201 protein-coding genes and 11 pseudogenes (1 of these 212 cut by a window edge) are annotated in these 230686 nt (G+C 60.6%); 100 read left to right on the top strand and 112 right to left on the bottom strand.

All coding sequences use genetic code 11. From position 1 onward, the window contains the following. Window positions 1-33, bottom strand: the 5' portion of a protein-coding gene (locus ACZ5MJ_RS34215) for a DNA-binding protein (RefSeq protein WP_234825185.1). The gene continues 954 nt to the left of window position 1, outside the view; the window shows 33 of its 987 coding nt (coding positions 1-33); the start codon lies at window positions 31-33; its stop codon lies off the left edge, out of view. Between the two features lie 292 nt (window positions 34-325). Here ACZ5MJ_RS34215 and ACZ5MJ_RS34210 point away from each other — a divergent pair, with 292 nt between their 5' ends. The 4 genes from ACZ5MJ_RS34210 to ACZ5MJ_RS34195 all read left to right on the top strand — a co-directional run bounded on the left by ACZ5MJ_RS34210 (window position 326) and on the right by ACZ5MJ_RS34195 (window position 2985). Beyond that, on the top strand, window positions 326-1093 hold the full coding sequence (locus tag ACZ5MJ_RS34210; protein ID WP_464226903.1) for a DUF6884 domain-containing protein: 768 nt from the start codon (window positions 326-328) through the stop codon (window positions 1091-1093). Then, complete coding sequence (locus tag ACZ5MJ_RS34205; protein ID WP_234825187.1) at window positions 1090-1422, top strand: hypothetical protein; 333 nt, start codon at window positions 1090-1092, stop codon at window positions 1420-1422. The genes ACZ5MJ_RS34210 and ACZ5MJ_RS34205 overlap by 4 nt, the downstream gene beginning before the upstream one ends. A gap of 104 nt (window positions 1423-1526) precedes the next feature. Next, entirely contained in the window at window positions 1527-2462 is a 936-nt protein-coding gene (locus tag ACZ5MJ_RS34200; protein ID WP_078201801.1) for a tyrosine-type recombinase/integrase, read from the top strand. A 109-nt stretch (window positions 2463-2571) separates the two neighbouring features. Further along, window positions 2572-2985, top strand: coding sequence for an HU family DNA-binding protein (locus ACZ5MJ_RS34195; RefSeq protein WP_078201802.1), 414 nt, complete (start codon window positions 2572-2574; stop codon window positions 2983-2985). 387 nt (window positions 2986-3372) lie between these two features. On the opposite strand, the gene ACZ5MJ_RS34190 is transcribed toward ACZ5MJ_RS34195, so the two are convergent. The 5 genes from ACZ5MJ_RS34190 to ACZ5MJ_RS34170 all read right to left on the bottom strand — a co-directional run bounded on the left by ACZ5MJ_RS34190 (window position 3373) and on the right by ACZ5MJ_RS34170 (window position 9367). Next, a complete protein-coding gene (locus ACZ5MJ_RS34190; RefSeq protein ID WP_464226902.1) occupies window positions 3373-5700 on the bottom strand; it encodes a sbcc family protein in 2328 nt (775 codons plus the stop codon). Next, entirely contained in the window at window positions 5688-6200 is a 513-nt protein-coding gene (locus ACZ5MJ_RS34185) for a hypothetical protein (protein ID WP_464226901.1), read from the bottom strand. Before ACZ5MJ_RS34185 ends, ACZ5MJ_RS34190 begins: the two co-directional genes overlap by 13 nt. Before the next feature lie 167 nt (window positions 6201-6367). After that, window positions 6368-7780 (bottom strand): metallophosphoesterase family protein, encoded by a 1413-nt coding sequence (locus tag ACZ5MJ_RS34180; RefSeq protein WP_078201805.1) that lies wholly within the window; start codon window positions 7778-7780, stop codon window positions 6368-6370. A gap of 106 nt (window positions 7781-7886) precedes the next feature. Beyond that, window positions 7887-9179, bottom strand: coding sequence for a recombination directionality factor (locus tag ACZ5MJ_RS34175; protein WP_464226900.1), 1293 nt, complete (start codon window positions 9177-9179; stop codon window positions 7887-7889). After that, the gene (locus ACZ5MJ_RS34170; RefSeq protein ID WP_464227059.1) at window positions 9128-9367 is read right to left on the bottom strand and encodes a DUF7696 family protein; all 240 of its coding nucleotides are present in this window, start codon (window positions 9365-9367) and stop codon (window positions 9128-9130) included. Before ACZ5MJ_RS34170 ends, ACZ5MJ_RS34175 begins: the two co-directional genes overlap by 52 nt. Window positions 9368-9957: 590 nt before the next feature. Here ACZ5MJ_RS34170 and ACZ5MJ_RS34165 point away from each other — a divergent pair. Genes ACZ5MJ_RS34165 through ACZ5MJ_RS34155 form a run of 3 tightly spaced genes read left to right on the top strand, consistent with a single transcriptional unit; the run spans window position 9958 to window position 11717 of the window. Continuing rightward, on the top strand, window positions 9958-10686 hold the full coding sequence (locus ACZ5MJ_RS34165) for a hypothetical protein (protein ID WP_123957986.1): 729 nt from the start codon (window positions 9958-9960) through the stop codon (window positions 10684-10686). Window positions 10687-10701: 15 nt separating this feature from the next. Continuing rightward, complete coding sequence (locus ACZ5MJ_RS34160; RefSeq protein ID WP_078201809.1) at window positions 10702-11301, top strand: hypothetical protein; 600 nt, start codon at window positions 10702-10704, stop codon at window positions 11299-11301. 8 nt (window positions 11302-11309) lie between these two features. Further along, on the top strand, window positions 11310-11717 hold the full coding sequence (locus ACZ5MJ_RS34155; protein WP_464226899.1) for a bactofilin family protein: 408 nt from the start codon (window positions 11310-11312) through the stop codon (window positions 11715-11717). A 110-nt stretch (window positions 11718-11827) separates the two neighbouring features. On the opposite strand, the gene ACZ5MJ_RS34150 is transcribed toward ACZ5MJ_RS34155, so the two are convergent. From ACZ5MJ_RS34150 to ACZ5MJ_RS34040, 23 genes are all read right to left on the bottom strand, one after another. Beyond that, window positions 11828-12211, bottom strand: coding sequence for a hypothetical protein (locus ACZ5MJ_RS34150; protein WP_123957987.1), 384 nt, complete (start codon window positions 12209-12211; stop codon window positions 11828-11830). Between the two features lie 314 nt (window positions 12212-12525). Further along, window positions 12526-13692, bottom strand: coding sequence for a vWA domain-containing protein (locus ACZ5MJ_RS34145; protein WP_464226898.1), 1167 nt, complete (start codon window positions 13690-13692; stop codon window positions 12526-12528). 7 nt (window positions 13693-13699) lie between these two features. Beyond that, complete coding sequence (locus ACZ5MJ_RS34140; protein WP_464226896.1) at window positions 13700-14617, bottom strand: hypothetical protein; 918 nt, start codon at window positions 14615-14617, stop codon at window positions 13700-13702. Window positions 14618-14726: 109 nt separating this feature from the next. Further along, window positions 14727-15752: an ATP-binding protein gene (locus ACZ5MJ_RS34135; protein ID WP_464226895.1), complete on the bottom strand. Its 1026-nt coding sequence runs from the start codon at window positions 15750-15752 to the stop codon at window positions 14727-14729. Between the two features lie 267 nt (window positions 15753-16019). Continuing rightward, window positions 16020-16499 (bottom strand): hypothetical protein, encoded by a 480-nt coding sequence (locus ACZ5MJ_RS34130; protein ID WP_464226894.1) that lies wholly within the window; start codon window positions 16497-16499, stop codon window positions 16020-16022. Continuing rightward, complete coding sequence (locus tag ACZ5MJ_RS34125) at window positions 16415-17578, bottom strand: hypothetical protein (protein WP_464226893.1); 1164 nt, start codon at window positions 17576-17578, stop codon at window positions 16415-16417. Before ACZ5MJ_RS34125 ends, ACZ5MJ_RS34130 begins: the two co-directional genes overlap by 85 nt. 68 nt (window positions 17579-17646) lie before the next feature. Beyond that, window positions 17647-18039, bottom strand: coding sequence for a hypothetical protein (locus tag ACZ5MJ_RS34120; protein WP_464226892.1), 393 nt, complete (start codon window positions 18037-18039; stop codon window positions 17647-17649). A 264-nt stretch (window positions 18040-18303) separates the two neighbouring features. Further along, a complete protein-coding gene (locus tag ACZ5MJ_RS34115; RefSeq protein ID WP_464226891.1) occupies window positions 18304-18774 on the bottom strand; it encodes a hypothetical protein in 471 nt (156 codons plus the stop codon). 9 nt (window positions 18775-18783) lie between these two features. Further along, window positions 18784-19164: a hypothetical protein gene (locus tag ACZ5MJ_RS34110; RefSeq protein WP_464226890.1), complete on the bottom strand. Its 381-nt coding sequence runs from the start codon at window positions 19162-19164 to the stop codon at window positions 18784-18786. Window positions 19165-19344: 180 nt separating this feature from the next. After that, the gene (locus tag ACZ5MJ_RS34105; RefSeq protein ID WP_464226889.1) at window positions 19345-19749 is read right to left on the bottom strand and encodes a hypothetical protein; all 405 of its coding nucleotides are present in this window, start codon (window positions 19747-19749) and stop codon (window positions 19345-19347) included. 85 nt (window positions 19750-19834) lie between these two features. After that, window positions 19835-20308, bottom strand: coding sequence for an outer membrane lipoprotein (locus tag ACZ5MJ_RS34100; RefSeq protein WP_464226888.1), 474 nt, complete (start codon window positions 20306-20308; stop codon window positions 19835-19837). A gap of 160 nt (window positions 20309-20468) precedes the next feature. Then, complete coding sequence (locus ACZ5MJ_RS34095) at window positions 20469-21308, bottom strand: hypothetical protein (RefSeq protein ID WP_464226886.1); 840 nt, start codon at window positions 21306-21308, stop codon at window positions 20469-20471. Further along, on the bottom strand, window positions 21277-22077 hold the full coding sequence (locus ACZ5MJ_RS34090; protein WP_464226885.1) for a PRTRC system ThiF family protein: 801 nt from the start codon (window positions 22075-22077) through the stop codon (window positions 21277-21279). The genes ACZ5MJ_RS34095 and ACZ5MJ_RS34090 overlap by 32 nt, the downstream gene beginning before the upstream one ends. Next, the gene (locus tag ACZ5MJ_RS34085) at window positions 22074-22715 is read right to left on the bottom strand and encodes a PRTRC system protein A (RefSeq protein ID WP_464226884.1); all 642 of its coding nucleotides are present in this window, start codon (window positions 22713-22715) and stop codon (window positions 22074-22076) included. Before ACZ5MJ_RS34085 ends, ACZ5MJ_RS34090 begins: the two co-directional genes overlap by 4 nt. A 2-nt stretch (window positions 22716-22717) precedes the next feature. Continuing rightward, window positions 22718-23440 carry a PRTRC system protein B gene (locus ACZ5MJ_RS34080; RefSeq protein WP_464226882.1) on the bottom strand — a complete coding sequence of 241 codons (723 nt, stop codon included), beginning with the start codon at window positions 23438-23440 and terminating at the stop codon, window positions 22718-22720. A gap of 9 nt (window positions 23441-23449) precedes the next feature. Continuing rightward, the gene (locus tag ACZ5MJ_RS34075) at window positions 23450-24592 is read right to left on the bottom strand and encodes a PRTRC system protein F (RefSeq protein ID WP_464226881.1); all 1143 of its coding nucleotides are present in this window, start codon (window positions 24590-24592) and stop codon (window positions 23450-23452) included. A gap of 93 nt (window positions 24593-24685) precedes the next feature. Next, complete coding sequence (locus tag ACZ5MJ_RS34070) at window positions 24686-24910, bottom strand: PRTRC system protein C (RefSeq protein WP_058698157.1); 225 nt, start codon at window positions 24908-24910, stop codon at window positions 24686-24688. Between the two features lie 11 nt (window positions 24911-24921). After that, on the bottom strand, window positions 24922-25368 hold the full coding sequence (locus ACZ5MJ_RS34065) for a PRTRC system protein E (RefSeq protein ID WP_464226880.1): 447 nt from the start codon (window positions 25366-25368) through the stop codon (window positions 24922-24924). A 62-nt stretch (window positions 25369-25430) separates the two neighbouring features. Beyond that, complete coding sequence (locus ACZ5MJ_RS34060; RefSeq protein WP_464226878.1) at window positions 25431-27098, bottom strand: PRTRC system ParB family protein; 1668 nt, start codon at window positions 27096-27098, stop codon at window positions 25431-25433. A 377-nt stretch (window positions 27099-27475) separates the two neighbouring features. Then, window positions 27476-27793, bottom strand: a complete 318-nt coding sequence (locus ACZ5MJ_RS34055) for a DUF5983 family protein (protein WP_464226877.1) — start codon at window positions 27791-27793, stop codon at window positions 27476-27478. Window positions 27794-28366: 573 nt separating this feature from the next. Continuing rightward, window positions 28367-28690, bottom strand: a complete 324-nt coding sequence (locus ACZ5MJ_RS34050) for a hypothetical protein (protein WP_123957989.1) — start codon at window positions 28688-28690, stop codon at window positions 28367-28369. Between the two features lie 182 nt (window positions 28691-28872). Continuing rightward, the gene (locus ACZ5MJ_RS34045) at window positions 28873-30090 is read right to left on the bottom strand and encodes a Fic family protein (RefSeq protein WP_078201828.1); all 1218 of its coding nucleotides are present in this window, start codon (window positions 30088-30090) and stop codon (window positions 28873-28875) included. A gap of 908 nt (window positions 30091-30998) precedes the next feature. After that, window positions 30999-31556, bottom strand: a complete 558-nt coding sequence (locus ACZ5MJ_RS34040; RefSeq protein ID WP_078201829.1) for a hypothetical protein — start codon at window positions 31554-31556, stop codon at window positions 30999-31001. Window positions 31557-31714: 158 nt separating this feature from the next. Between ACZ5MJ_RS34040 and ACZ5MJ_RS34035 the strand changes: the two genes are divergently transcribed. From ACZ5MJ_RS34035 to ACZ5MJ_RS34010, 6 genes are all read left to right on the top strand, one after another. Beyond that, complete coding sequence (locus ACZ5MJ_RS34035; RefSeq protein WP_078201899.1) at window positions 31715-32182, top strand: DNA translocase FtsK; 468 nt, start codon at window positions 31715-31717, stop codon at window positions 32180-32182. Between the two features lie 295 nt (window positions 32183-32477). After that, a complete protein-coding gene (locus ACZ5MJ_RS34030; RefSeq protein WP_464227060.1) occupies window positions 32478-32780 on the top strand; it encodes a hypothetical protein in 303 nt (100 codons plus the stop codon). Continuing rightward, window positions 32758-32994 (top strand): DNA methyltransferase, encoded by a 237-nt coding sequence (locus ACZ5MJ_RS34025; RefSeq protein ID WP_464227058.1) that lies wholly within the window; start codon window positions 32758-32760, stop codon window positions 32992-32994. The genes ACZ5MJ_RS34030 and ACZ5MJ_RS34025 overlap by 23 nt, the downstream gene beginning before the upstream one ends. Before the next feature lie 2 nt (window positions 32995-32996). Continuing rightward, a complete protein-coding gene (locus tag ACZ5MJ_RS34020; protein ID WP_464226875.1) occupies window positions 32997-33269 on the top strand; it encodes a hypothetical protein in 273 nt (90 codons plus the stop codon). 54 nt (window positions 33270-33323) lie between these two features. Next, window positions 33324-33914 (top strand): hypothetical protein, encoded by a 591-nt coding sequence (locus ACZ5MJ_RS34015; protein ID WP_464226874.1) that lies wholly within the window; start codon window positions 33324-33326, stop codon window positions 33912-33914. Between the two features lie 265 nt (window positions 33915-34179). Then, window positions 34180-34533, top strand: coding sequence for a DNA/RNA non-specific endonuclease (locus tag ACZ5MJ_RS34010; RefSeq protein ID WP_464226873.1), 354 nt, complete (start codon window positions 34180-34182; stop codon window positions 34531-34533). A 646-nt stretch (window positions 34534-35179) separates the two neighbouring features. Here the strand turns inward: ACZ5MJ_RS34010 and ACZ5MJ_RS34005 are convergent. After that, window positions 35180-36361: an integrase domain-containing protein gene (locus tag ACZ5MJ_RS34005; protein WP_464226872.1), complete on the bottom strand. Its 1182-nt coding sequence runs from the start codon at window positions 36359-36361 to the stop codon at window positions 35180-35182. Between the two features lie 1106 nt (window positions 36362-37467). Between ACZ5MJ_RS34005 and ACZ5MJ_RS34000 the strand changes: the two genes are divergently transcribed. After that, the gene (locus ACZ5MJ_RS34000; RefSeq protein ID WP_464226871.1) at window positions 37468-38469 is read left to right on the top strand and encodes a PRTRC system protein D; all 1002 of its coding nucleotides are present in this window, start codon (window positions 37468-37470) and stop codon (window positions 38467-38469) included. Window positions 38470-39241: 772 nt separating this feature from the next. On the opposite strand, the gene ACZ5MJ_RS33995 is transcribed toward ACZ5MJ_RS34000, so the two are convergent. The 6 genes from ACZ5MJ_RS33995 to ACZ5MJ_RS33970 all read right to left on the bottom strand — a co-directional run bounded on the left by ACZ5MJ_RS33995 (window position 39242) and on the right by ACZ5MJ_RS33970 (window position 43058). After that, entirely contained in the window at window positions 39242-39451 is a 210-nt protein-coding gene (locus tag ACZ5MJ_RS33995) for a hypothetical protein (protein ID WP_464226870.1), read from the bottom strand. A 102-nt stretch (window positions 39452-39553) separates the two neighbouring features. Continuing rightward, window positions 39554-40630, bottom strand: coding sequence for a primase-helicase zinc-binding domain-containing protein (locus ACZ5MJ_RS33990; RefSeq protein ID WP_464226869.1), 1077 nt, complete (start codon window positions 40628-40630; stop codon window positions 39554-39556). Between the two features lie 214 nt (window positions 40631-40844). Further along, window positions 40845-41414, bottom strand: coding sequence for a single-stranded DNA-binding protein (locus tag ACZ5MJ_RS33985; protein ID WP_464226868.1), 570 nt, complete (start codon window positions 41412-41414; stop codon window positions 40845-40847). 12 nt (window positions 41415-41426) lie between these two features. After that, window positions 41427-42224, bottom strand: coding sequence for a hypothetical protein (locus ACZ5MJ_RS33980; RefSeq protein WP_464226866.1), 798 nt, complete (start codon window positions 42222-42224; stop codon window positions 41427-41429). Between the two features lie 3 nt (window positions 42225-42227). Further along, entirely contained in the window at window positions 42228-42656 is a 429-nt protein-coding gene (locus ACZ5MJ_RS33975) for a hypothetical protein (protein WP_464226865.1), read from the bottom strand. 96 nt (window positions 42657-42752) lie between these two features. Beyond that, a complete protein-coding gene (locus ACZ5MJ_RS33970) occupies window positions 42753-43058 on the bottom strand; it encodes a hypothetical protein (protein WP_464226863.1) in 306 nt (101 codons plus the stop codon). Window positions 43059-43653: 595 nt separating this feature from the next. On the opposite strand from ACZ5MJ_RS33970, the gene ACZ5MJ_RS33965 reads away from it, so the two are divergent. The 3 genes from ACZ5MJ_RS33965 (at window position 43654) to ACZ5MJ_RS33955 (ending at window position 47595) form a co-directional block, all read left to right on the top strand. After that, window positions 43654-44862, top strand: a complete 1209-nt coding sequence (locus ACZ5MJ_RS33965) for a hypothetical protein (protein ID WP_464226862.1) — start codon at window positions 43654-43656, stop codon at window positions 44860-44862. A gap of 12 nt (window positions 44863-44874) precedes the next feature. Continuing rightward, entirely contained in the window at window positions 44875-46050 is a 1176-nt protein-coding gene (locus ACZ5MJ_RS33960; RefSeq protein WP_464226861.1) for a FlhC family transcriptional regulator, read from the top strand. A 528-nt stretch (window positions 46051-46578) separates the two neighbouring features. Further along, window positions 46579-47595 carry a CAP domain-containing protein gene (locus ACZ5MJ_RS33955; RefSeq protein WP_464226860.1) on the top strand — a complete coding sequence of 339 codons (1017 nt, stop codon included), beginning with the start codon at window positions 46579-46581 and terminating at the stop codon, window positions 47593-47595. 713 nt (window positions 47596-48308) lie between these two features. Here ACZ5MJ_RS33955 and pilV read toward each other — a convergent pair. The 15 genes from pilV to ACZ5MJ_RS33880 form a co-directional block, all read right to left on the bottom strand. Then, the gene (pilV, locus tag ACZ5MJ_RS33950) at window positions 48309-49556 is read right to left on the bottom strand and encodes a shufflon system plasmid conjugative transfer pilus tip adhesin PilV (RefSeq protein WP_464226859.1); all 1248 of its coding nucleotides are present in this window, start codon (window positions 49554-49556) and stop codon (window positions 48309-48311) included. Window positions 49557-49563: 7 nt separating this feature from the next. Beyond that, window positions 49564-50043 (bottom strand): hypothetical protein, encoded by a 480-nt coding sequence (locus ACZ5MJ_RS33945; protein ID WP_464226857.1) that lies wholly within the window; start codon window positions 50041-50043, stop codon window positions 49564-49566. Between the two features lie 542 nt (window positions 50044-50585). Beyond that, window positions 50586-51086 carry a type 4 pilus major pilin gene (locus tag ACZ5MJ_RS33940; protein ID WP_464226856.1) on the bottom strand — a complete coding sequence of 167 codons (501 nt, stop codon included), beginning with the start codon at window positions 51084-51086 and terminating at the stop codon, window positions 50586-50588. A 35-nt stretch (window positions 51087-51121) separates the two neighbouring features. Beyond that, window positions 51122-52162, bottom strand: coding sequence for a type II secretion system F family protein (locus ACZ5MJ_RS33935; RefSeq protein ID WP_464226855.1), 1041 nt, complete (start codon window positions 52160-52162; stop codon window positions 51122-51124). Next, window positions 52159-53961 (bottom strand): GspE/PulE family protein, encoded by a 1803-nt coding sequence (locus ACZ5MJ_RS33930; protein WP_464226854.1) that lies wholly within the window; start codon window positions 53959-53961, stop codon window positions 52159-52161. Before ACZ5MJ_RS33930 ends, ACZ5MJ_RS33935 begins: the two co-directional genes overlap by 4 nt. After that, entirely contained in the window at window positions 53958-55220 is a 1263-nt protein-coding gene (gene pilO2, locus ACZ5MJ_RS33925; protein WP_464226853.1) for a type 4b pilus protein PilO2, read from the bottom strand. Before pilO2 ends, ACZ5MJ_RS33930 begins: the two co-directional genes overlap by 4 nt. Before the next feature lie 3 nt (window positions 55221-55223). Then, window positions 55224-55901 carry a type IV pilus biogenesis protein PilP gene (gene pilP / locus ACZ5MJ_RS33920; RefSeq protein ID WP_464226851.1) on the bottom strand — a complete coding sequence of 226 codons (678 nt, stop codon included), beginning with the start codon at window positions 55899-55901 and terminating at the stop codon, window positions 55224-55226. 15 nt (window positions 55902-55916) lie between these two features. Continuing rightward, window positions 55917-57572, bottom strand: coding sequence for a type II secretion system protein GspD (locus ACZ5MJ_RS33915; RefSeq protein WP_464226850.1), 1656 nt, complete (start codon window positions 57570-57572; stop codon window positions 55917-55919). Further along, the gene (locus ACZ5MJ_RS33910) at window positions 57569-58111 is read right to left on the bottom strand and encodes a toxin co-regulated pilus biosynthesis Q family protein (protein WP_464226849.1); all 543 of its coding nucleotides are present in this window, start codon (window positions 58109-58111) and stop codon (window positions 57569-57571) included. The genes ACZ5MJ_RS33915 and ACZ5MJ_RS33910 overlap by 4 nt, the downstream gene beginning before the upstream one ends. Window positions 58112-58139: 28 nt before the next feature. Beyond that, window positions 58140-58574: a lytic transglycosylase domain-containing protein gene (locus ACZ5MJ_RS33905; protein WP_464226847.1), complete on the bottom strand. Its 435-nt coding sequence runs from the start codon at window positions 58572-58574 to the stop codon at window positions 58140-58142. Further along, window positions 58574-59839 (bottom strand): TrbG/VirB9 family P-type conjugative transfer protein, encoded by a 1266-nt coding sequence (locus tag ACZ5MJ_RS33900; protein ID WP_464226846.1) that lies wholly within the window; start codon window positions 59837-59839, stop codon window positions 58574-58576. Before ACZ5MJ_RS33900 ends, ACZ5MJ_RS33905 begins: the two co-directional genes overlap by 1 nt. Then, window positions 59836-60618, bottom strand: coding sequence for a lysozyme family protein (locus tag ACZ5MJ_RS33895; protein WP_464227057.1), 783 nt, complete (start codon window positions 60616-60618; stop codon window positions 59836-59838). The genes ACZ5MJ_RS33900 and ACZ5MJ_RS33895 overlap by 4 nt, the downstream gene beginning before the upstream one ends. Before the next feature lie 4 nt (window positions 60619-60622). After that, a complete protein-coding gene (locus ACZ5MJ_RS33890; RefSeq protein WP_464226845.1) occupies window positions 60623-61852 on the bottom strand; it encodes a TraB/TrbI/VirB10 family type IV secretion system protein in 1230 nt (409 codons plus the stop codon). Beyond that, window positions 61852-62751: a TrbG/VirB9 family P-type conjugative transfer protein gene (locus ACZ5MJ_RS33885; RefSeq protein WP_464226843.1), complete on the bottom strand. Its 900-nt coding sequence runs from the start codon at window positions 62749-62751 to the stop codon at window positions 61852-61854. The genes ACZ5MJ_RS33890 and ACZ5MJ_RS33885 overlap by 1 nt, the downstream gene beginning before the upstream one ends. Window positions 62752-62767: 16 nt before the next feature. After that, window positions 62768-63475: a VirB8/TrbF family protein gene (locus ACZ5MJ_RS33880; RefSeq protein ID WP_078201857.1), complete on the bottom strand. Its 708-nt coding sequence runs from the start codon at window positions 63473-63475 to the stop codon at window positions 62768-62770. A gap of 446 nt (window positions 63476-63921) precedes the next feature. Here ACZ5MJ_RS33880 and ACZ5MJ_RS33875 point away from each other — a divergent pair, with 446 nt between their 5' ends. The 14 genes from ACZ5MJ_RS33875 to ACZ5MJ_RS33810 all read left to right on the top strand — a co-directional run bounded on the left by ACZ5MJ_RS33875 (window position 63922) and on the right by ACZ5MJ_RS33810 (window position 82390). After that, complete coding sequence (locus tag ACZ5MJ_RS33875) at window positions 63922-64974, top strand: CpaF family protein (protein ID WP_464226842.1); 1053 nt, start codon at window positions 63922-63924, stop codon at window positions 64972-64974. A 17-nt stretch (window positions 64975-64991) separates the two neighbouring features. Then, window positions 64992-65339: a prepilin gene (locus ACZ5MJ_RS33870; protein WP_464226841.1), complete on the top strand. Its 348-nt coding sequence runs from the start codon at window positions 64992-64994 to the stop codon at window positions 65337-65339. Window position 65340: 1 nt separating this feature from the next. After that, window positions 65341-65670 (top strand): conjugal transfer protein, encoded by a 330-nt coding sequence (locus ACZ5MJ_RS33865; protein ID WP_464226840.1) that lies wholly within the window; start codon window positions 65341-65343, stop codon window positions 65668-65670. Then, window positions 65664-68117, top strand: coding sequence for a VirB4 family type IV secretion system protein (locus tag ACZ5MJ_RS33860; protein ID WP_464226839.1), 2454 nt, complete (start codon window positions 65664-65666; stop codon window positions 68115-68117). Before ACZ5MJ_RS33865 ends, ACZ5MJ_RS33860 begins: the two co-directional genes overlap by 7 nt. An 11-nt stretch (window positions 68118-68128) precedes the next feature. Then, a complete protein-coding gene (locus ACZ5MJ_RS33855) occupies window positions 68129-68866 on the top strand; it encodes a TrbJ/VirB5 family protein (protein ID WP_078201862.1) in 738 nt (245 codons plus the stop codon). Then, window positions 68863-69912: a type IV secretion system protein gene (locus ACZ5MJ_RS33850; protein WP_464226838.1), complete on the top strand. Its 1050-nt coding sequence runs from the start codon at window positions 68863-68865 to the stop codon at window positions 69910-69912. The genes ACZ5MJ_RS33855 and ACZ5MJ_RS33850 overlap by 4 nt, the downstream gene beginning before the upstream one ends. Continuing rightward, a complete protein-coding gene (locus tag ACZ5MJ_RS33845; protein ID WP_464227056.1) occupies window positions 69912-71171 on the top strand; it encodes a TraI domain-containing protein in 1260 nt (419 codons plus the stop codon). Before ACZ5MJ_RS33850 ends, ACZ5MJ_RS33845 begins: the two co-directional genes overlap by 1 nt. After that, window positions 71171-73027, top strand: coding sequence for a conjugative transfer system coupling protein TraD (gene traD, locus ACZ5MJ_RS33840; protein ID WP_464226837.1), 1857 nt, complete (start codon window positions 71171-71173; stop codon window positions 73025-73027). The genes ACZ5MJ_RS33845 and traD overlap by 1 nt, the downstream gene beginning before the upstream one ends. 7 nt (window positions 73028-73034) lie before the next feature. After that, on the top strand, window positions 73035-73541 hold the full coding sequence (locus tag ACZ5MJ_RS33835) for a hypothetical protein (RefSeq protein ID WP_078201865.1): 507 nt from the start codon (window positions 73035-73037) through the stop codon (window positions 73539-73541). Beyond that, window positions 73516-73809, top strand: a complete 294-nt coding sequence (locus ACZ5MJ_RS33830; RefSeq protein ID WP_078201866.1) for a hypothetical protein — start codon at window positions 73516-73518, stop codon at window positions 73807-73809. Before ACZ5MJ_RS33835 ends, ACZ5MJ_RS33830 begins: the two co-directional genes overlap by 26 nt. A gap of 3 nt (window positions 73810-73812) precedes the next feature. Beyond that, window positions 73813-74430 (top strand): IncC plasmid conjugative DNA transfer DtrJ family protein, encoded by a 618-nt coding sequence (locus ACZ5MJ_RS33825; RefSeq protein WP_078201867.1) that lies wholly within the window; start codon window positions 73813-73815, stop codon window positions 74428-74430. Between the two features lie 57 nt (window positions 74431-74487). After that, window positions 74488-75333 (top strand): ATPase, encoded by an 846-nt coding sequence (locus tag ACZ5MJ_RS33820; RefSeq protein WP_464226835.1) that lies wholly within the window; start codon window positions 74488-74490, stop codon window positions 75331-75333. A 247-nt stretch (window positions 75334-75580) separates the two neighbouring features. Then, entirely contained in the window at window positions 75581-77308 is a 1728-nt protein-coding gene (locus tag ACZ5MJ_RS33815) for an ATP-dependent helicase (protein ID WP_464226834.1), read from the top strand. A gap of 3222 nt (window positions 77309-80530) precedes the next feature. Further along, entirely contained in the window at window positions 80531-82390 is a 1860-nt protein-coding gene (locus ACZ5MJ_RS33810) for a phage integrase family protein (RefSeq protein ID WP_464226833.1), read from the top strand. A gap of 945 nt (window positions 82391-83335) precedes the next feature. Here the strand turns inward: ACZ5MJ_RS33810 and ACZ5MJ_RS33805 are convergent. Then, window positions 83336-84307 carry a ParB/RepB/Spo0J family partition protein gene (locus ACZ5MJ_RS33805; protein ID WP_464226832.1) on the bottom strand — a complete coding sequence of 324 codons (972 nt, stop codon included), beginning with the start codon at window positions 84305-84307 and terminating at the stop codon, window positions 83336-83338. Beyond that, window positions 84304-85515, bottom strand: coding sequence for a ParA family protein (locus tag ACZ5MJ_RS33800; protein WP_078201874.1), 1212 nt, complete (start codon window positions 85513-85515; stop codon window positions 84304-84306). Before ACZ5MJ_RS33800 ends, ACZ5MJ_RS33805 begins: the two co-directional genes overlap by 4 nt. A gap of 1240 nt (window positions 85516-86755) precedes the next feature. Here ACZ5MJ_RS33800 and ACZ5MJ_RS33795 point away from each other — a divergent pair. Both ACZ5MJ_RS33795 and ACZ5MJ_RS33790 read left to right on the top strand, forming a co-directional pair. After that, the gene (locus ACZ5MJ_RS33795) at window positions 86756-88267 is read left to right on the top strand and encodes a replication initiation protein (protein ID WP_464226830.1); all 1512 of its coding nucleotides are present in this window, start codon (window positions 86756-86758) and stop codon (window positions 88265-88267) included. 96 nt (window positions 88268-88363) lie between these two features. Next, window positions 88364-88741 (top strand): hypothetical protein, encoded by a 378-nt coding sequence (locus ACZ5MJ_RS33790; RefSeq protein WP_464226829.1) that lies wholly within the window; start codon window positions 88364-88366, stop codon window positions 88739-88741. An 844-nt stretch (window positions 88742-89585) separates the two neighbouring features. Here the strand turns inward: ACZ5MJ_RS33790 and ACZ5MJ_RS33785 are convergent. From ACZ5MJ_RS33785 to ACZ5MJ_RS33770, 4 genes are all read right to left on the bottom strand, one after another. Then, window positions 89586-91268, bottom strand: a complete 1683-nt coding sequence (locus ACZ5MJ_RS33785; RefSeq protein WP_464226828.1) for a hypothetical protein — start codon at window positions 91266-91268, stop codon at window positions 89586-89588. Further along, window positions 91265-92233 (bottom strand): ATP-binding protein, encoded by a 969-nt coding sequence (locus ACZ5MJ_RS33780; RefSeq protein WP_464226827.1) that lies wholly within the window; start codon window positions 92231-92233, stop codon window positions 91265-91267. Before ACZ5MJ_RS33780 ends, ACZ5MJ_RS33785 begins: the two co-directional genes overlap by 4 nt. Window positions 92234-92295: 62 nt before the next feature. Next, window positions 92296-94227, bottom strand: coding sequence for a helix-turn-helix domain-containing protein (locus ACZ5MJ_RS33775; protein ID WP_464226826.1), 1932 nt, complete (start codon window positions 94225-94227; stop codon window positions 92296-92298). A gap of 307 nt (window positions 94228-94534) precedes the next feature. After that, window positions 94535-95458, bottom strand: coding sequence for a LysR family transcriptional regulator (locus ACZ5MJ_RS33770; RefSeq protein WP_464227055.1), 924 nt, complete (start codon window positions 95456-95458; stop codon window positions 94535-94537). 106 nt (window positions 95459-95564) lie between these two features. Here ACZ5MJ_RS33770 and ACZ5MJ_RS33765 point away from each other — a divergent pair, with 106 nt between their 5' ends. Continuing rightward, the gene (locus tag ACZ5MJ_RS33765) at window positions 95565-96611 is read left to right on the top strand and encodes an aromatic ring-hydroxylating dioxygenase subunit alpha (RefSeq protein WP_464226825.1); all 1047 of its coding nucleotides are present in this window, start codon (window positions 95565-95567) and stop codon (window positions 96609-96611) included. A gap of 347 nt (window positions 96612-96958) precedes the next feature. Here ACZ5MJ_RS33765 and ACZ5MJ_RS33760 read toward each other — a convergent pair whose 3' ends face one another. After that, complete coding sequence (locus tag ACZ5MJ_RS33760; protein WP_464223144.1) at window positions 96959-98185, bottom strand: ISL3 family transposase; 1227 nt, start codon at window positions 98183-98185, stop codon at window positions 96959-96961. 106 nt (window positions 98186-98291) lie between these two features. On the opposite strand from ACZ5MJ_RS33760, the gene ACZ5MJ_RS33755 reads away from it, so the two are divergent. Next, window positions 98292-98876 carry a flavin reductase family protein gene (locus ACZ5MJ_RS33755; protein WP_464226824.1) on the top strand — a complete coding sequence of 195 codons (585 nt, stop codon included), beginning with the start codon at window positions 98292-98294 and terminating at the stop codon, window positions 98874-98876. Window positions 98877-98911: 35 nt separating this feature from the next. On the opposite strand, the gene ACZ5MJ_RS33750 is transcribed toward ACZ5MJ_RS33755, so the two are convergent. After that, entirely contained in the window at window positions 98912-99997 is a 1086-nt protein-coding gene (locus ACZ5MJ_RS33750; RefSeq protein WP_464226823.1) for an IS630 family transposase, read from the bottom strand. 503 nt (window positions 99998-100500) lie between these two features. Here ACZ5MJ_RS33750 and ACZ5MJ_RS33745 point away from each other — a divergent pair. Next, window positions 100501-101859, top strand: coding sequence for an MFS transporter (locus ACZ5MJ_RS33745; protein WP_464226822.1), 1359 nt, complete (start codon window positions 100501-100503; stop codon window positions 101857-101859). Between the two features lie 269 nt (window positions 101860-102128). After that, on the top strand, window positions 102129-103271 hold the full coding sequence (locus tag ACZ5MJ_RS33740; RefSeq protein WP_464226821.1) for an MFS transporter: 1143 nt from the start codon (window positions 102129-102131) through the stop codon (window positions 103269-103271). Window positions 103272-103744: 473 nt separating this feature from the next. On the opposite strand, the gene ACZ5MJ_RS33735 is transcribed toward ACZ5MJ_RS33740, so the two are convergent. Beyond that, a complete protein-coding gene (locus ACZ5MJ_RS33735) occupies window positions 103745-105361 on the bottom strand; it encodes a bifunctional 3-(3-hydroxy-phenyl)propionate/3-hydroxycinnamic acid hydroxylase (RefSeq protein ID WP_464226820.1) in 1617 nt (538 codons plus the stop codon). Window positions 105362-105511: 150 nt separating this feature from the next. Here ACZ5MJ_RS33735 and ACZ5MJ_RS33730 point away from each other — a divergent pair, with 150 nt between their 5' ends. Continuing rightward, window positions 105512-106375, top strand: a complete 864-nt coding sequence (locus tag ACZ5MJ_RS33730) for an IclR family transcriptional regulator (protein ID WP_464226819.1) — start codon at window positions 105512-105514, stop codon at window positions 106373-106375. 113 nt (window positions 106376-106488) lie between these two features. On the opposite strand, the gene ACZ5MJ_RS33725 is transcribed toward ACZ5MJ_RS33730, so the two are convergent. The 7 genes from ACZ5MJ_RS33725 to ACZ5MJ_RS33695 all read right to left on the bottom strand — a co-directional run bounded on the left by ACZ5MJ_RS33725 (window position 106489) and on the right by ACZ5MJ_RS33695 (window position 114311). Then, window positions 106489-107055 (bottom strand): VOC family protein, encoded by a 567-nt coding sequence (locus ACZ5MJ_RS33725; RefSeq protein ID WP_464226818.1) that lies wholly within the window; start codon window positions 107053-107055, stop codon window positions 106489-106491. A gap of 51 nt (window positions 107056-107106) precedes the next feature. Continuing rightward, window positions 107107-108099 (bottom strand): fumarylacetoacetate hydrolase family protein, encoded by a 993-nt coding sequence (locus ACZ5MJ_RS33720; protein WP_464226817.1) that lies wholly within the window; start codon window positions 108097-108099, stop codon window positions 107107-107109. Between the two features lie 130 nt (window positions 108100-108229). Continuing rightward, on the bottom strand, window positions 108230-108553 hold the full coding sequence (locus tag ACZ5MJ_RS33715) for an NIPSNAP family protein (RefSeq protein ID WP_464226816.1): 324 nt from the start codon (window positions 108551-108553) through the stop codon (window positions 108230-108232). 546 nt (window positions 108554-109099) lie between these two features. Continuing rightward, window positions 109100-110083 (bottom strand): fumarylacetoacetate hydrolase family protein, encoded by a 984-nt coding sequence (locus tag ACZ5MJ_RS33710; RefSeq protein ID WP_464226815.1) that lies wholly within the window; start codon window positions 110081-110083, stop codon window positions 109100-109102. Beyond that, window positions 110080-110859, bottom strand: a complete 780-nt coding sequence (locus tag ACZ5MJ_RS33705) for an ABC transporter substrate-binding protein (protein WP_464226813.1) — start codon at window positions 110857-110859, stop codon at window positions 110080-110082. Before ACZ5MJ_RS33705 ends, ACZ5MJ_RS33710 begins: the two co-directional genes overlap by 4 nt. Window positions 110860-110871: 12 nt before the next feature. After that, the gene (locus ACZ5MJ_RS33700) at window positions 110872-113226 is read right to left on the bottom strand and encodes an efflux RND transporter permease subunit (protein WP_464226812.1); all 2355 of its coding nucleotides are present in this window, start codon (window positions 113224-113226) and stop codon (window positions 110872-110874) included. A 20-nt stretch (window positions 113227-113246) separates the two neighbouring features. Next, a complete protein-coding gene (locus ACZ5MJ_RS33695; protein WP_464226811.1) occupies window positions 113247-114311 on the bottom strand; it encodes a WD40/YVTN/BNR-like repeat-containing protein in 1065 nt (354 codons plus the stop codon). 175 nt (window positions 114312-114486) lie between these two features. Between ACZ5MJ_RS33695 and ACZ5MJ_RS33690 the strand changes: the two genes are divergently transcribed. From ACZ5MJ_RS33690 to ACZ5MJ_RS33680, 3 genes are all read left to right on the top strand, one after another. Next, window positions 114487-115122, top strand: coding sequence for a TetR/AcrR family transcriptional regulator (locus ACZ5MJ_RS33690; protein ID WP_464226810.1), 636 nt, complete (start codon window positions 114487-114489; stop codon window positions 115120-115122). Window positions 115123-115372: 250 nt separating this feature from the next. Next, window positions 115373-116380, top strand: a complete 1008-nt coding sequence (locus tag ACZ5MJ_RS33685; protein ID WP_464226809.1) for a fumarylacetoacetate hydrolase family protein — start codon at window positions 115373-115375, stop codon at window positions 116378-116380. After that, window positions 116380-116844, top strand: coding sequence for a PaaI family thioesterase (locus ACZ5MJ_RS33680; protein ID WP_464226808.1), 465 nt, complete (start codon window positions 116380-116382; stop codon window positions 116842-116844). The genes ACZ5MJ_RS33685 and ACZ5MJ_RS33680 overlap by 1 nt, the downstream gene beginning before the upstream one ends. On the opposite strand, the gene ACZ5MJ_RS33675 is transcribed toward ACZ5MJ_RS33680, so the two are convergent. Next, window positions 116786-117442, bottom strand: coding sequence for a TetR/AcrR family transcriptional regulator (locus ACZ5MJ_RS33675; protein WP_464226807.1), 657 nt, complete (start codon window positions 117440-117442; stop codon window positions 116786-116788). The two genes, ACZ5MJ_RS33680 and ACZ5MJ_RS33675, sit on opposite strands and share 59 nt — an antisense overlap. Before the next feature lie 202 nt (window positions 117443-117644). Between ACZ5MJ_RS33675 and ACZ5MJ_RS33670 the strand changes: the two genes are divergently transcribed. Next, window positions 117645-118814, top strand: coding sequence for an MFS transporter (locus tag ACZ5MJ_RS33670; protein WP_464226806.1), 1170 nt, complete (start codon window positions 117645-117647; stop codon window positions 118812-118814). Between the two features lie 703 nt (window positions 118815-119517). Then, window positions 119518-119739: pseudogene (locus tag ACZ5MJ_RS33665) on the top strand (transposase); the annotation flags it as partial. A 153-nt stretch (window positions 119740-119892) separates the two neighbouring features. Here ACZ5MJ_RS33665 and ACZ5MJ_RS33660 read toward each other — a convergent pair. The 10 genes from ACZ5MJ_RS33660 to ACZ5MJ_RS33615 all read right to left on the bottom strand — a co-directional run bounded on the left by ACZ5MJ_RS33660 (window position 119893) and on the right by ACZ5MJ_RS33615 (window position 129871). Next, window positions 119893-120828 (bottom strand): porin, encoded by a 936-nt coding sequence (locus ACZ5MJ_RS33660; RefSeq protein WP_464226805.1) that lies wholly within the window; start codon window positions 120826-120828, stop codon window positions 119893-119895. A 118-nt stretch (window positions 120829-120946) separates the two neighbouring features. Next, a complete protein-coding gene (locus tag ACZ5MJ_RS33655; RefSeq protein WP_464226804.1) occupies window positions 120947-121945 on the bottom strand; it encodes a Bug family tripartite tricarboxylate transporter substrate binding protein in 999 nt (332 codons plus the stop codon). A gap of 65 nt (window positions 121946-122010) precedes the next feature. Then, complete coding sequence (locus ACZ5MJ_RS33650) at window positions 122011-122373, bottom strand: Rieske (2Fe-2S) protein (protein WP_464226803.1); 363 nt, start codon at window positions 122371-122373, stop codon at window positions 122011-122013. A gap of 7 nt (window positions 122374-122380) precedes the next feature. Then, on the bottom strand, window positions 122381-123316 hold the full coding sequence (locus tag ACZ5MJ_RS33645) for a VOC family protein (RefSeq protein ID WP_464226802.1): 936 nt from the start codon (window positions 123314-123316) through the stop codon (window positions 122381-122383). Window positions 123317-123338: 22 nt separating this feature from the next. Continuing rightward, window positions 123339-123899 (bottom strand): cupin domain-containing protein, encoded by a 561-nt coding sequence (locus ACZ5MJ_RS33640; protein WP_115215326.1) that lies wholly within the window; start codon window positions 123897-123899, stop codon window positions 123339-123341. A gap of 18 nt (window positions 123900-123917) precedes the next feature. Next, window positions 123918-125288, bottom strand: a complete 1371-nt coding sequence (locus ACZ5MJ_RS33635; RefSeq protein WP_464226799.1) for a DUF1329 domain-containing protein — start codon at window positions 125286-125288, stop codon at window positions 123918-123920. Between the two features lie 27 nt (window positions 125289-125315). Next, a complete protein-coding gene (locus tag ACZ5MJ_RS33630; RefSeq protein WP_464226798.1) occupies window positions 125316-126962 on the bottom strand; it encodes a DUF1302 domain-containing protein in 1647 nt (548 codons plus the stop codon). Window positions 126963-127009: 47 nt separating this feature from the next. Beyond that, the gene (locus ACZ5MJ_RS33625; protein ID WP_464226796.1) at window positions 127010-128122 is read right to left on the bottom strand and encodes an FAD-dependent oxidoreductase; all 1113 of its coding nucleotides are present in this window, start codon (window positions 128120-128122) and stop codon (window positions 127010-127012) included. Between the two features lie 41 nt (window positions 128123-128163). Further along, on the bottom strand, window positions 128164-129093 hold the full coding sequence (kce, locus tag ACZ5MJ_RS33620; protein ID WP_464226795.1) for a 3,5-dioxohexanoate:acetyl-CoA acetone transferase: 930 nt from the start codon (window positions 129091-129093) through the stop codon (window positions 128164-128166). 109 nt (window positions 129094-129202) lie between these two features. Next, window positions 129203-129871, bottom strand: coding sequence for a FadR/GntR family transcriptional regulator (locus ACZ5MJ_RS33615; protein ID WP_464226794.1), 669 nt, complete (start codon window positions 129869-129871; stop codon window positions 129203-129205). Between the two features lie 92 nt (window positions 129872-129963). Here ACZ5MJ_RS33615 and ACZ5MJ_RS33610 point away from each other — a divergent pair, with 92 nt between their 5' ends. The 11 genes from ACZ5MJ_RS33610 to ACZ5MJ_RS33560 all read left to right on the top strand — a co-directional run bounded on the left by ACZ5MJ_RS33610 (window position 129964) and on the right by ACZ5MJ_RS33560 (window position 140350). Continuing rightward, window positions 129964-130506, top strand: coding sequence for a YceI family protein (locus ACZ5MJ_RS33610; protein WP_464226793.1), 543 nt, complete (start codon window positions 129964-129966; stop codon window positions 130504-130506). A 53-nt stretch (window positions 130507-130559) separates the two neighbouring features. Then, a complete protein-coding gene (locus tag ACZ5MJ_RS33605; RefSeq protein ID WP_464226792.1) occupies window positions 130560-131564 on the top strand; it encodes an ornithine cyclodeaminase family protein in 1005 nt (334 codons plus the stop codon). Window positions 131565-131589: 25 nt separating this feature from the next. Next, a complete protein-coding gene (locus tag ACZ5MJ_RS33600) occupies window positions 131590-132600 on the top strand; it encodes a dihydrodipicolinate synthase family protein (protein ID WP_464226791.1) in 1011 nt (336 codons plus the stop codon). Between the two features lie 9 nt (window positions 132601-132609). Then, entirely contained in the window at window positions 132610-134079 is a 1470-nt protein-coding gene (locus ACZ5MJ_RS33595; RefSeq protein ID WP_464226790.1) for an NAD-dependent succinate-semialdehyde dehydrogenase, read from the top strand. Between the two features lie 66 nt (window positions 134080-134145). After that, window positions 134146-134952, top strand: a complete 807-nt coding sequence (locus tag ACZ5MJ_RS33590; RefSeq protein WP_464226789.1) for an SDR family NAD(P)-dependent oxidoreductase — start codon at window positions 134146-134148, stop codon at window positions 134950-134952. A 2-nt stretch (window positions 134953-134954) separates the two neighbouring features. Then, entirely contained in the window at window positions 134955-135398 is a 444-nt protein-coding gene (locus ACZ5MJ_RS33585; protein WP_464226788.1) for a hypothetical protein, read from the top strand. Window positions 135399-135402: 4 nt separating this feature from the next. Then, window positions 135403-137079, top strand: coding sequence for an FAD-binding oxidoreductase (locus ACZ5MJ_RS33580; protein WP_464226787.1), 1677 nt, complete (start codon window positions 135403-135405; stop codon window positions 137077-137079). Beyond that, window positions 137076-137426 (top strand): c-type cytochrome, encoded by a 351-nt coding sequence (locus ACZ5MJ_RS33575; RefSeq protein ID WP_464226786.1) that lies wholly within the window; start codon window positions 137076-137078, stop codon window positions 137424-137426. The genes ACZ5MJ_RS33580 and ACZ5MJ_RS33575 overlap by 4 nt, the downstream gene beginning before the upstream one ends. Continuing rightward, entirely contained in the window at window positions 137423-138229 is an 807-nt protein-coding gene (locus ACZ5MJ_RS33570; RefSeq protein WP_464226785.1) for an SDR family NAD(P)-dependent oxidoreductase, read from the top strand. Before ACZ5MJ_RS33575 ends, ACZ5MJ_RS33570 begins: the two co-directional genes overlap by 4 nt. Before the next feature lie 60 nt (window positions 138230-138289). Further along, a complete protein-coding gene (locus ACZ5MJ_RS33565; RefSeq protein ID WP_464226783.1) occupies window positions 138290-139567 on the top strand; it encodes an oxidoreductase in 1278 nt (425 codons plus the stop codon). Window positions 139568-139786: 219 nt separating this feature from the next. Continuing rightward, window positions 139787-140350, top strand: a complete 564-nt coding sequence (locus ACZ5MJ_RS33560; RefSeq protein ID WP_464226782.1) for a TetR family transcriptional regulator — start codon at window positions 139787-139789, stop codon at window positions 140348-140350. A 65-nt stretch (window positions 140351-140415) separates the two neighbouring features. Here ACZ5MJ_RS33560 and ACZ5MJ_RS33555 read toward each other — a convergent pair. From ACZ5MJ_RS33555 to ACZ5MJ_RS33545, 3 genes and pseudogenes are all read right to left on the bottom strand, one after another. Beyond that, window positions 140416-140683 (bottom strand): annotated as a pseudogene (locus tag ACZ5MJ_RS33555) (transposase). Window positions 140684-140764: 81 nt separating this feature from the next. Beyond that, window positions 140765-140899 carry a transposase family protein gene (locus ACZ5MJ_RS33550; RefSeq protein ID WP_464226781.1) on the bottom strand — a complete coding sequence of 45 codons (135 nt, stop codon included), beginning with the start codon at window positions 140897-140899 and terminating at the stop codon, window positions 140765-140767. Beyond that, a complete protein-coding gene (locus tag ACZ5MJ_RS33545) occupies window positions 140884-141057 on the bottom strand; it encodes a transposase family protein (RefSeq protein ID WP_464226780.1) in 174 nt (57 codons plus the stop codon). The genes ACZ5MJ_RS33550 and ACZ5MJ_RS33545 overlap by 16 nt, the downstream gene beginning before the upstream one ends. Window positions 141058-141586: 529 nt before the next feature. Here ACZ5MJ_RS33545 and ACZ5MJ_RS33540 point away from each other — a divergent pair. After that, a complete protein-coding gene (locus ACZ5MJ_RS33540) occupies window positions 141587-141799 on the top strand; it encodes a helix-turn-helix domain-containing protein (protein WP_464226779.1) in 213 nt (70 codons plus the stop codon). 134 nt (window positions 141800-141933) lie between these two features. Here ACZ5MJ_RS33540 and ACZ5MJ_RS33535 read toward each other — a convergent pair whose 3' ends face one another. Then, entirely contained in the window at window positions 141934-142437 is a 504-nt protein-coding gene (locus ACZ5MJ_RS33535) for a ProQ/FinO family protein (RefSeq protein ID WP_464226778.1), read from the bottom strand. A 113-nt stretch (window positions 142438-142550) separates the two neighbouring features. Further along, window positions 142551-142808 (bottom strand): annotated as a pseudogene (locus ACZ5MJ_RS33530) (tyrosine-type recombinase/integrase); the annotation flags it as partial. Between the two features lie 253 nt (window positions 142809-143061). On the opposite strand from ACZ5MJ_RS33530, the gene ACZ5MJ_RS33525 reads away from it, so the two are divergent. From ACZ5MJ_RS33525 to ACZ5MJ_RS33510, 4 genes are read left to right on the top strand one after another with little or no spacing between them, the layout of a single operon-like run. Further along, window positions 143062-144246, top strand: coding sequence for an acyl-CoA dehydrogenase family protein (locus ACZ5MJ_RS33525; protein WP_464226777.1), 1185 nt, complete (start codon window positions 143062-143064; stop codon window positions 144244-144246). A 40-nt stretch (window positions 144247-144286) separates the two neighbouring features. Continuing rightward, window positions 144287-144952: a CoA transferase subunit A gene (locus ACZ5MJ_RS33520; RefSeq protein WP_464227054.1), complete on the top strand. Its 666-nt coding sequence runs from the start codon at window positions 144287-144289 to the stop codon at window positions 144950-144952. Next, window positions 144949-145617, top strand: a complete 669-nt coding sequence (locus ACZ5MJ_RS33515; RefSeq protein WP_464226776.1) for a 3-oxoacid CoA-transferase subunit B — start codon at window positions 144949-144951, stop codon at window positions 145615-145617. Before ACZ5MJ_RS33520 ends, ACZ5MJ_RS33515 begins: the two co-directional genes overlap by 4 nt. Window positions 145618-145675: 58 nt before the next feature. After that, entirely contained in the window at window positions 145676-146455 is a 780-nt protein-coding gene (locus ACZ5MJ_RS33510) for an aldolase (protein WP_464226775.1), read from the top strand. Here ACZ5MJ_RS33510 and ACZ5MJ_RS33505 read toward each other — a convergent pair. Next, entirely contained in the window at window positions 146442-147254 is an 813-nt protein-coding gene (locus ACZ5MJ_RS33505) for a helix-turn-helix domain-containing protein (protein ID WP_464227053.1), read from the bottom strand. The two genes, ACZ5MJ_RS33510 and ACZ5MJ_RS33505, sit on opposite strands and share 14 nt — an antisense overlap. Between ACZ5MJ_RS33505 and acuI the strand changes: the two genes are divergently transcribed. Further along, the gene (gene acuI, locus ACZ5MJ_RS33500; protein WP_464226774.1) at window positions 147255-148241 is read left to right on the top strand and encodes an acrylyl-CoA reductase (NADPH); all 987 of its coding nucleotides are present in this window, start codon (window positions 147255-147257) and stop codon (window positions 148239-148241) included. It begins immediately after the preceding gene. Between the two features lie 96 nt (window positions 148242-148337). Here acuI and ACZ5MJ_RS33495 read toward each other — a convergent pair whose 3' ends face one another. Genes ACZ5MJ_RS33495 through ACZ5MJ_RS33475 form a run of 5 tightly spaced genes read right to left on the bottom strand, consistent with a single transcriptional unit; the run spans window position 148338 to window position 154447 of the window. After that, entirely contained in the window at window positions 148338-149312 is a 975-nt protein-coding gene (locus tag ACZ5MJ_RS33495; RefSeq protein WP_464226773.1) for a Bug family tripartite tricarboxylate transporter substrate binding protein, read from the bottom strand. 50 nt (window positions 149313-149362) lie between these two features. Continuing rightward, window positions 149363-150691, bottom strand: a complete 1329-nt coding sequence (locus ACZ5MJ_RS33490; protein WP_464226771.1) for an MFS transporter — start codon at window positions 150689-150691, stop codon at window positions 149363-149365. 47 nt (window positions 150692-150738) lie between these two features. After that, a complete protein-coding gene (locus ACZ5MJ_RS33485; RefSeq protein ID WP_464226769.1) occupies window positions 150739-151785 on the bottom strand; it encodes a LysR family transcriptional regulator in 1047 nt (348 codons plus the stop codon). 4 nt (window positions 151786-151789) lie between these two features. Next, window positions 151790-153436, bottom strand: a complete 1647-nt coding sequence (locus ACZ5MJ_RS33480) for a thiamine pyrophosphate-dependent enzyme (RefSeq protein ID WP_464226768.1) — start codon at window positions 153434-153436, stop codon at window positions 151790-151792. A gap of 42 nt (window positions 153437-153478) precedes the next feature. Then, complete coding sequence (locus tag ACZ5MJ_RS33475; protein ID WP_464226765.1) at window positions 153479-154447, bottom strand: Bug family tripartite tricarboxylate transporter substrate binding protein; 969 nt, start codon at window positions 154445-154447, stop codon at window positions 153479-153481. A gap of 423 nt (window positions 154448-154870) precedes the next feature. On the opposite strand from ACZ5MJ_RS33475, the gene ACZ5MJ_RS33470 reads away from it, so the two are divergent. Genes ACZ5MJ_RS33470 through ACZ5MJ_RS33460 form a run of 3 tightly spaced genes read left to right on the top strand, consistent with a single transcriptional unit; the run spans window position 154871 to window position 157816 of the window. Then, on the top strand, window positions 154871-155479 hold the full coding sequence (locus tag ACZ5MJ_RS33470) for a DsbA family protein (RefSeq protein ID WP_464226764.1): 609 nt from the start codon (window positions 154871-154873) through the stop codon (window positions 155477-155479). A gap of 2 nt (window positions 155480-155481) precedes the next feature. Next, a complete protein-coding gene (locus ACZ5MJ_RS33465) occupies window positions 155482-156654 on the top strand; it encodes an acyl-CoA dehydrogenase family protein (RefSeq protein ID WP_464226763.1) in 1173 nt (390 codons plus the stop codon). A gap of 40 nt (window positions 156655-156694) precedes the next feature. Then, window positions 156695-157816 (top strand): CaiB/BaiF CoA transferase family protein, encoded by a 1122-nt coding sequence (locus ACZ5MJ_RS33460; RefSeq protein WP_464226762.1) that lies wholly within the window; start codon window positions 156695-156697, stop codon window positions 157814-157816. A gap of 38 nt (window positions 157817-157854) precedes the next feature. Here ACZ5MJ_RS33460 and ACZ5MJ_RS33455 read toward each other — a convergent pair whose 3' ends face one another. Both ACZ5MJ_RS33455 and ACZ5MJ_RS33450 read right to left on the bottom strand, forming a co-directional pair. Further along, window positions 157855-158643 (bottom strand): aldolase, encoded by a 789-nt coding sequence (locus ACZ5MJ_RS33455; protein ID WP_464226761.1) that lies wholly within the window; start codon window positions 158641-158643, stop codon window positions 157855-157857. Between the two features lie 52 nt (window positions 158644-158695). Next, window positions 158696-159694 (bottom strand): Bug family tripartite tricarboxylate transporter substrate binding protein, encoded by a 999-nt coding sequence (locus ACZ5MJ_RS33450; RefSeq protein WP_464226760.1) that lies wholly within the window; start codon window positions 159692-159694, stop codon window positions 158696-158698. A 148-nt stretch (window positions 159695-159842) separates the two neighbouring features. Here ACZ5MJ_RS33450 and ACZ5MJ_RS33445 point away from each other — a divergent pair, with 148 nt between their 5' ends. Continuing rightward, window positions 159843-160439 carry a helix-turn-helix domain-containing protein gene (locus tag ACZ5MJ_RS33445; RefSeq protein WP_464226759.1) on the top strand — a complete coding sequence of 199 codons (597 nt, stop codon included), beginning with the start codon at window positions 159843-159845 and terminating at the stop codon, window positions 160437-160439. A 107-nt stretch (window positions 160440-160546) separates the two neighbouring features. Here the strand turns inward: ACZ5MJ_RS33445 and ACZ5MJ_RS33440 are convergent. The 3 genes and pseudogenes from ACZ5MJ_RS33440 to ACZ5MJ_RS33430 all read right to left on the bottom strand — a co-directional run bounded on the left by ACZ5MJ_RS33440 (window position 160547) and on the right by ACZ5MJ_RS33430 (window position 163299). Continuing rightward, a pseudogene (locus ACZ5MJ_RS33440) lies at window positions 160547-160799 on the bottom strand (DUF1289 domain-containing protein). Window positions 160800-160847: 48 nt separating this feature from the next. Then, window positions 160848-162605, bottom strand: coding sequence for a biosynthetic-type acetolactate synthase large subunit (gene ilvB / locus ACZ5MJ_RS33435; RefSeq protein ID WP_464226758.1), 1758 nt, complete (start codon window positions 162603-162605; stop codon window positions 160848-160850). 220 nt (window positions 162606-162825) lie between these two features. After that, window positions 162826-163299, bottom strand: a complete 474-nt coding sequence (locus tag ACZ5MJ_RS33430; protein WP_464226757.1) for an Lrp/AsnC family transcriptional regulator — start codon at window positions 163297-163299, stop codon at window positions 162826-162828. A gap of 106 nt (window positions 163300-163405) precedes the next feature. On the opposite strand from ACZ5MJ_RS33430, the gene mdeB reads away from it, so the two are divergent. Together mdeB and ACZ5MJ_RS33420 are read left to right on the top strand one after the other, a co-directional pair. After that, on the top strand, window positions 163406-166045 hold the full coding sequence (gene mdeB, locus ACZ5MJ_RS33425) for an alpha-ketoglutarate dehydrogenase (RefSeq protein ID WP_464226756.1): 2640 nt from the start codon (window positions 163406-163408) through the stop codon (window positions 166043-166045). Between the two features lie 58 nt (window positions 166046-166103). Continuing rightward, window positions 166104-167015 carry a LysR family transcriptional regulator gene (locus tag ACZ5MJ_RS33420; protein WP_464226755.1) on the top strand — a complete coding sequence of 304 codons (912 nt, stop codon included), beginning with the start codon at window positions 166104-166106 and terminating at the stop codon, window positions 167013-167015. 648 nt (window positions 167016-167663) lie between these two features. Here ACZ5MJ_RS33420 and ACZ5MJ_RS33415 read toward each other — a convergent pair. The 7 genes from ACZ5MJ_RS33415 to ACZ5MJ_RS33385 form a co-directional block, all read right to left on the bottom strand. Beyond that, window positions 167664-168869 (bottom strand): trans-sulfuration enzyme family protein, encoded by a 1206-nt coding sequence (locus ACZ5MJ_RS33415; protein WP_464226754.1) that lies wholly within the window; start codon window positions 168867-168869, stop codon window positions 167664-167666. Between the two features lie 42 nt (window positions 168870-168911). Beyond that, complete coding sequence (locus ACZ5MJ_RS33410) at window positions 168912-169652, bottom strand: amino acid ABC transporter ATP-binding protein (protein WP_464226753.1); 741 nt, start codon at window positions 169650-169652, stop codon at window positions 168912-168914. A gap of 34 nt (window positions 169653-169686) precedes the next feature. Beyond that, the gene (locus tag ACZ5MJ_RS33405; protein WP_464226752.1) at window positions 169687-170805 is read right to left on the bottom strand and encodes an amino acid ABC transporter permease; all 1119 of its coding nucleotides are present in this window, start codon (window positions 170803-170805) and stop codon (window positions 169687-169689) included. A 2-nt stretch (window positions 170806-170807) separates the two neighbouring features. Continuing rightward, window positions 170808-171998: an amino acid ABC transporter permease gene (locus ACZ5MJ_RS33400; RefSeq protein ID WP_464226750.1), complete on the bottom strand. Its 1191-nt coding sequence runs from the start codon at window positions 171996-171998 to the stop codon at window positions 170808-170810. A 72-nt stretch (window positions 171999-172070) separates the two neighbouring features. Beyond that, window positions 172071-173087, bottom strand: a complete 1017-nt coding sequence (locus tag ACZ5MJ_RS33395; RefSeq protein ID WP_464226749.1) for an amino acid ABC transporter substrate-binding protein — start codon at window positions 173085-173087, stop codon at window positions 172071-172073. Window positions 173088-173121: 34 nt separating this feature from the next. Continuing rightward, the gene (locus ACZ5MJ_RS33390) at window positions 173122-173682 is read right to left on the bottom strand and encodes a DsbA family protein (RefSeq protein WP_464226748.1); all 561 of its coding nucleotides are present in this window, start codon (window positions 173680-173682) and stop codon (window positions 173122-173124) included. Window positions 173683-174140: 458 nt separating this feature from the next. Next, window positions 174141-174782 (bottom strand): FMN-binding negative transcriptional regulator, encoded by a 642-nt coding sequence (locus ACZ5MJ_RS33385; RefSeq protein WP_464226746.1) that lies wholly within the window; start codon window positions 174780-174782, stop codon window positions 174141-174143. A gap of 109 nt (window positions 174783-174891) precedes the next feature. Here ACZ5MJ_RS33385 and pdxR (ACZ5MJ_RS33380) point away from each other — a divergent pair, with 109 nt between their 5' ends. After that, window positions 174892-176361, top strand: a complete 1470-nt coding sequence (pdxR, locus tag ACZ5MJ_RS33380; RefSeq protein WP_464226744.1) for a MocR-like pyridoxine biosynthesis transcription factor PdxR — start codon at window positions 174892-174894, stop codon at window positions 176359-176361. Window positions 176362-176411: 50 nt separating this feature from the next. On the opposite strand, the gene ACZ5MJ_RS33375 is transcribed toward pdxR (ACZ5MJ_RS33380), so the two are convergent. Further along, window positions 176412-177041 carry a glutathione S-transferase family protein gene (locus tag ACZ5MJ_RS33375; protein ID WP_464226742.1) on the bottom strand — a complete coding sequence of 210 codons (630 nt, stop codon included), beginning with the start codon at window positions 177039-177041 and terminating at the stop codon, window positions 176412-176414. Window positions 177042-177241: 200 nt separating this feature from the next. Then, entirely contained in the window at window positions 177242-178483 is a 1242-nt protein-coding gene (gene alr, locus ACZ5MJ_RS33370) for an alanine racemase (protein WP_464226740.1), read from the bottom strand. Window positions 178484-178844: 361 nt separating this feature from the next. On the opposite strand from alr, the gene ACZ5MJ_RS33365 reads away from it, so the two are divergent. The 4 genes from ACZ5MJ_RS33365 to lpdA all read left to right on the top strand — a co-directional run bounded on the left by ACZ5MJ_RS33365 (window position 178845) and on the right by lpdA (window position 184754). Beyond that, window positions 178845-179450 (top strand): LysE family transporter, encoded by a 606-nt coding sequence (locus ACZ5MJ_RS33365; protein WP_464226738.1) that lies wholly within the window; start codon window positions 178845-178847, stop codon window positions 179448-179450. A 123-nt stretch (window positions 179451-179573) separates the two neighbouring features. Beyond that, window positions 179574-181073, top strand: a complete 1500-nt coding sequence (locus ACZ5MJ_RS33360) for a lactate permease LctP family transporter (protein WP_464226736.1) — start codon at window positions 179574-179576, stop codon at window positions 181071-181073. Between the two features lie 474 nt (window positions 181074-181547). Continuing rightward, window positions 181548-182900, top strand: coding sequence for a dihydrolipoyllysine-residue acetyltransferase (aceF, locus tag ACZ5MJ_RS33355; RefSeq protein WP_464226734.1), 1353 nt, complete (start codon window positions 181548-181550; stop codon window positions 182898-182900). Window positions 182901-182966: 66 nt separating this feature from the next. Continuing rightward, entirely contained in the window at window positions 182967-184754 is a 1788-nt protein-coding gene (lpdA, locus tag ACZ5MJ_RS33350) for a dihydrolipoyl dehydrogenase (protein ID WP_464226732.1), read from the top strand. A 289-nt stretch (window positions 184755-185043) separates the two neighbouring features. Here the strand turns inward: lpdA and ACZ5MJ_RS33345 are convergent, their stop codons facing one another. Then, window positions 185044-185940: a LysR family transcriptional regulator ArgP gene (locus ACZ5MJ_RS33345; protein WP_464226730.1), complete on the bottom strand. Its 897-nt coding sequence runs from the start codon at window positions 185938-185940 to the stop codon at window positions 185044-185046. A gap of 105 nt (window positions 185941-186045) precedes the next feature. On the opposite strand from ACZ5MJ_RS33345, the gene ACZ5MJ_RS33340 reads away from it, so the two are divergent. Both ACZ5MJ_RS33340 and ACZ5MJ_RS33335 read left to right on the top strand, forming a co-directional pair. Next, window positions 186046-186663, top strand: coding sequence for a LysE/ArgO family amino acid transporter (locus ACZ5MJ_RS33340; protein ID WP_464226728.1), 618 nt, complete (start codon window positions 186046-186048; stop codon window positions 186661-186663). Window positions 186664-186677: 14 nt separating this feature from the next. After that, window positions 186678-187370, top strand: a complete 693-nt coding sequence (locus ACZ5MJ_RS33335) for a B3/B4 domain-containing protein (protein ID WP_464226726.1) — start codon at window positions 186678-186680, stop codon at window positions 187368-187370. A gap of 91 nt (window positions 187371-187461) precedes the next feature. Here the strand turns inward: ACZ5MJ_RS33335 and ACZ5MJ_RS33330 are convergent, their stop codons facing one another. Together ACZ5MJ_RS33330 and ACZ5MJ_RS33325 are read right to left on the bottom strand one after the other, a co-directional pair. After that, complete coding sequence (locus tag ACZ5MJ_RS33330) at window positions 187462-188019, bottom strand: RrF2 family transcriptional regulator (RefSeq protein WP_464226724.1); 558 nt, start codon at window positions 188017-188019, stop codon at window positions 187462-187464. Window positions 188020-188459: 440 nt separating this feature from the next. Continuing rightward, window positions 188460-189418 (bottom strand): annotated as a pseudogene (locus ACZ5MJ_RS33325) (DUF4158 domain-containing protein); the annotation flags it as partial. Between the two features lie 188 nt (window positions 189419-189606). Here ACZ5MJ_RS33325 and ACZ5MJ_RS33320 point away from each other — a divergent pair. From ACZ5MJ_RS33320 to ACZ5MJ_RS33275, 10 genes are all read left to right on the top strand, one after another. Further along, the gene (locus tag ACZ5MJ_RS33320; RefSeq protein ID WP_464226722.1) at window positions 189607-190632 is read left to right on the top strand and encodes an IS110 family RNA-guided transposase; all 1026 of its coding nucleotides are present in this window, start codon (window positions 189607-189609) and stop codon (window positions 190630-190632) included. A gap of 554 nt (window positions 190633-191186) precedes the next feature. Beyond that, window positions 191187-191942 carry an SDR family oxidoreductase gene (locus ACZ5MJ_RS33315; RefSeq protein WP_464226720.1) on the top strand — a complete coding sequence of 252 codons (756 nt, stop codon included), beginning with the start codon at window positions 191187-191189 and terminating at the stop codon, window positions 191940-191942. A gap of 33 nt (window positions 191943-191975) precedes the next feature. Further along, window positions 191976-192392, top strand: coding sequence for a cupin domain-containing protein (locus ACZ5MJ_RS33310; RefSeq protein WP_464226718.1), 417 nt, complete (start codon window positions 191976-191978; stop codon window positions 192390-192392). A gap of 124 nt (window positions 192393-192516) precedes the next feature. Further along, entirely contained in the window at window positions 192517-193977 is a 1461-nt protein-coding gene (locus tag ACZ5MJ_RS33305) for an efflux transporter outer membrane subunit (protein WP_464226715.1), read from the top strand. A gap of 16 nt (window positions 193978-193993) precedes the next feature. Continuing rightward, window positions 193994-195181 (top strand): EmrA/EmrK family multidrug efflux transporter periplasmic adaptor subunit, encoded by a 1188-nt coding sequence (locus ACZ5MJ_RS33300; protein ID WP_464226713.1) that lies wholly within the window; start codon window positions 193994-193996, stop codon window positions 195179-195181. Between the two features lie 29 nt (window positions 195182-195210). After that, the gene (locus ACZ5MJ_RS33295; RefSeq protein WP_464226711.1) at window positions 195211-196740 is read left to right on the top strand and encodes an MFS transporter; all 1530 of its coding nucleotides are present in this window, start codon (window positions 195211-195213) and stop codon (window positions 196738-196740) included. A 68-nt stretch (window positions 196741-196808) separates the two neighbouring features. Then, window positions 196809-197816 (top strand): bestrophin family protein, encoded by a 1008-nt coding sequence (locus tag ACZ5MJ_RS33290; RefSeq protein WP_464226709.1) that lies wholly within the window; start codon window positions 196809-196811, stop codon window positions 197814-197816. Between the two features lie 135 nt (window positions 197817-197951). Further along, window positions 197952-198143, top strand: coding sequence for a hypothetical protein (locus tag ACZ5MJ_RS33285; protein WP_464226707.1), 192 nt, complete (start codon window positions 197952-197954; stop codon window positions 198141-198143). A 918-nt stretch (window positions 198144-199061) separates the two neighbouring features. After that, window positions 199062-199529, top strand: a complete 468-nt coding sequence (locus ACZ5MJ_RS33280) for a GNAT family N-acetyltransferase (RefSeq protein WP_464227042.1) — start codon at window positions 199062-199064, stop codon at window positions 199527-199529. Then, window positions 199526-200212: an FMN-dependent NADH-azoreductase gene (locus tag ACZ5MJ_RS33275; protein WP_464227041.1), complete on the top strand. Its 687-nt coding sequence runs from the start codon at window positions 199526-199528 to the stop codon at window positions 200210-200212. Before ACZ5MJ_RS33280 ends, ACZ5MJ_RS33275 begins: the two co-directional genes overlap by 4 nt. A 91-nt stretch (window positions 200213-200303) precedes the next feature. Here the strand turns inward: ACZ5MJ_RS33275 and pdxR (ACZ5MJ_RS33270) are convergent, their stop codons facing one another. Further along, a complete protein-coding gene (pdxR, locus tag ACZ5MJ_RS33270) occupies window positions 200304-201833 on the bottom strand; it encodes a MocR-like pyridoxine biosynthesis transcription factor PdxR (RefSeq protein ID WP_464227040.1) in 1530 nt (509 codons plus the stop codon). A 195-nt stretch (window positions 201834-202028) separates the two neighbouring features. Here pdxR (ACZ5MJ_RS33270) and ACZ5MJ_RS33265 point away from each other — a divergent pair, with 195 nt between their 5' ends. Then, window positions 202029-202784, top strand: coding sequence for an SDR family oxidoreductase (locus ACZ5MJ_RS33265; protein ID WP_464227039.1), 756 nt, complete (start codon window positions 202029-202031; stop codon window positions 202782-202784). A 34-nt stretch (window positions 202785-202818) separates the two neighbouring features. Then, window positions 202819-203235 (top strand): cupin domain-containing protein, encoded by a 417-nt coding sequence (locus ACZ5MJ_RS33260; protein WP_464227037.1) that lies wholly within the window; start codon window positions 202819-202821, stop codon window positions 203233-203235. 556 nt (window positions 203236-203791) lie between these two features. On the opposite strand, the pseudogene bluB reads toward ACZ5MJ_RS33260, so the two are convergent. Beyond that, window positions 203792-204265 (bottom strand): annotated as a pseudogene (gene bluB / locus ACZ5MJ_RS33255) (5,6-dimethylbenzimidazole synthase); the annotation flags it as partial. Between the two features lie 78 nt (window positions 204266-204343). Between bluB and ACZ5MJ_RS33250 the strand changes: the two are divergent. Then, on the top strand, window positions 204344-205471 hold the full coding sequence (locus tag ACZ5MJ_RS33250) for an IS110 family RNA-guided transposase (protein ID WP_464227036.1): 1128 nt from the start codon (window positions 204344-204346) through the stop codon (window positions 205469-205471). 358 nt (window positions 205472-205829) lie between these two features. Then, window positions 205830-206036, top strand: a pseudogene (locus tag ACZ5MJ_RS33245) (IS110 family RNA-guided transposase); the annotation flags it as partial. Window positions 206037-206393: 357 nt separating this feature from the next. Here ACZ5MJ_RS33245 and ACZ5MJ_RS33240 read toward each other — a convergent pair. Together ACZ5MJ_RS33240 and ACZ5MJ_RS33235 are read right to left on the bottom strand one after the other, a co-directional pair. Beyond that, window positions 206394-206592: pseudogene (locus tag ACZ5MJ_RS33240) on the bottom strand (nitroreductase family protein); the annotation flags it as partial. 123 nt (window positions 206593-206715) lie between these two features. Beyond that, the gene (locus tag ACZ5MJ_RS33235) at window positions 206716-207945 is read right to left on the bottom strand and encodes a tyrosine-type recombinase/integrase (protein ID WP_464227035.1); all 1230 of its coding nucleotides are present in this window, start codon (window positions 207943-207945) and stop codon (window positions 206716-206718) included. 248 nt (window positions 207946-208193) lie between these two features. Here ACZ5MJ_RS33235 and ACZ5MJ_RS33230 point away from each other — a divergent pair, with 248 nt between their 5' ends. Genes ACZ5MJ_RS33230 through ACZ5MJ_RS33220 form a run of 3 tightly spaced genes read left to right on the top strand, consistent with a single transcriptional unit; the run spans window position 208194 to window position 212658 of the window. After that, on the top strand, window positions 208194-210233 hold the full coding sequence (locus ACZ5MJ_RS33230; RefSeq protein WP_464223526.1) for a hypothetical protein: 2040 nt from the start codon (window positions 208194-208196) through the stop codon (window positions 210231-210233). A 3-nt stretch (window positions 210234-210236) separates the two neighbouring features. Beyond that, entirely contained in the window at window positions 210237-211217 is a 981-nt protein-coding gene (locus ACZ5MJ_RS33225; RefSeq protein WP_464223525.1) for an ATP-binding protein, read from the top strand. A 1-nt stretch (window position 211218) separates the two neighbouring features. Next, entirely contained in the window at window positions 211219-212658 is a 1440-nt protein-coding gene (locus tag ACZ5MJ_RS33220; RefSeq protein WP_464223524.1) for a hypothetical protein, read from the top strand. Between the two features lie 119 nt (window positions 212659-212777). On the opposite strand, the gene ACZ5MJ_RS33215 is transcribed toward ACZ5MJ_RS33220, so the two are convergent. Further along, window positions 212778-212942, bottom strand: a complete 165-nt coding sequence (locus tag ACZ5MJ_RS33215; RefSeq protein ID WP_161564120.1) for a hypothetical protein — start codon at window positions 212940-212942, stop codon at window positions 212778-212780. A gap of 261 nt (window positions 212943-213203) precedes the next feature. On the opposite strand from ACZ5MJ_RS33215, the gene ACZ5MJ_RS33210 reads away from it, so the two are divergent. The 5 genes from ACZ5MJ_RS33210 to ACZ5MJ_RS33190 all read left to right on the top strand — a co-directional run bounded on the left by ACZ5MJ_RS33210 (window position 213204) and on the right by ACZ5MJ_RS33190 (window position 217229). Further along, on the top strand, window positions 213204-214379 hold the full coding sequence (locus ACZ5MJ_RS33210; RefSeq protein ID WP_464227034.1) for a DNA-binding protein: 1176 nt from the start codon (window positions 213204-213206) through the stop codon (window positions 214377-214379). A gap of 163 nt (window positions 214380-214542) precedes the next feature. Beyond that, window positions 214543-215658 (top strand): H-NS histone family protein, encoded by a 1116-nt coding sequence (locus tag ACZ5MJ_RS33205; protein ID WP_464227033.1) that lies wholly within the window; start codon window positions 214543-214545, stop codon window positions 215656-215658. A gap of 593 nt (window positions 215659-216251) precedes the next feature. Then, complete coding sequence (locus ACZ5MJ_RS33200) at window positions 216252-216533, top strand: hypothetical protein (RefSeq protein WP_464227032.1); 282 nt, start codon at window positions 216252-216254, stop codon at window positions 216531-216533. 33 nt (window positions 216534-216566) lie between these two features. Further along, the gene (locus ACZ5MJ_RS33195; RefSeq protein WP_464227031.1) at window positions 216567-216794 is read left to right on the top strand and encodes a hypothetical protein; all 228 of its coding nucleotides are present in this window, start codon (window positions 216567-216569) and stop codon (window positions 216792-216794) included. Between the two features lie 18 nt (window positions 216795-216812). Next, window positions 216813-217229, top strand: a complete 417-nt coding sequence (locus tag ACZ5MJ_RS33190) for a hypothetical protein (protein ID WP_464227030.1) — start codon at window positions 216813-216815, stop codon at window positions 217227-217229. 1054 nt (window positions 217230-218283) lie between these two features. Here the strand turns inward: ACZ5MJ_RS33190 and ACZ5MJ_RS33185 are convergent. Continuing rightward, window positions 218284-220361: pseudogene (locus ACZ5MJ_RS33185) on the bottom strand (Tn3 family transposase); the annotation flags it as partial. Between ACZ5MJ_RS33185 and ACZ5MJ_RS33180 the strand changes: the two are divergent. The 5 genes and pseudogenes from ACZ5MJ_RS33180 to ACZ5MJ_RS33160 all read left to right on the top strand — a co-directional run. Beyond that, window positions 220358-220554 (top strand): annotated as a pseudogene (locus ACZ5MJ_RS33180) (hypothetical protein); the annotation flags it as partial. The pseudogenes ACZ5MJ_RS33185 and ACZ5MJ_RS33180 sit on opposite strands and share 4 nt — an antisense overlap. 142 nt (window positions 220555-220696) lie before the next feature. Then, window positions 220697-220820, top strand: a pseudogene (locus ACZ5MJ_RS33175) (IS5/IS1182 family transposase); the annotation flags it as partial. 354 nt (window positions 220821-221174) lie between these two features. Beyond that, a complete protein-coding gene (locus ACZ5MJ_RS33170) occupies window positions 221175-221624 on the top strand; it encodes an OmpA family protein (protein WP_464227029.1) in 450 nt (149 codons plus the stop codon). Between the two features lie 58 nt (window positions 221625-221682). Further along, on the top strand, window positions 221683-229551 hold the full coding sequence (locus ACZ5MJ_RS33165; protein ID WP_464227028.1) for an FG-GAP-like repeat-containing protein: 7869 nt from the start codon (window positions 221683-221685) through the stop codon (window positions 229549-229551). Beyond that, the gene (locus ACZ5MJ_RS33160; RefSeq protein WP_464227027.1) at window positions 229548-230093 is read left to right on the top strand and encodes a hypothetical protein; all 546 of its coding nucleotides are present in this window, start codon (window positions 229548-229550) and stop codon (window positions 230091-230093) included. Before ACZ5MJ_RS33165 ends, ACZ5MJ_RS33160 begins: the two co-directional genes overlap by 4 nt. Window positions 230094-230686: the final 593 nt, after the last annotated feature.

Below are 230686 nucleotides of genomic sequence, written 5' to 3'. Positions count from 1 at the left end.
ATTGAAAATAATACGATACGATACGAAAAACAAGCACGAAACGACGTGAAAAAATGGGCGTATGGCCCCGGCACACGCCGCCGAGCAGCTCGGCCGCCGAACAGCTGGCTGGGAAGAAGGCCGCGAGCGGCCAATGGTCTACCTCGAGACGGGTAGGAGACCTCGTCGCATGGCCGCATCGACCCAAGGTGCTCGATTTCCGGCCGGAATGAATGGATCCGGAATCGAAAGCGCGAAATCTAGTTGCCGCCCGTTCACGAGTGTCGTTCCTTGACTTCGCATGCGCGCCGATAGAGTAGAAGCATCCCTTTCGACGACGATGCCAATGCTCTCCCGCCAAACGCAGCTCTTCCTGTTCCCGACCTCTTCGGGCCGCGTCCACCTCGCCAGCGCTCCGGCGCTGCTGCTGCTTGCCTGTTCCGGCACGAAGCTCGACAGGCAGGCGCGTGCCATTGACCTCTACCAAGGCGTGATGTACGAATCCTATCGGAAGCACCTGCGGCGGGAGGCCAGACCGAATGTCCTGATCCTCTCAGCACGTCACGGCTTCCTGGATCCGCACGCGGTGATTGATCCCTACGACCAGCGCATGACCGCGCAGCGTGCCGACGTGATGTTGGCCGATCTGCCGGCATTCGCGGGATCGGCGAACTGGCCAGCCCAGGTCGGCAAGGTGTTACTGGCCGGCGGCAAAGAGTACCGCCGTGTCATGCGCGCCGCGCTCGCTCGCCAGTACAACACCATGCTGCCGGCCGTTCAGGAAACGACCGGCGGCATCGGCATGCAACGCTCACAACTTGGCGCGTTTCTCGACGGTCTTGGGCCGAGTTTCAACGAGCCGATGGGCCATCACCCCAATGGCACGCCGCTCTACCGGCGCTACGGCTGGGTCAAAGCCGGTGCTGTGACTGGCCTGATCTACCGGGCGGCCCCTTACCGGCCTGCCGTCAAGGCCCGTGTGCTTGCCTTGTTCCAAGGCCCATCCGGACCGACCGCCGACGTGGAGGTCGAGGAAATCATCCGCGGTCGCACCAGCATTGGCCCTCGCTGGGTCGGCGTGGCGGATCTTCACCCGCTGCAGGAGGCCGCATGAGCGAATTCGATAAAGCGCTGCACCAGGAGGCGAAGGCAATCGGCGAGAACCTCGATGGCACAGCTGGCCAGCTATTGGCCCTCACGCACGCCGGCTACAAGGCGTGGGCCAAGGAAGGCAATCTGCATTTCCCGGAGCCGAAGCGCTACGCCCTGCTCCACGAGATCCTGCGCTACTGCGCCTACGGGAATTTGCTCGAGTGCCATCCGACGCAATGGGATAGCCTGCGGGAGATTGCCGAGATGCTGGATGCGCGGTACCCACGTTATGCGCGCACGCGAGCGCGTCTGCGTGCGCGCCGCAACCGCTACGGCCGGCCTTGCTTCTAACGTGCTCACCGTGAATGGCCTGCCCCTCAGCTGCCAGCGATATCCGCCTCGTACGAGGCGGCAGGGGGCGTGGGGCAAATCAAATTCAGTATATAACCGAGCCCATGGACACGTCTCTCTGGCACACCAATCCCACCGCCGCCTATGCCGACTGGCAAGCACGGGAGGCGGCCGGCGCGGATCGCCGCCCGTTCTCGGCGCGCTCGATCGTTCAGCACCGGGCCATGTTCGAGCACTTCCGCCGCCATCTGCTGGAGCGCGGCGCGACGCTGGCCAGCTTCGGCCCCGAGCACATCGCCGCGCTGTGGCACACGCGTGCCGGTGCGCGCCACGGCGTCGCCACGCGCATGCGCTACCTGAAGCTGCTGGATCGGCTGTGCCGGCACCTGGTCGCCATCGGCGTGCGCCAGACTAATCCGGCTGCGCCACTAGTGCGCGAAGCCCACTGGCCTGAGGGCGAGCCAGAACCGATCTTCCTGCCCGAAGCCGCCGACGCCTGCCTCCAGGCCTGGGTGCACCCCGCTCCCGCCGACGACCTTTCACAGTTGCGCAGCCGGGCCATCGTGGCCCTGTTTCTCGGAACCGGGATTACCGTGGCCGAGGGGTGCGCGGCCATGGTGGGCGACCTGCACCCAGAGGCCGCGCCGCCCTATCTTCGCGTACCGGCCCACGGAGCCCGGGACACCCGCACCGTCCACCTCGCGCCCTTCGCCGTTCCGATCCTCGCGGCATGGCAGCAACGCCGCGCCACGCTGCCCATCGCCGGTGACCTCATCTTCTCGATGCAGACCACCGGCCAAGCCATGACCGTCAAGACCCTGGGCGTGATCGTGCGCGCCGCCCTGGAAGCGATCGACTTCAGCGCCGCCGACATGAGCCCGCGCATCCTGCGCAATACGTTCTGCCGGCGTCAGCTGCTGGCGGGCCACGCACGCGACGACGTCAGCGCGATGCTCGGCCTCGCCAGTCCCCGCACCTGTGACCGGATCGCAGCCACCATCGCGGACGACGCGCCGTTGCAGGAAGGCATCAGGCTGTAACTGGAGGGGTTTTCCGCCCTTGCGTGCCCGGCAGCATTTGCTATGCTTCGCCGGTGCGCTGCTTGCTGAATCCAGCCTGCAGGCGCGCATTTCAACCAAATCTACGACTATGGCCACGAAAGCAAAACCTGTCGCGAAGACTGCTACCAAGACCGCCGCCAAGAAGGCCGCCCCTGCCAAGAAGGCCGCCGCGGCTGCGCCGGTCGCCAAGCCGCTGAAAGACACGTTCAACAAGTCGAGCCTGCTGGCGCACCTGGTCGCCCAGACCGAGCTGGACAAGAAGACCGTGCAGACGGTGCTTGCCCACCTTGAGAACACCATCGTGAGCGCGATCCACAAGAAGGGCGCAGGCGAATTCACCCTGCCGGGCCTGTTCAAGGTGGCGGCCATCCAGGTGCCGGCCACCAAGAAGCGCTTCGGCAAGAACCCGTTCACCGGCCAGGATCAATGGTTTGCCGCCAAACCGGCCAGCGTGAAGGTGAAGGTGCGCCCGCTGAAGAAGCTGAAGGACGCAGCGCTGTAATCGCACCAGCTCCGACCGGCAAGAGAAATGGCCCCGAATCTCGCGATTCGGGGCTTTTTTGCATGGATTGCCTAGAAGAGCGATTGCTGCGGCGTAGCGGTGTGTCGCCACGCCGACTGTCCGGCCGCCGGCAGGTCCTCGAAAGGCACCGCCCGCGAGCGCAACGCGTCAACTGGCCCGGCTCAAGTTTCGGAATCCGTGCCACAACCTCGTCGGCCAACACGTGCATGAGTGCAGCAGCTTTCGCCGGTTCGTCCGAGCCATCGAAGGTGGTACCCTCAACCCCGATTACGACCATCAGACCCATGGTTGCTCCAGTTTTTGGTCAAAAGAAAAGGAAAAGCCGGTCCGAATGGAACCGGCCATGGAATGAAATGGAGAAGGCGATTACGCCCCGGCAGCAAGCGCCGTGACGTCGATCATGCCATCGGCTTCATCAACGAGCTCCGGCGTCTGGGAGATGAAGAATTCCCGCTCATATGCGCCAACCCGCAACACTTCACGCTTCATCCTCATGAAGGCGCGCTTGCGCTCCGGATCCAGCGGACCGTCCGCTTCATCGGTGAACAGCGTCTGAAAGGACTGCCGCGCGTGTTGCGCCCGATACAGAGCGATACCGCGCGTCAGGCACTCGTTGATCCACACCTTCTGGCCGCCGCTGATCACGGAAAACTCCTTCGAGCTATCGTTATCGGCATCCAGCACCGCAATCGAGAATCCCTCCCGGGCTTCCCCGCTAGCCAGCCTCGTCTGCGTCTGGATCGCGATTGTGAATCGCGGCCCATAGCAGGCGAGCAGCAAGTCATTGACGATGCCGGTAATGGCCGGCCCCGCATCATCGATCGACAACGCGATCACGCCGTCGTTGCCGAGCCCCTTGCCGAGCAGCTTCCACTGCGCGATTTCGTCGGAGAGGCGTTGCACCTGCGACTCAAGCGCCGGCAGACCACTAAGCTCTCGCTCGATACGGTCACAGTCGGTGGCCAGCGCACTTTGACGGCGGATCAATGTCTCGATCTTTCCGTCGGCCACGCTGACCCCTTCCCGGATGCCCGCAATGTGGCGGTCGAGGTCCGCAATCAGCCCAGTCACGTCGGTCACGGCCAGCGTGTCAACCGCGCGCTGCACCGCAGCCAGCTGGGATTCAACATCCTGGAGATCCCGGACGAGCCGGTCCTTCCGTTCAGTCTCCTCCTGGGCCAGGGCTGCCAGGTCGCCCCGTGCCTTCCCAAGCGCAGCGGCGGCGGTGTCAAGCAACGGTCTCTGAGCCGCCAGGGCAGTCAGGCGTTGAAGCTCCTGATTGTCTCGCGCGATGTCTCGCTGCAGGGATGTCACCGCTTCACGAGCCGCCGGCAGGCGCTGCAATGCCGCCTCCATTGGCCTCAGGGCTTCCTGCTTATCCCTGTAGCTGGTACGAAGATTGGTCACCACGATAGCCTGAGCCTCGTACTGACCTTTGGCCTCGCGGGCTTGCGCAAGCAACGGACACTGGCTGTGCATTGGGTGGCCGCTGCAAGGCACGGTATCCATGACGTCTGTCTGGGCCTTGAGGGTCCGCCCCAGCTGTGCCGCCACCGAGCGGCGCTGCTCCATCCCGCGCAGCTCACTGACCAGCCCCGCATGCCGCGTCGCAAGCGCTTCGACTTCGGCCAGCTCCCGCTGCCGTTCGGCAAGTTCCGCTTGCCGACGGCCAAGCGCCATCTGCACGCCATCACGTTGCGCGCCCGCGGCGGTGATCGCCTCGGATTGAGCAAGGGTTGCCTGGCACGTCGTCAGGGTATGCTCAAGGTCCCGCTGCCGCGCAGTCGCCTTCGCAATCGCCGTGCGATGGTCAATGGCAAGCTGCTGGCCACGTGCCGTCAACTCCCGCTTGCGCTGCTGCAACTCGCGCAACCGGGCTTCGGTTCCGGCCGATGCCGCCTGCTTGGCAGCCAGCGTGGCACGTTCCTGCTCCAGCTTGCTGCCACGGTTGAGCCACTCCGTACGATGCGTCCGCCCAGCAGCAAGGGCCTGGTCGATCTCCTGAATCTCCCTGGTCATCGCTGCCACGGTGTCGCGCTTGCCGGACATCACAAGCACATCCCGCTGCAGCCCATCCAGAGCACGGCTCAGCGCCTTGGCCACGTCGCCCGCTTTCGCGGACAGCTCGCGCAAGTGATCGATTCCGAGTAGCTCGGCCAGCAGCTTCTTGATCTCGGCAGGCTGGTAGCTTGCCAGCGGCCGCCGGTTCTGCGCGGAAAACACGCTGGTGAAGAAGGCTTCGGCCGATCCGAGCACCGAGTCAAGACAGCGACCGTAGGTGTCGGCCTTACCATCGGATACGGTACCGTCCGCCAGTTGCACCGGGTGCCAGTCGCCCGTCGCGTTCTTCTCAAACAGGTAGTACTCCGCCTTGCGGCTCTTGCCCGGGTTGCGAAACGCGAACGCTGACCGGTAAGCCTTGCCACCGTGCTCCCATTCCAGGTCCTTCTCCCCGCGCGGGGCACAGAGGTGGTCCCAGTACGAGAAAGCGTCGGCCGACATCTTCGTCGCGTGGCTTGGCATGAGCGGATACGGATGCAGGTTGTCCATGATCGTGGTCTTGCCGGTGCCGTTGGGGCCGACAATTGCAATCAGGCCAGCCGGCAAATCGCTCAGATCCACCATAACGCTGTCCCGGTGCATGCCATCGCGGATACCGTGGAACCCGGCGAGGGTCAATTTCAATGGGCGCATTCGACAACCTCCGTACCAAACGAGTGGAGATAGTCGGACGGCAGTTCTATGGCGTCGCCATCGAACACCGGCATCTCGGCCGCAGCCGGCACATCCTGCTCCGGCTGGCCGGCGATTGCGCGTTCGACCGAACGCACCGCCGCTGCAAACTGAACTCCGGCCATTTGCAGCAGCGCCTTCCAGTCGTCCAGGCCAGTCATGGCCCTGAGTTCCAATGCGCTCCACTGTCCGGCAAAGCCATTCGAGAACGACCAGATAAGGTCCTGCAGCTCCTTGGACGGTGCCACGGAGTACCAGGTATTGCGACCGTCGGTGGCGATCGCCATGACCAGTATGTGCTCACGCTTGGCGATCACAGCACCGCGGCCATGACCGAACGGCTCATACATCATGCATTGCGTGAACTGGTGGTTCTCGCACAACCGCTTGGCCAGATCCGTACGGGTCATGGCACTTTCCTCAACATACAGCCACTTCGGACCGGCGTGATAGAGAATCATGTTGTACTCCAGGGGGAGGACGGAGCGCACCCCGGACGGGAAGCACCCCGTCAGGGTAGATAGAAAGGAAACGGATACTGCTGGATCGATGCGTCAATAACGCGGGGTGAAACCGGGTTTCGACAGCCCCTCACGGCTGTCGGAACATGGCTCGCATGTTCAGAGGGTTAGGCGGGTTGCCCCGCGAACAGGTCATCGGTGAGCCAGTCCATGCTTGAGTGGTCCGCCAACATTGCTGAGGCCACAAGCGCGACGGGATCGGGGCTCGGCTCAGCGTGATGGACGTCGGTTGGTGTCACATCCGCTCGGGGATGCCCTTCCGCACCAGCCTCGCGCAGTTCGGCCAGCACGCCGTCCGCGATCGACTGCGCATCGAGCGTTTCCAGCATAGTCAAACGGTCCACCAACGGGGCAGTGTCAACGCCGGTCAGCTCACCCCAGCGGGAGAGCTTTTCCGGCAAGCTGGCCGCCCGGCTGATGCCCTCAGCACGGCTACGCACGGCTGGCAAGACGCGCGCCTCGATCTTGACCTCGGCGCTCTTGCCGAACAGCGCAAGAACCGCGTCACGGTCGACAAGCTGACGATGTTCCTCGTTGACCGTCCAACGAATGCGCACGAACTTGTCAGCGGCTTCCATAGCAATGTCGGCAAGCCTTACCATGTCTGGCGGGCCGTCGAAGTCCACGCACACCGTCTGCCGTGCAGGCGTGGCCACCAACGAGGCAGCGGCGTGCCCGGGTGTCACTTGCCACTGAAGGTATCCCTTCTCCCCAATCTCGCCGTAGTGGAATCGCCCGATTGAGCCGGGATATGCCACTACCCTGCCCTCCCGCTCCCATTGCTGAGCGCGGTGGATATGGCCAAGCATGAAGGCGTCACACTCGGCCTCGAACAGCGCACCGATGGTGAACTCATGGTCAAAGCCGGCCATGGGTACGCCGTGCTCGGTCTGGCAGCCGTTCACCGTGCCGTGCGACACGCCGACCGTGCGCACGCCCCATGACCGCCATTGGCGATTGATGGTGCCCGCCGCGGCCAGATAGTGGGCAAGGTGGTCGCCCACCGCCGTCGCTGCATTGGCCACGCCGGCAGCAGCAGCCAGTACTGCCTTGTTGACGGTCGGCACGCAGGTGAAGACAACTTCGGGCATGCCGTGCTGGGCCAGCAATACGTCGATTTCAGCGGTCGAGAAAAGCGGGCCGTCCGACGGTACAAACTGCCCCGCGCACAGCGCTACCTGATGGATGCGATCGGCTACGTAGACGGGATAGTGCGCACCGATGAGTCGGAACAGGTCCAGCGTGCCCGGTGGTTCATGACTGTAAGTGCCCTGCAGGAGCAGGACGGGCATGTGGGCCGACAGCCGGTGAATCTGCCGTGCCAGCGCGGACAGCGCGGGCGTGTGCGCGTCAAGACGATGATCGGTGGAATCTCCTGACACGACCCCGACGTGACAGGCCGACGCAATCGCATCGTCGACCGCAAATCTAAAGCAGCGGTCCGCCTCGGCCAGATGGCTGGGCGAATAATGCAGGTCTGAGAAATGACCCAGACGCAGCCTTTCGCCTTCGTTGAGCATGGAACCTCCTATGGATAGGGAATGTGCCGGCGGAATGGCCGGCGAAGCGAAAGGAAGAATGGACGCCTTCGGGCGTCCATAAGTCGAGCCGGCACGCAGGCCAGGCTCAGGGAGAGATCTCGGCGGCGATAGCCTTGACCTGCTCGCGGTATGCGACCGGGTTGTTCGCCAACGCAATGCGCATGTCGTTCACCACCTGCCGAACCGCTTGAGGCCGCTTCGTCCATCCGGCGCCAAAGCTGTTCTGCAGAAACACGCGCAGATCCATGCGATCCTGCTCGTTGCCGAAGCCGAGGCGCCCAGCGAGCTCGTTGAACTCCGCGGCCAGGTCTTCGTCAGCCGCGTGCTGGGCTTGCACATCGGACAAGGTGCGCCCTTCTTCTTGCAGAAGCTCCCCTGAAGACTCACGCTGCTGTGACGCTTCCGGTGTGCCCTCGAGCGCTGCGATCGCGTGTTGTGCGGCTTCGACATGCGCGAGCTGCGGCCGATCGGAGCCGTCGAGCAGCCCGGCAAGGTCAAGATCCGCATCGAGGGTGATAAGCCACTGCATCTGCCGGACCGGCTTGCCGGATTCGGGCTCGATCCGGCTGATCTCGACCTCTTGCTTGCTCAAGAAGAACTGAACCCCGACCAGACGCCCACGTGCAAGCGCGACAGTCTGCATGGCCGCGTGCGCCTTCTGCAGGACATAAATTGACGTTGTCGGCAATTCGATCAAGCCCAGGCCCCGAGTGCTCGGGACCGCGAACAAGAATGAGGCCGACAGATTGCAGAGGCCTTGTTGGTACTGCGGGCAGCTGTGAGGATCGCAACGGCCGTCCGGGATGGCATCGTCCTGACGGAGGATGACGGGTCGTCCACCCCACACGCGCTTCGCACGATTCGCTCGCGCATCGCGTTGTACCATCCCGTAGGTCTTGCAGTAGCGCAAGCCGTCCAGTCCGTACTCCGAGAAGAACTGCCTGCCGCTGGCCGTGTACGTCACCAGCTCATTTGGCATGTTGCGCAGCCAGTCGTCGAAGGCGAACACCACGGGGAAGCGCCATAGCTTCTGGCCATTGCCATCGCCGCGGTCTTCGCCGTAGCGCTGCATGATGTCGTCGGCCACGTCAGGATTCGCGAAGTCCGAGGCCCGGCAGGTAAACCATGGCACATTCTTCGGCACGAGGGCGTTGCGCAATTGGGTCTTGCGCTCGATCTGAATGCCGATCGACTCAAATGAATGCCCTTGGGCAAGCATCGCGTCGTGGATTCGCACGGCTTCGTGATTCTCCCGGGCCTTGCGAGTCAGGACTTTGATTCCCGGCCGGATCTTGCCGATGATGGGAGGCCGCATGGGCCGCTCTTCTAGAAGGCTTCTCGGTCCGTCGAATCCGCTGTAGGTGATGGGTGCATGCATGCGTTCATTCTCCTTTCTGAGAGAAATCGAACGACGTTCGCCCGGATGGACGCACCATGCTCCCGTAGGCGCAAGGCTGTGTCTGCCCCGCGCTGGGTCGTTACGGTGGAAAGGAAGGCCGCACGAGCGGCTTCCGGAAGACTGGCGACGTGTGCCGCCTCACAAAGGTTGCGCCAGGCTGCCGGCATGTCCTTGTACATCGGACGCCGACGAACCAGCATTGCCGCGATGGCGGCGGAAATCTCGGAATCGTGGTGCATGACATCTCCCCGAAACAGGCTTCTCACAAACAAAAACAGCCCGCGTCCCGGGTGCGCCGGAAAGCGAGCTTTGTTCGAGAACCTGCATGCCACGCCCCTTCCGGGGGCGTGGCACTCAGGGAGCAGCGCACTAATCGCGCGCCGCTCATGCTGAGGACGTAAAGTCGTCCTCGTGCAGCATGGTCACGCTGCACAACAACCCATTTCGCGAACCCACAGGTTCGGCCGCAGGTTCACGGATCGGCTCGACGTCAGCCGTTCTGCCTAGGAGGGGCCTGGAGAGAGACGCCACATGGTCCCAGGCTCGAACGGTGTCCAGCGTGCGCTCATGAAGAGGCACAGCGAAAGACGCGTATTACGAGCTGATGAGGGAAGTGCTCGGCGAAAACACTTATCACAAGGAATATCCACACCGGTAGCCAACCGGTCGGCGCGTGCGCAGATGGCACGACTTGAGGCAAAAGATGGACTCGCCAGGAGTCAGGGTCGATGCGTCAGTGACGCGAGGTGTGAGTGAATTGTGGCACATCAATACCCGGAAAAAAGTCGGAAAGCTCGCCAATTATGTGTCGCTTTCTCCGGGCATGTGGGCATTGTTGTGGCTCAGAATTCCTGCTGAGAGAGATCCCACCACATGGAACATGGCTGAACCTTCCCATCATCTTCCCGATGGCGAGCCGCGTCCGATACCGCTGATATCGTCGCGGGACGCGCCTTCTGACTCCACCGCATCCGACACCGGGCCCAAGCCCATCCGGCGGATGCTCAGCGAGGGACGCGTCGCAAAGATCGTTCCTCAAACGGACAGCGGCACGGAAGTGTCCTACTGCACCGACTTCGTACGGAACCTCCTGCGCAGCGACTACAACTACATCACGTCAAAATTCTCAGTGGCCAGCAAAGGCAAGATCCTCGCCCTGGACGAGACCTTCCGAGCGGCGCAGGAATGGATGGACGCGAAGCTGCAATGGATTGAGCGGCAGCCAAGGCGTCATCTCAGCCTCAGGTTCGACCAACGGCAGCTCGTGGTGACACACTCGCTAGCCGGACGGCTAATCCGGCTGCTTAACCAGCACGACAGGCTCTTTCACCGTGCGCTCGGGGCATACATGGCCCAGTCCATTACCGACACTGAGAAGGACGAAGCGATCTTTGGCGCGGCGAGACAAATCCGCGCGATCCACCGGCTTTGCATCCCCGACAACGACTGCTTCTCCCCCGACGGAAAGCTGATCGATCAAGCCTGATACACGAAAGACAGTATGGACATCAAGGAAATCGAACGCCTGCACGCGTACTACGCGGAACCGCCGGTCACGATCGAACTGGCCCCGCCCGGCGCCGCCAGCCTTGGCGCCTCGTCGGCGCTGCCCCCACCTCACACGCCGTCCGGGAACGAGGCGGTGCCCGTCTGGGCGCGTATCAAGCCGATCCATTGGCAGGGCCTTGGCATTGTACTGATTGCCGTTCTCGCCTTCGGCGGCGGTCGATGGCTCGCGTCGGGCGACACGCACAAGCGCCCCGAGTCGTCGACGGCTGCCGCTTTGCCAGCGGCAAATGCACCAGCCGATGATGGCGGCCACGGATGGCCCGCATCGCAGCCAAGCGTCGCGCAGCCAACCGCTGCTGAGCCCACGCCTGTCCCCTCACCATCGGCTGCGCCGGCGGTCTCCGCGCCCGCGTCTGCGGCGAGCTCAGCAGTCACTGCCGAGGCCCGGGCGAAGCCCCAAGCGCCCAAGCCGCAAGCACCCAAGCAGAACGTGGCTGCGCCGGCGCCCACCAGGCAGCAACAGGCCTCCCCCGCACAGACCGCGCAGGTAACCCCAACATCCAGCCGCGGAAACGAGATCAAACTGTTCTGACTCCAGATATGACCCAGCAACGAACTTTCAGCTTGATTCAAGCAGGCCTCAGCATCCATGGGCACGTGGCCTGCGATCACGGCGTCAGCTGTTTTGGCCTGGTCGACGGCGATTTGCGTTCGTCCCGAGGCTTGGTCCATATCGGTGCGGAAGGGCTGATTCGTGGCACCGTTGAAGGCGATCACGTGCTAATTGATGGCACCGTCGAGGGAGATGTGGCGGCCCGGATTTCCTTGCATATCAATGGCCGTGTGAAAGGCCGGATTGCCTATGCCGGCACCATCCGGCTTGGGACCTCTGCAGCCTTGGAGGGGAACATTTCGCGCGTTCCCACCCTCACCTATGGCGACGGTCTGGAGTCGACAATCGAAGCCACCGCGCCGACGATGGAGGCCGAGCCGGCGGAAAAAGTATGAGCATGCTCAAGGCAATTTTCCGGAAAGCTCGCACATAAGCGTCGTCTTTCCGCCAAAAACGGGTAAAGAACAAGGCCCCGACACGCAGACGCGTTGGGCCCTTTCCTTTTTCATTCGCGCAGTTCGCGCATGCTCACCATCTCTTCGATAGTAAAGAGATTTCGAACTGTGATCCACGGTCCCCGGTAGCCTCGCTCGTCAATGAAGGCCACAAGCGGCACGCGGCTGTCAATGATGCATTGAAACGTCCTGGCGCCATGCGCCGAGTCTTCGATCGCGTATTGCTTGCCATGGCGCAGTTCAAACGCGACATTGCCTTGCGACAATCGCATGCCCGCCACTGCAGATTGCACGGGCATTGCAACAATCGCAAGCCAGTCGTCAAACGGCAAGAAATGTCGGTTGCGGACTACTGAAAACCACTCGTCGACACGGCGCGCGATGCCATGTCTCGGCAGGCGGTCGACGTCCATCACAAGAAGGTGGGGTTCCAAAGCTCGCTCCTCTGGCGTCCCATGCCGGCAACTCGCGCGCTGCCTTTGGCAACGGTCCAGCCGCTCACTGCGACTGACACCTGCCGTTGTTTCGGCTACGCGAACAGTCCGACCACATGCTTCGGATTGAGCGATGCTTGCTGACATAGGAATCCAAAAAGAAACGCCCCGGGTGCGCCGGGGCTGGAGCCTGCTACGACCACTTCGGTACCCACGATCGGCACGTCCGTGGCTCGCTTGAGGGTGACAGGAATTGACAGCTCAGTGGTGACTTGGTTCCGCAGAAGGTGCCCCGGCCGTAGCCGGGGCTTGGGTCAAACGATCACCTCTACGCATTCTCCGAAAGGTGGTGCGGCGATGCGATCCAGCGGCGTGACTGAAGCCCAGAGGGCTGGATAGGCAGGCGCCGCAGCAGGGAAGGCACCGTACAGGTCGGTGAGGTAGACGAGGAAGGCTGGCTCGATGCCCTCCTGCTCCAGCCACGCGAAGGGCGGCTTAAAGCTGGTCCCCCCGCCGCCCTTCAGGCGCTGCAGGTCAACCACCTCGTCACGCTCGAAGACCTGGACCTGCGTGACCCGCGTATCGCAATCGATGACGATGAGCCGGGCCGGCTGCAGGTGTTGGTGCACCGCAATAATCTCCGCCGCAAACTGCCGCTGCGTCTCGTCGAAGACCGAGCCGCTGGAGTCGCGCACGAACACCGCGTCTCCCACCGCTTCGGAATGCAACGACGGCAGATAGAGGCCCAAGTGGGCATAGCGGCGGTTGGGCACCTTCCAGCTATAGTCCGACCGGGCCGCCTGGGCGGCAAAGCGGTGCAGCACCGCTCGCCAGTCAACAGACGGCCGAAGCGCGGCTTCCACCAGGTGCTCAAGGTCTCCAGGCAACGCGCCGCGCATCTTGGCCGCTTTCGCAGCCTGATTCACGGCTACGCGCCATTCGCCCTCCACCGTCGGCCGGTCGGCGCCCGTGTATTGCCGCACCTCGCCACATCCTGTCGACGGTGGTGCTGGCTGCTGGCCACTGGCTTGCGGTGAAGGTTCAGTTCCCGAACCGCCGCCAGCCTCGGCATCCGGCTGCTGCGACGATTCTTCCTGTCGCAGCATCGCATAGATTTCCTCCGCCGACTTGCCCAGGTATCGCCCATCCAGCAAGACGCCCTGAGGCAGCTTGAACTGGGCGTTGAGCACCAACGGGTTCACCGCGTAGTCACACGCGCGGTTCCACCGCTCCTGGTCCCGGACCCCCATGCGCCAACAATGGCCATTGGCCACGTGGAGCACTTCGTGCGCGAGGACGCCCCGAAGCTCGAGGTCGTCGAGCGTCTCGACATACGCCGGGTTGTAGCCCAGGCGCACGCCATCGACCCACAGGCTCTCGCAGGCAGGATCCTCAACGAGGGCCAGGCGCAGGGCCAGCGCACCGAAGAACGGTTGCGATAGCACCAGCGCCGCGCGTTGCTTCACGATTCGCGCATGCATGGCAACCTCACGCGGCAAGCAATTGCAGCATGGGCATGTCGCTCTGCTCGCGCGTCATCGCCGGCGGCGGGCCGCCCATGAATGCGGCCATCTGCGCTTCGATTTCCATCGCGCGCTCAGCCACATTCAGCCGCAGCAGCGGGTCATCCTTGAGCTGCGCCCCCGTGTAGCAGGCAAGCTGCTCCTGGGTCGTGGCGAGAATGTCCGCGAGCGCGGGGTCATCGGAGAAGTTCAGCCTCGGCAGCAGCACACTGAGCTCACGCAACTTGTCGGCCACGTCAAGCCGCACGTTACCCTCCCCGTACAGGCGGTTGGCGAAGTGTTGCACGGCCTCATACAGACGGCCGACCAGGTCATTGTTGGCCGTTTTCACAGCGCCCATGACCCGCGCATCCATCTCATCGCGGATGCCTTGCAGCACGTCGGGCGGCAGATCGATGCCGTACTGGCTAGCATCGGGGAAAGGCAGCACGGAGAAGCGGATACCGAACTTCTTGCGCAGCTCTGCCTCGGTCGGATAATCCGCCTCGTCGAAGAGACCGTTGAGCGCGACCCGTGCTTCGTCCTTCAGGCGCGGATAGTCGGCCAGAAAACGTGCCGTGGCGCCGTCGAACTCGTCCCGCAGGGCACGCAGCTTCTCAGCCACCTCCATGTAGACGGTTGTCGGAAGCAGGCGTACTCCCAACTGGTCGTAGTCCAGTGAGTGGCTATCGAACAGCGAGCGCGCGCGATTGCCGATGGCGCAGACCTCCTTGTAGGACGTTGCGCCGTCGGTCAGCAGCCGCTTATTGAAGCGACCGATATCCTTGGCCTCGTGCTTGGCCTCCACTTCCTGCGTAGCACGGGTGTCGAAACGACGCGCGCGCCAGACGGAGATGTTGAGGGTCGACAGCATGACGCGGGACGTCAGGTTGGTAATGTTCATGATGAATCCTCACAGGGATGTGCCGCAAAGCGGCAGCGACAAAGAAAGAGGCCGGCTCGGGAAGACCCGAGCCGGCCGGCAGACGTGTTGCTGTTGCAGGAAGGCGGCTTTACTGGCCGCGGATGTGAGCCCCGATCGGGCCGCCCTGCGCCACGATGAATGCAGGGGTGCTGGCGATCGACGCATCGCGCTCCACGGCGTCCCGCACAAGGAGCACCGCAAACTCGCCGAGCCCCGCTTCGTGGAGCCGGTTCGCATAGACCATCACGCGATCGAAGTTGTTGACGTTGGCCAGGCGCGCGAGCGCCGTGGCAATGCCGTACTGCACCGCGACATCGGTCGGGATCGGTGCCGTGGCGGGCGCCGCAAGTACGCCATCCGGAGACGGCATTTGGCGGAATAGACGCTTAAACGAGACAAACTCCGTTGCAGCGCCCTCTCCGACCGCGCCGGCGAAGGCAACGTGCTCGAGTTCGGCAGGCACCACCTTCGACAGCTTGCCGACCATTCCCCAGCTTCGGGGGCTGGGAAGATTCTCGATTTCGCGAGTCCTGTCTTCGGACAGCAGCAAATCGGGCTTGAAGCGCAAGAACGCGATCAGCTCCGGCGGCTGGTTCGTTGCCACCGCCCAGCGCGTCCAGTCTTCGACCGACGTTGTCAGCTCCACAATCGTCGCGAAGCGTGACTTCAGCGGGTCGAGGATGTTGGAGACGCCGGCATTGTCGACGCGGCGGTTAGTTGCAGCAACGAAGGTCACATGCGGCGACAGCGCGTGCTCGCCGATCCGGCGGGCCAGCAGCAGCTGCATTTTGGCCGCCTGGACGGCTGGCGCCGCCTGGCCCAGGTCGTCGATGAACCAGACCGTTGGCCGCCGTGCGTTCAGGGCACGTTCCAGGTCCCCAAAGGGCAGAAAGCGCGCATGGGCGCCATCCGACGACGGGAAGGGCAAGCCCTTCGAATCGGTCGGATCTTCGACTACGGGGTGGGAGATAAGCAAGTCGTGTCCAGCATCCATCGCGGCCCGGGCGACGATGTCGCTCTTGCCGATGCCGGGCGCACCCGTCACGAGGACCGGCAGCGTGGCCGGAATGCAGGCGGCGAGCAGCTTTTGCAGTTGGGATGGGTTCAGTTCCATGGGATTCCTTACGGGGATCCCACAGGCCGTCCCCACAAGGAGCGGTCCCTGTGGGAAGGTTCAAGAGATGGCCGGCATGCCGGCGTTGGGGTCGATGCGTCCAGGACGCGGGTAAAACTGTGTTTGGACTGATCCGGATCAGTGCGAACACAGCTCGCGATAGAGACAGGCTAACTTACGACGTGACATTCGGTGCCGGGGAAAACTCACACCTTTGCTATGTGTTTCGAGGAAATCCCCCGGCCGGTTGGCCAGGGGTCAGTTCATTCAGGCTGAGAGCGCCATGGGCGTGCGGGCCTGCGCCAGCTTTGCCCTGGCATAGGCCAGCGTGCCATCCTTGGCGCGCAGGCGTCGGGACATGCTGCGGCGCGGATCGCGGATGCGATACTCGCGCGCCGTACCGCGCGGCACGTCGACGATTTCCGAGAAGCCCTCGGCAATGCAGGAGTCCACGTACTCGCGGCCGTTGAGTACCTTCCCGCTCTCAAGCCGCCAGTGGGACGCCTCAGCACGTTTGCAGGCATCCTCGAAGTCCTGCAACGCCAGCCGGTTGGCTTTTGCGGCCGCCGCCTGCTGCTCCCAGCGTTGTTGCTCCGCCGGTGAGAAGCCGCACATCTCGAAAATGCGCTGGCGCCGGACCGCTGCGGTACATTGCAGCAGGTCTACGTCGAGCTCTTCGCGCAAGGCACGCTTGGAGTCGACGTTCCAGTCCTTCGGATTGTCGAAGATGTGCAGAAGCGTGGCCACGTCCGTTTAAGGACCGCCAGTGCGACCTTGTTGGGCCAGTCGAAGCCGGTCGACACACGGGCATGCACCGCCCGCGTGGCAATATCATCGAAATGCCGCCGGCTGATCTCCAACGCTTCGCGCTGCGCTTTCGCCTTATCCACCGTCGCATGGAACTGCCGCTGCGTGATGAGGTGGTGAATCCGCGAGGCAAGCGCAGAGACGGGCGCTGCGGCCTGCCCCTCAGCCGGGCGCGACGCAGGGGTAGGCCGTGGTGCGAGTACGCCAGCCTCGTACAAGGCATCGTCCACGTGCACATCGGTGCCCTCGGCGGGTACGCGCCGAACGATCGCCAGGAGCTTCGGCGCGTTCTGCGGCGTAATTGCGATCTTCTCAAGCCGCAGGAGACGGCAGAGGGCCTGCAGTTGATGAGCGGGCAGCGCGCCACGCAGTGCTGGCACAGCGATCAGCGGCTGCAGCCAGTCCAGGTCGGATTGCCCGAAGCGCGGATTGTCGCGGTACGTGTTCAGCACACAATCACGAAGCTTTTCGCCTCGCAAGAGGGCGTAGGCGATGTGCACTTCATGACGGGCGTTCGGGATCTGAGCTGGGTCGTACAACGGCCCGTTGGTGCCATAGCCAAAGCGCAGGACAAATTCGAACTGCACGTATTGCGCAATCTCGAAGGGCCCCGACTCCTCGAAGAGATCCGCCGCCTGGAACAGCGGTCCGGCCGCGCCTTGTGACAAGTCGATGGCTTCCTCCGGGAAGTAGGCCAAGCGGCCCGCCGCCAGTACGGCACCCCAGGATGCACGACTCATTTCCTGCGGACGCAGGACCTTTCCGCCCACGCGCACGATGAAGCGATCCACCTCATCGATGACCCGCGCGAGAATCGAACGGGCGCTTCCGCCAGGACGAACGCCGAACCTGCCATGCGGCAGGCGTACAACAGGAATATCTCCGGCTTCGACGTGGCGCACCGCGATCTCTTCGAAGCGCAGCTGGGCCGTCTCGCTTCGGTCGTCGTTGAGCAGATGCAGCACGCCGGCGAGCGTCGTGCGAGTTTCGGCACGTTGGCCGAAGGTAATGACATACATGATGTGCTCCAGGACGGAGCACGCCCCTTCGGGGACGTGCCCCGAAAGGGTTGGAATGGAATGTAGAGCTAAGCGAAGGCGGCCATGCGCGGGGTCGGACGGGACCGGCTGGCGACGATGCGGGCAGCCCCCAGCTGCGACAGCAGCTCGGGACACGTGATGCGCCAAATAGCGCCGCCCTCGTCACAGCCTTCGGTACCGCGGCCGGTGTCAGCGAACTTGCCGGTGGCAAGCAACGCCGCTTTCAGGTCCGCGGGGAGATTCCAGTCGGCCGCCACACAGAATTCGCCGGCGAGCAATGGCGCCTCCGGCAAGTTCACGCTGAGCGATGCATATGGCATGCCATCGTCAGCGCAGACCAGCTGGAGTGCCGGGCGCAGGTTCGACTCATAGAGGCCGACGCGCAACAGTACGCCGGCACGATAGCTGGCCGCGCCAGCGCCATAGACGATATCGTCCATTGGGGATACTCCTTTGGGAGGGAGCCGCCCCATCGGGACGACGCCCGTGTGGGTCTGGAAATGAAAACGCACCCCTTGTGTGGAGTGCGTTCGTGCGGTGAGCCGATTGGATCGGCGCTTGCAGACTTGCGACACGCAGATGGTTGGGCGTGGACGAAACAGCGCTTAGTCCTTGTGTACACGACGACCGTTTCGGTCTGCCCAGAGCAGGAAGGCCGAGATGGCACCGCCGAGAATCAATACAAAAAGCCCGAGAGTCATAACTCAGTCTCCTGTAGAAAGAACCGCGCCTACGAAAAATAGTACAGCGCCGGTGCCGACGAGGCTAAGAACGTCGGTTAGGGCGATCAGCGTCCATACGTTGCTAGACCCCACGTAGACGCTGGCGCCGATGAGCGCAGCGGCTGACAGCGTTTGGGCAAAGCGGCCAGACTGCTGCCGCTGATCCCTGGTTGGCGCCGTAACAGCCTTCCAGGCTTGCTCCAGCAGCCTTTGCCGATGCCGACGCGAGCGGTCAAGCTGGTAGACACCAACTTCAACCGGCTGCAGCGGATAGCGATACCCGTCCTCATGTGCGACGAGGGCATGCCCATCACCTGCAGCCCTGGCTCGCTGTACAAGCTCAAGCAATCGTGAGGGCAGCGTCACGAGCTCAGACATCGGCTCGAACTGCGCCTGACCATTGATCTCCTCGCCTGCCATCGATGTGAATGTGACCCTAATAAGAGTCGTCATGATGATCCCTCAGCTGCGCCGACCGGCCACCACGCGAAGCGTGGTCAGCAGATTCGTATAGCCCTCATCGGTGGAGAGCGAAGGCAAGTCGATGGCGTTGTTGCGGCCACCGCTGAGGTCATTGCGACCGCGGCACGTCCGGTAGGACATGCGAATGCCGTCGGCGCCTGGCGGATGCTGGATTTCGAGCAGCAACGACTCCGTCTGAAGCGCGAACACGGCCACCTCGCGCCGGCGTTGACGATGCTCGCGGATCGTGTAATCGCGCGGGCGCAAGGCCATGTCACCGGCAAAGCGGCGCAGCATGCGGCATGCGTCGCGACGCAGCGACAGGCATGCTGCCGGATTGCCGGGAGCGTGGGGACGAAGAAACGACTTGGGAAGCTTCATGGATATCCTCGAATCAGATGGGGACATCCCCTCCCTTGTCGGGACGAGTGTCCCGCAATGGGTTGGTCCGGAGTTGCCGGACAGTGGGTCGATGCGTCGATGACGCGGGTGAAAGCGACTTGCCGAACCCCGAGGGGTTGGGCAAGCCCTCTCGGGCTTGCGAATGGATAGGCCTGGATATCAGGCAATATCGAACAGCTTGCTGATCGCGCGGACCGTGTCCCAAGCTTGGCGCTCGGACAGCGTCTTGCCGACCAACAGTTTCTGGGCAGTGGTGACCGGGTTGGACGCATCGCCGGTATAGCCGACGCGGTCAACGAAGACCGCCCACCCTTCCGACCAGCCGCGATGCACGGAGACGGCAAGCCGTTCACGCGCACCGAACTGGGGCCACTGACCGGACGACTTCGGACCGTACAAAGCTTCGTTGTCGTCATCCATGAAATTCGCAGCATTGAGCCATTCCGGCTCCAGCCCAGCACTGCGCAGCTGACGACGGATGTCATCCGCGACTTCAATGATGTATTTCCCTTTCGTTTCGATTGGGGTAATGGTGATGGGGGATGCTTCTGCAACGTCGAACATGGTGAACTCCAGGTCGCGACAGTGCCCCCCGCGCGGGAGGCCCGCGCGGGGAAGGTGAAAGAGACGAGGCTCCGACTGGAGCTCGCTAGCGAGTCAGGCGATATCCGCCGGCACCCGAGACGAGATACAGCTGCTCGCCGGTGACGAACTGCTGATCGGCATCCTGGGTGACAACGATCTGCCGGTCGTTGTCCGTGCGGACAATGACCTCAACGCCATCGCGGCGGCCCAGATGGTTGGCTGCCGTCTGCGCGATCACCGCGGAGACGGTGCCCGACAAGGCGCCAGCCAGGTAACGACCGTTGCCGTTGCCAATGACGCGAGCGCCAAGGACCGCGCCGACAACGGCACCAAGAACGCCAGGCACGCCGGTGTTTGCGGACATCAATCCGTCGCTGTCGACAATCGTGACGGGACGGACCCGGAGGACGGTGACAGCTTCGGCACTACCACGGCGCAGCGCTTCGGAACCCCGATAGGTGTTCGGCGAAGTCGGCTGTGCAGCGCAGCCGGCGAAATTGGCGCAGCAAAGGCAAAGCAGGAAGAATCGCTTGAACATGATGGCCTCAAGGGAAAAGGGCCAACATGCCCACGGGCAGGAAGGCCCGTAGGGGAGAGAAGAGATGTCCGGCTATACAACCGGAAGGGGTCGATGCGTCTGAGACGCGGTAGGTGCCGCAATGGTAGCAGGCTCGGCGCCGAATGTGGAGAGGGTCCGGCTACGCCACACCGCCGAGCTCGCGAGCGAGACCATCCAGCACGGTTTCTGCAAACATCTCGCGCGAAAGCCTCGATGGCTCGCCGCCGTCTTCCGCTGCGACAAGCGACAACACAGCATCCACGACGTTGAGCCATGGTCCACGGCGCACGCGCACAGCATCGCTATCCGAAATGGCTGTTGCGTGCTGCGCGCGCGACGCCGTCGCCTCGAAGCCGGATAGGTCGAACTTGGGACGCCCGTCCCTGCGCTCTTCGCAGAAACACGCCAGAAGAAACTCGGCGTGGTGCTCCACCGACTGGCCATTTGCCCATGCGAGTTCCTGGATCCACGCCCGCACACTTGGTCGCAGGTGAAGTTGCAGGTAGCTACCAGCAAGCCAATTCTGCACGTTCGGATCGTCCGCGTAGTCCGCGAACTGCCAACACCAGCTATCGCCGATTGCGTAGAGGTGCTGTTCCTTGCCGTCCACCACGGCGATCGAGGGATGAAACCATTCAACTTGCTGATTTTCGTCGAAGAGGAACGCCTGCCGGCGCTCCACGTAGAAGCGCCGACCGCGGTGTTGTCCGGCAGCCAGCTCCCAGACACGAAGAGGCGACGATAAGCGCGCCGAGTGTTTGAAGAATTGCTCATGAAGTGCGCCAAGGTAAGAGATGGAGCACGCCCGCAGGGCTAGTGCCCCAATGGGTTGATGAAGGTGGATCGCGCCAGCGGCGCGGGTGTTACGTTCAAACGGGCCCCAGGTTAATGCAACCCGAACTCGCCAATGAAAGAAGCCATCCCCAAGGAAGGCGGCGATGGCGGGCTCAAACGGCTTGGCGCGGGGCGGGTTTCGCACGCCGCTTCGGCTCGGGGAGGTGATACCCGAATCGTTCCCAAGCCTGGGGATCCACTGGCAGCGGGCTCGTGCGACCCACCGCCAGATTCACGAACGCGCCGCAGTACTGCAGGGTGCCCGTGCGAAACAGCATCCACAGCAGGTTGTACGCTTGCACCGCCATCGCCTGGTTGATGACCAGCGACTGCTTGCTAAGTGCTTCGGCCATGGAGCACGACGGAGCCGTGTCCTTCTTGTCCCCCTTCGGGTCCAACAGCTCCGGGAAGAGATCGCCCACGTGAGGCAGCCGCTCAGCGGCCTTGCCGCGAACCTGGCCGAGGATGACCTGGCCACTGTCCGACTCATTGCCGCAGTCAAGATAGTAGCCACCTGTCCCCCGGCTCATCGCGCCCAGGATGGCCTTGCGAGCCTTCCGTGTGTCGACGCAGCCGACCACCATGTCGCAGGTAAAGCGATCCCGGCTATCAACGCGACAGACGCGCGCTTCCCAGCGCGTGCCCATCAGATTGTTGAGCCGGTTGACCAGCAAAGTCGCCTTGGGCTGACCGACGTCCACGGGATAGAAGCCCTGACGGCCGATATTGGTCTCGCTGACCGTATCGTCATCGTAGACCGTGCACTCGATGCCACCGGGGTGGCCCAGTTCGAGCATCGCGTGATGCAACCGCGCCAGATTGGGTAGCAAGGCGCTGCCGGTACCGCCTGCACCGACGACGACGACATTCCAGGCGCGTCGGGTCATGATCTCCGGAATACGATGCTCGATCATGCCAAGACCTCCAAGGACGTCGCCGCATACCACTCTGCCGGCACTGTCTCGATGGCCTCGAAGACTCCCTTGGCACAAAGCCGGAGGGCCAAGGAAGGCACAGGCGCGGCGCAATTGCCCAGCACGAACGCAAACTTCACGTCGTGCTGGTCGTCTTCATCGTCCGTGGGCGAGAAAAATGCAGGCGATCGGCCGTGGGAATGGCAGTCCACCACCAACACGTCATCGTCTGCCAACGTCGGCCGGTCATACTTTAGGTGACCCGCACTGTGCTCGAGGATCTGCACCGGCACCAGCCTGAAGGCATGGGTCGAGGTATTCCACACCAGCCACGCACCCGTTTCCTTTGGGCAGGCGGCACGCGCCATTTCGGCAAACTCGCCGATCAATCTTGCGGGAATACGGCCGCACAGAAGATCGGTCTCTTCGCTCGCGTTGCCATACGGGATAGCCGTGCGATGCTGGAAACCGCCAAGCCGGCGAACGACCCTTAGGCAGGGGCGCGTGATCTCAAGGAAGACACCGTTAGCTGCGATGAGCAGCCGTTCCCCCGCCCGGGTCATGGGTTCGAGCTTGGAAAGGCGCGGAACCATGATGGACGGGAAAGATTGTTGCAGAGTCACATCAGCAGGATGCATGATCAATTGTCCAATTTGCCGGCGATCAGATCGGCCAGCGTACGTTTCATGGGGATGAGAACCTGGCTCGGGTAGTCCGGAAACTTCCCATCAAGCATGTCCTTCCAGAAGGCGTAGGCACCGCGCTTGTACTTCACGCGCTGGCCGCCGTGGTTGGGATGGGTGAATGCCGAGTTGAAGAACCCGGATTCCCATCGTGCAACGGACCCGACGTCGATCTGCTTTGGTACATGTGCGCTCCCAATGCAGATCTTCCCGTTGTCCCACGTGTTGAAGTAGGGCGGTTCGTAGAGCACCGTTGCCGGCACCGGCCGCTCCTCCCCGGGCAGTGCGAAGACACGGAACCCCGTGTGCGACGACTGGAAGACGAGGGCCGGATGCGGCACCACGGCGCTGCACTCGCCAAGCTCCTTGCAGTTGAAAAAGACGCGCCGACGGTCTGCCGGACACCACCACGTCACCGCGGCGGGGCTGATCGACAGCACATTGGGCGTCAGGAACTCGCCCTTTGGCAACGAGGCCTCGGCGACCTGGCGCACCGCTTGAATCAGCGCCAGCCGATTGAGCGGCGTGCCGGCCCCGATCACCGGGCGGCCGGTGTTTCCGTCCGGTTCGATTCGATGCGCGGTGGCATACGAAAAGTCTCCGAAAGCGCGGCCATAAAACAAAATGGCCCCTTGCAGGACCACGTCATACGACCGCGAAGTGGTCAGGATCTCGACCATGGGGCCCTCCTATGAAGAAATGTGTGTGAGCACGCGGTCAAGCGCGCCGATGATTTGCAGCATGTCCGCCAGATCGCGGAACTGCTGGCGGATCGCCGCGGCGTCGTCTGCAAGAGGAATGAAGCACTGGAACATCGTGGCGTCGCCAGCGTTGTTCAGGCATTCGTAGTGGTCGTCCAGGATCTCCGACACATAGTCACTGGGACGATAGGCGATGGTCGCGGCCGAATAGGCCGGCTCTGCCCACTGGGCGCCGGCGATGGCCGACCGCTCCCCCGCCCTCGCCAGCAGCATCCGAAGGTCGGCGAGCGCCGTACAAAGCTCGCCCAGCCACCCACTATGCAAGCGAGCCAGAGCGCGCAAGTTGCGCGGACCCAGCTCGCGCAGATGGGCGGAAGCTGCGTCGACTTGCGCATACCTTGGCAGGGTGTCGTCCGGTGCAAGCTCGGCGCGCACCACCGACGGCAGATAGCGCTCGATGTCGGCATCCTCGCCGCCGAAGTTCTCCTTGAGGAACTCCCGGGCGTTCTCGTCGTCGGCCAGGGTCGCGTCGTAATCCCAGTGCCAGCGGGCGAACTGGTCCAGCAGCATGTCAGGCGTACGAACGAACAGCGACTTGCCGCTCGCGGCATTGATCAGATTCATTGCCGTGAAGAGCAACGACGGGTGGGCCGCACGAATGGCTTGCGCCCGCGCTTCCCCGATCGCATACACCTCCTCGCCGGGCAGTTCGATGGCCAGGTAGAGCGGCGCTTCCAGCCCGTCTTCCCAGCCGAACTGCATGACCTGGTCCATGGCAGCGCCGCGATCGATTAATGTCACGCCGAACTGCAATCGCTGACACGCTGGGATTCGCTTCCCCAGCCATGCGAACATGGCCTGTGCGAAAGCATCCCCCGCACTGGTCGGATTCAACACATCACTGGCCCGTAGGATGCCGGCCGCAAACTGCGCCAGCACCAGATCTGTAACCTCTAACTCATCGCCATAGGTGAGGCGCGCAGTGGCTGGTACAGAGCCTGGAAGCTTCGGCAGTGTCAGAAAATCATGGGCAAGTCGACGTCCAGCAGTGGGATGCTTTCGGTGTGGCGTCCATGCGGGTTGCTGTCCCGGATGGATGTCAGGAACAAACGACCGAGGATCGAGCAACATTGTTGGGTCTCCTCAGAATGTAAAAATGCCGCCCTGCACGGCGGCTCCTTGTTGATGGAGGCAAACTGCCCCGTGGACAGTGCCTTCATGAGGTCAGATTTGCGCATGGGCGCCCTTGGCGCCGGCAGCGCGGACGAACGTGTAGCGCGCGACTTCCCCCTTGTGCTCCGGGCCATCCACCGCGGCGGTGGTCAGCTCGGGGTACTGGGCGGAATAGACGTCGCGCACCTGCTGGGGGGTGAACTGCGGACCGGGGTCCATCAGCGTCATGCCGTTATAGGAGAACTCGCGAGTGAGCTTCTTAACTTCGAGTGCCATGCCAGTCTCCTTTACAGCAGGGATGCGAGGTCGGTGCCGGCCGTCTTGGCCGCGCCTTCGTCAGCTTCCGCCGCTTCCTGCGCGCCAGCACTGCCTTCCGGCTTGTCGTCGTCATCGGTCCCCTCGGACGTTTCCGATGCCGTCGGCACCGCAGCCTTGGCCAGGGCCTTCGTGGCTTTGGTCGACTGCGAGTCCTTGGCCGCCTCCAGGATGGACCTGGTGGCCTCGACCTGCTCTGCCAGCGACTGACGCGCAGCGCTGACACCAGCAATCGCGGCGGCGAAACCTTCATCAAGCTCCGCCGGCGTCGCCGACAGCGCCAATGGCGTGCTCAGCGCAGCATCCGCAGCGTCCTTGACAACGGGCACGACAACGACAGACATTGTGTCGCCTTGCATGGTGAGCGTGACGACGACCTTGTCGCTCGCGCGAACGAGCGCAGCCAATTCAGTGAACATAGTGAATCCTTGGGAAATGAATGAGGCGGAGGACGCCCTGGCGCCTCCGATTGGAGAGAAGATTAGTAGCCGAGGACCTTGGGGACCTTGCCGGTGTAGTCGAAGCCGTCGACGGCCAGAAGGCCGGCAACAACTTCAGCCTTTGATTTGCCGAACAGCTTGGCAAAGCCGTCGCCCAGCACCTTGCGAATGCCGAGTTCGTCAGCCAGGACTTTCATCTCTGACTTCGTCAGCATCTCCAGGAAATCCTGCGATTTCTGCAGGTTCCAGTGGTTGCGCAGGTCGAGCTTGTGGTATCGGCACAGTTCCCGGAGGTTGTTCACCTCCATGCCGCCAATTGCCGCCACCGTCATGCCGATCGTCAATTGCTGGCGACGGCCCTCGTCCATGCCATGTACAGCCGTCAGGCAACCTTGCAGGGTCGAAGACGACTTCTGCTCGGTGAGCTTTTCGAAGAACTTTCCCATCACGTCGCCGCCAATATTGCGCGACAGACCGTTCATGGCGATTGCCAGCAGATACGCGTTGGCTTGCTCGGCACTCTGCGCGACTTCCTTGCGCAGCGCCTTGCGCCAGAGCTCGGTGCGGTACTGCTTCACCTTCTCCGACTCGCTGATCACCGTGGCCGGCTTCTCGGCAGCCGCGGACGACTTGTCGCCCTTCGTTGCCGCAGCCGTCTTGCCGGCGGTCTGCTTTACAGCAGGCGCCTTGGCCGCATCACGCTCCGCCTTGATTCGGGCCGCTACCTTCTTCTGGTTGCATGCCGTGTCGAAGCACTGGCCGCTGTAGAGCTTGCCCATGGAATCCGGCAGACCGCTGACCGCGGCACCGAAGTTCTGGCAGGCATGGCAAGCTTTGGCCTGTTCCTCACCGACCCCGGTTGGTCCATCCACCTTCAGCTGAATGCGGGTATGGTTGTCGCCGGACCGGATGATGCGCACGATCGGATACTCTTCCTTGAGCCCGTAGACGATGCCTTCGAGCTTGCGGTCGGTCTTCTCAGCGTAGCAGGCTTTGTTGGTGCAGTTGCCGGTAGCGATCGCCTCGCCAAACATCTCCGTTTGCAACGAGGAGTTGTGCGGGCACGTGGCGCAGTCGGTCTTGTCGAAGATGGCCACTTCCAGGCTGCACGCGGCCGCCTCGATGGTCTTCTTCAGCTCCGACACCGCCTTCTTCTCGCTGATGATGACGGGCAGGAGCTTGTCCTGCTTGTCCTTGGCGAGTGTAGCGAGCAACTCGGCGTGACCGAGTTGAATCTTGCGCTCATTCAGTGCCGCCTGAACATCCGGGCTGCAATTCATGAGAGCAAGGCGCTTATCCAGCGTCGCGCGGGACCAGCCCAGGAGCCTTGCGGCTTCATCGCGATCCCCTTTGCAGTGGCCGACGATCTTCGAGGCGGCAACAGCCTCTTCAGACGGCGACATGTTGGCGCGTTGAGCGTTCTCGATGAGCGCGGCGCGGTCGGCCTCGTCGTCAGTCATTACCTTGACGAGGGCGGGGATTACCCAGTCGATGCCGTGGGCCTCCACGGCACCGCGGTAGCGACGCTCGCCTGCGATGAGCTCGAACTCGAACTCGTCGTCTTCGATGGGGCGAAGCAGGACGGGCTGGTAGACACCGGAAGCCCGGATGGACTCGGTGAGTTCAGCCATTTCGACTGGATCGAAGTACATGCGCGGATTGCGGCCAGTACGGATCTTGCGAAGGGCAACAGCAGATGGATATTGCATTGTGGGTTCTCCGGAGAGCAATGGGGAACCCGTTGCCGCACCGGGAACATGGTTCCCGGTGGGATGGAATGGATGGACTGGCCCGGCTAAGCGGGAGGCCACCGTACTGCAGAAGCTGGCACCTTGTGGTGCGGGGTCGATGCGTCTGGGACGCGGAAAGTGATGCGAGGATAGCCAATATTGGCTTGCGTAGCAAGATCCCGCAAATTGGTTGCTGCCACGTGGCGGCCACAGACCAGGTTCGTATGGAAGGCGGCCTTGAGGAAAACGTAAGAATTTTGGTGACAGCTGGCGGCAGCTTGCCGCGCCTACATTGATTCTGCGCCTTACAGCACGAACTGAATCGGCACCTCAATTCTTACCATGGCGCGAAACGGCTACGACCACTCATACCGCGGCAAAACCTCTATCTCGTCGGCCCTCACATCGAAATGCAGCAACTTAATGCCAAGTGACATCGCGTATTGCATTACCTTCTCCAGGTCCTCTGGAATTGAATAGTGTCTAGCAGAAGGTGCGTAGACGTTAATGACCTCCACAAAATAGCTCGCAAAGTTGCTGGCCAAAACGGGATCTTGACCAAAGCAGCAAAAAGTCTCTTCCGATAGGTGGAAGGCGGAAAGCGTCAAGTAGTAGTCAACCGGCAATTTTTTCATTGTGATTCCCAATCGTAATTCAGCGGAAAGCGACGTCACGGTAGCGCTGCTCTCCAGCGACGAGCTTGAAATCGAACTCATCATCCCTCGATGGGGCGAAGTAGGATGGGTTGCTAGACACCGGAAGCCCGGATGGACTCGGTGAGTTCAGCCATTCCAACCGGATCAAAGTACGTGCGCGGATTGCGAGCCGTACGGATCTTGCGAAGGGCGAGAGCAGTTGGGAATAGCATTGTGGGTTCTCCGAACAGGAATGGGGAACCCATTGCCGCACCGGGAACGTGGTTCCCGGTGGAATGGAATGGATGGACTGGCCCGGCTAAGCGGGAGGCCACCGTACTGCAGAAGCTGGCACCTTGTGGTGCGGGGTCGATGCGTCTGGGACGCGGAAGGCGGAAAGAGAATATCCGAAGTCAGCCCTCCGGATCAATAGGCCCACGCAGCCCACCCGACCTGACGACCGTAGCAACGGATTGGCTCCTGCGGTTGTTCCAACAAAATGCCCTCCGGAAGGGAGGTCGGGGAGCAAGTCCGAGAGGGTCTCCGTAGCGGGGGCTGCTGAAACCAGCATGGGGCGAACAGCTTTTACTGTCGCCCAAAAGCTCGCCAATTTCATACGTCTTTCGCCTCATATTGACTCGGTCGAGCGGGTACGACCGAAGGCCCAGCCGCCGGCGCATGCTCCAGAAAGCCCCGAGCGAACTGCGGCTCGCCGCTGGCGCGCTTCACCAGCCTGACGAGCGCCTCGGTAAATCCGCACTCGAAACCAGAATGATTCGACGGCCGTCTCGCATGCGTACCCGTTTCTGCGAGGTCACAGGACGAGTGACAGCGGGACCGCGATTGCGCCTCGTAGCCTGATTGCCCGACCTGAACGCAGGACTCGTCGGAAGGAACGGGTCCGAATTCGATGGAAAGAAGAATGGGGGTGAACATGACGTTTCCTCGTGAAGTAGGGAAACGCCCCACCGGGGACTAGCCGTTAGCAAAAAGTGTTGAAAGCCCAAACGGGGCCGGTTTTCGTGACCGGCCCCGTCTGGTTGGCGAAATGGTACAGGGCCGAAGGCGTGATGATTTGGATCCCTTCCCGTTGTCGTCCCGGCCGCTTACTTGTTCGATCATTGCCGTGGCGGGGCCTGCACCTCCGTTCCGCTGTCCAGAATTCTCAGGAACTCGGTATACGCGAACACTCGCCCGCGTTGCTTCCCAGTGATTTCCTTCACGATCTCGAGGTTCTCCAGTGCCTCGAAAGCTTTGTTGACGGTCGGGGCGCTGAGTCCTGTCTTCTGCTGCGCTTGGGCGGCGTTGAGGAACGGGTGGGTCCGGAGCAATTCGTGGATCCGCAGCATGGAATTGGTCTGTTCGCCGCTCGCCGAAATGCGTTCCCTGTCGGCCTGGAAGAGGGCTACGATACGCATCGCACTTTCATGGGCGTTGTTGGCTGTTTCGGCGACGCCGCTGAGGAAGAACTCTGTCCAAGCTTCCCAGTCTCCGCGCAGCCTAACGTCTTGAAGCAGGCGGTAGTACTGCTCACGGTGCGTCTTCAGGTAGAGACTGAGGTACAACAGTGGTTCTTGGAGGACCTTCTTTTCAACTAGGAACAGGGCGATCAACAGGCGGCCGAGACGGCCATTGCCATCCAGAAACGGGTGGATCGATTCGAACTGCACGTGCAAAAATCCGGCCTTGATGAGAGGCGGGATCTGTGCGTAGTCGTCATGCAAGAAGCGTTCGAGATCGCTGAGGCACGTCTCCATCTCGTTGACCGGCGGCGGCACGTAATGGGCGTTCCCGGGCCGGGTCCCGCCGAGCCAGTTTTGCGAGCGTCGGAACTCGCCGGGATTCTTGGCTTCTCCTCGACCTTTCTGGAGGAGGCGCGAATGCATGTCCCGAATCAAACGCAGGCAAAGCGGAAGCCCTTTCGGATCTCGCAGGACGCCAAGTCCGTACATCATCGCATCGACGTAGTTCGAGACCTCGGTGATGTCGTCGAGCGGTTTCCCGGCAAGCGCAGCATTCTCGTACTGCAGGAGATCATCGAGGGTCGATTGCGTCCCTTCGATCTGTGATGACAGGACCGCTTCCTTGCGGACGTACATGTAGAGGAACAGCGCCTTGTCCGGGAGCAGCATCGCCACGCCGTCGAGACGGCCAATGGCCCTGTCCGCCTCGCTCAGTCGCTGGAGAAGGTGCGGGTTGAGCGTCAGCGGTGGCTCAGGCGGCAGCGGAGGCGGGACGTAGGCGTTTACCGTCTCGTCGAATGCCACGGTCGACACGTACCGGCCGATTCTCGGGTTCTGTGGTTCGGAGGCCGGGGCGGTGTCGTCTGATGGCATAGAGCTTCGATAGTTAAGGCCGCTTAACGAGCGTCGGGCGTTAATAAAAATATTTGATGAAAATTTTATTAAGGCTCGCCAAAGACGGCAGACCCTACATGGCTGTACCCTTGGCCGGCAAATTGTGCCTAAAGCACCTCACACAAGTTACCGTCTCGTCGAATGCCTCGGTCGACACGTACCGGCCGATTGTCGGTCCCTGTGTGGTGCGAAGGCCAGGGCGGTATCGTCTGATGGCATAGGGCTTCGATAGTTAAGGCCGCTTAACGAGCGTCGGGCGTTAATAAAAATATATAACGAAAATTTTACTAACACTTGTCGGAGACGGCAAGACCCTACATGGCCGTATCCCTTGGCCAGCCAAATTGTGCCGAAAGCACCTCACGCAAGGTGTTCCGGAGGCTCACTTCGAGTATGGAGGGCCGGCGTTAGCTTCTGGGAGACAGTCATGTCGTGTGCTTAACTCGCCACTCACGTTCAGCGGGTTACTTTCTCCGTCGTAGTACGCCTGCAGCTAGCCGTTAAGCCCAATCAGGGCCGGTCACGACTGGCCCAGTCTGTTTGGAGGGACGTAGCGCTCTCGATTTTGACCAGCTTGCCGATCTACTCCGGACGGTAGGCAGAATCCCATTCCACACCCGGCCGCAGTTCGCAGAGGATGCGATCGGCCGCTCAAGCATCGCCGATCGGCGGCGGATGCGGTTGAACCACGAGTCCACCGCATGCAGGCTCGCCTTGTTGTGCAGCCACGCCAAGTGATCGGGATCGTAGTCACCGAAATCCGTCAGCAGACAACTCGCCTTCTCCGGCTCAGCCATGCTCGGCAGCGGATGCAAAGGCTCCCAAAAATGGATGGCCGGTACGCCGGCAGGGTCGATGCGCTGAAAGCGCGGAGAATCAGTCGGATATTACTGCGAATTGCCGCCCGGGGATAAGACCCCAGCTGCCGCTTGACCTGTCGCGCGTCGCTGTCGGCTTGCCTCGCGCACGCGGTTCACCACATCCCACCGGCGCAGGTCACCCTCCTCCGGGTTCTCCAGGTTGGAGTGGTCAAGTACCGGCCCCTCGTCCCCGAACGGCTCATAATCAGCGGGCAGCTTGCCCTCTGCCTTCAGCTTGGCGGTCTGCATCTTCGACAGGCCGTGACTGGTTTCGCTGATGGCGACATAGTCCCATCGTGCGGGCACTGCGGCCTCAGAAAACCACGCCTCGCCCTCCCCCGGCTCGACCAACGCCACAACCTCGTAGATGCTGCCGGTCGGCGACGGCATCGCCCGAACCTCGAAGCGCAGCACTTCCCGCCTCGGGTACCAGAACGTCCGGTCGAGATAGCGCTTGAACGTGAAGGCATCAAGCATCGCGATCTCAGCATATTGCGGGTCGCCGGGCGGGATGAACTCGCGTTCGCTCCTGGGGCGCGTGCCGAGGGAAACCTCGCGAACGGCGGGGGGCTGGGATGATGACATGGGTTTTCCCGAAAAGGTGGCCCAAATTCTATAGCTTTCGGGCACAACTCGCGCCATGGGCGCCTTGAGAATGGTGTTTGGCGAATCTCGCCGGCCGGCGGCCTTGACTTCGCGATGGCGCCGGTATCTTGGTCATAGACATTCGATACCTTGCTGCCATGCGCTTTACACGCTTCGAACGCTTGCAGGCTGAACACGCAGCGATGGATGAAGAACTGTTCCATAGGGCAATGGAACTGGTCCACCAACACCGCGCCGCGTCGGTGGCGCTAATCCAGCGCCATCTGTGCATCGGTTGGCAGGCTGCGGAAGCACTGTTGGCCCGCATGGCCGCCGAAACGATGGCCGTTCGCAAGATGCAGAACGGCCTTTACCTCTACATCCACGGCCCTATCGGCGCGGAACTTGCGCGCCTGAACGGCTTTGCGCAGGAGGTGTTGGCCGCGCTTACCGAAGATTGCATCGACGCGGCCCACCTTCGGGCCTCTGCCATTCGCTATGGCCTGGCTGCGGAGACAACCGTCTCGGCTCGTTGCGGCGACCAGTGCGCCTGCGCGACGCTCTTCGAGTTCCCGGTCCGATGCTTCAGGGCAAGCGGGGCGGCACTGAGCTCTGGTGAGCCTTAGGCATCCACGACTTGAGCGAGATACAGGGGCTCATCGTCACCCCTATGCGTTGGTCCAACCCGGGCGAGCGGATTTGTATGTCCACACCCACGGCAGGTGAAGAAGAACCCGCGTTCGTCCAGCTGTGGGTCTGCCACGTTAAACATCACCGAGAGCCGGCACTTCGTGCAAGTCCACATGTTCACTCCTTACTTGACTTCTGGTCACGCGCGCTACGCTAGGTTCACGAAAATTCAGGCGGTTTACCAACGCCTTCACCATTCACGAAAGCCTGGCACGCAAGGAGGATTCGCCAATGCCGCTCGACAACACTGAGATCGTCTATCGCGCCGTCATTCAAGCCAATGACGCCGAGGCCGCGCTCGCCGCCACCAAATGTGAGCGCCGGGACATCGAGGGCGAATGTGGAGTCGCGCTACGCCCGGTGATGGCGTCTACCGAATCCAGCCCCAGTCCATTAGCGAGCCCACACTGGGCCGACTATCGGGAAATGTGCTCGAGCGGCGCCACCGGTGCCAGACACGCTGGCGTACAGGCAGGAAGCCGGAGCGCTCGGGTTGCCGCTTCCTGGCACCATGCAGCCGACGGCAATTCCTGAGTTCTTTGTCCGCTCTCGCACCGAAGCAGGCGACCTGGTCATCGATCCATTCGGCGGCACGGTTCGAACTGGCCTCGCCGCTGAACGTCTTGGCAGACGCTGGCTCGCCTCAAAATGGATTCTTCAATATATCCGCGGTGCCGCCGAACTGTCCCGAGAGGCCGACGGCTTCCACATCCACCCCGCCCTGCACTGGGCCAATCGACCAAGGTAGCAATGCAGCAGTTCGAAAACGACCAATCCGATTACCCGAAGCCTGAGACCGTACTAGCCATTCGCGGCGCAATCGCATCCGGCCGCCACGGCGGTCCGACGGGGCCTGAGGGTCACTGGCTCGACGAGTTCTGGCAGATCGGCCGGACGCTTCGCGACCACAGCGAAATGCTGCAGGGCTTCCAGGGCACGGCGCGCCGCGGCCTGCTTAGCACTTCGACGCGATACCTCGCCATCAACGAGCCGGTATTCGAACAGCCCGACGAGCGATCTTAACGGGCAGCCGGCCGGTGCAAGGCATAATTCCGTCTTTTCCACCCGGACCTTGCCATGCCAACCGGCCTGCTCAACTGCGCCCACTGCAATGGCGCCCCCCTCTTCATCGCCGGCCGTCTGCAGGCCGTCGTCGTCTGTGAGGAATGCGGTATTTCAACGTCGCCAGTCCGCCTGGAATCCACCGATACGGACACCGCTTTTGCGCAGTTGCACGCGATCTGGAACTCCCGGGTGGAACACCGGCCGGCAGACCAGCAGACGATTTCCATGCTCGCCCGGCGTGAGCTGACCTCTTCCGACATTCCTTATTTCCTGAACCTGCTCGCCTCGACTACTGGAGAATGGACAACGAACGGGCCGAAATTCGCCGCCATGGCCGCGTCGTTGGCGCAGCCTGGATTCCAGTTCAAGCATGTATCCCCGCCCGAAACCGTCCTGGAGGACGCCGGCCGGTACCGCAAACTCGTCCGCCGCTCGAAGGTCATCTATGTAGATGGCGCCCCCCTGGTCCGGTTCGATCACGTACCGGCCCTCGCCGCGGCAATCGCCGAGGAAGCGAAGGAAGACGATGAATGGCCATTCCCCATTCTTGAAGAGTTTGTCGCGCGGGCAGTAGACAGCTTGCCGGATAACGCCAAGCCTTGACTTCGCGCAGGCCGCGGCAAGCTGGAAGCTCCACAAGCCAGGATATTCCCATGCTGCGACCGCTCGCCTCCGCCCTCTCGATTTTCCTCTGCTTTACCCAAACTGCGGCCAGCGCAAAGGACTCACCGGCTCTGGCCTGTGCACACGTAATCGCGCAAGGGCGACCGCCAGCCATCACCAAGACCAGCCAGACGCGGCGGCTCTTGTGTTACCGCGCCTATGCCGTGATGCACTCCGCTCAGACCCGAACGGCGGCATCCCGCGAATGAGCGCGCCAGCCTGGCTGACTATGGGCGTGGCGCTGGGTTCGACCGTGGCGCCCAGCGGCGACTTTGGCGACAAGACGTCGCAGGCCGAGAGCTTCAGCCTGGCCAACGTGATCCCGCAACATCCATTCTCGAATCGCCGGACGTGGAGCCACATCGAGACGTCGACGCGAAGGCTGGTACGCAAAGTCGGCGCGGCCTATGTCGTCACCGGTCCGGCATTCATCCGCGACGCTGGCGCGCTGCGGGAGCGAATCCGCATCCCTAATTTCGTCTGGAAGGCCATTTATATGCCCGACATCGGTGCCGGGGGTACATCGCGCGCAATGATGCGACACCGGCATACAGTGTAGTGAGCATCGCAGAACTGGCTCACTTTTCCGGCGTGGATGCCTTCCCATCGCTGCTCAAGTCGATGCGAATGTCCCCGATGGACTTGCCACCGGCCGTGCCGCATCCGGGCGAGCGGCCAGCGCGGTGCGTTTCATTCGCCTGGCTGGCCAGTGCCGACTCGGCAATGACGGTGCCGGGCCCAGCTCCTTGTACAGGAGCTTGTCCGCGCGGCCGGCTCCATGGTCGCGCTGGCCGCAGCCTACGCACGATAATGCCCAACTCGCGCTCCACAGCGCACCGACCGCTACGAGCTTCGGTCTAACGGGATCGCAAGGACCGCCGTGAATACGAGTATGGATAGTACCAACCAACCCCAATCCAGATGACTTTGCTTGCTCAAAGACACCCACACCCCTGTAGCCAAATGGCAACAAAGCACAAGGATCTCTTCATATATTCACCCCACTGGCTGTTTTCGCGAGGCTGGATTAGACGATGTACCTCTCGCGGCAGCGCTTGATCGAGCCCTCGCCCGCGAGGATTTTGCTTGACGGAGCAACGCGACTTTTCGGTAAAAGCGACCCCTTTCCTGCGAGCTTTCTGGGAAAACAGTATGGGCATGCTCATGCCTTTGCGATCGAGCGTTTTCGGATGCGGGCTGGAAGGTCAGCCGACCAGCGCCGGATAGGGCCGACTTCCGTTCTCTTTCGCGAGAATTCGATAGAGCTTGGTCCTTGAAATCCCAAGCTGCCGCGCCGCCATTGCTTTGTTGCCATCGGCGGCCAAGATAGCGGCCTTTACCTCATTCAGAGTGGGTTCCTTCTTACCCAGGCTCAACTGGGTGGAATAGGTAGAAAGATAGGCATTCGCTTTGGTCGCCCGGCTGTGGCCAGCGGCCTCCACCACCTTGCGCATCGCTTCGCGGTGTGCCTCCACATCAACAACTCGCCCGCTCCCCTTCACAGCCGCCGGCTGGCCGCTCTCCCGCTTATACATCTGCTGCAGGTATTGGTGACGCAGGCCGTGCGCCGTCACACCGTCGCCGTCTTTGGTGATTCCATGCTTCTCCAGAACGGTATAGAAGCGTCGGCGCCACCGGTTCTGGGTGAAGGAAGCAGGCATCAGCGTGCCTCGCTCCGGATTCGTGGCGTATGCGAGTGTTGCCGCCTGCCCGAGCAACTCGTACTGCCAGCCGAACTCTATCGGGACCCGGCGGGCGCGTCCGCCTTTCGTGCCGTCATGCACAAGCAGCATCCCCGATGGCAGGACATCCAAAGTGGGCCGTAACCGCCAGCTTTCCTTTGCGCGCAGGCCAAAGCCGGCTTCCAGCTTGAGCTGCAGTGCGACATGGGCGTCCGTGACCGCGATCTCGGCGATCTTCGCCGCCGCATCAATGCCCTTGCCATCCCACGACCGGTCTTCGCGCGCGACATAGCTGCGCTCGTATCCGGCCGGTCGCTGCACATAGTCTTCGATTCGGCCGACCACATTGGTCTTCCCCATCCACGACGTCAGCGCCCGCAGGTGGGTGAGACGTAGCTCCACCGTTCCCACGTTCAGCTTGCGCTCCTCCACCCAATACTCGACCAGCCACCGGATGTGCTTTTGGCGAAGGCTATAGGGCGAGGTGACGGCCATACGACCGATGCTGCGCAGCTCCACGAACATGGCGAGCAGTGCCTGCACGCGCTGTCGCTGTGACATCTGCGACAGCGATCTGCCGCTGACTCGCGTCCCGCTATGCGGCAGGTGCAAGTGTTCCGCAGCCAGGACTGCGAACTCCGCCTTGAATCGCTCTGGCAGGTTGTATTGGTTAATGATGGGGCGCAGGTTGATAGTCTTGGTCATACAACGTTCTCGAACGTTTGCGCTTCGCGCGTGCGGCCACGAGCTGGTGTCCGCCACCGGACCTCGCAGCTCGCTGCTGGACAGCGCCGACCCCGATCCGGCTTTGTCCCCTCGGTGCTCCGGGGTACCACCCCCAGCTTTCCGGCCCACCCAGCCGGTCTTGCCACTACGTTCCTGTCCTTTAGCGATGCCAAACCGATCAGCCCTGAGCATGGAAGCAATGCGTCGTGACTGTCCGCAGTGCGGGCGCAGGCCTTGGCCTTGCACGCCGCTGCGCGGCCACCCTATCCGGTGCATCAATGGATGCCAGCCTGACGGCGCCAGGGATTTCGTCCTGGTGCAGCCGGCCGATGCCGTGATGAGTGATTACTTGTTGCGCCGTTCTGGTACCGGTAGCGCCCCCCGGGTCGATATTGCTCAGAAGCCTGCGTCCACCGTTCGTTCGGTACGCAAACAGCTCCCCGCCCCAAAGCCGGATCATGCCCGCCGCGGTGTGTCGGGCTTCGTGATCCGCGCCCAGCCAAGCGGCTGAAAGGGCGTCGGGCATTCGTGGAAATTCCACAGAGCACCTGTCCGGTGTCCGGCTTCGGAATTGTCCACACTGCGGTCTATTTTCACGAACAGACCGCCAATCGGCTTGGTATCGCGGTGTCCGGTGTCCTCACTATCCGACACGGTCCACTTGAATTGATTGAAAAAAATGCCGGTTCAATTTCCGGCGTGAACAACTGGCGATCGCAAGGCCCGGATGTCGGGGTTTTGCGTGCTGGATTTGCCGCGCAACTGGCGGCGAGGTCGATGCGTCGAGGACGCGGTAAGTGCTCGAAGCATATACCAGGCATGCGCCAAACGGCAACGTTTGCCACTGCAAAATCGCGAGCTTTCGGCGACTTGACTTCGATTTTCCGACGGTAGAGTGGGCTATGTCGATGTGCCATCTAATCCGACGTTCTCAAAGCAAGACCGACAAAGTCCGACCAAGTCCCAGATGCTCCCACTGACCTGAGACGAGTGAATGGGGCTCGGAGTTACAAAGTCCCACTTGCTCGGAGCACGAAGGACATTCGACACATGCCATCCACTTCAATAATCGCCAAGGAGCACAAATGAGAATCTCGACCGTCGCAATCGATGTTGGCTACGGCAACACCAAGTCCGCCTTTCCGCTTGGCTCGGACATCGCAACCAACATGTTCCCCTCCCTGGCACCCATTGCCGCGACGTCCTCTCTCACCGCGCATACCGGCGGCATCTTCCGGGCTCGAAACGTCGTGAATGTGGAGGTCGACGGTGCGCGATACGAGGTCGGACCCGATGTTTCGCTGAGCGCCGCTCATGTCCATACCGGTCGCTCCTTGTCTGAGGATTATGTAACGACACCCAACTACGCTGCCCTGCTCGCCGGCTCGCTACACTATGCCAATGCCATGGAAGTTGATCGGCTGGTCCTGGGCCTGCCGGTCCACAATACGCAGAAGTACGCTGCCTACCTCAAGGACCGTTTCACCGGCACCCATGACTTTGGCTGGGGCGACGTTCACATCAACAGCGTGCTCCCGCTGCCGCAGCCGCTGGGCACGCTGATTACGTACATCCAGCAGTACGGCAAGAAGTACGACCCTGAGAACGCATACCTGGTCATCGATGTCGGCTACTTCACGACCGATTGGGTGGTGGCGCGTGGCTACACCATGGACGACACCCGAAGCGGCGGGGTGCCTGGCGGCGCCGCGCGCATCTACCAACAGGTGGCAAGCCTCATCTCAGCTGACCGTGGGCATCCCACCGACAGCATCGAACGCATCGACAAGGCCATCCGCGACGCCAAGCCCATGGTGTTCTTCGGTCAGGATCTGGACGTTTCGCCCTACCTGGCAGAGGCCATGGCCGTCACCCATCAGCCGGTCAAGGAAATCCAGACACGCGTCGGCCGCACCGAAGATATCCGGGCAATCATCCTGACTGGAGGCGGCGCTCAGCTCTACGCCCCGACAATTCTTGCTGCCTTTCCGCACAACGTGATCCACATCATGGAGGCGCCCTGCTTCGCCAACGTTCGCGGCTTCTATACCATCGGGTCCGCACGGCAAGCAGCCAAAGCCGCCTGAGGACGCCCACCATGGACAAGCTCCAGATGACCGTGACGCTGTCCGCCGACTCGGTTCCTGATCTGCTCGCTTACTTGCGGCAGTTCCCGGGAGCTCGGGAGCGGGCATTCATGCTTAAGCTACTCGCGCAACGGGGGCTGCAGCTTGTGCTCAGCGCTGGTGCCGACACGCTGCTGCGTCCTCCCTCTGCTGCAACGACGCCGACCATTGCGGCACCAGTACCGCCACCACCGCTTCTGGCGCACCCCGAACCCTCAGGAGCGAGGGCGCCGGAGACCGCCGCACCATATGCTACGGTATCCGCGATCCTGCCGTCGCCGCCGGCTGCGCCAGGCCCGCGTGCTGCGGATCGGCCGCAGGTTGCCTCAGCCCACGCACAGGAGCGGCCGCGGGCTTCACCGACGCCCGTATCTGAGCCTACCGTGGCCGGTCCTGATCCGCTTGCGGGACTGGATCTCGGTGCGCTCAATGACGCCATGGCGCGATTCGGCTAAGCGAGAATCTGCGGCGCGCGGCGGCACTTGACACCGCCTCGTCACGTGGCAACCTAATAGCGTTCTGAGAGAACACGAGGATACCGAGCCATGTTTGAATACCTGTCCACGACTCAAAGCATTAATCGCTTCGTCTTCACTGTCCTGATTGGGTGGTGTCTTCTGGAGGCCGTCCTGGTCGTCTACAACGGCGTCAAAAACCGAAAGCGCGGCTAATTTCCGCAGACAAAAAAAGCCCAGCAAAAGTTTGCTGGGCTTTTTGATATTGGGATGGCCACTCAGTGAAGCGTCGGCGTCAAACAGTAATCAAGAGCGGAATCGAACGAGAACTTCCGGTCCAGGAAGGTTAAGCTTCCAGAAGGCTCGCGGCGGTACACATCGAAGAACTGGGCTTCCGATTGTCCGGCATGGACTTCGGTAGTTGCCATGGCGCGCATGGCATGGATGTGCAGCTTGTTGACGATTGCGGTGAAACCCTTTTGCGGCATTGCTTTTCTCCTCGGAGAGCCTGCCAAGGGGGACTCCTTCCCTGTGGGAAGGACCCACAGGGCAGAGGTTAGGTAAGGCGCCACCGGCTGGTGGCGAACTGATCAGGCGGTAACAGCCTGTTGAGACATCAGACGCAACTGGTACTCAGTGCGCCACTGATCGCAGAAGTCGGTTCCACGAAGCTTCGGTCGATGCATGACGGTGCGCAATCCTTCGGCGCGCAACCGCTTTTCCAACGCGAGCGCATCGGCCATGCCGGGCGACTTTCGGGTCTTCGGGTCGATTTTGTCGAAATCCGCGAAGATGTGGACCGTGTGGATGCCCAGGTCCGGCGGCACCACAAACCGACTCAGCAGCACGCGGTTGAGGCAATTCCATGCCGGCACACCGATGAGCATGTACGCCCCATATGCGTTCTCCAGCCCTTCCGCGACGCCAATTTCGCCATCGCGCGGTTGCATCAGACGCACTGCGCCTCCGGCAAGCGGCAACGCAGACACATCATTGCGCTTGGCAGGGAGGATCTCCCCGTCAGCAGTGACCACCGTCGCCTTGGCGGGCAGTATTGGGTCGAGCGACGTGCGATGCACCGTGGCCATGCGCCCATCTGGCAGTGTGAACTGCGCAATGATGGTCGGATAGCGGCCGACAAGCTGGCCTTCATACCAATAGTCCTGCACTGCCAGGCGCAAGGCCGTTGGCCGCGGCGCGCGCAGGCCGGGAACCCGGGCAGCAAGATAGCGCATGGCGTGGTCGCGAGGCACGAGCCCCGCGGCGGCCTCCCACTGCTTCGCAATACGCCGCATCTTGGTGGCGGGATCTTCTGCTTTCCCCCGGCGAGCTGAATTTGCCCTCGTAAAGGGGTGGTCGATCGGCACAGCCCGCTCGCCGTTCAAGTCCCGCCACAGTTTCGAGTAGGTCATGCCGGTGTAGCAACGCACGAGCTCGAGGCCGTCGCCGGCTTTCGGATTCCCTGCATTGCACTTCCGGCAGACCCAATCGCCGCGGCCGCGCTTGTTGTCATAGGTAAAGCGGTCATGGCCACCGCAGAGGGGGCAAGGACCAGGACGTCCTCGCCAGAAGTTGTCCGTCAGGACTTCCGCAGGCATGTATCGCCTCACCAGAGCGTCCCATTGAGCGGGCGTCCAGCTTTTCACGATATCACTCAGTTCTTTCATGGGATGGCTCCAGAAATGGAGGGTTGGTCGATGCCTGAGACAGGCGAAAGAACGCTTGCTCAAAAGACATCCCGGCCAAGGCCAGAAGGTCTTTTCAGCATGGCGTCTAGCTGAGGGGAGTATGGGGATTTGGCCGAGCGGCCGAGAAAGGCACCGCTGCTACCGGGCAAGCCGGTAGCAGGCAGTTCAAAGAGGTACTTCTTGGAGGAGCGCGTCAGTACATCGGCGCGCCATCGTTGCGGAAAGGAATGCCATCGAGCGCTGCAGGTCGCGCAAACGGAATCTCCTCGTCGTCGAATCCGCCGAAGCCACCCGACGGCGGTTGCGCAGGCTGCTGACGCGCTGCGGCCGAGCGTTGCGTTGGCGGAGCCGAGCGCTGCTCGCTCCCTCGACGCTGCTGCGAAGCCGCTCGCTCTGCGCCGGCATCGCCGTCGTCATCGTTGGCACCCGCGCGACCGCCGAGCATCTGCATTTGATCGGCGACGATCTCGGTACTGTACTTGTCCTGGCCGGACTGATCCTGCCACTTGCGCGTACGAATGCGGCCTTCGATGTAGACCGACGAACCCTTGCGCAGGTACTGACCAGCAACTTCTGCCAGCTTGCCGAAGAACGAAATGCGATGCCATTCGGTGGCGTCCCTCATTTCGCCGGACTGCTTGTCCTTGTAGCGATCAGTGGTGGCAATGCGGATGTTTGTCACCGCGTCGCCGCTGGGCATGTAACGAGTTTCAGGATCTGCTCCGAGGTTGCCGACGAGGATGACTTTGTTAACGGATGCCATGGTGCTTCCTATTTAATGAACGAGATTGATGTTCCAGACCCACCTGTCCCAGAGTTTCTGCTCTCCAGTCCTTGGGTCCTTAATGGGATCGCCAGTCTTCTTATCGAAGGCTGGCACCTTCTCCTTGCGCAGGCGTTTGACCGCAACACGCTCACCCAGCTTGCAACCGGCTTCTGCGAGAGCGTCCTTCAGACCTTCGCCCTGCAGGGTCCTCTCGCCGGCACCCGTGTACAGCTTGACGGCAAACGACGTGTAGGTACGAGACCCACCAGACTTACGGTTGGGGAACTCCATTTCGCCCCACTCGATGAGCTTGCCCACGGTGTAGGCGGAAGAGGAGCCCTTTTCAGAGGAGGCGCTTCCGCCCCCTTCACGCTCGCCGTCTTCGCGTTTGCTGCGGGATGGCTGGGCGCCTTCCTGGCAGCGCATTGGCTGAAAGCGGCGCCCTGCTCCTGGCGCGTCAGTACTAGTCGGCAAGTCCGGCGTGAGTTCGCGCTGGGCTTGAATGACGTCAGCAGCGACCTTCTCCAGCGCCTCGCCTGGATGCACGCGGACCTGTTTCCAACGAGGGATCACCTCCGGCAGCAGCTTGTCGCCATACGGCGTGATTTGCAGCCGATGATGAAAGACCCCAACGAAGTGGATCACGCGATCGCCTTCGTCCCGAAGCAGATGAGGGATGCCGTGAACATAGAACTGCCGCTCGTTGGCGGCGCCAGTTCCAACCGGGATCGTGCTGGTAGAGGATTCCCGTCTCGGTTCAGCATTCAGAGCAGTGGCCACACGCCTGATGAGATTGAGCCAAGTCATGGTCTAAAGAAGGGAGCCACAGCACAAACGTCGGACCGCATCGAGGTCGCCACGCAGCCTGGCATGATTAAGAATCACGTCTTGCAGGGTCTCAGGGTCGACCCCGGATACGCCGCAGACGTAGCTGTATGGCAACGCGCCATTCCAGTAGCCAAAGATCCAGCCGAGCGTCATGGAGTATTCCTCCACGTCGAGAGGCCGATTGCGCATGCGGGCACGCAACATCTCGGCACAGTCGATAAGGGACTCCGGCATGCTGTCGCCGCGCCGGCTATCGCAGGCGAGGCTGATGAGAGCGTCGACCATCTTCTCGCGCACCGCCTCGCTCCAGAGAGAGGGGTCGGGCAACGGATCGAGCTTGGGAGGGGGCACTACGATGGCGGCCGCCTCACCGAAGAAGTCGAGCTGCCATCCCGCTGTTGTCGTTTCCATGATGGTCTCCGTACAGGCACCCGAAGACCCACCAGCCGGCGGGTAACGGGTACTCGCGACAGGTGGAAAGCGCCGCCTCAGAGAGGCGGCAACGGATCAGGAACGGTCGTACGTTCCCGTTCGACGAAGCGGCGTCACCACAGCCGAGCGCTCATAAGGTTGCTCGGGCTCTGCCATCTGCTGCGCGTCGTGCTCCGATTTGGATTGGATATCCGGCATCGAAACCTTCGGCGCTGCGGGCACGGCCTTGTTCCAGGCCATGGCCCGGTGGTACAGGTACGACAGCCCAACGACGGTAACAAAGGCACCGACGATGAACGATTGCGATGCCATGTAGATCACCATGCAGAGCATGAAGAATTGGAACGGTCGCTTGATGAGGTTCGTGACAAAGGATTCCATGTTTTCTCTCCAGAAACGTGACAAGGGATTTCCTGACGGATGCCAGGCGATGGTTCGATGCTCCGAGGGAGCAAGGAATCTCTGGAGGAACAGCTGCGCTTCAACGCGCTTGCGGCATGCAGTAGCGCATGGCGAAAGCACGCTGGCGTGGGCGGAGGACTATGAGATTGAGCGCTGCCGCCATTCGGCGCGCGCTAGGTCGATGCGTCTGAACGCAGGTTTCTCACGATCCTAAGGGAGCGGATCAGAGAAGGTAGGCAGAAAGCTGACTAAAACATGCCGGCTTTCCGGAAATGCCGCATGAGCAAGCTCATGGTTTGAGGCTCGCACCATGAATTAAGTGCTGCTTATTTCTGTCTTTCCCGTGACTAATATCGACCCCTGACCTTAGGGGTAACCGCTAAATTCCGGGCCAGACGGTACCGATAAGTGAAGCATAAGTAACCAGCTTTTTACCTCGTCCGGCAAAAGCCACCCCTAAAAGAATAGCTTTTGCTGACCAAAAGGCGCTGCACGTTCCGTACTCTCCATCAGGACTTGACAACGCTTCTGGGTCGAAACGCTGGTTGTCAGGTTCCTTTCGAATGAGCGAAACATGCCGCAGAAAAAAATCAAAACAGAAGACCTTCCTGCCGTGCGGGCAGACATCGTGAATTTCCCTGTGCAACCTGAGGTCTCCCGAGCGGAGATGGCCTTACGCAATGCGCTGGGGACCGTCCCAGTCAACGAGGACGCATTCAGCCGTCTTCTCCAATGTGTCCGAAACATCCAGCGCTCGAAGGACAAGATCTCTCGTCTGCTTCAGGACCTTGGGGCGGATCTTCAGCTAATGCATGAATCAACGACGGAAATCGTTGCTTCTGAGTATGGCGACACCCGAGCGGCGCGGTCACGCGCGCGCGAGATGTTCTTCGCCATCGCTGAGGATGCACTGGACCTCACTCGTAGCCAGGCACAGCTATATCTGAGTCTTTACCATCGCTTTCTTCAGCACAATGGCGCGCTTTCGAAGCTCAATATCGGTGAGCTCATGGTTCTCCGCCGGCGTGACTACACGTCGGAGGAGATCGATGCGGTCATTGATTTCAAGGAGAACGACCCGGCCTACCATCGCAAGGACATTCGCAAGTTCGTCGAGCGGCTTCGTAAGCAGGAGGAGGAGGTTATCGACGTCCAAACCAAGTTGGACATCGCGACGGCGGAGCTTGCAAACACGGTTTCCGAGAATGCCGACAAGGATTTTGAGATTCGGCGCCTCAACGCTGAGCTCGCCCGATTGGCGTCAGAACGCGACGCGGACCGGGAAGCCCTGAGTCATGTACGGGAGGAGATGACCCGGCAAAACTTGAGCTACAGCGCCATCCGGATGCAGATCGATGATCTGGAGCGCGAGAAGCGAGAGCTGCAGGAACGCATGGCGTTTTCGAAGGCCAATACCCGTCCGGAAACCGTTGAAGTGCAAGTCGTTCCGCCCGGCTACGCCTCACTGGAAGACTCCCTTGCCGCCAAGAATGACGAACTCTCCGCGGCAAAGGCAGAGCTGGCCGATATCCAGGCGCGGCGTCAGCAGATTGAGCACGAAATCGCAGAACGCTCCTCCGTCCTGGATAAGCGTGCGCGCGCCCGTGATGAACTCGCCAAACTGGTGACGGAATTCGAGCAAGTCCTTTCGACATTCGCGTCGGCGCAGCTCACCGTACAGATGGCCGGAGACATTTCCGAGCTCCGCCCGACCTTGACGGTGCTCGACAGCATCGTCTCCCGCCTCCAAGCCGACATTCGCTCGGCCCTGAATGCCCGATGAGAGCAAAGAGATATGCAACAGCACTCCCCCACCGCCGAGTTTGAGCGCTTGCAACTCACCCGGATGACATGCGATCGGATTCGGTCGGCAAACTATCACCTCACCGATCACCTTGCGGAACTGCTCGGCGCGCACCCTGAGCTTGAGCAGATGCTGCATATTGGGAAAGGTGCCGTCGACAAGGTCCGTAAGGCTGAGGCCACCCAACGCGATTTGATGGGCACTCCGTTCCTCGTTGTCGTGCCGACGCTCTCCGAGGTACAGGACTGGCGTTGTTTGGCTGAAAACACAACGACCACGCTGGCCGTCGACACACTGCGTTCCCAGTTACCTGGCTGGACCAACGACGACAAGCTTCGCTTGTTCTACAACAATCGCCATTACATATGGCTGATGGTAGAGCTGCTCCACGTCAGCATTCTGGCCGCCCCTCTTCTCGGAATCACCAAGGAGCTAGCTGAGTATCTGCGTTCACTTCCCCAGCACGTCCTTGACATGGCCATTGCGCGGGTCGACTTCCCTATTTTCCGTTGGCGCCTGCATAGCAAGACCTTCTGGATCGACTTCGACTCCAATCGTCTGGGTCCAGATTCGAATGGGCATCACTTCCTGACCTCCGCTCCGCTGCGCGCCGATCGCTTGGCTACGAAGAACAGCTGGACGAACCTCCGTTTGGAGCCATTCCAAAAGAAGGTCTACAGTGAAATGATGGTGCGAAGCCACTGCAGGGCCTCGACTATCACATCGCTGCTGGGCATTACCTCCGCACGTACCCGCAAGCTGTTCCAGCAGATCCACGGAAAGTCCTCGCCGTCGGGTCAGCTACCAACGTCGACCGCCTGGTACTTCGAGCACCCGACCCATCGACTTCAGGCGACGATCATCGTCTCGCTGTATCGCATCGCATTGGCGTTCGGTGCCAATGTCCCGGAGGCATTCATCGCGGCCTACGATCTCTTCGACAAATTTTTCGGGGCTGCGTCCAAGGTCTCAGCCGATCGGGCATGTCACATTTGCCGAACCATGTCCACCGATGCGCAACTGGAATTGGCTCCCTGCAGGGTATGTCGGACACCCTATCTCATCGCAAACGCGGCGCCCCGTATTGAACTCAGCCACGCATTCTCCTGCCCCGGATGCAGCGGACTACTGGGAAGTCCGAATGGCGCGGCGCGCCGGCGCAAATAAATCAAAGAGCACTGAACGTTAATGAATACTGCAATCCTATTTTTTCTCGTCTTTGTGGTGCCACCGGTCCTGGCATACAAGCTCGCCCGACGGTGGGGAAGGAGCGGATGGAAGTGGGCGCTCGTCTGCTTCTGCACGCACTACATCGGTCTGATCCTACTGTATCTGCTTACGTCGAGGGCCACCCCTTCGCTTCGGCAGTATCGCGAGAAGCATCCTGAATGCGCAACGACGAACGGCATGAGCTTCGCCTATTGCAGGTCGTGCAGCATTCGTTTGTGGCGGCACCAAGCGCAGATGTCAGTACAGCAGCACCATATCTGCAACCACTGCGGCAGGACCCTTTATACCAGCTGAACCCCACTTTCAGGGGATCCAGTTCGGTCTTAGTTTGCCGTCTAGGTGGTGTACCCCTTCATGTATGCTCACGCCGGCCGAAGGTTGGGCGCGGACTTGACTTTGCGCCCCGGACGTTAAGCTAAAAGTAACGGACCGATGCCCGGCCGATTCAAAATCAGAGGAAGAAAAATGCAAAACTCCAAAATCGCTCTCTCGGTCCTGGCCACGGCCATGACGCTCGCTCTTGCCGCATGTGGCGGTGGCAGTGGTGACGACAGTGGCTCCAAACAGGAGCCAAGCACTCCGCCCACCACGCCGACGCCCCCCCAAAATCCGACGTCTGTTCCACCGGCAACATCGACCCAGGCACCTTCCTACCCCAGTGGCGACCTGCGTCTGGCAGCGTTCAATGCCCTGAGCGACTATCGGATCAAGATGGGCGTGGGTGCACTGAAGCAGGACACAGCCCTCGATGTCGCCGCGGACAACCACCTAGCGTACCTGAATGCAAATTCTGCGGTTGGTCACGAGGAAACTGCCGGCAAGCCCGGTTTCACCGGTTCAAATCCCTATGAACAGGGCATAGCCGCGGGAGCCTCGAAGGACCAGTGGATCAGCCAAGCGGCAGATGGTTCCATCGGCTGCCTGGCGGACTTTAGGAACTCGGTGTATCACTTGCAGGGTATCACCAGCAACCAGGAGACGATCGGCCTTTCCATTCGTGACGGTTATTGCGTTATGAATTTTGGCGTAAAGACCGGTGCAAACGGCAGCGGATATGGCCTCCCACAGTGGGGTGGACAGCAAATGGCGACGAACGCCTTTGCTTATTCTCCAATCGACGCCGAAAGCGTCCCAGGAACATTCACCGCCACCGCCGAGTCGCCAAGCCCGGCACCGGATTTGCCGAGCGCAGGCCACCCTGTCATGTTCAGGGTTCCAGCTCCCAATGCAGGTGACGTGCTGACGGTCTCAAACTTTATCCTCACAGGCCCGGCGGGTAGTGCAGTTTCCGCCAGAGTTCTGGTTGCCAGCGCCGCGAAGCCGGGCTCAGTCGCTTCGGCCATCTCGGACCCCTACGTCTACAGTGGAGTAGCCTTCCTTCTCCCTACCCAACCGCTCGCGGCTGGCACTTACACCGCAACTTTCGCTGGCGCTCGCAACGGCGTAGCCATAAGCAAGTCTTGGAGCTTCACGGCATACTGACGTAGCGCCAAGCTGAAAAATTGGAAATGGCCCGCATCGATGCGGGCCATTTTCTGTTCTTCCGCGGACTAGTCTCACTGCACTGTAGCGCCGTTATTGCAAACACTGGCCGGCGCCAGGTATGTCCAAGTGAAGCACGTCCCTGGGCCGTTGCTGCCGCCTCCGGTCAAGGCCGAGTCGAACCCAGGCCCTGTGACGACTTGAAACTGCATTGACGGTGTGCCATGAGTGATGACCCACCCGTTCACGGCCGTCGACGCCCCCGGATTTCTCACGGTGACCAGCGCAGACGTCAATGCTGCGTATCCGCCAGAAGCTTTCAACTGATCGTAGGGGACACTACCGAAGAGCACATACTCTACATTACTGCCTCCGAAACCTTGCCGGGATGTGTACGAGTATGCGTAAGGGGTAGCCGCTGGAACCGGCACGCCGCCACCCGCCGCAAAACCGCCAGCAACAAGCACAAACGTCACCGTGTTTGGCGGTGGTGGAGGCGGTGGTGGAGGCGGTGGTGGAGGCGGTGGTGGCGGGGGCGGCGCTGGAGCGCCGCAAGTGGCCAGACCATTCTGGACGAGCCAGATCTTCCCTGCAGGACAGTCTGCCACTGTCATTGGTGACGCCGGAAACGTGTACAACTGTGCGGCCGCTGTTGAAAATTCGGCAGCGAGAACGCTCGCCAAAAGAATGCGCTTCATAGATCGATCTTGCTTCTAGTACATGCAGCCTGTCGTGACAGTGCCCAGCAGTTGACCTCCAAGAGCCCCGGTATCGTTGCCGCTATACCAAGCCGCAGGCGACATGGCGCTTGCCTGCGCGTACCAGTAGGTGCCATAGTCGTTCACTGAGAAGTACGTTCCTTGAATGGGCGGCATTACGGTTCCAGTGATATTCACCATTTCCTGCCTTGGTGTGTACATCGCCCAAGCGGTGCCGCCAGGGCAGTTGTCCTTAGAGAACGTCATTCCATCCGATACGTTCTCGAATTTCCGCGTGATCGACAAGTTCCCCAACCCGTTGGTCAATGCGACATACCGGTTCCCTTTGCAGATGTAGCCGACGTTTGTACCGCTCGTGGCAAGCTGTCCATTGTTTCCGCACCACGTACCGTCGGTCACATTCGTGACGGCCGTGCCGATCGGCTGCCAAATGCCACCAAAACAGATCACGAGCCCCGTTCCCGTTGCGCTTGTTCGGATCGATCTGTCAACGCCACACGCTCCGCCGGGACTGCCGGTGCTGGTCAGGTACGTGTCACTGTTGCTCGTCAGCGACGTGTTTGCGGTCACCCGTCTTGCGTTATTGATGTCGTTACCGCCCATGTCGATCGACGTCTGCATCTGGTTCAGCTCGGGATGCCCCGGTACCTGGACCCGGTACAGATATCCGTTATTGGCCTGCACTCCGGTGAAGGCCAACAACGAAGCCAGCCGGCCACTCCCTGGGTTGGTGTAGTTCGCCAGCGGCACCTGCCATGCGCCGTACGCCCCATAGGCCCTAGTTGGCACCATCGTCGGGTCTCCGTTCTGCCCTGCGTACGGCACGAAGCCGCCTTGCGCACCGGCTTGCGCGGCGATCTGCACCAACTGGCGCGTATCCGTGATGGCACGGCCGCCCTGCGATGTAACGAGCGCCTGCAGGTTGTTTGGCGTAGGCTGCAGGACTTGGAGGAGCCAGGTCTGTCCGAACACATTCGTCGCAGAGAATCCGGCGGGCAGATAGCCACCATTGACGAGCATCGCCGGCGTGACCGATACCGGCACACTCGCCGTGGCCTGGGCGGCCAGCGTTGCGGCTTCGTCCTGCACGAACTGGAGGGCGGCCTTATCAAAAACCAGCATCTGGCTCGCCGCAGCGGCGGTCTGCACGTTCGTGACGCCGGCTTTTGCCCACGTCGCGAAGCCGGCAAGGCTCAGCATCGAGAGCATCAGTGCGATGAGATATCCGAGGATCGCTTCCATGCGTTTCTCAGGTGTTCAGCTGGACCCAGTGGACCAGCGCCCCAACGGGAATGTTTGCCGGCACGCTGTACGCCATGCCGGTTGCAAGATTGACGGCCGTGCCCTGACTGCGCACGCGGAACCACGCCAGGCTGCCTTGGGTGGTGCCAAGCAACGATCCGCCCGCCCCTGAGGACACGCGCACATAGCCGTACACGTCCCGCCCCCCAGCGGGGTTGGCCACGGCCATGCAGCCCGCGCCGGCAGGGGTCACCATGCCCGCCGGCAGCACCGGCGCCACACTCACCCCGACCAGGCCGGGCGTGGCGCCGGCGGTGGCCACGCAGGCGGCGCCGTAGGCCTGGGCCTGCTGTGCGGTGACGGTGGCCACGGAATCCATGCGACCGGGCACCCCGGCACCGGGCGCCGCTTGCGACAGCTGCGCGAGTTGCGCCACGAACCCGAGGCAAAGCAGGACCGTGGCGATGGGCATGATCAGGTAACCCATGACATTTCTCCTGAGGATCTAGCGCGAGCGCTCGACCTCACTGCAAGGTGCAGCGTGAAGGCGGCAGTCCTGCCAAGGGCCGCGCTCACGCACTTCTTGGCGGTCTGAGCGCCGCCCCACTAAACTGAATTACCCCTGCGAGCCACTGTTGGCAGAAGGCAGGGTCATGGCATGCCACTGGGATAGAGCAGCGTGGTGCTGCGAACCATGTCCGTCGGGAACATCCCGCCGGTAACCATCGACGGAACGTTCGCCGTCGTGAGCTTCTCTAGCCGTCGTTGCCCTCCGACAACCCTACGCAGGCAACCGTGATCAGATGTGCAATCTTGGTTTCCGTTACCCCGGCTTTGTGGTTCTGGCAGCGGTTGTAGCCCGCGTAGGAGAACACCAACGAGTGCCAACTGGCCCAGAACAATCGCGATGATCCGATCAAGAATCCCATCCATGCATACCCCTAAAGTGCAGCGTGCGATTACGTTGCCTTCCATCGTGGACGTAATACCGATGCCGAAACGGGCGCTGTACCCGCGCGCTCGCGTTACTCACTGGAATGTCAGAGCGAAGGTCGCCGTGGCGCTACAGGCCGCGCCGGCGGTCGCCTGGTCGGGGAGGTTGGTCTGGTTGAACGTCGTCGAGCCGACCGTCAGCGTCACATAGTCCTTGAGACCCACGGCTGCGCTTACGCATTGCTTTGCGGTCTGTGCGTTGCCGCCGCCGAAGGTGATCACGCCCTGCGAGCCATTGTTGGCGGACGAAAGTGTGACTGCATTGCCCCACGGATCGACCAGCGTCGTACCACGCACCATGTCCGTCGGAAACATGCCGCCAGTAACCATGGCCGCGATGTTCGCCGTCGTGAAGTTGGTATACCCGTTGTTCCCTTGCGAGAATCCGGCACGAGCGTTCGTAATCAGCTGCGTGATGTTGGTCGCCACTACACCGGCTTTGTGGGTCTGAAAGCCGTTGTAACCCGCGTAGGCGATGCCAACCAGTGCCAGCAGGCCCAAGACAATGGCGACGATGCGCCCGAGAATTCCATCCATTCGATACCCCTTTTGAGTTTGAAATACGCCGTTTGTTAGAACTGTCCCATCGAGGACGTGAGAATCGATGAGAGAGAGTTGGAGCCGAGTTGCAGCACCACGAAGGCCAGGAACATCAACCCGGTGAAGATCGCGGACATGACCATCCCTTTGGCGAGCAACTGCCGCTCGATGACCTCAGCGTTCTGGCGCACGGCCACCGTGATCTTTTCGGTGAAGTCATCGAAGCCCGCATATGCGCCGATCTCGTCGATCAGGTCCAAGGACGGGAATCCATTGCCGGCCTGACGCATGGCCTCCGCCAGGTCCAGACCATCAGCAAGCCCAAGACGGATCGGCCGCAGCCGTGACGCCAGCCAGGGCGACGCCGAGCTGATCTGTCCCTCCAGCGCAACGGTGTCAGGTACGTTCGCCCGCAACAGTGCAACGAAGGACATCAGCCAGGTGAAGCCAGTAATCTCTCGATACGCCGTGAACGGGAACACGTGCCGGTCACAGACTCGCCTGCCCTGCCCCGTCCATCGAGACAGCGCCCACCAACTCCAGCTGGCATATGCACCGAGCCCGCCGAAAATCACTGGCGCTGGCCACCCCACCGCCAACTGCCCCATCCAGTACATCGCATAGGCCCAGTCCGTCCATTTTTGGAGCGGCAATACGTCGAGGAACTGCGGGACGATGTATCCCCCGATCAGCAGCAAGCCCACGTAGAGCGTCACGAGATACACCGTTGGCGCGAAAAAGCTCGCCTGTAGCTTCTGACGAAGGCGTGTCGTCAGGTCCCGAACGTCCAGCACGAGCCGCATCGCTTCCGGCAATTGCCCCGCCCTCTCACCCGCGTCCAGCACGCTGCGCTCGAGATCGCTCAGGCTTGCGCCCATTGCCGCCATCAGCGTCTTGCCGTCGCGTACCTGGCGGCCCACCTCATTCGCCGCCTCGGCCGCGCGCTTTCTGCCGCGCCGAGCTTGCCGTTCGCGGAAATCCTCCAGAACCTGCGCGAGAGTCAGCCCATTCTCCAACTGGCTGGATGCCTGCTGATACAGGCGCCGCCGCATTCCCCAGGACAATCCGTTCACACTTCCTCCCGCATCGGAATGGCATCGACATTTCGCTCGGCGTCGACCGGATCGAGCCGGCCGGCCAGGACCAAGTCCATGGCGTGAGCGATCATCGGCTTATCGGAGCCAGGCCGCGCCCTGTGGTTGCGCCTCGCCGCCAACACCCCATGGTTGATGCAGTCTTGCATCAGCGCCTCGTTGGTCACTACGACCTCTGCCACTGCCTGCTGACCGACAATGCCTTCGCCATAGCAGTGTTCGCAGCCTGCGCCGCGAACGCGCACGCCAGAAAGATCCCCCCAAGAGCGCATCGCACGCATCATGTAGTCCGGCAGCGGTTCTGCCGCGCTTTCAATTGGCACGCAGCATTCCGAGCAAAGCAACGGGACGATCCGTTGCGCAATCAGACCGATGACCTGGTTGTGGTTGCAGATCACTTCCATCGCCAGACGCACGTGGTCGAGCATGACAAGCCGCAAGAAGGTTTCGAACGGATCGGTCACGTGCAGGGTTGTCAGTACCAGGTGACCAGTGGCCGCGGCCTGCAGCGTTGCGATCGCCTCTTCAACACCACGGATTTCGCCCAGAAGTACGGCATCCGGGTCCATCCGCAGTGTCATGCGCAGCATCTCCGGAAAGCGTTCGCTTTCCGTGACAAGCTGGATAGCCCAGTCCATCGGGTACTCGGTCGGGTTCTCGATCGTGACCAGCCGCTTCTGGGGGAATAGACGGGCCTGGTGGCGGGTGCACTCGTAGAGCGTCGTCGTCTTGCCGCTGCCGGTTGGGCCCGTCACGACGATCACCCCCATGGGCCGACGAAGTAACTGCGAAATCAGTTCCACCTGCAAGGGCGTGTATCCCATCTCGCCGAGCTTGAAATCGCCCATCGGACTCTCTGGCATCCGAAGGTCCAATTGCTTCGCCGCCTCGAACGCTTCGGACTTCTTGGCTCCCTGGTGATGTTCCCGGTATTGCAGGCGCGCCACGAGAAAGCCACCGCCGCTCTCCACCGGATAGGCCGGCCCGCGGACGATCCGCACACTGGAAAGGCCAGTGCCGGGCAGCGCGTCGCCGGCAATCTGCGCATCCTGGACGTCCAGCGGGTTGTAGGTGGCGGCCTTCACGGTGGCCAAGCCCGTGTACATTGCCCGGATCAGGCGCTCCCCCTCTTCCCTGCGCATGGACAGGGCGGCGACCGTGCGCAGGTCCCCTTTGACCCGCACCTGAATCTCGGTATGGTGCTCACGGACCAGGATATGGATGTCCGAGGCGACCAGCACGGCGCAATCGGCAATCAGCCGGCGCGCCAGGCTCAACGTGTGCAGGTCTGCATCTTGCAACTGGCCTGTACCGCGCTGCTGTCGCAATACTGAGAGTTCCTGCGCGGACACCTTGCGCACTTGTGGCGCCGCACCGCTGCGACGCAGCTTGGCCTCCCAGGTAAGAAAGCGAGGCGTGCCAAAGTGGCGCGCATCCACGTAGATTTCGCAACCGTGCACCGTCAGCACCTGCTGTACTTCGTCATTGGTGAGGCCGAACTCCTCGGCGAGATTCTCGACATAGAGTCCGCTCTCGGACGCGCGCTGACGCAGGGCCGCCGCTTGCTCAGCCGTCAGGCGGTTCATGTTGCAGGCAACGCGGTCGAAGGTTGCCGGAAGGGTCTTCGGATAGAGGATATGGGGCGCCAACACATCCGGTGGCGGGGGCAAGGTCAGCACGTCGGATTTCACCGACGGCTCGGCCCGCAAGGCAAATGCCGTGAAGCGAGCAGCATCTCGGCTCGGATTGCGCCACAGGCGCGAAATGGTCCCAATCATCGTGGTTTTCCGACGTTGTGGTTAGCCGCCACGGGCGGCGATACGCCGTCCCGCATTGCGTACAGCTTCCCGATTCCCTTCCATGCCTGAGTGGCTGCGTCGTAGCTGACTTCCGTGAGCCGCAAGCCAGGCACGGCAGCAAGGCCGCCGCCAACGCCCAGCCACGGCGGTGCACCGAAAGCGATATCCGCAGTCATTGCCACCCACGGCTCAACTGGTGCATTGCCGTTTGACGGGGGCAGCGCCGGCGGCATGGTCAGCTGCAAGCCCACGCCGTTGTCGTGCGCGTAGGTCCAGATTGACCGCTGTGCATCCGCAACGGAATGGACTGCCGACGCCGAAGGCAGGAAGGCAGCCGGGGCATTTGACGAGGCATTCGCCTGATTGCCGTCCGAAGTGAGCACGCCCGGCGCATTGGCGGCAACCCCACCGTCCCGCTTCCAGTTCGTTTCGATCGTCAGGGTCGTCGAGGTCGCTGGCTTGCAATGCCATCCGGAGAGCGTCCACCCAGCGTCCGCGAGCGACTGTTTGTCCCACGCCCGGCGGCATGCCTGAAGGAAAGCCACCGGCGCGGCCTCTTCCACCCAAGGCAACACCCGTGGCTGCGCGGCCTCATTGGCTCGCTGCGCGGCGGCGATCGCGCGTTGGCGCATCAGCTGGGCTTCGCGCTCCACTTCCCGCTGTTGGTCATACCAATACCACCCGCCTCCCGCGAGCGAGGCTGTCCCCGCGATTGCTGCCACGACGTAAGCGGTCGACTTCCACGGCCTCGTCAGGACGTCTCGCATAGCCGACACGCCCTTCGACGCACGCGCCATCGCCGCCAGGTCGCGCAGCGTTCCCTCAACCTCCGTCCATTCGCCCAGCGCCCGATGCTGCGCGCGGACTGCAGTCAACTCTTCCAGCGTGCCGACCTGATCTCCACCAGTAATGACGGCGTGGCCTTGCCTGACCGCCACATACCAGTAACGGCTGCCTTGCAGGTGAAAGAGGCCCATCCATGGCTGACGATGCTGGCTCGCAACGATGGCGGCGAGCGGCTTTAGCCGAGCAGGCTTCGCGCCGGCGATAGGTTCGCAGAAGCCACTTTGGACCGCACCTTCGGCACTTTCATGTACCACGCCCCAACGAACATTGCGGCCAAGCTCCAGAGCGCATGCACGCGAGGCGCTCTTGCTCGGCTGTGCTTCCTCGTGCAGCCAGGACAACCCAATGGCAAAGCCGCCCTTCATCCCGGGGAATGACAAAATCTCTGCCATGGCTCAGGGCCTCAGGGTGCGCGCGCGCTTGCCGTTGGCAAGCTTCACGCCGGCGTCATCGATGCTCACCACCTTCCAGCCATCCAACGTGTCACCGGCATGAACCGGCACGGTACGCCCGCCGACTTCGAGAATGGCGTTGTAGTGGCCATCGAAGGCACGCAGCGACACGAGGCGCGTCCCATCCGACGACACCCTCGGACTGCGTTCGATGGTCCCACCCGTCGGCATCGGACCGGTCAGCGAAATTGACGGTGCCCCACCTGGCTGCGGCGCCCCCGTGGGTGCGGCCGTCATCGAGTCCTCCGCGCGCTTCACTTCCGCCTTGTATTTGGCGATTTCCGCACGTGCCTTCCACAGCGCGATCTGAGACTGCAGGGCGGCCAGCTCCGGCGCATCCGTGTGCCGAGCCGGCTGGTTGGCTTCGACCGCGGCGCCTGCAGAGGCGGGCGTAGCCGCACTCGCTGCAGCGGTCGCTGCGGTAGCGTCCGTGACTGATTTCGCCGTGGGATTAGAAACCGACTGCGAGGTCACGGGGCCAGCCCCAACGGAGGCAATCGCGGCGGCAGCCGGATTGGGCGACGCGAAAGCCGCAGTGGTAGTGGCGGTGGCCGACAGACAAGCAGCGGCGATTGTCAGGGCAGCCGCAGCCCAACGAAGATTCAATGCGCGTTTCTGCATGGTGTTGTCTCTGGGTTATAGGAGGCGGGCCGAGATCACGATTGCGATGACCGTGTCTCCCTTGGTGGCGCCGACACCGCCACCAAGCGCAGCCATCCATGGCTCACCGACGCCGTTGTTGGACGTCGCCGCCTTCTGGTTGCGCAGGCCTGTCAACACCAGAGATTCACCGGGCTTGAGACTTACCGACTGCGCGAAACGATTGGTCGGCATGGTGCGCAGCTGCACGCTCGTCCGGTTCGCGTCCCCGCCTGCGTTGAACCGCTGCAGCGGCAGCAAGTCCGACAACGTCATGTCGAAGTTCATCAGGATCCGGCCATCGACGACCTTGGGCAGGAACGCGCTGGTAAAGCCATAGGTCACGGTGCCGGTCTGGATGGAACTGGTGGAACCGACATTCGCTGCCAACGTCGTCTGCGATTGCGGCACGTAGTCCTGCAGGGTTGCCGTCTGCAGGGCGAGCACTTTGCCGTTCTGGGTGACGCCCGAGCGCGACACCACCTGCGACACGTTGCCGAGGCTGGAGAGCGCCTGGACCACGGCCTTGCTTCCGGCCAGGGGGCCGCTCATGATCGTTGCGCCCAGGTTCATGGGTGAGGCGCTGCCGGAGATAGTCGGCGTGCTGGGTGAGCTGAAGGAGACACCGGTATGGCCGCTGGAGCTTTGGTAAGCGAGCGAGAGGTTCAGGCCGTAGTTGTCCTCGCGCGTTACGCGGACCTCATAGACCTGCACATCGATGGCCACCTGCTTGCCATACATGGCGGCCAGGCTCTTCACGAACTGCTCCACGCGATCGCACTGTAAGGGGTCGCCAGTGACCGTCAAGGTGCCCAGGTTCTTGTCGACAACGACCTCAGCACTGGCGCCGGCAATCGCCTTTGCCGTTTGCAGGAGGGTTTCCCATGGTTTCATCTCGACCGACGTGTTCATCGACTGGCCGCTCCTCCCCGCGCCACTTCCGCCAGCACCACTGCCATTGCTGCTGGCACCGGAGATACCGCCGGAGCTACTGTCCGAAGTGGTGATCGTCCCGTTCATGGATGAGGAGTCCGCCAGGCTCGGAAGCATGTAGGTACGGGTCTCGGTCCGGAAGAAGGTCACGGTGCCGTCGTTGTAGCGCGACCACGCGCCAAAATGCGCCTCGATCGCATCCAGGAAGCCTTTGAAATTGCCTTCATAGCGCAGGGTCAGGGGCAATGCCAACGCCACGCTTGCGCCATTCGCCGATGCCGCAGCGCTGCCGGCCAGCGGCGCACCGAGCTCCACCGTACGCGGCGCCCCACCCATCGGGATAGGGCCACCCGGTCGTGTCCCCGCTTGCACCGGAGCCGGGCTGACGGCCAGCGCCGACGCGTCCACGGTGGCGCGCACACCGACGCTTTGCGCGATCCAGTTGGCGGCCTCGGTCAGCGAGCCGATGCTGCCTTTGAACACCACATGCTTGCTGTAGATGTCCGGTTGTGGCTTGCTTGCGCGAACCTTCTCTCCCAGTAGCCATGCGCCCTCATGCACACGGAACACCGGCCGGCTGCGCGGCGCACCGGCATAGTGCGCGTTGGCCTCACTGCCGATCGCAGTTTGTACATTGCGTGTTTCTATCACGCCGCAGCCGGACATCAACGTGGCGGCCGCCACGGCAGCCGCCGTAAAGTGTTTGCTTCGCATACTCATTGCACCATTCCGTTTTGGCTGATGATCACCGTGCGGTTGCCGCGCCAGCTATCGCCGACCACGTCCGCACCATTGCTCGCGAGCTCTTCGACGACACGCTTGACGGCCGTTTCGAAGTCACTGCCGTAAGCTTTGTCGCCGGGAACGATCCAACCGTCTGGGACGTTCCATGCCACTGTCCAGCCAGCCCGGGTAGCCCAGCCTTGAAGCTGTTGTTGGAGGGGCTCCCCTTTGAGGAGTCTGAACTCTTGAGTCACCGGCGAGACGGCCGCCGCAGCGGGCGAGGTGTCACCGGAGCCCAGCACGGCGCTGCCTGCCACAGTGGTCCTGATGGGCGACACAGCGGCCAGCAGTGCCTCCCCGCCGGCGGTCTTGCTGGTGCGCTCGGGCTGCAACGACTGCCACCCATCGCTCGACAGTTGTTGTGCAGGATGCGCGCTGGGTGCCTTGGAAGCGTTTGCGGCCGGCGTGACGCACAGACCGGTGACCAGCGAGGCAATAGCCCCGACGATGCGGATGGTTCGGTTGGATTGGCGCATAGCTATGCTTTCGACTGAACGGAATGGACTACCGCAATGCGGCACGTTGCAGCGCCTGCCACCGGGCATGGATCTGGTTGGCGTACCGCAACTGCTTGTCGGGCGATGCGGCGTTGTAGGCGCCAACCGCCTTCCATGTCGGGCCGAAGCGCTGGATGTTCTCGCGCAGAATCCAGGCGCCGACGTAGGCATTCACGCAGCCATCGAAGAGGTGGCCCCGCGTAATGCCGTACTTGCCCAGCCGCGGCAAGTGAATCGAGTTGATTTGCATGAGCCCAATATCCTCTGAGCCGTTCGCATTTCGGTTAGTCACCCACGGCCTCATGCCGGACTCCTGCATGGCGATGCTCCGCAGCAGCAACGGGCTGACACCGTGGAATACGGCGGCATCGTCCAGGCAGTCGGCATAGGCAGTCCCAGCCAGCAGCGAGGTGACGATCAGCGCTCCGATCCTGCGGATCATCACAGCGTCACCTTCCCGGGTTGCTCTTTGAACCGCACTTGCGGCACGCGATCCACGTAGACCACGTTTCCGTCGGCGATCACACTCAATCGCGCCGCAATGCCGTTGAATTTGTAGTAGCGGTCCTTTTGCTCACCGTTGCGCTGATGGTCATCGCCGAAGACCGACACGCTGACCATCGATTTGGCGAAGCTCAGGTACGTCGCGCCGTCCTTTTCGAAAGCCATTTCCAACCCCGCGTCGTTCTCGCGCGGGAAGACGTAGTCAATCTCCGGCACGCGCTGCACATTCACGGACTTTCCGTCCGCTATCGCCGTGAACCGGTCGACGGTGGCAAAGGACAGCACGCGCTGGGCCTCATCCCACTTCGTCCAGATCTTGCTATCGGACTCGTCGCGCAACACCAGGTCCCTGGGCTCCCGCTCGAACCGAATCTCGATGCGACCCTGCTTGTTGTCGCGGATTGCGACGGCACCGAAGGCCGATGCCAGGGTCGGGCCCTCCGGCAAAGGCGTTCCGGCCACCGGCTCCGACGCTGCGGCTTCAGTTGGGCCGCCCGGCTCCATATCGGCTGCTGTCGCAGAGGCTTGCACCAGCCCACCCGTCCCCGCGGCCGACGCTTCACCCATCACCGAGAAGCTCTTCGGAGGCGCAACCCGCAGTGCGATGTTGCGGCGAGTGAAATCCACTTCGGCGTAAAGATTGCGGCGATCGAGGACCCGCGCGAGCGCCTGGAGCCAGTTCTCGCCACCCTGCAACTCAAGCGAGACGTCATCCGTCAGCGGAATGTCCTTCTGCGCCGTGCCCGTCCAACCGGCAGGCGCAATAGACTTGACCATTTGCGCCAGGGGCAGGGACGACCGTCCCGCACGCACCAGTGGCAAGCCCGTATAGCTGCCGATCAAAGCCAGCCTGCCCGAGATCGCCGCGCGCGGCAGATCGCCCAGCGGATTGGCCGGCTCGGACGTAAAGCCGTTGGCTCGCTTCCAACGCGCCACGACCGCTTGGCCGTTGGCCGAATAGCGCACCACATCGGGAACACCATCGACCACCCAGTACGGGCCGTTCTGCGCGGCACCGTCAGCCTGCACCACCTGGCCCGGCCGCGGTTGGATATACGTCGAGAGCCCATCATTGAAGATCAGGGCGGGCCGATCCGCAGCCCCTGCAACGACCTGGTAATCGAAGTCCAGCGGCTCGGTGTCGGTCGCAGCGTGAGCGCTCGCCGTCAACACCAGCGCGGAGAGAAGAAGCGACCTGATCATCGGAATTGGGCGACGTGGTTCATGAAACGAGCGAAGTACGGGCCGCCGCGCTCCGGATTGGCGCTGTGGTACCAGGCCACGGCCTTCATCGGGGAGCCGCTGCGCCGCAGGTTTTCAGCCAGGATGTCCTCCGCTACGCGGATATTGGTCGCCGGTGCGAGCGCTTCCCAAGGCGATGAGAAGCGCTTGCCGTGATAGCACCAGTTCACCTGCATGAGACCGACATCAAAATCGCAGCGCTGGCTGGCCAGCAGGCGGTTGACGGCCGCGTACGCTTCCTCGCGCGTGGCGAAGAACATGCCGCGCCCCGCGACGTTCAAGGTCCACGGCCAAGGGCGGCCGCGGTATGCCGATTCATTCATCGCGATGCCAGCCGTAATCTTGGGGTCGACTCGTTGGCCCATCTGAGAAAACGGCTCGGTCTTCGGCGCGCAATGCCACCCGCCACGGCGCTCCGCGAGCGCTTCTTGGGCTGCTTCGGTGAGGATGGGCGGCCGCAGCCAGCCTTCGCGTGCGAGGAGGACAGCGACCGGCACGGCCTTCCCGCCGAGTTGGACGACTGGACCTTCCTCGGCCCCGGGCTCGATCAATGCGCCAACCAGCCTGGCCGACCAGCCTAGAAACGCGTCGAGGCCGCAATACAGGACCGGTTTTCCGGCGATCGTGTGCAGCCGGTCTTTGCCATCGGCATGCACTACCAAGGCGTTCGGGCTGATCACAGCCTGAATCGTTGCGGCCCGCGCCGCGCCGGCGAGTACCAGCGTGGTCAGGCAGAGCATGGTCTTAGTCACGATATGCCTCCAGCACCATGTCGTGCTTGACTTGCACCATCATCTTCTGGCCCGGCTCGGTCGTGATCGTCGGACGGATGCTCTGGTTGCGGTTCAGGATGGTGGATGCGGTTTGCGCCGCAATCTGGCCGGCAGCATTGCCGTACGTCGTCACGCCAGACGGTCCTACGGTTGTGGCTGTGTTGCTGTCATTAAAGCGTTGCTGAAGGAAGCCGATAACCAGGGCACCACTGAAGATCTTCCAGAAATGGTTATTGACGTCTCCACTGATGCCGGAGTACCCGTTTGGGTCCGCCCCTTGCATACCCATGAGGGGCACCGTCTTCCCATTGGGCAACTGCATACGCACGAATGCGGCGAGGATGCGCTCCTGGCCGACCGTGACCTCGGCGCTGTAGGCACCTACCAGGGTGCTGCCGGCCGGGATCACCTTGCACCGCCCATTCACCGTGTCGTAGACGTCCTGCGAGACGGTCGCGCGGAATTCGCCTGGCTTGTCCGAATTGAGGCCGCCCGCGAACGTTGCCGGGATGACGAAGCCTCGGCTCAGCGTGCACTTCGGGAGCTTGCCGTCAAAGCCGGTGCGCAAGGTCGTCATGGCACCTGCTTCGCGGAGAAACTGCTTGTCCGGCGAGACGGCCAGTTCCGGCGCTTCCGGCGCCCCGCTGGCAGTGCTGGCACGGGCCGCGGCGGCTTGCTGCAGCGCCCGCATCTGCGCGGGATCGGTCAGATCAGCAAGCCCGGCCGGCACCTTGGCCTGCCCGAGTTGGGACTTGCGTATGCCCTTCTTGAAGATCGAGGCCGTGAAGATATCGTCTTCTTCGTTCTTCTTCGCATCGGATGCTGCAGCTTTTGCCGGGGCGGCAAGATCCTTCGCCGTCATCACTGGCGCGCTGCCTGCATCCGGCTTCACTGCCAGTGCGCGTTGGCGCTCCGCTTCAGCACGCGCCTTGGCCGCCTGATCACGAATCGTGGCCTCGAGCGTCTGCCCGTTGTCGCCGCTGCTGGCCCGTTGGCGCAGCTGCTCCGCCCGATCCTGCTCGGCCTTGGCATCGGACTGCTCTTCGCTGACCGACTGGAAGTAGTAGCCGAGCCCGCCCACCAGCAAGGCGGCGATCACGCCCAGCGCCACGACGATGTTGCGCGGCAGCTTTCCCTTGACGGTGCGCTCCTGCGCATCCGTCACATCGGACACACCGGTGGACGATGTGCGATCGCGCATCAGAACAGCCCCAGGATGCGCCGGCGACCGCGCTCGACCTTGACCTCCTCGCTCCCGGAGCGCAGGGCTATGGCTTCCGCCAGCCGCTGTACGACCAGAAAGTCGCCACGGCGTATGAAGTTCACCACCACATAGTCGCTGCCGTCCTTCGCCAGCGGCACCGGCCAGTCCGCGCCCTTCGGTATCCGCAGCCACACCGCCTTGCCATCATCAAAGGCTGCCTCCGGCTTGAAGCTGGCGCTGCCCGAGATGGAATACTCGAAATTGAGCTGCTCAGGCCCTACGGCAAGGGCATCCGCATTGCGGACGCCCTCCGGATCAGCTTTCCCCTCGCCCTGCTCGCCTCTCGCATCACTACGCGCCTTGGCCTTTGCTGAAAATGTCGTGGGGATACGAAAGCGCACTTTCTGGTAGAAGATGCCGCCCAACGGCGACGATACGAGCGTGAACTCGTAGCTGCGCTTGCTGGTGTTCACTGAAAGGGTATTCACCAGACCCGCCGCTTGGGGCTTCACGTACAGATGATTCAGGCCATCGGTTTCGTAGTCCCAACGAACGCTCTCACCCCACGCCGGCTCGCCAACGATCTGCTCTTCCTCGGGAAACTCGATCGTGGTCATCTTCAGCGGCGCACTCAGCACACGAAAGATCTGGTCGCGGTTGTAGGTAAAGACGACAAGGCGGGAGTCACCCGGCAGCGCGATTGGATCCACGCCGCCGTTAAAGGGGTTGGCCGGGTTCATGGCGTCGCTAATGTCGCCGATGCCGAGGCTTGCGACGCTGGCGCCGACCCGGCGCGCCGGCTTATCGGCAGCGTGCGCGCCCGGTATGGCAAGAGTCAGCGCCATCACAGCGGCGGCAACCAGGGAACTCAGCGGAGATGACTTGCGGATATCCATGAGCGTAGACCCGGCCTCATGCCGGCGATTTCTGGAGGCTGAAGAAAACGGGATGGACACCGAATGGATTGGTGCCAAGCACGGCGTCGCTCGTCGGCGGTTTTACCTGGTAGCGGAACGTCATCGCGTACCGCATCTTGCGCGGCTTGTAGCCGTCCTCCGTGGTGGTGGTAATGAATTCCACCGCGACGGTACTGTCGGGCAGGACGGCCACATTGGTTACCTTGACTTCGCGGACAAGGGTTGCCGACGCACCGACTTGCCGAAACGGCTCATCCTCTGCCACCCAATCCTCGAACTGCTTGCGAGCGGATCCGATCATCTGTTCGCGGACCGAACGCAGGTTGCGCGCCATCCGTGAGTCCTCGACCTGGGTTGTCAGGATCGGTTCGATGGTGAACCAGCGCGTCACGAGATCCTTGAGGGCCCATTGCAACTGAATGCCTTCCGGCTGGAACGCCTCAAGCTCACGCACGATCGGCTTGCCGCTCGCATCCGCCGACACGCCTACAGCCTTCACGACCGAAGGCGGCGGTTCACGCGTCATGATCGCCGCCAACGCAATGCAGCCCAGGCCGAGAGTTGCGACCTTCCAATGGTTGCGCTCCACGGAGATTCTCGTGGTGCGATCGAAGATCAGCTGCTCGGGGCTTTCATTGCCATACATCCCTGGCGCAACGGCGAGGGGCTTGGCATTGTCGGAATCTTTGCGGAAGAAGCGCATGCTGCGGCAGTCCTTTGGGATGCCGCCAATTTAAGCAGTGAAGTCACCCCTTCAGGTCGCAGAAAGCCATGCGATTTTGCGCGGCTTTCCGAGAATTTCCGCGATCTCGCCAGATCACACAGGACACTTGAGAGGCTTCCGGCGCTGTAGCGACGCCAATTCCTGCAACGGGCTTCTTGGAGACGGCTAGAAGCTTCGTTTGATGTCTGCCTCTCCGTCCCACCCAATATCCAACCGCCCCGAAGGAGGATTACCTGGAAAGCCGATGGTTTTGGTATCGCTTTCCGGGAAAACAGCATAAGCATGCTCAGACTTTCCGTTTCGCACCACCGCCTAGACGTGGGCTCAGATCAGAGCCGTGTTCACCAAAGAACCGTAGAAAGCTGGCAAAAATCGTACAGCTTTCAACACGCCACACGAGACATCGCCCGCCAACAATAGCGGGCATGGAATCCTCAGTCTCCAACCACCCCGTACTGCAACTCAGCCAGCTCGAAGAAAGCGCGGTCGCGATGTTCTTTGAATCGCTCGCGCCAATACGCGCCTACATCGATGCATCCGATGTGGCTGAAGTCATGGTCAACCGGCACGACAGCATCTGGGTGGAGCGGCGCGGCGAGATGACGCGACTGGACGTGAGGATCGAGCCCGCCAAGTTGGAGGGCGCCGTCCGCTCCCTGGCTTCGTCGGTGCAGAAGTCTGCGGTGCGCGGCACCGCACAAGGCATCATCAATGCCGGCCATAAAGGGCTTCGCATCGCCGCCGTCATGCAACCCACCGCCATTGACGGCCATGCGCTGAGCATCCGCCGGCACCGCGAGACCAATCTCTCTCTCGGCGACTATGTCAAGGCTGGGGCTTTCTCGTCCCGGCACGCCCGCAGCAAACACACCGATCAGCCCATCTTCACGGGCTCGGTCGAAGATGAAGCGCTCAAGGATGCCCTCATTGAGCTGGTTCGGCAGCGCAAGAACATTCTTGTCGCAGGCGGCACCTCTTCCGGCAAGACCACATTCTTGAACGCCCTCGTCGAGAATATTCCCGACGGCGAGCGTGTCTTGACCATCGAGGACACGATGGAGCTCAAAACACGGGTACCCAATACGGTCCGCCTGCTCTCCAACACCGACAAGCACGTGACCACCCAACAGTTGGTCGCACTGGCCTTGCGCTTTCGGCCTGATCGCATCCTCGTTGGCGAGGTCCGCGGCGGCGAAGCCTTCGACCTGCTGCAAGCCCTGAACACCGGCCACGACGGCGGTATGGCCTCACTTCACGCGAACAATGCCCGCTCGGCCCTGTCGCGCCTGGAAAGCCTGGCAATGCTTGGCATCCCGCCAGGCTCCCGTTGGGAATTGGACGACATGCGCAAACTGATCGCCGAATGCTTCAACTACGTGGTGCATATGCGCCGCACCGGCGAAATGCGCCACGTCTCGGAAATCATCGAGATCAAGGGTTTCCGCAACAACGACTACGACCTCGAACGCGTTTTCTAAACCAAGGAGTCTTTCCAATGTCTTCCCCGTTTGTCCAATGTGCCGCCAAGACGGCGCGCAAGTACGCCCCGTCGATGCTGGTCCTGGTCGGCATGATGAGCGTGGCCACATCCGCCGTCGCGGCCGACTACGGGTTCCTCGGCAACCTGGGCGAATTCATCTGCGGCATCGCCACGTTCATCAACACGAAGTACCTCTTTGTCGCCGGTCTGATCCTGATCGTCCTGGGCGCCATCGGTATCGCCAACTCCGAGTCGACCATCATGAAGTTCGTCTCGGTGATCTGTATCGGTATTGGTCTTGCCGCTGCGGCCCCGGCGATCATGAAGACCCTCGGCGTTGCCGCACAGTGCACGGGCTTCTGATATGCGCGAGCACCACGTCACCATCGGCCTTTCCCGCCCCCGCCAGATCGGTGGGGCCGTGCGCGGATTGGCCATCGCCAACGGCACGGTTGTCGCTCTGCTGGTGTATGTGACCTTCCGCAGCGGCTGGAAGATCCCGGTCGTGGTGGTGCTGATGGGCATGGCATTTCACGCGCTCTTGCGCTGGCTCACGACCCGGGATCCATGGTGGAACCAGATCCTGAACGTCTACAACCACTACGGCGACGTGTACGAATCGACCCCATGGCACGGCAAGCTGCATGCCCTCTTCCGCCGCCCCTACGGCTTTGACAGCGACCTGCCATGCTGAAGCTAAAGCGACGCCCCCTCTATGAGTTGGTGCCGTGGCTGACATCGATCTCGCCGGAACTGATCCTCAACAAGGATGGGTCGCTACTGGCTTCCTACGCATTTCAGGGTGTGGACGCCGACAGCCCCGATAGCAACGACATCACGTCTGCGCGCAATCAGCTGGACCAGGCATGCCGTACGTTCGACAACCGGATTACCGCATGGTGGAAGATCAGCCATCGGCGCACCCGGGACTACGTCGCAGGGGAATTCGCGTCGCAGGCCGACAGGCGTCTGGACGCGCTTAACCGGGCGCACATGACGACCGGCAAGTACTTCCACAATGCCCACTCGCTGGCACTCGCTTACACGCCCGAGAGTGGCATCGCGAAGTTCTTCGACAAGGCCGGTTTCCACATGACGGTCGGTGGCAAGTCCATCTACGCGGCGATCCTCGAGGCGACGAAAGACACCCTTTTCGCACGCAGCGCCTTTGCCTTTGACCTGGAGAAGATCTCGGCGGATGCGCGTCGGTTCGAGTCGATGCTCGACGCGTTCACGGGCGGCGTGCCGCGCCTGCGCACCCGCCGCCTTGTCATGCAGGAAAGCTACGCCGCCCTGCACCAGGCTGCCAATCCGAGCGTCCCGCCGAGGCGCATTCGCTACCCGGTGACCCTGCTCGACACCCACCTGACCGAATCCGAAGTGACCGTCGGCGCCGAGCGCCTGTTGTTCGAGTCCGCCCATGGCAAGCGGTACGCGGCAATCGTCGCCGTTAAGGAATGGATGAGCTTTCAGGAAGCGGCACTAGACAGCCTGATGCAGCTCGACGCCGAGCTCGATGTCTGCATCATGTATCGATTCCTCGACACGGCTCGCGCTGCGGCCTACATCGAAAAGGTAAGGCGCTTCTACAAGATGGCAGCGCTCAACATCCGCTCCATCCTGAAGCAGTACTTCGCCAAGGAAGAGGCTGACAACGACGAGGGCCGCGAGGAACTTGCCAAGGAAGCTGGCAAAGCGCTCCAGCGGCTGACGGCCAAGAACACTCAGCACGGCTTTGCCAACATCTCCATCATTGTCTACGGTGATTCCGAGGCGGCCGTCGAGGACTCGGTCAGCGAGGTGGTTGGCGCGCTCACCAACGCTGGCTTCGGGGCAATCCGCGAGAAAGCCAATCTGATGGCCGCCTGGAACTCTACCCTGCCCGGCCGCTGGGACAAGCAGCGCCGACTGCAGTTCGTTGAGACGCCCGCGGTTTCCGACCTCGCCCCGGTCCGATCGGTCATGCCCGGCCCCTCGCGCAACGACTGGCTCTCGGACAAGGCAGGCAAGGAAGTGCCACCGCTGACCTGCCTGCCCACCCGCCATCGCACCGCGCAACGTGTCGACCTGCACCAGCCCGGTGGAAATGCCCACCTGATCGTCATTGGCCCAATCGGTGCGGGTAAATCCGTGTTCCTGAACTTCCTGGTTTCCCAGGCTGGCAGGCACGATGCTCGCCGCATCCGATTCGACAAGGACAGATCCACTCGCATCACAACGCTCCTGAGTGGCGGGAAGTTCATCGACATCACCGGCAAGTTCGAAGCGGCGACTCGGGTCAATCCGCTGTCGTTGTTGGCCGATCCTATGAACTTCACCTACATCTCCGAGTGGGTGACGCTGGCCATTGAGGACGACTCCTTCACGCTTTCGCCCCAGCAACGCCAGGATATCTTCGAGGCAGTGAAAATCCTTGCCGGATATGGGCGAGAGAATTGGACTCTGGGCCGGCTCGCAACGCTGCTGCACGACAGCTTGCGGGAACGTCTGCAAATCTGGCTGCAAGGCGGACAGTACGGGCATTTCTTCGACCATGCAGAAGACGCGTTCGAGATCAGCGACAACCTGTCCATCGAGATGGGGGATCTGTTCCTGAACTATCCGCGGGCGGGCGCGCTGTTCATGGACTACGCGTTTTATCGCATCAGCCAGAGCCTCGGCACGCGATACACGATCATCGAGGTGGAAGAACTGGGCTTCTTCTTCACCAACAGACGGTTCTACGAGCGGTTCGAAATGTGGATCGTGACCATCCGCAAGCTCAATGCTGCGCTCTGGGGTGCCACGCAATCGCTCAAACAACTGGCCCGGGTTGCCGACTTCGAGATCCTGAAAGAGAACGTCGGCAACTTCATCTACCTACCGAACAGCCAGGCGAACACCAGCAAGGACCTCTACAAGGAAAAGTTCGGCCTGACCGATGACCAGATCCAGATGGTGAACGACGCAGTACCGAATCGCGACTATCTGTGGATCACGCGCTCCCAGACGCGGATGCTGCAAAGCCCGTTCTCCGACGAGATGGTGGCGATGTTGCGCTCGGATGGTGTCGCGCAATCGATTCTTGATCGTCATTACGCGTCGGGCGCGCCCGACTGGCAGCAAAGCTACGTGCGAGAGATGCTCGCGCGATCGGTCTAAGGAGAGTTCCAGTGAAGAAGTGGTTCACCAAGGCCGCGGTCGCGGCATCCTTTCTTGCTTCGCCGGTGGCGCACGCCAGCGGGCTTCCCGTTATCGATGTGGCCAACCTGGTCCAAACGACGAGAACCGCCCTGCAATCGCTGAAAACGGAGATCTACGAAAACACAAACATTGCCTATCAATACCGGATGATGGCCAACCAGCTGCTTCAGGCCACCGGCATGGACCCCGTGCACCTGGCCGAACAGCTGGACGCTATCAAGGACGACATCGGCAAGTACGACGCCTACGGCGTGACGCTGAAGGATCTCTATGGCACGGTCTCCGAGAATGCCGATTACCTGAGCAAGGTTCAGAGCATGATGTCCGCTTCCGGCAAATCCAGCGGTCAGTGGCTTGAGGATCAGCGCACGCTTCTCGCCAACGGCGACAAGACCGCAAAGAACCTGTTCAACCTGGGCAACAACGTCGTCAAGAACGTGCAGACGCAGGCGAAGCGGCGCCAGAAGATCCAGAAGGAAATGAAGCTGACCGGCACGGCACAAGCTGCTGCCGAAGCGACGAACGAGATGCTGGATGTCCTTGCAAACCAGAACTCCGATCTGCTGCAAATCATGAGCGCGAAAACGCAGTCGGACGCCGACAAGGATCAAAAGGCACTGGCCGTCGAAGCCGAGTCGGTAGACGCCGCGCGCCGGCTGCAGGCAGAACGCGAACAGCAACGTCAGCGCATCCTGAACTTGAAATGAGCCACGCCTCGCTGATCCGACACGGCCTCTGTGCGGTGCTCACCGCACTCGTCTTCGGCTTCCTCACCCTCTTTTCCTGCGTTGCCGTTGCACAGGATGCGACCAGTAGTGGGGATAGCGCCACAGCCGCAAGTGCTGGCGCACCTGGCGAGGTCGGTCAAGGCATCAAGAAAGCGCTGGACAAGATGAACGGCATGCGAAGCGGGCTCATTCAGGCTGCGGTTGGGCTCAGCGAACGGACGCGACCTGACGCCACTAAAATCGCATTCGGACTCGGGGTAATCACCTTCGTCTTCGCCGGCCTACGATTCGCGGCTACGAGCGACGCAGTATCCGCATGGACGGATCTCTTTGAGACCTTTCTGGTAGTTGGCATCTTCGCGTCTCTCTACGCCAGCTACACCAGCTTTGCGCCCGGGCTGTTTGTCTGGTTCAACGATCTCGCCCAAGCTATCAATGGGGGTGTAGACATCTACAACGTCCCCATCTCGTTGGCAAGGACCGGAGGCAGCTTCTACGACTCCGTGCTGAGGACACTACTCGCGGGATTCGCCAACCCACTCAAACTGATTGATGCCGTCGTCTCAGCGATTCTGTTCGGCTTGGCATTCATTGCGGTGCTGATTGCCGCCTTGATCTACTCCTGGTTCATTCTGGTGGGTCACCTTCAGGTAGCCGTAGGCATCGTGGTGGGCCCACTAGCCGTTGCATTTGGCATGGCGGACATCTCCCGAAAATACTTCACAGCGTGGCTGGACTACATGGTTACAGGATCGATGTATATGGTTGTCGCCGCCATCATCTCTCAGCTGGTGAGCACCACACTGCTCAGCATCGTCACAGACGTTGGCAACATCGGCACGGACACGCTTCTTGCTGCAAGCTACGCACTCAGTATTGCCATCCTATTGGGCTTTGTCGCCCTGGAGATTCCGAAGATCGCCGGATCTCTCTTTGGAACTGGTGGCGGGGTGAGTGGCACCGGTGGCATGAAGATGTTTGGGCGCGGAGCCTGGAACCTCGGCACGAAGTTGGCAGGGAAATGATGACCCCTCACATTCACCTTTCCGCTTCCGCTCTCCTTTCCTCCCAGGCAGACCGTGTCGCTCTCATCCGACAGTACGCCAACGAAGCGGACGGCGCGGACTTCAACCGCAAGTGGCTTGATGTGCTGGAGCGTTGCGCAACGTGGTTCTCAAGTATGCCACTGCGTCACAACGAGCATGCCGAGGCCGGTGGTGCATTTCGGGCAACGGTTGAGGCGGCCTACTTCGCCATGCGCCTGTCTGGCGCACAGAAATTCGCGGCCAATCAAACGTCCGAACGGCGCAGGCAGTTGGAACCGCAATACCTGTATGCGCTCTTTCTCGCCGCCTGCTGCTCCCGCCTTGATGAGCCATGCCGACACTTCCAATTCTTTCGGGACAGGGATGGGGTGGAGTGGATCCCTGCCGTGCATGGAGCTTTCGGTCCGTGGCTAAGCGATGACACGTATCGCGTCACCCGTCGCGATGCGGCGCTCCCACTGGAGCGCATGCGCACCGCGTTGCTGGCGCGCGAGATTCTTGGTGCGGACCGGCTCGCACAGTTCGACGGCCAGGTCCTCGCTGATCTTTTTGGCGCCATCAACCCCGAGCCTCGACCGACCGGACTCGAGACCTTGCTTCACAAGGTTGTCCGGCAGGCCATCGACACAGTGACACAGTTCGAGATCAAAGCCCGCCGCGCCGCCTTTGCGCCCGACACGACGCCTGCACCGAGTGTCGAAGCGCTAACCGCCGCGGTAGATTCGACCCAGATCAAGACACCCGCCCCACCAGCACCGGCGCAAGCCGATTCGACATCCGGCCCGGAGAACGCGAGCACCGTGGTGGTGTCGCAGATGGATAAGGAAGCAGGCCCTGGAACTGGCGAAGCGCAGTCTCAAGCCGAGACAGCCGAAGGCACGCAACGTGAGGTAGCGCGAAGCATCGTACAACTCGACGGCACCAAGTCGCTGCGCCCCGATCAGACTGCCGACCCCTTCAAGGAAGCCTTGGCGGGTGCGTCCAACCTGATGCGCGAGTTCTTCAGGGCGCTAGCACAGGACGTGTCAGCGGGAAAGGTGAAAGTATCGTGGGTCGATAGCAAGCTGGCAATTAGCAAGCGCATGCTCAGCAATTACGGCATCGCGTCCGAGACGCTCATCGACAACCTTCGCAAGTTCCAACTGCTCTACAAGATCGTCGGCCAAGACATCCTTCTGGTAGACAAGGTGGCGAACCTCATCGCGTCCCGTCCGCAATCCCCCGAGAGCAGCGAGTGATGCACCACTACATCAATCACTTTCGGCCCATTTATGAATTCCGGGCGGCCATCGGGTGGCTTCTTGCCGCAGCGCTGATGTTGCTAAGCGATATGCCGAGCCCCGGATATTTTTCCCTGTTCTGCGTTGCCATGCTGCTGTTCCGATCGGCACAGGTTTGGCGCGCGCTGAAGTTTCGGCTGGCCATCTCCACCAAGTGGCTAGCGGTCCTTCGGATCGAGGCGCTGCTCGCGCTGAGCGCGCGCATGCGAAAGACCGACGACGCCATGTACCTTGGCACTGGCTTTGAGTGGACACAGAAGCATTGCCAGATCGCGCACGACATCCTGCGCATGCCGTCAAGCGATATTCCCGGCTTGGCGCGGTGGCTGCCGCAGCCTATAGTCGAGCGAGTCGAGAAACTGTTCGCGCCTGCGGGCAGCATTGCCGACCGTTCGCCTCAGGGCAAATCATGGATACACGGCATGGAGCCGAAGAAGATCCAGGTGCCCTTTCACTACAAGGCGATGCCCGGCCATACGTCGGTAAGCGGGACGACCGGCTCAGGCAAGACCCGGACCTACGAGGTCATTTCGACCCAGGTCATCCACAATCCCAACGACATTTTAATTATTGTCGACCCGAAGAATGACGGCGAGTGGGTCGCACGCGTCAAGCGCGAGTGTGAGCGCACTGGCCGCAAGTTTCTTTATTGGAAACAGGCCGCGCCGTCGCAATCCATCCGCCTCAATCCGCTAGAGAATTGGTCGCAGCCCTCGGAAATTCCAACGCGCATCGCGCAACTGATGGAGGAAGGCCCATTTCGCCAATTCGCCTTCCTGTTCATCGACCGCGCGGTGAAGGGCGAACTCTACGTCGGCGACAAGCCTAACCTGCGCTCTATCCTCCAGTACGCCCAGAACGGCATCAACAACTTGCTGGATCGGGCCCTGCAGCGGTTCTTCCCTGAAGCCGGCAAGCCGGATTGGGAAGAGGAAGTGATGGGCTACATGCAGCAGGTCGGCCAGCGTCCTGGCGGCACGCGCTTAGACGGGATGGCTCGGCTCTACATCGAGCGCTTCTCCGACAAAGGGAATGGCCACGAGGCCATCGATGGCCTCATCGCCACGTTCCAGCACGATCGGGACCACTACGGGCGCATCATCGCCTCTGCCCTACCACTGCTCCAAATGCTGGCCACCGGCGAGACGGGCCTCATGCTGGCGCCGAAGGCCGACGACTTCGACGATGACCGGGAGATCTGGGACATCGATAAGGTCATCAAGCAGAAGGCGGTGCTCTATGTCGGTGCAGATTCTCTTTCCAACTCAATGGTGGCCCAGGCTGTCATGTCGATGCTGCTGGCTGACATCGCATCCGTCGCCGGCTCCATTTACAACTTCTACAAGAAGCCTCCAGAAATCGTCCTGATCGTCGACGAGGCTGCCGAGGCGATCAACGAGCAGATGCTGCAGATCCTGAACAAGGGGCGTGGCGCAGGCTTCAAGGCATTCGTCGCCTACCAGACACGCTCGGACTTCACCGCCAAACTGGGAAACGTGGCGAAGATGCAGCAGGTTTTGGGCAATCTGAACAACCAGCTCGTCTTACGATTGGAAGATATCGACACGGCCGAGTGGTTCTGCGAGAAGGCTGGCACCACGGCCATCCGGAATGTCGTGGTGTCGAGCAGCACGAGCACTGGCACCGAGGCGCATGTCGGGGAGTTCAGCGGTTCCGTGTCACGTTCGACCCAGCTTGAGAAGGCGCCCTTGATTCCGCATGAATTGATCATGCAGTTGCCCAACCTGCAGTATTTCCTGCGTATCTCCGGTGGCTCCGTCTACCAGGGTCGAATTCCAATCATCCAAGGTTAAAAGGTCAATGCGCACCAGCCTGTTCCGACAAATCGCCAAGGAATACAAACTCTCCGCGAAGCTCTCGCCCGTGTTCATCGTCTCGCCAGACCTGGACGACGTATGCACGCGGGTGGTCGATTACATCGGCGTGAACTTCCGCGTGCGTGAAGACCCGTTGGTCAAGGAGATGCTGACAGACGCTATCGTTGCCTGGCGCGCCGCTCGCAAGCATGGTGACGCCAACGTGGCCTTCATGAAAGGTCTGTTCGGCCGTGCGCATGATCTCTACGCCAAGCGCTACGCCGCATTCAAAGGCGAGAAGTACAACGTTTGGTATCCCTACCACGAGTCGATCCCGTCTTTCGAGCAACGCCAGCCCATCGGCTACGTCTGCCAGGTGGTAAACGAACCAGTTCCCGGGAATGTGACGCAGCGATGCGCGGCGTTCCAGTTGGCCGCGCGCGTACTGACCGGGTACAGCTTCACCCGCTACTTTGAGAACTACGATGTCGCTCGAGACTTTGCACACTAAGGCGAGGCAATCGCTCGCTTCGCTGCGCGAGATGCAGCCGCGGATCGCCGCACGGCTCTTTCGCGTCGATGAGACCCTCGCATTCGAAATGCATGCGTGGATTGCCGCAGGGAATGCGGAAGCGCAAATACCAAGCACATTCCTGCTCGGCAACGCGGCCCCTTGCTTCGCGCTGATTGGCATTGCGGCGCGCAAGCCGCCATTGTTTTGGGGCGCGCTCGCTGCAATCCCTGCGCTGCCTGTTCTGCTCGCTCTGCACTGGATCTGAGCCATGGCCAACAGTCGATTCGTCTCCCATGTGCGGATGTGGATGCTAGCCGCGCCGCTGATGATATGTGCCATCGCTCCGTTCATACAGGACGATGCCGCATTCGAAGTGAGTGAAGGGGAGCAGGCTTCGGTTGCGCATGTGCTGGGGCAGCTCAAGGCTGACAAGGCTACGACCGTGGCTAACGACCGCTTTGATCGATGGTTCGTCCGGTCCGGTGCGTTGCGGGCATCGTTCTCCGGCTCGGATGCGAACACGGCACTACCCGATGCTGGCGCGTCCGAATTCGGGCGGGGTTGGATGCGGCACTTCTGGTTGACCATCTATCGGGCGGTCTATCGGGCGGCCGTCGCGCATTACTGGCTTTTCGGAGGGATGGTGCTGCTTGTTGCGCTGCTCAACGACGGCGCCATGTCGAGAAAGATCCGAGCCGCCGGCGCTGGGTTCGCGAACCCGGTGACGTTCCATGTCGCTGCACACGGCTTGCTGCTGTGCTTCGGCTTCGGTGCATCCGCCCTGCTGCTTCCGGTTTGCCTGCTGGCCTACTGGTGGACCTTCGGCGTCTGCCTGGTTGGCTTGCTCAGCTGGCGCCTCGCGGCGTCATTTCATGTCGGCAAGTAGTCGACACCATCTTTCTGAATGCCAAAGGCCAAGTGGCTGGCCATCCAAGGAGAAATTATGACAACTACCGATTTGACCCCTGCCGAACTGCCCGCTACGGTCAGCGAACTGCTTGATCAGCCACTGGCCTCTGTTGCGGTCGACATTGCCGGCACCGCGGATCGGCCCGATGACGTTGAGTCGGAGCTGCTTGAGATGGAGGCGTCTGCCGACGTCCTGCGCAAGGAAGGCATCATTTCAACGGCCGACCTGGAGAAGAAGAAGGCAGAGGTCGAGAGCACCCGCAAGCTGTTCCGCGAACTCTCGCCGGAAGATCGCCAGGCGATCGTTCGGCGCCGGCGTGAACTCGGTCGCCAGATCCTCGAGCGCGAACTCGCTGGCGCTGCAGTGGTTGCAGTCGGTCTGAAGCTGAACCATACCCGTCTGCGACCGCTCTTCGAGCAATGGTGGCCGTACATGAACCGCATGTCGCTCAACCTGCAGCGCTTCGGTCAGTCGACCTTCTCGCGCAGCGAACTGTCGACAATCGAAACGTTCCTGGAGCGTGAGTTGGCAAAACTCGAAGACTACGTCGACGAGCAGCTGCGCGTTGCTACCGCCTACCGCCAGCAACGCCAGCAGGAAATGCGTGCGAAGGACGACATCGTTTTTGAACCGACGATTACGCGGCCGTCCGTCGAGCTGGAGGTCCAGGCCTACTCTCGCTTTGCCGTCCGAGCGCTTCAGGTCCTCATCAAGTTCGACCAAACCATGGACCAGTTCGATTTCTTGGTTTGGAACGGCATCCGCGACATGACGGACGTGAATGACGAGGTCACCAGGTTCCTGCGCAAGTTCCAGCCGCTCGGCCTCCGTTGCTATACGACACACCTGAAGCTGATGACCACCGTTCGCGGCGTCTGACCGTCCGCCTGCACGATCCCGCTCAGTCATACCAAGTCCCCCCCAGCCTTAGTTCCTACCTCGGTTTGGAAGCAAGAGGATTCGCACTCTGTGGGGGACGTAGTGACGGCTAGTGGGACCACGTGGGACATGCTCCCACCTTTCGAACGAATCAATAGACGTCAACATCTGCCCCGACGTACCACTTCGGGGTACTTGCTGTTTTGAACCGGCACCAAGTGCCACTTACTGCCACATTGCGATCGCCATGTCGCTCGAAAAGGTATTGGAAGGACTGAACCCCGCCCAGCGCGAGGTGGTCGACCTGCGTCAGCACTGCGTCGCCGTGGCCGTGCCAGGCGCCGGAAAGACGGCGACGATTGCGGCGAAGGCAGCCGTGCTGCTCGCCAACCCAGACGTGACGGTGGGCGCGGTAACGTTCAGCAAGGACGCCGCGATCGAATTGCGTGACCGTATCCTGGCGCTAGCCGGCGCCGATGCCAAGAAGCGACTGCTCGCGGGCACCTTCCATTCGCTGGCCTATAAGCAACTCGGGAAGGGAACCGGGCAGCTCACCGATATCGTCCACGACGGCGTTCGATTCGCTATCGTCGGGCAGATCCTGCAGAAAGGGGGATTCGATGGGAAGGTCGAGGACGCGATCGCCGCGATTGAGCGCGTCAAGATGCAACTGTCCGACCCGCCCTCAGGAACCGTGGAGGCTCAGCTGTATGAGGCCTACCAGAGTGCCCTGGCCCGGAACGGCAAGATCGACTTTCAGGACATGCTGCGCTTGGCTGTAGCTGGGATGCAAAGCGGAACAATTGCGCCCTACCGTATGACGTACCTGCTTGTCGATGAGTACCAGGATTGCGACAGTTTGCAATCACGCTGGACGGCGCTGCACGCGGCGGCCGGTTCGATAGTAACGGTAGTCGGGGACGATGATCAGTCGATCTACGGATTTCGAAGTGCGCTCGGATTTCGGGGCATGGAGGCATTCATCAAGGAGTTCGACGCGCGGTCCGTCATCCTCGGGGAGAACTACCGCTCACATGCCGAGATCCTGGACATCGCGGACCGTGTCATTCGAAACAACAAGGACCGTATCCTGAAGGAGCTGGTAGCCCATCGCGGGCCTGGCGGCGCTATCGAGTTCAAGCGTTTGGAGGACGAGTACAAGGAAGCGGTTTCAGCGGTTGAGGCGCTGACACCGGTTTTGCGGGCTGGCAAAACGGCGGCCGTGCTGGCGCGGACGAACCGCATTCTCGATCCATTGGAGGCCGTCTGCCGCTCGCACGGTATCAAGTACTACCGGGCAGCCGGCCGCTCTATCCTCGATCGCCCGGAGGCAGCGTTGATGGGGGACCTGCTGGAACTGATTCAGAAGTCCAAGAGCTCTGGCATCGATGCCCTGCTAGGTTTCGCCGGAATTGGCTCGCATGAGCTGCAGTTGCTACACACGCAGATTGCGGCGAAGCCGGAGGGATCGATTCCGCGAAAAAAGGACCTGGTGCGGGCTGGGATCGCAGAATCAACGGTCGACAAGTATCGCGACTTCCTGAAGAAGCTTGCGGAATGGCAAGCGCTCTGTGAGCGCCAATTCTTTTCCCTCGTTCTCGATGGCGTGCGCGAATGGATGCTCAAGTTTGTGGCGGACGACCCGGGCAAGCGCGCTATCAATACCGCGTATGACGTCCTGACGCGGCTGAACGGTCCATTCTCGGAACGCCTTCTGTTTCTGCGCCAAAAGAATAACGAACCGGCCGACGGCGCCTTGGTGCTGACGACCATGCATGCCTCCAAGGGGCGCGAATGGTCGGCTGTTGTTGTGATCCGGGCCGAGGAAACCATCGTTCCGGACGAAGCCAGTCCGGAGAGTGAGGAGCGTCGACTGTTCTACGTTGCCCTCACGCGCGCGCGCGACTGGCTGCAGATTTCTACGGCAAAGAAGAACCCCACGTCCCGGTTCGTTGTTGAAGCCGGGCTAACTTGATTTGTTAAGCAGCCGGTCGTTCGTGGTGTCTGATGGTTGCGAGCTCCCTGCCATCGTGCGTGCCACAGCCGTCCGGCACTTCATTTTTGTGCGTAGCGTTGGCACTCGGATTTCAAGGAGGGGTTGTTGAGCCCGTAGGCATCCTCATAAGCGAAAAAAGCCTGGAGTCCCGCGGCTCCAGGCTTTTAATCGGCATTGACAACAGGCGTAGCAGGCTTCAAATCCCTCTTGACTTGTCCAACAACAAGACAGTCCGAGTTTATGAAGCCCACCCCTCGTTGTCAATGCTCCTCACAAGTTTGCGCATTGATCGTAGAAGATGAGCTATCGCTTCGACGGGCTTCCTATTGCCCGAAGAACAACAACGTGTGGCGGTGCGCCGCACTCTCCGGCCCCTGTCGAAAGCGACGGTTCGCAACCCAAGACAGTCAGGTGCGATGCAGGCCGGCTGCCGGAGCGGATTCTCAGGGCGATCGCATTGGTCTACGAGTCCGATGGGGTCCGGGCTTTGCATATCACCAGTCGCCAAGTCTTGGCAACGCTCATCCGCTTCGCCCTGAACCAGAAGGATCCCACCTCGCTCGCCTTCATTAAGAAGGCGACCATTGCGCGGCACCTCGCGATTAGCGAGGCCACTGTCTATCGGGCGCTTGGCGCACTTGAAGATGCCGGGCTTATTGAGCGTGAAAGGCAGCAACGCACGAGGGCGCAGCTCGAGGTCGTTGGGCGGATCGCGTTCACCGCAAAGTTGCTACAGTGCATCGGGCTCGCTGGCCGGGAGCTTGGGTACCCAGAACCTCGAACGGGCTCCGATGAGTCGCGGTCATGCTCCGCATGTCTCGCACCAGTGAGTGGCGTAAACAACCCCAAGCAGTCTTCTACGAAGAAACATTCCGGGCCGAGAGCCTTTGTGCAAATTCACGATCGGGCTGTGCCCATTGATCTAGCTCCTCTCGTGCGCGACCAAGAGCTGACGACGTCCGCCCTCTTCCTTCTGATGCGGCTCGCGAGGGAGGCCGGCCACCGACTGTCGGACGTTGTCTCGGCAGCGGGTCATGTTCTTGGGCCGCTCCGGGGACGAGAGCTGTTCGCCTACCTCAAGTCGCTCGTCGGAAAGCCCATAGACTACGGCCATGTTGTGCGAACTCGGAAGGCCCAAGAAGACGAGAGGCGCGCAACCGCCGCGCAGGCGGCGCAGGACCGGCTGGAGGTTGCCCAACTCATTGAGCGATACCGTGGGCGACGGGTGTTTGCACCCGACGGTCGGATCTACGAGGTCGACTCGGCATCGATTGTGATCACCGAGGCCAACGGTCGCCGTAATTCATTAGGGCATGACCAAGCGCGTGCCTGGCTAATCGAGATGGACCGAGCAGCTGCCGGACTCTCCCCTGCTTTTCCCCCACCGAGGTCAACGAAACGGTCGTCGTCGGCCATGGCAGACGCAGCTATTCAGCGCCTTCGCAAATTGGTGGGGTGTCAGACTGGCCTCTCAAGAGGTTTTGTGCCCTGAGTTCGAGGCGCATACCTTGAGCTCGCCTGCCAGCAAACGAGGGACTCAATTTTGCGACTCGCGGCATGGGCGGTCAGAAGAGGTTTGGGGAAGTGTTGGGTCTGAAGGACGGGCGAGCGTGGTGAAGGCTCTGTCGCGCGGCCGATTGCCGCTTTGTCGCTCGTTGGGATCATGGACCTGCTGCAGGTATGCGCCGCGACACTGGGCGCGGCGATCGCAGGCCGGCGGCGTTGTGCGAAGGACTACCAATGGGATCGGCCGGGTCGCGTTACCGTTCGGCCCATCACCGCTGGCCGTGACGCCCGAGCGGATCGAACTGGTACTGCGACTTTGCGGTAACAGCCCGCGCCAGCCATAGACGTGCCCTTCGGGATGCGCTTAAGACAGTGCTCGGTCAGCATTCGGTAGGTTTGGCTGCGGCCCATGCCGCAGGCCGCTTTGATCTGGGTGTCGGTCGCGCCGTCGAGATAGAGGCGGACCGCTCGCGTCGCCGATAGGACTCTCTATGAAAATCCCGTGGTAGGCCAAAAGCTGTGGTTCGACGGCAGTTTGAACGGCAGCGCGAAGAAATCGAGCGTCAAGTCGGTCGGCAAGAAGCGGATGGAGGTCGCCGGTGCGTTTGTAGGCCCATACGGCCTTCTTTACTGATAATCCATATTATCAGTAAAGATTTTTTGCCTGAAGTACGGGGTTTTGGCGTTTCCTTGACGGCTTTCCTGGGGTTCCGAGGCCTTGATACGCCCGGCTTGGCGGGCATTTGGCTGTCCAGCGCCCGTGGCGCCGACTGCGGCGACCCGGCGCGCTTGCCGCGGCCTGGTCGGATTTGGCGGCTCGTTGGCCGCGCGATGCCCTCTCGGACTACGTAAATGATACGTCGCATTGCGCCGCATTGGTGCCTTTTTCGTCGGGGTTGGCATGGCGTCGCAGCCGCCCAACATATGTTTAGAGCGCACCTTGAGCCTGGCTGCCGGTTTCCGGGAGCGTCGGAGGCTATATTGGACGACGCGGACTATCGCCCAGACCGAGAATCCGTGGTCGCGGTGAGCCCGTACCGCGCACAGTGCGCTCTGATGGCAAAGCCAAGTGCAAATACACCGGCGTGATGGTCCCGTACATCCGTGACTGGGAGGAGGTCGTCAAGCAGGGTGACTTCGACGCCGGCGTGAAAGCTCCGGAGCCTGACAAGACCATCGGTCGCGCTTTCATTTTCAACCGCAAAGTGTGCGACGAAACGGTGGAGGGGTGATCCGTACGGCCGAGCTCCTTGCGACCAGCGGTGGCTACCGCGACATGAACTCGGTCAACGCGTTCGACGTGAACGACAGGCGTCCGGACCCTTGGCCAAAATGGCTGGAACAGGTGCTGCGTCGCGTGGAACGCGTTTCCGCGCACGACGACAGCGTTCGTGGCGTTCAAGAAGACGGTTACTTCGAGAGCCTGCCTGCTAACTTTGCTGTGCTGATAGACAATCCCGGCGCCAAGCCGGATGCCTCAGCCTCCATCCACTCCAGAGGCGCTCCCGGTCACGGCCCAGTGAACGGATTCCCGCCGCTCCGCGCCCTTCCCCGCCCAAGGTTTTTTACCCCCAAAGCGGCATCTAGAGGCGGCCCGTCTGTATACCTATCTACCTACCTACCTATCTATTGGATGCGCTTCGGAGGGCCCTATGAATCCATTATGATTAGCGGGAGTTTCTGACCGGATGGCCCATGGCCCAACACAACAACATTGCCGAGCCCGTACGGGAGTACACCCGGACCGATTTCGCCGCCCTGCGCTTCAAGCTGCAACGCGTCGAGGGGCCGGCGATTCTCAACCTGTACAGCGAGGAGGAACTCGAAAAGCGAGGCCTCTCCTCCCCTGCCGAGCTGTACGCCTGGCTTGACGAATTGCGCGACCATCTGGTCGAACGCGCACGTCTGGCCAACCCTCTTGTTTCCAACACCCTGGACGATGCCCGCCGCCGGGGCTCCTGGCCGAAGGCCGTTCTCGATTTCATCATCAAGGCCGGCGAACAGGACAGGGCCCTGCCGAAGCTGTCGGACGGTATCTCGGTCTGGTTTCGCCCCGTGGTGTTTCGCACCTTGGCGGCCGAAGGGCTGCAAACACTGGGCGACCTGAAGCAGTGCATTGAAACTCGGGGTAGCGGCTGGCACCGGCCGATTCCGCGCATCGGTCCTGGCAAGGCGCGCGCGTTCGAGCGGTGGTTTGCGACCAACCAGGCCTCCCTGGGAAGCCTTCAACTACAGCCCGAGAAGCTACCCAACAACCTGGTTACGCTGACAGCCGACGTCGCCATGCCGTTGGTGCCGCTGGAGCGCGTCTCCACGATCGTCCACTCGCTCGATGGCAGCCAGGGTCGAAACCGCAATGCCGCGTTCTGCCTCATCTCGGCGCGCAACGACCTGGAGGTGGTGCAAGCCTATCTGTACCGTTATCGCGGCCGCGACAAGACGCACCGTGCCTACCAGAAAGAGCTTGAACGCTTCCTGCTGTGGTGTGTGTGCAATCGCAAGGTGCCGCTCTCAAGCGTCCTGACTGACGAATGCGAAGCCTACAAGGACTTCTTGGCTAATCCCGATCCGGAATGGATTGGGCCCAAAGTCCCCGGTGGTCGCGGTTCGCCGCGTTGGCGGCCATTCGAGGGCCCGTTGTCGCCCCAGTCCCAGAAGTACGCGGTGCAGGTCATCCGGGCCTTCTTCGAGTGGCTCGTCCGCGTGCGCTACCTTGGCGGGAATCCCTGGGCGACCGTCGCCGACCCGGTAGTCGAGGAGAAAGAGCTGGAGATGGCCATCGACAAGGCATTGCCCTCCCAGCTCTGGCAGGCGCTCACTGCGGAAGGCGGCTTGCTCGACCGCGCGTGCGACCGTCACGATGAAGCCCGACTGGCCTCCGCCGGCGCGCTGCAGGCCAAGCAAGCAGCCACGCCCGGCGCGCAGTACCGCCTCGCGCGCGCCATCATCTTCCTGCTGGGGTACACCGGCATCCGGCGGGAGGAGGCGGCTGGCGCTACGCGCGACAAGCTGCAACCCGTCCGCGAGCAGGCTGGGGCAGCAAATGGGCTCTGGGAGCTTGCCGTGCTGGGCAAGAGGAAGAAGTGGCGCACCGTCTTCCTGCCGAAGCGAGTCGTGGATGCGCTCCAGGCGCACTGGGACGACCGCGGCCACGACTTCGACTTACCCGATGGTGTCCACGCACTGCTATCGCCCGTCGTCGTGCCGAATACGCCTTGGGCCCAGGACAAGCACTTTGTCCCAAACGAGGCGATCAGCACGCTGTCGGGAAATGGCTTCTCACCGGACGGGATTTACAAGGTCATAAAGAGTGCGTTGCTCCGGCTGGCCGACGACCAGGACGTCAGCCTTTCCCCTGAAGAACGGATACTGCTCAAGCGAGCCGCCCCGCACGCGTTCCGCCATACCTTCGCCACGCAGGCCGCCGCCAAGCTGATGCCCGTCGACGTGCTTCAGCGCTTGCTGGGTCACGCCTTCCAACAAACCACGTCCATCTACGTCCAGGCCGAGCGTGCCCGTGGCATCGACGAGGCGACGAAGTTTTTCAGTAACTGAATTCGTGCCCTTCGGCAATGAGCGCGTAGCCCCACGCTCGACCTAACTCTACGACGTCTGCTTCCCCGTACGATTGGGTAGCCGCCTCTAGCGGGTTCCCGGTCGGGACACCGCGTAGCCGCTCGGGAGGAAAGTGTTCCGTTCGGGACACTCTGACTCTCGTTGTGAAGGTGTCCGGCGGAATACTGTCTCGCGCTCTCCCGGTAGGGAAGGTGTCCCGGTCGAGACACTCGGATTCTCGCTGCAAAGGTGTCTCGGGCTGGATGCCGCTTCGCGCTTACCCGGATAGGAACGTGTCCCGTTCGGGACACTCTGATTCTTGCTGCGAAGGTGTCCAGGCGGGATGCGGCCTCGCGCTTATCCGGTAGGAAGGTGTCCCGTTCGGGACATTCGGATTCTTGCTGCGAAGGTGTCCCAGCGGGATGCGGCCTCGGGCTTACCCGGTGGGAAGGTGTCCCGCTTGGGACACTTGATTCCTGCTGCGAAGGTGTCCAGGCGAGATGCGGCCACGCGCTTACCCGTAGGAAGGTGTCCCGTTCGGGACATTCGGATTCTTGCTGCGAAGGTGTCCCAGCGGGATGTGGTCTCGCGCGTACCCGGTAGGAAGGTGTCCCGCTCGGGACACTCTGATTCCTGCTGCGAAGGTGTCCCAGCGGGATGCGGCCTCGCGCTTACCCGGTAGGAAGGTGTCCCGCTCGGGACACTCTGATTCCTGCTGCGAAGGTGTCCCAGCGGGATGCGGCCTCGCGCGTACCCGCTAGGAAGGTGTCCCGCTCGGGACACTCGGACTTTCCTGCGAGGGTGTCCTGGGCGGGAAGTGCCTCGCGCTTAGCCAGTAGGAAAGTGTCCCGCCCGGGACACTTCAGTGGACAAAAAACCCGCCAAAATGGCGGGTTTAATGAGATAGTCACCCCAGCCTAAGCGCGGGATACGCTGCAGGGTCTGTCACTCGGGTTGTATGGAGAACATCTTCCCGATGTATTCGCGTAAGTTGGCTTCCTGCGCCTCAGTGACTACACCTGCCTTGAACTTGAACGTGAGACCCTTGACGTCCTTCGTGATGCTACCGGCTTGAACATTGCCTGAGAAAATTTTCAGAATGCTACGACCGCCGGCATTCGAAGTCGAAACTCCTCGGGTCACTTGCGCGGCGATAGACGGTTCGAGTTTGGTCTGGACAAGGTCTCCCGAAACAACAAGCGGCCACAATTCTCTTGCCGCCTTCAATCCGTTTTCGCCAGTCTTCTTCAATACGTTGGCCACAAGCTGCGCGGCATGTGCCCCCAACAAAGCAGGATTCAGGTCGAGGTCCCGCTTGATGAAATCTGGCAGTTCGTCGAACGATAGATATTTATAGAGTTCGCTCCGAGTGACGCCAATCACTTCAGCGAGACGGGTGCGGTTTGGAAACTCGGACTCTGCGCGTCGCACCGAAATAGCAATTTCGTAGTCTGAAAGGTCATCGCGAGTTACGTTCTCCATCAATGCGAATGCGGCCATGTCCTGGTCTGAGCATTCAATAACGACTGCTCGAATCATCTCCAGATTGAGCAGCCTATGCGCGCGCCATCTCCGTTCCCCTGCAACCAATTGATATGTCTCGCCGACCCGGCGAACAGTCACAGCTTGCAGGAGGCCCGCTTCCGCAATCGACCGTGCCAGCTCAGAGAGCTTTACTTCGTTGAATTGGCGTCTCGGCTGCCATGGGTTCGGTCCGATAGCCGAAACCGGTAGTTCGGATGGCACGCCTTTCGCCTCGAGCTCCTGCACTCGAAGCTGTGCCGCAGCCAACGCGCCTGCCATCCCCGGCGCCGTCTCCGTGCGAGTGGTCGTTCTACGAGTAGCGTCCGGCGTGCGCTCCGCCGTTGAGCGGATGCCCGCTGTCTTAGCAAGCATCTGTTCTCGAATGTTGCTCATTGTGCGGGCCTCCATTGCTTCACGAACATGTCATCAATCCAGCGGCAGTACTCGACCAGGGGCTGCCGGACGCGCTGAAGCGACTTAGACTGGCTGTGAGAGCTGCTGATGTCGAACACCGTGGTGAATGCAAGTGCACCGGAGCTCATAACCGTACTTGCAGGCACCTCGAAGGGGTCAAGCCAATCTTTGTATGCCCCCTGCGCCCAAGTCCGCACGACAGGAGCCGCGGATTGGGGGCCATTATTCACGCGCGTCAGCAGCACAGACACGAAGTCGTATGTCTTGTCCGCCTCAAACTTCATGAACGATTTTGCAACGTCAGAGAATAGGCGCCAGAACGAAATCGAACTGAACAAGTCAAGGTTCTCCGGGACCATCGGCATTACCATGGCATCTGCCGCCAGCAATGCATTCAGGTTCAGATAAGAGAGCGATGGTGACGTGTCGATAATGATGTAGTCATACTTCTTGCGCAAAGGCTCGAGACCTTTGCGCAAGACTTGCCAGAACCGGAAACCAGGAATCTTGAGCTGCATTGCGGGCAAGTGGTACTCCGCCGCAACCAGCTCTGTGTGAGCTGGGATAAGGTCGAGGCCATCCCAATAGGTGGACTGAATCTTCGATTCCAGACTGTCTTCGTGCCCCTCAATGAACGGCAGAACAGTATTCTCAGCAAAGACTTCCTTCTCCGCATAGAGACCGCAAAGCTCCGACAATGAGGCTTGCGGGTCCAAATCCACAAGCAGAACCCTCCGACCCCGCAGACTCAAGCCCTGCCCCAGGCACATCGTTGTAGTGGTTTTGGCCGAGCCACCCTTCAACTGCGAAGTGATAATGATTTTTCCTTCAAAATCACTGGGTCCGGCCTGTAGCGGAGTCTGATAGATGTTGGATACCTTCTGCACCCACTCGCGCGCCTCAGGTAAAGTAAACAGCCGACTGCGCGACCGGCCTGTACCGGTAGACTGACCTTCCGGCAACATCCCATCCCCCTTGGTAGCCAGGTATTGAACCTGCTGCCGCGTCAACCCGCAGAGCTCCGCAATCTCCCCAGTGGTAAACATGGGGGCAACCTTGCGAGGTCGCGGTGCCAAGATATGGTCCCGAAGTTCATTTGCGTAGTCAGTGACGACGGAGGCAAAGGTGCTGATTTTCTCGAGCGAAACCTTTCGGTCTTTGGGTAACGGTGTACTGACGTTCGCCATTTCTGAGTTTTCCCGTGAAAATGAGGTTAAACGGAGAATACATGAAAAAATGGAAAACTTCCGTGTTCTAGGCACATCCCGTACTTCCACGAAAGCGTAAAGTGCATTTATCTGCTCTTCACCAAGTGATGTCCTTGCTTTCGAGCAACTCGCGCTGAGACCCCCAATATGAGCCTGCACAAAACCTCTCACCTTTGCACTGCGCAGAGAACCTGAAGTCAGATTGATCTTGGGAGTTGAAGGTGAGAGATTTTGTGAATTGCACCATGGTCAGTGCGGACCAAGCGCACGGGGATGGGCAATGGAAGGCTTCTGCGGCGCACACAGCCCGCTAAGGAAGTCAAAGGTGAGAGATTCTGTGCAACTTGCCCAAAGGCGACCCGGGCAGGGGGCGGGACGGAGCACAAAATCTCTCACCTAAGACAGACCAGACGGTGGCGAACGGCAGAAGTGGGCAAAGTACTGCCAGGCAAAGGTCTCAAAATCTCTCACCTTCACGCTTGCCTGCGCTCCAGCTACGCCAGGAACGATGAGAAGCAAGGTGAGAGATCTTGTGCAAATGAAATCCCAATCACGTCAACCACAAGTAGCTGCGTGCACAAAATCTCTCACCTTTCAACTGCTACCAATCAATGCCGCTTGAATCTTGCGACGAGGACCGAATAGCTCGCGTAGTGCTGTCCTGTAACAGCTTTGCGCAAATCCAGGGGGGCGGCCAAGTCGTACCGCTCCTGGCGGGACGGGCTACTGGAGACGTGCCCGAGGTTCTGAGCGGCCCGTTTTCTGTCGTCCCTGTCTGTTTGTGGGTTGTTGTTTACAAAGAAAAACCTACAAACCCACAAACAAGAAGAATACTTGTGTTTTAAAAACAAGCACTTAGCCACTAGAGGAGAGAGAATTCAGCCTCAAAAGTGAGAAGTTTTGTGCGCTACGGTGATAGATTTTGAGGATGAAGGTTATATGCGACCCCGGAAAGGTGAGAGTTCGACGATATCAGGGCCCGCAAAGTGAGAGATTTTGTGTCACGCGTGTGAATAACTGTTGTTCTCCCTTGTCAGACAGGAACTTATCCACGTTCCTGCTAACGGACAGGTGAGAGGATTTGTGCTTAGGTGAGAGATTCTGTGCGTGCGGCAATCGGCGTGAAATGAGGGTGATATTCGTGGATTGACATATCACCTGCATCTGCTACAGTCTCCTGCAATTTTGTGCGTCAGGCAGCCGACAACAGGAACCGGGCATGACCAGCAGCATAGACCGGCGGGTCACCTCTCTTCAGTACGCTCTCGATCTGTTTGTCGAGATGGCGCCTGTGCAAAAGCCCATTGACGAAGTCAAGAGCGACCAGGACATTGGGTTTCACAAGAACACGATTTTTGCCCGCATCATCGGGCTTGGCATGGTGGCTCGCCGCTTCGTCGACGCAGCCTACTTCATCGTTGCTCAAGAACCAGAGTCTCGCGACAGCTACGAAGTTTCGCTCAGTTTCTTCAAATGGCTGATGCGGTATGACAGCCGGAACACCAAGCACTTCTCCGCGGTCATCCGGGAGGTCAAGGCTTCCATGCTTGAGGTGACGAACGCCCCAGTGGAGACCGTCGACGGAGCAGGGCGCATCGTAGAGGATTCTGAATCTCGTGATGAGGAAGACGAGCTAGAGGACCGGGTGAATTCCCGCCAGGTCTCCACTGTCAGCAACGAGGATGGGGATTGGTTAGAGCTCATCGGACGTGTGCGCGTGCGCAACGGCTATATTCGCTTCCGCGTCCCAGAAGAGCTGCAACGGCTCATCAAGGACCCAGAGAATTCTTATTGGACCAGCCTGCTGGTCACCTCGCGGTTTACGCTCATCTACGCCCGAGGAATCTACGACCACGTTCTGCCTACTGTGGACAAGGGGCGGACGGACTGGTTGCCGCTTCAACTCGTGCGAAACCTACCCGGTAAGTCCTGGGCGAACAACAATGAGTTCAAGTTCTTCAAGCGAGACTACTTGGAGAAGGCGGTTGCACAGATTAATCAACTCTCGGATATCACCATCTCGTACGAGACTAGGGCAGGAACCCCGAAATCGCGCAAGCAGGACCAGATTCGGTTCAAGATGGAGCGCAAGGAGAGCGCGCAAGCATCCAAAGCCGCAATGCTCAACTCGGTCGCATTGTTCCAGACGTTACAGCGCGAATTTGGGCTGACGGACCGGCACTTTGACCGCATTGCTTCAAACCGAGAAACTTGGTCTGACGCAAGGATTGAACAGGCCATCGAGTACGTTCGCCGAGAAATCCGCCGCGGCAACAAGATCACGCGTGTCGCTGGCTATCTGATGAAGGTTATCGACGCTGGCGGCTTTGTTTCCGAAGCTGACAAGGAAGTTGACCGTATTCAGGCCCAAATAGCCGCCAAGAGTTCTGCTGAAGATGTGGCTAAGACCTCGACGCAAAGCGCAGTCGCTGCGAGTGTTGCTGCGGCCGATGCGGCGGCAGAGAAACGCCGGGCCGAGGAAACGCGCATGGCCACGGAATTCTTTGCTGCCGCCGACAAAAAGATGCGAGACGAGCTCGTTCGAAAGTTTGCCACTACGAACACTATCGGAATACGGACCATCGAGCGGCAAGGCCTCAAGCCCGCTGACGTCAGCGAAGCTAACATCATGGACCGTCCGACGATTGCTGCTTCGTTCTGCTCCTTTGTCGCGGGTGAAATGAGGAAAGCGGCGCGGACGCGCTCAAAGAACCAAAGCAGCCTTATCTAGCAGAGAACACGACAGCCGGTAACCCGCCCTCGAAATCAACAATGGAGCTGCAACAGCTCTACACCGACACTTCGGCTAGGCCAACGGGAGTCCACCGTGACCAAAAAAATCGGTACCTTCAGCAAGTCACCCAAAACGGGAGACGCCAAGGGGGCGGCCTCGCCGGCGGCAGTCGCGAGCCTTTTCGAGTCCAGCGCTATGGTCGGGCGGGACCCGGCTGAGGAGACTACGCCAGCAGCCTCCCCGGCCGTGACTGGACAAGCTGCGCGAACCGCACGGGCTTCAACTACCGCGGACCTGGACGAGAACAGCGTCTATCGAACGGTCAACGTGAAGCTCAACAAGCGCCGGTACACCAACCTGAAATTGCTGAGTACGATGACCGAGACGTCCATGCAGCAATACCTGGTGGAGCTGGTCGACGAGCTCATCGAGCGTAACAAGGACATGCTGCCCACAATCAAATCCCGCTAGATCCTGACCTTGCAAACTTTAGCAACTGGCTCCCCCGCCGGGTCGGGCCTTGACCACGGTGGCATTAATCGAGAGCACATTGCGTCCGAAGCGCATCAAATCTGATCATTTACACCCGCGCGGCGGCGTAACGGCGTCAGGTGCAACTACTTTCGATCAGTGCGTTAGCGGTGATGTTATCCCTGTTTGATCCTGAATCGTGCCGATGTCTGTTCGCCATTCTGGAAACGCGAGTGGCTGGATCCGACCTTGAGGCGATCAGGTTCTGGCGACTCAACAGGCTTGGCAACTTTCATCAATTGCTTCGTAGAGCGTGCGCAGCGCCCCACAGGAACGTTGTTTCGCACTGAAAAGCCAAGCTCGCATGAATGATGAGCGCGGGTCGTACGAATGACGATCTTCAACACCTTCTCTACGAGGGAGGGAGCCGGCAGGGCGCGCTTGGGACCAGCGCAGCGGCGATGCATGGGTTGCCGCACCGCAGCCGCATCAACGCGCTGGAGGCGGCTGGAACGCCGAGCGCCGTAAGCGATCAACAATCAACCCCATGGTGAAGCGCCGGCCGGAGCCACGACCATCAGCAGGCCGTCATGGTCGCCTGGAACGGCAGCCGCAGGGCCGCTGAAGCGATCCTGTCTTGGCCAGCGCCGCGCTAGCGGCGGACAAAGTGAAACCGGCATAACCCATAAAAATTCAAGCCTGAGAATACGCGTTATCAGGCTTGATGGCGAAGTGTTCTATGGAGCATGTTTTTCCGATCCCTTCGCTCACATACGTAAAGTTATCACCGCTTGCACCTAATGTTGTCGCTGCTCGCGGCGAGGATGCCTTCGCTCGGACCATTTCAAACCGGGCGATCGCGAAGCAGCGCGGACCGTAATGCCAGAATAGCGGCCCGGGGCGTTTCGCCCACCGCCTGCATCCGCCCATTGCACAGGCGCGCGACAAACGCGCCGGCGCCTTCCCGGAAAATCCAAAACCTCGCGCCGCCATCTGGCTCGCCGAGCAGGCGCCGCCTGCGGATATCGGCGCTGGCCGGGGCGAGGGCGGCAGCGACCGTCCAGCCGCTCTCAGCCGAGTACGTCAGCCCTGGCCCTTGCGCGTGCCATTGCGCAACGATGGCACGCTGGCGGCGTTGGCGGTGCCGCATGGCGCGATCGCAGCGCGCGGCCTTGCCGGGCCTGGAGATGGGCCCCCAAGCCTCGCCGCTGGCAATGACCGCCTCGACCAAGCAGGTAGCGTGACGGCGCTTCGCGCTCCACCATGGGCGCAGCGAGCCCGTCGCGATCTGGGCGGCGTCCGGAGAATGCAAGCGGGCGCCATCGAGCGTGTCGCGGACGCGCCGCTCCGCCAGCGCCCACAGCTGAAGCAGCGTGCTCGCCGCCGCATGGTAGGCCAGCCACGTGCGATCCTCTGTCCCGGAAAACGCCCGATTCGGCGTATGGATCGACGCGTGTAGATTCACCTGCTCGCTCAGGTCCCCGAACACGCCAGCCGGTGGCGCCCGATAGGGCCAACGGCGAAGATCGACCTCCGGTTCGACACTGCGCGCCCACAGGCACTCTGTCATGACGAGCGTCGCCTGCGGGTGACGCGCCGCGGTCACAGCGGCCACGGCAGGATGCGGATACCGGAAGATCCTGGCCAGCCAGGTCGCGGTGCGGGGCACCACGTGGCGACGAAAATGACGTGCCATGGCCCGGTAGACCATCAAAGCCGGCGCATCTGGCCAGTAGGATGACGCTGGTGCTGTCAAATCCGGGGTCGGTACGGTTTGCCGAGAGCGGCACTGACTGCGCGAGACCGTGTCCGGCCTGCGCACGACCCGCACCGTGTGCCGGCAGGGAAGGGGCACAAGTCCCGGCGGAGTCGGCTGCCCCATCGCCTCGCTCAGCGCCATGATCTCCTCCGGTTCCAGGCGTTGGGTCCAAAAGCGCTGGCATGCGACCGCCTCCGAGTGCGCTACGTGCGTGAGGGCATCGAGCCACGTCACCAACTGGTCCATGGCGCGCATGTCCGCCGGCGCCATGCGGGGGCGGCGGCACAACTCGGCGGTAAAAAAGCGCAGCCGATCACAGGGGCAGCTGCCGGGCGGGCCGTCAGGATCCGACAACGTCATCGGAAACGCGCGGCCGCAGTGACACTCCGCACGCAGTGGCACCGCGTGGATCGGGCAGTCCTGCAGCAAGCGCAGCGCAAACAAGTCAGAGTGGTAGCCCGCCGCCAGGCAGAGGGGACAGACTCTGGCGTCGGCGCCGAAGAGGGCGGGCCGCAGGCAGGCCGTCGCCTCATCCAGCGTTGACCATCGAAATTTCTCCGATGATTCGCCCAGTAACGCCGCGAGTCGCTCCCGATCAATCCCCCAGGCGGGCCGGGGCGCCCCGCGGTGGTCACGGATCGCCGCCATGAGGGCAAGCTGGCGTGGCCAAAGCCCATTGAGTTCGCAGGCCCGGTGCAGCGTGTGGCTCAAGGACGCATAGGGCAGGATGCTGTCGCGATGCCACGTTAAACGCGGTGGTTCAGTCATGTCTGCATCGCGCTGCGATCATTACGTTGTCGCGCCGCGGTGGCCGACACCATCGCCATCAACATGCGATGGCCGCCTGCCTCGACCACCTGTCGCCACGAATTCAGTGACGTCGCCTGCTCCATGTCCGCGCCCGCAGCCAGGCGTAGCAGCACGTGGCGGCAAGCATGGGTTACCGTCTTCATCGGAAAATTGATCGGCCCCGCGTAACGCACCGGCAGGCAATCGGTCATGGCACGCATCAGCGCTGACGCGCTGTCCGCGAGCCGGAAGCCCTGGGCCCAAGGCACTGGCGCCAGGCTTGCCGTGAACGACAGGCCAGAGCCTGGCGGCCACTCGCTGCCGCTGTCATAGCCCGCCATCACGTAAGCGAGTTCCTGCTCGCTACGAATCCCCTCGAATGGTTTGGTGGCCAGCATGAAGCGGGCCGCGACATGCGCGCCGCCGGACAGCGCCATGGTGATGGCTTCATCAAAGAACTGGAGCGAAGCCACCGAGATCACGCACAGCCGGATGCGCTGTCGATCGAGTTGGCTGTGCAGTTCGACGAGCCACAACCATTCTCGCTGCGACATACCCTGGGCTTCGTCGATGACCAGCACCAGGAAGCGCCCACCACCTTGGCAAGCCACCTCGATCCAGCGTTCCAGCAACATGTGGTGCCGCGCCAGTGGGCTTCTGACCGCTGTTGCCAGGGCATGGGAACTCGCCTGCAGCAACTCCGCATAAAACCGGCCGACCGACTGCGCACCGCCAGAGTCGGTGTGGCTCCAGACCACCATCGGCACATAGCCGCCGCAGCGCTCCGACAGCAATCGCTGCAGCCAGTGGTTGACGCCACTGGACTTGCCGAAACGCGAGGGGCCATAGATGGTCGCGCCATCGACCTGGTCATCAATCCAGCCGGCCACCGCGTTCACCATCTCCTGAATCGCGACGGTGTAAAGGGAATAGTCCCGCGTCACGACGGGATGGTCACGGGGCACGTGGGTGGGTACCAGGGGAGCTGGGGGGCAGTACGTGGCGTTTACCATAGCTGTGCCTTGCGCATCGGTGGAAGACTTCGGGGCGTCGCGGGTTCGGCTGGCTCAGCCTCGGCAGCGGCTTCGCTAGGCAAAGCGTTGCGTGCCAGGGCCACCATGGATGCGCCTTCGACCATCTCGGCGTACTGCTGCAGGATCCGCCGGGCCTCCAGGTACGCCGGGTGAGGCGGCAGCCGCCCGCCGGGAGAGCTTTCGGCATACTGCAACAGTGCTTCGACCGCGTCGCACTCGCGTGACAGGAACAGCAGCCGCCGATGTTCGAGGCCGCGAATGGCCTGCCTGATGTACAGGGAATGCGGGGTGCGGTGCCACGGCGGTGCGGCTCGGACGACGCCGAGAAAATGGCCGGCTTGCGTCGACACCGTGGCGAAACGGGCATCGTCTTCGTTTTCAATTGCCAGCCATAGCTTCTTGCCCAGCAGATCCCCGCGCAGGCACAGCCATTCTGCGGAATACCGGGCGTTGGCGAAGTGGAAATGCGGTCGTCGACCGGTATGACTGCCGCCGAGGAGCGTGCAGAGCTTGCGCACGCCCACCATCTTGCTTACGGCAATCGGGTCAGCTGTGGGCAACGGCACATCCTCTTGGTCGGCCAACAACTCAAGCTGATCAAGCGGGCTGCGATAGCCGAGGCCGGAATGTGGTGTGGCGTTGTAGTTAGCGATCAGCGTGTCCAGCAACTCCTGTGCATACTCGAGCTGGAAATGGGTGTCCATCGCTTTCTGCTCCGGGTCAGTGCCCCGTTTCTGATCCGGTGAGCTTCCGGTGGTGGTCGCCAGGCGATGAAAACCACCGGCGGCCAGGCAGCGGAAGAAGGCTTCGATGTAGGGACGGTCGTCCTTGCTGCGCCGGCAGCTGAAGCTGCTAGGATCCTGCGGTTTCACCAGCCGCGCGCCCACGACATCGCGTAAGGCAACTTCGACCCGATCGCAAATGTTCGCCAGGGCGCCGTCAACGCTGCATTCTTGCCAGCAAGCGCCGACAAACCGTGGCGAGCGATACGAAGGCAGGCCTGCGCCCTTGGCATAGGCGTTGTCGCTGAACAAGATGTCGCGCGGCGCCCATGGCGTCAACGCGCAGCGTACGGCGCGCAAGACATCATCGGCACCGCACTCGCGTCGCAGAGACAAGCTGTAGCCTAGAATGGCGCGCGAGGCGACTTCGATCAGCACGACCACCCAGAGGCGGTGGATGACCCGCGGCTCGTAGCCGCCGTGCGGTGACGGCACGAGCACCACCATCCGCGCGTCCAGCTTGTGCGCATCGCATTCCACGCGCTCAAACAGCCGCAACGCTGGACGACGTGTCCCATCGCCCGTGCGGGTTTTGCGCTGAGCTTCCGGGCCGCCAAGTAGTGCGCTACGCGTCCGTAGCGGTGCCGCCGCAATGACCTCATCCATGTAATGGCAGATGGCCTTGTAGCCTTGCTTCGCGACGTTGAACGGCCATTCCCCGCGCTGCTCGAACCCTCGTTCCCGCAACGCGGTCAGAAACCAGCGGTACAGCACGGCTCGAGGCCGGCGGGACGACTCGAGCGTTTTACGGTTCCCAATGATCTGCTGGCGAAATTCAGCTTCCAGACCTTGGGCTGCCGCGCTCCGGAACACGGCTTGGAGTGCCCCAGCCGCACCGCCGCCCCAGGGATTCACTGCAAGAGGCGCAGTACGTGTGTAGGGGTGGATGCGCTGGTGCGGCAGCAATCCGCGCCAGCCATAGATGCGACCGTCAGGATGCGGCGCCAGGCAACGCTCGGTGATCAGGCGGTACACCTGGCCGCGGCTGATGCCCGCCTTCGCCCGAATATCCTTGCCATCAGCGCCATTTAAATAGAGCCGAACCGCACTGACGCGGGCGAGAAAACTAGCGCGGTGAGGCTCTGACAGTGCTTGGTCATCGACCGTGGGCCACGTGGTCAAGTTGATCTCCACGTGCGACGCCTCAGCAGCGACAGTTCGGGCCCGTAGATGTAATCTGGCGCGCACCCGACGACCCTCCCATCCCGCTCCGACAAGACACAACATTAGGTGAAACGGGGCCAGCGAATACAACTTTCGGTGCGGAAAGCCACAGACGTGCTCAAGTAGAACGTCGCGCAATGCACTGATTTGATGGGACTTCCTGCGAGGTGGCGATACGAGGGGACGGTTACAACATTAGGTGTGCGAACGGTGGTCGTTGAGAACGGCGTCGGGAAAAGCCACGGTGCGGTCTAAGCGGCTGCGTCTAAGCCTCGATGTTGGGATACGTGTCGAATGTTTGTTTTACGAGCTGCCGAAGCCACACGATTGCCGGGTCATGGTGAAACCGCGGATGCCAGTACTGGCTCAATGCATATGGCGGCAACGTGACCGGTGGCTTAACTACGCGGACAATGCCGTAGCGGCTGAAGACATTGGCGAGTTCTTCGGGGACAGTAGCGATGAGTTGCGGCTCGCGATCCATGAGTAAGGGGATCGTGAGAAAGTGCGGAGTATGCAGATAAATATTTCGCCTAAGCCCGTGGCGCTCGAATGCTGAATCATAGGTAGGACTTGAACGACCTGCCAGACTCACTGCGACCTGTGGCATCGACTCGAACTGTTCTTGCGTGAGGGTATCGCCAACCTCCTTGTTTCTTGTACTGACAATGGTAACGAAGCCGTGCATGAACAGCTGTTGCTGAAACAGCGACTCCGGAGCTGTCTGCACAGAACCCAGCAAAAGGTCAGCATCGCCTGATGCCAGTAGCGCTTCAATTTGTGGGATGGGTACCTGCAACGTGCGAAGCCTGCAATGGGGAGCCACTGAACGCAGCTTTTCCATCAGCGGCGGCAGGAAGACCAACTCACCCATGTCGGTCATGCAGAGAGTGAAGGTGCGATTCATCGATGCCGGCTCAAAGCTCGCTTGAGGCAACACGCGAGTACGCATGGCAGTCATAACTTCAAGAATCGTTTCCGCCAATGCCTCCGCCTTGATCGTGGGCGTCATCCCCCGGGTGGTTTTTACAAACAATGGGTCCTGAAAGTAGTCGCGCAAGCGGTTCAACGCGTGACTCATTGCGCTTTGCGTGAGCCCGAGTTGGGAAGCCGCACGCGTCACACTGCGCTCTCGCAGCATGGCGTCGAAGACCGACAAAAGGTTGTAGTCGAAGTTTTCGGTATGCATGCGATACATTCCAAGCATGTCTTGCATGAGATTGACGCATGTTTGCTTGCTCCCTAACCTCTTGTCAAGGCGTCCCTTAGAGGGACGTGACTCACAGGAGACAGCTATGTTCGTGAAGAACACCTGGTACGTGGCGGCTTGGGACAACGAGGTCACCGAGAGCAACCTTTTCAGTCGTACCATTACGGGTATCCCCGTCCTTCTCTACCGAACCAGTGACGGCGCACTGCATGCGTTGGAAGACCGCTGCTGCCATCGCGGCGCACCGCTTTCCATCGGTCGGCGTGAGGGGGATTGCGTCCGATGCATGTATCACGGCCTCAAGTTCGACCCGACAGGGCAATGCGTCGAGGCGCCATCGCAGCAGCGCATTCCGCCGCAAGCGCGCGTACGTGCATTCCCGGTCGTGCAACGGAACCGCTGGATTTGGATTTGGATGGGTGACCCGGAAAAGGCAGACCCGAACCTCATCCCAGATACCCGTTGGTTGGACGACCCAGCCTGGCGCAGCCTCGATGGGTACATCCACTACGACGTCAACTATCTGCTCATTGCAGACAATCTGCTGGATTTTTCCCACCTGCCGTTTGTCCATCCCACTACGCTTGGTGGCGGTGAGGACTATGCTGCTGTGCAGCCGAAGGTCGAACGTCTCGACGATGGGGTGCGTATTATTCGGTGGGCGCTGAACACCGAGGCGCCTCCGTTTGCCACGCAAGTCAAGAACTGGCCAGGGAAGGTGGACCGCTGGAATATCTACAACTTCACGATTCCGGCAATTCTACTGATGGACTCCGGTATGGCGCCGACGGGAACTGGAGCACCGGAAGGTACGCGTGTCGACGCCGCGGAGTTTCGTGGCTGCCAGGCATTGACGCCTGAAACGGAGAATTCCACGCACTACTTCTTTGCTCACCCCCACAACTTCGCGATTGACAATCCCGAAGTCACCAAGTCGGTTCACCAGAGTGTCGTCACTGCATTCGATGAGGATCGTGAAATCGTGATGGCGCAACAGAAGTCGCTTGCATTGGCGCCGAACTTCAAGATGATTCCGTTCTCCATCGATGCTGCGCTGTCGCAGTTCCGATGGGTTGTCGAGCGACGCCTTGTGGAGGAGGCTGAAGCAGAACGCCAAGGCAAGGCTGCATGATGGAGCTCGTCATAACCGGCCTTCGGTTGGAAGCCGAAGGCGTCCTCGGTGTCGAGCTGCAGGACCATGCAAGAGGAGTGCTGCCCGCCTTTAGACCTGGTGCGCACGTGGACGTTAGCTTTCCGAATGGACTGACGCGGCAGTACTCCATTGTGAGTTCTGCCGACGACAGGGCGCGCTATTGGCTCGGAATCGGGCTTGCTCCAAACTCTCGTGGTGGGTCAAAGTTTGCACATGAGGAATTGCGGCTTGGCACTCGCCTGCAAATAGGCGAGCCCAGGGCGCTATTCGGGCTCGACGAGACTGCTGCGGGCCATCTTTTCAGGCTCTTTTGAAAAATGAGTGGGTTATGCGGCATGCGGGTTGATCGAGGAAAAGTCGAGCTTTCCGGCGATCAGGAAGATCACGGTGCGCATGGTTTTGAAGCTCACATAACCGCGGGCCTTGCGCTTGGCGGCTTGGAACAGGCCGTTGAGCGCCTCCAGGAAGCCATTGGTCTGGCGCGTCTGGGTCCAAGCAACGATGCCGTCGAAATGCTTGCGGATCATGCGCGCGACCTCCTTCATTGGCTCGACCTTGGATCGCATGACGTTGGTGCACCACTGCTCGAGCATTGCGGAAACAACGTTGATCTGCTTGCGCCCAAGGATGTCGCGCAACTGCTCGCGATACAGCCAGGCACGGGCGGTGCGTTTGGTCGTGACGTTGGCGATCAACGCGTCGAGATCGGCACGCTGTGCGGCTGGCAAGCCGTCCCGATCCTTGAGCAGCGTCCAGCGCAGGCCTTTGAGGCTTGGATCGGTCTTCTGTTCGATACGCCGGGTCTTGTCCACGGCTGCCGAAGCGTGCGCCACGACATGGAACTTGTCGAAGGTGATGCGCGCGTTGGGCAAATGCTCGCTGACGCCCTTGATGAACGCCGGCGACATATCGATACTGACCACGCCGATCTGCTCAGGCGCAGCGTTGTGCTCGCGCAGATGTTCAGCGAACTTGCCAACCGTGGCAGCATCCTTGCCTTCGGTCACAAACACGACGTTACGCGCGTCGGCATCAGCGACAAGCGTCAGGTAGTTGTGACCGCGCCTGTAGGACGTTTCGTCAACGGCGGCAGCGGTCATGCCGGCCAGATCGAGTTCGGCCACCGCGAGGTCGACATAGCGCTCGCAGATAGCGTACACGCGATGCCACGACTCCCCCACCGTTCTGGCCACAGCAGAAAACGGCATCTGCTGCGCAAGCGCCACCACCATGGCTTCAAACAGCAACGTGAAGCCAGAGAGCTTGCCAGCCCAGTCCGGCTCGACCAACGCCACGCGGCCGTCGGGAAGCTTCACGCGTGGCGTGCGGACTTCCAGATAGCAGTCGTGCTCGAAGAAGTTCAGGTGCCGATAGCGTTTGGTCACCGTGTCGTGAACCGGGTGCCCACCGGCGATCTCCGGGTGGGAAAAGCGGCTGCCGGCGACAAAGTCAATCTGGATCGTCAACGTCTTGGTTTGCGCGTTGAAGTCGACCTCCCGGACGAACCACGGATCGCTTACGCCAAGGGCTGCTTCAAACAGTTTGCTATGCATCGCTCGTGTTGCTCTTTACCTGAAACCCGCCACGATACCACCCACTTGAAATTCAAAAGAGGCTCTTTTCATCGCTGGTGGCATCGGTATCACACCGATCCTGAGCATGCTTCGACGATGCATCGCGACGGGGGCACCATGGCGATTGATGTACTGTGTCAGGTCCAGGAGGAATGCTGCATACCTCGAGCAACTCGCTCCATTGACCGAACAGGTATTGCTGCACTCGGATGACGAACATGCGGGACGCCCCGACATTGAAAGCTTTATCCGCGAGATGCCACAGGGCTGGAATGTCTATACGTGCGGGCCAGGTCCTATGATGGATGCGGTGTGCAGCTCCGCTGCCGCCATAGGCGTCGCCGAAGGTGCAGTCCATCTTGAGCGGTTTCGCGCCGACGCGCCGACTATGGCGTCACAATCCCAGGAGTTTCATGTTCGGCTGCTTCGACATGGTGGAACCTTTGCAGTCCCACAGGACGCTAGCATTCTCGATGTGCTCGAGGCGAATGGCGTATGCCTACCTTCGGCTTGCCGCGAGGGGCTGTGCCGAAGCTGCGAGGTGCCACTGGTTTCCGGGGAGGCTGACCACCGCGACTTTGTCCTGAGCGATGTGGAGCGCGACGCGAACCGCTCAATCCTGATATGTGTTTCGCGGGCGAAGTGTTCTGAACTGGTACTAGACGTATAGTGTTGCAAACGGGCCGTCAATTGATGGCCCTTTTGCTAGTGTCCTGCGCCAGAAATTCGTAGACAAAATCGCTTGATGCTGGCGAAGATGTCATCGGCAGACTTCGTCCACACGAATGGCTTGGGGTTGGCGTTGTTCAGGTCAAGGTATTGGCGGATGGCTTGCTCAAGTTGTTGGGTTGAGCGATGCGTGCCGCGGCGAATGTATTGTTCAGTGATGGTCGCAAACCAGCGCTCCACCTGATTGATCCATGAGGCAGAGGTCGGTGTGAAATGAACATGGAAGCGCGGATGGCGAGCGAACCAAGCCTTGATCGACGGCGTCTTGTGCGTGCCGTAGTTGTCCATGACGAGATGCACATCGAGCGTGGGTGGCACGTTGGCTTCGATCGTGCGTAGAAACTGCAGGAACTCACTGCCGCGATGCCTGCGATGCAATTCACCGATAACTTCTCCTGTGGCGATGTCCAGCGCAGCGAACAACGTTGTCGTGCCATGGCGCATGTAGTCATGCGTGCGTCGCTCGGGGAGGCCTGGCGCCAGCGGCAAGATGGGCTGCGTACGGTCCAGTGCTTGGATCTGGCTCTTCTCGTCAACGCACAACACCATGGCCTTGAGCGGTGGGTCGAGGTACAACCCCACGATATCGCGCACCTTCTCCACGAACAATGGGTCGGTGGAGAGCTTGAAGGTCTCCTGTCGATGAGGCTGCAGTCCAAAGGCACGCCAGATACGCGTCACGGTCGACGGCGATAGATTCGCCGCGCGAGCCATACTCCGCGTGCTCCAGTGGGTGGCGCCGGCCGGCACGGATTCGAGCGTCTGGGCAATAATCGCATCCACCTGCGCATCACCGATGGTCCTCGGTGCCCCTGGTCGCGGCGCATCGAGCAGTCCGTCGAGCCGATGTGCCACATAGCGCGCGCGCCATTTCGATACGGTTTGCTGAGTGACACGCTGCCTTGCCGCGACGGTCTTGTTGTCCAAGCCTTCAGCGCTAGCCAGCACAATGCGCGCGCGTAAGGCCAACGCCTGTGCCGTCTTGCGCCGCATCGTCAGCGCCTTGAGTTGCTCACGTTCGACCTCACTCAACACAAGTTCCGCCTTTGGTCTTCCTCTCATCACCGCCTCGCCGTTTGCGTGCCTTCAACGCAGACTACTACGCAGTGTCAATAATGCAATGAATTTCTGACGCAGGACACTAGCTTAGTATCGAAGCCTGAAGCTGGTGGCGTGACCGACTGCGTCGCCATCTCCGATCAGGAGCGCGTGATTTGCGCCGCGGAGTTCCGCACGAACGAACGCCACCCGATTGCCCACTCTGGATGCCCATGCTGCGACGATGAAATCGCCAACGCGGCTACACGGATCAACCAACGATTACATCGCATTCCCGGTCATGGAGTCTTGTCAGCAAGGGACGAACGGGATAGTATGATATGAATCGGTCCGTATCGTATCTGGCGCGGTTATTCAACTTTTGCGCGCGGACATTTCCACCGGGGGGAGCCTACTCAGAGGGGAAGACCTACATTGCGAACAAAATTCAGGAGACACCAGATGGATATACGAGGATTCCGCAGCTACGCAGTGAGGCGGTGCTTCAAGAATAGGAGGGCCCAAGGATGAGTGGCAAGGCGATCGATATTGGTCTGATCCTCGACGATGGCCCTTTCAGCAGCATACAGAAGCTCGCCGTCCTGCTCGCCAGTCTGGCTGCAGTGTTGGATGGCTTCGATGGCCAGCTTATTGGCTTCGCGGTTCCGGCGATACTGCGTGAATGGGGCATGACACGTGAAGCGTTCGCCCCTATAGTAGCGGCGGGCCTCCTCGGAATGGCAATTGGCAGTGTATCGGTCGGCACCGTAGCGGACCGGGTGGGTCGCAGGGTCGCACTCATCGCCAGCATAAGCATTTTCGGCACAGCCACGCTTGCAATGGGCTTGTCGAGCAGCCCGCTAGAACTGGGGGCGCTGAGATTCATAGCGGGGCTTGGAATTGGGGGGGCGTTGCCCACGGCGTCCATCATCGCGGTGGAGTTCACGCCGGCGAGAATGCGTACCCTAGCGGTGACAGCGACCGTGGTCTGCTATCCGGTTGGCGGGATTGTCGCGGGAATTCTATCTGCCATGGTGCTGCCAAATTCCGGCTGGCGCAGTCTATTCTTCCTTGGTGGGTTGTTGCCACTTGCCTTCACCATACTATTAGCACTCTCCCTGCCTGAATCTCCCCGATACCTAGCACGTCGTGCGCACCGGCAGGAAGATCTCCGGCGCCTTCTCGCCCGCATGCGAGGACCTATCCCAGAAGGCGCCCTTATCGTTGACGCGACCAAGATGGACGCGGATGCAAAGATGGGCTTTACGAACCTGTTCACAGCACGCTGGATACGTGACACGGCAGCACTTTCGGGCGCCTTCTTTATGTGTTTGCTGGCGCTATACAGTGCGTTTAGCTGGCTCCCGGCAATGCTGGCCTTTGAAGGCTTGGATATAGGTATTGCGAGTCACGGCCTTACGGCTTACAACGTCGGAGGCCTGGTCGGGGCACTACTCTGCGCGGGTCTCGTCTCCAGATTTGGATCGCGCGTCATCTTGGCGATTGCTGCGCTAGGGGCGATGCTAACCGCATTGTTACTACAAGCGCGCTATGCCCACATAGGCGTGAGCGCCTTTATTGTCGGTATTGGAGTTCATGGGTTCTTTGTCAATGCCGTTCAGGGTCCGATGTATGCACTCGGTGCTCACCTGTATCCAACGGAGATCCGTGCCCGCGGAGTCGGTGCGGCTACGGCCTTTGGCAGGTTGGGAGCGATTGTCAGCGCGTTTGCCGGCGCAGCAGTCATTTCCTTAGGCGGAGCAGCCGCCTATTTCACGCTCTTGGCCCTGGCAATGTTATTTGCACTGATATGCATTTGCGTAATCAGCAATCACATTCCGGCAAGGAAGCCTCATAAACTTCCGGAGATTGTATCGGCAGAATAGCCCAGCCATTCCGGATTATATTTCGTCATTTTTAGATGAAAACAACGAAATTTCCTTCAGATTCCGAGTAGCGCCTGTTGGCGGAGAATGAAATCATAACTGGTGGAAACATTGAATTATGAACGGTACCTATATGCCATATCCAGGCGAACCAACACCAATGCCATTGCGCTTCACGATAGGGATAGGTTGAGAAAAATGGGCAGTGGAATTACTGGCAGCCTGTGCATCAGGCGCAAGTTCTAATGTCCGTGAGAGGAACGCTGGCATTGGCGGTTGCTCTCAGCATGGCGTCGATGCGCGCCTGTGATGTCCTGCTTCCGGCACTGTCGGTTGATTTCGGGGTGCAAATTGGCGAGGCCGGGTGGTCCATATCGGCATTTGTGTTGGCCTACGGCATTCTGCAACTTGTATATGGCCCGTTAGGCGACCGCTTTGGCAAGCTGCGTGTCATCGCTGTTGCACTGGCTGCGAGCTCGGTGGCGAACATCCTGGCGTCGCTCGCACCAACAATGACCGCGCTTGCTATTGCGCGGGGTCTTTCCGGCGCAGCGGCTGCAGGCATTGTCCCGATGAGCATGGCGAGAATCGGGGATACGGTGCCCATCGAGAGAAGGCAACAAGCGTTGGCCCGTCTTCTCCTCGCCACAATCGGTGGCTTGATTGGTGGCCAGTGGATGTCGGGACTTATCGCGGATGTACTGCACTGGCGTGTCGTGTTCATCGTATTGGCGGCGGGCTTTGGCCTTGTTGCACTTCGTGTCGGGACGAAGGCGTTGGGCCAGGAGCCAGACTTGCCACTTCGACGCTCCATTGGGGGACAGGTCCGAGAAGTCCTTCGGCAGCGATGGGCACGTCATATTCTCCTAGTGACGGTGCTCGAAGGCTTATTCACACTCTCGGGCTTTGCGCTTGTGCCCGCTTATTTGCACATGGAGTTCGGGCTGAGTCTCGGTGCATCCGGTACCGTTATGGCGATGTACGGTATCGGCGGATTGGTCTATGTAGCCTTATCAGGTATGCTGACTCGGCATCTCTCGCGAGGAGGTATAGCAGGCCTGGGCGGTCTCTTTCTGAGCTCGGGCTTTGCCATTGTGGCTGCCGGATCGCGCTGGGAGTGGAGCGCACTTGGATGCTTTCTTGGTGGCTTGGGATTCTATACGCTTCATAACACTTTGCAGACCGAGGCAACGCAAATGTCGCCGGAAGCACGAGGTACTGCGGTCGGTCTGTTTGCTGCGACGCTTTTCTTTGGACAGGCGATTGGAATGAGTCTTGCGGATGTTGTGGCTGACTCCTTGGGGCAGACAATCTGGTTCTACTCCGCAGCCCTGGCGCTGCCGATCTTAGCTTTTTCCTTTGGCAGAGCGGTCGCGCGCAGGGGTGCTTGCCTGCCTACACTTGACAGATAGTGTGCATTCAATCGGTACGTTTGCCAAAATTCGGCGGTGAGGGCGCGGATTTGGTTCCGGCTCTTGCTGAATGGCCAGATGAGATACCGGTATGGGGTGAGGCCGTTCGCATTGCAGTACCCGACGAGAAAGTGGAGATTGGCACCGGTCTGCGCATAGGCAACCATGTCCGCAGGCAGCCCGACATACGGACGATGAACGGCCTGATCGCGTCTTCACAGCGGTTGAGGTCGGCCAATTGTGGGGCCACTGTCTCCTCGAGTATTGCAGCGCCATTCCACCCAGCAGACTCGAGGCAGGGAAGCCGACGACTGCTCGACGAGATTCCAATCGCTGACGGCCAGTACGCGAATGCTGTAACGCTTGCGCAGCTCTGCCGACGGTCAGGTTCCCACTTCACAATCTGACCGTCTTGGTGCGGGCGAGCCCACCAGCCTTAGAAGATTGGCAATTCAGTGTGCGACAAACAGGGCTTACATCGCTTGTGCCGTAGCGGGAGTAATGTGTTCGGCAAGTTGAGCAATCAGTCGACGAAGTTCGTCTGCGCCGGCTGCGGTGCCATAGACATAGTGATCTGGACGGATGATGGCCGCCTTCGCTCCGAGCGACGAAAGCCATTGGTTAAACAGCCCGTCCCGCTCCATCAAACTCAGTGTTGGTAAGTTTACGGGACTTGGTGCAGTGCTGATGACCACTGTTCTTCCGCCGATTTTTTCCAAAGCATCATTCGTACTTGCATCGAACCAGTTCGGCACTTCTGAGGAACCTGCCACAATCAGGAACCCCGGTGGCAGTAGATCGTCTAGGCGCCTGAACTCGTCACCACTATGAATCCATGGTTGAACAAAAAGCTCCCCTGCGCCGACCTGTATCTGTTGATCAGTGTCTCGGCCAATCAGTCCTGTCTCCAGTCCAGGAATGAATTTCTGTCGTACAGTTTCTGCCTTGCCCGATGCAAGCAACTCGGCGAGCTCACGGTCTCGCCTCCGTGCGGCCGTTTCGTCCAATTCACCGATGATCAGTCCGAATGATTTGGCATGGCTGACTATTGTCCGCACATGGCGTTTTCGCTCCACAGTGTAAGAATTGAGGAGTGTCTTCGAGTAGCCGAGACGCTCTACGCCGTCGATCTTCCAGGCGAGATTGAGCGCATCTCTGATGCCGGCACAAAGGCCCTGGCCAAGGAACGGTGGCATCTGATGAGCGGCGTCGCCCATCAGGAACACACGCCCATCTTGCCATTCGTCGACCACTAACGCATGGAAACGGTAGATCGCCGTTCTGCAGACTTGCAAATTGGTGGGATCTACAAATGTGGACAACACTTGCAGTACCGCTTCGTCACTTTCGAAATCATCCGGCGTTTCACCGGGCAACATCTTAATTTCCCACCGACGCAAATTATCCGGCCCGACGATGTAGGTTCCAGGACGGGAGGGCCTGCAGTACTGGACACAACGCGGCGGCAGATCGATGGGACCGTGCATCCATGCATCCACCACCATCCACCACTCATCAAACGCGAGATCTTCAATCGTCGCTTCCATCTGCCGCCGCACGGTGCTCCGTCCGCCGTCGCAACCGAGCAGGTACTTACCCCGGATAGTGAAGACAGTGTCCCTCGCAAGCTGCTTGACCGTTGCCACAACCCCGTCTTCTCCCTGGGAGTATTCGAGGAACTCGTATCCGAGAAATTCTTGAACCTTCGGATATCGGGCCACTCCTGCGCGAAGCGTTGCTTCAAGTTCGGGCTGTACAAACATCCATGTGGGATCCCATGCTAAAGGCGACGGGGGTGGTGCAGGGTAGAAGCACTTGATGAGCTGTCCCTCTATGCCAATGAAGTCAGTTCCGGGATGCGGAGTCGTTCTCCTGGAAACCTCTTCCGCCAGTCCACACTCCTGGAGCACCCGCATCACTTCTTGGTCAGCGGTGATCGCGCGGGGCTTATCGTAGATCTCAAGCGCCTGATCAAAAACGGCAACACTGTAACCGCGCTTGCCCAACAGATTTGCCATCGTCGCGCCGGCAGGGCCGTAGCCAACGATAAGCACATCGAATACAGTGTCCGAACGCCCTAACAGTTCCATGATCTATTCGTCTCCTTCAAACTTTCACTTATCTGATATGCAGCTCAAGATCTACCCTCGTCGGACCCTGACCGTAATCAATTGCCTGTCGTAATCATGGACCCATATCTGGATAATAGTTGAGTCACACTGTAAAAATGAAAAGGAAAGTTGACTAGCAATTTTCCGTATGATGAACAGGAGTTGAGAGGCTCCTTTACGGCAGGAGGCAAACAGTTTTCTATGACTTTGAATCATGATAACGTCGGTACTATCCGTCGCGCGAACCTGTTGCTGAGGTTGCTGGCAACTGCAGGCAGGCGCGGCCTGGCACTGACGGAGTTATCGTCGCGAAGTGCCCTCCCGCATCCGACAGCCCACCGCTTGCTTAAGCAGTTGCACGGAGAAGGCCTCATAGTTCAGAACGACGAGACACGCCGATATCTGCTGGGGCCGGTAGCTTACGAATTGGGATTGGCCGCGGCTGAGATCTTTGACCTGCGACACGTCTCTCGGCCGGCTTTAGAAGCGGTGAGCGCCGAGACCGAGGACACCTGCTATTTTGTGATGCGTAGCGGACTTGATGCCGTGTGCATAGATAGGATCGAGGGAACATTTGCGATCCGCACGATCACATTGGAAGTTGGAAGCCGCAGGCCACTTGGGGTGGGCGCAGGCGGACTGGCCATCCTCGCGGCTTGCGACCATGACGAACGTGAACGGATATTGCATGTGACGGCTTCACGCTTGCCGGAATTCGGCAACCTCGACGTCGCGCAGCAAAGGGAGGCAATTGCTCGCACGCGTGAAGCGGGTTACTCACTCGTCAAGAACCGCGTTACCCTAGGCGTGACGGCGCTAGGTATGCCGTTGCACGACTCCATGCGCCGCCCTATCGGCGCCATCAGCGTTGGGGCGATCGACCCACGCATGCGCGAGCAACGACGTAGGCAGATCGCCAACCTATTGAGGGAACAGGTGCTCAAGATCGAGAAGGGAATTCGAGAATTGAATTCTTTCGTCTTTGAGCGCTAGCGCTCTATCCGGTTACTTTAATTTGACGTAAGCAGGGGTGCTTCGGCTCGGAACATGCGCTCGAAACGGAAGCACCCCACCAGACGGCACGCCTTCAGTTGCACCTTCGCTCGCTATTTGTTGCGGTGATACCCAGTGGCACTGCCGAACAGCTTTGCTCGCTGTGACCAATCATGAGTCTGGTCCCAAAGGTTCAGTACGTCCATTGCTTCCTTTTCAAATTGGGCATCCTGTTCCGGCGTTGATATATGTGCACTTAGTTCGAGACGGTGTCCAGAAGGGTCAAAGAAGTAGATGGACAGCAAAAAGTCGTCATGGTTAGTCGGGCCAATCACATCAATTCCCTTTACTTCCAAATCCGCTTTTGCCTTCATTAGCGTGTCTTTGTCGGCGACACGGAACGCGAAGTGCTGTACCCAGTCTGGTGTTTCCGGATCGCGCCCGGAAGGTTGGCCATCATCTCTTGGCAATTCGAAGAAGGCTATGCAGCTACCATCCTCCATTTGGAAGAAGATATGAATATGCGGACTGTATTTTCCGGTTGAGGGAACGTGATCTTCGCCCATTGCATGGATGAATTTCAGGCCCAGCACATTCGTGTAGAAATCAACCGTTTCACGTGCGTCTTTGCAGCGAAACGCGGCGTGATGCAAGCTTTTGCAAAGCATGTTGTTATCCATTTATGTATGTACGAAAGAAGCGGAGTAAACAGGTGGAACTTCCACTGGCTTCTAACGCGCGCCGGCGACGCTCGTGACGAACTTTTGGTCAATGCAGCCAAAGACAGAATTCCCGTTGCGGTCAACGTGTTCAATCTTAATATGGTCACCGAACCGGAAGAACGGCGTGGTTGGCCTACCGCCCTTCAACGTCTCTAGGGCGCGGACTTCGCCGATGCAGGCGCAGCCCACCGACTCGTCTTCGTTCGAGACGGTACCCAGTCCCACGATAGTGCCGGGCTCGAAGTTGCGGGTTTGGGCAACATGCGCTATCAGGTCGCCGTAATGGAAGGGGGTATCGATACCTGTCTCGATTTTTCCGACCGATTCGCCGCGCACCCAGCATTGCATTGTGCCGGATACCAAGCGACCGTTCCACAGATCACCAAGCTCATCAGGAGTGACGGCAATCGGCCCCATGCTGGACGCCGGCTTGCCGGTCAGAAAGCCGAAAGTGCGCTTCAGCTCTGGCGGGATTAGGCTGCGCAACGATATATCGTTTAGCAGTACGAACAGGCGTATATACTTTGTTGCGTCCTCTGGAGACACTCCCATTGGTACATCGCCGGTTACTGCGGCAATTTCTGCTTCGAAATCGATGCCAAGTTCTTCATTTGGAAGCCGAACATCTTCGTTCCAGCTCATAAAGCCGTGGGAAATGCCTTGATAGACCAACGGTTTTTGCAACAAGTCCTTCGGCAATGCTTCTCCACGAGCGGCACGGTTGCGCTGGATGTGGCTAACGTAAGCTGCGCCATCTAGGTACTGGTAGGAGCGCGGAAGCGGCGCGGCGAGTGTGTTCAGGTCGAGCGCAAACGCTCCTTGCGCGTCACCTTGATTAAGCATGCGATACATCTGCTCAAGTGCCGGATACGCCGCGTCCCAGTTGTCCAGCGCATCTTGCATCGTAGGCGCCGTTTGGCCCGCCTTTATCGCAATGCGCAGATCTTTGCTTACCACGATTAGTTCGCCGTCCCTGCCGGACCGCAATGAAGCCAGCTTCATGGTCTCTCACTTTCTTTATTTAACAACCCGATGCGCGAATGCGCAGCAGGAAAAATGGTAGATAAATAGCTGAACCGTGCCGCGATAATGTTCGATATTCGGACACAGTTTTCGACGAACTACGGTCTCGTCACTCTTGCCATTGAGGCGAAAAGAATGCCGCGGGCACCAGAATCTTCGACTCCTGGCTTCGGAGCAGCGGCAGCATCTTCACGACATACGACTTCCAATCTGGATCGTCCATCAGAACCGTGCGTCGTTCCTCGCGCTCGTTCATGTCTCGGTATCCCCACATATGAATTACCTGGTTGAGTGCGCCGGTTTCCGTGCGGTAATAGCCGACCATACGTCCTAGGATGCGCTTCTGAATCTGCAGTCCCTCGGCCTCGTATAGTGCGAGATAATCTCGCCACTTGCCGGGGTGCGTCGTATAGGTTCTCATCTCGACCAACATGGCCTGTTCCTCAGGTAGTTTGTGCTGAGCCGGCATCGGTACGGTGGTCCAACAGCCGGCAAAGGCAATAGCAACCGTGCCTGCCATCCTCGTAATGACGAAGAGGATAGGAACCGCAAATATAGGAAAGTGCACGGGAGTTGGGCGTGCTGTTTCCGATTACCGGACAACAGTTGCAGTGCCCGAGTGTCGAGTCTTACTGGAGACCGTCCCCGCAATGAACAGGTGCCGGAAGCTCCTACTGCTCGATTGTTGCCTTAGGACCGCTCAACAAGAAAATGACCAAAGTTCGACGTCAACGCCAGAGGCTCTACCTCTCGCCTGTGATGGACCTGTACGATGGCAAGATCATTGCTTACCAAACCGAGCCCTGGCCAGGGTTCGGCCAGGTGGCAAGCTTGTAAACAAGCTTCCGCTCTAACTAAAAGGCCTGAGCCCGCTGCAGTACCGGACTCAGGCCTTGGCTGTCTAGCCTTTAACCCAACTTCTTGGGGAAGTTCATAAGAGGGGCTTTTGCATTTCGGTGGGTTTATCGTTTCGTCGGAATTAAACGCAAATCTGTCGTTGACGACCGAGACCTTCGATCTCGGCCTCAATAACGTCTCCCGCTTGCAGGTAGCGGTTGTAGTGAGTGCCGTTACCAGCGGGCGAGCCGGTGCAGATGATGTCGCCCGGCAGCAGGCGTGAATAGCGGGAGATGTATTCGATCTGCCGCACGATGTCGAACAGCATATCAGCCGTGGACTCATCCTGCATGATCTGACCCGAAACGGACAGGCGCATCTTCAAGCGATGCGGGTCGGGCACGAATGCCTTCGGCACGAGATAAGGCCCGAGTGGGAGGAAACCGGGCTGTCCCTTCGAGCGCAGCCAATCGGTGCCGAGCATTTTGTAGTCGGTGCGTGGTATCAGGTCGCGCGCCGAGATGTCGTTGACGATGCAGTAGCCTGCTATGTAGTCCAGCGCCAGTTCGCGCGGAATCTGGTAGCCGCTCCGGCCGATGACGACGGCTAGTTCCAGCTCCCAGTCGGGTTGGGTGGTTGTGTTCGGCAGTACCAGCGGGTCATACGCGCCGGACACCGTGGAAACCGGCTTGGTGAAAGCATAGGGTTCGCCCGTGGCGGCGCGTTCGTCCATCATGTTCTCGGCCCAGCGGCGCAGGCCGGCTTCGTCCAGTCCCGGCGGGCCGACCTTGGCGTCGACCGTCATGTCGACCACATGCTTGCGGTAGTTGGCGCCGGTGCAGAATATCTGCCGGGGCAGATCGACGGCGGGGTGTACACGCAGCGCGTCCAGCGCGTGCCAATGTTCTGCCTTGCCATCGACCGCCATGGCCAGTCGGTCCAGCGCGGCGCGGCTGGCGTCCCAGGTGTCCAGCAAGGCTAGCACCGATCCGGCGCCGGCTAGCTCCGGCGCGTCGTACAACCTGACCAGTTCCGCCAGCTCGACCACGCGATCGTTCATGACCAAGCCCACGAACTTCGGGCCATTCTGCGAATGCGAGAACGTACCCAATGCATACGGTTTCATTGATCTTTTCCCAAGAAAGTGTCGACCAGTGAAGCATCGACGATGTTTGCGTAAGTGGCTTCGCCGCCCGGTAGGCCCAGCAGGCGGCGGTGCTCGGTCAGCAGCACAATGCCTTCGGGGGTCGGCCGTAGTGAATCCAGTTCTTGTATCTGCCGCCGCGCCTGCTCAAGCTCGCGCAGCCATGCGCCGATGCGCTCGCGCGCCGGGCTCGCCAGGCGCATGACAATGCCTTGCCCGGGAAATGTCGGGTAGGATTGCTGCACGCTGGCGATCTGCATCAAACCAGCGTGGGTTGCTTGCCCCGCGAAGGGCTGGCCCAGCAGCGTCGCATCGCCACGGCCGGTCAGCAGTGCCTCATATCGTTCTGTCACGCCGCCAGCGGGAGTAAAACGGCAGGTGCTTTCATTGATGCCCGCTTCGCGCAACATTGCCCGCAGCGCGATGACAAAGCCATTGTCAACGGAGTCGACCAGCAGGTTGGCACCGGCCAGGTCGGCCATGTTCTTGCGACCGGGCGCGGCGATCAGCGCCAAGGGGGTAGTCCGCTCGACCTGCGCGACCACGCGAAAATCCTTGGGGCCAGGGCGACGGTTCCAGCCGATGACGTTGTCCATCGCCGTCACGACAGCATCGGCTTCGCCCTTGACCAATGCCTCGAACTGAGCGTCGGAAGAGGGGTTGCGGCGTGCCTGGATAGGGGTTGCCCGCGGAGCTTGTGCTGCCAGTACAGCCAAGGGCGGCGGGACGAACCACATCACGTTTAGGGAACTCGACATGGTTTGAGCCTGTTAGTGCGACGCGCCGCGTGCCGGTTTCAGTAGGAAATGCGCCAGCGCGGGCAGTAGGATCAGGGCGCCCAGCATGTTCCAGAGGAACATGAAGGCCAGCAGAAGACCCATGTCAGCTTGGAACTTAATCGGGCTGGCGACCCACGTGACGACGCCGATGGCCAGTGTCACGCCGGTGAGCATCACAACCTTGCCGGTGAAGAGCAGGGCGCGGTAATAGCTCTCCGACAGGCTCTTGCCCTTTCGCAGTTCGGCCAGCGTTACCGACAGGATATAGAGCGCGTAGTCGATGCCGATGCCAACACCCAGCGCAATCACGGGTAACGTGGCCACCTTCACGCCCATTCCAAGAGCCACCATCAGCGCCTCGGCCAGCACGGAAGTTAGCATCAGAGGCAGTACCGCCACCACCACCGCGCGCCACGAGCGGAAAGTGATGAAGGACAGCACCACCACAGCACCGTACACAAGGTACAGCATCTTGCGCCAAGCCTCCTTGACAGCGATGTTGGTTGCCGCCTCGATGCCGGCGGTACCGGCTGCCAGCAGAAACTGGACGTCCTGGGTGTTGTTTTCCCTCGCGAACGATTCCACATGTTCAACCACGCGAGTCAGCGTGTCCGCCTTGTGGTCGCGCAGGAAGACATACAACGTGAGGAGGCCGCAGCTATCGTTGTAGAGACCGCGCGGCGCGCCCGCCGTGACGGTGTTGAGCATGTCCTGGTTGGACAGGAGCTCATACCACTTTGGGCTACCTTCGGTTAGGCCGACTAGCATGCGGCGGTTCAGGCGTGCGAGTGAATTAGTGTCTTCCACGCCGTCGATCTTGCGTAGTTGCCATTCCAGCGCGTCGATCTTGTTGAGTGTGTCGTACTGGGAGCACGCACCTTCTGGCGTTTTGACCATGACCGCGAGCACATCACTGGAGGCGCCGTAGCTCAAATTCATGAACCCAACGTCGCGGTTGTAGCGGCTGTCGGCGCGTAGCTCTGGTGCGCCCGGGTCGAGGTCGCCGATCTTGAGTTGAGTGCTGATGGCATAACCGGCAATGCCCATAGCCATCGCCGTGATCACGGCCACGGAAGCCCATTTGCGCTGAGTGAATCGGTCCAGGAAGGCCCACAGCGGGTGCTTGTCCTTGCCGGCGGCGTCCGCAGCTTCGGCGCGCAGGCTGCGTACGGCGGCCGTCGGGCTGACGCCAGTGTAGGACAGCATAATGGGCAGCAGGATCAGGTTCGTGAAGATCAGCACGGCCACGCCAAGCGAGGCAGCAATGGCCAGTTCGCGGATGACTTGGATGTCGATGACCAGCAGCACGGCGAAGCCCACCGCGTCGGCCAGCAGAGCTGTCAGGCCGGCCAGGAAAAGGCGGCGGAAGGTGAAGCGTGCCGCCACCAGCTTGTCCATGCCGCGCCCCACGTCCTGCATGATGCCGTTCATCTTTTGCGCACCGTGGCTCATGCCGATGGCGAACACGAGGAAGGGCACGAGGATGGAATAGGGGTCAAGCGTGTACCCAAGCGTCGGCAGCAGGCCGAGCTGCCACACCACGGCGACTAGCGATGCCGAGACCACAAGTAGGGTGGAGCGGATGCAGCGCGTGTACCAGAAGACCATCGCGGCCGCGATGGCCACCGCCAGCGCGAAGAACATCAGCACTGCGCGCACGCCATCGATGAGATCGCCCACCAGCTTAGCGAAGCCGGTGATGTGGACCCTCAGGCCCTTCTGCTCATATTTGTCGCGCAGCGCTTCGAGCTTGTCGGAGAAGTCGGCGTAACTCAGCGTGCGCCCATCGGGGGTATTGGCCAGTAGCGGCACGTAGATGACGGTGGAGCGCGCGTCCAGCGACACGATCTGGCCAATCTCGCCGGAGCGCGCGATATTGGCCGCGAGCGTCACCAGGCTCTGTGGCGATTCGTTGTAGCCGTCGGGTATCACCGGGCCGCCTTCCAGGCCGTCCTCGGTCACGCCGACCCAGCGGGTCGAAGATGTCCATAACGATTTCATCTTCATCCGGTCGACCCCAGGCAGCAGGAAGATTTCGTCAGAAAGGCCACGCAGTGCACGCAGGTAATTCGCGTCATAGATGGTACCTTTCGGGTTCTCGACGGCGATGCGTACCGAGTTGCCTAGGCCAGAGAGCTGATTTTGGTAGCGCAGGTAGTTCTGGATATAGCCGTGGTGGGTTGGGATGGTCTTTTCGAAGCTGGCATTCAGGTGAAGCTTCGTGGCCTGCCAACCCAGCAGGGCGGTGAGGATCGCGCACAGTAGCACCACAATCAGACGGTGGTTGAACAGCGCGCGCTCTATGAGCGAGCCAGAGCGCGGATCGAAGGCGTCGACTGTTTTCATGTCAATCGCGAGAACAGAGTTCATTTCTTGCCTCCATTAGGGACGGACACAATGCCCTGGATGCTGAGTGCGAGCAGCGAACCGTTGCGTTTCGGGAAAATGCCGGTCAGAGATGGCAACGGGGCGCCATTCAGTGGAACGAGAGCGCCTTTGCTTTCACTGAGCACCATGCCTGCCTGGTTCACCAGCACCAGTGAGCCATCGGTGCGCAAGGCCGAACTGGTGATGGACGCGGTATCTTGTGCCGTAATTTGCTTCCAGTTCACGCCTGCATCCATTGAGCGCAGCATATTGCCGCGTAGCCCGGCTACCACGATTTCGTTGTCAGAGGGAAGCTCGGCGGTGAAGAAGCTACCGTTGTAAGGGAGCTTGGCCGCCGCGAAAGTCTGTCCGCCGTCTTGTGAAAGCCGCACTAATCCCTGTTCTCCGCACACGAGAATGCGTTCGCCATGCCGGCGTATCGCATACAGGTGCAGGCCACGAGGGTTGTCCAGGCGATCCGCCCAGGAGGTCCATCTCTGTCCGCCGTCCGTGGTGGAGTACGCCATGCCATAGGCGCCGATGACGATCGCGCGCCGTGCGTCGAGCACTAGCAGGTCGAGCAGGGGTTTGTCAGGGCCCTCGGCCACCAGGCGCTCGGCGTCGCGCAGAGCCGTCGCGTTGCCGCTGGCCTGGGCTGCCGCAAGGGAGATCTGCGCGGCTTGGCGGCCGTCGAGCACGCGCGTCCAGGTTTCGCCGCCGTCGGCAGTGGCAAGCACGGTGCCGCCGTGACCGACCGCATAGCCATGTTTATCGTCGGCGAAGCGCACAGCAGTCAGCGTCACGCTGACCGGCATCGGCACTTGGTGCCATTTGGCTGCATCGTCGTCCGACACCACCACGATGCCGCGCTCGCCCACCGCGACCAGACGCTTGCCCGCCTGAGCGATGCCTAGTAGTACCGATTGCGCTGCTCGCTGAGAGATGATGGCGGGGCGATCCAGTGCCTGGCTGACAGGCGCAGCCCAAGCAACCCCCACGCCGCATGTGCCGATGCATGCGGCTAGTAGCGCTCGCGTGCGCCACCAGGCGAGGTTAGTGAACATGGGATTGTCTCCTTTTATGTTGCTTCTTAGTAACTTGTAGAGCAAAACGATACGAGCCGTATTATAATATCGATGCACCATGCACGCGTCAAACACTTGGGTCTTTCCTTAGGCGTGCATGGAGATGAATAGTGAGACGGTTTGGCGAATTTCAGCCGTCACTATGGAGAAAGCATTGACTTCGAGCACCACCTTTCCCACGACAACCCCAGCCCGGAACAAGCGTTCGCCAGGACGCACGCGTAGCGAGGCCGCGCGTGTAGCGATCCTAAGCGCCACCCTGAGCTTGCTCGAAACGCAGTCCCTGCAACAGATCACCATCGAGGCCATCGCGAAGGAGGCCAGGGTAGGCAAGGCGACCATCTATCGCTGGTGGCCCTCCAAAGCGGCCGTGGTGATTGACGCCTTTGTGCAGAACCACAACTTGCAGACTCCCATGCCGACAGGGGGTGGTTGCCGCGAAGCCATTACCGTGCATCTCCATCGCATGGTGCAGCAGTATGGCGGGCGGGGCGGCCGGTTGGTCGCCCAGATACTGGCTGAAGGGCAGTCGGAGCCGGAGGTTCTTCGCGAGTTCCGAGAGCGCTTCTTCTACGGTCGTCGCGCCATGGTCCGCGAAGTCATCGAGGAAGGGCGTCGCAACGGCGAATTTCGTACGGACATGGAGTCTGAGTTTCTGATGGACATGGTGTATTCGCCGGTATATTTCCGGCTCATGATGGGGCACCTGCCGCTGAACCAGAAGTTCGCCGATGAACTTGCCGAAAGTGCGATGGCCGTTTTGTGCGCGCCAGTGCAGGCGCACCGCTGACTTTTCCTGGCGATTGCGGCGGGGCCGACTTGGCGTTGAACAGGTCGCCAAGGGCGCCGACACCAAGGTGCCGACTTCCGTTGACGTACCCCCTTTAGTCTGTTAGTCTTTATAAAACGATACGAGCAGTTTTGCAAATATGGAGCGCGGCCAATAGATGGTTTGCTAAGCCTTGGCCACGCCTCCGATTCCATGTGATGTAACAACTCGGTTCCTTGCTCAACCTATTTCAACCACCAGGGAGACATGAATGAAGTTCGGCCGCATTTCCCGAGAAAGTCCTGATGGCGCTATCGCCCGCTTGGTCGTCGTCGAACCAGAGAAAGGGCGCGTCATCGATCTGGCTCGTGCTGGCGCGTTGTATGCGATGGGCAAGCGCCACGCCACGCAGGCCGCCGCCATGCGCCTGGCCCAGGCACAGTTCCCAGGCAGCATGGCGCAGGCTCTGGGGGCGAGCGACATCCTTGTCGACGCTGCCACTGAAGCGATTCAAGGCAGCTATGGCGATGATGCCTCGTTTGATATCAATAACGTTACGTGGCTGCCGGCTTCCGATCCCCCGGTGCTGCGCGACGGCCTGACTTTTGTCGGCCACATTAAGGGCTGGCACGAGCGCATGCAGCGTGAAGTGCCAGAAAGCATGTTGTTGATTCCCGGCTTTACCAAGAACTCGCCGAGTACCGCCATTGGCCACAACTCGGTGGTGCCGTGGCCGGGCTATATCAAGAGCAAGATGGATTATGAATTGGAGCTGGGCTATGTGATTGGCCGCGAAGGGGGCAGTGTGCGACCCGAAGACGCGATGAAATACGTCTTCGGCATCACGCTGTACAACGATTTCAGCGGTCGCGATTTGCAGCACAACGAATTGCCGATCGGCATGGGCAGCACCAAGAGCAAGGACTTCGCGCACGCAATCGGCCCTTGGATCACGACGTTGGACGAGTTCAAGGATCTGGATTCCATCCCGATGGAAGTGCGCGTCAATGGCGAAACTTGGGGTAAGGGCAACAGCGGAGGCAAGCTTTGGACTGTAGCCGAGCTGGTCGCCTATGTTTCGCTGGGCGAGAAGATCCTGCCGGGCGACGTGATTGGTTCGGGCACGATGGGCGGCGGTTCTGCGCTTGAGCTGGGTCGCGAGCTGCAGCCAGGCGATGTGGTCGAGCTGGAGGCCGGTGGCGTCGGCGTGCTACGCACCACCATGGGCCAGCCGATCGACGGCTTGTGGTGGCCCGAGCGGCGCAAGCCCTTCATGTGATGAGCGACAACCCGACACGGGCGCATGTTGCGGCGGCGGTGGCCGCCGGCCGCCGCGACGTTCCCCTGGATACCAATCCCGCCTCGGCCAGCTTGGGCGCGGTGTTGTGCGAAGGCACACCAGGAGAGCTGCGCGTGCGCTTCGTTGCGCCCGCCGAGAGCACACAGGGTAATGGCGTAGTCAGCGGCGGTACGCTGGCCAGCATGCTGGATCTGGCTATGGCAATGACCGTGCTGTCAGTGCTGCCGCCGGGGCGCACCTGCGCCACAATCAATCTGTCCGTCAACATGATGGCGGCGGCGAAGGCCGGACCGCTAATGGCCACCGCTACGGTCGAGCGAGTGGGACGCACCGCGGGCTTTGCCCGAGCCTCGTTGTTCGACGCCAGCGGTGAACGCCTGCTGGCTAGCGGGACTTCGGCTTTGTCGGTGTTTGACGAGCGTCCGGCTCCATCAGACGCATGACGCTGTCACAGTGCACCTCGGCGAACTCTTGGCTTAAGGGGGAATGCCCCGAAAGCAGATGGAAGTAGATGGGCGCGAAGAGCAGGTCCAGCTGGGACTCGGCCGGAATGTCGTCGCGGAACTCGCCTAGCCGGCGAGCTTCGTTGACGAGTTCCAAGGCCATGGCGTGCCGGCCATACCAAAAGCGTTCGCGGAATTCGCGCAGCACATCAGGGTCACTCTGACCTTCGGCGATGATCTGAGCCACGATGCGGCCTTCCGGCCCTGCGTACTCCTTAATCAGCAAACGCAAAATATGAGCCAAGGCCTCCCGAGGCTTCATGCCCTTAGGCGCCGTGACGCGGCTGACATGATTGACCAGGAAGGCTTCGATTACCACGGCCGCCTTGGAGGGCCACCAACGATAAATGGTGGCCTTGCCGACACCGGCCTCACGTGCGATGGCCTCAATCGAGATCTGCTGCAGTGATTGCTCTTCCAGCAGTTTCAGCGTGGCGTTCAGAATCGCCAGGCGTGAGGCGGTGCTACGTGTGCGCCCCGGGGAGCGTAGTGCCGCTTTTGTCACAGGTCCTCGTTGGTTGATGAAGATGCCCGCCATTTTACAGGCTCCAAGGGGATATTCCGCGGGATGTACCTACCTCGCCACAGCGTAGCTCGCCAGATGCTCGGCGATGGCATGCACGCGTCCAGGTGGGATGCGCCGTCCGGCAGGACTGACGTCCTTGGTTATTTATGAAACGGACCGTATAGTATTCAATCGAAAGAAACAAAAAAGACTCATCCAAAGTAAGGAGACAAGCATGAACAGATCCGTGGACAGCGTGAAAGGCTGGACTTCCCTAGTGTTGTGCCACTGCTCGGGGTTGATCGACCTCGTCGCCATGCCGGTGTGGATCGGTATCGTACTGATTGGCATGTACGGATTGGACCCGCAAAATGCCGGCGCCCTAGTTTCGTGCTTCCTGGGTGCGGCGGTTCTCAGCAGCGCGGTCGTTTCACCGCGCGTCAACCGCATACGCGGAGTAGTGGCGGTGCCACTAGGCTACGGTACGGCCGCAGCGGCCTTCATCGCCATGGCCACGACCCGCGACTACAACACGATGATCGCGCTGCATCTCATTGGTGGTCTGGGTGTCGGCGTAGGGCTTTCGATGGCGCACGCTGCCATGGGAGCCAGTTCCAATCCGCACCGTTTGATCGCCGTGGCTTTCCTGGCCTTGACCCTTGTGTCACTGGGCTTCCTGGGTGGCGTGTCCAAACTGGTGGTGGCATACGGAGGCCCGGTACTGTTCCTATCGTTGGGTTGCATCATGCTTGTGGCGGCGTTGTTCGCGCTCATCGGCTTCCCATCTCGCCGCTCTAGCATCTCGCTTCCGGATGCGCCGGTTCATCCCGGCAAGCTGCCGAGGGTGGTCTGGCTCGCAATGATTGGCACTAGCTTCGCGCTGTTGAACCATTCGATGATGTTCGGCTTCGTTGAGCGCGTAGGCGACGCGCACGGCTTCAGCCGCGGACAGCTCATGAACACGATGCTAATGATCGGCCTAGTTAACCTTTCCCCCGGCGTCCTCGCCGCGTATTTCGAGAAAAGAATCTCGCCCAGAGTCGTTATCGTGTTTGGGCCGTTGCTGCATGCCATGTTGTGCCTGATGTTGACGCAGACGACAACCTATACCGTTTATACGATGGGCTCCTGCCTCTTCCCGGTGGTAATGACCTTCACGCACACCTTCATCTTCGCGTACCTGGCTCGCCTTGACCCCTCAGGGCGTGCGGTCGCGGCTACGCCTGTGATGCTGATGACCGGTTCGGCTATCGGCCCCTTCCTTGGGGGCACGGTTGCACAGAGCTTCGGCTATCCAAGCCTAGGCTGGATGGTCGTCGCGCTGGCGGCAGTCAGTGTGTGCTTCTTCCTGGCTGCGGTGCGCGGAGAGTCCCGCGGAATCCGCGGCCTGGCGAAGGCCGCATGACACTAAAACCGGAATGATCGTAAGCCCCGCCGTCGCATCGGCCGATGAATGTACAGCGGGGTGCACCGGCAGTTGAGCCCCGCTGCTCAAGCGGGACAACAAGCAGGAGGCGGAGATTTTCAAGAGGCACGAGCAGCGCGACGGGCGGCAAATTCCTTTGGTGAGACCGCACGCAATCTGCGCTTTGGGGGAGCAGGAAGCGGAGTCGGCTTTGCCAGTCCGCTGTCCAAGAGCGCTAAGTACTGAACCACTTGCTCTTCGGTAATGCCGGTGCCTTGCGCGCATTCAGAAAGCCTTGGAGTCCTAGGCCCATTCCGCTCAATAGCACTGATCAGTCCTTGGGTAGTCATGTTCCCCGCAGGATAGCAGCCTTATCAAGGCCAGATTGAACCTGCAGTCCAATCCGGCACGCCTCCGGCGGCCCGCTTCCCGCGACTTCCCCTCCCAGCCGCATAGGGGGCTCACCAGATTGGATTGCATCACCGTGTCTCCTCCCTCCGCATTGCTTGCGGAGCTTTCGCGCCCGGCCCTGCCGATGTCGGAGCCGGGCGTTTCTTTTGGGGAATCCCCCATGAACGACAACCAGATCGAGGCCGAGGTCCAGGCCAAGGGCTTGAGGCTCTCCCAAGAGTTCGTGCCAAGTAAGATGGGAGAACGACGGCATGATGTTCATATGTTCACTGCTGGAGAGCAGGAGGATGCCGTGAAGAAGATCAGGTACACCGAAGAGCAGATCGCGCATGCGCTGAAGCTAGCGGAACAGGGGATGCCGGTGGCGGAAACCTGCCCAAGAAGGCCATCTGTGACGAGACGTTCGATAACTGGCGCACGAAGTACGGCGGGCTAACAGCGTCGGAGGTCAAGCGGCGGCAGCCGCTAGGAAGAGAACGCCGAGCTCAAGCGACTGGACGCCGATCGGTCGCTGGGCTTGCGCCGCGAGATGCAGGGGCGGCAGCGAGCCTACTGCCGCGGGGGGCCATAACCTGGTGCCGTGCCGGAGGGAACAAGATCTCAAGCCAACTGAAACGCCTGGAAAGTATTAGGAGACGCTGCCGGAAGACACAGCGCTCCCAATCCGCTAAAACTTGTGCCGGAGCCCTATAGCTGTAGTAAATCCACTCCCTCTATCGCTCAGCTTGTCGTATAGCGAGGTAGCATAGGCGTCGGTCCGTTTAGAAAACGCGTATAGATATCCGATGCCAGCGTCACGGCGACGTACGTCTGGCTGATTGGCTGCCCGTATACTGGTCTGCACCACGGAAAGCATGAATCTTCCAGAGAGCATTGGAATCGTGGCGCCGAGTTGCACAGTATCTGTTCTCAGGCTGACGCCGCTGGTTCTTGTGCCGTCATACTGCAGGAACAGCTTTGCAGAGCCAATGTCGTATGCTACGCCGGCAGCAAGAACACTTTGCGCCCAGCTTGCCTTCGTGATCGCAGTGCCCGTACGTGTCCGCTGAAAGGCGACAGAAGCAGTAAGCGGCCCTTTATCGAGATACAGCATCGCAACAGCGTTGTTCGATGCGTTGGAATCAGACGCTTCTCCCAAGGCATAGACAAATCGACCGGACAAGCCGCCGAAGTCTGGAGTGTAGTACCCCATTGCGTTGCTCCAGCCAGAATCCCCGGCTATGTATCGCCCGTACTGTGGATTCCATAGAACCGTAGTCAAGGGCGACAACTTTGTCGAACTCCCAAAGGGATCAAACTGCCCTGTCAGCAGAAACGTAGGGTTTGACAGTTTTCCTAAACGGACCTCTCCAAATCGACCGGAAAGGCCGACATAGGCATTTCGCGAAAACATCGGATCATTCGCAAAGCGCCCGCTTTGCCCCGTGTCACCGAGAAAGAAGCCTTCGATGCGAAACGTTGCGTTCAGACCCCTCCCCAGATCCTCAGTGCCTGTCATCCCCCAGAACGAGGTGGACAATCCTCCGCTCTGTAAGCCAATGCTGGCGCGCTCCTCGCCACTCGCCTTCGTGGATCCCATATAGGAGTCAATGATTCCGTACAACTCGACCGCGTGTACGGGTACTGGCGCGCTAAGTAAGGGCGCAAGTACAGCTACAGTACTGTAAAGAAGCCTTTTTTTGGATTGAGACATTGCTTCCGTAGGTTCTATTCGTGGCCTATCAGTCAAACTTCAGTCTTGCTTGGGTAATGATCTTGCGATACAAGGCTGCATCCTCTCGAAGCTGTTGCGTCATGCGAGCCGGACTTCCGCCCGCTGGCACCAGACCGAGTTCTTGATAGCGCTTGCGCAGTTCCGGATCCTGCAACGCGACATTCATTGCACGGTTGATCTTTTCGATAGTGACCTGTGGCGTCTTCTGGGGAGCAAGGATGCCAACCCATCCATTGATATCAAGACCCTTTACACCTGCTTCCGCAATTGTCGGTACGTTAGGCATACGCGGATCGCGTCTGGACGCTACCAGGGCCAACACTCTTACCTTCCCGGCGTCGATGAGCGGCTTGGCGGACGCGTCGAAGGTCATGTCGATTTGACCTGCGGCTACATCGTTCAGTGCATTCGCAGTGGAGCGATACGGGACATGGGTGATGTTCGTCCCAGTCAGCGTCTTCAGGTACTCGCCAATGAAATGAGCACCGCTCCCGATTCCCGAACTGCCATAGGAAAGCTGTCCGGGATGTGCTCGAGCATAGCTCACCAACTCTTCGAGGTTCTTCGCCGGCAGCGATGTCCGTACGACAAGTGCCGCGCCCGAGAGCGTTGCTGCTACTCCGACTGGCGCGAAGGAGTTGACTGGATCGTATCGGACGGTGGACTCGGTAAGTGGCAACGTGCTGAAGCTCATGTTCGTGAACAGAACGGTATCGCCATCAGCCGGCGCACTCGCAACGACCATCGTGCCAATTCGGCTGCCACCCCCAGGCTTGTTGTCAATGATGATGGTCTCGTTAAACACCATCGACATGCGTTCCGCGAGTATCCGTGCCGCCTGGTCGCTGATGCCGCCGGCAGCATACGGGACAACCATCTTGATGAACCGCTTCTCTTGCGCGTGAAGGTGAGGAGTCGTTAGCCCGATGAACGTAGCAAGCAAGCCGAAGTGAAAGGCCCGAGCAATTCTTGAAGTGAGGATGGGCAATGGCATTTTGGCCAACATGAGCTCTCCAGTAGCACTGTTTCTACAAGTCGGGGGAAGGGGTTGTTGCGGGAGGATTGCTGAATTCAAATGAAGGCGCTGATATAACACCCTTCTTCTATGCGTAAAGGCACGGCTTCCAGCACTTGTCCCTGACATGGGCCGAGGACGCAGAGGCCATCATCAAGCCTGAAGCGCGCCCCGTGGCCATGGCAGATAATGTGCTCGGCCGCACCGTCCAGGTAAGCATGCTTGCGCCAGGGCATCGAAGCCCCAGGCCAGTGCGGACAGGAATTTCGGTAGGCGCGCAGTAGACCGCCGCGTTGTACGATGAATAGGTCGTCGGTGCCCCGACCCAGTAGATCAAAACCACGCGCCCCCGTCTGGGGCAGCTCGCTCAGTTCGCAGAGTCTAAGCCAGACGGGAGCCTTGGGTGTGACCGCTTGCATTCAGGGTTCAGGGTTGACCGTCGGGGCCGTTTGGTGCCCAAGTTTCACGCCAGTTGAAAAGGAAGATCTGCGAACGGTCGGCTTGGGCATTCTCCACGCGCGGCACCCAATTGTCGTCGTGTAGATCCATGTCGGCGTCGTACTCGATGTGGCAGCCAAGCGGGGAATTGAAGTACCAGAACCAATTGCTGCCCATGACATGACGACCTGGTCCCCAGTACGACTCATATCCCTTGCGCTGCATGTTTTGGCCAGCCAGCAGTACTTCGGTAGGACCGCCCATGTGGAAGGTGAAGTGCTCGCAGCCCAGCATGTGCGCCGGCGTCTGGATGAGAAACATGGTGTGGTGTTCAATGCAGCCGGCTGGCCGCAAGAACGGCCCCATGCCAACGAAGCGGTCGGACAGTCGGAACCCCAAGCGCTTGATATAGAAGGACTCGGCCTTGTCCACGTCGGGTACGAAATAAACGACGTGCGAAAGGGACCGGGGCTTCGGCAACGGCGGGTTGGGGCCGCTGTTTACGCCATTGACATTGAAGCCTCGTTGCGGGGCGCCGGGGGCGTTGACCTGTTCGCCCGGTAGGTCCAGCTTGCGCCGCACCGTGACCTGAAAGCCGAGCGTGAAACCCATGTCATCGACGGACTCTATCGAGCCGTCGGCCAAGGTCTTCACCTCGCGGTCCTTGGCTAGTTCCACGGCGATTGCGTCTAGCGTAGCCTTGTCGGCCACGCCGTAGATTGTTTTGCGCAGTTGGTTGGTCGTGGGTTGGGTCCAGCTGGGCAGGCTGGGGTCGCTGGTCTGACGGATGATGACGCCGGTGCCATCGAGCGCTGTGAAGAGGCCATTGCCCTGGTCTTCCAACCCGTAGTCGGTCAAGAACTGGGCGCCCAACGCTACGTCGTCGACCGCAAACACAAGGTAGTCGGGTCCGATGATGTTCATTTCTTCTCCATATATGGATGGCTTACAGCGGTTCGCCGGGCACCAGATCCAGCAGTACGAAAGCCATGCGACAGGGTTTGTCGGAGCGGTTGGACCAGCTGTGGTTGGTAGCGCGCTGGACGAGGATGTCGCCTTGGCGCATCAGCACTTCGCCCTCGTCCATCATGGCGTAGATCTCACCTTCCAATACGATGGCGTAGTCCAGGGACTCAGTCTTGTGAAACCAGAAGTGGCGTGGCTTGTTGTTGTCGCGCACGCCTGATTCGTCGAGAAACTTCAGCAGCTCTTCTTGGTTGTAGAACGAGTCCGGAGCGAAGTCGGCGACGCGCAGGATGGAGCCTTGCGACGAGTGGAATGGGAACTTGTGTCCTTTTGGCGCCGGCTCGTCGCCGATCGCACGCGCTTCGCCGGTGGCCCACAGCACATGCGCCGCGGGGCGGCCCGGCTCCCAGAACGCGTTGGGCGCGTCGCCGTCGGACTGGATGTACGAACGCCCCTCAGCGTTGGTGCCAGTAACGATTCGGCGCACCGGGCGGTATTCGAGCTGGCGCAGGTCTTGTTTCTTCTCTTCGTTTGTTTGCATGGTGATACTCATGAATAATTAGCGGACACTCTCGCCTGCCATGTTCTCTGGCGCGAAGAACGATTTCGAATAGGGTGTCGTGTTGATCTTGTAGTGCATCTTCTGCTCGGCGCCGACCTCCATGGCAACGTAGCTGCCCGCCAGCAGGTCGTAGGCGCCGAAGCCGAAGGCAATTTGGCCCGGCACGTCCGGCATGGCGACCGGGGTCGAGAAGGCCATGCGCCAAAGCTTGTCGTTGGCGTCATAACGGTCGGCGAGTACAGCCAACCAAGTGTCTTCATCGAGGTAGTAAACAGACTTCTTCGATGTGTGGCGCTGGCCTGGCTTAAGCGTAGCTTCCACCACCCAGACACGGTGCAGTTCCCAGCGGATGTAGTCCGGGTTTAGGTGATGTGCGCCAAGGACGTCGCTGTCTTTGGTGGCCGTTAGCACGCGGTTGGAGTTGTAGGGGATGTACATCTCCTTCTTGCCAATCAGTTTCCAATCGAAGCGATCCATGCGACCGTTGAAGGTTTCGATCTCGTCGAACGATAGAACACCGGCGGCGGCAGGGGTTGGCGTGTCACAGCAGGCATTGGGCAGCTTGCGCACGCGACGCTGGCCCACCAGGTAGACCCAGGTGTTGGTATTGGTTTCGTCTATCGTCTGGTGGCCCACGATGGCCTCGCCCGCTCGGATTGCCGGGCCGTGGGTGTCGAGGCGCACCATCCAGTAGAGATCGTCGAGCTTGTCGGAGCGCCCGTCCTTAAAGTAGTAGGGCGTGTTGTTCTGTTGGGTGATGTCGGACAGCAGCACGGGTTTGCCGTCGGCCGTGACCTGCCAGTTGTGTGCGTCCTTGACCCAGGACTCACTGCGCCAGCGCAATTTGTGGTTGAGCATGGCTTCCGCCCCGCTCTTCGGGATCGGGAAGGGGATGCCGCCGTAGGCGCCCTTGGGAACCGGTCCACCGCTGGACTCAGCCAGCGTGGCGTGCGTGGCGTTCTGGAAGATATTGTCGTACACGTACTGCGGCGCGGCGGCGGACCGGTGTGTCTGGTAGACATCGAGGCGATAGGTGTCCGGGTATTTTTGCAGCAGCGCTTTTACGCCCTCGGTCAGTTTGTCGCCATACTGATCCATGTTCTTCGCGGTGATGCGCAGCGTGGGCTTTTCGTTGGCGAAGGGGTCGGGGCGGCGGCCGCCGTTCTTGAAGCCGGGGGTGGGCGTGGTCAGGCCGCCGGTCCAGGCAGGGATAGTGCCTTCCTTGTTACCGGGCTTTTCTGCGCCCAACGGGGTTAGGTCGCCTTTTAGGCGGGCGGCTTCGTTGGCAGGGACGCCGGCAATAGCAGGCGCCATCACGGCCAGGGCGGAAAGCACCGCGGCTGCGCGGGTGAGCTTCTGGAATGTCATGGATTGCTCCTCTCTTGTCTTATCGGGTTACAACGTGCGGCTGATGGACAGCGAGACGAAGTCGCGGTCCTTCATGAACTGTTGATAGGAGAAAGTCGGGGGGAAGCCAGTCATCATGGGACGGCCCGCACCGTAGAAATGCGTGTAGGCCAAGCTGAAGCGCCATACGTCGAGGTAGCTGCCCTTCACGCCGATGCTCATGTCGCCCCCGTTTTCTGCGGGCAGCGAGGGGCCCAAGGCTTGCGAACGCGAGCCGGCAGGACTCCAACTGAAGCCGATTGGCACGCTGATGTCCACGCCTGGCAGCACCTGGCGGTAGGTCGGTTCCAGCACCATGCGGAATGCCCAGGCGTCGCGCGTGGAGTTGGGGTCGAGCGCCTGGGGATTCTTCTGCACCGACAGCACGCGGTTCCACATGACTTCGGCGATCAGCGAGGCTTCGCGGGCCAGGAACGACGAGGGCAAGGTCGAGAGCGTGCTGATGTTGATATGGGCGGTGCGGCCCACGGCGTAGGCGGGGTTATTGCTGTTGTTATTGGCCGATGTGCCCAATAGCGCCGACACGTCGTTGGCGGCGGTGGAGGCCAGGTCCTGGTTGTGTCGGACTGACCCTTCGATTGCCAATTGCATGTCGCCGAACGTGTGCGAGGCGCTGGCCCCCAAGGCGGTGATGCCCTCGTGGTAGACCAGGTGGTAATTGCTCGGAAACCCGGGGGGCACGATGTCATTTACGATCTGCTGGTTCTTGCTGTTGAAGCGCACCGCGTACAGGCCGAAGTCGGTGTCAAGCGCCGAGAAGCGTAGTTGCAGGCCGCCCTGGCCGCTGTTCTTCGCGTTCTGGTCCGGGCCGCGGAACAGTGGCTGGGGGGAACCGGGGATGAACATGGCTTCCCCGCCTGCTGGCTGGAAATCTAGACCGGAGAAGTAGCTGCCGGCTGCTGGCAGGCGATTCGATCTCCATTCGAACTGGTAGAAAGCACCAAGCGAGACGGCGGGGGTCAGTTGCCATTGCGCTGATACTTGCGGCACGGGCAAGAGCGCTTCCTTGAATTGTGTGCTGGGCACCGATGCCAGCTTGATGACATCGACGGGGGCCATGGCGCCAGCGATGGCGTTGCTGCCGAAGAATAGGCTTTCGCCCCATAGTACCGAGTGCTGACCAGCACGCAGGTTCAAGCGCGTGTTGCCGAGATCGAATCCGCCGAACATGAAGGCGTCCAGCAGCTCAGCGTCGCGGCCATGCAGGGTGCGGGTTGTGGGGTTGAAGCTGTTATAGGAGCCAGAGAAGCGATTGGCCGTACCCGGAGAGTTGTTGTCGTTGCTCGTGTTGTAGACGCTGTCGTACCAGGCGGCGCCGCTGACGCGCATGCCGTAGCGCTTTGCATAGACTACGTCGAGCTCGCTCAGCAAGTCCACGCGGTTGGAAATCAGGCCTCGATTGAAGTTTCGGTTACCGTCGTCCGTGTTGGCAGAGAAGGCGTTACCGGTGAGCATTGAGTCGCTCTGACCGTGCACGCGAAACGCATTGCTGTATTTCAGTGTGTTGTCCCAGCGGACGGAAAGGTCCTCGTTGCCAGTGTCGATACTAAATGCATGTGCTCGGGGAATTGTGCAGATCGCCGCGGCTAACGCCAGCACGCGCAAGCCGCGATTTGGTTGTTTGCAGTACGTCACCGTTTGTCTCCTCTTTTGTTGTGTGTTGGTGTTGCCTGTTTGGCGCCTTACATTGGTTCGCCAAGGAACTTGTAGGTATCCAACAGCAGCGCGGCGGTCCTCTGCGCGTTGCCCACCGGGTCTTCGCGTTCCCAACGCGAAATTTGGAACGACGCCTCCCATACGCGTTTGACGCGCGGGATGCGGCGGTTGCTATAGGCCTCGAGCGCCTGCGCGGCTGTGCCGGGGGCGGCCAGGCACTCAGCCAGCACCACGGCATCCTCAATAGCCATGCCGCCGCCAGAGGTCAGCTGAGGCGTCGGTGCGTGCGCGGCGTCGCCCATTAGGACCACACGGCCCTTATGCCACCAGGGGCCGGGCATCAGGCGGGCGTCGAAGGGGCGGAACAGCACCTGCTTGGGACTGGTCAGCTGCTCGAGCGCTTGGCGGATGAGGGGTGCGGTGTAGGCGGCCAGGCGCTCCTTCAGCAACACGTCCAGCTTGTCGGGCGGCATGTTCAGCGGCTTGTCGCTGTTTTCCAGGATGAACAGGTAGCAGCCGTCCTTTGAGGTCGGAATCGCACCGACGCCAGCGCCCTTGTGGCGGAACAGCCAGAAGCCGTCGTGCTCGGGCAGGCGGGGCGCCGAGAAGCGCCAGCAGCTCTGGCCGACGAACTCGGCGTCGTACTTAACGCCGAAGACCTTGTGGCGGATCTTGGAATAGACGCCATCGGCGCCTACGACGACGTCGTATTCAGCGACGCTGCCGTTGCTGAAGGAGACCTTGACTCGGTCGCCCAGGTCTTCCAGTTCGGTGACGGTGGTGTTGTATTCGATCTTCGCGCCGGCTTCGACGGCCGCGCTTTCAAGCACGTGCGCTAAGTCGGGGCGCTTAATGCCGATGCCGGGCGGGGTGGGGTTCTCGCTGATCTGGTTGCCCACAGCGTCGAACTGGCGGAAATGATCGATCTGCTGTCCATACTCCAGGCAGGGCTCCGTCAGTTCAACTTGGTGCATCGCGCGCATGGTGTTGTGGAGAAGGCAGATGCCGGTGCCGGCAGCCGAGCTTCTCGGCGCGATTTCCACGCAGTGCGTACTGATCCCGGCCCGGGCTAGGGAATAGGCGGCCATGGCGCCGCCGATGCCAGCGCCCACGATCAGGACGCTTTTCACGTCTGACATGACTTTCGTCTCCTGTTGTTTGTTTTTGTTTGGAAGGTGGCTTAGAAGGCGACTTCGTTCTTGCCTTTCAACTGCAAGAGCTCTCGCACTTCGTCAGGCTTGGCGATCTCCAACCCCAGTTCCGTGAGAATGGTGCGGATCTTGCGCACCTGCTCGGCGTTGGATTGCGCCAGCTCACCGCGGCCGATGTAGAGACTGTCCTCCAGGCCGACGCGCACGTTGCCGCCGAGAATTGCCGACATGGTGGCCAGCGGCATCTGATTCTTGCCGGCGGCCAGGATGGACCAGTGGTAGTCGTTGCCAAACAGGCGGTCAGCTGTGCGCTTCTGGTGCATCAGGTCTTCGGGGTGGGCGCCTTGCGCGCCGCGCAGACCGAACACGCTCTGCACGAACAGCGGCGGTTTCACCAGACCGCGCTCCAAGAAATAGGCCAGTGTGTACAGATGGCTGATGTCGTAGCACTCGAACTCGAAGCGGGTGCCGCCGGCACGACCCACGTTTTCGAGGATCCATTCGATGTCTTCGTAGGTGTTGCGGAAGATCATCCCGTTGGTGGACTGCAGGAAGGGCTTCTCCCAATCGTGTTTCCAGGCGCGGTCCTTCTGCGCCATTTCGGAAAGGACCAGGTTGATTGAGCCCATGTTCAGCGAGCACATCTCGGGTTTGAGCGCGCGGCCAGCCTCGGCGCGTTCAGCAATGGGCATGCTTGGGCCGCCGCCGCCCGTGGAAATGTTGATGACTGCGTCGGTGGAATCTTTAATCGTGCCGACGAACTGGCGGAAGACATCGGGGCTGCCAGTGGGCTTGCCGGTGAGGCGGTCGCGGGCATGCAGGTGCACGATGGCGGCGCCGGCCTCGACGGCTTCGACGGAGTGCCGGGCGATTTCCTCGGGCGTCACCGGCAGGTGCGGCGACATCGACGGCGTATGTGCGCCCCCCGTGACTGCGCAGGTGATGATGACCTTCTTCATCGTTGTCTCCTGTTCGTTATTAACGGATCGAGCCGTATCGTTTCATAAACAAATGAGTTGGTCAATCGGATTTCAAGCTACTGCTTGTAGGGGATTTCTCGGGTAGGTGTCAGCGCTGGCCGAACAGCCGGGTGCGTACCGAGCGTAGATGCTCGCGCATGGCTTGCTCGGCGCGGTCGGGATTGTGTGCTCGGATGGCGTCCACCAACTGGTGATGCTCGTCGTCAGTGTCCTTGCGTGGCCCGATCATCGGGGAGTAGACCGCCTCAATACGCGAGTCCAGGTTGACGCGTACATGGGTGCGCATGATGTCGTACATCAACAGCAGCAGGGCGTTGTGCGTGGCTTCTGCGACGGTGCGGTGCAGGCGCTCGTCCAAGCGCTTCCAGTGCATGAAGGGTCCAGAGGCTTCCATCTCGGACAGGCATTGCTCCAGGGCAGCGATGTCTGCAGGGGTGGCGTGGATGGCGGCTTGGGCAGCTAGTTGGGGTTCCAACACTAGGCGCGCGTCCAGTAGGTCGTCCATGCTGATTGCGGCAGAGAGGCTGGCGTCATCGGCTTGAATCTGGCGCGGGCCGATGAATGTGCCCTTGCCGACGTGGCGCCAGATCAAGCCTTCGCTTTCCAATCGCTTGAGCACCGTGCGCAGGCGCCCGCGGGATATGCCTAGCGTTTCGCACAGCTTGGGTTCCGGCGGCAGACGCAGGTCGGCCTCTGTGCCTGCGCGGGCTTGGATGTAGTCACGGAGGCGGGTGACATCATCATCAATCAAGTTCATGTCGGTAAATCAATTTGTTAATTGAGGTGCATCATATCTGGCATATGATACGTGCTTTACCTCAGCAGTTTACCCGCCATAGGAGCAATCAAATGATGAATTCCATCGACTGGGTGGTCGATAAAGCACATGCACATATCGGATTTTCGGTCCGCCACCTCGGGCTGACCAGCACACCTGGAGTGTTCAAGCGGTTTTCCGCGCACTTGCAGTTCGATGATCAACGCATCGAGGCGTCCAGCGTGTCGTTCGAAATCGATGTGGCCTCCATCGACACTGCGCTTGAAATGCGCGACGAGCATCTTCGCGGCGCCGACTGGTTCAACACTCAAGTACACCCAAGGGCTGTATTCGTTTCCCGTGCGGTGCGACGAAGCGAGCACGCGGACTTTGTAATTGAAGGTGACTTGACCCTGCGCGGCGTCACCCTGCCGGTCGCTTTCGACGCCGCGCTGACGGGGCGCGCGGTCAATCCCTGGACCCAGGCACCGGTGGTCGGATTCAAGGCGGTCGCCACCATCAGTCGTGAGGCATACGGCATGGGCGCCTTTCCCGGGGCATTGTCGGATGAGGTGCGCCTGAAGGTCGAGATCGAGCTAACATCACAAAATGATGCGCATCAACAAACTGATTGACACGTTATTTGTTGCAAATTAAGCTGTCCTGACTTCCCCCGGCGATGACCATCATGAGCATATCCCATTCCCCCGTTTTCGTCTCAAGTGATACTGCACGTACCGTATTGGATTGGAGGGAGGCTATCGCTGCCCTGCAGGCCGCCTATTCACAGCCGATTCCGCCCCAGTCGACACCGGCCCGCAGCGTGGCCGCCGTCGGCAAGACGTGGTTGCGCACGCTGTCGGCCGTGCCGGTGGGCGGACGCTACTACGGTGCCAAGGTCATGGGCGCGGCGATGGGTAGTGCCAAGCCTGGCGTGGAATACGCGATTGTCCTATTCGACCGTGAAACCAGCCGCATCGCGGGTTTGGTCGATGGCGCGCTCGTGACCGGCTTTCGTACCGCAGCCACGTCGGCCGCCGCGCTCGACCGTCTGGCGCCACCGACTCCGGCGCGCCTGGCCGTGCTGGGCAGCGGGCTTGAGGCCTCGATGCACGTGCGCGCTATCGCCAGCGTGCGTGAACTGACCGAGGTGGTCGTGTTCAGCCCGACGCCCGAGAAACGCGCCGCGTTCGCCGAAGCGGTGACGCGCGACTTGGGCGTGCAGGCGCGCGGCGTCGCCTCCGGCCAGGAGGCAGTGGACGGCGCGAACATCGTGCTGTGCGCGGCCCGTTCGCGCGGAGAGCTTCCGATCTTATACAGCGACTGGCTGAAGCCCGAGGCGACCATTGTTTCGATCGGTTCAACCGTGCCCTCGCAGCGCGAGATTGACGCCTCGGTCGTGGCCCGCAGCGACATCATCGTTTGCGACATGCTGGAGGAAGTGCTGGAGGAAACCGGCGACATGCTCGCCGCCAAAGAGGCGGCCATCAACTTTCACGATAAGTCTTTCAGCATGGTCGAGCTGATGAGCGGCAAGCTCGAAGACAAACTGGCGCGCGCGCGGACGCGCATGTTCAAGTCGGTTGGCGGCGGTCTGCAGGACATCGTGGTGGCCGAACTGATCCTGACTCGCGCGCTGGAGAGGGGCCTGGTGACCTACCTGCCCATCGAATTCGAAAACAAGAGCATCTGAACAACAATCACGGAGAACACGCATCATGGCCAGTTACACCAAGAAGGAAGCCCGTGAGTGGGCAAAGCAAGCCCTTGTCGGCGTCGCCAACGTCACGATCCCGACGATGACCAATGACTTCACGCGCATCAACGAAAAGGCGATCCGCCACGACGTGCGCCTGACTATCGAGCACGGCTTCATCGGCTCCCTGGCGGTGTCTGAAGTGCCGCTGTCGCTGGAAGAGCACGATCAGTTCCAACAAATCATGGTCGACGAAGCCAAGGGCAAGCTTCTCGTCGTGCACCACGCCATCTTCAACACGCTGGAAGACAACATCGCGGCGGTAAAGCGCGCCGAAGCCAATGGTGCTGACCTGGTGCTGCTCGGCTACCCGCCGCACTTCTATCCGAAATCGCTGGACGACGTGTATGAGTACACGAAGGCAGTTTGCGATGCGACCAATCTCGGCGTAATCGTTTTCCCGGTGCCGACTTGGGGATTTGGTCGCCTACATCCGGCCGACATTCCGGTGGCCGTGCTGCGCAAGCTGGTCGACAACTGCCCGAACGTCGTGGCAATCAAGGCCGAGGGCGGCATGCCGTACTTCATGTCTGCCATTGAGGTGCATCGCCATTTCCACAAGGAGGTAGTGATTGCCTCGCCGCTGGAATACGAATACATCCCGCTGGCGCAAGTTGTCGACATCCCGTTCTGCGGCACCAATTACAGTGCCTTCTTCGGTCCATGGATTCCCCGTGCGCACAAGCTGATCCGCGAAGGCAAATACGATGAGGCTACCGACCTGTACTACAAGCTCGAGCCAATGCGCCGCGCGGTGTCCACACTTGGCTTCGGTGGTCAGGGCCTGTCCAACCGCCTTCTGTGGAAGTACCAAAGCTGGCTGCAGGGCTACAACGGCGGCCCGGTCCGCCATCCGACGGCGCGCGTGCACGGCAAGGACATGGCACTGCTGCGAAACGCTACTCAAGCGGCCGGCCTGAACCCGACCAGTTCGCCGGACGAAGAATTCTTCATCGGTCGCAACCCAGTCTGAGGTATAGCCATGAGTGACGTGAAAAAACTACCGCTAAAGGATCCGGACCTGCTGCGCCAGGCCATGCTGATCGAGGGTAAGTGGGTGCAAGCGGACAGTGGCCAGACCATTGATGTCATCAACCCCGCTACAGGAGAACTGGTGGCGCGTGTGCCCAATGGCGGCGCGGCTGAAACGAGGCGCGCCATCGAGGCGGCTGAGCGCGCCATGCGCAGCTGGCGCAAGACTTTGCCCAAGGAACGTGCCAAGGTGCTGCGCAAGCTTTATGACCTGATGCTCGAGAACATCGAGGACCTGGCCGTCATCATGACCGCTGAGCAGGGTAAGCCGCTGGTGGAATCACGCGGCGAGATCCTCTATGCCGCCGGCTTCATCGAGTGGTTCTCTGAAGAGGCACGCCGCGTCTACGGCGACATCATTCCGCAGAACGTGGACGGTCGCCGCATCTTGGCACAGAAGGCGCCCATCGGCGTGTTTGCGGCGATCACGCCGTGGAACTTTCCTTCGGCGATGATCACACGCAAGGCCGGCCCGGGCTGGGCCGTGGGCTGCGCCGGTGTCATTAAGCCCGCCAGCCAGACACCGCTGTCGGCTCTGGCGTTGGCCGTTCTGGCCGAGAGAGCTGGCCTGCCACCGGGCGTGTGCAATGTGGTCACCGGCTCGGCCCGAGCCATCGGAGGCGAGCTGACGGCCAATTCCATCGTGCGCAAGCTGTCGTTCACCGGCTCGACTGAAGTTGGTGCGCAGTTGTTGGCCCAATGTGCGCCGACCATCAAAAAGACGAGCATGGAGCTGGGCGGCAACGCGCCCTTCATCGTGTTCGACGACGCCGACGTGGACGCCGCTGTGAAAGGCGCGCTGGCGGCGAAATACCGCAACACTGGCCAGGCCTGTGTCGCGGCAAACCGCTTGTTGGTGCAATCCGGCATCTATGGCGCTTTTGCGAAGAAGCTCGCCGAAGCCACAGCCGCATTGAAGGTCGGCAATGGCATGGAAGAGGGCGTGTTGCAGGGGCCGCTGATCAACGAGGACGCGGTGCTCAAGGTCGAGGAGCACATTGCCGACGCCGTATCCAAGGGCGCTCGCGTGGTCGCTGGCGGCAAGCGGCACGAGCTGGGTGGATTCTTTTTTGAGCCCACCGTGCTGGCCGACGTGCCGCACGACGCGCTCATCTTCAACGAAGAGACCTTCGGCCCGGTAGCGCCGCTGTTCCGTTTCGAGACCGAGGCGGAAGCAATCTCCTTGGCAAATGACACGCCGTTTGGCCTGGCTGCGTACGTCTACGCACGCGACGTGGGTCGCATCTTCCGCATCGTGGAAGAGCTCGAATTCGGCATGGTCGGCGTCAACGAGGGCATGATCTCGACCGAGGTTGCGCCGTTCGGCGGCGTCAAGACTTCAGGTCTGGGACGCGAGGGCTCCAAGTATGGCGTAGACGACTACCTGGAGATCAAGTATGTGGCTCTTGGGGGTCTTTAATATACGATACGGATCGTATATTATATTTGAAATAAAAGCCAGTAAGCAGCTGGAGGAGACAGAACTATGTACAGGGCCTTAAGCCTAGAGGGCAAGGTCGCCATCGCGACGGGCGGGGCTGGCGGTATCGGCCAAGCCACCGTGGAACTGATGATAGGCCGTGGCGCGCGCGTCGCCATTGCCGACATCGCGCTGGATCGCGCGCAAGCGGTCGCTGCGAAGTACGGCGATGCCGCGATTGCTATTGGCGTGGATCTCTCCGACGAGGCCTCGATCAAGGCCATGGTCGCCCGTGCGGTCGAGCATTTCGGCCGCCTCGACATCTTGCACAACAATGCAACCGCCGTCGGCCAGCAACTGGTCGCCGCCGATAACGGCATCGGTGAGATGGCGACCGAAACCTGGGACACCTTCTTCAACACCAATTGCCGCGGCACCATGATCGTGACCCGTGAAGCGCTGCCGCACTTGGTCAAGAGCGGTGATGGAGCCATTGTCAACACCGTGTCCGGCATGGCTTTGCAGGGCAACATCCGTTTTCATGCCTACAGTGCGACCAAGGCCGCAATGATGCAGATGACGCGCGCCGTGGCCACGGCCTACGGGCGCAAGGGCGTACGTTGCAATGCGGTCGCGCCGGGTCTGGTACTGACCGAAACCGTGGCCAAGGATTTCCCCTCAGCGATGCTTAAGCTGGTGATGGATGAAACCCCACGTGATCGCGTCGGCGCACCGGAGGACATTGCCGAAGCCGTGGCGTTCCTGGCTTCGGACGCAGCACGAAACATCACTGGGCAGACGCTCGTTGCCGATGGTGGCGTGTCGATCCACATCCCGGGATTCTCTGCATACCGCGAATTTTTCGGAGACTGAGGATGGGTTTTGAAGACATCCGGATGAGCCGCCGCTCGTTGCTCATCGCCACCGGCAGCGCCGCGGCGTTGGCCGCGGTTGCGCATCCTTCGCTGTTTGCTGCTTCCGCTGCAATTTCCGCTTCGGTGGAAGTGCCGAGTCCTTCCGACATCCGCTACATCGTCATGGATCGTCGTTATCCGCAAAGCCTGGCGTATGCCAAGGCGCAGGCAGAGAAGAGCGGCAAGCCGCTTGAAGTTACCGACGGCCTGACCCGCCTGTGGCAGGAACACCTGCATCCGCTGTGGCAACAGGGCGAAGGCGCCGTTGCCGGCCTGACCACGCTCGCGGTGTGGCAGTGCCTCGCCGAGCAGGCGCGCAGTCACGCATTTCGCACCCGTGTGCTGACGCCGTTGGCTGACAACGACGGTCACCCCGACAACCTCGTTTCCTGGATCATCGCGTGACACCATGAGAACCCCACCGAACGTAGCTCCCAAAGTCTTCGCCAACGCCCTCCAGGAATTCGCCAAGGTCGTCGGCAAGGATTGGGTACTCACCACCGACGAAGAACTGTTCCCATACAAGGACGCCTATGCGCCGACGCGCGACACGCCGGAAGACCGCAGCGCCGCTGCCGCCGTGGCGCCGGCTTCGGTCGAGGAAGTGCAGGCCGTGGTGCGCATCGCCAACAAGTACGCTATTCCGCTGTACACGATTTCCACCGGCAAGAACCTTGGCTACGGCGGCTCGGCGCCGAATCAATCCGGCAGCGTGGTACTCGACCTGAAGCGGATGAACCGCATCATCGAGGTCAGCGAGAGCAATGCCTACGCCATCGTCGAGCCGGGTGTCAGTTACTTCGACCTGTACAACTACATCCAGGAGAAGGGCCTGAAGCTGTGGATCGACACCGCTGATCCGGGCTGGGGCAGCGTGCTGGGCAATGCGGTCGACCACGGCGTGGGCCACACCCTGTCGCGCTTCCGCGATCACTTCGGTTCGCATTGCGGCATGGAAGTGGTGCTGGCCAATGGTGAAGTGGTGCGCACCGGCATGGGCGCGCTGCCCGGCGCGAAGACCTGGGGCCAGTACAAATATGGCATGGGCCCAAGCGTCGATGGCATTTTCTCGCAGTCCAACTTCGGCATCGTCACCAAAATGGGCATCTGGCTGATGCCGGCGCCGGAAGCCTTCCTCGAAGGCACGATCTACGTTCCGCGCTACGAAGACCTGCATCCCCTGGTCGAACTGCTCAAGTACGCCGAGAACACCGGTCTGGCGCCTGGCACGCCAGAACTGCTCAGCCCGCTACTGGGCGTGAGCAACAAGACCCAGCATCTGGTGGAAGCCTTCTACAAGGGCCCGCCGCAGTTGCCGAAGGGGCAGGCGGACCTGGTCGCCAAGGCCAAGGTCGGTTATTCGGCAGAACTGGCCAAGTACGGCGCCGACAACAAGATCCCGTACTGGGGCCTGAGCCTGAAATTCTATGGCCCGCGGAAGGTGGTCGCCGCGCAGTGGGAAGCAGTGCAGGAACTGGCAAGCAAGGCGATCAAGAACGCCGCCTTCCAGTCCGGCCCGATCCAGACCGACCCGCGCAAGGCCGCCGCCGAGTGGACTTTCTACCCGCAGGACGCAGGCGTGCCGAACATGGATTTCTTCGGCATGGGCACGCGCGCCGGCGGCAATCCGAACCCGATGCGCGGGCACATGTGGTTCTCGCCTGTCATTCCGCAGAGCGCCGAAGGCATCCTCGATGCCAACCGCGTGTTCGACGAGGCCGCGCGCACCGTTCCCGCCCTGCAGAACGTCCCGATCTGGAACCTGCGTCCGTTTGCGCTGCCGGCGCCGTTCTACGAACGTACCTTCCTGTTCATCGTCGGCTTTCCGATTACCGATGACCTGGCCCTGAACAAGTCGATCATCAGCGCCTACCGCACCTTGCTCGACATCGGTGCTAAGCATGGCTGGGGCGAATACCGCTGCCATACGGAATTCCAGGACCAGGCGATGGGCCTGTACTCGTACAACAACAACAGCCTGCTGCGCCTGCACGAAGCCATCAAGGACGCCGTTGATCCCAAGGGCATCCTGTCTCCGGGCCGTTATGGCATCTGGCCGAAAAACCAGCGGAAGAACGCCAAATGAAGAACATTAAAACGATATTGCTGGCGGCGATGGTGTGCTGGGCCAGCTCCGCCACGGCTGGCGGCAACGCTCCCAGTGGCGCGGTGAGTGGCCAGGGCAAGGCTATTTTCGACAAGTGGTGCGCGATGTGCCACGCGGTGGGCGAACATATGCCCGGCACGGCGTCGCTGCAGGCCAAGTACGGCGGCAGCATTCCCGCCGTGCTGGAAGAGCGCAAGGACATGAACCCGGACTTCATTCGCCATTTCGTGCGCAATGGCGTGCTGATCATGCCGGCTTTCCGCAAGACTGAAATCACCGACGCCGATCTCGACGCGCTGTCGACCTATCTGAGTTACAAAAAATGAAATACGCGGACAAAATCAGCCGTGATTTGCGTGTGGGCCGCCTGCATGACAAGGTGGTGCTTCTCACCGGCATCGGCAGCGGAATGGGTCGCGTGACGGCGCGGCTGTTCGCGAGCGAGGGCGCGATCGTCGTGGGCTGCGACATCAACCCAGAAACGACCGCTGAAACAGCGCGGCTGGTGGAGTCCGATGGTCATTCGATTGACGCTGTCGCCCCGGTCGATCTCAGCAGCCGCGATGCTGTGTCGCGTTGGGTGGACGCCGCCGTCGCTAAGCATGGCCGCATCGATGTGCTCTACAACAACGCCAGCATGCCCCGTTTCGCGCCGTTCGCGGCGCAGAGCGATGAGGACTATGTCTTCACGATCCAGAACGAGTTGGATCTGGTCTGGCGCGCCTGCCAGGTCGCATGGCCGCATCTGGTGAAGTCGCGCGGCGCGATCGTCAATATTGGCTCGGGCGCGGGTATCCAGGGCGCGCGTGCGCTTCCACAGGCGGCGCACGCCGCCGCGAAGGGAGCCGTGCTTGCGCTGACGCGCCAACTCGCGGCAGAGGGGATCGCGGTCGGCGTGCGCGTCAACTCGGTGAGTCCCGGCGTCATGAACACGCCGCCGGTCCAGGCGATGTTCCGTGACATGGGTGACAAGGCGCCGGTGGCCGAGATCGTGGAGCGCACGATCTCGGGGCAGCCCGGTGATCCGGTCGCCGTCGCCTACGCGGGCCTTTACCTTGCCTCCGACGAGGCGCAGTGGGTTACCGGAACCAATATCTTGGTGGACGGCGGCGCGAGCGCAATCATGTAGCGCGTGGGCGGAGTGCAGCGATTGCCAACTCCCAATCCTCATTCACAGACAAGATTTTCGATGACGACGACAACGACCGCGGTGCTCGCAAGCCCTCTCAAGATCAACAAGCTCGAAATCAAGAATCGCATCATCCTCGGGCCGATGGCGGTGCTGCGTCCGACCGATGACGGCCGGCCGAGCGAGCAGACCATCGCTTTCCTGACGCGGCGCGCCAAGGGCGGAGTGGGGCTCATCATCGTCGGCGGCTCGGTGGCGAGCGAGCGGGCGTGGAACGAGTCGCCGTTCTCCCCGAACGTGCGTTTCGACAAGGACGAGTTCGTTCCCGACCTCAAGCGGCTGACGGACGCTGTGCATGCATACGGCACGCCAGTCTTCGCGCAGTTGTTCCCGAGTTTCGGTCGGATGGGTGTGCCGCGCAACGGCAACTGGATATCGTCTGCCAGCCCGACACCGGTCGACTTGGGGGCGGGCAGCCTGCCAGAGAACCTCTACATTCCGGGCGGACGCGTCACGCCGGTACCCAAAGAGGCCACGATCGGTGAGATCAAGGAACTGGAAGCTGCAGTCGTCTCCGCGGCGCGGCGCGCCAAGGCGGCGGGCTTCGACGGTGTGGAGATCGGCGCGCATATGTGCTATTTCTACTCATCGTTCCTTTCGCCGCTCGCAAACCAACGCACGGATGAGTACGGTGGTTCGGCCGAGAACCGTGCCCGGGCGCTGCACGACGTGGTCGCCGCGGTGCGCGCCGAGGTAGGCTCCGATTACCCGGTCGGCATCCGCATGAGCGTCAACGACCACATGCCAAATGGTCAGGGGCCAGAAGGCTTCGCCGAAGTGGCCGCGCACATTGTCAAGGCCGGCGTGGATTTCATTTCGCTCAGCGAAGGCAACTACGAGTCCATGGGTGAGAACGTCACGAGCATCTCCGGCAACATGCTCGCGCACGGCGAGCCACAGGCTTTCCGCAAGGCGGTGGGCAGCGACGTTAGGCTGTTCCTTTCCAGCACGCCCGATCCGAAGCAGGCCGCCGAGGCTATCGAGGCCGGGCATGTCGACGCAAGCATGCTCGCCCGGCAGATGCTGGCTGACCCGGATTACGCCGCGAAAGTTACCGAGGGGCGCGAGCGGGAAATCGTGTGGTGCGACCATGCGAACTCCTGCCTACGCCGGCTGATCCTTAACGTGCCGGTGGCTTGCCATAAGAATCCTGAGATGGGCCGCGAGGATACGGGCGCCACGCAATCCAGCCTCGTCCAGAACGCCATCGTGTGGGCCACCGGCAATCGGACGCTGATGACATTGGCCGACAAGCTGGCTCGCATGAATCAAAAATAAGTCAATGCAGACGAAGTGGACCTGCAGATGTTCGCCAAGCGGGCCTGGGTGCTCGACGCTGCGCGGGGCGGCCGACAAGGCCGGCATCAGTACCGTGCTGCTTGCCGAGGAGCGCCGCTCGGTTTCACTGCGCTTGTGGCATAACACGGGGATCGACTAATGGCGAGGCGGACAGCTCTGGAGGCGGATCAGACCCGTCTGACGATTATGTGCGCCGCCGTGCAACTGTTCTGCTCCGCAGGTTATGCACGTACCACGCTGGAGGAGATCGCCCGCCTTGCAGGCGTTACCCGAGGCGCTGTGTACTGGCACTTCGAGAGCAAGCAAAGGTTGCTGGAGAGCGTGTGCCACGATGCCGTGGAGGCTTTAGAGGAAGCCTTTTCGACCGAGTCACCATCCTCGCCGCTCCAGGCCATGGTGGCTACTGCCGAGGCCCTCTTCCGCACCGTGGTCGGGCAGGGCGACGCGCTGAATATCAGCGCGCTGCTCTTCAAATGGGGCCGGCAGGGCGGTTCCGATATCATCCGCGACCAACGCATCGCGCTCAGCGTCCGGTTGCGCAGCCATGCCGGCGGATGCCTCGAGCACGCCGTGGCTGCGCGGCTGTTACCGGCGCGCACCAATATACTGACGGCGGCGTTCGCCTATGAGGCCTATGTGTTCGGTATTGTCGAAAGCTGGCTGTTCGAGCCGAGCTTCGACTTGGCCGCGCAAGCGGGCGAACTGGCGGGCAAGGCAGTTGGCTTGGTCGGGGCGTTACAGTGGCACGTAGCAAATCAGTAAGGCGACGCATGGCTAGCGCGTTCAATTGGGTGCTCTCCAGTTAATCCAGCCACTGCTGCTGCCACCTAAGCCTCCAGGTACGACCGGGTATACGACGGGTCGTGGAACAAGTCATAGACCACGTGGGCTTGCGGGCAATGCATGCGCACCTCCAGGTCGTGGGCGGTGTTCATGTCCATAACCGCCGCGCGCAGCCGAGCGCATCCGTCTGGGCCGAGCAGGACGAATGTCCTCGCGCGAACGCCCACGCCCTACCCACAGCACCCGCGCGCGCGACGGCTCGACGATGACCGTGGCATAGCGGTGGCCTTTCTGAATGGCAAACTCGTCCATGGCGATGACCGTGACCCCGCTCAGGTCCTCCGGCCCCAGTTCCTGCTCCAGGTGGTGCTGGTCGATTCGCTTGACCGCCGTCTAGGACGGCCGGTAGAACTTGGCAACATGGCGCAGTGACATTACCTTGCACAGCGGTGCCACGCTGGCGGCCAGCCGCGTCGTTACCCGTGCATAGGGAGTCAGCCAGTCGAGGCGCTCTAGCTTCCGCCACATCGCCGGCAGGCCAGGCGCAGCCTCGGGATGATCAGTTCGACCGGCAGCGCGAACACCGGCTGATCACGCACACGCTGCTCGCCCCGGTCATGCACGGCGCTGACGCCACGGCCACAGCCACTGCAGTACTGCCGCCGCGCTTTCGGCTCAAGCCGCATGGCGCACCAGCGCTATCCATTGGGGTTGATCGCAACACGCACCCATCGTGTCGGACCCCATCGCAGCAAACCTCGACCGCCTCGTCACAAGCCTCTATCCACATGCCGCCTACAAGGCTTGCTCAGGCCTAAATTGGGTTGGGGGGCTGGGGTTGGTCCAGCCAATCTCGAACACCATCTCGTCCAAGGATTGCCGTCTGGCCCAGCACGAATGACGTTCTTCAACATCAAGTGAAGCCGTTACGTCGAACTTAAAATGCAATTAATCGCCAGGCTTCGCCTGCAACCATTAATCGCTGGCTGGCATGAGGCAGTTCCCCCCGGCATAGAAAGCAGCCAATCCTGTTCCGGATTATAATTTCAACATCATGAAATTATCCAGCCAGCAGCCTCCACGCTGGCTTGCCTCCTTCACGGACGGGCCCCGATGCCGCGACCACTACCTGATCCGACGCCACCGTCGCGCGCGACGATTCGCACCATTCACCAACTGGGCGACCGCATTCGAGCAACCCGGGCAGGGGAAGCGATGCCCATAGACCAGGCGGCGAGGCATTGCGGTGTCTCTGTCGGCATGCTGTCCAAGCTCGAGAACGGCAAGGGCGTCAATCTCGAGCACGCCCTGCGTGTGCTGGACGGACTGGGTTTGACGATGCTGATCGTGCCCAAGGCGCATGCACCTTGGCTCGAACAGGCTGCGGCCCATGCGTCCAAGACTGGCGAGCTGGCAGCGTGGGATTAGTCCTTGACCTCGGCTGAGTCAGACCCGGCTGGCCTCGCACATCGGCGACTCCCAACTTTGACGCCGATGCTGACCACAAACGCCAGCAGCCTCATGGCCTTCGCTGAGCGGGCTGTCCATGCCAAAACTTCAACCTATCGAGCCGCATCAACGGGGTGCGACGCCTTCGCTGATTTGGATGGTGCTCCCGGCGAACGCCTCGCCTGCAGTTGCTGCGCCCGTTTTGCATCCTCCGGGCGAACCTGCCCCGCCTCCTGGCCGGCCAGATCCCTCCGCGATGCGCCTTCGATGAGGCAGGCCCAGTAGCGGGCGCCGCCGCACCAGGTCTTGATCGCCTCGCGCAATTCGGCTTCCGTGAGGGCAAGCTTTTGGGCATGCGGGAGGAGATCCTCGAAGATGCCGATCTTGAGCGGCACCTTGGGCGCCGGGTTCTTCGGAAAGGCTAGCGGAAAATGCCGTTGCAGCCTGGCGATCGCGTGGACCACCGGATCGACCGGCTTTGCCGGATTGGCCGGCGCAGCGTCCCGTGCGCGGGGCGGCGTGGCCCGCTTCGGAACCTCGGCAGGCTTTGCGGCCTTTTCAGCCTTTGCCTGTGCTGCCAGTTGTGCTTTGAGTGCCGCCAGTTGTTCGAAGCCCATTGTATTGAGTGGTGGATCGCGTGGAGCGATTTTAGCAGCCGCGTATCCCGCGCTGAGCCGCAGGTGCGGCTTCTATCCGTGCGCAAAGGCCATGGAGTGGCATGCTTGCGCGCCTACGTCTTGCTGCTCCAGCCGATCCGATGTCGCTCCTGGGTGGCCTCGTGCCGGGCATCCTCTTGGCTGTGCAGGTAGCCGCTGGTGGTCGCGATCGAGGCATGGCCAAAATTGTCCCGCACAAAACGCAGGTCGACCTGCTGGTCGGCCATGTGCGAGCCGGCGGTGTGGCGCAGCCAGTGCGCCGAGGCGCTGGCCAGCACCGCAGCCTGACCCTCCCACTCGGGCCCGCGCGCGCGCAGGCGAGCGGCTGCCATGGCGGCGCCAAAGCCTATGCTCAAAAGGCTCCCTCCGTGCAACCCGACCCATCTGCTCGACCTAAAGTGCCTTTTGCTTGGCACGAGCATTGCAATGATCAGCCAAGGGGACAAGAAATTTCCGTATTGACACTTTGTGTCCTATGGTGGATATTGATTGAACCCAAAGGCGGCAACGCTTGCGCGGCTTTCGGGACAACTGACGGCAACCTCTTAGGTTGTGTTTGGACCACAAACATACAGCTTCAGTGAGATGAACAGTTTTGGCCGTTATGACGAGCTGCTTCGGCCGTCGGAACTAGAACTTGTCGGGCGAGCCGCGGCATTCTGCAATGGGGATTTCGCCCATGAGATTGAGGTCGCGTTTAAGGAAGGACGTCCTTTCGACACGAGAATCATCGCAGAGTGGGCCGAACTCGGCATGCTCAAGCTTCAAGTTCCCATCGAGCAAGGTGGCTATGGCGAGTCATTCATATGCAAGCTCCGGGTGGCGCAGGAAATGGCGAAGGTGAGCTTCGCCGCCGCATTTGCCTTGAACAACATGCAGGGCATGGTGTCACGCCTCGCCACGCAGGGCAGTCAGACTCAGAAGGACTACCTTCTCGAAGGCCTGATGGCGGGCTCGTACATCGGCGCGCCGGCCATGACCGAGCCGGAGGTCGGAAGCGACCTCGGGGCTTTGTCGACACGCGCTACCAAGGTTGAGGGTGGTTGGCTGCTCAATGGCACGAAGGCGTGGATTACCAACGGCGCGATTGCCAACTGTCTGATGGTGTTGGCATGCTGCCAAACCGGCAACGGTAGTGAGGACATTGCGGGCTTCCTTGTCACCCGCGGGGACACGAGCACCTTCGCATCCTCTCCAGCCAGCGTGCCCGGAGGAGCCTCCTTCCGTTTGGCGGAGATTCGATTCGACGACCACTATGTTCCGGACTGGGGTCTCATGTACGAACCCGGCCAGGCATTCAAGCGCTCCCTGCAGGCAATCAACGCGGCTCGTGTTCACGTTGCGGCGATGTGCCTTGCATCTCTCGATTCCGCGCTGGAAGCGGCAGTGATCTATGCCGGAACTGAGCGAAAAACCTTCGGACGTCCTCTGCTGGACCACCAAGGCCTACGGTGGAACCTAGCTGATGTCGCGATTCGATTGGACGCCGCCAATGCGCTCGTGTTGGAGGCTGCGCAAGACATTGAGGCAGGACGGGGTGACCCCGGCTTGTGCGCTGCAGCAAAAGTGTTCGCAACGGACACGGCAAAGGCAGGCATTGATCAGTGCATCCAGGCGATGGGTGCGGTTGGCGCGTCGTCGGCATATCGCCTCAGCATGCTGCAGTCCGAACTGCGTCTTGCGTCATACGCAGACGGGACAACAGAGATGTTGAGGGATCGCGTCGGCCATGGCCTCGTCAAGCGTTACAGCACCCCATCTGCCGCCTAATCGTCAAAATCATCAGTTCAATCATAGATTGCTCAAGACCATGCGAAACGTTGTTGTTGAGAATGCGGCCAAGGCTGTCTCAGGTCTCGTCGATGGTGCCACCGTGATGGTGGGAGGATTTGGCGGTGCTGGCTTGCCCCGCGCACTAATCAAAGCGGTCCTGGAGAGTGGCGTCCGTGACTTAACCGTCATTTCGAACAATGCCGGCGCAGACGCGGACGACCTTTCGCTTTGGTTTGCGGCAAGAATCGTCAAGAAGATCATTTGCTCGTATCCGCGGAGTGCCGCCGTTTTCGGCGAACAATATCGCGCAGGCACAGTCGAGCTGGAACTCGTTCCCCAGGGCACGCTCATCGAGAGAATTCGATGCGGTGGTGCGGGCATTGGTGGCTTCTACACGCCAGTAGGGGTGGGTACGGTGTTCGCCGACGGCAAGCCGAGCATGGAAATCGGCGGCAAAGAGTACATCCTCGAACTGCCGCTGAAGGCGGACTTCGCGATGCTGAAGGGACGCGTCGCGGATACGGTTGGCAACGTCGTCTACAACAAAACGGCGCGGAACTACTCGCCGGTGATGGCGACCGCCGCCAACACAGTCATCGTTGAGGTGGACGACATCGTCGAGTCAGACTCACTGGACCCTGAGTCGATCGTGACGCCGTGCATCTTCGTGGATCGCATTTTCAAGTCGGAGCCGCGGAAATGAAACCTCTTTCCCGAACTGAACTCGCGGCTGTAGTCGCCGCCCATCTGCCCAAAAATAGCTTCGTCAACCTAGGCATCGGTGCACCAACTGAGGTAGGAAACTTCCTGCCACCGGAATCCGGGGTCATGCTTCACAGCGAGAACGGGATTCTGAACATCGGTCCGCGCCCACCGGCTGGGCAAGAGGACTATGACCTTATCAATGCGGGTAAGGCACCCATTACCATCGCGACCGGTGGCTCGTATTTCGACACCGGACTCTCGTTTTCCATGATGCGTGGTGGACACCTGGACATCGCGGTGCTTGGCGCATTCCAGGTGAGCGAAAAGGGTGACCTCGCGAACTGGACGACCGGTCTCAACACAGGGGCTCCCCCTGCAGTGGGGGGGGCAGTGGATCTCGCGGTTGGCGCCAAGGCCATCTGGGTCATGATGGACTACTTCACGAAGGAAGGGACATCCCGAATCGTTCCGGCCTGCACTTATCCCCTGACTGCAACCCGGGTTGTGAAGCGCATTTTCACCAACCTGGCCGTGCTCGACGTTACGGAAGACGGTCTCGTCGTTCGGGAATGCGTGCCAGGTCTGGACATTTCCAAGCTCCGCGACGCTACGCCGGGCGTGAAGATCCTTTGGTCTGATGACTGCAAAGAATTTGAAGTGTGATTTTTAAGTTCGAGTTTCGCATCGCGCTGCGAGCGGATATCCATTTGAGGTGATGACTATGAAGGTAGAAGAAGAGCTCGGTCTGCGGTCGAAGGAATACTTCGACAAGCGTGCGACGGAGGAGATGGCGAAGAACCTGGGCAAGTCCCAGCGTTCGGTAAAGGAACTGCTGGCGTACGCATGCCGAGTCCTTGCGCACACCGAACAAGAGGCAGGTCTTGCCGGCCAAATAAGTGCTCGCTCTGATCGCCCCGGCGCCTACTGGACGCTCCGCTTCGGCCTGGGCTTCGATGAAGCAACGCCGGATGACTTTATTGAGGTGGACCAAGACTTGAACACCCTGAGCGGTGAAGGCATGGCCAACCCGGCCACACGCTTCCACCTCTGGGTGTACAACGCTCGCCCGGACGTCAATTCGCTCATCCACGCGCACTCGCCTTGGGTGTGCGCGCTAGTCGCTGCTAAGCAGAAGCTGGTTATCTCGCAGATGGATATGTGCCCGCTGCATGACGACTGCGCGTTCCTTGAGGAGTGGCCGGGCGTACCAATTGCCGACTCCGAGGGTGTCATCATTTCTCGAGCACTCGGCGACAAGCGAACCATATTGCTGGCCAACCATGGCTATCTGACTGCCGGAAAGTCAGTGCAGGAAGCTTCATACCTATCCGTGTACCTGGAGCGTGCCGCTCGCATGCAAGCTCGTGCCCGCGTATTCGGTGAAGTGCAACCAGTACCGGATGACCTCGCAAAGGAGGCGCACGACTATCTGCTGAAGAATTCGATCGTGAACGCGACCTTTGACTATTGGTGCCGCCAAACGAAGGTTACTTTTTCGTAACTCGCTTCACTGGGGCAGCCGGCTTGGTCTTCTTAGCCGCTGCCTTTATTCGGCTCGGAGCGGGCGCCATGCTGGCATCCGGCGTCGATACGCTAGCCTCGCCGCTCGTTCCCTTGGCTGCCACAACGATCAACGCTGAGCAGTCTTCGGGTTCTAGTGGGAACAGCTGATGCGCAATCGTGGAGTCAAACTGGACACAGTCCCCAGTCGAGATGACCTCCTTGCGATTCGCGATATGAAGTTCAAATCGACCGGAGAGCACGTACAAGAGCTCTTCACCATCGTGGTGACTCATGATGCGGCCGCGCGATTGCGTCTGTCCTGGTCGAAGGATAAATGCTCGCATCAGCGAGTCTGGCTTCATCCCTGCGATGAGCGACATGCGGTTGTCGGCCGCATCCGATTGCGACGCCCGAGTAATAGTGATTGGATCCGCTGTCTGATCCTGCCCGAACAGTCGCTCGACCGATACGCCCAGCGCCTTGGCTAGCTTCAGCGCTGATTCGATGGACGGGCTTGATACACCTCGCTCGATTTTCGAGAGATAGCTCCGCGTTAGACCAGAGTCCTCGGCTAGCTGCTCCAAAGTGAGGCCGCATTGGACGCGAAGGTATTTGAGGTGGAGTGCCATCTGGACGAAGCAGGTTGTTAGGACTGGTCTGGCGAGGAGCAGGCTTTGTTTGACCTTTCCGCGCCTCTGTTGGGCGCATTTTATACCGCCCGGTGAATATGTGGTTGGCTGCGCAAGATGTTGTACTAGGCGCATCACTTTATTGTTGTTGAACTTGACCGAGAGCATATGTTTCACGCAATCCTACTCAATCAGAATGAAGGCAAGACGGTGGCCTCCTTGGAGACGCTCGCCGACGACCAGCTTCCTCAGGGAAACGTCACCGTTGCCATCGACTACTCCACGCTGAACTACAAGGACGGCCTTGCCATTACGGGGAAGAGCCCTGTGGTACGAAGCTGGCCGATGGTGCCGGGAATTGACTATGCCGGTACCGTCGAGAAGAGTGAAGATCCGCGCTACGCGGTGGGCAGCAAAGTAGTTCTGACCGGCTGGGGCGTTGGTGAAGGACATTGGGGTGGCCTGTCGCAGAAAGCCGCCGTCAGCGGTGACTACCTGGTGCCCCTCCCGGCGGGACTGAGCGCCCGTGACGCGATGGCGATTGGTACAGCTGGTCTCACGGCCATGCTTTGCGTCATGGCTTTGGAGCGGAACGGTATCATCCCTGTTTCGGGCGACATCCTGGTGACGGGTGCGAATGGCGGAGTAGGAAGCTTTGCCACGTTTCTGCTGGCCAAGAAGGGCTACAAGGTCATCGCGTCGACCGGTCGCCCTTCGGAAGCGGACCGGCTTACCAAGCTTGGTGCCCAGGAAATCATCGACCGTAAGACCCTTAGCGAACCGGGCAAGCCTCTGCAGCGGGAGCGCTGGGCTGGTGCGGTCGATTCGGTAGGCAGCCATACGCTCGCAAACGTCTGTGCTGGGACCAAGTACGGCGGTGTCGTCGCTGCGTGTGGGCTGGCGCAAGGTATGGATTTCCCGAGCAGCGTCGCCCCCTTTATCCTGCGCGGGGTCACCTTGGCCGGCGTCGACAGCGTGAAATGCCCGTTGGAAACCAGGACGGAAGCCTGGCGTCAGCTCAGCGAGACGCTCGCGGGGTCCGAACTGCTAACTCAAGTGGAGGAAATCACCTTGGGCCAAGCGATCCCGGTAGCAAAGGACCTGCTCGACGGTAAGGTTCTCGGACGCGTGGTCGTAGACGTCAACGAGCATTAGTCAACCGCTACTCGGCCCCGGGGAAACTCGTGGGCCGACAGCTGTAATACAAAAGGGGCAACCGAGGTTGCCCCTTTCTCACAAGTACCCGGCCTATCAGTTTTCGACCGGAAACTTGTTATCCACAACAAATTTTTTCCAGTACACCACGTCGCTCTTGATTTCCTCCGAGAACTTCACAGGAGTCGACCCCTTAATCGGGATAGCGCCCAAAGGAGTCAGTGCCTCGCTGAAGGCTTGACTGTTCGCAAACTTCGAGACGGCTGCCGCAAGCGTTTCGACGACTTTAGGCGGTGTCTTTGCCGGCGCAACAATGCCGAACCACGGCGCCACGTCCATCTTGGCTGCCCCGGCTTCCTGCATAGTCGGAATCTCGGGGAACAGACGGGAACGCTCGGAGCCTGCCGCTGCCAGCGCCTTGAGTTTTCCGGCTTTGATGAACTGTGCGACAGTAGATTCCGTGAAGAATCCAACCTGAACCACGCCTCCGACCAAGTCGGTAATAGGCTGGTTGCCGCCCGGATAGTTGATGGCTGCCATATCGACGCCGTTCAGGACATCGAAGAGAGCGCCTCCGAAATGCGATGAAGCGCCATAAGTTGCCCCATAGTTCAGCTTGCCCGGATTCTTCTTCGCATACGCGATGAACTCTTTGACATTCTGGGCAGGAACACTGGGGTTCACCACCATCATCACACCTTGTTTGGCAAACTTGGCAATCGGGGTGAAATCGGCTACTGGGTCGTAGTTCAGGCTGCGATACAACGCCGGTGCGCGAGTCTGTACAGAATCAGTGCTGAGCATGAGCGTGTAGCCATCGGGCTTCTGCGTCGTGACGTACTTTGCAGCGATGAGGCCGTTGCCGCCCCCCTTGTTTTCGACGACCACTGGCTGGCCGAGCTCCTTTGACAACTCTTGCCCCGCCAGTCGCGCAATGATGTCAGTAGGTCCGCCGGCCGGATAGCCGACTACCAGCCGGATGGGGCGAGAAGGCCATGCTTCGCTTGCCACAGCCGCAAATGAGGTCATTGCCATGGCGGCAATCGCTATGCGCTTTACTTTCGACAGCATTTTTAGTTCCTCCAAAACCAGTATTCGTTGTAATGGCAGCCGAGCACACTTCAGCGGCTTACGCTTGAGGGGACGCGCTCGTCGGCGAGAGACCGTTTGCTACCGTGCATTTTCCAGACGCTAAAGCATGCAATGACGCCGAGCGCGCTCAGGTACCACGTGACAAAGCGAGGGTCACCGCCGCCGATTTTAAGAAGCCAAGTCGCCACGATCGGAGCCAATCCGCCACCGATTGCCCCGGAAACCTGCACAGCGAGGGAAATCCCGGTGTAACGGACCTCTGGGGGAAATTGCGCTGAGAAGAGGCTTCCCTCGGGCCCATACAGCAGCGCGTAGACGATTCCTACCGCGAGTATCAGTGCGATGTTGATCCATGCCGCCTCCCGTGTCTGCAGGAACTGAAAGAAGATTGGGGCGCAAAGCACGATGCAAACCGTGCCGATCATGAACATTGCCTTGTGCCCGACCTTGTCGCCGAGCAGCCCGCAGATTGGCATCACAAACAATGCGACGAGCGCACCCCAGATGTTCGCTTCGAGCATGACGCTACGTGAGACGCCGAGGGTTCCAGTTGCGTAGGCAAGCGCAAAAGTCGCGACCGTATAGAACCAAGTGACTTCCGCCAGTCGGGCGCCAACTACGGTGAATACCTCGCCCGGATAGTTTCGAATTACCTCGACTACCGGAAGATTCACCTCCTTTCCGCGAGCTTGCATTCCCTCGAAATCCGGCGATTCACTCACCTTCGCTCTGATGAACCAGCCTACGGCGAGAAGTACGACGCTGGCAAGAAAGGGGATTCGCCAGCCCCACGACAGCATGTCGGCTTCAGGTAGCTTTGCAACTGCTCCCATTGCGAGGGACGACAGAATTAGCCCAGGTGCAACACCTGCTTGCGGGAGGCTGCCAAAAAGCCCTTTCTTGCCTTCCGGGGCATGCTCGACAGCCATCAGGACAGCGCCACCCCATTCGCCTCCCACAGCAATGCCCTGCAGAAAGCGCATCAATACCAGCAGCACCGCAGCCCAATAGCCAATCGACTCATACGACGGGATCAGCCCGATGAGTATGGTCGGTACGCCCATCAGAAAGAGGGTGATGAGCAGCATGGATTTTCTGCCCACTTTGTCTCCGAAGTGGCCGAAGACGATGCCGCCGAGCGGCCGCGCAAAGAATCCGACCGCATAGGTGGCGAAGGCAGCCATTGTTCCCACCAACGGGTCAATGGCGGGGAAGAATATCTTGTTGAAGATCAGCGCGGCGGCAGTGCCATAGATGAAGAAGTCATACCATTCTATTGTGGTTCCCATCATGCTGGCGAGGCCCGCAACGATGTAGCGGCGTGATGAACCATTGGGGGGCTTGGCGTAGGTGAGCATTTCTTTGGGGGCGATGTGCAACAACAAGGAAAAGGAAACAAAGTGTCCTACGGGAACGCAACGAGCATGCCATCTAACGGAAGCTTCTTTGCATCCATTTCGGTCTGAGGCTGTTCGAGCACGGTGCATGGCAACTCCCACTGTTTTGGGGTGGTGCGCATGCTGGGCGTGGCTGTGCTTTGTTTGGGGGCGTCTTCGAAATCCTGCAGCGCGCAGTCGATGAAGGCCTTAACCAGCTTGCTGTTGTCGTCTCGCCGCCAGGCAACGACCAACTCTGCACAGGTGTTCAGGTCCGACAGAGGTTTGTAGACCACGCCGTAGGCATGGAGGTTGGTCACGGATTGCGGAACAATCGCCAAACCGATTCCTGAGCCAACCGTGGCGATGAGCGCTTGGAGGTCCGCAGCTTCCTTCACTCTGCGTGGCACATACCCAGCCCGCTCGCAGTAGCCGAGGATCTCTGAATGAAAGCTGGGTCCGCCTTGGCTCGGCAGAGTGACAAACGTTTCTGCCGCAAGATCCGCCATAGAGATTTCCTGCTTGTCGGCTAGGAGATGGCCTTCAGGAATGGCTACCAGGAATGAACTCCGGGATATGACCTGGGACCGGACCCTTGCGTCCGAATAGAGCGGGCGAAGCAGCGCGACGTCGACCTCGTTGCTCAACAGGGTTTCGTACTGCTGGGTGGCAAGGAACTTGTGGAACTCCACTTCGATGCCCGGACAAGTGCGGAGGAAGGAGCGTACGATTCTCGGCAGAGACTCGTGTGCTGCATGGCTGATAAAGCCGATCCGAAGTGTTCCCAGGCTACCCCGGTCAGCTTGTGTTGCAGCCTCTGCGAGCTTGTCGATACCTTGCAGAACGGAACGAGCATGCTCCAACACAACCTCCCCGGCGGGGGTCAGGGAAACGTGCTGGTTGGAACGATCAAGCAAGCGGACACCAAGCGCATCTTCCAAGGATCGTACTTGCCTGGTCAACGCGGGTTGTGCGACATGCAATCTCTCAGAGGCGCGCCGAAAGCTCAGGCATTCCGCCACCGCTTCGAAGTAGCGAAGTTGCCGGATGTCTATCGAAAGTTGCGGCGTAGACATGTGACTAACCAAACATCGCACCAAGCGACGGCTGGATGGAATGCGTCGAGGGCACTCGCACCTCTACAAGCATCGGGCCTTTCTGCGACAACGCGGCTCGGACCACCGAATCTGCCTGAGCAGCGTCGTCGAAAGCGTAGCCAACCGCGCCATATGCCTCTGCCAAGCGTTTGAAATCGGGATTGCTCAGTTCGGTTCCGCTCGGCCTTGCCGGAAAGGCTCGTTCCTGAAAGGTACGAATCGTCCCGTAGATGCCGTTGTTCAAGACAAAGATTTTGATATTGAGGTTCCGGCCCACAGCCGTAGCCAGCTCATTGCCGTTCATCAGAAACCCACCATCTCCGCAGAAGGCGAGAACCTCTCGGTTCGGTTCTCTCAATGCCGCCGCGATGCCCGCGGGAACACCCATGCCCATTGCGCCACAGGAGGAACTCAGCAAGCGATTGGTCGGTTGCAAAGTGAGTGCGCGCGGGATCCAAAGAACAAAGTTTCCGGAGTCGCCGGTCACGATTGCATGGTGCGACATGTGCCGATTTATCGCGTTGAGCGTATGACCCCAAACATCAGAATCAGGAGTTTTTTCCGGAATCCATCCGTTCGTCTGTGCGCGGGCGCGGCGCACCTGAACAAGCCATTCGCTCCTTTCTTTGACAACGACTTTGCATTGCAGCAGTCGTGAAACAAAGGAAGCTGCGGTGGAGACAACAGCGAGCGATGGCGTGAAATGCCGTCCCATAACGTTGGCGTCTGGATAGACGTGTACTAGTGCCTGGGAAGCATGTCGCTGTCTCGGTACGGAGAATCCGAGGGAGGAGGTTTCTCCGAGTCGGGTGCCAATTGCAACAATAAGATCGCTCTGTTCGCACAAGCTGGAATGAACCTGCGACGGAAAAAACCCCAGTTGTCCTGCCCAATGAGGGTGGTCGTTCGGAAAGATGTCCTGGTTCTTGTTGGTCACCAGGACAGGGACGTCACACGCTTCACTTAGGCGGAGGAGGTCGGACCGAAACTGAGCGCTGACAGACTCCGTGCCGACAATGAACAGAGGACGTTTCGCCTCCGCAATCATTGCGGCCGCTTGCTCAGCTGTTTCCGCTGAGGTTTCCGCAGCCGCGACCCCAAAAACGGGGATGTACTTAGGATCGGCTGCGAGAGCTAAGACATCCTCCGGCAACTCGACGATCACCGGCCCCGGCGTCCCGCTTTGCGACACTGAGCAAGCCCGAGCCATGATCTCTGCTGCCTGCTCTGGAATTGAAATCCGCGCTGTCCATTTCACTTCGGTCCCGAACATAGTTGCGGCGGCTACCTCCTGAACCGCGTCCCGACCGAGATTGGGCATGTCTACTTGCCCGACCAGCACTACTAGTGGCAACGCCTCCTGCGCAGCGACATGGATGCCGATGGCGGCATTCGAAAGTCCAGGCCCGCGGCTACACATAATCACACCGGGCTGCCCGGTTAGCCTGGCGTCGGCGACAGCGGCAAGCGCTGCCGAGCCTTCATGGCGACAGGTGACCAAATCGAAGCCGGAGCGGCCGTAGAGTGCGTCGAGTAGAGGAAGAAAGCTCTCGCCCGGAACACTAAAGGCGCGCGTCAGGTCATGAGCCTGCAGACTATCGGCAATCAGGTCAGCAACGCGATATGTCATGGTAAGTAGTCGAGTAATGAGAGATTTGGCTAGCGTCCGGGCTTACTCAATCTTGAGATTGAGATCGGAGATCATTTTTTTTGTGTCGTGATAATCGGCGCGAGCTCGCTCGACAAACTGCTTAGAGTCGGTACCAAGTGAGACGAACCCGCCTTCATCGAGGATCCTCTTCACTTGTGCGTCTTTCAGAGACGTACGCAATGCGTCTCCGATCTTTGCCTCCACAGCTGGAGGCAACCCTTTGGGGCCGACCAGGCCGATCCATGCGCCGGCTTCGAAGCCAGGCACGGTGTCTGAGATGACTGGGGTTTCGGGTAGCAGAGGAGACCGAGATTTGGTCCCCACGGCAAGAGCGTTCATCTTGTCTCCCTTGACTAGGGACAGGACGACGGGCATCGAGGCCATGAGCACATCGACCTGTCCGCCGGCGATGGCGCTCAATGCTGCAGCCGCTCCTCCGTATGGCACCGTGGTGGTCTTGATGCCGGTGGCCTGCTTCAATTGCTCGACCTTCAGCGTGCTATTCCCGGCGTAGCCAGTAATGGCCTGGTTGAACTTGCCTGGATTTGCCTTTGCAGCGCTGATGAACTTCGGGAGGGTGTCAAGGCCAGAGGCCTTCGATGTCACCAGCACGAGAGGGGAATAGCCAATCAGACTGATGTAGTCAAACGAGTTGAAGGCGTCGAACTTCAGGTCCTTGTAGAAGAGATTCGCCACTGCGTGCGAGTCGTAGACGACAAGGAGGGTGTAGCCGTCTGGCTTCGCGCGGGCGACATCCGCAGCCCCAATATTTCCCCCTGCTCCCGGCTTGTTATCAATAACGATGGTTTGGCCAAGCTCAGCCCCCAACTTTGTACTCACCGCCCGCGCCACGAAGTCAACAGGCCCGCCAGGGGGGTAGGGGACGACGAGGCGGATGGGCTTAGACGGATAGGCATCGGCATAGGCACCGGGAGCGGCGGCGGAAAGTGCCAGCGCCGATGCAAGGAGGGCATATTGGAGAGTTGTCATGGTAGATATCGTCGAAGTCGAGAGATCGCCTCATTCCTCTGGCCGTTCGGGCGGCTGCAAGCAAATGAGAGGGGCGCGTACCAGTCCCAACTAAATCATGCGGAGTGGCGGTTGGGCGCCGCGTCGCCAGTCCGTTCATGCAACTTATGTGCCTACAAGACACAAGGTGTCCTGCGTGAATACTAGCGCCGATACGCGCAAATCAGCATGAGGGGGAACCCGAACCCCGCACCGAAATGTGGAGCAGACCGCAGGAAATCTGTGCATTCCGCATCGATTCGGGGCGGAATGCGGAGGCGCCGGCGTGATACCGAGTCGGCATCGCGTGTGTACGGATTCGGTATTGGGCGGAGGCAACCGTGATCGCTAGACTGGCTGCTCGACCACTTGGCCGCCCCTACATTTCTCGACTGAGAGCTGCGAATGACCGATACCATCGACGCCTATTACTGGATGCAATCCGACTGGGCTTACTTCGGCAACCCACGATTGAACGAGCTTGGTCAGCGCTACGGCCTGAAGGTGAAGCACAAGCCGATTGATTTGGCGACTGTGTACTCACGTACCGGCGGAATCAAGTTGGAGTACCGCTCCGTTGAACGGAAAAACTACCGTCTGCTGGAGATGAAGCGGTTTCGCGACATCCTGGGAATGCCAATCAATCTGGAACCCAAGTTTTGGCCGAAGACAGGGCACCTCCCGTCCTGGTTCGTCATCGCAGCAGAGGTTCTGGGTGCTGAGACGTACGACATCTCCCAAGCGATCATGACCGCGCTTTGGGTAGACGATGTCAACATCGAGGATCCAAGGGAGCTCGTGCGCATTGCTGAGGGGCTTGGGCTGCAGGGAGAGAGGATCCTTGCGGAGGCAACGGACCCACGTTCCGAGCTCACATACATCCGAAATACGAACGAAGCGATCGCGCGTGGCGTCTTCGGTGCGCCGTTTTACTTCTTTCGCGGCGAGGCGTTCTGGGGCCAAGACCGTCTGGACATGCTTGAGCAGACCATCAAGCGCGCCCTCGAGGTCTAGCGATGACGGCAAGCGGAATCTATGAGGTTTGGGACAAGCGCCTTTCCGGCGATGAAAAAGATGCACTTGCTCGAATTGAGGCGTTTTGCAACGACATTATTGAGCCGTTTGCCCGGAATTCCGCGGTGGACCGAGTGCACGTATCTCGCAAAATCGCAAAGGCATGGGGGGGACTGGGCATGCTGGGGCTGCAGACACCGCGCGAACTCGGAGGCCTGGGAGCGTCATACTTTGCAAAGATCAGCATGGTTCATGCACTGGCCAGGCGGAGCTTTGCGACGGCGTTCAGTCTGAACAATATGCAGAGCATGGTCTACATCATTGCCACCCGCGCTGCTGAGGAGGTTAGAGAACGGCATTTGTCGCGCCTTCTCCAGGGGGATGCAATTGCTTCCGTGGGTATCACCGAGCCTAACGGTGGTAGCGACCTAGCAAACATGCGGACAACCGCCACGAAGGTTTCGGGTGGGTGGGTCGTATCCGGGGAAAAGGCCTGGATTACCAATGCCACGATCTGCGACCTGATGCTTGTGTCCGCGCAAACGGCCACTGGAACACGAGGAATTGGACGTTTCATCATCGATATGTCTGCTGCCGGGGTGGAGCGCCTGCCAGCACATCCCATGGCAGTCGGGCATCCGGCGGGACTCGGCGGTGCGAGGTTTGACAAAGTCTTCGTGCCAGATTCGTACATGGTCGATGCACCTGGTGAGGCGTTTCGTCTCGGCATGTCGGCCATCAACGGGGCACGCACCCACGTTGCGGCAATGTGTGTCGCAACTCTGCAACAGAGCTTGGCGACGGCTGTCCGATACTGCGTTGGACGTCAAGCCTTCGGTGAATCGCTACTGAACCATCAGGGACTGAAATGGGACCTGGCCGATGTCGCAAATCGCTTGGAAGCAGCAAACCTTCTCACCTACCGGGCGGCAGAGCGTATTGCCGACGGTTGCGACGCGACCCTCGCTGCGGCCCACGCAAAAAAGTTTGCCGCGGAATCGGCGCTCTTCGGCGTCGAGCGTTGCATGCAGGCAATGGGTGCTTGTGCGGTGCTCGAATCAACCTCGCTCGTCAGGCATCTCGGGGACCTGAAGCTTGCTGGATATGCTGACGGCACCACGGAAATGCAGAACGAGCGCATTGGTGCATTTCTCATCGATCATTACGCGGACTAACTACCAACGTTCGTTTCCCTCCCTTCCTCCTGGAGGTCACGTGAATCTTAGCGATAGCTTTGCAGGCCTAACAGTTTGCGACCTGAGCCAGGGGATTGCCGGCCCACACGCAACGAAGCTGTTTGCTCAGTTCGGCGCGGATGTTGTGAAGGTGGAGCCTCCCGACGGGGATTGGGGACGGCTTCTTGGCGACCAATACGGCGATCATTGTATTCATTCGTGGTACTACAACCTCGGCAAGCGGTCAGTCGCATTGGACCTAAAGGACGAGGCTGGCCGCGAGGGATTGAAAGCTCTCATACGGTCCAGCGATGTATTCGTAGAGAGCTTTCGTCCAGGCGTGGTCAAACGGCTTGGTTTTTCGTACGAAGATGTAAGAGCGCTGCGGCCAGATGTTGTCTATGCCTCGGTCTCGGGCTTTGGACAGACAGGACCGAACAGCGCAAGAGGAACTGTTGATGCGCTTATGCAGGGCTTTTCAGGCATGATGGTGATGAATCGTACCCTGGACGGCGTTCCGCGTCGCCAGAACATGGTGGCGGTGGATGTCGTGACCGGACTGTATCTCCATGTGGCCATCGCTGCGGCGCTCGCGCACCGGCGCGCTTCGGGCGAAGGTACCTATCTCGATATCAGCATGATGCAGTCTGCGGCAGCCTTCCAGGCCGCCAAGATTGCAGAGTATTCGGCCACCGGCGGTGAGGGAAAGCTCTTCTACGCCCCGGTCGGACTACTTCCAACCAGCGATGGGGCTGTATCAGTGTCTTGCCGGCTTCAGCAGCATTTCGTTTCGTTGTGCGAGAGGCTGGGACTACAGCATGTCGTAGGTGATCTTCGGTTCGTAAATGCCACACAACGTGTGGAAAACAACGCTGAGCTCATGACCATTCTGGGCAAGGCTAGCACTGACTTCTCCACAGAAGTATTGCTACGCGAGCTTCACGCGGCAGGCGTGTTCGCCGAAAAGGTCCAGTCCTACGGCGACTGGCTGAAAGATGGTCATGTCAGCGCGACAAATGCATTTCATTGGGTCGGAGCGGAAGGCATCGGTCAGCTGCCATTGGCGCATGTTCCGGGATTGGGAATTCATCGCGAAAGCTCGCCGCTTATCGGTGAGCATACGTCGGAAGTGCTGCAGAGAATCGGAGTCGCGGTAAGGTAACTGAGATGGTGCTCTTAGTGGCCACCATCTCGCTCACCCTAAGAGGTGAGCCTCCCGGACTCAAGTTCCCGGCGAGCGCGGCGGGAATAGTAGGCGAAGGTCGCTTCGAACCGCTTCTGTGTGCTTACCCAACGCTGGGCTTCGCGACCCAGTTCCGGCGGAATCGACTGAATCTCGCCAGCAGCCATTGCCAGAAGTTGAAGGCGAGCGGCTCGCTCGAACATCACCCCGAGAACGCACGCCTCCTCCACCGATGCACCGGCAACCAGGAGGCCGTGGTGCGACAACAGGATCGCCTTCCTGTCGCCGAGCGCCGTGGAGATAATCTCGCCTTCTTCGTTGCCGACAGGGATACCGGGCCATTTCTCGAGGAACGCCGTCTGATCGTAGAGGACGCAAGTGTCCATGTGGGAAATCGTCAGCGGAACCTCCAGCATGGCAAGCGCAGAGGCATGCGGCGCATGGGAATGAACGATGCAGTTCAGATCCGGACGAGCGCGATAGAGCCACGAATGGAAGCGATTCGCCGGGTTCGGCATCCCGCTTCCCGAAAGAACTTCCAGGTCCTCATTGACGAGCAGCAGGTTATCCGCGGTGATTTCGTCGAAGCCAAGACCCAGGCGCTGCGTGTAGTACGTGCCCGGCTCCTCGGCCCGCGCCGTGATCTGGCCCGCCAAGCCGGAATCGTGTCCGAACGCGAACAGGATTCGGCAGGTTTCTGCGACGGCTTCACGCAGGGGCAGCTTGTCAGCCGGGAGTTCCATCTGCATCTTCTGGAGCGAAGACGCGACGATTTCGCTCTTGCTCAGTTGCATTGTGTCAGCCATGGTGTGTCCTTTTGGGATGTGCTGGAAAGGAGGTCAGGTTAGGGGCGACGCTTTAATTTGCTTTGTTGCCTACGCGAAGTAGGCCAGACCATCGCTGATTCTCTTCTGCGATCAGCTTTCGAAATTGTTCGGGCGTCGAGGCGATAGGCTCAGTGCCTTGAGCTACCAGTGTCGCCTTGAATCTAGGATTCGCTGTCGCGGTGGCTACCGCGGCATTGAGTTTTTTCACGATAGCAGGATCGAGCCCCGCCGGCCCGATAAGGCCAGCAACTGAACCTGAAACCAAGGACGGGAACCCCAGTTCGGCCGTAGATGGAACCTGTGGTGCGGTGGACAGTCGGCGCGGATTCGCTACCGCCAGGGCTCGAAGCTTGCCCGATGTCACGAACGGCATGACCTGAGGTGTGGCCTCAAAAGTCATGTTCACCTGGCCCGATACCACATTGGTGACGGATTCAGCGCCGCTCTTGAATGGCACGTGGAGAAACTTGATTTTCGCCATATCCTGGAGCACGCGCATCCCTTGGTACGGCGAACTGCCGACGCCGGCGGTTCCAACGCTGACAGAATCAGGCTTGCCCTGAGCAAGCTTGATGAGATCAGGGAGGGCTTTTGTCGGGACATTTGCGCCCACTACGACCAAGTGTGGGGTTGAGCCAACGAGCGAGATGTAGGTGAAGTCCTTTGCGCTATCGAAGTTCACCTTGACGTCGGTATGCGGATTGACAGCCAGGATACCGACTGTGGTGAACATCAGGGTGTAGCCATCGGGCCGGGCACGCCGCACGAAGTCTGCCGCAATGTTACCTCCCGCACCCGGGCGGTTCTCCACAACGATGGACTGACCGAGCTGTTCCGACAGGGATTTACCGGTGGCGCGGGCCACCAGATCGGTAATGCCCCCAGCACCAAACGGTACGACTAGGGTAATTGGCTTGTCGGGATAATCTGCCGCGTGACCGGCAAGGGGGATGCTCAACAGCATTGCAGTAGAAAGGGTGACCACGGAAGTCAGGTCACGCCAGCGGGGGCGGCTGGGACTCACTTGCATTCTCCTATGTGGCGTTATTGGAAACAAGCGTGTCAAGCATGACACCAAAGTGTCATTCGTGCAACTGAGTTGTCGTGAGGCCGCGCGCCACGTACAATCGCCAGCCGTGGAAGCGCCTGTGCAGGCGCTTGGGAACTCCGGTCTTGGGATGACGAAAAAGCAGGAAGTGAGTACGGAGGCAGCGGCCCCCAGCATTGCGGAGCGCCTGGCAGAGCTTCGCAAGCTGAACGGCTTGACGCTTGAAGAGCTGGCGCAGCGCTCGTCGCTGACAAAAAGTTACCTTTCGAAGCTTGAGCGGGGATTGTCGTCGCCGACTATCGGAACCGTGCTCAAGCTCGCTGATGCGTTGTCGGTGACCGTCGATCAGCTCATCTCCAGGTCATCGCGTGCGAATGAGATCCTTCACGTGAAAGCCGGCGACCGGATTCCATTCAGTCCGTCAACGGAGCGACATGGCTACACCTATGAAGCCATTGCAACAGAGCGGCCGGACAAGGCCATGCAGCCCTTCATCATGCTGCCGCCGTTCAAATTGGCCGAAGACCAGCCGATGGCCAGTCATGCAGGGGAGGAACTGATATTCGTCGTATCAGGGCAGATGGAGGTGGTGTTTGACGACCGCACAGTCCGTATGAATGCAGGCGACTCGCTATACTTCAACGCCTCCATTCCGCACAGGTCGCGGTCAGTGGGCAAGGTCCAGGCGCAAGCGCTTGTAGTCGTCAGCGACCGCAAGAAGGGATGATGCTTTGGGTATTGAGGCCGGCGATCGAGGTCGGAAGCAGTCTACGCCCCATCTCCGAGGCTGCAGTCGTGCTTCCGACAGTGCTTCGTAGCTTCCAGGCGACGGCGTTACTGTTGGCGAAAGCGCTGCGCTGTTGCCTCTGCCGTAATTCGCTCCCAAATCGCCTGCTTCTCATCCTTGCTGAAGAATACCCAACTCACTTCAGTGGCGGTACGGCCGCAGCCCCTGGCATACCTCATCGAACAAGGTCGAGCAGATGCCGATGCAGGGGCTATCGGATCGGGTTGCCGCGAGCGTCTGACCGTCTTCGTCAGCAGCGGGTTTATGAGGATGATGCGAGTAGCTAGAGTCGATGGTCATGCGATAAAGAGGAGCCGATTCGCGAGGCGCTAGTGAGTTAGCTCGGCCTTACTGGTCGTAGGGGTCGCTGAGGATCATGCGGTCCAAGCCATGGCCATTCCGAATCATCGGCCAGACGTTCTCGGATGGATCGATGCGGACGTCAAGGAAGACGGATTGTTGCTTCTCTTCCAGGGCCTCTTGCAGAGCCGGCTCCACCTCTGCCTCGCAGGTAATCGTGATTCCCTTATGTCCAAAGGCGCGGGCCAGGGCTGCGAAGTCAGGTAACGCCTCCATGTACGAGTGGCTATAGCGCTGGCCGTACTCGACGTGCTGCAGTTGGCGAACCATCCCGAGGTAGCCGTTGTTGAGGCAGATGATCTTGACCGGCAGGTCGTACTGCTTGCAAGTAGACAGTTCCTGGATGCACATCTGAATCGAGCCGTCGCCAGTAATCACAACGGATTCGCGATCGGGATAGGCGAGTTTGGCACCCATTGCATAGGGCAAGCCGACCCCCATAGTGCCAAGACCACCGGAATTCAGCCATTGTCGCGGCTGGTTAAAGTAGTAGTGTTGTGCGGCCCACATCTGATGCTGACCGACATCGGAGCAAATCATCGTGTCCGGTGGGGCAAGCCGGTTGAGCGTCTCAATGACGTACTGGGGTTTGATGCTCTGTCCATCTCGCTTGTAGGCCAGGCAACCTGTCGAGCGCCATGCGGCAATATCACGCCACCAAGGCGCGAGGTCGGAAGTCGGTTTCACAGACTTCTTGAGCAGGTCGACAAGCCTCTGAGCGACGCGCAAGGCGTCACCTACAATGGGGACCGTCGGCTTGACGCGTTTGCCAATACTCGCGGGGTCAATATCGATATGGATGATTTCGCGCGGCTTCGCGCTGAACGAAGCGACATTCCCAATTACCCGGTCATCAAAGCGGGCACCAATCGACAGGAGCACATCACACTCCTGCATCGCCCGGTTCGCTTCATAGGTCCCGTGCATCCCTGGCATGCCGAGATAAAGCGGGTCGCTCGCCGGGAAGGCGCCCAATGCCATGAGGGTTGTCGTGACAGGTGCATTCAGCAACCTGGCCAGTTCTTGGACTACCCCGTTCGCTCCGGATGCGACTGCCCCACCACCGACATACAGGTAGGGGCGCTGCGCTCGAGCCAAGGCGCGCGCGGCAGTTCGAATTTGCCCCTCATGCCCATCCATGACGGGATTGTAAGAACGAAGATTTGCGTACGTGGGGTACTCGAAGCGCCCTCGAGCAAGGGAAACGTCCTTCGGAATATCGACCAGAACTGGGCCGGGTCTTCCGGTGCGGGCCAGGTGAAAAGCCTTCTTCAACGTGCGCGGGAGGGACTCCAGACTCGTGACCAGGAAGTTGTGCTTAACCACCGGGCGTGTAATCCCGACAGCATCACATTCCTGGAAGGCGTCCTCGCCGATCATTGACGTGGGCACATTGCCGGAGATGACCACCAGCGGGATTGAGTCGAAATATGCGGTTGCGATGCCGGTAACCGCATTCGTGACGCCGGGGCCGGATGTCACCAAGGCAACCCCCACTTCCCCCGTGGCGCGCGCATACCCGTCCGCGGCATGCACCGCAGCTTGTTCGTGGCGAACCAGGAGATGTGTGACGTCCGATTGCCGCTCTATCGCGTCATAGATGGGTAGAACAGCGCCGCCGGGGTAACCCCATACCGATTTGATGCCCTCTTCTACGAGAGCCATCACTACCATATCGGCACCATTGACTTCAGACTCAACGGACGGTACAGCGCGAATGGGGAACTCGGGGGACGGCAGATTCATGCTCAAACAATCCTTTCGACAACGGTAAGATCAGTCGCGTAAAAGGATTGTAGAGAGACAGCTGCCGCATTAGACGCCGAATTTCTCCCCTCGCGGGCATGGATTCAGCGTTATATGCTGCCGCTGGGTGCCCTTGGTTCCGAATGGGTGGCGTGGACCGTATGACCTGCGCGGAAGAGCTGTGGTCGGCAATGGAAGCCCTCCACTGACTACGACTCGCCTAGTTGCAACGTTGTGGCAATGGAAGCGCTGTCTTGTAGCGCACTTGCTTGAGAGCGAAGCTGGACCGAATTTTCTCGATGCCAGGTATGGGAGTGAGTTGTTCCAAGATAAACCGCTCGAGCGCAGCCATGTCGGCAACTGCAATGCGAATCAAGTAGTCGCTGTCACCAGTCATCAAGTAGCACTCCATGACCTCATCGTGTTCTGCGATGCGGCGCTCAAACTCCACAAGCGAAGCCTTACTCTGGTCCTTGAGGCTGATGGACACAAATACGTTCAGGCCAAGCCCAAGCGCGGCGGCACTCACCAGCGCGACGTACCTCTGAATCACTCCCGCGCTCTCAAGTGCTCTAACCCGCGCAAGGCATGGAGAGGGGGAGAGATGGACGCGTTTCGCCAGCTCTACGTTGGTCAAGGCGCTGTCCTTTTGAAGGTGGTCCAAGATGCGCAGATCAATTGTATCGAGGTTCATACATGCCCTGAAAACAGCCTCGCTGCAGAAGATTATGCTGGAAACAAAGTGTCCTACGGTCTATTATGGCACGTAATTCTGAGGGCGGCACCTTAGAATTTTTGTCATGAACACACCGACTTCACCCCAACTCCTTGATCTGGTCGCTGCCCAGCAGAGCGACTCGGATCCTCTTGAGACTTCCGAATGGCGAGATGCCTTCGTTGGCCTGATTCAAGCCTGCGGCGCTGACCGCGCGCGCTTTGTGCTGGACCGGCTAGCCGAACTCGCACGCGAGAGGCGTATCGGGTGGCGCCCTGAATTGGGAACCCCTTATGTCAACACGATCCCTGTGGAGGAGCAGCCTGCTTTCCCCGGCGACTTGGCCATCGAGGAGCGGCTCGCTTCGTTGATGCGCTGGAATGCGCTGGCAATGGTGGTCCGTGCGAACCAGGCATACGGCGAGCTCGGAGGGCATATTGCGAGCTATGCCAGTGCGGCGGATCTCTTTGAGGCGGGCTTCAACCACTTCTTCCGCGCGAATGACCTCGTGTTCTTCCAGCCGCACAGTGCACCTGGTGTCTACGCGCGAGCTTTTCTCGAGGGGCGACTTACGGAAGCTGACTTGGCGCACTATCGCCAAGAGATCACGGCTCCTCAGAGCGGAGCTCGAGGGCTCTCAAGCTACCCACACCCTTGGTTGATGCCGGATTTCTGGCAGTTCCCCACCGGCTCGATGGGAATTGGTCCCATCAGCTCGATTTACCACGCTCGTTTCATGCGCTACCTGAGCCATCGCGGTTTGCTGGAGTGCCACGGTCGAAAGGTCTGGGGTGTCTTCGGCGATGGCGAGATGGATGAGCCGGAGTCTATGAGTGCCCTGACATTGGCGGCACGTGAGAACCTCGACAATCTCGTCTGGGTGGTGAACTGCAATTTGCAACGCCTCGATGGCCCCGTTCGCGGTAACGGCCGCATCATTGACGAGCTGGAGAAGCTGTTCGCAGGTGCGGGCTGGAACGTCATCAAGCTGGTTTGGGGTAGCGACTGGGATGGTCTGTTTGCCCGGGATGCTAGCGGTGCCCTGACGCGTGCGCTGGGGGACACCGTGGATGGGCAGATGCAGACCTTTGCTGCCAAGGACGGTCGATACAACCGTGAGCACTTCTTTGGACAGAATCCCGAGCTGACGCTTCTCGCGCAGGGCATGACAGACGAGCAGATTGACCGTCTGAAGCGAGGCGGTCACGACCTGGTCAAGATCCATGCTGCCTATGCTCGTGCGGCAGCGCATCAGGGTCAACCGACCGTAATCCTTGCCCATACCAAGAAGGGGTATGGCATGGGAACGGCTGGCCAGGGCAAGATGACCACCCATTCCCAAAAGAAGTTGGACGAAGCGCAACTGCTTGAATTCCGGAATCGCTTTAACTTGCCTCTCACCGATGAGCAGGCTACCGCCCTCGAGTTCCTCAAGCCGACCGAAGACAGCGATGAAATGCGCTATCTGCGTGCGCGCCGTGATGCACTTGGCGGCGCATTGCCAAAGCGAAACGTGGAATGTGCAGTCGTTGTTAAGCCCGCGCTGTCCGCTTACGGCAAGTTTGCTGTAGAGGCAGATGGGAAGGAAATGAGCACGACGATGGCGTTCGTCCGGTTGCTCGGCGGCCTGTTGAAGGACAAGGAACTCGGACCGCGGATCGTTCCCATTGTTGCTGATGAGGCCCGTACCTTCGGGATGGCGAACCTCTTCAAACAGGTCGGTATCTACAGCAGCGTAGGCCAACGCTATTCGCCTGAAGACATTGGCTCGGTGCTGGCATACCGCGAGGCGCACAACGGGCAGATCCTGGAAGAGGGCATCAGCGAAGCCGGCGCTATCGCCTCCTGGACAGCCGCAGCTACCAGTTACAGCGTCCACGGGCTGGCGATGCTTCCCTTCTACATCTACTACTCGATGTTTGGCTTCCAGCGAGTGGGGGATGCAATCTGGGCGGCAGCCGACCAGCGTGCGCGGGGCTTCCTCCTCGGTGCGACGTCCGGCCGAACCACCCTGGGTGGCGAAGGGCTGCAGCATCAGGACGGTACGAGCCACCTTGTGGCAGCGACCATTCCGAACTGCAAGGCATATGACCCTGCCTTTGCTGCGGAGATGGCGGTCATCGTCGATGCGGGTATTCGCGAAATGATGGTCGAGCAGCGCGACGTCTTCTACTACGTCACGTTGATGAACGAGAACTATGCTCAGCCGACCTTGTCTTCTGGCGTCGAGTCGCAGATATTGCGCGGCTGCTATGAGTTTGATAGCTGGGAACGTCCTGCCGTGAGCGCCGAACCGGCTCATCGCGTCACGCTGATGGGATCGGGCGCCATCCTCACCGAGGTTATCAAAGCTGCTCAAGCTCTGGCAGAAGAGGGAATTCACGCCACCATTTACAGCGTAACCAGTTGGAGTGAGCTGGCTCGAGATGGCGCGGAATGGGAGCGTCATGATCTGCTCGGTGAGAGCAGCACGGAGGCGAAGCCTTTTGTCGCGCAGCAGATCGAGCACAGTGAGGGACCAATCATCGCAGCGACCGACTACGTGCGCGCAGTGCCAGAGAGCATCCGCTCGTACCTGCCTGGTGAGCGTCGCTACATCACGCTTGGTACCGACGGCTTCGGTCGCAGCGATACTCGCGGCGCGCTCCGTGAGTTCTTTGGTGTGGATGCACAGTCGATTGCACGTGCCGCTCGGCACGCGCTTGGACTGAAGAAGTCAAGATAAGCAGAAACGCCCCTTCGTTCAAAGGCGAAGGGGCAGAACGAGATGGGGGGAGGCGATTGTGGAAACCTTAGATAGGCAGCTGCGTTACTTCTTGAAAATTGCTGAGGTCCAGTCGCTATCGCGCGCGGCCGAGGAGTTGGATTGCACCCAACCGGCTTTGAGCAGGCAGATTGCCTCCCTTGAGGCCTCTCTTGGCAGGAACCTATTCAATCGAACCGGCAGAGGAATGGAGCTCACCGATGCCGGCTGCAATCTGCTCTCGGAAGTGAAGCCCGCTTTCGTTGCGATCGACTCGGCGGTTCAGGCGCTACGAGACCAAGGCAGTTTGCATGGCACGCTCAAGCTTGCGAGCGTCCACACGCTGAGCTACTACTTCGTAGGTGAGCTTGTCGCGCACTTCTCGGGATTGCATCCGACGGTAAGCCTGTCTGTAATGGGCCGAGGCTCGCCGGAGGTGGTGGCGCTAGTGGAGACTGGAAGGGCTGACCTCGGCCTCGTCTACGACACAGCGGTCGCCTCAGATAAGGTGGTAGCCACTCCCTTGTTCGACGATCGCATGTGCCTCGTTGTCGGAAACGACCGTGATTTGGCCGGGCCAGTAGACCTGACGCAAACGCTACCCCGTCTTGTCGGCTTTCCTCCGCACTACGTGCTTCGCAAGATGGTCCACAGTAGTGGGCTGTACCCTCAGTTTGTCGCCGAAGCCGAAACGGTCGATGCAATGCTCAAGATGGTCTCTACCGGTGTGGGTGCCTGCATACTCCCGGAGCGTATTCCGGACCGGCTGCTGACTCAATATCACCTTAGGAAGGTTGCCATTGCGCGCCCGTCCATGTGCCGGCGCGTTGTGGCCATCGTTCGCGCTGACAGAGCGGACAATCCGCTTGTGCGGGAATTGTCACTATCTGCGCAGGATGTGGCTAGAGCTGCAGGTCTGCATCCGGATATCGAGCTTCCTGCGACTGCTTGACCTCTTAGGGTGGGCTAGCCGCTTCGCCCACTCGACTGTCTCCTCCTTGGGCGGCCTTTCATATTTCAAATTTGAGCGTATCCATTTCAAATTTGAAATCACACCTAGTCGTCTTCGTCGACATTCCGCAGCAAATCCATACGCGCTGGCCACTATTTCACCGGGGCCTGCTTTTTGCAGTTTCCTGCGCCGCATGTTTGCGTGTGGCATGGGCACCTTCGTCCCGAAGTTGCTTCGCGCTGTCGCCGAGATATAACGTATCCGATAGGGAAGATTCATGTCTTACGAACGAAACAAGCCGCGCGATCGCCAGGAGTGCGCGTCCAACGGAAGCGATCGACTTTCTCACGAGAGCCTTCCCGAAAGTGGCCGGTCTGCCAACTCACTGGGGCAAATTGCCCTGCGTCGAGTGGTTGGTGGCGCTAGGGGGAGCGTGCTAGAAGAGGGGGAGCATTCCCGGAGCCTATCTCACTCCGAGTGCTTCGTGCAGGCAGTCTTCCGGAGCTTGCGTTTCAATCTTCGCCGGAGGGGCCCTTAGGCGGGCTTGAGGTGGCCACTGGTGAGAAAAGCTCGCAGCTTACGCTTGCGGGTGAAAAAAGGGCCTCGCGTAGCCGCCGGTGACGCGAGGCCAAGCCGATATGCCCTCAATCAGACCAAGCGGTCCAGAGATTGGCGCAGGTCGGCAATCAGATCTTCCGCGTCTTCCAAGCCTACCGACAGACGAATCAGGTCCATCGTTACGCCGTCACTTAGGCGTGCGGCAGGTTCTACCTTCTGACGCGCCTTGATCAAGCTGCCAGGATGAGTGATGAGCGACTCCGTGTCCCCGAGGCTGATGGCGCGCGAGATGAGCTGTAGTGCGTCAATCATCTTGATCGCGCCTTCTAGACCCGATCTCAGGTCAAACGAAAGCATGCCGCTGCCAGCGCGCATTTGCGTCTTCGCCAGCTCATGGTCGGGGCTGCTTTCCAGGAACGGGTATCGCACGACCTTCACTGCAGGATGCTGCTCGAGCATCTGTGCAACCTTCAGCGCGCTCTCGCCATGCTGACGCATACGAACGGAAAGCGTTTTCAGTCCGCGCATGACCATGAAGCACATCATGGGAGCGAGGGTCGATCCGGTCATGTACTTGAGACCGACAGTCCGGATCTTGCCGATGGTTTCTGCATCGCCAACCACCGCGCCGGCCAGAAGGTCACCGTGACCATTGATGTACTTGGTCATGGAGTGGATCACCAGGTCCGCGCCATGTGCCAGAGGGTTCTGCAACGCTGGCGAACCAAATGTCGAATCCACGAGAACTTTCGCAGTTCCGCATGCATGGGCAACATCCGCCAGTGCTCGAATGTTCAGGAGCTGGCCCGTGGGGTTGATCGGTGTCTCGAAGTAGATAACCTTGGTACGGTCCGTGATTGCGGAGTGAAGATTGGCCGGGTCCGTAAGGTCTACCTTCTTAACCGTGATGCCAAAGCGCGGTAGGCCTTCGTAGACGAAGGACGTCGCAGTGGAGTACATCGTGTGGTGCACAATCAGCTCATCACCGGCCGACAAGAGGGTCAGCAGCGTCGAGCAGATTGCCCCCATGCCCGAACCTGTTACCAGACCAGCCTCTGCACCCTCAAGGTTTGCTAGACGCCTTTCCAGGAGCTCTTGGGTCGGGTTGTGTTGGCGACCGTAGACGTAACGAGAGCTCTCCCCGCTGAATGGCGCGGCGGCCTCCTCTGTGTTGTCGAAGGCGTAGGTCGACGTCATGTAAATCGGGGGGGAGACCGCCCCGAATTTTTCGCTCAGAGGGTCATAGCCGGAGTGCAGGGCGCGTGTCTGGAAGCCGAGAGACTTTGATTCTTTCATCGTTGATGTGCCTGTTCGTAAATGTATGGCGCGAGGGAAAGACTAATGAACGATCTGGCTGAGGAACTTCTTCGCTCTGTCGGATTTCGGGCTTGAGAAGAAGGTGTCTGGAGCCGCCTCCTCGACGATCTCGCCGCGGTCCATGAAGATGACACGGTCGGCGACGTTTCGGGCAAAGCCCATCTCGTGTGTCACGCAGAGCATCGTCATACCGCTCTCCTGTGCAAGACTCACCATGACGTCGAGAACTTCCTTGACCATTTCGGGGTCGAGCGCAGACGTCGGCTCATCGAAGAGCATGATTTTGGGGGCCATGCAGAGCGAGCGCGCGATCGCGACACGCTGTTGCTGGCCGCCGGAAAGCTGGCCCGGGTACTTGTTTGCCTGGTCAGGGATGCGGACACGCTCCAGATACTTCATTGCAGCCGCCTCAGCGTCTGCCTTCGAGCGCTTGAGTACCCATGTCGGTCCAAGGACAAGGTTCTCGAGGACGGTCAGATGGGGAAAAAGGTTGAAGTGCTGGAAGACCATACCGACATCTTTGCGGATGGACTCGATGCTCTTCAGGTCATCGATGAGTTCCGTGCCGTCAACGCGAATCACACCGGCTTGGTGTTCTTCAAGGCGATTGATGCAGCGGATCATGGTCGATTTACCAGAACCGGACGGCCCGCAGATAACAATACGCTCGCCTCGACGGACTTCAAGGTTGAGGTTTCGAAGGACATGGAAGTCTCCATACCACTTGTTGACGTTTTCGAGAGTGACAATGGAATCGGTCATGTTTTCTACCAAAAAGTTCTAGTGAGCCAGGATGTCACGAGGCCTTCGTTGCCTTGTGTTCCCTTGTCAGCTCGCGTTCAAGGCGCTGGCTATAGCGCGAAATGGAGTAGCAGAAGCAGAAGTAGATGAGGCCGATGAAGATGTAGGCCTCTACCCCGAAGCCGCTCCATGCTGGGTCGGCCAGTGCAGCCTTTGCTGCTTGTGTGAGGTCAAAAATCCCGATGATGACGACAAGCGACGTGTCCTTGAAGAGCGCGATAAAGGTGCTCACCAGGGGAGGGATGACTATCTTGAGCGCCTGCGGCAGGATGACCTTGTGCATTTGCTGCCAATAGCTAAGACCCAGCGATTCCGCACCTTCGTACTGTCCTTTCGAGATAGCCTGCAGGCCGCCGCGCACGATTTCGGCAATGTAGGCCGCAGCGAACATAATGATTGCGATCTGTGCGCGCAGCAGCTTGTCGATGTCCATGCCCTCGGGAAGGAACAGCGGGAGCATGACCGACGACATGAAGAGCAGGCTGATGAGCGGTACGCCTCGAATCAGTTCGATGTAACCCACGCACATCGCCTTGATTGCTGGCATCCGCGAGCGCCGGCCAAGTGCGAGAAGAACACCAAACGGAAACGCGAAAGCAATGCCGAAGGTCGACAGAATCAATGTGAGCGGCAGTCCGCCCCACTGCACGTTTTCCACGTGCGTGAGCCCAAGGATCCCGCCCCACATGAGAATTGCTACGGCAATCAAGCAGCCGGTCCATGCCACCAGCAACATTGGGTTCCAAAAGCGCTTGATACCGCTGCAGACGATGGTCGCCACCAGGAGGAATGTCGCCAGCAGCGGACGCCATTGCTCGTCATAGGGGTACGGCCCGAACAGAATCAGACGATACTTCTCGGCAATGAACGCCCAGCAAGCTCCGCCGGCTTCCCGGCAGACATTGGCATTGGGCGCCTTGAACGTTGCTTTGATTAGTAGCCATTCGACGAGCGGAGGCGCAGCCAATAGTAGCAACCACACAACTAGCACCGTGGTCAGAGTGCTTGCCGGCGAAGCAAAGAGATTGCGCCTTAACCTGCGAATGATGCCGGTGGAGCGTGTCGGGGGAGTGCTGGGCATTACCACCGTATTGCCCTGTTGGGTCATGCTCATGGTTAGCGCTCCACCAATGCGATGCGTTTGTTGTACAGATTCATCAGCAGAGAAATGGCGAGACTGATAGTCAGGAACGCGCACATGATGATGAGAATCCCTTCAATGGCCTGGCCTGTCTGGTTCAAAGTCGTGTTCACGATGGACACAAGGTCTGGATACCCAATCGCTACTGCCAACGAGCTATTCTTGATGAGGTTCAGATACTGGCTCGTGGTCGGCGGAACGATTACGCGCAATGCCTGGGGCAAGATGACGAGCCGAAGGGCTCGCGAGCGCTTGATGCCCAGCGAAAGCGCGGCTTCCCACTGTCCCTTGTTCACAGATTGGATGCCGGAGCGGACGATTTCAGCGATAAAGGCAGCGGTGTATGTGATCAAGCCCGCCAGAAGAGCAAACAGCTCCGGCGAGAAGTTCCAGCCACCTTCAAAGCTGAATCCACTCAGATGAGGTGCGTCCAGCTGTAGGTCCGTTCCAGTCAGGGCCCAGGCCAGGAGGGGGAACACCACCAACATGGCAATGGCCCAGGGCCAAATGGCGTGGTAGGAACCCGTCTTTCGCTGAACGCGGTTGCGCAGGCTGGTGGCGATAAATATAGCAGGCACCGCGAGCAGAATTCCCAGGGCAACTGCGGAGGTGGAGCCGCCCTCAATCGCCGGGACGAGCAGACCGCGGTTCGATAGGAATACGCCAGGAAGTGGGTGCAACGCAGCTCTAGGACCAGGAAGGATCTCGGAGATCATCGCGTACCAGACGAGAAGCTGCAGCAGCAACGGTACGTTCCGGATGGCCTGGATATAGAAAGAGGCGAGCTTGGCCGCCAGCCAATTGGTCGACAGCCGCGAAATGCCAATCACGGTGCCTAGGATGGTGGCAAAGAAAAGCCCGATAACCGACACATAGGCGGTGTTCGCCAAACCGACGACAATGGCTCGCTTGTAGGTATCTGCCGGCGAGTAATCAATGACCGTTTCGCCGATGGAGAATCCTGCTTCCCTGTCAAGGAAGCCAAAGCCTGTCGCAATGTTGCGCGTCGACAGGTTGTGCAAGGTGTTGTGCACCAGGTACCAGGCCAGGCCGATAACGATGCCAATAACCAGTGCTTGGTAGATCAGCGCGCGCAGCTTCGGGTCGTGCCATGAAAAGCGCATGGACTTTCCGCGATTGGGCGCTTGAGAGGTGGAATGCTGCATGGTGGGGTCCGACTTATAGGGTGAAACCGGGCCGCGATTGGCGACCCGCTAGGAAGGCCTATCGCATCGATTTCAGCGAATCGGCCAGCCGTACATCAATCCACCCTTCGTGTAGGAGGCATTCAGGCCGCGCTCTAGCTTCATCGGGCTATTTGCGCCGAGGCTTCGATCAAAGACCTCGCCGTAATTGCCGACCTGCTTGATGATGTTGTAGGCCCACTTGTCGTCGACGCCCATCCCCTTGCCCATGCCAGGCGTTGTGCCGAGCATTCGTTGGAGGTTCGGTGCAGTCGTCTTCAGTGCCGCGTCGACATTTGCGGAAGTCAGGTTGTACTCTTCCGCTTCCAGCATCGCGTTCAGAGTCCAGCGCACGACGTTGAACCAAGCTTCGTCACCTTGGCGGACCATCGGGCCCAGCGGCTCCTTGGAGAGCGCTTCCGGCAAGATCACATACTTCTCCGGATTGCCGAAGGTGATGCGCGCCAGCGCCAGCTGCGACTTGTCCAGCGTAATGCCATCGCATCGACCCGACACGAACGCGCGCTTGATTTCGTCGACGGTGTCCAGAAGGACCGGCTTGAACGACATCTTCAGGCTTCGGAACCAGTCCGTCAGGTTGAGTTCGGTCGTCGTGCCCGGAAGTACGCAGATCGTGGCGCCGGACAGCTTCTTGGCGCTGGTGACACCCGAATCCTTGGTGACCATGATGCCTTGGCTGTCGTAGTAGTTGACGCCAACGCCGATGAGGCCCAGTGTCGTGTCGCGCGACATCGTCTGGGTGGTGTTACGCGTCAGAACGTCGACTTCACCAGATTGCAGGGCAGTGAATCGGGCCTGGGTGGTGAGGGGAATCACCTTGAACTTGGTGGCGTTACCGAACATCGTTGCGGCGATTGCGCGGCAGGTGTCAACGTCGATGCCTTGCCAGACGCCCTTGCTGTCCGTGAAGGCAAAGCCGGGGAGATTGGTCGAGACGCCGCATTGGACGTAACCGCGCTTTTTGACGGTGTCGAACGTCTGACCGGCCAGGGCGGCGCCGGACACGAGCATCCCGCAAATGATGCCCAATGACAGTTTCGCGAGTTTCATGTTGTCTCCTCTGAAGAACGTGACTGGATGGAATCTATGTATTGCGACTTGAATCGTCGTGAGCCTCGTTGCGCCAAATCGCTTGTGCCAAATGGACCAGTGAGCTGGGCCCTTGGAATACTTCGCCGCGGTAGACCCAGAGCGGCGGGCCTTTAATCCCATGACCCCGAGCTTTGTCGGCAATCTCATGGGCGCTGACCTTCATGTCCTGGCTGCCTGCTTTTTCCAGAAGAAGCTCGTCGTCCAGACGAGCAGCGTGAAGGATTGTTCGTAGTGCAGCCTCATCGGCAACGCTCTGTTCTTCACACCACTGAGCGCGAAGGAGTTTGTCCACTAATGGCGCGACATCGATGCCCTGGTGCTGCGCGGCAATGACGACTCGGGTAGCCAGGTCCGTATCCGGTACAGTCTGCGGGCTGGTCGCTTCGACTGGGAGGACGTCGGCATTCGCTGCCAGGTTTCGCTCCCTGGCGATGGATGCCACCGGCATGTATCGGACTTGCATTCCGTGGTATGCGACGAGGTCTTTCACCCGTTCCGACACGAGATAGCTCCATACCGAGCTCAAACTAAAGAAGTAATCGATGGTGTTCATTGCGACATCTCTCGATTTCTTTTCAGTAGTACACGTGCAGCAGCAGGCAACGCCGCATGTAAGGCGGGCGCGGTTGCACGAGTGTTGGAGGTAGGCCGGATCGAGCGTTACGATCACGGCTCTTCAGTTCGGCGGGAGCGCCTGGGCGGAGGCGCTCCAGGGAGCAGCGTGCCTAGGTGCCAGGGAACTCGGAGATGGCGGCGTATCGGGGCATTGTCTCTTCCTTACTTCTATCTATTTATGGGCGCGGCCTTTGACCGGCCATTCGTTACACAGTATCGTTCTCGCTGTGGTAACAAGCCATGCATCTCAGTGCATAGCAGCTATTTTCTGATGCTGCGGAGCAGCGCCAGTGGCCGGATTGCGGCCTCTGGCCTGAAAGTCTTTTGCTTTTGCTGCTGTCCGGACAGTTGCTCGTTCACCATGTGGGGGCGTCGATCGGGATACGCGTTGAGTTCTCAGGCGCGCTCTTTGGCGTCGGCACTGTCATGCATGGCGTTGCCAATCAGGGTGTTCCCTTGCTCCATCACCCCGTTAGCCGCACCCCGGAGGTCGCGAACGTCCTTGTTCTGGCTAAGTTTCGACTTCCCTTGGCATCGCGTGACCTCGATCTCGATGCCGACGATGGCTTTGACGAGGGTGTCCATATAGTCCTTGGGGGCGTCCGACATCTTCCAGGGGCGCTCCTGAGTCGCTTCGTGGGTACGCGTGAGGCGTCCGATGACACCGCGGACGTAACGCTCATCATCGTGAATGGTGACGCGGCCGTAGGCGTGGACGACCTGGTAGTTCCAAGTGGGGACTTGCTTATGCGTCTCGTGCTTGCTTGGGTACCAGTTCGGGGAGATGTAGGCATCGCCGGCACGGAACACCACCATGACTTCGTCTCCGTTGGCGACGTCTTGCCAAACCGGATTGGCGCGGGCGACATGCGCCTTCAAGATGCCCAGTTCGGAAGTGTCCGTGTGGAGTTCGAACGGAATGTGATTGGCATCCAGCCCGCTCTTCCCATGCGTAAAGAGGGTTCCGAACGGATGCGCGATAATCAACTCGTGCATCCATTGGGTGCTGGTGACTTCAAAGTGAGCGGGTACGTACATGGCTGCTCCGACATTCTCTTGGGTGTTGGAGTCCATTCTGGTGGAAAACTGGAGTAGAGTGTAGGGCCAGTTTGATGGGATATCGTTAGTCCACTATCCAGTTGCGCGCATGCCTAGAACCGCACAAGTCCCCGAAATCCCCTTCATTGGCACACTGCAACGAGAAGCCGGTCCGCTAAGCCGTCAGCTGGCCCAAGCCATGCGCGACGCAGTGGCGCGAGGTGAGTTGAAGCCTGGCGAGCCCCTACCGTCATCCCGGGCGCTCGCGGAGGCTCTGGGGGTGTCGCGCGGCACAGTCGTTGAGGCGTTTGACCAACTGGTGGCGGAAGGCATCTTTTCGGCCCAGCACGGGGCTGGTACGCGCGTTGCAGCGGCGCTGGATCGCTCCCCATCGCCGAGGCAGCGAGAGAGGAAGACCGTCAAACTGCCGGCAAAGGCGAAAGCATTCGCCAACATAAAGAAGGAATTCGCCGCACTTCCGCCGGTGCCGTTTGCGGTGTCGGTGCCGGCGGGAGCGGCCGGGCCCAATGAGGTCTGGCGCAGGCTTGGCAATCGCTTGCGCGGCGGCGATGCAGCCCCTGCCGGTTACAGCGAGCCTCAGGGCGTCTTGGCATTGCGCGAGGCCATTTCAGACTATTTGCGCCGGTCGCGCTCCGTACATTGCGAGCCGCATCAGGTCGTCATCACCACCGGCACGCAGCAAGGTCTCTTTCTATCCTGCCAGGTCCTTCTGGAGGACTCGGACACCGTTTGGGTCGAGGATCCGGCGTATCGCGGAATCACTGCCATCCTGGAGAGCATCGGGTTCAAGGACAGCATCGTCCATGTGCCTGTGGACGAAGAGGGCATCGACGTCGCGGCTGGCATTGAAATGGATGCCCAGGCGCGCGTGGCATTTGTTACGCCCTCACATCAGTTTCCCTTGGGCATGCCCCTCAGCATGGGGCGGCGCAAGGCACTGCTCGCGTGGGCGGAAACCAATCAAAGCTGGATCGTAGAAGATGACTACGATAGTGAACTCAGATATGCCGGCCATCCCTTTCCTGCGCTTCAGGGCCTAGCACCCGAACGGGTGATATATCTCGGCACATTCAGCAAGATCCTGTATCCGTCGTTGCGGCTTGGATATGCCGTCGTTCCAGACGCCTTGGTTGACGCTTATGTGGGGGCGCGCATCCTGATGGACCGATACCCTCCAACCGCGGATCAATACGTCCTGGCGGCGTTTATCAAGGAAGGGCATTTGGACCGGCATATTCGCCGGGTCCGCGGGGTACATGCTGAACGGCGAGCCTTTGTCATCGAAACCCTGGAGCGATTCATTGCTCCAGATTTGGCCTGGTTGCAACCCTCGGACCAGGGAATGCACCTCGTGCTTTGGCTCGCTGAGGGTCTGGACGACAGAGAGGTTGCAGCCCTTGGCCGAGAAGCTGGAGTGGCACTACGCCCTGTGTCGTCGATGTATGCGGGGAGGAAGCGGCCGGCTGGGCTGGTTCTGGGCTTCGGCGGCTTCGAAGACAAGGCGATTGAGGACGCCGCCCGAAAACTGGCCGGAATCCTCAAGACCCTGGCCAAGTAATCGCTGCGCGCCCCGAGGGATACGCAGCTTCGGGCGGGAGCGAGCCGAGTTCAGGCGAAGAGCTCGTAGGGAGCCTTCCAGCCTGGAAGGGATTGCAGGCGATCCAGCCACCGGCAAATGGCGGGATGGGTCTCTCGAACGTCGAAGCCGAATTCTTCAGCCGGATAGAAGAGGTACCCTGCCATGGAGAAGTCTGCAATGGTGGCCCGGTCGCCAACGATGAACGAGTTCGTTTCGAGATGCTTGTTGGCGATTGCCAGCGCTCCATCGACTCGCGCTTTGAAGAACTTCAGCACCTCTTCATGCGGCGCGGGCTGCATGAAGGTCTTCATCCATCGGTATGTGGCCAGGTAGCTGGTGAACTTGTGGTTGTCGAACAGGATCCAGCGCACGATTTCCTGGACCTCAGCCGCATTTGCGCCGCCGAATTTGCCCGTTTCCTGAGCCAGATGAAGGAGTAAGGACCCCGACTGGGTTAGCTTCTCCCCATCGACTTCCAGAACCGGAACTTCCCCCATTTCGTTGACGCTACTGCGCCATTGCTCGCTTCTCGTCTCGCCGCCGAAATAGTCCACTTTCTGCGCATTCCACGGAATGCCGGCGCAATTCAGCGCCAACGCGACTTTGTACGAGTTTCCGGATTGGGGGAAGTAGTGGAGGGTGTGCTTCCGTTGCGACATGGCGAGTAGCGCTGGTACGAGTGTGATGCCAACTCCCGCTTGGCAACTGACTGGCACAAAGAAGGGATTGAGGCAAGGAGTTGCCGGACTATAGCAGTGGAGGGATGGCCAGCACAGGGCCAGTTTGCAGAGATTCGGTCAGTCCAGAAAGGGGTGCCCCCCTCCAGCCCGCCTGGAGGGGGGTTTATCTACCCGAGGGACTACTGTCCTGCCGCCGCGCCATTTGGCGAACGAAGGATACGTGGGTTGACAGACCAACGAGTCGTCATCTCGACCATCGACTCCTTTATGAACTTCTGGAGATCGTCACCGGTCAGTGCACCATTGCTCTGCGCTCCGTACAAGACGACTTCGTCGTTGGTGCTGATGTCGGGGTAGTCAGTGACGTCTGCCATCAGGGTATTCATCGTGATGGCCCCGACAATCGGAACCTTGTGACCCCTGATAAGGACGTCACCAGTGGTGTAAGCCTTGCGGTGGGCGTCTGCATATCCGACCGGAATATTCGCAAGGCGTGAGTCCCGTTTCAGGATGTAGGTATGACCATAGGTCACGCCGGTGTTTGCAAGGTAGCTATTGACCGTGGTGACCCGGGTCTTGAAGGTCAGCAGCTTCTCGAACTGAGGATAACTGGAGTAGCCGTAAAGGATACGACCAGGTCGGACCATGTCGAAGCGAGCCACAGGTACCTCCATTGTCGCGTAGGAGTTTGCGGCGTGGAGGGTAATGTCCTCGCGCCGCAGCCCGCCGTTAGCGATGATCCAGTTTGCATCGTCCGAGAAAGCCTTCGCTTGCGCCTTGATTTTTTCTCTGTCCTCCAGTGCGAAGTGGGTCATGATGCCGACGACCTGGAGATTCGGTGTCTTGATGATATCCAGGGCCTGCTGTCGGCCGTCGGGTGCCCTCATCTCGATGCCATTGCGATCCATCTCGCCGGCGTTCAGGGCCATATGAATACGGACAGTCTTGTTCGCCTTCTTTGCCTCATCCGCCAGTAGCTTGGCGCCGGTCGGGTTGCCGACAAGCTCCTCGATATCGAAGCGCATACCTGCGACCATTTCTGGGGTTGAAGCAGAGCGCAGTCGAAGGATTTGTCCCTTGTAGCCGGATTCGCGAGCAATACGCGCTTCCTCGTTGCTGGCAATGTCGATGCAGGATATGCCTTGGCGGATCACGCTGGGCATGAGTAGTGCCAGGCCGTGGCGATACGCGTCGGCCTTCATCGTCGCGCACAGCTTGGTACCTTGTCCGATGGTCTCTCTGGTCCGGACGATGTTCCGCTCGAACGCTGCGGCGTCTACTTCCACCCACGCGTTGGACCACCGTGTGGCATCCGCATCGTAGGTACCCGCAGTGGGCGAGGTCATGGGAGCGTGGGTTGCGCAGCCACCTGCCGTCAGAATCAGGCAGGCAATCGCGAGCGACTTCATGGCGCAGTTCATTAACTTGTCTCCTACAAAGTGGTTGTTGTTTTTACTGCTGCCATGGATTCTGATTGACCACCCGCGCGCCGACTATGACCGCAAACTGATAGCTGATATTCGGTTTTCGGAGCTGCATGCTCGCAAGGAAACCGGATCCTAAGAGACCTACCTAACCCCACTTGTGCCCGCGATTCAGGATGGCCAACCGGTCCGTATGAACTGCCGAAACGGCATAACTCATATGCCCAGCAGTGCATGGGCAATGGTGTCTGCGCTTCCCATACTTTGGGTTTCAGGAAAATCTCCAGAATCCGGCGCGCTTCATCGACTAACCACGATGTCTCCGGGCCCAAGCTCGTGTCACAACTAGGACATCGGCGTGTTCTCCTCACTCTTCGCAATTTGGTTGCTGCACGTTGGCGCTCTGCTGACCCCGGGGGCAAACGTCCTGTTGGTCTCTCAGTTGGCAGCCAGTGGAGACAGGCGGGGAGCGTCGTACGCTGCGGTTGGAATTGCTATTGGTGCGGCGATCTGGTCTTGCGCGGCGGTCATCGGGTTGGGGGCGCTCTTGACGGCGGTACCGGCGCTACGCAGGTCCATGCAAGTCTTCGGGGCCGCATATCTTCTCTATTTCGCCGTACGCCTTTGGCGTAGCGATGCTTACGCTATGAACGCCGCTCGTTCGCTGACGGCAACGAAGGCAATACGGACGGGGATGCTCACAAGCCTTTCCAACCCGAAGCCCGCGTTGTTCTACGCCGGTGTCTTTTCGGTAGCCCTACCGCCTGCGGCAAGTCCCACTCTCATAGCGGCGGCGCTCGCGATTGTCGTTGGGAACGCCATGACTTGGCATCTGGTGCTCGCGTCGATGTTTTCTCTTGAGCGCCTACAAGAAGCCTATGCAGCAAAATCTGAAGCACTTTCACGCTTGTCAGCGGTGGTGGTAGGCGTAATGGGGCTGTCGTTGCCGGCGTCGTCACTATAGGGATGAATGCGGGACGCCCTCGGTGGGTGGCGCTGGTTGCTATGATCTTGGCTTCATTGTCCAAGCCATCATAGCTGTCAGCCCGGTAGCGCTGACTCGCGCCTCTTCGGAATCGAGCAACAAATGCAATATCTTGTTTGGGCGATGCCTGCATTGCTCGTCGTGGCGGCTATCGTCAGCGGACGGGTGTCCGTGGCGGTCGCAGCACTACTAGGTCTGGTCGCCTCGGTTCCTGTCGCGGTTTGGGGCGGGGTCACTCCGTTTGGCTACAAGGAGCTGGGACTAGCGCTCGCAAGAGGGGCATGGATTGGATTGACCATTGCGCCATATGTGTTCGGAGGCCTCCTCTTCTGGCGGGTGGCGTCGCGGCATTCGTCGAAGGTGGAAGCCAAGGCGACGCAGCGCCAAACCGAGCAAAAAAGCACGCTCAATCCGCCGGCAGAAAGGCGCCGACGGCTGTTCTTTGCCAGCTTCCTCGTAGGACCATTCGCCGAATCTGCGACGGGATTCGGCGTTGGCATGCTGGGAACCGTAGGGATGCTGCAGAAGTTCGACATTGCACCGCGATACCTGATGGTCTTCGCAATGCTCAGTCAAACAATGATCCCATGGGGAGCCATGAGCAGCGGGACGGTACTTGCCGCGGCCTATGCGCGCGTCACACCTACGACCTTGGGACTTCATGCAACAGTGCCTGTAGCTCTGTTGATGCCGGTCTGGTTAGCCATGTTCTGGCGCACAGCGCGAAATGCCGGGTTCGAGAGTTCAGTGAGTGAATGCGTTCGCGAGGCGTCGTGGATCACCTTGGGAATGCTGCTCCTGGCTGCCGCTACGGCTGCTATCGGACCGGAAACTGCGCTTCTTGCCTCCTACGGCATACTGATTTCGGTGTACTACCTGCTGGCGGAGCGTCCGAGTTCGAGCGAACTGCTCGTGGCAGCTCGCAAGGTTCTGCCGTTCATCCTGCTCATTTCTGGCCTGGCGCTGACACGGCTGCATCCTGGAATTCGAAGCGAGTTTTCGTCTCTTCTGAGTATTGCTCCGTTTGCAGACTTGCCACAGTTGCGTCCGCTATTGCACGCTGGAATTTGGCTGATCGTCGACGCCCTAGTCACGGCTGCTCTTACGCGCCAAGGACATCTTCTTTGGTTTGAGGCGAAGGGTGCTTGGAAGACTGGTCACCAGGCAATCTTGACGGCGTTCTTCTTTGCCATGATGGCCGAAGTTACGACGGGCGCGGGGATCGCCGGTGCGATTGCTAATGGACTGATGACCAGTCTGCATGAAAACGCTGTGCTGCTTGCACCGGTAGTCTCGGGCTCGTTCGGGATCCTGGCGAACAGCGGAAATCCTCCTAATAGTTTATTCCTTCCCTCTCTGCAAGCTCTGGCTGTCCAGGCAGGACTCAGTGTGGCCGCGGTGGCGGCAGTGCAGCATGTCTCTGGCATGTCTCTGGGATTCTTCTCGCCAGTGCGAATGACCATTGCAGCCACGCTCTCGGATGGAAAAGGGCAGGAGCGCTCCGTGTATCTATTTCTATTGCCGTATGCGCTCGCAAGTTTTTGCGTCATGACCGCCATAGCATTCGCCGCCATCTCATACCCTGCTGAAGACATCAAGTGATGGCCGACGACGCCGCACGAACGTGTCAGTGTCGACGTCGTAACAGCATATCTCCCTGAATTGCATCTGTAGCAGTATCGATATCAGCATCACGTGCGTTGGTCTTCTTCCTAGAATCTCCAGCGTCGCTAAGTCTGTCCTCTCCTCAGTTAGCGGCCGCGTTAGATGGACTATAAGGCTCATGAAGTTTTGCGAAGCGGCGGGCTGGAGGCGGGTTGCATGCCGCCCCGATGAGGGTGCCTATGCCGCGCGCTTATGTCAGCTATCGGCTAAAAACACGCAGCATCTTGTGCCGTAGCGCGCGCCCATACGGCCTGAATACGGGGCCAAATGCCGCACCCACATAAATAGAATCGTTGCCACCAGGTAACGAGCCCTGCGTAGCGAGCGCGCATTGCGTCCGCTGAAGCCGGCTCAAGCGCTCACGGTGCGACTGAGTAGTCCCCATGAAGGGCAACGATTGCGAGAATAAAGATGAGTCAAGTTTGCGAAGTAAAGGTGCCGGACATTGGCGACTTTGGTGCCGTGCCGGTCATTGAGATTCACGTGAAGGCAGGAGACCAGATCAATGCGGAAGACGCGTTGGCGACGCTGGAGTCGGACAAGGCCACGATGGACGTGCCGTCGCCGCAAAGTGGCACTGTCAAGGAAGTGAAGGTCAAGATCGGCGATAGCGTGGCTGAGGGCACGCTGATTCTGATCCTGGAGGCGAATGGCGTAGCCCAAGGCGCTGTCGCAGCAGCGGCGGCACCGGCCCCTGCGCCAGCCCTGGCCTCTGCGGCTGCTGCGCAGGCAGAGACGTCCGCGCCCGCTCCTTCGCCCGCGTCCGTGGCAGTGCCTGCGCAAGTGGCCTCGCCTGAACCTGCTTCACCGGTTCCTGCTGCAGCCAGTGCTGCTGCGCAAGGGGCTGGCGTGAATAGCTCGCATGCTAGCCCGTCAGTCCGCAAGTTCGCGCGTGAACTGGGCGTCGACGTTTCGCGCGTTCAGGGTACCGGCCAAAAGGGCCGTATTACCCAGGAAGACGTACAGAATTTTGTCAAGGGTGTAATGAGCGGACAGACCGCTGCACCGGCAGCCGCGGCGAGCGGCTCGGGCTTGGACCTGCTGCCGTGGCCGAAGGTCGATTTCACGCGCTTTGGCGAGGTAGAGTCGAAGCCGCTATCCCGCATCAAGAAGATCTCCGGTGCGAACCTCCACCGCAACTGGGTGACGATTCCTCATGTCACGAACTGCGACGAAGCGGACGTTACCGAGCTCGAAGCCTTCCGCGTTCAGTTGAACAAGGAAAATGAGAAGGCCGGCATCAAGGTCACCATGCTTGCATTCATGGTCAAGGCCACCGTCGCGGCACTCAAGAAGTTCCCGAGTTTCAATGGCTCCCTGGATGGCGACAACCTGGTGCTGAAGAAGTACTTCAACATCGGTTTCGCTGCAGACACGCCGAACGGCCTCGTTGTGCCGGTTATCAAGGATGCCGACAAGAAGGGCGTGCTTGAAATCAGCAAGGAAATGGGGGAACTGGCCAAGCTCGCTCGCGAGGGCAAGCTCAAGCCCGACCAGATGCAGGGTGGGTGCATCTCGATCTCCTCCTTGGGCGGCATCGGCGGAACCTATTTCACCCCGATTATCAACGCGCCGGAAGTCGCCATCATGGGTGTAGCGAAGTCCTACATGAAGCCTGTGTGGGACGGCAAGCAGTTCGTGCCGCGCCTGACGCTGCCGCTTTCGCTGTCTTGGGACCATCGGGTTATCGACGGCGCGGAAGCCGGCCGATTCAACCAGTACTTTGTCCGCATGCTGGAGGACTTCAGGCGAATCTCCGTGTGAGCCGCGTGGCGTGGACAAATAGAAGCCTGAAAAACTGAAGGCAAAGCAAAGTACTGAGGAGTAACAATGAGTGAAATCGAAGTCAAGGTGCCGGATATCGGCGATTTCGACGCGGTGGAAGTGATCGAGGTGCTAGTGAAGGCCGGCGACACGGTTGAGAATGAGCAGTCGCTGATCGTGCTGGAAAGCGACAAGGCCAGCATGGAAGTGCCGTCGTCGGCCACCGGCAAGGTGGTTGAGGTCAAGGTCAAGGTGGGCGACAAGGTCGGCCAGGGCGCGGTGATCTGCACCGTCGAAGCCCAGGCCGCCGCCGCCCCGGCGCCCGCGCAAGCGCCGGCCCCGGCTCCGGCCGCTGCCCCCGCGCCGGCTGCCGCGGCACCGGCCCCTGCGCCGACCGCCGACACGCAGGGCGGTGGTGCCGACATCCGGTGTGAAATGCTGGTGCTGGGCGCCGGCCCCGGCGGCTACTCGGCAGCTTTCCGCGCCGCCGACCTCGGCATGAACACCGTGCTGGTGGAGCGCTACGCCACCCTCGGCGGTGTCTGCCTGAACGTAGGCTGCATCCCCTCCAAGGCATTGCTGCACAACGCCGCCGTGATCGACGAAGCCAAGGCGCTGGCCGCCCACGGCATCCTCTTCGGTGAAGCCAAGATCGACCTCGACGGCCTGCGCCACTACAAGAACCGGGTGGTCGGCAAGCTGACCGGCGGCCTGGCGGGCATGGCCAAGGCACGCAAGGTGCAGGTGGTGCGCGGCATCGGCAACTTCCTCGACCCGCATCACCTCGAGGTCGAGCTGACCGAGGGCGAGGGCAAGCGCAGCACCGGCAAGAAGACCGTGATCCGCTTCGAGAAGGCCATCATCGCCGCCGGCAGCCAGGCGGTGAAGCTGCCCTTCATTCCGGAGGATCCGCGCATCGTCGACTCGACCGGCGCGCTGGAACTGCCCGACGTCCCCAACAAGATGCTGGTCATCGGCGGCGGCATCATCGGCTTGGAAATGGCCACGGTGTACAGCACGCTCGGTGCCGAAATCGATGTCGTGGAAACGCTCGACGGCCTGATGACCGGCGCCGACCGCGACCTGGTCAAGGTCTGGGAAAAGAAGAACAAGGACCGCTTCGGCAAGGTCATGCTGAAGACCAAGACGGTGGGCGTCGAAGCGAAACCGGACGGTATCTACGTCAGGTTCGAAGGCGAGCAGGCCCCGGCTGAGCCACTGCGCTATGACCTGGTGCTGGTGTCAGTAGGTCGCGCACCCAACGGCAAGCGCATCAGCGCCGAGAAGGCTGGCGTGGCCGTGACCGACCGTGGCATTATCAATGTCGACAAGCAGATGCGCACCAACGTGCCGCATATCTTCGCGATCGGCGACATCGTCGGCCAGCCGATGCTGGCGCACAAGGCGGTGCATGAAGCCCACGTTGCAGCCGAAGCTGCCCACGGCGAGAAGGCGTATTTCGACGCCAAGCAGATCCCGTCGGTGGCCTTCACCGATCCGGAAGTGGCTTGGGCCGGCCTGACCGAGGACGAGTGCAAGGCGCAGGGCATCAAGTACAGCAAGAGCGTGTTCCCATGGGCCGCTTCGGGCCGCGCCATTGCCAACGGTCGGGACGAAGGCTTTACCAAGCTGATTTTCGACGAGGAAACCCATCGCGTGATTGGGGGCGGTATTGTCGGCACGCATGCGGGCGACCTGATCAGCGAAGTTTGCCTGGCCATCGAGATGGGCGCGGACGCGGTGGATATCGGCAAGACCATCCACCCGCACCCGACGCTCGGCGAATCCGTCGGCATGGCGGCGGAGATCTACAAAGGTGTCTGCACCGACGTGCCGCCGCTACGCAAGCGCTAAGTACCGCGCCTGGTGGGGATGTTTGCAGGAATGGGTTAGGCTCTGTGGCCGAAGCTCGGCTACAGAGCCTTCTTTCTTGACCGAAAGTCTTGATCTAACAGGAAGTCTTACGGGCTACTCTACCTGGATGACGCGACTGTACTGCTGAGGACGCTTGGGCATATGGACAGGCTCCCGTCTAAACCTCCGCGCGCTGGCAGCCTGACCGCGAAGCGGTTAAGGAACGTGAAGTGTTGAAGTACATGGTCGACGGCAAATCATCCTTGGGACGCTACGGGTGCGGGAACTCTCATGTAATCAAAGCTCTTCCAGCGGCATCGTTTAAGGCCCGCGTGATTTGCTGCAGCGTGCTAGAACGCACGGCCGCATGCTGCCAGTACAGTGGTACGTCCAGCCACCGTGTGAGGTCAAGGACGACAATGCGCGTGGTCTGCAAAGCTGGCTCAACTAAGATTTCGGGGGCAAGACACCAGCCAAGACCGAGAGCCGCCGCTTCGACAAAGCCGGTGGACGTAGGCATGTAATGCACTGGTGGTCTTATCCGTGCTCTAGTAACGCGTCGCATAAAGCGCCACTGCAGTTCATCCTTGCGGTTGAACACGATCATTGGGGCATGCGCTAGCGCAGTCGCCTCTATCCCATTCTCAAAGTGGCGTGCGGCGAATTCCGGCGAAGCTATGGCGCGGTAGCGTAACGCACCGAGCGCGTGAACTTCACAACCTTGCAACGGCCTTGCTTCAGCAGTGACTGCTCCCAGGACCGAGCCGACGCGAAGGAATTCGAGTGTGTGGTCCTGGTCGTCTACGTACAGATCGAACAGAAAGCCGTGTTGCTGGTGAAGAATAGACAGCGCCGGCAGGAACCAGGTTGCCAGCGAATCGTCGTTAACAGCGATGGCCACGGAGCGCGCTAATGTCGTTGCATTTTTCTCCGGGAGAAAGTCAGCCAATGCTTCGTCTTGGAGCGCTTGCATTGGTCTAACACGGCACAGGAGCCGCTCGCCCGCAGGTGTCGGCCGACATGGAGTTTGGCGCACAACGAGTACCTGCCCTAGACGATCTTCGAGGGCCTTAATGCGCTGAGACACGGCTGATGGCGTGATGGACAGCCGGCGTGCAGCGGCCTCGAAGCTACCCTCCTCAAGAACCGTGGCAAAGGCGGCCAACTGCGGATGTATCAGGTCCAATTTCCCACCTACATTAGTTTTACTTCATTGTACTAAGAAATATTAGCTATCCTTAGGACAAGACACGGGGCAACATTTCTGCTTCTCGCTTCCTCGTGTTCTACCATGTTTGTCGCTGCAGCATCCGCCGGCTTTATGACTGGAGCCGGCCTCATCATTGCCATTGGAGCTCAGAATGCCTTCGTCCTGCGACAGGGGTTGCAGCGTCGTCATGTCGGTCTTGTCGTCGCGGTCTGTTCCCTGGGCGATATCGCCCTGATTCTCTGTGGGGTTGCCGGAATTGGCGCGCTGGTGCAAGAGTGGCCTGAGTTGTTGCAAGCCTTGCGGTTTGGCGGGGCAGCGTTCCTCGGTTGGTATGGCCTAAAGGCCGCAACGCGAGCATGGAACGGCTCCAGCGGGTTGACGCCAAGCCAAGCCGATGAAGCAAATTGGTGTCGCATACTGCTTGCTTGTCTTGCGTTCACCTTCCTGAATCCGCACGTCTATTTGGACACGATGATCCTAGTCGGCAGCTTGTCCACACGTTATCAGGGAATGGTTCAGTGGGCATTTGGCCTCGGGGCTTGTGCGGCAAGCTTGTTGTGGTTCTCGACGCTTGGCTACAGCGCGCGCCTGCTGGCTCCAATCTTTCGAAATCCAGTGGCTTGGCGTGTACTGGACCTGATCATCGCGGTGTTCATGTCCGTACTGTGTTGGTTGTTGCTGCTCCATCCTCTCTCGTGAACTGGAGGACCTCGATGTCCGTTGTTGTGCCGTTACTCGATCCCGCGATTGCGGTTCTTGCCCCCGGCTTTAAGGCCATGAGCATCACCGTTGAGGCTGCTGGCGTGGCCAATCCTAGTATTGCTACCGACGCGCTGGATCGGGCATGCCAGTCGCTATTAGTAACAGGCGCAGCATGGGCGGACGCCCATCTCCAAGAGTGGGCGGAAGTCTTCAGAAGGTTCGGTGTCAAGCCGCAGCGAACGCCTTGTTCTGCTGAGGCCCTGCGCAAGCGGGTGCTGCGCGATGGCTGCCTACCGAGCATCGATCCCGTCGTCGACCTTTACAACGCCATCAGCATTCAGTATGCGGTTCCGGTCGGAGGAGAGAATTTGGCTGCCTATGTCGGTGTTCCTAGATTGACCATTGCTGACGGAACCGAAGTATTCGACACCATGAAGGATGGCATGCTGGCCAACGAATCCCCGGAGCCGGGCGAAGTCATTTGGCGAGACGACAAGGGCGTGACCTGTCGCCGATGGAACTGGCGGCAGGGCGTCAGGACGAGGCTAAGCTCAGATGCCACACATATGTGGTTTATTCTAGAGAGCCTGCCGGCAATGCCGGTAGCTGCTCTGCATGAGGCAGGAAATCGATTGGCCGAAGGGCTGCAGCTTCTGATGCATGAAGCAAGGATTGAACAACACCTCGTCGGTTTTGGACTGTAGGTAGGGGTGCGGACAACCTGCGGGGCTACGCCGTCTCGACCCCTTTCAACAGCTCCACTCCCAGCCCCTGGGGGATGGAATCGAATACGCCTCAGGCGCTCTTCCGTGTCTTCCCACGGGTGGGTTCCGGCTTGTCGCCGCGTCGGTTGGCCGCTCGATCCGACAACCATCTGACGACCTGTACGCCATAGCTAGCGGGTGCCTTGTCGATGGTGCGCTGTGCAAGGTCGGCCAGGGTGTGCTGCTGCAGCTCCGCACGCATGGCTTTCTCCGCCGCCTGCATGACGGCGTGTATCGAGCAAACGCCACGCGTGGCCCACGCCGGTCCTTCATCTTCGAAGACGGCGCAGCGACTACGGATCTCGCGGCAGTCGAACAGTGGCTTGTCACCATCGATGGCGACCACCACGTCCTGGACGGTGATGCGGTTGGCGGGCCGGGCGAGTCGGAATCCGCCCTTGATGCCCTCCGTGGCGACCACCAACTCGGCCTTGGCCAACTTAGTGAACAGCTTGGCCAGAAACTCGCTTGGAATGCCCTGGAGCTCAGCCAGGTCCCGGACACTCGCTTCTTCTACCGCAGCTTGTGTGCGAGTCAGGTAGAGCAGGCAGTGTAGGCCATATTCGACGCCTGTACTGACGTGGGACATGATTAACTCTGACTTATGGAATCGCAGTAGCTAGCAAGCCTATACAACTCTCGCTTCGAGCGCAACGCATGACCCCTCAAGCGATACATCGAAGGCGAAGACCGACACCAGGTTACTCTGCAACCAGAGTATCTCTAGATCGGTGAAGACGATCCCCTGGCGTCATTGCGCCTTCGTTGATGAGCTTGATCTACATTCGTCGATGGCGGCCTGCTCCATCCGGTAGCCGGCGGGCAGCTTGGCCACGATCGGTTGCAGTTGCTGCAGGATGGCTGCGCCATCAGGCGGCGCCAGTCCGTCGGCGATCGCCTGGCGTAGCCTGAGATCGTTCGGAGTGTCATAGATGGCAGCGGGGCACCTTCGGCCTTGCCGATCTCGGGCAGCAGCCTGAATGCAGAGTTCAGACTGGTCCAGGCCCGGGCCGATCTTCTCAAGGCGAGTGTGCGAGCCTGCTTTGTCGTGGTCTTGTTGTAGGCGTGCCGAACCAGATCGGAAACGCGACGCCCTATTTGAGCAGCGAATCGGTCAACTCGAGCAGCGTCGCGCACAGGAAAAATACCAGCTCAAGAGTGCGCGTCGACACCTTGAGCTCGCGGGTCTTCACCGGACGGCGCGCCTGAATCCGCTGTGCCCAGGCACGCTGCTTATCGATCGGCACGGTGTCCAGCGTCCATGTGTGTACCCCGATCTCCTTGAGAAACCGAATTTTCTCCAGCGTTTCCGTGAGCGTCGTCGGACTGTGCCGGGCCGGCGGCGTCTTGAGCCACTCGAGAACGGTCATGCCTGCGGCGTCGTGTCGGCTCGATAGTGCTGCATCGGCGCGCACCAGTTGCGTCTCAGGAACGGTCGCCCCGATCGGGGCGAGTGTGTGGCGCTCGATCTCTGCCCAGACCGATCGACCGAGATCCCGCAGCGTCCGGTCGGCGGGAATCAGAATCCTTCGTTCGTACAGCCAGCAGTGCGCGTGCTGGAGCAGTTCGTCGAGCGTAAGCGATTCCCTGGCATCCTGGCCCATCCATGCTTCGCGGTCTGCCCACTGGTCCTGGCCGATTGACTTCACGCCCAGATACCCGCACGCCCAGATCAGGTGGTCGTAGAGCGTCTTGTACCGGCGATATAGGGGCCGAAGCGATGCGATCGTCGGCGTCGCTAGGCCGAGCCGCTGGCCGATGTAGTGGAGCAACTGGCGCGGCAGCGTACTGACCTGGCCGAGGCTATGCCCACTTGCGCGCAGAAATACCAGTTGGATGGCCGCCCCAGCGCGCCTATCGGGCCGAAAGCGGTCATTGATCGCCGCGACGTCGCTGTCAGTCAGTGCGAAATACCGCTCCACATCGAATTCCGACAGCCGCATCGGCAACCGGTCACTTCCTACATAGCGAAATCCCAAGCCCGGCATCTCTTGCCCCCGATCGAGATGGCGCGATCCGAATCGCGGGCGGATATGTTGCCCTCCACTCATTCGCAAGCGGCCAACCCGTGTGGGCTGTTCGGAAAGCCTTGTCGGCAAAGGCTTTCTGGGAAACCGCCAGTTTTTACTGAGATGGACCCGACGCCTGGCCTTAACCTGACACGTGGGGCTTCATCATGGAAATCGACATCCTCGGCATCGACCTCGCCAAACATGTGTTCCAACTTCATGGCGCCGACCGCCGCGGACGGCCTGTGCATCGAGCAAAGGTCTCGCGTGGCTCGCTCCTGGAGGCGGTGCATACCCTGAAGCCAGCGATGGTTGTTATGGAAGCCTGCAGCACAGCGCACCACTGGGCACGGCGCTTCCAGTCGCTCGGCATTGAGGTTCGGCTAATCAGCCCACAGTATGTGTCGCCCTTCGTCAAGACCAACAAGAATGACCGCAACGACGCCGAGGCGATTGTCGAGGCTGCTAGCCGGCCCGCTATGCGTTTCGTTACCGTCAAATCGGTTGAGCAACAGGACATTCAGGCCGCGCACCGCATGCGTGCGATCCTGCTACGCCACCGTACCGCCATGATCAATCAGATGCGCGGCCTGCTCGGCGAGCGCGGACTGACGATTTCGCGCTCCCCAGAGGCGTTCAGCCGTGCAATCCCGGAACTGCTTAGCAAGAGCGCCGACGAACTAACGTCGTTCTGCCAGACGCTACTGACTGAACTGCTGCAGCACCTGCAGGCGATCGAAGAGCGCGTCCAGCTGATCGAAACATCGATCCAATCGTTTATGAAGCGATCCGCGCTGTGCAAGAAGATCGCGGAAGTGCCTGGCATCGGCCCAATCACCGCCGCGGCTATGGTCGCCGCCGTCGGCGATGCCAAGCAATTCAGGAACGGCCCACATTTGGCGGCTTGGCTCGGCCTGGTGCCACGTCAGTACTCCTCGGGCGGCAAGCCTCGCCTGCACGGCATTAGTCGGCGCGGCGACACATACTTGCGGACCCTGCTCATCCACGGGGCGCGGGCGGTCCTCCGCTACGCAACGAGAAAAGTTGATCCGCAGAGTGTCTGGCTGCAGCAGCTGATTGCGCGACGCGGCCACAACTGTGCGGCAGTCGCGCTAGCCAACAAGAACGCCCGCATCATCAAAGCGCTGCTCAGCAGCGACTCGACCTATATGAAGCGAACCGCGGCAGCATAACCGCAAAACCGCTTGCAAGGAGGGAATACCCACGCAGGTTTGCGAAGCTTCTCAAAGCGATGACGAAATTGGTTGAACCAGCATCCTAAAGCCTGTTTTTCGTGCCGGCGGCCGTTGTCAGGCACGCCGCGATTTTGCTAAGGACAGGGGTGCGCGGATCTCATCGAGGCTGCGGGCATGCTTCGGCAATGGCCCACTAGGCAAGCCGGATACATGCATGCAGACCGTTTCGATATCACGAACAAGAAGCTTGCAAAAGGCGTCGGGTCCATACATGCACGAAAACTACGATTATCCCAATTCGTGCGGTCTGTGTATAGGCGTTGAATTTACCTTGCATCGGCATCGCACCAGGTCTTGGCCTAGTCGAAATTTGAAAACTTGTGTCTGTCGGTTGATACGCCGATAAGCGAGACTGCCCCTGCAACAGCTTCCCCGCGCGGTCCGCTGACCCGGTGCCGGCATTCTTGCGATTTGCTTTTTTTGTAGTATTGTGCCAATCACATGTGAGTTCCATTCAAGGAGCTCCCGTGGTCGGCAATGGAGGGTGAACCATGAAGATCGTCGTTATCGGCGGCACCGGCCTAATCGGCTCGAAGACCGTCGCCATTCTTCAGCAGGGCGGCCATGAGGTCATTGCCGCCTCGCCAAAAAGCGGTGTCAACAGCATAACCGGCGAGGGACTCCAGGAGGCCATGGCCGGCACGCATGTGGTCATCGACCTCGCCAATTCACCGTCATTTGCAGACAAGGCGGTGCTGGAATTCTTCGAGACCTCCGGCCGCAACCTTCTGGCGGTGGAAGCCGCAGCGGGTGTTGGGCACCATGTGGCACTATCCATTGTCGGGACCGACCGAACGCCAGACAATGGATATTTCCGCGCCAAGGTCGCTCAGGAGAGGCTGATCGAGGCTTCCGGCATTCCCTACACCATTATCCGCTCGACCCAGTTCCTGGAATTTCTTGGCGGCATTGCCGATTCCGGTGCGGATGGAAACACAGTCAGGATTTCGCCAGGCCTTTTCCAGCCGATCGCGTCAGACGACGTCGCTGCCATGGTTGCCGATGTGGCGCTCGCGGCGCCACAAAACGGCATCATCGAGATCGCCGGCCCGGAGCGCGCGCCATTCAACGAAATCGTCGCCCGCTATCTGAAGGCGGTCGGCGACCCGCGTGAGGTGGTGCGTGACCCCGAAGCCCGATACTTCGGCGGTCGTGTTGACGAGCATTCCCTGGTGCCGTTGGGCGAGGCGCGCCTCGGCCGCATCGGTTTGGACGAATGGCTCCGCCGCTCACAGGCAGGACTCTAAGCCCACATAGCCAAATGAAGAATAGGAAGTTCCATGAAACGCATCCTATGTTCGCTGCTTGTCGCCACCCTGCCGTTCGGCAGTGTCCTCGCGGAGGCGCCGAAGTCAAAGAATGCCAAGGTGACCGTCGTCTACCAGCACGAACTGCCGAACGTTCCCGGCAAGAGCATCAAGGGCGTGCTCGTCGAATATGGCCCGGGCGGCTACTCGCCTGGTCACACGCATGCCAAATCCGCCTTCATCTACGCGACCGTGCTGGAAGGGGAGATCCGTAGTCAGGTGAACGACGGACCGGCGATGACCTACAAGGCTGGACAGAGCTTCTCCGAGATGCCGGGCGATCACCATAAGGTCAGCGCCAATGCCAGCGAGACGAAACCGGCCAAACTCCTCGCGGTGTTCGTGGTGGACACGAACGAGACGGAACTGACGACTCCGTTCGGGAACTGAAGTTTATTGCCTTTCGTGCAGAGATATTGCCTCGCGAGAGAATGCGGGACGCCAATGCACGTGTCGAAGCTACTGCCTCAAAGCAGCGAGCGAGGGCGTGCCAGATCATGGTTACAGTCGCCACATGAAAAAGGGGCTCATTCAGCTAGCCCCCGTGATGCTCGCCATCATGCTGCTTGCAGCATGCGCGAGCTTCAGCGGCTTGCGCACGCATGCCACGGCCAACGATCCGCAGGATCTGGAAGCGGCACAGAGTCTTTTATCGGTTTCGTTTTCAACCGCGGCCTGGCCCAGTGAGCAGTGGTGGATCGCCATGGGCGACGATCAGCTGAACCGGTTCATTGGTGATGCACTGCAGGGGCAGCCAGACTTGCGCGTTGCCGAGGCGCGAGTCAGGGCTGCCCAGGCCGTGTCCGGCATTGCCGGGGCCGCGCTCTACCCGCAGGTAAACGCCATCGCCACCAGCGTACGCCGGCGCTTCAGCGAGGCGGGCACCGTGCCGCCACCGATCGCCGGCACCTGGCAAACCGTCAATGACGCGGCACTGGGCGTCACTTACGAACTCGACTTCTGGGGCAAAAACCGAGCGGCCATGGGGGCTGCGCTCGATCGTGCCCGTGCCACAGAGGTAGATCTGCAGGCCGCACAACTTGTGTTGACCACAACGTTGACAAGGACCTATATCCGCCTGGATGCAGCCTACGACCTGCGTGACCTGGCCGAAAGCACGCTGAAGCAACGCGAACAGACGCTGGCATTGACGCGTCAAAGGGTGGCTGCCCAGATCGACTCCAGGCTGGAGCTGACCCAGGCCGAAGCCGCATTGCCCATCGCGCGGGAGCGTATTGGGTCGCTCAACGAATCCATCGCCCTGCTCAACAATCAGTTGGCAGCGCTGCAAGGAAAGGGACCGGACGCCGGCCTGGCCGTGCAACGGCCGCATCTGGCCAAGGTTGGGATCGTGCAATTGCCGAGTGATCTTCCCGTCGAATTGATCGGTCGCCGCCCTGATGTCGTCGCACGGCGATGGCGGGTTGAAGCGGCGCGCCTGGACATCAAGGTTGCCAGGGCACAGTTCTATCCCAACATCAGCCTGAATGCCTTCATTGGATTGGAGCGGCTCGGCTTCGAAGATTTTCTCTCGGCCGGCAGCCGGGTGATAGGTATCGGCCCGGCCCTGTCGTTGCCCATCTTCGACGGGGGCCGCAGGCGCGGCAATCTCGCATTGAATCAGGCCGCCTATGACGAAGCGGTCGAAACGTATAACGCAACCTTGATCAATGCCCTCCACGATGTGGTCGATCAACTGATATCACTGCATTGGCTCGATGCCCAGGAGAAGGAGCAGAATGAGGCATTGCAACTCACCCAGCAAGCGTATGACCTGGCCATCAGCCGGTATCGCCAGGGTGTTGCCAGCTATCTGCAGGTATTGATCGCTGAAGGCCAGGTCCTGCTGCAGAAGCGCCTGGTCATCGAATCGCAGGCGCGCGAACGCGAGGTGCGCCTGAACCTGATTCGCGCACTGGGTGGAGGGTATGCACCGGCATCCTCCCCCGATCCACGCCTCGCGGACGAATCATGACGCCTGGGGATTTGCCATGAATGACAACGCAGCCAACTCCGAGCCTGGAGACAATCCGCCAGGCGATTCGGGCGGCGGCTGGGCCAGTGGTGCGCCGCGCTGGCGAATCGCGGGCTGGATCCTGCTTGTGCTGGTAGCCTTGGGCATCGCTGTCTGGTGGCTCGTTGCCGGCCGATACAGGGAGTCCACTGAAGACGCCTATGTCGATGGCAACGTCGTATCGGTGACCGCCCAGGTCAGCGGCGTCATCACTGCCATCCGCGCGGACACCACCGACTACGTCACCGCAGGCAACGCATTGGTCATGCTTGACGATACCGACGCAAAGCTGGCGCTTGCACGAGCCGAAGCGCAGCTGGCCCGGACGGTACGCCAGGTTCGTACCCAATACGCGGCCGTCGAGCAGGCTCGTGCAAACCAGCGGCTGCGGGAAATCGAACTGGCCAGGGTCAAGGCCGACCTGGCTCACCGAAAGGAACTCGTGGGCAGCGGTGCCATCCCCGGCGAAGAGGCGCGACACGCGGAGGACGCCGTACACTCAGCTGGCGCCGCCCTGGATGCCGCGCGCCATCAACTGGCAGCGAGCACCGCACAGGTTGAACACACGACAATCGCCACGCATCCCGATGTGCTGGCTGCGGCCTCTCAGGTCCGCGAGGCCTATGTGGCGGCCTACCGCACTAGGGTGCCAGCGCCAGTGACAGGTGTGGTCACAAAGCGTAACGCACAGGTGGGCCAGAAAATCAACCCGGGGATCTCGTTGATGTCGGTGGTGCCATTGGAGCACCTGTGGGTCAACGCCAACTTCAAGGAGTCCCAGTTACGGCATATCCGGATTGGGCAGTCCGTTCGTCTCTATGCCGATGTGTACGGCGAAGACGTGGTTTATGAGGGCACGGTCATTGGGCAGGACGCCGGCACCGGCAGCGCGTTCTCCCTGTTGCCGGCACAAAACGCGACGGGAAATTGGATAAAGATCGTACAACGGGTGCCCGTCCGCATAGCGCTCGATCCCCAGCAGATTGCAAAGCATCCCCTGCAACTGGGGTTGTCGATGAAAGTGGTAGTGGATACTCGGCAGCGCGACGGCACGCGGCTGGTAGTTCCGGGATCTCGAACCCACGGTTATCAGACCGACGTATTCGCCGGCGAATTGGCGCGCGCAGACGGCGTCGTGCAGAAGATCATCCTGGCGAATCAATAGCGCCTTCGCGAATCAGGAGAGGCTTCGACATGTCTCAAAGCACCCCGGGACGCCTGTTCTACGCCACGATTTTCCTGCTGGTCTCCGTCGATTTCCTGCAGTCGGGAATGACCGCATTTGCCGCCGTTCCGCTCATGGGCGAATTGGGCATGACCCCGGAGGACTTCAGTTTTGCCTCGGCGACCTACGCGAGCGTGGCGATTCTCTCGATCTCCATGGCGCGCTGGTGCGTGGAGCGCCTTGGGCCGCGTCGATTCGTCCAGTACGCCACTGCCATTTGCGCAACCGGTGCCGTGCTGTGCGCCACCAGTGATGACTTCTCTTCATTCTTGGCAGGACGGGCTGTGATGGCACTCGGGGGTGGCGCACTTTTCACGTGCGCCCGTATGATGATTCATCATGTGCTCGCCGGGCCCAAGCGATTCGTCGGCATCAAGTACCTTGCCGGTGGTGTGGCGGTGAACATTTCGGCGGCACCCTGGCTGGCTTCGCTCGCGGTATCGCATGAAAGATGGAGCGCCATTTACTGGCTTCTTGCCGCATTGGCCGGATCGCTCGTACTTATGGCATCCATGGTCCTGCACGATCGGCCGCTGGTCGCACCGGAGTATCGTTCGGAGCCGGATCTGTGGCCACAGATCATCCTGATAGGCGGAAGCTTCCTGCTGCTCTATGCACTGCAGCGCTTTTATTACGACTTCTATGGAGACGTACTGCTGATTGGGATGATGATGGTCCTGGCAGTCGTCGGTTTGATGTTCTATGGACGCACCCAGCATGCCGGAGATAACCCCATACTGCGGGTGCGCGACATGCTGAGCGTTCGCTACGTGTCGGGCGTGGCGCTGTTCCTGTTTGGCTACGTGATGCTTGCCGCGAACAACTATATGGTCCCGTTCATGCTGCAGCGAACCTTGGGTTTTGCGTGGGCTACCGTGGGCGATTTCGAGGCCCTGGGTTTTGCGGGAGGTATCCTGGCCTGGTGGGTCATGATGTGGGCCTTGCCACGTTACCCGTCTCCCCGAAAGTTTCTCATTGTCGGTTTCCTCGCACTTGCCGTGTTCGGCGCATTGCTCTCCAGGATCGATGGTCAGGCTGACATGTGGCGTGACATTCTGCCGGCGCTTGCCATTTACAGTGTATTCCCCCTGATCGTCATGCCCGTGGCTGCCATGAACACCTTCCGCGATCTCGAATATGACGAGTCGGCTTTCGCAAATGCCCAACAGATGAAGAACATGCTCGCGCAAATCGGCGTCGCACTGGGCATCACGCTGGCGACACTTGGGCAGCAATGGCGGACGACGGCGCACTATGCCGTTCTCAATGAACGGGTGGCGTCGGGCGACCCCATTTACGTGGAGACATTTCAGAAGCTCCAGGAGTCATTGACCAACGTGACCGGTGCTGCGCAGGCGGCGCAGATGGCGACGGCCCAGGTCGCCCAGCTGCTGGCCCGGGAATCCGCCTTGCTGGCGCATATCGACTATTTCGGACTGGTCGCTGTGCTCGGACTTGCGGGTGTGCTAGTGACGTTGATCCAGCGGGTGTTCCGATAAGATAAATTGCCTGCCGGCAGTTCGGACCTCAGCCCTGCGACCTGCCACACCGCTGTGAGATGCACACCATGCACTTGGGAAAATCGTACACAATATCCGAGTTCACGTTCTGGTCGAGACGGCTACTCTATGCCTCGCTAGCGTGCGGCTCGCTGCCCGTTTTCCTCTATCAGTTCCTCGGACTCAAATGGCTGTCGATCCCGGTCTCGGTTGTGGTGCTGCTTGGCACGGCCACGTCATTCATCGTGGGTTTCAGGAACGTGCAGACCTACAGCAGGGCCTTGGAGGCACAGCAGATCTGGACTGAGATTCTGAATAGCAGCCGGTGCCTGGGTGTGATGAGCCGGGACTTCTTGGCAGGGCAGGCGGGCGGGCGAGAACTGATTCTCCGGCATTGCGCGTGGCTGACGGCGCTGCGCTACCAACTGAGGGCCCCAAGGATCTGGGAAAACGTAGACAAGGCATCCAACGTGGAGTACCGGATGTACTACCGGGTTCCAGAGTGGGAGACGCCATTGGACGAGGCGCTTGCACGGTATCTGCCACAGGCCGAGCTCGACGCGCTTGCGCGCGCCGAAAGCAAGACAAGCCGTTTGCTGGGAACGCAGTCAGCGACGATCAGGCGGTTCCTTGACGCTGGCGAGATCAGCAATGCCTTCTATTTGGAGTTGGTAGGATCGATCAGAGGCTTCTTCGCGCAGCAAGGACGGGCGGAGCGTATCAAGGACTATCCATATCCCAGGCAATATGCGGTCGTCAACAAGCTCTTTGTCCGTACCTTTTGTCTGCTACTGCCTTTTGGCATTCTTACGGAGTTCGAAAAGCTCGATGCCAGCGTTTCAGGCTTCATGCATGGCAACATGATCTGGCTGGTCATTCCATTCAGCACGATGATCTCGTGGATGTACCTCGCGCTGGAGCAGGTGGGCGAAAGCACGGAGAACCCGTTCGAAGGAATGCCCAATGACGTGCCCATGGCACTGATCTCCCGGAAGATCGAACGCGAACTCATGGACATGCTTGGCGAGAAGAGTGATATCCCCGAGCCAACGGCAGAGCACGGTATTGTCCTCTAGACCATTTCAAGGCTAGCGTTCTCCCACCCCTGCAGCGGCACGGCAGTGGGTCGGCAATAAACCCCGTCGTTCAACCGCGGCCGCCTGGCAAACGAGTTGCTTTTGCGCGTCCCCCTCACTAGTTGCCGTCAGCAGATGCGAGATGGCCAAATCGCGGATGCACAGGTTGCTCGCGTCACCAGCCAGGCCGAATTTCGCGTGCGCATAGTCGACGTGGGCTATACGCCGATTGCCATCGATCCCAAGAAGTTTGGCGAATTCGTGCAGGCCGAGAACCAGCGCTGGGCCCCAGCCATCAAGGCCGCCTGTATCCGTGTGGACAAGTGAGGCGAGCCTGGGGGCAGCGGCGCGGACTGTCGGGGGAGAGGCGATGTTCGAACTCGTCACCCTAGCAACGCTCGAGATCGCGAATGAGGGAAACCTGATCCCGCCGGCAGCCTTTCCAACGCGATTCGATCCGCTAACGCGAAACACTTCTACATCCACGCAGAGTGGAGCGCAGAGCGCATGCTGGAATGGGACTTGGTTTGTACATCTTCAGATGCATAGCAAGAGGGCAAGAGGCGATATAGGGGTCGCGTCAGATGAGCAGAGAACGACGTTTAATGTATGGTTGTCACGCTCGCTAACGTATCTAGCGTCACCAAGAACTCCACCCATCAATCCCTAATTGTGCGATGCGGGCGGAAACTATGTCCGGATATTTGGACTTCCGCCGTCCCTGAACAGCAGCGGCTAGCCGCAGTCTGCGCGGCCCGGACGAGCGTGAGGCCACCGCCACGGCCGGCGGCCGCCGCGGGCGCGTTACTATCTCGCCGGCGGCGCCCAAGGAAAAGGGGGGTGGCGATAGGTAGATCGGGCACCGTTGTATCACAAGCTGCCGCGCAAGTCGGGCATCGCCTGGGGGCGAGGAACAAAATTTTTGCAGAAATTTGTTCCGCAGGCGGGAAATTGAAGCGATTCTATCTATCGATCCGTTCATCACGATCGCCGCTCCTCGGTTAAGGCGCGGTGCGAGCGCCTGGACACGGCAGAACTCGTCCTTCTCGCTGCTGCCGAAGACAAGTTCTCCAGCACGTTCACTGCGCGGCCTTTGTAGCTCGGTAGCTCGCGAGGCCGTCGCGGCTGGCCCGGCGGAGCGACGTAACGCCTCCGCCAGATGGCTTGGTCGAATCGCACATTCTTGGCTCTGTCGACCAGATGGTGCGCCGGGTAAGGTAAGCGAAGTTTCTCGTGGAGATGCATATGCCCACCTCACTTCGCTTCGTTCACCTCGACACGCCGGATTCACTGCTGCCTGCATTCGACGTCATGCGTCAGTTGCGCCCACATCTGACAGATGCTCAATCGTTCGCCGTGCAGGTGGTCCGGCAGCACGCCGAAGGCTATCGCCTGCTCGCTGCGTCCGACGCGGGCAGCATTGTCGGCCTCGCAGGTTATCGCGCGCTGACCAATCTGCTGTATGGTCGCTTCGTCTACGTCGACGATCTGGTTGTCGATGGCACGATGCAGCGTGGCGGCATCGGCGCGCAACTACTCGACGCGGTACGGCAGATTGCGCGCGAAGCCGGCTGCGCGCAATTCGTGCTCGACACTGGCCTGCACATGCCGCTTGCGCAACGTTTCTATTTCCGCAATGGGCTGCTCGCCAGAGGCATGCACTTCGTCGAACCGCTCGCGCCTCACTCCCATCCGGCGGAGTTCACGCCATGAAGATCTTGCTGATCAACGCCAGCCCGCACGGCGAGGCAAGCCATGGCTACCGTTTTGCCGACGAGATCATCTGCATGCTGCGCGAGCACGCCGCAGCCGACGCATCGGCCATCAGAGTGATCGAACGCGACCTGGTAGCCGCGCGGCTGCCGCCGGTCGACCGCGACTACGCGCGCGCCGTCACATCGCGCACGCCGAATATGGCGCAGCTCGATGTCTCCGAACAACTGATCGGTGAAATCGAAACGACGGATGCGATCATTATCAATACGCCGATGCACAACTTCACGGTGCCGGCAGCGCTCAAGCTGTGGATTGATTATGTGCTGCGCATCCATCGTACGTTCGCCTCGACACCGGAAGGCAAGGTTGGACTGATGCGCGACCGGCCGACCATCGTGATTGTCGGTTCGGGCGGCTTCCATAGCGGCAGACGCGCACGGCAGCCGGATTTTCTGACCCCGTATCTGCGCTATGCGCTGAGCGCAATCGGCATCCACAGCGTGCAGTTCCTTTTCCTGCAAGGGCTTGTGACGGGCGAATCTGCGGTGGCCGAGGCACTCGATGCGGCGCGCGTCCAACTCACCGGCGATACGCTGTTCGCCTCGCTCGCCGAGCAGGCGGCCGGCAGCGCGAGCACGGCGGCGAGCAGGGCGACCAAAACAGCTGCGCAAAGCGCGTGAAGCACGCCAGACGGGATGCGTTCCCGACGCATCCCTGTCGCATCGTACCTGCCGTGCTGCGTTCATTCGAGATCTGGCCACACACGCCCCGTCAGCCGTCCAGACACGCGCGCAATATTCGCGCGAGACGGCGCGCTTCATGCGCATCGGCAACGTTCGCAAAGCCTATCACGAGGCCGCGCGGCATGCGGCGCGCGCGGCTATTCGCGTACCAGATCGAGAGCGGCAGCACGGCGAGTCCCGCCTCGCGGGCGCGTGAGGCGACGGTGACGTCGTCGACCGGGCCATCGGGGCCTTCTGCAAACTGCACAGCGAACTGAATTCCACCTGGCGGCAAATCGACCATCAGCCGTTTGTCAAACGCTTGCTCTAGCGCATGCACGATCAGCATGCGTCGCTCGCCGTACAACGCACGCATCCGCTTCAGATGCCGCGCAAAGTGCCCCTGCTCAATGAAATCCGCCACCGCCGCCTGCAATAGCGTCGGTGACCCAGCGTTCATGCTGCATGCCACCCGCCCGACGCGCTCGACGGCGCGCTCCGGCACTACCGCATACGCGAGCCGCAAACCGGGAAACATGACCTTGCTGAACGTGCCGCAATAAATCACGTGATCTCGCCGATCGAGACTCTTCAAAGCCGGCAATGGTCGGCCCAAATAACGAAACTCGCTGTCGTAGTCGTCTTCGATGATCCAACTGGACGCTTTCTCTGCCCAATCTAGCAGCGCCATGCGTCTTGCGAGCGACAGCGTGTGTCCGAGCGGGCTCTGGTGCGACGGTGTGACCAGTGCGAAGCGCGCCTGAGCATCCACTTGTATGCCGCGCTCGACGTCGATTCCTTCGGCATCCACCGGCACCGGCACGAGGTGTACTCCGGTCTCGGCGAGAAAGCTGCGTGCGAGCAGATAGCCGGGATCCTCGAACCATACGCGATCGTTCGGGTGCGCGAGACTGCGCAACACGAGTTCGAGCGTTGCGCGGTAGCCACCGGTGATGAACACCTGCTCCGGCAGACAGGTTACACCGCGCGACAGCCCGAGATAGGTGGCAATGTGTTCGCGCAGCGGCCGGTAGCCGGCCGGATCCGGGTATGCGAGCACCGCGCGGTCGCCACTACGCGCGTGACGCGAAACGAGCCGGTTCCATACTTTGCGCGGAAACGCGTCGAGCGCCGGCAGCCCTGGTTGCAACGGCCGCGGGGTGCCGCTCATGGCGACGGCGATGGCCGGCTGGCCCGGCGCCGGTTGACCACCGCGCGACGCGCCTGCTGTATGTGGCGCTTTAGGCACGTCAACACGCTGACTACCGCGCGCGTTCTGGAGCACTTGCGCACGCGACGAGCGCATCAACGCTGCGGGCAGCGACGGCGATACAAACGTGCCCGCCGCGCCGCGCATTTGCAGGTAGCCCTCGCCGACGAGAATCGTATAGGCCAGCTCGACCGTACCGCGCGCCGTGTTCAGCTGCATAGCGAGGCTGCGCAGCGCGGGCACGCGATCGCCTGGACGCAGATGCCCCGCGGCGATTGCCGTCCTGAAACGTTCGCAGATCTGCAGATAGATCGGCAACTGCTGCTGCCGATCGATTTCGATGGTCAATGCGGGAGTTGGCACGGTCATGACGAACTCGCAGGTAAAGGGAGCGGAGACAACATGGACTAGTCGGATCGCCAATTTTTGGCACTTATCGATAGAGCATGATTCTTCCACAATGCCTTCAAGCGAGGCGAGGGCGGCGAACGCTTTCCTTTCACGCGATGCGGGCCCCCTTCAAGCACCCCGCGCGATCATTTACTCTCATCTGGAGAATCTGCCATGAAGATCGTCGTAATCGGAGGCTCCGGCCTGATCGGATCACGTCTCGTCACGCTGCTCGGCGAGGCTGGTCATGAGGCGCTCGCTGCGTCGCCGCGTAGCGGTGTGAACACCATTACGGGCGAGGGCCTGAGCAACGCGCTCGCTGGCGCACACGTCGTCGTGGATGTGACGAACGCGCCGTCATGGGAGCCGCAAGCCGTGCTTGACTTCTTCCGCACCTCGGCGCGCAATCTCGGCAAATCCGAAGTGGCCGCAGGCGTGCGCCATCACGTCGCGCTGTCGATCGTCGGCTGCGACCGCATGCCGGAGAATGCGTATTTCGCTGCCAAGGTCGCGCAGGAAGATGCGGTCGAAGCGGCGGGCGTGCCGTACACGATCGTGCGCGCCACGCAGTTCATGGAGTTCATCGGCGGTATCGCGGATGTCAGCACGGAAGGCGGCACGGTGCGCATTGGCGACGGGCTGTTTCAGCCAATTGCCGCGGACGACGTCGCGGCGAACCTCGCGCAGATCGCACTCGATCCGCCGCTGAAGGGTACCGTCGAGATCGCCGGCCCGGAGCGGGCGCCCTTCGCGGAGATTATCGCGCGCTATCTGGACTCAGTAAGCGATGCACGCCCGGTGGTAGCGGATCGCGATGCGCGGTACTACGGCGGCCGTGTCGAAGAACAGTCGCTCGTGCCGTTGGGCGCGGCGCGCATCGGGCACATCGGCTTGGACGAATGGCTGCGCCGCGCAAAGGCTGCCGGCTGATCCAGAACTCACCATCCGAACGACAGGAAACCCAATGAACCGCATCCTCTGTTGTCTGCTTGCCGCCGCGCTGCCATTTGGAAGCGCTCTCGCGGAAGCACCGAAGGCCAAGAACGCCAAGGTATCCCTCGTCTACCAGCATGAGTTGCCGAACGTTCCTGGCAAGAGCATCAAGGGCGTGCTCGTCGAGTATGGGCCGGGTGGCTTCTCGCCTGGTCACACGCACGCCAACTCCGCCTTCATCTACGCGACTGTGCTGGAAGGCGAGATTCGCAGCCAGATCAACGACGGACCGGCCATGACCTACAAGGCCGGACAGAGCTTCTCCGAGATGCCCGGCGACCGCCACGCCGTCAGCGCCAATGCCAGCAAGACGAAGCCGGCCAAGCTCCTCGCGGTCTTCGTGGTGGACACGAACCAGACGGCACTGACGACACCAATCGATAAGTAGACTCAAGCCCATACCCCAGCAGGCACCTGAAGTGCAGTCACCATGACTACCACGCCAACGCGGGCTCTCGAGACCACGGTCGCGAGCAAGCTGTCATCCTGTCCAATGTGCATCCGAGTGGTTCGTAGAGGCTTGGTGGCCGTGAGGGGGCAAGCTTATAGCGAGTTCGCAGAGCATTATGGAGCCATGAGTTGCCCAACGTCATGAAACTCCCCCAACTCTCAGGCGCTGCGTGCGATTGCCAAGATCGGCGAGGATGCGGCCAGGGAACAGCATGCCTGGCGGGAAGAGTAGGGCCGCGCTCAGGATGGGGTCATACTCGGATGCGGTCCGCGATCGGTGCAGAAATGCCATTCGCTTGGCGTGCGGACGCGCCTACCGCCTTGCTGAGAGCTCTTGTCCCGATTCAGCCTGTGACGACCTCTTCGACGGTTTGGATCGCGCCGGTAGCGCACGCCTCGCTTGCAGTTGCTGCGCACGTTTCGCATCCTCCGCTCGGACGTGCCCGGCCTCCAGGCCGGCCAGATCCCTAAGAACACAATTGCCGGATCAATAATCAGCCCAGGGCGATTGGGGGGCTGGGGTTGGTCCAGCCATTCTCGAACACCATCTCGTCCAGGGATTGCCGTCTGGCCCAGCCTTCCTGTTCCAGCATCGGCTTCTCATAGAAGGTGTCGACCTGGCCGAGGCACAGCACAGCCACTGGCCTGGCACCGGGCGGCAGCCGCAGCAGCCGGCCAAGCTGTTCAGGGTCGAACAAGGAAACCCAGCCCACGCCGATTCCTTCGGCGCGCGCAGCAAGCCAGAGGTTCTGGATGGCGCAGGCCACCGAAGCGAGATCCATGTCCGGCATGGTGCGCCGACCGAAGATATGCCGCTCACGTCCATCCATCAGCGCTGCCACCAGTACTTCCCCACAGTCCAGGATGCCTTCCACCTTGAGTCGCATGAACTCCTCCTGGCGTTCGCCCAGGGCGAGCGCGGTGCGCTGGCGTTCGGCATCGACCAGAGCGTGGACCTGCATTCTCAGATACTATGAAGGGCCGCGGAGGCAACTCCTGGAGTAAAACGAAGATCCGCACTCTCGTTTCTCTAAAGGAGCACGCAAATGGACGCGCCTGACACAGCCCTTCATGGGCAGAATACGCCGATCACCGGCTGCCTGTACATGGCTTTCGAACTGGGCGAGAAGAACTGGAAGCTGTCGCTGGGCGACGGCGGGCATGGACCGAGCCGGCATACGCTCGTGGCTGGCGACCTGAATGCAATCCTGCAAGTGATTGCCAAGGCCAAAGCACGCTTTGGACTGACGCCGCAAGCCCCGGTGCGCAGTTGCTATGAAGCTGGCCGCGACGGCTTCTGGCTGCACCGCCGGTTGACGGAACAAGGTATCGGTAACCTAGTCGTGGATTCGGCCAGCATTGAAGTCAACCGCCGTGCGCGGCGGGCCAAGACCGACCGGCTCGACAGCGACAAGCTGCTCTCGATGTTGATGCGTTACTACGCCGGCGAGCGGCGCGTGTGGGCAGTCGCGCGGATCCCAACCGAAGAGCAGGAAGACGAGCGGCGTTTGCATCGCGAACTCGGTCGACTCAAGCAGGAACGCACGGCCCATAGCAACCGGATTCGTTCACTGCTGGTATTGCACAACCTGCGGGTCGCTCGGATCGGGCACCGATCCTGGAACCACTGGTGGAACGATCATGGTTCGCAACTTCCCGCTGGTTTAGCTGCTGAGATCGAGCGTGAAGTCGCGCGACTGGCGTTGGTCGTCGCCCAGATCAAGAACATCGAAACCCAGCAGCACCAGGCAGTGAAGAGCGGCGCGCAGCCAGCCATCGCGCTGCTCGCGCGACTCAGCGGGATCGGCGTGGGCAGTGCCTGGCTCCTACACAAGGAACTGTTTGGCTGGCGGCGCTTTCACAACCGGCGCGAAATCGCCGGCTGCCTGGGATTGACGCCGACGCCTTACAGTAGTGGCGAAAGTCAGGTCGAGCAAGGCATCAGCAAGGCGGGCAACAAACGTTCGAGATGGCTCATGATCGAACTGGCATGGAACTGGTTACGCTACCAGCCAACTAGTCAGCTCACGCACTGGTTCAATGAGCGCTTCGCGCCAGGCAGCAAGCGCATACGGCGCGTTGGCATTGTCGCACTTGCCCGTCGATTGGCAATTGCCCTGTGGCGCTATCTCGAGTACGGCGAGATTCCCTCCGGCGCAAGCCTCAAACCATAGTTCAATCCATAGTGGAGGTGATTCCGATCCAAGCATGGAGAGCGACGCGGTACGATTGTAGGTCAGCGCGCCCGTACAGGAGCCGGGCTACCCCCGCGGGTAGCCGTCCTCTCAGATGGGGCGCGCAGGTAACAGGGGTAATCCCAGCGCTTTGCGCATGTGGTATGTGGTGCCCGGCTGCCACGCCGGCACGGATAGAAGGTAGTCCGGCAATGGCCGGTATTTAGCACCCCGACCTCCAGTTTCGCCCGCCGTGTCAGTCCGTGAACGAAAAATAATGGCTTGCAAGGAAAGACGTATCGAGCCGCCTACCTGAAATCCCGATACTGAATGGGGTTGACATCCTTGCCCTCATAGAAGATGGCTCATGATCGAACTGGCATGGAACTGGTTACGCTACCAGCCAACTAGTCAGCTCACGCACTGGTTCAATGAGCGCTTCGCGCCAGGCAGCAAGCGCATACGGCGCGTTGGCATTGTCGCACTTGCCCGTCGATTGGCAATTGCCCTGTGGCGCTATCTCGAGTACGGCGAGATTCCCTCCGGCGCAAGCCTCAAACCATAGTTCAATCCATAGTGGAGGTGATTCCGATCCAAGCATGGAGAGCGACGCGGTACGATTGTAGGTCAGCGCGCCCGTACAGGAGCCGGGCTACCCCCGCGGGTAGCCGTCCTCTCAGATGGGGCGCGCAGGTAACAGGGGTAATCCCAGCGCTTTGCGCATGTGGTATGTGGTGCCCGGCTGCCACGCCGGCACGGATAGAAGGTAGTCCGGCAATGGCCGGTATTTAGCACCCCGACCTCCAGTTTCGCCCGCCGTGTCAGTCCGTGAACGAAAAATAATGGCTTGCAAGGAAAGACGTATCGAGCCGCCTACCTGAAATCCCGATACTGAATGGGGTTGACATCCTTGCCCTCATAGAAGGCTCCTGTCAGTGATGCGGATAAAGCGCCAGGGTTGCATGAAGCCGACGCTGGGGGCGAGATGCGCAGCGTGCAACAAGCGTTCCAGCAATGCAGGATCGAGCGGGTCCGGCCGAAAGTGGCGCATGTCGCGACGCTCCCCGGATGACGCGATAGACGGCGGCAATTTCACTGTCGGCGTAGCGATATGGGTTCATGGTCTGAATAGCGTGGCGGTGGCGCTTGGGCTGGAGGGAAAGTCGCGATGCAGGTAACTTGCCACGATGGTGCCGTGACGATCGATGGCTTTGCTGTGTGCGGTTTGGTGATGCGGGCTCATCCTAGGTCTTGCTGGTCCAACCGATGCGGTGCCGCGCTTGGGTGGCCTCATGCCGCGCATCCTCCTCGCTGTGCAGATACGCGCTGGTGGTCGCGATCGAGGCATGGCCAAAGTTGTCGCGCACAAAACGCAGGTCGACCTGCTGGTCGGTCATGTGTGAGCCCGCGGTGTGGCGCAGCCAGTGCGCCGAGGCGCTGGCCAGCACCGCGGCCTGCGCCTCCCATTCGGGCCCGCGCGCCCGCAGGCGCCCGGCCGCCAGGCCGAACACCTCTTTCAGAATCAGGTGCAGCGCCCCGCGTGACAGGGCCTTGTCGCGACCCGTCTCGCGGCCGATGACCGGCAGCACCAGCGGGCGTGTCTCTCCGGGCTGCGGCGTGGCCGGCAGTCCGTGCGCGCGGCGGTAGCGCGCCAGTTCGGCGATCAGCTCGTCGGTGGCCGGTACCAGCCGGGTCTTGTTCCCCTTGCCGGTCACGTCGAGCCACCAGCGCTCAGTGCCCTGGGCATCGCGCCGGCAGAAGAACGCCCCCATGGGGGTGGCCGTCAGCTCGGAGGCGCGCAAGCCGCCCAGATAGAGCACCGTCAGCACCCAGCGGCAGCGCGCCGCGTGCAGGCGTTCCCGCGCCGTCTCGGTCGGCATTGCCGCGACGGTGTCTTTGACCGTCTCCCACAGGTCGTGGCTCAGATAGCGGGTGATGCGCGCCTGGGCGGGGGCGCGCCGCCGGCGGGCGAGGGCGAGCGGGTTGCCGGCCAGGTAGCCCGCCTCGGTCAGCCAGGCGAACAGCGCGTTCAGGATCACCATCGCCTGCCGCACGCTGCCAGGCGACAGTGGCCCGGCGAACGGGCGCCAGTCCGGATGACTGCGCGCGAGCTTCTTGCTGCCGGCCAGCACCCAGCGCGCGGCCGGTTGCGGATCGGCGAGGAAGCGCTCGTAGGCGAGCAGGTCCTCATGGGTCAGCGAGGAAAAAGGCTTACCCAGCTGGAGCACGGCCCACAGGATCAGCCGCTCGACCTCGCGGCGATAGGTGGCCAGCGTCGCCGTGCTGTCGGCATAGCGTGCCAGCCAGGCCGTCACGGCGGCCAGGTCATCGCCCGCGGCGATTCGGGCGCCGGCAGGCGGCGCGCGGTTGGTGCCAGCGGCGCCGGACAGCGCTGGTGGCAGATGCAGGCGCTCGAGCGGGGTGGGGAGCGGGGCGACCAGGCTGGCGCGCGGTTCGAGGGGAAGCAGTGCCATGGCGGGCGTCAGTGAAACTAATTTTGTTCCCGTCATGGACACGGAAAATAAGGGCAACCAGAGGGTCGCGTAACAAAATTAGTTTAAAAAGTTGAAAGACAAATTGTTCCTTCGGCCGACAGTTAAACTAATATTGTATCCTTGCCCACGTTCCGGCACATCCTTGCCTTGCAGGCTCCCGCGATAGCGCCCTATGGTTCATAGCGATTGGGCCATAGGCGATGGTGGCCATTTGTGCTGGAACCTCCATGGAAGTCCGCGACGCTGACGACAGCTGTCATTGCTCCCGCCGCACAATCGGCAGGAGAGCCATCGACACCTCGCTCTGGGCAAGCCCGGATGAAGGGGCGCTCGAAGGAGAACGGCGCGCGTTGTATTTTGCGAGAAAGCAGGCGGTCTCGCTGTACCTTTCCGGCGCGACGGCCGACACCATCAAGCGTCTCACCTCACTTGGCGCAAAGCAGGCTTATCGACTGATCCGCGAACGTTGCCTCGAAACGCATCCGGACGGGCGACCCTACGGCTGGCGCGGGCTGGTTCCGTGGACCCGGATCAAGCACTACCGGCGCCATCGGAAGATCCATGTCAGTCAGTTCGGTGGCGGCGCCGTTGGTGCCCTGCAGGCGCTCCTTGATGCGCAGCCGGAGCTTCGCCAGGCATTCGAAGCGCGTATTCTCGCGAGCGCGTCCGGCAAGCGGCTGGTCGAAACCCGGCAGTCGAAAAGACGTCACTGCGGGTGGCTTCTCGACCAGCTCCGCGAACTTGGATGTGAACAGCGAAACGAGTGGCCGTTCAACACGGCGACCCTGGGGTACGTCTCGATTGGCCGGTATATCGACAGGGTGTTGTCGGCCAACCCACGAGCGCTGGCGGCGGCGAGCGGCGGTCCAGAGCTGGTGTCAAAGTTGAAGACAGGGGACGGAACCGGACGGCCAGTTCAGAAGTTCATGCAGCGCGTCGAGATGGATGCGCACAAACTGGACGGACGTTTCTGCGTGTCGCTTCCCCTGATGGGAGGCGGTTTTCGGGAGAAGATCGTTCATCGTCTCTGGGTTATCGTGATTCTTGAAGTGATGTCGCGCGCGGTGCTCGGCTACTACTTCAGTATGAGACGAGAAGTCTCGAAGGATGATGTCCTGCGCGCGCTGAAGCGGGCATTGGGAAAATGGTGTGCGCGCCCGGTAAGCTTTAGCGACAAGGCGTATCTGCCCGATGCCGGGCTTCTGTCGGTGCTGGGTGACAATTTCGTTGGACTGTGCTGGGATGAGACCAGCGTAGACGGTGCCCTTGCCGAGACCTGTCAGCACGTGCGCGACGCGTTGCGCGATACGGTTCGCGCGACGCTGCTTGAGCCGAAAACCTCGTTCTCGAAACGTCGAAGCAAGGACGACCGGCCCTTCATCGAGGCGTTTTTCCGCAATCTGGCGGGGAAGGGCTTTCAGCGTCTTTCCAACACCACCGGCGCCAAGCCTCAGGACCGTAAGGGCCGGAAGCCGGAAGACGTTGCGCTGGCAAGCCGATTCCAGTACGAATATGCGGAAGAGCTGCTGGACGTGCTCATCGCCAATTACAACGCAACACCGCACAGCGGGATTGGCAACCGCACGCCGCTCGCATACGCGAACTTCCTGTACCACCACGCCCAGCAGAGCTTGCGCCGAGTCGATCCCGCCGTTGTGGAAGCGCTATTCAGCATCCGCAAGCGCTGCATCGTGCGCGGCGGAGCAGCGAGTGGGCGCGCCCCGTATGTGGAGTTCTATTACGGCCGCTACACCAACGAGGTGCTGCACAACCGGCACGACCTGGCAGGATCCGAGATCTGGGTGGTCTGTCACAAGGAGGATGATTGCCGGGTAGCGCTCGCCTCCACGCTTGACGGCATCCCACTCGGTGTACTGCGGGCAGCGCCGCCCTGGAACATTTCACCACATAGTCTTGCCGTTCGCGCAGCAATCTCTCAGGCCTGCTCGCACGGACAACTGACTATCCCAGCGGGCGCAGACGCCATTGAAATCTTCATGCGCTTTGTAGAGAGTCAGGCACACAAACGCTTACCCGTCCATCCGGCCTACCTCGAAGCGCGACGCATTCTGGTTGCTGCAGCGGATCCGTCGATCGGCGCTGCCATGCTGGACGCTGCGATGGATCGTGCCAAACAGAAGGACAGCACAGGTTCGCGCAACGGTGGCACCAGCAACAAGCCAGCGCGACCAAACGTGGCGATCAAAACTGAGCCCGCGACTCCGGGCTCCATGCTCCCGCCACGTCGAATGGCGCAATCGGGGTAGGTCATGCGATTCCCTCTGCCCGAGCGCATCGATCCGCGACACTGCATCGTGACGAAGCAGTACGCAGTATATACGCCGCCCATGCACGAGATGATTGAACAGCTCGGCGAATGGATCGACCAGCAGCGCCCCGGCGGCTATATCTATGGTGCATCACGGCTGGGCAAGTCTCGCTGCGTGCAATGGTACGTCGCTCAGGTGCTGCAGGAACGCCTTAACGCCGTGGTACCGCTGGTGGTGTGGAATCGCCGTCCGGACAGCCAGACAAGCGAAGCAGGATTCTGGCATCAGCTGTTACTCGCCTCGAACTTCGAATTCGCCAACCCGGCGAAACCACCGAAAAGAGCGGAAGGGATCCACCTGTGCAGGCAACGCTTCATCGCCATTGCGAACAACGCGCAGCGTAATTATGTCGTACTGGCCATCGACGAAGCGCAGGATCTGACGCTCCGGGAGTGGAAGTGGTTGCTCGGTCTTCAGAATGACCTTGATTACGAGGGCTACCTGCTGAGCGTGTTTTCCGTCGGCTCGCACCAGCTGAACTATCGTCACGAGTATATGGCGATCACCGGCAACGCTCACCTGGCAGCACGTTTTATGGCCGCGCATGCGCGATTTCATGGGCTGCGTTCGCCGGAAGAAATCGCATACGTGCTCAACGGCTACGATATTGACTCGGAATGGCCACCGGGCAGCGGCGTTTCATACCTGAAGTATTTCGCGCCGGTTCAATTCGCGGCCGGGCACCGCCTTGCAGACTGTGCCGCGCTGGTGTGGAAAGCGCTGGTGGAACTCTCGCCCGAATCTGCGCGCCGGCATCTCGAGTTCCCGATGCAGCACATCGCCAGGGCAACCGAGGCGATGCTTTTCCAGCTGGCGCATGGCGGAGACTGGGTTGACGTGACGTCTTACGAGAACTGGTTGCAGGAATTCGCTAAAGCGAACTTGTCGGACCACATGAGGATCATCTCGACGGGTAGTTGACATGGCGGCCTACCCATCGGTGAACTGGTGGCCGGGAAACCTCCGTCCGTACGAGTCGAGGCTGTCGTTCGTCGCCCGCTTCTGCGCACTGAATGGCATCAACGTCGGAAAATGCGCGAAGTTTTTGCGTGTGGCGCTCGATAGCAACACGCCGCTTCCGATCGACGAAATCAGGCGCCTGGCGTCCGTGCTCGGTGAGACCGCGCCGCTTCTCGAAGACGTTTTCTCGCCTTCCATACGGTTCATCGATGTCGGTCGTTATGGCCCACCTCCCGATAGTCGCGAGCGACGTGCCATCCGCTATTGCGAAACCTGTGTGCAGCACGGCTACCACAGCTACCTGCATCAGCTTGGGTGGCTTTCGCGGTGCCCATTTCACCTGAGCGCGCTAAAAACGACCTGGGCGCAGGAGCACGCCGCCCGCCTCGTGTCGCAGCGCGTGGGCGCGTTGGAGTTCGTGATGCGGCAACGCTGCAGGACGTGGCCGCACGGCATTGATGCCGGCTTTCCCGCCCGAGAGCAGGGGCGTGTTGCGTCGCTCGCCGGCTGGGTCGCACGGGCGAGCGTCGCGGCCGCGCGCATGTCGCTCGGCGAGATCTGGTCGTCGGGCAACGATGGCATGCCGGGGGCGGTCTCCCTCGACCAAGCGTTCGGTCAGCTGCGCACGCTTGAGCCCCCGCCCGAGGACATCGAGCCGCTCCTGACCGAAGCGGGTGATCGGTGGAGTCTGGAAAGCCACGCGTTTGCGCGGCAAGCGAGAATCCAACTCGGCCACCTCAGGTTATGCCACCTCAGCTTTGCCGACGTTCTTCACTTCTATATACGCATCAACGCCGCTTCGGCGAATCCGTCTTCGTTTGTCACGCGCCTGAATGCCATCCAGGACCGGCAGGCTCGCCATGGCACGTGTCGCTGTCGGTGGAGGCTGACCAAGGAGGGACGGCTCTCGCGCTGGGTCAGGGTGCACCCAGAGGAGGGGCCCCGCTGGGGCCTGATCTGCCCATACGATGTCGCGCTCAACGAACTTCAACTCGGCTGGGGCCGTGCGGACCTGGCGCTCTCCAATCGGCAGGCGGAGCAGGAACGGCAGCGCTTCTGCAGCGTTTCTCGCGCGATGCGCGACTTGGGCCTCATCCGCTATACACGGGATGCAGCAGTAGCGCCGGCCGGTTACCTATATGCAGATCAGGACGTCTGGACCTGCTGCGAGTGGGTCCGGGAGTCGACGCTAACTGCAGTGCTCGATATGGCGGTCACGTGGGAAGTCGATCTGACGTTCGATGCGTTGACCGCTTGGCTAGACGACATCGATCGGGGTGTCGATCCGCTTGAGCGCGACGATTCCAAATCTTGCGTCCGCCTGTGCGAAACCGACGACGGGCTGTTGCTGATTAGATGGACGCAGGCAGAAGGGTCCGCGTCGCAGACGACTCCGTTCTGAGCGCGACGTTGGGCACGAGCTCCGGCACGGAGCGGGCCGCCATGGGTAATCGGGCGCCGCACGAAAGGGGCGCCAAGGTAAGTCAAGACGATGGTAGCCCCGTGGATCCCCGCGCTCAGCTAGATCGCCGCGAGGTTTTGCGCTGACCGAAAGCCCGCCGCCTCGTCCTCGCGCAGGCTGGCAATGAGCGTCGATTTGGGGTTCCAGCGCTCCCGCGTGAGTGGCAGGCGCCGCTCAAGCAGGTTTTGATCGAGCGCACTGGTTGCCAGCGGCGGTAGCGCCACCTTGCCAGGCTTGCTGCGAACAGCAGGAGGGCGGTGCACCTCTGGGGCGCGGCAGCCCGGCGATTTTGCTCCAGGGGGCACGGAACAAAATTAGTTTAACCATGGATACAAATTTAGTTTAACCAACGAGGCCCGAGTGAAAAACACGATTGAGAGAGAATTATAGACATAAGCGCAGTTATGTCTAAAGTATGTCGACATTAGTTTGATACTATGCGTAATACGTAGTATTATATATTGTCACAAACTCACTTTTTCCCCATGCCGGTGGCCGACCTGGATCTGACCGACGCCGCGCTGCAGGCTGATTTGGCCGAGCTGCGCGGGCGCTTCCCCGAAACCCGCGCGCTCTATCGCGAGGTCTGCGGCCTGCTATTCTTCCGCTACGGCGTCACACCCACGGCCAACAAGCTCTACAGCCTGGTGCGCAAGGGCAGCATGGGCACGCCCGCCGAGGTGCTGCAGCAGTTCTGGCAGGAGCTGCGCGGCCGTACGCGCGTGACCATCGACCATCCGGACCTGCCGGACCCCCTCAAGCAGATCGCCGCCGAGGCGGTCCAGACCATCTGGCAGTCGGCCAACGAAGCGGCCACCGCCGAACTGGCGACGCTGCGCGCGGAAGCCCGGCACGCCGCGAGCGAAGCGGAAGCCGTGCGCGATGCGGCGCGCGCGGAGACGGCCACCGCGCGCGAGGATGCTGCGGCGATCGCGGCCCAGCTAGTGGAGGCCCGGCAGGCGCACGACACCGTGCAGGCGGACCTGGCCGCCGAGCGGCAGGCGCACGCCGCGACGCAGGCCCGGCTCGAGGCAGGCCGGACGGAACTGGAGGCGGGCCGGCGCCAGCTGGAAGCGTTGCGAACCCAATTCTCGACGGAGCTGGAACGGGCGCGCGAGGCGGTGACGCTCGCACAGGAGCGCGCCGAAGCCAGCGAGCGGCGGAGCTTGCGCGAACTCGACCACGAGCGCACCGCGCGCCAGAAGAGCGAGCGCACGGCCCAAGACCTGCGCGCCGAACTGGCGGCGGCACGCAGCGAGGCGCGCGATGCCGCGGTGGCGCAGGCGGAGGGTCGCGCGAAGCTGGAAGCGCAGGCCGCGGCCCTGGCTGATCGGCTCGCGGCCACCGAGCAGGCGCAGCGCAAGGCGGCGAGCGACCTGGAGGCCGTCCAGGCGGAACTCGCGGCGGCACAGCGTCGGGCCGAGCGGGGCGAAGCGGAAGCGGCGCTCGCGCGCCAACTGCTGGCCACCTTGCGCGTCGCGCCGCCCGAACGCGACGGCGGTGGCAGTGGTGGAAGGCGGCGCAAGGCCGGCAGTCCGCCGGCGACCGCGCCGGAAGACCACGGGAAAGAGCCGGGCAACGAGCAGGGGGCGGCGGCGCTGCCTGACAATCAGGACGATGGCAACGCCAGCCGTGACGGCAGCGATGACAGCAAAGACTGAGCGGGCGGACGCGATCCGCCGGATCCAGGCGCAGATGGACGACTACGGGCAATCCCCCAACCTTGCATCACATAAACGCCGATGGGTAAGTTCGAACGACACGCAAGAGACAAGGTCTCACCGTCCATGGGATAAGGAAGCGTCTGCACGTGCAGTGACTTCAATGAAGGAGAACGAATTGGCCCCAGAGCAAGTGGTTGAACCCGTTGTCGCGAGCAATGCGACGGACGGACTTGGTCAGATGGAGCTTCCCATCGCTGAGGCGATGCGCGACGCGGATCCCGTCATGGGTGAAGCCAGTGATGCATGCGTCGGTAGTGGCAGCGTTGACACGCAGACCCGACGCTTGGACTTCTGGTCCACAAGCCGGGATAGCGGCCCGACGGCGACCGTGTCATATCGGCGCCGGCGGCCTTACACAGCCCCGGACGCTTCAACGGAAGACGTGGCACCGGAAGCATCGATGGAAGCCACCGCCTCGGAAGCGTTGACTGAATCTGACGCGCCGGAAGCGCCCATTGAAGCCATGCCCTCGGAAGCGACCACTGAAGCCGTGGCCGAAGCTCCGGTTGAAGTCCTGGCCACGGACAAACCGACGGAAGCTGCCGCCCAGGACGAACTGACCGAAACGGCCGCCCCGGTAGCACCGCTTTACGCCCCAGCTCCGGAAGCTGCGCCTGAAGAGACGCGGGCCCCGAAGCGCGGTCGGAAGCCGAAAGCGCTCACCAAAACTGCCGCTGCGGAAGCCGCGCCGGAAGAGACGCGGGCCCCGAAGCGCGGTCGGAAGCCGAGAATCCTAGCTGAAGTTGCCGCTCCGGAAGTCACGACTCAAGAGACCCCAACCCGGAAGCGCGGGTCGAAGCAGATAGCACTGCCTGGAGTGGAGGCTGCCCCGGAAGCGCCGACTCAGAAGACGCAAACCCGGAAGCCGCGACAGGAGCAAAAAGCGCCTACCGCAACTCAAAGCCCGTCCAAATCCTCACTGCTCGCTCAACTGGCATCTGTCAATACGCAACTTGAGCAGTTGCGAGCCACGGAAGTGCCAAAGGTCGTGGAGGAGATCCGGCAGTGGATGCAGGAGTACGACCTCAGCATTGAGGACATTGCGGGCAAGCCCAGTGTTGAGCCCGCTGCCCGCGCTGTTCCGACCAAGACGAAGGCCGCGCCGCGCCCGAGGTACCGCAATCCCAAGACGGGCCAGACCTGGTCGGGGCGCGGCAGGGCTCCCGCGTGGATTGGCAAGAAGCCCGAGCGTTTCCTAATCGATCTCTTGTACTGAACGACAGGTTGGCGGGCGCGGCCGGTCCGCCCCTATTCTGACTAGCAAACTCGGCAGGCCGGAAGTTCGGCGGCCACTGCGTAGGAAGACCAAGGGGAAGAGCTGTGCAACGAGCAGGGGGCGGCGGCGCTGCCTGGCAATCAGGACGAAGGCAACGACGGCAGTGACGGCAGCGATGACAGCAAAGACTGAGCGGGCGGACGCGATCCGCTGGATCCAGGCGCAGATGGACGACTAAGCATCGCCCGGATGACCGGCTGACCCTGTGGGTCCGGGGGCAGGATCGCGGGGCATAGGCGCAGCGCCTGGCGGACACCGTGTTCCTGGCCCTTATCTTTGGGTGTGGGCGAGGCTGGGCGCGTGGCCCGTTGGCTTCCTGTGGGTTCTCGTGGGTCGGTGCATTCAGGCCCGTAACCTGCGAATATTCGCCATCTGAGACAAGAACATCGGAGCCAGCACGATGACTGCCAGCGACAATACAGGGTTGGGCCTGTGGCCGCAGATATTTGCCGTGCTCGCAATCACTGCCGCTGTCATTGCCTCTGATTCGGCTGGGCTGTTTCCTTCGCTTCCAAGAACACTTGGCATGCAAGATGGAAGCACTCACGCACGCGTCCCCTCTCAAGTTGCGTTCTGCCGAAGCAATAGACAGCACCGGCAATCAGGAATATTTCGACAAGTACGCCGCGCTGGTAACGGCGTGCATGGAGTCGAATGGATATCGCATCGATGTCCATGCAAGGAACCAGTACACGCTGAGCGCAGTTAAGACGATGGACAACAACACTGGCGTTCTGCCAGAGGCAAACTATTCAGCCGTACAGATTGAGTCCTTCTGGCAGCGCCGCTGGTTCTGGCAGAGGCAGGAGCGATAGCCATCTGAAAGCGGGCAACCGCCTTTCCGAGCATTGACATCCTGCCGAACCTTCACTGTCACGCTCGCGCAGGAACGCGCCGCAGCCAGCGAGCGGCGCAGCTTGCGTGAACTGGACGCAGAGCGCACCGCGCGCCAGAAGAGCGAGCGCACGGCCGAAGAGTTGCGCGGCGAACTGGCGGCAGCACGCAGCGAGGCGCTCGATGCGGAGACTGCGCCAAAGCGGGGGCTGACGGCCGGACCACAGCCAAGAGGCCAATGAGGCACCTACAATGCCTGTATGGCTTCCGATCCTGGGCCGGCGATCTCCGTCCTTCAACTTCGAATTGCACTGCGCGGCCTGAGCCCGCCGGTTTGGCGACGCTTCCTTGTTGGGGTGATTGTACTTTTGGTGCGAAATCTGGCGGTTTGGCACCAAAAATTCTTACGGATCAATGGATTGCAAAAAACGCCTGCCGCACAAAATGCGGGCGGTCACAAAGCCTTGCTGCAAGTGGCTCTCCGGCTGCCTACCGCCAGATTTCACACCGAAAGTACAACTACCCCAGAACGCGCGTCCGAAAAGCTGAACGTGAAGAAGCGGCGCGGCGATGGCAGTAAGTGGTACTGGAACCTGCCGAAGTCGGCCAACTCCGCCAGCCACTCCAGTTGGCGAACATGGCGGACTTGGGCAACTTTGGAGCGAGTTGAACCCTAGTGGGGCTGGGTAGCTTCGCCCAGCCTCTCCGTTGTCACAAGGCATCGTTAGTCTTTTCCACTTATAATGGCGTGCCCTGAGATGGAGCGATTTCTGATGTAGAAAAATAAGAGGGGATTAAATGTCGGCAACCATGATGCCGTGGAAGCGCAAAGTTGCAAGCCAGCCAATTTTCGCAGCCGTGACTGCGGCACTCGGGGCTGGCACCGGAATACTCGCGGGTCTATACCCAGAAAGAATTAAGGCAGCATTCCCGTTTGCATTCGGGGTAGTGATTGTTTGGCCGGCAGTGCTATTTTGGGTGGCGCTGGTACTTTTTGCATATTGCTTCAAACTTAATATTCAGGCGCAGAATGCGGCTTTAGATGACGGTCTCTCGAGGCTTTCGGATAGCTCGGATGCACTGAAGATTCAAGGGGATAGTCAGGCGGCAGCGCTTCAATCACTGCGCACGAGCACCGATATTCTCGAGAGGCTTATTAGAACACTCCCACCTGATGGCTTTCTATCGCAATTCGAAGACTATTATATTGAGGCACACTCAGCCGCCGCTTCGGCAAGGACCGCCACAGGTAATGGTGCTGAGCAGGAGATAAAAGACGCCATTTTTCTTTGCGTCTCAATTCTTGCATCCCTGGCGCGCTATTTCGACGGTGAGGTAAAGAATATTAGCTATGCAGCTAATGTGATGCTCTTCTCGAATCTGCCAGCAGCACCAGATGAAGCTGCAAAGCGAGTAGCCTCAGTCAGGTTCGTCGAGCCTGGTTGCGCGCCGAGTACGCTTGCGGGTGTCCTCGAAATTGTCCCTGACCTCGCCGTCGTGGTCGGCGATTCGGGCATAGCTGAGCCTGACGAAACAATTGCAGCGATTGCTCTGCCAGTTCCTAAACCAGAGTATCGCGAGGACCATGGGAAATCCACGGTGATCCCTGGAGCACCAGAGGCATTCTGTTCGCCTAGCGAAACTGTAGTGGTACCCAAGGTGTCCGGCCTTTGGAAGTGGTGCAAGGAGCACTCAGGCCTTCGGGAATCAGTTGCGGCAGATATGGAGCGCTACTTCAATGAGGGTGACCATGTTGGCAACCAGCTGGTTGCACTTGATCACCTTGCGCTGCTCGTGCCGCAGATTTTCGGCGATGACCCCGTCGCCGCCAAATATCAACCACTGCGCGAAGTCATTGAACTGCTCGCTCTTGTTGGTCGCGGCTTGAATAGTGCGCCGGAGCTCCGGGTCGCTCAGGTATTTCAGCGAGAACAGCGTGCGGATAACGCGACCCAGTTCCCGGAACGCGAAGTAAAGCTTATTCTTCGTGCTCTCCGAACCCAGCCGACGTAGGATGGTCGACGGTGTCATCTTGCCGGCCTTGATCGAGACGGCAACCCGCATCATGTCAAGGTAGTGTCGTTGGATCAGGTCCCAGTCGATGGACCGGCGGCACAGGCGCTCGATATGGTCGTATCGTCGGCGCCGGTCCGCCTTGTATAGCACCAGATCTTTGATATTGCGCATGCGCGGCATCAGGTTGATGCCCAGCAGATAGGACAGACCAAACACCGGCCCGCTCTGCGCCTGAGTGTCACCGTGAATGGTATCCGGCTGAATCTCAGAGCCATTTCTGATGAGGCCGTCCAGGATGTACACCGCCTCATGCACGCCGCACGGAATGAAGTTGCTGAAGAGTGCGATGTACATGTCGGAGACATGGTAGTAGCCAATCCCGCCGTAGCCGCCATAACGGATGTGATACTCCGACAGCAAATTCTGCTCATACACAGTCCACTTCGTGCCATCCGCGGACGCGCGTTTGCCACTGCCCCAGTACTTCGGTAGCGCGAACTGATTGTATGCGTTGATGACCTTCACAATGGCCTTGTCGAGACGTTCCTCCGTGACGTGACGCAGGTTCAGCCATGCAATTTGCTTGCGGCTCAACCCTTTGACGGATCGAGCCCTCTGGCTCGGTCCAAGATTGCAACCGTAGCAGAATAGGGTGCAGATAACTCGTTTGCGAGGGTCGTCGAGCTTGGCATCGAAGCCGGACAGTGGGCCGAACAGCCTATGCAGATTCAGCCATTACTCCGTCTCGGTCAGCACATCAAGGATGCCGATCTGCGGCATGGATGCGGTGATGGCCTGGTCGATCAGCATCATGTTGGGCGGGTCAGGCGCCTTGCCGGGCCGGTGAATGATCAGCCCTGTTCTCCGAACTCGATGCCGTTGTTCTCAGGGAAGTTGGCATCCACCGCGTCGAGGGCCGTGCTCAGTCTGTCCCGTAGTGTTCTGACAAAGTTCTCGCCAGCCGCTGGCAGGCCAACGATGTCACAGTAATGCGGTAACTCCTGCTCGAACACCTCCTCGGATACCTGATGGAGGCGGAAGTCGTCAAAGCGGTCGCTGCCCTCAACGTAAAGGTCACCCGAACTCAGCTCACGCATGACCTGATCAAACACGCACAGCTCAACGTACCTGCGATGGAGCAGACGCGTACTCCGGCCGTCCGGAAAGATGGCCTTCTCCCACTTGGCCGGGAACCAGCCGAGCGGAAGGTTCAGCAGATCGTCGTCGGTAAGGTGCAAATGTTCACGGTGCGAGGTCCGGAAGCCCTGAATCCAGGCCAGTGCCACCAGGACCGTCTTGTCCTGCGAACTCGATTTGAGCGGCAAGACCTCAAGGCACTGAAAGAGCAGGGAACGCTGCTGGCGGTACGGCGCGAGCATGAATGGAAGATCGAAGTTGCCAGCGTACGCGATATGCTCATTGCAGCGGGCAAGCGCACCCGCTGCATCGTTACCGAGCACCTCACGCACCTTATCCAGCCGGAAGATATCGGCAATGCCGTCATCCTCCAGAACCTGCAGCACATCACGGAACTGGCTGACCAGGTCTTACAAGGAGTCGGCATGCGCGAGCTGATATTGCTGCAGTCGGGTCCTGGCGAGGCCCTCAAGCTTGCGCATGACCTTGATGAAGATTTCGGCCACATCGTCGAGCGCCTTCTGCAACTGCGCGTGAATGAAGAGCACGGCTAACATTAATCGTTTGGCTGGCTTGAGCGACCTGAGCTCAGCAATGTCAAGCGCCCGGGCCTCCGTCACCAGTTGCGTGCGTTTGGACACGGAAAGCAACGCTGGTGGCGTGGATGCAGACGGTGCTCGACCAGCAGATGAGCCGGTGGCAGCCCGTGCCAGCCGAGTTGTTCGAACGCATCGCGCCAACGAGGGTGGAGAGCATCAACTTGCGAGGCGTCTATCGCTTCCCGATTGACATTACACCGGACAGTTGCTGCGGTCACAGACGGCACCCAAAACAAGGGCTGCGAGCTGAAATCAGACTTGCATTGCCACCAAATGCGCATGATCGAAGGAAGGTCGGAAATGGATTTGCAATCAATGACTTATCTCTCGATGCCCGCGCCAAACCTGGGTTCGCAAACCGTCGTAAATTGCACCAAAATCAAAGCCACCCCTGGTTGCACAACTTCAATCGATTGCGTGTGCGCTTCGAGCGCCTCGCGACCATCCATGAGGCCTTCCTGAAAAATGGCGTGCTGCATTATTTTCTGGCGCCACCTCAGGAAGTCATTTTGTTAGAACTTCTAAGAGCGACAAAGACTGGCCGTGTACCGACCGGCAACATTGGCAAGGATTGAACCCATTTTTCTGGCCAGTTAGCCTGGGCGGCACACGTACGCACGCGCATGGCTGCGGGTTTCACCCGTTCGCGGTACGTCGGCGAGGGCGCACGGCGCAACGCCTGATTCAGATTTGCGCTGGAACGCCACTCAACTTCACGTGGCGCAAATCGATAGGTTATTGCGCCTCGAGTTTTTATCGACTAATCTCAGCGGACCAAGGGGCTTCCTCATAGGCCGGCATGCCCATTATTGTGGCGCTGTCCTCCGGTGCGAGCCACGGCCTTCCACGTCCGAGTTGAACGGAGCTGCTATGGCGAGCGGTCGTACCAGGATACGTATCGGCGTGGCCTGCCTTCTTCTAGTGGCAGCGTCCAGTGGATCGGGCCTATCGGCGCGGCCATCCGCTAAGCGCCCCAATCCGGTTTCGAGCGACGGCACCACGATAGTCTATTTTTCGTTCAACAGCAGCCGGCTCAATTTGAGAAGCCGCGAAGCAGTTCGCGTTGCTGCGCAGGGCGCCGTCGCGTCGGGAGCGAGCCAGGTACGGGTCGTTGGCTACGCGGACCAGGCTGGCGACGCCACATACAATCTCCTTCTGTCCCAAAGGCGAGCCTCGACGGTCGTTGGTCTCCTCAAGGCTTACGGGATACCCACCCGGTCGCTGACCGTCGACTGGAAGGGCGAGTATGAGCCTGTGGTGCCTTCCGAGGACCAGCCCGAGGCATTAAATCGCAGGGTGGTCATCAAAGTCATCAGTTAGATCGACTGCAAAAATGGGCGGCCGCATGTCGACAGGACGGCACATTGTGAAAAGTCTGGTGCCCTTCCTGCTTGGCATTTTCTCCCTGCTCGCCCACGCCCAGTCGTTTGACGGTAAGTCGATAAACGGTGCGTTTTCGGTATCGTCGTCCGGAAGCGCCACTTATGCGATTGATCTGAAGGCCGCACCGGGTACCGCCGGGTCCGAACCGCAGCTCAGCCTCAGGTACAGCAGCCAAGCCTCGCAAGGTGAACTTGGCGCGGGGTGGTCGATCAGCGGCTTCTCCGTCATTAGCCGCGGGGCGAGGACGGTCCATACAGACGGGAAGATCGCGGGCGTCAACTTAGACGACGATGACGCGCTGTTCCTCGACGGACAGCGCATTGTTCCGGTCGAGCGCAACGGAACCGGCGCGGCCACGAGGATCGTCTATCGCAAGGAAGTCGACGATCTCACGAGGATCACGCAGACCGACGATAAGCTTGGTCTCGCGACTTTCCTCGTGGAGACCAAGGGCGGCGCCCGCATCCTTTTCGACGGATCCAATAACAGCCGCGTAAAGGTTGCTGGTGGGCAGACGCTCCTATTGGCCGCCAGCGAAGTTCAGGATACCGCTGGAAACTTCATCCAGTTCCTCTATTCGCAGGGAGGGGATGGCGACTATCATCTGACGAGCGTCAGATACACTGGGCATCACGCGCGGAGTCAGGGAGCGACGGAACTCGCGCCCTACGCGGCAGTTGACTTCAGCTACGAGGCCATCGCGCGTCCTGTGCCCGCCTACGTTGCCGGCCAGCTCGTGGAACGCAAGTATCGCTTAAAGCAGGTCGTCGCCCGAATTTCCCCGAGGAGGGACATTGCCTCTTCGCCTGGCGTCCAGGTCGCTCGCTACGCCTTCGAATATGAAGAGCGTGATTCACTGAACGGCTTCGTCCTCAAGACGGTGCGGCAATTCGATGAGACCGACAGCGTCCAGACCCAGCCGACAACAATGGAATACTCGCCGCTGGCGACGGGGTGGACGGCTGCCACCCACACGCTCCCCATCACGGCGCTGGCCGTGAAGGAAGACCTATCCGCTGGTTACCGGTTCAGCAACATCTTCTCGACTAACGGCGGGCGTCCCGATCTCCTGTTTGCAGTGCAGATAGATGGTCGCCTTGAAAGCTTCGCTTATAGAAACGACCCGACCGGCTGGACGGCGATGGACGACTTCCGGCCACCGTTCGCGTTCATTACCGGCGAAGGAAAGGATGCCGGGGGCCTGCTGCTTGACGTCGACGGAGATGGAAAGGCGGACCTTCTCCAGGCGAACAAGCAGAGCGACGGCTCCGTCGAGCGCCGGGCTTGGCTTTCCACGGCGTCCAATTGGGCCGAGACACCGGCTTTCGCACTTCCGTTCAACCTTGCGGAAAATGGCGAGCGGACGGCGATCGTGCTCACGGGCCGATGGTCAGGCGGGAGAGGACCGGACCTGCTTTACACAAGCACGTCAGGAAGTGGTTTCCTTGCGAGCGACGGCAATGGCTGGAAGGCCGACGGCGCGCATGTCCCGCCCGTCGCGCTGACCAAGGACGCGTTGCTCATCGACGTCGATTGCGACGGCAAGCCCGAACTCGTTCTTCGGGACCCGCAGTCCCCTGGAAAGTGGCTGGTTTACCGCTACACGGCCCCGGGCTGGACCGCGGTGACCGCAGCACAGTTTGCGATTCCTATCGATTCCAGTGCAGGCGCCGCTGCGATCCGGCAGATCGACCTTAACGGCGACGGGTGCCTCGACATCGTTGCCTCGTCGCAGAAAGTGGGTATCCACGCGTCGTTCCTGGCGTCGGCGAGCGGCTGGACCGCCGCACCGGCCTTTGCACCACCGTTCGATCTCGTCGACGCGGCCGGCAATCCGTCCAATGCGGTCGTCGCCGACGTCAATGGCGACGGGCGACCCGAGGTGCTGGCATCGCGGCACCTCGAGGGGAGCCCCGATCAACGGTTTGCCTTCGGTTTCGACGCGGGTGGCTGGCATGCGCTGCCCGCCGCGTTCCAGGTTAACGCCCCGCTCGCCGACAGCGAACTGCGCGCCTATGTCGGTGATCTCGACGGTGACGGCATTGCCGACATCGCGGTGCCGGAGGGCAGTCGCAATGGCTTTGGCCAGGTGTACCGTGGCACCGCGACAGGACTTGTGGAGACGCCTACGCTCAGCCCGCGCGTAGCGTTCGCGCGGCACGATCGGCAGGATCGGGGCGTTCGATTCATCGACCTCAACGGCGACGGCCTAACGGACGTGTTGTACAGTCGCGACGGCACGTCGGTGCCGGGTGGTCCGCCTGCAGCTGGAGCATTCATCAACACTGCTTCGGGTTGGATCCCGGCACCCGGACTTATCCCGCCATTGCCGCTCGCAGGCGACAAAATTGCGGGAGACCCAGCCCAGTTCGTCGACGTCGACAACGACGGCTATGTCGACCTGCTCTATTCTTACCGCAGGGCGGACGGGAGCGTGGTTGCGGCCTACTACAAAAACGTCCCAGACGGAGCGGGCGGCAGGAAGTGGGAGGAGCGGAAGGGCTCGCCCCTCATCCCGCCCGTACCGTTCGCGGCCGAGCAGGTAGGCGACCTCGGTGTCCGGATGGTCGACCTGAACGGTGACGGCCGCATCGATATCCTGCAGAGCACTGTGACGAAGCTTGCGAACGGCCAGCAAGTCCCTGTCGAGAAGTGCATTCCCCCGGGCTCAGGGGCAAACTGCGACCTTGATCGCACGCTGTTCAGGGGCGCTGCGTTCCTGAACACCTCATCCGGGTGGCAGCAGGCCGCTGCCTACACATCTCCCCTGCCGATCGTGGCGCTTGGAGCGACCGGCCGGGAACGTTCAGACTCCGTCGGGGTCGAGCTCGTCGACGTCAACGGTGATGGGCTGGCGGACGTCGTCGCGCGCTTCAAGCACCCCCTCGATCCGACGAGGGAGGTGAACGAGGTCTGGTACAACACGGGCAGTGGCTGGACGCAGGCGCCAACCTCCGCCAGAATGCCGGTGCTGCTCGACGAAACGTCGCGGAACCGGTTCGCGATGGTGCAGTGGACTGACCTCAACGGCGATGGTCTTGCCGATCTCGTGTACACGGAGCGCGCCGGAGGCTTGAACCGGTCGGTATCATGGCTGTCCACGGGCAGGAGGTTTGTGGCTTCTGCGGCGTGGCAGGTGCCGCTTGATGCCTTGTCCGACAAGACGGGCGACCCATCCTTCCGGCTCGTGGACCTGAACGGAGACGGCCTTCCGGACATCTTATACTCGCGCAAGCTTCCGGATGGATCGGTCGCGCGGGGAGCCTGGTTCAACTCGGGCACCGGGTGGACCGCCGCGCCGGGAAATGCCATCGCAGCAGTCCCGGCGTTCATCGACGAGAACAGCGCCGACCAAGGCCTCCGGCTCATCGACGTCAACGGGGACGGGCTTCTCGATGCGGTCCAGTCCTATGCGCCGCAAGGGGGTGCGGTAGCCCAGCAAAGCGTGCTTCTGAACACCGGCCGGCGGGCGGACGTCCTCCGCAAGGTCGACCAAGGCAACGGCATCTCTACCGCGGTCTTCTACCAGACCCTGCTCGAGGCGGATCCCGAACGCGCCACTGGCGAGAACGCGAATTCGACCCTGTGGGGCAAGGTGTACCAGCGAGCGGCAAGCGCGACAGCCTTGCCCCTGATCTCGCCAGTTCCCACGAGCTACGTGGTTCGACGCGTGGTGACTTCGGAGGGGGCAGGCCGGGACATGGCCGTCTCGTATCGCTACGGCGACTATGAGATCGACACGGAAGCAATGCGATCTCTGGGATTTGGCTGGCGGGAAGCGTTCGACGAAACCAGCCAGGTCTTGACCCGCACCGAGTATGGCCGCTCGCTGCTCGTGGCAAACCGGCCGGTGCGCGAGGCCAGCTGCGCGATTACGTCGTCGTGGCTGTCGCAGGCAAGCCGGGCTGGCAGTAACCTCTGCCCGGCGTCAGCGGTTCCCGGAATCCAGCTTCTTGCCGAGACGACAAGCAACTACGGTACGAGGATGGGCACAGCCCAGCCCGCGTCCGGAGCCCAGTTTAAGTTCTGGCAGGTGGCCGTGAACTCTACGAGCCGGAGCCTCTGGGAACTCGATGGCAAGCTCGCGTCGCGCGAGACGTCGACGATCACCTACGACGAACCTGCCGACCTGCTGACGCGGTGGCTGGAGGTCCAGCAAACTGTTACCACGAGAAGTGACGGCACGTCGGTGTCGACCGGCAACAACGTTTATGCCCAAGACGATCCCGCCAACTGGTTCCTCGGCCGGCTGACAAGCTCGACAGTTACCCAGACTGACAATGGCGGCTCTGGCGGGGCGAAGAGGTCCGAGGTCAGGACCTCGGCCTTTTCATATGACAGCGAAACCGGCCTCATCGCGTCCGAAACGCTCGACGACGGCGCGCCCAAGGCCGTGACGAAGACTTTTGAGCGCGATGAGTTCGGCAACGTCGTCGTCGTGCAGATCACGACCGCTGGGGTCGCCCGTCGAAACGAGATCGGGTTCGACCCGCTGAGGCGGTTCGCGATCGAGTCCCGCATTGTCACGCCCCAGCGCACCTATAGGGTCACTACGCAGTCCAGGCTCCAAGATGGCGCCCCGCTGCTGGTCACAGACGAGGACAACCAGATCAAAAAGTCGTTTCGCTACGACGGGTTTGGAAGGCCGGTCCTTGCAACCGACAACAGTGGCCTTCAGGCGGTCACCAAATACCTCCGGGCCACCGACCTCCACAATCCCGCTGCGCTGGCGGGCATACCCGCCGTGAATGCGGTCTGGGTCCAGAAGGGCATCCTCCCGCCCATAATTGCTTTACTGGATGGCCGTGGCCGTACGGTGCGGACCGTTAGCGAGGGGTACACCCAGAACCCGTCCGACCGTCGCCCACTGTACCAGGAGACCAGCTATGACCGGCTGGGCCGACCGGTCGCGACCGCCGTGGCCCACGACAGCACCGCAAGCCCGCGATGGGAGCGGATCGAGTACGATGTCCTAAACCGGATCGTCAAGCGGACGGCGGCCGACGGTCAGGTCACGCTGACGAGCTACGCCGGGCGGTCCGGCGGCGGTCGCGTGATCACCGTCAGCCTCCAGGGCGCGAGCCCTCGTTCTACCATTACCGAGGTCAACGGCCGCAACCTACCCGGGCGCGTGACCGACACCCTGCGCGGCGCGACGACCTACGCCTACGATCCCGCTGACCGGGTCGAGGCGATCGTCGGGCCGACTGGGTCGATAACGAGGATGAAATACGAACTCGGCCAACGCACCGAGTTGGTCGATCCCGACCTCGGCCGCATCAGGTACGAGTACGATGGTCTGGGCCAGCTCGTCGCGCTGACGGATGCCGAGAACACGCGCTTCACGTTCACGCATGACGAGCTAGGCCGGGTCACCAGCAAGGTCGGCGGCGGCCTTTCACTACACTGGGAATTTGACGCAACTCAGTTCGGCATCGGCCGCCTGACCCGCATGTGGGATAACAGGCGCTTCGAGAAGTCCTACACCTACGACGCCAATGGCGACGTTGCCACAGAGACGATGAAGGTTGGACCGGAGTCGTTCACCACGACGTACGAGCGTGATCAATACCGGCGGGTGACGCGGACCGTATATCCCGTGAATCCCAGCGGGCAGCCTGTTGCTGCCAACAATCGCTACGATGCCAAGGGCTACCTCTACAGGGTCACGGACGACTCCGGCGCTAGGCCGTACTGGCAGGCTCTCCAGATTGATCAGTCGGGACGGGTCACCGACGCAAGCATGGGCGAAGGCGTCAGGACGCGCGCTGCGTACGACGCGCAGACCGATCGCCTGAGCTCAATGAGCGCAACTGCGGTGGACAATTCCGCCATTATGAGCCTGACGCTCGACTATGACGCTACTGGAAACGTCCGCCGGCGCCGGGAGGGTGTCCAGAAAGTCGACGAGACATTCGGCTATGACGACCTCGACCGCCTGACCTCGATGACGGGCGCTGGCGCGCCGCTGACCTTCCGCTACGACAACGGCGGCCGCCTGCGGCAGCTGGGGCCGGCGTCATCCTTCGCCTACTGGCGCGACACGCCGCAGGGTGAATGGCAGCCCGAGCACGCGGTCACTTCGACAATGACCGGTGGCGTCGTGTCTCGATACCATTACGACGCCAACGGGAACCGCGACAAGGGACTGAACGGCGCGACCTACGGTTACACCGATGACAACCGGCTGGCCTCCATCCGCCTGGCCAACGGGGATACCTCTACCTTCGAGTACGCGCCCGATGGCACCCGGTTCCGACAGGTGCAGACCGTCGGTGGGGAGGTCACGGAGACAGTCTATGTCGGCGCATACGAGCGCATCAGCCAGTACACCGCGCGGGACCCGGGAAAGCGACAGGTAACATATCGCTACTTCCTTGCGGGACCGGACGGCGTCTTCGGGGCACTTCAGGTTCGTGCTAGGCAGACGGGCAACAGCGCAAGCGTTACAGACCCCCTTCGCCTGTGGCTGGTCATCAAAGACCAGCTCGGTAGTGCGGTGGCAGTGACGGATGGCAAGGGCGCGATCGCCGCACGCTTCTGGTACGGTGCATGGGGCCATCGAACCCGGGCTGATCTCACGACATTGGGCGATGCCCTCGGTGCCACTTGGACGATGGGCTTCGGTGGGCACGAGCACCTCGTCGCCTTCGGGCTGATCCACATGAACGGCCGGGTATACGACCCCTCTACCGGCATGTTCCTATCGGCGGACCCGGTGGGAGCCGACGCGGGCAGCACCCAAACGATCGGACGTTACCTTTTCGCAAACGATAACCCGCTCCGATATATCGATCCCTCCGGCTACTGGAGCTTGGGCGGTGCGATCGTGGGTGGCATTGTCGGCTTTGTGACAGGCGGGCCAGGCGGTGCGATAGTGGGCGCGTTCCTCGGCGGGAACGACGATACCCGGCACTGGATCCAGCAGAACTGGAAGGAGGTCGCGATCACGACGGTCGCGATCGCGGCCACGGTCGCCACGGCTGGCGCTGCAAGCCCGATCCTCGCCGGCATGATCGTCGGCGCCATCTCGGGGGCCACCTCGGCCATCCTCTATGGCGGAAACCTGAACGACGTCTTGTTCGCCACCGTCCGAGGTGCCGTCATTGGCGGAATCACGGCAGGAGCCTTCAACGCGGTTGGCACGGCGTTCGTGGGCGCGGAACACTCAGTCGGCGCGATCGCCGCCCACGGGGTGGTCGGGGGTGGCATCAACGCGATGCAGGGCGGCAACTTCTGGAAGGGCTTTGCTGCCGCGGCCGCCACGAAGGCGAGCAGTTCGATCGAGCTCGAGAGTACCTCTGCCAACATGGCGAGGGCGGCGCTTGTTGGTGGTACGGTGGCCGAGATCAACGGCGAAAAATTCGCCAACGGCGCCATTCTCGGACTGTATTCCTACACTTTTAATGATCTCGCTCACAGGACCCAATGGGTGTCGCGGGGAGCCGCCTTCGGGATCGCGGCGACGGCGACCGGTTCGCTAGTTATCGATGCGTCGACGGGCGGGTTGAATATCCTAGCAACACCAGGGGAGATCGCCTTTGGAGGAGCTGCCGGCGGTGCCATCGCCGGTTATCTGTACGATGTAGTTTACAGCGAAGGCGGTCCGATCCTGCCGGACTTCGATTTCTACGACCCTTCCAAGCCTCCGGTGGGTGCGGACGGCAAAACATGGCCATGGGTAGGAAATGGGCCGCCGGGCAGTGCTACCGGTGGCTACAAGAATCCAAGTAATCCAGGGCAAAGCATCCACCCCGACCTCAATCACCCCCCGGGAGTGGAGCCGCATTGGGACTTCAATGATCGATACAGCAAGCAGAAACAGTGGCGTATCGACAAGGACAAGAACGCGACACCGAAATGAACGACGACCGATTGAAGGCCTACCTGCGCGCCTACATCCATGACCGGCAGCTGGCTCCCAGCTCGACCTGGGAGCCCGGCGAAGGCAGGTTCTTTGTCATCCCCGGCGAGCTGGCCAATTATCCTTCGCTCGATCCCTTGAGCGGACTGCCAACCAAGACGGCGAATTCGATAACGTCAGGGGCCATGCGCCTTACGCCTATTGCCGTTCCATTGCGTCAGCTGGCCGAAGAGGCGCTGAGAGGCGCGACCTCATCAATGCTCTATGTTCACGAACCGTATTTAACGAAAGAAGACGATGCTGCGCTCGTTGACCCGCTCGCCGACATATCCGGACAGCTCTATGCGAAATGGCCGTCTCGCAGCGCCACAGCGCTTCAATTGGCCGAGCAGATGAGTGAGTATTTTGTGACGTGGAGCTTCCTGCTCATACGAGGCGTGGCAGAGGCGCCTGACGTCGAGACCTTGTTCGTCAGCGCCGACTTGATTGCCGTCGCCGCATTTGCTGGGGAGGGCTTTGTCGTCTGGAAATCAGCGCTCTAGCAGGCTGCTGAAGCACTCCCCGCCCAAGCAGCATGCTTCCTGTCTGTGCGGCCTGCGACCAAGGGCCACGCCCATTGCGGGCCGAGTACCGCGCCCGGTCCTCCTGAAATCTCATCCAAGCCCTGCCGACGCAGCATCGTTATTCGGGTGGCACCGTGCTTCGCCTGCCGCTGGCCGACGCCCTGCCGAATTCTTCACGCGTCAAATATGATGATTCGTGCCTAAAAGCGGACGGGCCTGCGCAATGCCCTCTGGGTCCCGGGGCAATGCAAAATGGGCGCTGGCCAGAATCGGTGTTTGGCTTTGCCACGAAAATTGCCACGGAACAGCCTCATAATACTTGTCAGTATTCGGTGCACTGTATATAAATACAGTATCCATCGAGTTGAGGGGTAGTATGTCCAGCTACATATTTGTGTCGCCCAATTCCGACCCTGGCGCTGGTCGCGCGCTTGCCGACCCAATATTGACCGGTCCGCGGCCAACTATGGGCACCTGTCGTCCGGACTTGCGTCGGTTGGTGACGCCAGGTGATCATATTTTCGTGGTAAGCGGGAGCTTAGGAAAAAGCTATCCTCAGTATGTTATCGGTG

This window comes from Cupriavidus sp. LA-1 (assembly GCF_055385985.1).
Note: the sequence above shows the minus strand (reverse complement) of the source record. Positions and strands in the feature narration are given on the sequence as shown.

Coding starts and splice junctions, on each gene's coding strand:
- ACZ5MJ_RS33570 (WP_464226785.1), top strand. CDS start 137,423: ATGAAATACGCGGACAAAATCAGCCGTGATTTGCGTGTGGGCCGCCTG.
- ACZ5MJ_RS33835 (WP_078201865.1), top strand. CDS start 73,035: ATGCGCACCAGCCTGTTCCGACAAATCGCCAAGGAATACAAACTCTCC.
- ACZ5MJ_RS33990 (WP_464226869.1), bottom strand. CDS start 40,630: ATGAAAGAACTGAGTGATATCGTGAAAAGCTGGACGCCCGCTCAATGG.
- ACZ5MJ_RS33505 (WP_464227053.1), bottom strand. CDS start 147,254: ATGCTCTCGGTCAAGTTCAACAACAATAAAGTGATGCGCCTAGTACAA.
- ACZ5MJ_RS33295 (WP_464226711.1), top strand. CDS start 195,211: ATGTCTCAAAGCACCCCGGGACGCCTGTTCTACGCCACGATTTTCCTG.
- ACZ5MJ_RS33545 (WP_464226780.1), bottom strand. CDS start 141,057: ATGCGGCTTGAGCCGAAAGCGCGGCGGCAGTACTGCAGTGGCTGTGGC.
- ACZ5MJ_RS33750 (WP_464226823.1), bottom strand. CDS start 99,997: ATGAGAGGAAGACCAAAGGCGGAACTTGTGTTGAGTGAGGTCGAACGT.
- ACZ5MJ_RS33820 (WP_464226835.1), top strand. CDS start 74,488: ATGACAACTACCGATTTGACCCCTGCCGAACTGCCCGCTACGGTCAGC.
- ACZ5MJ_RS34020 (WP_464226875.1), top strand. CDS start 32,997: ATGCAGCAGTTCGAAAACGACCAATCCGATTACCCGAAGCCTGAGACC.
- ACZ5MJ_RS33965 (WP_464226862.1), top strand. CDS start 43,654: ATGCCGCAGAAAAAAATCAAAACAGAAGACCTTCCTGCCGTGCGGGCA.
- ACZ5MJ_RS33915 (WP_464226850.1), bottom strand. CDS start 57,572: ATGAGTATGCGAAGCAAACACTTTACGGCGGCTGCCGTGGCGGCCGCC.
- ACZ5MJ_RS33315 (WP_464226720.1), top strand. CDS start 191,187: ATGAAGATCGTCGTTATCGGCGGCACCGGCCTAATCGGCTCGAAGACC.
- ACZ5MJ_RS34075 (WP_464226881.1), bottom strand. CDS start 24,592: ATGTTGCTCGATCCTCGGTCGTTTGTTCCTGACATCCATCCGGGACAG.
- ACZ5MJ_RS34205 (WP_234825187.1), top strand. CDS start 1,090: ATGAGCGAATTCGATAAAGCGCTGCACCAGGAGGCGAAGGCAATCGGC.
- ACZ5MJ_RS33805 (WP_464226832.1), bottom strand. CDS start 84,307: ATGAGCAACATTCGAGAACAGATGCTTGCTAAGACAGCGGGCATCCGC.
- ACZ5MJ_RS34155 (WP_464226899.1), top strand. CDS start 11,310: ATGACCCAGCAACGAACTTTCAGCTTGATTCAAGCAGGCCTCAGCATC.
- ACZ5MJ_RS33275 (WP_464227041.1), top strand. CDS start 199,526: ATGAAGATCTTGCTGATCAACGCCAGCCCGCACGGCGAGGCAAGCCAT.
- ACZ5MJ_RS33550 (WP_464226781.1), bottom strand. CDS start 140,899: ATGTGGCGGAAGCTAGAGCGCCTCGACTGGCTGACTCCCTATGCACGG.
- ACZ5MJ_RS33895 (WP_464227057.1), bottom strand. CDS start 60,618: ATGCTCTGCCTGACCACGCTGGTACTCGCCGGCGCGGCGCGGGCCGCA.
- ACZ5MJ_RS34085 (WP_464226884.1), bottom strand. CDS start 22,715: ATGCATCCTGCTGATGTGACTCTGCAACAATCTTTCCCGTCCATCATG.
- ACZ5MJ_RS34010 (WP_464226873.1), top strand. CDS start 34,180: ATGAGCGCGCCAGCCTGGCTGACTATGGGCGTGGCGCTGGGTTCGACC.
- ACZ5MJ_RS34030 (WP_464227060.1), top strand. CDS start 32,478: ATGCCGCTCGACAACACTGAGATCGTCTATCGCGCCGTCATTCAAGCC.
- ilvB (WP_464226758.1), bottom strand. CDS start 162,605: ATGAATCTGCCGTCCCCCGAGTTCCCCATTCGCGCTGTACCGTCCGTT.
- ACZ5MJ_RS33445 (WP_464226759.1), top strand. CDS start 159,843: ATGACGAAAAAGCAGGAAGTGAGTACGGAGGCAGCGGCCCCCAGCATT.
- ACZ5MJ_RS33960 (WP_464226861.1), top strand. CDS start 44,875: ATGCAACAGCACTCCCCCACCGCCGAGTTTGAGCGCTTGCAACTCACC.
- ACZ5MJ_RS33305 (WP_464226715.1), top strand. CDS start 192,517: ATGAAAAAGGGGCTCATTCAGCTAGCCCCCGTGATGCTCGCCATCATG.
- ACZ5MJ_RS33495 (WP_464226773.1), bottom strand. CDS start 149,312: ATGCTGTCGAAAGTAAAGCGCATAGCGATTGCCGCCATGGCAATGACC.
- ACZ5MJ_RS33300 (WP_464226713.1), top strand. CDS start 193,994: ATGAATGACAACGCAGCCAACTCCGAGCCTGGAGACAATCCGCCAGGC.
- ACZ5MJ_RS33390 (WP_464226748.1), bottom strand. CDS start 173,682: ATGAACACCATCGATTACTTCTTTAGTTTGAGCTCGGTATGGAGCTAT.
- ACZ5MJ_RS33405 (WP_464226752.1), bottom strand. CDS start 170,805: ATGAGCATGACCCAACAGGGCAATACGGTGGTAATGCCCAGCACTCCC.
- ACZ5MJ_RS33340 (WP_464226728.1), top strand. CDS start 186,046: ATGTTTGTCGCTGCAGCATCCGCCGGCTTTATGACTGGAGCCGGCCTC.
- ACZ5MJ_RS33650 (WP_464226803.1), bottom strand. CDS start 122,373: ATGCAAGCGGTCACACCCAAGGCTCCCGTCTGGCTTAGACTCTGCGAA.
- ACZ5MJ_RS34115 (WP_464226891.1), bottom strand. CDS start 18,774: ATGACGACTCTTATTAGGGTCACATTCACATCGATGGCAGGCGAGGAG.
- traD (WP_464226837.1), top strand. CDS start 71,171: ATGCACCACTACATCAATCACTTTCGGCCCATTTATGAATTCCGGGCG.
- ACZ5MJ_RS33595 (WP_464226790.1), top strand. CDS start 132,610: ATGAGTGACGTGAAAAAACTACCGCTAAAGGATCCGGACCTGCTGCGC.
- ACZ5MJ_RS33535 (WP_464226778.1), bottom strand. CDS start 142,437: ATGGGCTTCGAACAACTGGCGGCACTCAAAGCACAACTGGCAGCACAG.
- ACZ5MJ_RS33725 (WP_464226818.1), bottom strand. CDS start 107,055: ATGGATAACAACATGCTTTGCAAAAGCTTGCATCACGCCGCGTTTCGC.
- ACZ5MJ_RS34025 (WP_464227058.1), top strand. CDS start 32,758: ATGCAGCCGACGGCAATTCCTGAGTTCTTTGTCCGCTCTCGCACCGAA.
- kce (WP_464226795.1), bottom strand. CDS start 129,093: ATGAAGAAGGTCATCATCACCTGCGCAGTCACGGGGGGCGCACATACG.
- ACZ5MJ_RS33455 (WP_464226761.1), bottom strand. CDS start 158,643: ATGGCTGACACAATGCAACTGAGCAAGAGCGAAATCGTCGCGTCTTCG.
- ACZ5MJ_RS33715 (WP_464226816.1), bottom strand. CDS start 108,553: ATGTTGGTCGAGATGAGAACCTATACGACGCACCCCGGCAAGTGGCGA.
- ACZ5MJ_RS33410 (WP_464226753.1), bottom strand. CDS start 169,652: ATGACCGATTCCATTGTCACTCTCGAAAACGTCAACAAGTGGTATGGA.
- ACZ5MJ_RS33980 (WP_464226866.1), bottom strand. CDS start 42,224: ATGACTTGGCTCAATCTCATCAGGCGTGTGGCCACTGCTCTGAATGCT.
- pilO2 (WP_464226853.1), bottom strand. CDS start 55,220: ATGGCAGAGATTTTGTCATTCCCCGGGATGAAGGGCGGCTTTGCCATT.
- pilV (WP_464226859.1), bottom strand. CDS start 49,556: ATGGAAGCGATCCTCGGATATCTCATCGCACTGATGCTCTCGATGCTG.
- ACZ5MJ_RS33430 (WP_464226757.1), bottom strand. CDS start 163,299: ATGAACCTCGATACAATTGATCTGCGCATCTTGGACCACCTTCAAAAG.
- ACZ5MJ_RS33940 (WP_464226856.1), bottom strand. CDS start 51,086: ATGGATGGAATTCTCGGGCGCATCGTCGCCATTGTCTTGGGCCTGCTG.
- ACZ5MJ_RS33640 (WP_115215326.1), bottom strand. CDS start 123,899: ATGCAAACAAACGAAGAGAAGAAACAAGACCTGCGCCAGCTCGAATAC.
- ACZ5MJ_RS33400 (WP_464226750.1), bottom strand. CDS start 171,998: ATGCAGCATTCCACCTCTCAAGCGCCCAATCGCGGAAAGTCCATGCGC.
- ACZ5MJ_RS33905 (WP_464226847.1), bottom strand. CDS start 58,574: ATGATCCGCAGGATCGGAGCGCTGATCGTCACCTCGCTGCTGGCTGGG.
- ACZ5MJ_RS33225 (WP_464223525.1), top strand. CDS start 210,237: ATGCGATTCCCTCTGCCCGAGCGCATCGATCCGCGACACTGCATCGTG.
- ACZ5MJ_RS33845 (WP_464227056.1), top strand. CDS start 69,912: ATGACCCCTCACATTCACCTTTCCGCTTCCGCTCTCCTTTCCTCCCAG.
- ACZ5MJ_RS33610 (WP_464226793.1), top strand. CDS start 129,964: ATGATGAATTCCATCGACTGGGTGGTCGATAAAGCACATGCACATATC.
- ACZ5MJ_RS34195 (WP_078201802.1), top strand. CDS start 2,572: ATGGCCACGAAAGCAAAACCTGTCGCGAAGACTGCTACCAAGACCGCC.
- ACZ5MJ_RS33685 (WP_464226809.1), top strand. CDS start 115,373: ATGAAGTTCGGCCGCATTTCCCGAGAAAGTCCTGATGGCGCTATCGCC.
- ACZ5MJ_RS34160 (WP_078201809.1), top strand. CDS start 10,702: ATGGACATCAAGGAAATCGAACGCCTGCACGCGTACTACGCGGAACCG.
- ACZ5MJ_RS33515 (WP_464226776.1), top strand. CDS start 144,949: ATGAAACCTCTTTCCCGAACTGAACTCGCGGCTGTAGTCGCCGCCCAT.
- ACZ5MJ_RS34125 (WP_464226893.1), bottom strand. CDS start 17,578: ATGTATGTCATTACCTTCGGCCAACGTGCCGAAACTCGCACGACGCTC.
- ACZ5MJ_RS34040 (WP_078201829.1), bottom strand. CDS start 31,556: ATGTCATCATCCCAGCCCCCCGCCGTTCGCGAGGTTTCCCTCGGCACG.
- ACZ5MJ_RS33705 (WP_464226813.1), bottom strand. CDS start 110,859: ATGTCGAGTTCCCTAAACGTGATGTGGTTCGTCCCGCCGCCCTTGGCT.
- ACZ5MJ_RS33335 (WP_464226726.1), top strand. CDS start 186,678: ATGTCCGTTGTTGTGCCGTTACTCGATCCCGCGATTGCGGTTCTTGCC.
- ACZ5MJ_RS34090 (WP_464226885.1), bottom strand. CDS start 22,077: ATGATCGAGCATCGTATTCCGGAGATCATGACCCGACGCGCCTGGAAT.
- ACZ5MJ_RS33565 (WP_464226783.1), top strand. CDS start 138,290: ATGACGACGACAACGACCGCGGTGCTCGCAAGCCCTCTCAAGATCAAC.
- ACZ5MJ_RS33605 (WP_464226792.1), top strand. CDS start 130,560: ATGAGCATATCCCATTCCCCCGTTTTCGTCTCAAGTGATACTGCACGT.
- ACZ5MJ_RS33290 (WP_464226709.1), top strand. CDS start 196,809: ATGCACTTGGGAAAATCGTACACAATATCCGAGTTCACGTTCTGGTCG.
- ACZ5MJ_RS33930 (WP_464226854.1), bottom strand. CDS start 53,961: ATGATTGGGACCATTTCGCGCCTGTGGCGCAATCCGAGCCGAGATGCT.
- ACZ5MJ_RS33850 (WP_464226838.1), top strand. CDS start 68,863: ATGAGCCACGCCTCGCTGATCCGACACGGCCTCTGTGCGGTGCTCACC.
- ACZ5MJ_RS33945 (WP_464226857.1), bottom strand. CDS start 50,043: ATGGGTTACCTGATCATGCCCATCGCCACGGTCCTGCTTTGCCTCGGG.
- ACZ5MJ_RS33975 (WP_464226865.1), bottom strand. CDS start 42,656: ATGGAAACGACAACAGCGGGATGGCAGCTCGACTTCTTCGGTGAGGCG.
- ACZ5MJ_RS33585 (WP_464226788.1), top strand. CDS start 134,955: ATGGGTTTTGAAGACATCCGGATGAGCCGCCGCTCGTTGCTCATCGCC.
- ACZ5MJ_RS33785 (WP_464226828.1), bottom strand. CDS start 91,268: ATGACTGAACCACCGCGTTTAACGTGGCATCGCGACAGCATCCTGCCC.
- ACZ5MJ_RS34120 (WP_464226892.1), bottom strand. CDS start 18,039: ATGGACGATATCGTCTATGGCGCTGGCGCGGCCAGCTATCGTGCCGGC.
- ACZ5MJ_RS33375 (WP_464226742.1), bottom strand. CDS start 177,041: ATGTCGCAACGGAAGCACACCCTCCACTACTTCCCCCAATCCGGAAAC.
- ACZ5MJ_RS33860 (WP_464226839.1), top strand. CDS start 65,664: ATGCTGAAGCTAAAGCGACGCCCCCTCTATGAGTTGGTGCCGTGGCTG.
- ACZ5MJ_RS34015 (WP_464226874.1), top strand. CDS start 33,324: ATGCCAACCGGCCTGCTCAACTGCGCCCACTGCAATGGCGCCCCCCTC.
- ACZ5MJ_RS33635 (WP_464226799.1), bottom strand. CDS start 125,288: ATGACATTCCAGAAGCTCACCCGCGCAGCCGCGGTGCTTTCCGCCCTG.
- ACZ5MJ_RS33160 (WP_464227027.1), top strand. CDS start 229,548: ATGAACGACGACCGATTGAAGGCCTACCTGCGCGCCTACATCCATGAC.
- ACZ5MJ_RS34110 (WP_464226890.1), bottom strand. CDS start 19,164: ATGAAGCTTCCCAAGTCGTTTCTTCGTCCCCACGCTCCCGGCAATCCG.
- ACZ5MJ_RS33995 (WP_464226870.1), bottom strand. CDS start 39,451: ATGCCGCAAAAGGGTTTCACCGCAATCGTCAACAAGCTGCACATCCAT.
- ACZ5MJ_RS33480 (WP_464226768.1), bottom strand. CDS start 153,436: ATGACATATCGCGTTGCTGACCTGATTGCCGATAGTCTGCAGGCTCAT.
- ACZ5MJ_RS34180 (WP_078201805.1), bottom strand. CDS start 7,780: ATGCTCAACGAAGGCGAAAGGCTGCGTCTGGGTCATTTCTCAGACCTG.
- ACZ5MJ_RS34210 (WP_464226903.1), top strand. CDS start 326: ATGCTCTCCCGCCAAACGCAGCTCTTCCTGTTCCCGACCTCTTCGGGC.
- ACZ5MJ_RS33580 (WP_464226787.1), top strand. CDS start 135,403: ATGAGAACCCCACCGAACGTAGCTCCCAAAGTCTTCGCCAACGCCCTC.
- ACZ5MJ_RS33360 (WP_464226736.1), top strand. CDS start 179,574: ATGCAATATCTTGTTTGGGCGATGCCTGCATTGCTCGTCGTGGCGGCT.
- alr (WP_464226740.1), bottom strand. CDS start 178,483: ATGAACTGCGCCATGAAGTCGCTCGCGATTGCCTGCCTGATTCTGACG.
- ACZ5MJ_RS33575 (WP_464226786.1), top strand. CDS start 137,076: ATGAAGAACATTAAAACGATATTGCTGGCGGCGATGGTGTGCTGGGCC.
- ACZ5MJ_RS33450 (WP_464226760.1), bottom strand. CDS start 159,694: ATGCAAGTGAGTCCCAGCCGCCCCCGCTGGCGTGACCTGACTTCCGTG.
- ACZ5MJ_RS33170 (WP_464227029.1), top strand. CDS start 221,175: ATGGCGAGCGGTCGTACCAGGATACGTATCGGCGTGGCCTGCCTTCTT.
- ACZ5MJ_RS33675 (WP_464226807.1), bottom strand. CDS start 117,442: ATGGCGGGCATCTTCATCAACCAACGAGGACCTGTGACAAAAGCGGCA.
- ACZ5MJ_RS33510 (WP_464226775.1), top strand. CDS start 145,676: ATGAAGGTAGAAGAAGAGCTCGGTCTGCGGTCGAAGGAATACTTCGAC.
- ACZ5MJ_RS33745 (WP_464226822.1), top strand. CDS start 100,501: ATGAGTGGCAAGGCGATCGATATTGGTCTGATCCTCGACGATGGCCCT.
- ACZ5MJ_RS33520 (WP_464227054.1), top strand. CDS start 144,287: ATGCGAAACGTTGTTGTTGAGAATGCGGCCAAGGCTGTCTCAGGTCTC.
- ACZ5MJ_RS33815 (WP_464226834.1), top strand. CDS start 75,581: ATGTCGCTCGAAAAGGTATTGGAAGGACTGAACCCCGCCCAGCGCGAG.
- ACZ5MJ_RS34175 (WP_464226900.1), bottom strand. CDS start 9,179: ATGCATGCACCCATCACCTACAGCGGATTCGACGGACCGAGAAGCCTT.
- ACZ5MJ_RS33330 (WP_464226724.1), bottom strand. CDS start 188,019: ATGTCCCACGTCAGTACAGGCGTCGAATATGGCCTACACTGCCTGCTC.
- ACZ5MJ_RS33320 (WP_464226722.1), top strand. CDS start 189,607: ATGGAAATCGACATCCTCGGCATCGACCTCGCCAAACATGTGTTCCAA.
- ACZ5MJ_RS33880 (WP_078201857.1), bottom strand. CDS start 63,475: ATGCGCTTCTTCCGCAAAGATTCCGACAATGCCAAGCCCCTCGCCGTT.
- ACZ5MJ_RS34135 (WP_464226895.1), bottom strand. CDS start 15,752: ATGGAACTGAACCCATCCCAACTGCAAAAGCTGCTCGCCGCCTGCATT.
- ACZ5MJ_RS33590 (WP_464226789.1), top strand. CDS start 134,146: ATGTACAGGGCCTTAAGCCTAGAGGGCAAGGTCGCCATCGCGACGGGC.
- ACZ5MJ_RS33755 (WP_464226824.1), top strand. CDS start 98,292: ATGCTTCGACGATGCATCGCGACGGGGGCACCATGGCGATTGATGTAC.
- ACZ5MJ_RS33600 (WP_464226791.1), top strand. CDS start 131,590: ATGGCCAGTTACACCAAGAAGGAAGCCCGTGAGTGGGCAAAGCAAGCC.
- ACZ5MJ_RS34140 (WP_464226896.1), bottom strand. CDS start 14,617: ATGAACATTACCAACCTGACGTCCCGCGTCATGCTGTCGACCCTCAAC.
- ACZ5MJ_RS33970 (WP_464226863.1), bottom strand. CDS start 43,058: ATGGAATCCTTTGTCACGAACCTCATCAAGCGACCGTTCCAATTCTTC.
- ACZ5MJ_RS33465 (WP_464226763.1), top strand. CDS start 155,482: ATGACGGCAAGCGGAATCTATGAGGTTTGGGACAAGCGCCTTTCCGGC.
- ACZ5MJ_RS33700 (WP_464226812.1), bottom strand. CDS start 113,226: ATGAAAACAGTCGACGCCTTCGATCCGCGCTCTGGCTCGCTCATAGAG.
- ACZ5MJ_RS33735 (WP_464226820.1), bottom strand. CDS start 105,361: ATGGAACTGTTAGGGCGTTCGGACACTGTATTCGATGTGCTTATCGTT.
- ACZ5MJ_RS33770 (WP_464227055.1), bottom strand. CDS start 95,458: ATGCATACCGAAAACTTCGACTACAACCTTTTGTCGGTCTTCGACGCC.
- ACZ5MJ_RS33720 (WP_464226817.1), bottom strand. CDS start 108,099: ATGAAGCTGGCTTCATTGCGGTCCGGCAGGGACGGCGAACTAATCGTG.
- ACZ5MJ_RS33250 (WP_464227036.1), top strand. CDS start 204,344: ATGGACGCGCCTGACACAGCCCTTCATGGGCAGAATACGCCGATCACC.
- ACZ5MJ_RS33875 (WP_464226842.1), top strand. CDS start 63,922: ATGGAATCCTCAGTCTCCAACCACCCCGTACTGCAACTCAGCCAGCTC.
- ACZ5MJ_RS33485 (WP_464226769.1), bottom strand. CDS start 151,785: ATGTCTACGCCGCAACTTTCGATAGACATCCGGCAACTTCGCTACTTC.
- ACZ5MJ_RS33260 (WP_464227037.1), top strand. CDS start 202,819: ATGAACCGCATCCTCTGTTGTCTGCTTGCCGCCGCGCTGCCATTTGGA.
- ACZ5MJ_RS34200 (WP_078201801.1), top strand. CDS start 1,527: ATGGACACGTCTCTCTGGCACACCAATCCCACCGCCGCCTATGCCGAC.
- ACZ5MJ_RS33615 (WP_464226794.1), bottom strand. CDS start 129,871: ATGAACTTGATTGATGATGATGTCACCCGCCTCCGTGACTACATCCAA.
- mdeB (WP_464226756.1), top strand. CDS start 163,406: ATGAACACACCGACTTCACCCCAACTCCTTGATCTGGTCGCTGCCCAG.
- ACZ5MJ_RS33220 (WP_464223524.1), top strand. CDS start 211,219: ATGGCGGCCTACCCATCGGTGAACTGGTGGCCGGGAAACCTCCGTCCG.
- ACZ5MJ_RS33415 (WP_464226754.1), bottom strand. CDS start 168,869: ATGAAAGAATCAAAGTCTCTCGGCTTCCAGACACGCGCCCTGCACTCC.
- ACZ5MJ_RS34045 (WP_078201828.1), bottom strand. CDS start 30,090: ATGCCATCAGACGACACCGCCCCGGCCTCCGAACCACAGAACCCGAGA.
- ACZ5MJ_RS33890 (WP_464226845.1), bottom strand. CDS start 61,852: ATGCGCGATCGCACATCGTCCACCGGTGTGTCCGATGTGACGGATGCG.
- ACZ5MJ_RS33235 (WP_464227035.1), bottom strand. CDS start 207,945: ATGGCACTGCTTCCCCTCGAACCGCGCGCCAGCCTGGTCGCCCCGCTC.
- pilP (WP_464226851.1), bottom strand. CDS start 55,901: ATGCAGAAACGCGCATTGAATCTTCGTTGGGCTGCGGCTGCCCTGACA.
- ACZ5MJ_RS34145 (WP_464226898.1), bottom strand. CDS start 13,692: ATGCATGCGCGAATCGTGAAGCAACGCGCGGCGCTGGTGCTATCGCAA.
- ACZ5MJ_RS33395 (WP_464226749.1), bottom strand. CDS start 173,087: ATGAAACTCGCGAAACTGTCATTGGGCATCATTTGCGGGATGCTCGTG.
- ACZ5MJ_RS33210 (WP_464227034.1), top strand. CDS start 213,204: ATGCCGGTGGCCGACCTGGATCTGACCGACGCCGCGCTGCAGGCTGAT.
- ACZ5MJ_RS33680 (WP_464226808.1), top strand. CDS start 116,380: ATGAGCGACAACCCGACACGGGCGCATGTTGCGGCGGCGGTGGCCGCC.
- ACZ5MJ_RS33885 (WP_464226843.1), bottom strand. CDS start 62,751: ATGGATATCCGCAAGTCATCTCCGCTGAGTTCCCTGGTTGCCGCCGCT.
- ACZ5MJ_RS33670 (WP_464226806.1), top strand. CDS start 117,645: ATGAACAGATCCGTGGACAGCGTGAAAGGCTGGACTTCCCTAGTGTTG.
- ACZ5MJ_RS34065 (WP_464226880.1), bottom strand. CDS start 25,368: ATGTTCACTGAATTGGCTGCGCTCGTTCGCGCGAGCGACAAGGTCGTC.
- ACZ5MJ_RS34170 (WP_464227059.1), bottom strand. CDS start 9,367: ATGCCGGCAGCCTGGCGCAACCTTTGTGAGGCGGCACACGTCGCCAGT.
- ACZ5MJ_RS33200 (WP_464227032.1), top strand. CDS start 216,252: ATGGAAGCACTCACGCACGCGTCCCCTCTCAAGTTGCGTTCTGCCGAA.
- ACZ5MJ_RS33385 (WP_464226746.1), bottom strand. CDS start 174,782: ATGTACGTACCCGCTCACTTTGAAGTCACCAGCACCCAATGGATGCAC.
- ACZ5MJ_RS33470 (WP_464226764.1), top strand. CDS start 154,871: ATGACCGATACCATCGACGCCTATTACTGGATGCAATCCGACTGGGCT.
- ACZ5MJ_RS33190 (WP_464227030.1), top strand. CDS start 216,813: ATGGCTTCCGATCCTGGGCCGGCGATCTCCGTCCTTCAACTTCGAATT.
- ACZ5MJ_RS33800 (WP_078201874.1), bottom strand. CDS start 85,515: ATGGCGAACGTCAGTACACCGTTACCCAAAGACCGAAAGGTTTCGCTC.
- ACZ5MJ_RS34035 (WP_078201899.1), top strand. CDS start 31,715: ATGCGCTTTACACGCTTCGAACGCTTGCAGGCTGAACACGCAGCGATG.
- pdxR (WP_464227040.1), bottom strand. CDS start 201,833: ATGACCGTGCCAACTCCCGCATTGACCATCGAAATCGATCGGCAGCAG.
- lpdA (WP_464226732.1), top strand. CDS start 182,967: ATGAGTGAAATCGAAGTCAAGGTGCCGGATATCGGCGATTTCGACGCG.
- ACZ5MJ_RS33265 (WP_464227039.1), top strand. CDS start 202,029: ATGAAGATCGTCGTAATCGGAGGCTCCGGCCTGATCGGATCACGTCTC.
- ACZ5MJ_RS33525 (WP_464226777.1), top strand. CDS start 143,062: ATGAACAGTTTTGGCCGTTATGACGAGCTGCTTCGGCCGTCGGAACTA.
- ACZ5MJ_RS33985 (WP_464226868.1), bottom strand. CDS start 41,414: ATGGCATCCGTTAACAAAGTCATCCTCGTCGGCAACCTCGGAGCAGAT.
- ACZ5MJ_RS33795 (WP_464226830.1), top strand. CDS start 86,756: ATGACCAGCAGCATAGACCGGCGGGTCACCTCTCTTCAGTACGCTCTC.
- ACZ5MJ_RS33285 (WP_464226707.1), top strand. CDS start 197,952: ATGCGAGATGGCCAAATCGCGGATGCACAGGTTGCTCGCGTCACCAGC.
- ACZ5MJ_RS33710 (WP_464226815.1), bottom strand. CDS start 110,083: ATGAAACCGTATGCATTGGGTACGTTCTCGCATTCGCAGAATGGCCCG.
- ACZ5MJ_RS33475 (WP_464226765.1), bottom strand. CDS start 154,447: ATGACAACTCTCCAATATGCCCTCCTTGCATCGGCGCTGGCACTTTCC.
- pdxR (WP_464226744.1), top strand. CDS start 174,892: ATGCCTAGAACCGCACAAGTCCCCGAAATCCCCTTCATTGGCACACTG.
- aceF (WP_464226734.1), top strand. CDS start 181,548: ATGAGTCAAGTTTGCGAAGTAAAGGTGCCGGACATTGGCGACTTTGGT.
- ACZ5MJ_RS33655 (WP_464226804.1), bottom strand. CDS start 121,945: ATGTTGGCCAAAATGCCATTGCCCATCCTCACTTCAAGAATTGCTCGG.
- ACZ5MJ_RS33825 (WP_078201867.1), top strand. CDS start 73,813: ATGGCCAACAGTCGATTCGTCTCCCATGTGCGGATGTGGATGCTAGCC.
- ACZ5MJ_RS33490 (WP_464226771.1), bottom strand. CDS start 150,691: ATGCTCACCTACGCCAAGCCCCCCAATGGTTCATCACGCCGCTACATC.
- acuI (WP_464226774.1), top strand. CDS start 147,255: ATGTTTCACGCAATCCTACTCAATCAGAATGAAGGCAAGACGGTGGCC.
- ACZ5MJ_RS34080 (WP_464226882.1), bottom strand. CDS start 23,440: ATGGTCGAGATCCTGACCACTTCGCGGTCGTATGACGTGGTCCTGCAA.
- ACZ5MJ_RS33865 (WP_464226840.1), top strand. CDS start 65,341: ATGCGCGAGCACCACGTCACCATCGGCCTTTCCCGCCCCCGCCAGATC.
- ACZ5MJ_RS33645 (WP_464226802.1), bottom strand. CDS start 123,316: ATGAACATCATCGGACCCGACTACCTTGTGTTTGCGGTCGACGACGTA.
- ACZ5MJ_RS34000 (WP_464226871.1), top strand. CDS start 37,468: ATGAGAATCTCGACCGTCGCAATCGATGTTGGCTACGGCAACACCAAG.
- ACZ5MJ_RS33910 (WP_464226849.1), bottom strand. CDS start 58,111: ATGCGCCAATCCAACCGAACCATCCGCATCGTCGGGGCTATTGCCTCG.
- ACZ5MJ_RS34190 (WP_464226902.1), bottom strand. CDS start 5,700: ATGCGCCCATTGAAATTGACCCTCGCCGGGTTCCACGGTATCCGCGAT.
- ACZ5MJ_RS33280 (WP_464227042.1), top strand. CDS start 199,062: ATGCCCACCTCACTTCGCTTCGTTCACCTCGACACGCCGGATTCACTG.
- ACZ5MJ_RS33830 (WP_078201866.1), top strand. CDS start 73,516: ATGTCGCTCGAGACTTTGCACACTAAGGCGAGGCAATCGCTCGCTTCG.
- ACZ5MJ_RS34105 (WP_464226889.1), bottom strand. CDS start 19,749: ATGTTCGACGTTGCAGAAGCATCCCCCATCACCATTACCCCAATCGAA.
- ACZ5MJ_RS33625 (WP_464226796.1), bottom strand. CDS start 128,122: ATGTCAGACGTGAAAAGCGTCCTGATCGTGGGCGCTGGCATCGGCGGC.
- ACZ5MJ_RS34060 (WP_464226878.1), bottom strand. CDS start 27,098: ATGCAATATCCATCTGCTGTTGCCCTTCGCAAGATCCGTACTGGCCGC.
- ACZ5MJ_RS33310 (WP_464226718.1), top strand. CDS start 191,976: ATGAAACGCATCCTATGTTCGCTGCTTGTCGCCACCCTGCCGTTCGGC.
- ACZ5MJ_RS34005 (WP_464226872.1), bottom strand. CDS start 36,361: ATGACCAAGACTATCAACCTGCGCCCCATCATTAACCAATACAACCTG.
- ACZ5MJ_RS33230 (WP_464223526.1), top strand. CDS start 208,194: ATGGAAGTCCGCGACGCTGACGACAGCTGTCATTGCTCCCGCCGCACA.
- ACZ5MJ_RS34050 (WP_123957989.1), bottom strand. CDS start 28,690: ATGTTCACCCCCATTCTTCTTTCCATCGAATTCGGACCCGTTCCTTCC.
- ACZ5MJ_RS34100 (WP_464226888.1), bottom strand. CDS start 20,308: ATGTTCAAGCGATTCTTCCTGCTTTGCCTTTGCTGCGCCAATTTCGCC.
- ACZ5MJ_RS33540 (WP_464226779.1), top strand. CDS start 141,587: ATGCCCATAGACCAGGCGGCGAGGCATTGCGGTGTCTCTGTCGGCATG.
- ACZ5MJ_RS34185 (WP_464226901.1), bottom strand. CDS start 6,200: ATGATTCTCTATCACGCCGGTCCGAAGTGGCTGTATGTTGAGGAAAGT.
- ACZ5MJ_RS33765 (WP_464226825.1), top strand. CDS start 95,565: ATGTTCGTGAAGAACACCTGGTACGTGGCGGCTTGGGACAACGAGGTC.
- ACZ5MJ_RS33810 (WP_464226833.1), top strand. CDS start 80,531: ATGGCCCAACACAACAACATTGCCGAGCCCGTACGGGAGTACACCCGG.
- ACZ5MJ_RS33870 (WP_464226841.1), top strand. CDS start 64,992: ATGTCTTCCCCGTTTGTCCAATGTGCCGCCAAGACGGCGCGCAAGTAC.
- ACZ5MJ_RS33900 (WP_464226846.1), bottom strand. CDS start 59,839: ATGATCAGGTCGCTTCTTCTCTCCGCGCTGGTGTTGACGGCGAGCGCT.
- ACZ5MJ_RS33955 (WP_464226860.1), top strand. CDS start 46,579: ATGCAAAACTCCAAAATCGCTCTCTCGGTCCTGGCCACGGCCATGACG.
- ACZ5MJ_RS33695 (WP_464226811.1), bottom strand. CDS start 114,311: ATGTTCACTAACCTCGCCTGGTGGCGCACGCGAGCGCTACTAGCCGCA.
- ACZ5MJ_RS33760 (WP_464223144.1), bottom strand. CDS start 98,185: ATGCATAGCAAACTGTTTGAAGCAGCCCTTGGCGTAAGCGATCCGTGG.
- ACZ5MJ_RS34070 (WP_058698157.1), bottom strand. CDS start 24,910: ATGGCACTCGAAGTTAAGAAGCTCACTCGCGAGTTCTCCTATAACGGC.
- ACZ5MJ_RS33205 (WP_464227033.1), top strand. CDS start 214,543: ATGAAGGAGAACGAATTGGCCCCAGAGCAAGTGGTTGAACCCGTTGTC.